Source organism: Streptomyces sp. NPDC048420 (genome assembly GCF_040651535.1).
Taxonomy (GTDB): Bacteria; Actinomycetota; Actinomycetes; order Streptomycetales; family Streptomycetaceae; genus Streptomyces.
Window position 1 is genome coordinate 290,937 of sequence record NZ_JBEZKG010000004.1, and the last position, 176,155, is coordinate 467,091.

Sequence of the window (176,155 nt, forward strand, 5' to 3'; positions counted from 1 at the left end):
ATCAGGTTGGTCATCGCGATGACTTCACCGGGTGCGGACGTCGGTGTGGTCAGCAGGGTGATGGCCCTTCGGACGTCGACCAGCCCCTCCCACTCGTGCGGTTTGATCTCGCTGCGACCCGTGAGGTGGCGGGCCCGCAGGCTCTCCTTACTGCATCTGCGATACAGCCCGTTGACCGCGTCGAGGTCGGCCCGGCCGGCGGGTCGGCTGATGACGCGGGTGCCGTCGGCCAGGACGCTCGCATGCGGTGCGTCAAGGGCAGGCAGAGGTGGGGGCAAGGGGGGCACGAGGTGAAAGGCCATGAGGACTACCTCTTCCAGGGCGGCCGGACAGTGGCGCGTGATGTGGGGGTCTCGGCGTGGTTGTTGATCGGCTCTTGATGGCCGGGGATCGCGATGCGAACTGGCGCCCGGTCTCGTGGAGCGGCGGGCGGCCCGGGATTGTTCACGCGGCGCGGGGGACAGCGGGAGTGACCTGGACGTCGGCGCGGGCGAGAACATCGGCGAGGTGCTGCTGTGCTTCGTGTGCGCTGTCGCCGCTGACGACGGCGAAACCGGCGCGGACGTTGTTCGGTGTCGTGCTGGAGGGGGTGAGGGTGGCCGCATCGCCCACGTTGCACAGCCACTGGAAGTGCTCCAGGTGCCGGTCGCTGCCGGGGCGCAGGTCGCGGCGGGTGACGATGCCCTCGGCGGGCGGGTAGATCATGCCGATGGCGGCGCTGCGCTGCCGGGTGGGGCGCAGGTTGGGGATTTCGCCGCAGGCGAGGGCGGCGGCGGCAAGGGGGAGGGAGATCCCGGTCGCCAGGCGTACGAGTTCGCCGATGAGGTCGCCGCCGTGGCGGGCGTTGACCTCGATGACTTTCGGCCCCTCTGGGGTGAGGCGGAGTTCGGTGTGGCTGACGCCGTGGGTGATGCCGAGCGCCTCCAGGGCGGCCGAAGCGACGGGCGCAACCTCGTGCAGGAGCGGGTCGCCGGCACTGACGCTGTGCCCGGTCTCCAGGAAGTAGGGGGCGAAGCCGACCGCTTTGCGGGTGACAGCCACGGCGCTGGTGACGCCGCGGCGGGTGACGGTCTCCACGGAGACCTCGGGCCCGTCAAGGTACTCCTCCACGAGCACGCCCTGTCCGTCCGGGCCCTGGTGAGCGGCACCTGCCGAGGCGATGGCCCAGGCCGCGGGCAGGTCGGTGATCGTGTCCACGCGAACGACGCCGATGCTGCCAGCATGGGCTGCGGGCTTGAGGACGATCGGGTAGCCGACGCGTTCGGCTGCCGAAGCGGCAGCGTCCAGGGAATGCACCCAGGTGGAGGTGGCGGAGGGCACACTGGCGGCGGCGAAGCGCTGGCGGGAGGTGACCTTGTCTCGGGCGGCGGCGACGGCCGCGAGGGCGTTGCCGGGCCGGCCGCCGAGGCTGTGGGCGAGCCGGGCGGCTGCCGTCAGGTGGTACTCGTCCCAGGTCAGCACCCCGGCGATGGGCCATCGCACGGCGAGGGACGCGGCGGCGGTGTTCACCGCGATGGGGTCGCTGAGATTGGCTACTTCGTGGTCGACGACATAGGGCTTCTGCCAGGTCAGCGGCGCGTCGTTGATCAGCAGCAGCGGGTAGTGGGCCGCGGTCTGTTCCAGCAGGTAGCCGCGCATGGGGCGCGAGCCGGAGCCGATCACGACGAGCATGGGGGAACCCGTGGAATTGCGCCTGATGCACGATCCGTTGGACTGCGAGCTGGGGACCTGCGACATCAGGTCACCGTCCTTTCTATCAATTCGAGGGCTGTTGACCTGCCCCTTTGCGGGCAGGCATGCATTTGATGCAAGATTCGCGCACCCAGCGGATGGGAGGGTGCGTGTCGACGACCGGGTTAAGCGAGGGCTCCGCACGCCTCGTGCTGCTCGACGGCGTCTCCCTGCTGCACCCTGAAGACGCGGTCTTCGAGGCGATGTTGGAGGGGTGGGAACGCCAGCAGCGCGGTGGGCGCCGGCTTCAGCCGAAGACCATCCGGGACCGGAAGAACCTGGTCCGCCGCTTCGGCGCGTACGTCAACGCCTACCCGTGGCAGTGGTCGGCGGCGCACTGCGACGAGTGGATGTCCCACTTGATCGCGGAGTTGAAGCGCGCGGAGTCGACCATCCGCAGCTACCAATGCACCTTGCGGCTGTTCTGCGACTACATCACGTCGCCGCACTACCAGTGGCCCGCCGAATGCGAACTCCGCTTCGGTACCCACCCTGTGCAGATCTGCCATGAGTGGAACACCGTCGCCCACCTCGCCGACTACGAGGGCGACCCCGACCGGCGGCCGATGACCCGCGAGGAGTGCCAGGCATTCTTCGACTACGCCGACGACCAGGTCGAGCGAGCCATCCGGCTCGGCCGCAAGGGCGCGCTCGCCGCGTACCGGGACGCCACGGTCTTCAAGACGATCTATGGCTGGGGCCTGCGTGCTACCGAGACCTCCCGCCTCGACCTCCCCGACTTCTACCGCAACCCCAAGGCACCGGAGTTGGGCCGCTTCGGCGCACTCCACGTCCGCTACGGAAAGCGAACCCGAGGCTCGCCGCCGCGGCGCCGGATGGTGTTGAGCGTGATGCCCTGGGCGGTGGAGTCCGTCGAGGACTACATCACCAACGTCCGCCCCCGTTATCCGCATGCGTCCCGTACGCCGACGTTGTGGCTGACCGAGCGCGGCCGGCGGCTGCAAGTGCGCGAGATCGAGGAGCGGTTCGCGGCATACCGCGACGCCCTGGGCCTGGACAAGGAGCTGGTGCCGCACTGCCTGCGGCACAGCCACGTCACGCACCAGATCGAGGACGGCGCGGATCCGACGTTCGTCCAGCTTCTCTTGAGTCCTCCGCGGTGTGTCCACGACGTGCAGCACGAGCCTGGGGTGGGCGGCGATCTGTGTGGTGGAGGTGGTTATCTACCGCCGTCCATCACGCAGTTTCCCCGGAGGTCTGATGCTGGTGCAGAGGGTGTTGATGCCTGCCTCGTCGCTTGAGTCGTGGACGGTCCTTGGTGACGAGGGCGGCACGGTCGAGCCGATCGAGCGCTACCTCGCCTACCTGACCGATATCGAGCGGTCGCCGAACACGGTCAAGGCTTATGCCCATGATCTGAAGGACTGGTTCGTCTTCCTCGGCCGGCGGGGTCTGGACTGGCGCGAGGTGCGGCTGGAAGACCTGGGCGAGTTCGTTGCCTGGCTCCGGCTGCCGCCTGCGGGCCGTGACGGCAGGGTCGCATTGCTGCCGTCGGCGGAGCATCACTGCGGGGTGACCACGGTCAACCGGAAGCTCTCCGCGGTCAGCGGTCTCTACGTTTTCCACGCCCGTCACGGCGTGGACCTGGGCGATCTGGTCACCGAGCTGCAGCCGGTCCGCGCCCGGCGCACGGGCTGGAAGCCGCTTCTTTATCACCTGGCGGGCGGCGAACCCGAGCGGCGCCGCACGATCAAGCTGAAGACGCCTCGCATGTATCCGACCATCCTGACCGCCGCCCAGGTCCAGGCGATCCTGGACGCGTGCACCCGACTGCGGGACCGGTTCTTGTTCGCGCTGCTGTGGGAGACCGGGATCCGGATCGGCGAGGCCCTTGGTCTCCGTCACGAGGATCTCGCTGCGGCGGAAGGCGAGTTGATCGTCACTCCGCGAGTTAACGACAACCGGGCTCGGGCCAAGTCCGCCTCTCCCCGCACCGTTCCCGTCGGTGCTGAGATCGTCCGGCTCTACGCGGACTATCTCCACGAGGAGTACGGCGACCTGGACAGCGACTACATGTTCGTCAACCTCTGGGGCGGCTCCTACGGACACCCGCTGACCTACGCTGCCGTCTACGACTTGGTGCTGCGGATACGCCGCGACACCGGCATCGACTTCGACCCCCACTGGTTCCGGCACACCCGGGCCACCTTGCTCCTCCGCCGCAAGGTGCCCATCGAGGTAGTCAGCACCTTGCTCGGTCATTCTTCGATCGCCACCACGCTCGATATTTACGGTCACTTGTCCGTCGAGGACGCCCGTCGCGCCCTGGAGGCCGCCGGTTTCCTGACCGGGCGGGAGGTCCGCTGGTGAGCGAGTCGACTCCCGCTGTTCCCCTTCCCGGCTCAGGGCTGCTGGGCCAACTCATGGCCGCGGTCCGGCCGGAGTTCCGCGTCGATGTGTTCATCCCCGCTCCTGGAGAGCTGATCTTCGGGCTGGGAGCCTGCCGGGTTCCCGGATGTCCACGGCAGCCCCGCACCCGTCAGCTCTGCCGCGGCCATTACTACCGCTGGCAGCGGCGCGGAGGCCCGGACATCGAGGCGTTCATCGCCGATCCCGGCCCCGGCCCGGTCGGGCGGACTGAACTGACCGAGTGCTCCGTCACCGACTGCCGCTACGGTGCGGCCCGCCAAGGGCTGTGCGTTCGCCATCACGGCTTCTGGGAACGGGCGGGCGAGCCCGAGAAGAAGAGGTGGGTGGCGGATCTGCCGGCGATCGCCGACAGCGGCCACCGGATCTGCCGCTTGTCGTTCTGCACCCTGTGGACCCAGGGGAAGTCGCCGTTCTGCCACAACCACAAGTCCCGCTGGTATGCAGTCGGCAGCCCCGAGATCGAGGAGTTCGTACGCCGCTGCGAAGCCGCCGGAGATGACCGCTTCGACTTCCGGCCGCTGGACGACAAGCGCCAGCTGAAACTGGAGTTGCAGTACGCACTGCAGTGCCGCCACGACGAACGGCAGGTCAACACCCACAGTTCAGCCGTCTCGCCGGTGATCCGGCTGACCGCCTCCGCTGACGCGGCGTCGCTCCTGGAGTGGCCGATGGAGCAGTGGAGTGAGTACTTCGCCGCGATGCGCGGGGCCAGCCATGACCAGAACGGACAGCTTGCGTTCCTGCGCTACGCGCACGAGCATCTGGAGGATCTCGCTTGCGGCAGCGGCTGGGAGAGCGAGTTCCCCCGCGATGTGTGGGTGCTGCGTCGGCTCGGGATCGAGGGCACCCGGGCCCGGCTGCGGTTCGACCGCATCGCCCAGCCGTGGCTGCGCGAGCCGGCCAAGCGGTTCGTCCGCTGGCGGCTCAGTATCGGCCGCAGCATCAACCAGGCCGTCATCGACATCCTCGCGCTCAACCGCTTCTCCGGCTTCCTGGCCGACCCACGGGTCGCCGCAGGCGGTCTGGTTGCGGTCGACCGGAAGGCACTCGAACGCTACCTGGCCGACCTCGCCGTCGACCCGCGGTCGACCCACTCGCGCGGCCGGGACATCGGCTCGCTGAACGCGTTCTTCCACGCCCTGCGCCGCCACGGCTGGGACGAGACCCTCCCGGCGAGCGCAACCTTCTACGCCGACGACTTCCCCCGTCCCGACAAGCGGTTGCCCCGCGCGCTGGCCGAGCATGTCATGGCCCAGGTCGAGCAGTCCGCCAACCTCGACCGCTGGCACAACCCGGAGGGCCAGATGCTGACCTTGGTCCTCATGCGGTGCGGGCTGCGTGTCGGTGACGCCTGCAATCTGGCCTTCGACTGCATCGTCCGGGACGCCGATGGCGCCGCTTACCTGCGCTATCTCAACCGGAAGATGAAACGCGAGGCCCTGGTCCCCATCGACGAAGAAGTCGAGGGCGAGATCACCGCCCAGCAGAACCGCGTCCTGGAGCGCTGGCCCGGCGGCAGCCGGTGGCTGTTCCCGGCCCCGCGGATGAACCCCGACGGCACCCGACCGCTGACCACACACTCCTACCGCGGACAGCTCGATCTCTGGCTGGAGCGCTGCGACGTCCGCGACGAGCACGGTCGGGCGGTCCACCTGACGCCTCATCAATGGCGCCACACTTTTGGAACCAGGCTGATCAACCGGGACGTCCCGCAGGAAGTCGTACGCGTCCTTCTTGATCACTCCTCCGGGGAGATGACCGCGCACTATGCCCGGCTGCACGACACCACGGTCCGTCGGCACTGGGAGAAGGCCCGCAAGGTCAACATCAAGGGCGAGAGCGTCACCGTCGATCCCGACGGCCCTCTGGCCGAGGCCACCTGGGCCAAGCAGCGGCTCGGCCGCGTGACCCAGGCCCTGCCGAACGGCTACTGCGGTCTGCCGGTGCAAAAGACCTGCCCGCATGCCAATGCCTGCTTGACCTGCCCTATGTTCGTCACCGCCGCCGAGGCCCGCGGCCAAGCGCGGGTGGTCGAGATGAACCAGCAGGTCCTGGGCAACCTGGAGCAGATCATCACCACTTTGGAATCCGACCCCGATCTGCCGGAGGCGACCGCTGATGCGAGCTGACAACAGCCAGCACATCGTCGAGGCCGCCCGGCGCCGCAGCGAGTACACCCGCTCCAAGGCCGTCCAGGCACTCCGCGCTCTCGACGCGGCCGGGGAGCCGGTCACCTTTGAGACTGTCGCGAAACAGGCAGGCGTTTCCCGGTCCTGGCTCTACGCGCAACCCGACCTGCGAGCCGAGATCGAGCAGTTGCGGGCAGTGCAACGCCGAGCGCCGAGATCCTCCGTCCCTGCACGTCAAAGGGCCTCCGACGCCTCACTGCGGCGACGCCTGGAAACCGCCAACGAACGCATCCAGCGTCTCACCGACGAAAACCGGCAACTGCGCGCGCACCTCGCTGGGGCCCTCGGCGAACAACGCGCCGCGAGAAGTCACACAAGCCCGCGGGGTGCCGCATCGATGCACGAAGGCGTCGACATTGCCGACCCTGTCCAGCCTCAGCAACCCATTCGAGAGAGGGAGCAGTAGTCCGATGATGACGAGCACGGATGTGTCAGCCGTTCTGGCTGTGCTGCAACAAGCCGGCGTCGAAGTCTGGGTGGGCGGTGGCTGGGGCATCGACGCTCTCGTCGGTGCCCAGACCCGCCCGCATCGAGACCTGGACCTGGTGCACCGGCGCGAGCAGGAACCTGCTGTCATCGCGGCGCTCGCCGAGGCCGGTTACGTCGAAACCCTCGACTGGCGACCTGTGCGGTTCGTGGTCGCGGACGGGGACGGACACGAGATCGACCTGCATCCGTTGGTCTTCGCGCCCGACGGCTCCGCGGTCCAAGCCTCGTTGAAACCTGGAGAAGACTTCGACTATCCCGCCGCGTGCTTCGTCACCGGCACGATCCAGGGGTCCGCAGTGCCCTGCCTGTCAGCACAGCAACAGATCTACTTCCACCAAGGCTACGAACCAACTGACCGTGACCGCCACGACATGGCCCAGCTACGGCAGACATTCGGCCTCGAAACCCACTTCTGATCCCGGCATCGCCCATCCCGGGACGGTAACGATCTCCACCCGTCGAAAGAGAGCCACGTGTCGGTACGCGATGCGTCCTGCACAGCCACCACGACGCAACCGCCCAGGCCACCGACCCAGCCAGCAAGGAAGCTCAAGATAATCCAGGACCAGGTCGGACACCGCTTCGCGTCGACGACCGCCCTCTACACCGGGGTGAGCGGCGACTTCATGAACACGATGATGCGTAATGTGCTGGACCGGGCCCTTCAGGGCGGACAGTAGGGAGTGGGCATGACGGCGAAGTTGGACTACCGCTGGCACCTGCGGGAGGTGATGGCCACCCGTGGCCTGTTCCAGACCACCGACCTCATCCCGCTTCTGGCCGAGCGCGGGATCGAGTTGTCCGCCAGCCAGACCTATCGCCTGGTGACCGAGCGGCCCGAGCGTCTGAGCATGAGGACGCTCATGGCCCTGCTCGACATCCTCGGGTGCACGATGGACGACCTCATCGAGCCGGTCACGGCAGTCGGGGCCGGGCGCAAGAAGGCTGCCTCCGATGGAGGGTCCCGTCTTGGTGAAGGGCCGTCCGGTGTCGGGGAGTTCCGGCCCAAGCGGGCCCGAGTCGTTCCCGAGTAGGCGCCGGGCATGACCGAGCTGTTGCCGCGATTCGCCAGGGAGCCCGAGCAGGTCATCGTCGAAGCTGTTCAGGCCGTCGAACCGCAGCTCAACACCGTGCTCGTGGAGCAGGTGCTGAACGCCACGATCAAGCGCCGTCCCGATCGCCGTGACCTGGCCCAGGTCCTTGAGACAGACCCCGAACTCCTGACCTCCGCAAGGGCAGCAGGGCCGGCAGCGCTCGGTCGGCTGATCCATGCACTGCGTGAGTACGGCGCCGTCCGACTGCAGCTGCCCCGTTGTTCGCGGTGCGGGGCACAACGGCGACTGAAGGGACAGCCCGGCCAGCCACGCATCTGCGCCTCCTGCCAGGCCCGGCTCATCGCCATGGCGAATCCGTGCGTGATCTGCGGCAGCCGGAACTACTGCGGCCGCGACCGCGACGGGCTGCCCCGCTGTACCAGCCACCCGCCCCACGACGGACGCGACGTCCTGGCCGAGCTGGTCCAACTCATCGCCGAGACCCCGATTGCGCTGTCGAACGAGGCCATCGCCGAGGCAGTCCGCTCCGCGGAGCGCAGCAAGAACGGACAGCTCCGCCTGATCTGGGCCCTGGAGGACGTGCCCCAACTGCTCACCGGCGACGGCGCGCACGGCCCGCCCCGAGGGCTGCGACTCATCCACGAACTGCTCTCCCGCGGCGCGAAGGGCATCGTCAACCCGCCCTGCCCGTACTGCCGGCGCGACATCGCGCTGACCATGGAGCGCGACGGCCTGCGGTGCTGCCGCAACTGCTGGCAGGAGATCCGCCCGCAGACCTGCTCGCGGTGCGGGCAGAGCGCCCAGGTCGCCACCCGCACCCACGATGGAGAAGCGCTGTGCGGCAACTGCTACCGCAGTAAGCCGTTCAACCAACGCATCTGTGGCCGATGCGGGGAGCTGAAGCGCACGGTCCGGCGAACCAGCGACGGTCCGCTGTGCCAGCGCTGTAACCGGCTCCCGACCGCAGTCTGCTCGGTCTGCGGCCACACGGGGCCCTGTCACGCTGCCCGCACCGACTCCCCCGTCTGCGGGCCCTGTCACATCGAGGCACACCCACCCAAGGTGTGCAGCCAGTGCGGCCTGCTGCGCCGGGCCGAGTACCGTTCGACGTCCGGCGAGCCCTTGTGTAAACGGTGCGGCGAGCCCAAAGGGCCGTGCTCTCAGTGCAACAGGACTCGACCCACCTACGGACGCACCGCCGAGGGCAAGCCGCTGTGCGAGACCTGCTGGAAGCGGCACGAGTGTGCTCGTCGAGCGTGCACCGAGTGTGGGACGACAGAGAGGCTGTTCCACTTCGGGTTGTGTGCCGGATGCGCGGCCCGGCACCAGCTCGCCCACGCCTTGTCCGGACCCGACGGCACCGTGCGAACTGAACTGGAGCCCGTCTATGCGGCCTTGGTTCGCGTCACAACGCCGCACGCGCTGCTCGGGTGGCTGCGCCGTAGCTCGGGCAGTCGCGACGTCCTCCACCAACTCGTCCAGCGCGGCGGGCCGGTCACCCACGAGGTCCTTGACGACTGCCGGCCGGTCAAGGTCGCCAGGCATCTGCGCGCCGTGCTGGTGGCCGGAGGCGCGCTGCCCGAGAGGGACGAGCACCTCGCCGTTCTGGAGCTCTGGCTCGCCCGCGCGTACGCGCGCATCCCCTCGGCCGAGGACCGTCAGGTCCTGCGGAGCTACATCACATGGCAGCACCTGCGCCGGCTGCGGCGAGGCGGCCGGCCAATCACCCAGGGGCAGGCCCAGGGGGTCCGACACGAAGTCGCTACCGCCCTGCGGCTGCTGCAGTGGCTCGACCGGCAGGGCTGCACCCTCACGTCCTGCTCTCAAGATCACCTCGATGCGTGGATGGCTGGTGGGCCCGTCAACCGCAGCCGGGTCCGTGCCTTCCTGACCTGGGCCGCCCGTCGCGGCAATGCAACACCGCTCGAATTCCCGGCCGAAACTCGGGACTTCGGCGCCGAAGTCGTCGCTCAGGACCATCGCTGGCAGCTGGTACGCCGCCTCGTCCACGACGAGGCACTGGACCATGTGCTCCGCGCCGCTGGTCTGCTCGTCCTGCTCTTCGCTCAGCCACCGAGCCGGATCATCCAGCTCACCGCCGACCACGTCATCGACACCGGAAAATCGGTCAGCATCCAGCTGGGAAAGGTGCCCGCCGAGCTGCCACCGCCGTTGGATGACCTGGTCCGCCACCTGGTGCGGCGCCGCCGCGGTCACAGCGCCACGGTCCCCGCCGAAGACCCGCCGTGGCTGTTCCCCGGCGGCTATGCCGGACGGCCCATGTCCGCCGCGCACCTGAGCCACCGGCTCAAGCAGATCGGCATTCGCCCGCGCGCCGGTCGGCATACAGCGCTCATGGACATCGCAGCCGAGCTGCCCGCCGTCGTGGTCAGCCGACTGCTGGGCTTCCACCAGAACACTGCCGACCTGTGGCAGCACCAAAGTCAAGGATTCAGCCCTGAGTACGCCGCCGACCTCGTGCGCCGATGATCGGCCCGCAGGCCGCGCACAACGGCAGCCCGAAAGCACGGAGGCATTCCGCAACTTCGAATAGCCGGGCTTACCGACATGGGACACGGTGAACTCCGAGGGGAGACGGGTGGTTTGGACCGGGATCAGGCCACGCGCGGTGCGTCGGCCGCTGCGGGTGTCGGGTGGGAGGCGGCGGTGGGGCTGGGCGTGTAGGAGGCGCGGTGGTGCCACAGCCCCCGGAAGGCGAGGGCCATGGCGGCGGCCTGCAGGACGGCGCAGGCAACGAGCAGGTCGGGCAGGGCACCAGCGGGAAGGACGGCAACCAGGGCACCGGCCACGGGCATCGGCACCACGACCAGCACGATGGTCACGCTGAGCGTGCTGCCGAAGACGGCGGCCGGGATGAGGTGGGCGCGCAGGGTACGCAGGACGACGGTCAGCGCGCCTTCGCCAGCCATCAGGACGCCGATGGTCACCGCGTACACGCCGAGGTTCGGGGCGAGGGCGGTGGCCAGGCAGGCGGCGCATGCGGTGGTGGCGCCGACGGCGCCGATCGGCCACAGCCCGAAGCGGTCGATGGCCCGGCGGCAGGCGGCGACGGCGGCGACGGCGACCAGGCCGGCCGCGCTCCAGACCGCGCCGACCGCGATGGAGGAGTGGCCGTAGTTGGTCATGACCGTGATCGGGGCGCTGGCCTGGGTGACGGCGAGGGCGAGGTTGCTGGCCACGAGTCCGGTGACGAGCCAGGCCAGGGCGGGGATGCCGCGTACGGTGTGCCATCCGGTGCGCAGGCTGCCGGCGATGGCGCGTGCCCCCGTGGCGGTGGTACCGGCCGGGGCGGTGGGGACGGCGGTCGTGCTGGCGGCGGCAGTGGCCGACAGGGCGGCCACGACGGTGAGCATCAGCGTCAGGCCGACGGCCAGCAGCAGTCCGCCCAGGAGCGGGCCGGCCAGGAGGGCGCTCTGGTCGATGCCGATCTGCACGGACTGCACGCGGTGGGCGCCAGAGCCGGCGCGGCGGCTCGCGTGCGCGCCGAGCGTCTCGACGGCGACGAAGGAGGCCTGGGAGAGCAGTCCCCCGGCGGCGCCGACGGTCATCACGACGACGGTGGCCGCGGTGCCGGACGCGGGCAGCAGGGCCAGGGCGGCGGCGGCGACCGCGCACAGCAGCGTGCGGGAGAGGGCGGCGGTGCGGAAGACGCGGTCGGCGCGGAAGCGGTCGACCAGGGGCCCGCCGAGGGTGAAGGCCACCAGCCGCGGCAGCCACTCCAGCAGGAACGCGATGCCGGTCAGGGCGGTCGAGCCGGTCGTCACCAGGATGAGCAGGGGAATGGCGTAGGTGGCGATCTGGGTGGCCAGGGCGTCGCTGGCGCGCATCAGGCAGCTCCGCGCCAGCGACGCGGGAACGGCGAAGGAGGGCATGGCGATTCCTGCGCGGGAGAGAAGAGGGCGGAAGACGGCAGCCGCCGAAGGACGGTGCCCCCGGCGGCACGGGTCGCCGGGGGCACCGCGGTCAGGAGGGGTGCTGTCCGCTGGAGTAGCTCTCAGCGGCAGACTCGGCGTCTACACGGTCGGCGACGCGGTGAACTTGATCGGGGCCCGGTACCCCTTGCCGTCGCCGCTCCAGTCCAGCTGGATGTAGCCGTCGGCGAGGTAACGGGCCGAAGTGGCCCTGGTCTTGAGGGTCCCGGTCTTGTACGAGCCGTTGCCGCTCCTGCTGCTGTGCTCGAGCGCGTACTCGAGCCCGCCGTAATTGGCGGACTTCACGACCGGGTCCGCGCCGCGGACGCTCTTCTTGGTCTGCAGGTGGAAGCGGGCGTTGTCGAAGGTCCAGGTGCCGTGCTGGCTGGACGCGTAGGGGCCGTCCCAGCGCACGGTGGCGGTGGTGTAGATGTAGCCGCCGCTCCTCTTGGCGCAGAGCTTCACGCTGAAGTCCCAGTTGTCGCTGTCGGGACCGTTGTACGACGCGTCGTCGGCGTTGTGACTGCTGGTCGTGCAGGAGTGGTTGGCAGCGGAGGCCGTTCCGGCGGTGGCGAGGGTGGTGCCGGTGACAGCCGCGGTGGCGGCGAGCAGGGTGACGGCGGTGCGCTTGAGTGCAGCGGGCATGGTGGGTTTCCTCCGGGAAGCAAGGGGGGGCGGCGGGCCGTTCGTGGCCGAGCCGTTGACAGGTGGGGGGATGTTCCGCGGCCGGCAGTCCGCTGGAGTCACACCAAGCAGGGGCTTCGTGGTCGTCCTGCTCGGCATCCAGGTCCTCTGCCGGGGCGCCACTCCTGCTCGCCAGGGGTGCTTCGCCTGCGGCTTCCCAGCCCGTGTCCTGCCGGCTACGCGGCGGACATCGCCGGCGGCCAAGGACACGGGACCGGGGGCTCACATCAGGGGCGGATCAGTCCAGGCACATCCGGACGTCGCGGTAGACGTACTTGCCCGAGACCCAGCCCTTCTTCTTGGTGTTCTTGTCGGTGATGTACAGCCACGTCCGGCCCTTGGTGGTCTTGTGGACCGTGAACTTGTGGCTCTTGTACAAGATCCCGACTGCCGTCGACTTGGTGGTGGCCTTGGAGCGGATGGTCACGGCGTTGGTGCCGTGCACCTTGTACGGCAGCGGCTTGCCGGGACAGGAGTACGAGGTCGACGCCGGGGCGACGGTCGGCGCCGCGGTGGCCGACGGGGCGGACAGCAGCGGCAGGGCGACCGCGGCGGCGGTGGCCGCGAGCACGGCCATACGATGTACAGACATGAATAAACCTCCATAAAACGGGTGCTGTTGGATAGGGGTGTCCTCGGCGAGGGGTCGGCGGGCAGGCGCTGGTGCGGTGTCGGTTCACCGGCGTCGCCGAGGCCTGAAAGGGGGCCTGGCCGTGGTCAGGTCACGGCGCTTCGGCCTGGTCGCTCCGGGAAAGGGCGGTCTGGAGGCGCGTCGCATCGGCGGCGCGCGGTGGCGCTAGAACCAGCTGGCGGCGACCCAGCCCGTCGTGCCGTACGAGCTGGAGGAGAGGCTCTTCCCGACCGTGAGCATTCCGCCACGCCGACGGTGAGTTCCCCCAGTGACATCCAGAGGCCTTTCGAATCAGGCTTGACTCGAACTCGATCTCAGCCGACCGCCGGCTCGTTGACCTCGACCTCGGCTGCCTGCTCCTGCTTGGCCTCGGGGGCCGGGGCCTGAGCCTGCGACTCCTTGGCCGCCACCCGTGCCTCGCGGGCGGCGCGCATGGACGTGAACTGGTTGTCCAGCGTCTTGTCGTCGACCTTGAACGCGGAGGCCTCGACGGACTTGGTGTTGACCACCAGGCCAGTGCCACGCGTCGCGGGCATCACGTTGCCCTTGAAGCCGTAGACGGTGCCAACCTTGTTGCCGTCCTTGTCCAGGATCGGCTCGGTGTTCGGACCCGCGGCCTTGACGATCTCCTCCATCTGACCGGTGGAGTACGGAGCGCCGTTGTCGTAGCGGACCTTGCCGCCCTCACCCTGAATCCGATCGGACTTCAGATGCAGGTTCGTCTGCTCCGGACCGCGCGGATCTCGAGCGTCGATCTGGACGTCGGCGTACTGGGACTTGCCGTCCTTGGTGACGCCGTTCTTGTAGACCTTCGCGATGAGGTTGACTCCGGTCATCGCGCCCTTGCCCTTGAGGAGTGCCATGATCTCTTCCTTCCGCTTATTCCGACTATCCTCTGACAAGTCGGCCGCGATCAGTCACATCGTCCGGGCAAGGCATTGAGTCCCTACCGAACGCTCTTCACACTAGTACTCTTATAGAGCATTCGACAAGGCAGAGACTAGTGTTACTCCTCGCGTTCCGAGTTAGTCGAGATAGAAGGCGACTGCGAGTCGAATGCCATCCAGGCATCCGCTGTGGTCACAGCCTGATCGACCTGGGCCTGGACCCGCACGACGAGGCCGGCGTCCAGCGACGAAGCCTTGGACCGCCGCAGTCGCTCGGCCTGCTCGCGCTCGGCGCGCAGCTCCGCGATCTGGGAACGCAACACGAGCGTGCCGGAGTCCTCGTCCGTCTGTTGAGGCGTCAACTCCCGGGAGACCCGTGTCATCGCCGCGACATCGTCCACTGGCAGATCGGCAATTGCCTCGGACTGGCCGGACTGGTCCAGGTAGTCCATCGCCGCCAGCAGCAGCCGCCGGCGATCCCTGGTCGTCTCGACGAAGGTCTGGCGCGCGTGCGGCCCGATCTCGACGTCGGTGACGAAGTCGTATCCCAGGTGGTGCAGGTCCAGGGCCTTGACCTCGGCGAAGCCATACGCGGCACCGGCGACGATCTTGAAGTCCGTGCTGACCGCGCCGGTCTGCGTACTCGACTGGTTCTCGGCGCTCGACCCCACGCGCAGCACCAGGCCGGAGGAAGCGAGATCGGCCTGCAGGCCGTCCAGCTTCTGGTCATAGGACTGCTTCATCGTCCGGAGGCGCGCGTCCAGCACCGCGCGGCCGCGCTTGCCCTCGGTCAGGAGTCGGCCGCCGGGCTGATCGTAGATCGTCCGGCCCAGGTTCTCGGCCTCCTCGGGGTCCTTCATCCGCTGCAGGGAGGCATCCGCGCGCAGCGCCATGAGCGAGAGCAGCCGTTGGCCGTAGGTCGCCACGTCCTGCTGCTGCTCGTACCACTGGCCGGCCTCCCCGGGGAAGGGCAGGAAGTGCCGGTACTTGCTCATCAGTCGCCGGTGGTAGTTCTCCTCGAAGCGGTAGAAGTCGTAGAGCGGGCGCGAGTCCTCGTCGGCGACGTCGGCCTTCTTGGCCTGTTCCCACTGGTCCGCCAGGTCACGGTAGACCCCGGCCTTCTCCCGGTGATGCTGCAGGCGTGAGGCGTAGCTGCGTAGTCGGAAGCCGAAGGAGACCAAGTCGGTCTCAGAATTCTGGTCTTCGCCCTGCCGGTCCGCGGCGAGCACCGCCATCTGCTGGTAGTCCATCCCCATGACTTCGAGCATTGGCGTACGCACCCGCAGCTCCGACTCTGGCATGGCCCGCAGCATCTGGTAGATGCTGTTGACGGCGCGCTCCATAATCTGCGTACGCCCCTGCGCGACCAGCTTCTGCCATTCCACCGTGCTCAGAGACTCCTTCGCGCGGCGCTCGTTGGCGTAGTCGACGATGCGTTCCATGGCCTCCGGCATCGGTGACCCGGCACGGTCGAGTTGCTCCTTTACGAGTTCCGTCACCAGTTGGTTCGCCTTGCGCATGCGGGCGCCATTCGATCCTGCGCGCCACAACGTTCGGTCTGCCGGCAGGCAGGCGAGCAGGAACTGGGGAAGGGACTCGGTGCGGATCCGCTCGTGCGCCCACCGCTTGATGAAGGTGGTGACGTTGCGCCGCTCATAGCCGACGGCGCTGGAGAGGTGAGCCACCGCTTGCTTCTCATCGAGCCAGGCGTCAACACCACGGCGGAGCCTGGACTTGTGCCGGTCCAGGAGCTTGCCGCGCTGCGTACCGTTCTTCGTCACCTGGCCCCGGCCGCCGTCGACCATGGCCAGGTGGCAGTGCACGTGCTCGGTGTCGACCTGAATGACCCCGACGTAGCGCAGGTCGTCGAAACCGCTGGTGCCCGAACTCATCCGCTCCAGACCGTGCATAACCGCCATGCGCAGCTTCATCTGGTCGATGTGGCCGCGGTAGTCGCCGCGGGCTTCGCAGTGGAAGTCCTCGTCGACGATCTTGTGCTTCCGCAGGTACTCCTCGTCGAAGGACAGCACCGTCTTGAGCACGGTCTTGCCGTTCTCGAAGTGCTGCTGGAGGTCCTTGCCGGCCGCGCGCAGCTGCTCGTCGGAGAGTGAAACCGAGCCGTAGCCGAAGGCCACGCCGCCGTCGCCCTGGGCCTGGCGCATCTCATGCTTCGCCGCACTCCGCGAGATGCCGGCGCGCTCGACGGCAGACTCCCGCGCCATGTAGCGCATGATGAAGTCGTCGGTGCGCAGACGCTGGATGGGAGCCAGCGACTCGGTCGCCTGCTCGCGGGCCATGTACCGGGTGACGTAGTTGCTCAGCGTCGCGCCGCGTGATCCCTTGCCGCCGGGCAGCGGCACACTGAACTCGTTGACCACGATGATGTCTTGCTTCAGGCCCATCCTCGCTCTCCTTCCGGTCTCGGGACCGATGCACTACGGCCCCGGCTGCTGTCCGCCAGCAACCGGGGCCGCGCTCGTCATGGCTGATCTGTCCTCAAGACCCCAGGCTCTGCTCACCGTCCTCGCCGAAGTCCAGGTCGGCCGCACGCTGGGACACCTGGCGCTTGCGCTCGTCCAGACTCGGAGCGGGCTTGACCTCACGCTGCCGGGGCTCCTGTTCCTGCAACTCCTGCTCCCCGGCCCGGTGCAACGCTGCCGCCACGCGCTCCTGGTAGAGGTTTTCCGTGGTGCCCTCGGTGCTCGCGCGCTCGGTCTGGTACTGCTCCCGTTCGGCGGCGATCTCCGCCTCGATCTGCTGCAGACGCGCGCTCATGCCGTCCGCGACCGGCGCTGCCTCGGGCACGGCCGCTCCGACGACCTGCTTGACCTCAGCGTCCAGGCCCAGCTCGTCCTCGGTGAACAGCGAGTTGATCGCGTCCGAACGTGCCTTCAGTCCGCGCGTATCGACTACAGCCTCAGCCCGCGGGACGCCGTCCTTGGAGTGGTCGGCGAAGTAGCCGGCCAGATCGTAGCCGCTGGACTCGAGATCGATCTCCAGGCCCCCGATGTCGTGGATCTGGGTGAAGACCACGGGCGCATCGCCTTCGGTCTGCGCCCCCGACGGAGCGAGGACGAGCATGTCCGCCGTGGCCGGCAGCTCCCACTCGATCCCGGTGACCTGATCGGGCACGGCGAAGCCGCTCGTGAAGTAGCCCTTGCCGGCGAGCACGACCAGCTGCTGGTCGTCGAACTCGTAGAAGGCGTCTACCTTCTCGCCCTGGCCGGGGGAGTAGGTCACCTGGGAGATGCCGAACGGCAGGGCCTTGGCCGGGGTGACCGAGCGCAGCTCGCCCGTCATGTGCAGATACGGGCGGTAGTTCTCCTCCTTGCCCCGGTACATGAGGTCGAGCGATTCGACCATGACACCGAGCTCGGCGGTCACCCCCTCCAGCCGGTACGTATCCACTCCCCGTTCACGCAGGACACGGTGGGCCCACACGTCGTTCATCGTCAGCCCTGCGGTGCGCATCACGTGCTCCTCTCACGGTTGGCCTTGCTCTGGTTGGTGGTCCTGGTCGTGGACTTCGGTGTGACGTCGGCCCCGCTCGCCTCGCCCCGGGCGTCCCGGATCTTCGCGATCATCCGCGTTGCCCAGCGCCACATCCCGCGCATCACGACGATCTCGCCCGCCGCGAGCAGCGCGACCAGAAAGAGGAGCGGCATCAGCCACATGGCGATGGTTCCGTCCGCACTGAGCGCACCCCGCGATGCGCCCGACTGCTGGTGCAGCCATGCGCCCAGCAGCGGGATGATGACCATGGCAGTGATGAACGCCAGCAGGCAGTCGGCGAGAAGGACGATGGCCCGGAAGAACCCCGCCCACACCACGACGGAGAACCTGCCGGTCTCCTTCTCCGGGGCCAGACGCCGCCATCCGGTGCGCAGCTTCGAGTCCTTCTGCTCCTTCGCGGGCTTCGCCCTGGCCTTCTTCACCGTCGCGGCCGTGCTCGTCGGGGCGGTCGTCTCGGTCTTCTCCAGGGTCTGGGGCGACATGGTCGTGTCCTTACGTCTCGTCGGGGTCTTCTTTGGTGCGTGCTGAAGCGATGGGCGGTTCGTTCACCCCGTCGGCCTGGGGGAAGGCGGTTCCTCGCTGGCGGCAGCGAGGGCGTCGAGGGTCTTGCGGGAGGCCCGATAGGCGTCCAGCGACGTCGCCGTGCCGTCCTGCGAGGTGGCGTAGGTGAAGACCACGAACTCGCTCTTGGCAGCGCTGTTCTGATCCGGTCCGACGCGGACCGGATCGAGCCGAGCCACCCCCGTGTAGGCGTAGTTCAGGCCCTGCACCCGACTCACATCGATGTCCAGATCAGCGAGTGTGTACGTCGTCCCAGCGCCCCTCGTGGCTCCGGTCGCCGTCATCCACTCCGGCACGAACGCGGTGAGCACCCGGGACATGTGGTCGAGGAAGCCGTAGCGCGCGTCGAGCAGTACCTGCTGCTCCTTGACGGTCCGGGTCGACGCCGAGCTGTCGATGAGGCTGAGCAGGAGGGACCGGCCCGACGCCCTGTCACGGTTCACCCGCTCGATGTCCACGCCCGGCAGCTGAACCAGCAGCGCCGTGTGCTGTGTTGCGAGCTTGGCCCGGGCGTCGCCGAGGTTGCCTTCGAGCTTGTGAACAACCGCATCGGCCTGGGTGTCCGGCGCGGCCGGGCCGTCGCTGAGCAGGCCGGCTCCGAGCGTGACCAGCGAGAGCGCGAGCAGCGCCCCGGTTCCGCCGAGCAGGAACTTCCCGGCGTGCTGGCGCAACTTGTCCTTGATCTCCTCGTTCACGGTGTCTTCACCTCCTGCTTCAGTGCCTCGCCGGTGGCCGTCGCACCGGTCTGGAGGTTCACGAACGCCGTGCGGACCAGGTCGTAGTCGGCACGGGCCCAGGCCAGCACCGCCGGCCTCTCACCCGCACCCGTCCTGGTCTCCATCGCCAGCCAGGTCACCGTGATGGTGCTGTCGTCGTTGACCAGGTAGGGCACCTGGGCGGCCCACGCAAAGCCGGAGTTGAAGCTCATCGGGATCCCGACGCCGGGCGCCACGTCCTTGTCACTGGCGAGCAGGTACCACGGCCCCAGGTCCGCCCGGTGCACCGAGGGGGCGAAGTAGGGGATGAGGTTGCGCAGCGTTGACTGAGACGTCGCCGTGTCGAGCGTGCCGCCGTCTGCCGCCACGCTGGGCGTCAGGTAGCGGTAGTCGTTCTGCAGCTTCGCGACCTGACCAGCCGCCGTCAGGGCCGCGGTCAGACCGCGCTCGGCGTCGTCGGCCTTCGGCAGCGCCGCCGTCTTCGCCTCGGTGATCCTGATCTGCTCCTGCAGAGAGGAGATCTCCGGCGCAGCCGTATCGCTCACCGCGCTCTGACCGCCGGACAACCCCGCGGAGAGTACGAAGCACAGCAGTGCGCCCACACCCATGCTCACGCCGGTCACGAGGGTGCGCTTGCGCAGGCCGCCCGCGGGCTCCGTCTGCCCAGGAGTGTCCGCGCCCTCCTGCGAGGACGCGGACGTCGCGACGAAGTGCGTCTTGCGCACTGCGCCCCCACCCGACTCATCGGTCTGTGTCGATGCCATTGGTCCTCAACTTGCCGCTTCACTCGAATATCAGTACAACTCTATCAATGAGACGAGTCCAAAGGGAGTCTTGGTTATCCGGAATAGCGAGTCTCGCCACTCGCCGGGACGCCGGAGAGACTCGAGACCTTGCCCTGGGCGTCGACCGTGACGAAGAGCAGCGCGCGCCGGTGCGCCGTGACACTGGCTTTGCTCGCCTTGTTCTGGGTCACTGCGTCGGAGGTGACCTCGACATCGGCCAGGGCGGCGTAGGTGTAGTCGCCCGCCTTGACGTCGACGACTTCGATGTCCGGATCCGCGCCGAGGGCCGAGTTCAGGCCGACCGTGTCGATGTAGTAGTAACGCCGCCCCTGGGAGTCCTCGTTGAACCGCGACGGAGACATGAACGACTTCAGGAACGTCTCGTTCTCGGTGAGGCCGAACCGGCTCTTCAGGCTCTCGCGCGCCGCCTCGTAGCTCTGTCCCGAGTCCCACGTGAAGGCCATCGAGAGCAGCGACTTGATGCGCTCACCGTCGGTGCTCAGCCGGTTCTGGCTGACACCCAGGGCCGCCATGACGTCCGCGTTCACCCGCTCGGCGTTCTTCTTCTGGATGCCTGCCAGATGTCCCTCGACGTCGTTGATCTGGACTTCCTGCTCAGCCAGGGCCTCGCGCTGGCTACCCCAGGTCACACCGGCAACTGTCGCGACGACTGCGAGGACCGCCGCCGTCACCAGGACCGAGAGATTGCGCCTGAAGAATCCCCGCCGTGTGGGTGCTGCCGTCTGCTCCGTCATCGCTTCCCGCCCTTCTCCCGCGAGCCCGTGCCGCCGAGTTCAGGGACTCCGGACCCGGCCGGCAGCTTGATTGCGGGGTTCTCGTACTGAGCACCGGCGGCGGTCACCACGAGGGCCAAGTGGCCGAAGGCCCCCGCCGTGGCGTTGCGCACGTAGCGCGCGCTCGCCCAGGCGAGCACCTCGCCGCTCTTCGTGTCCCGGCAGACCCAGACGACCTTCGCCTGGTTCGTCATACCTGAGGCGTCGGTCACGCTCAGATCGGGCATCACCGTCTCGACCTTCCACGTGTACGTGCCCGGGGCAGCTGCGTCCGCACCGGCGTAGCGGATGTACCAGGCGTAGCGCGGATCGATCTCGGTGGTCGCGTCGAACGCCGTCAGCGACGAGGTGCTGTACGCCTCCTTGTCACTGACCAGGAAGGAGTCCCGGCTGAACAGCGGGGCCATGTCCCGGCGGTGCTTGACGATCTCCAGCGTGGCCCTGTTCGGAACGCCGTTGTTCAGGCTGGGCTGGACGCCGGCCTGGTGGTACAGCGTGGCGAAGGTCTGCTCCCCGGTCGCGACCTTCTTCGCGTCGTTCGCTGCCGCCTCGGTGAGCTTGGACAGTTGCGCGCCAGTGCCTACCTTCACGGGCGTGGACTGGGCATCATCCATCTGCCCCTTGAGCCGGACAATCTGGGCCTCGTTGTCCGCCGTGCTCGCCTTGAAGCTCTCGCCGGCCACGCCCGTGGCGACGACCAGGGCCAGGATCCCCACGCCCGCCACCGCGGTGACGCTGCGCCGGATCAAACGTGCGTTGTCCTCAGGGGTGCGCACCTGGACCTTCTCGCGCTGGTGCGTCGTCCAGCCCGCGAGGCGCTCTTCGAGCTCAGCTCCGGTGACCTTCTTGCGCGTCTTCGGTGCCGCGGGCTTCTTCTCGGGCACCGGCCCGTTCTCCTGCTCGGGTCCCGTGCTCTCGGACTCGGCATGGGCTGAGGTCACAGAACACACTCCTTACTCCACACTGCTCTCATAGGCGACTTGAGTCTATCTCGAAAGGTATTTTCTGGCCGACTCAGAATCCATTCGATAAGAGCTCCGAAAGCTAAGCCGACATGTAGAGCCTGTACCGGCATGAAGAAGCCGGTGCCCGGATCACCCGGCACCGGCTTCTCACCCCCAGATCAGATACGGCGCATCAGACCGTCTTGATCTTGTCGGAAGGGAGCATCGAATCCGACATGTCCACGAACTTCCAGCCCTCCGCCGCCATCCGCGCCGCGCTGTCGACGCGGACCCGGCCCATGAAGGCGCAGTAGCCGGCCTCGCCGAGGATGACCTTGTCGCCCTGGACGCCGAGCACCACGAGGGTGTGGCCAACGGAGGTGGAGCTCGGGCCGGAACCCACCGAGTACACCGTCGGGGTCGAGGACAACTGCTTGCTGGTCTCCCTCGCGATCGTGTACGCCGTGTCCTTGCCCTCGCCCGCCGGGTAGGTCTGGAACGTCGTGTACTTGTTCACGAAGTAGGTCGAGAACGAGACGCAGTTCTCCGCGTGATTGCTCCCGCATGAGCCAGGACCGCCCTGGTCGCCGTAGCGGTCGTCGAGGAACTTGTCGCCCTCCTTGTTGAAGAGGTCGACGAGGGACTGGGCCTCCTCCTGGGTCATTCCCCCGTCCTTCAGCGAGACGGAAGTGCCGCCCGCAGTACTGCAGTTGCCCAGGATCGTGTTGATGCCGTTGGCGATGTTCTCGATGATCCCGCCGACGATGTCCTCGACACCGCCCACGATCGAGCTGTCGACCGACCAGCCGCTCATCTCGCCGAACCACATCTCGGCTTTGTCGCCTCGTGCGGTGAGCCCGGCCGCGCCGTCAGGGGAGCGCTCCCAGTTCTCGTGGAAGTGCAGCGCCGCCGCACGCGGCGAGCCCTGCGACGTCTTGAGCATGCCCTTGAAGACCGCGACATCGCCCGGATTGTCCCCATCGACCATGAAGGCCAGCTGGGCCTTGATCGTGAACCAGTCGACGCCCTTGTTCTTCGCGTACTGGCGCAGCAGCGTGTTGCGGCCGTACGTCCACTGCCCGAGACCGATGCCGTTGTCCGTGTTCTGTGCGGCGCCGGCCTTCTCGGCGGTCATGGCATACGTCCCCGTGGGGAAGTTCTGCACGCTCGTCGGGTCGATCCCGGACTCCTGCGACCAGTTGCCGAGGATGCCCGCGATGTTCTCCTTCGGCATCCCCCAGCTGCTGAGTACCGAGTAGATCTCCTTGGCGTTCTTCTCCACGTCCGCCGGAACGTTGGCCCCGGAACCGTTGCTGACGCTACCCGCGTTGACGACGCACGCCGTCCCGTTCGCGTGGATGCTGCCTTCGGTCAGCGCCGTCGAGTTGAGGACGCCGGTCACGACCGTGCCCAGCAGGGCCACGGTGGCGGTCGCCGCGACCGCACCCGACATCGCTGCCGCTACAGGGGGCATCGTCGCCGTGACGGTGACGCCCAGGACCGCGCCGGCCCCCTTGGCTAAAAAACTGCCGATCGCCATGAACGGCGCAGCGATCGCATGACCAACCGCCTTGACGATGGCGACGATCAGCGTCCACAGCAGCTTCCCGGCATTGACAGCCATCGCCAAGGCGGCGAAGAACATGGACTTGAGCCAGTTCAGAAAGGCCATGGCCATGACCACGCCCATGGCCGGCGGCGCAGCAGCCGCACCACCGCCGACAGCGACGCCTTTGGCTGCCTTCGAGCCCAGGCCCTCGTCGTCCTTCGACGCACCACGCTCGTAGCCCGTGCCGCCGGCACCCAGCTCACGCTGGCCGGTCGGCTTGGCGTCCGGGCTGCCACCGGCGACTTTGGACACGCCCTCGACCGTGTCCTGGGCTCCCTCGACGCCGATGTTCTTCGCTGCACCAACGGCGGCTCCCGGAAGCCCGCCAGCCTGTGCGCCGGCCACGGCGCCGGAGACGGCAGCTCCCGCGTAACGTCCGGCGTTACGGCGGGTCACGCTGCTGCCGTCTCCCTCGATCACCTTCTGGGCCGCGCCTCCGCCGATGTTCGCGGCGACGCCGGTTATGCCCTGCTTGATCTTCGCTCCGGCACTCGCAGCACCAGCAGTCTTGCCTGCGGTTTCCGAGGTGCCTGCAGCGTCCGGCATCTTCGACGCGGCCTCCGGCATTCTCGGCGCATCGTTCGCCCCATCAGAGGGACCAGAAGAAGCAGCCCTCGGACCCGGGAGCTGCTTGGGCACGCTGGCCTTGCCCTCGGGCGGCTTCTCGGTGCCCTCCTCAGGGCCGAGGCTCTTGGTCCCACGACCCTGCCGAGGCATCCCCTGATTCACCGACCTGCGCGGCTGGTCCTTCGGCATCCCCTTCTTGGGACTCCGATTCGGCTTGTCGGCGGCCATGTCATTTTCCTTTCCGGCTCAACGCCAGGTGCGGGATGCGTCACTCTCTTCGCCGCACTCAATGGAGAGTGATGAGGAAGGCCTTGTCGTCGCGAACGGTGCTGTTGGACTGCACGTCCCGGAGACTCACGTCCAGTCGGAGCAGGTCGAGCGACAGATCCGACTCGTACTGCGACTTGTTCTGGTAGTAGTCCTGATACGCCTGTGAAAGGTTGTTCATGATGTTCATGAGCGGGCGCATCGTCACGTCAGAGGACTGGTAGTCCTTGGTGAGGCTGGTGCCGTCAGAGAGGATCCACTGCATGTCCGAGATCTGCTGGCTCGTCGGATCCGAGTCCTCGTCACGCTTCTTGGTGAAGAAGTGGGCGTAACTCTGTCCGGCCGGCACCAGGGCGTCGAGGTAGCCGTCGTAGACGTTGCCTGCACGCCAGTTGAGGTCGAAGCCACCCGAGACGACATGCTTGGTCTGCAGCGCCAGCGTCGAGACGCCGTTCTTGGCCTCGGCCGCGGAGACGCCCGTGATCTTGTCGGTGGCGATCGAGACGGGAACGGTCGGCTGACGCAGGAACAGGCCGTCGATCTTCGTCGTCTGTAGGTCGGACGTGTACGACTGAATCTGCGTCAGATTCGTGCGCATCTCGACGAGCTTCTGGTCCAGGGCGTCCCTGGCCTCGGCCTCCATCTCCTTGAGCGCGACCTCGTAGTAGGCCTGCGCCGGGTCGAAGGTCAGGGCGTCGAGCGCCGCGATCTTCTGGACCCCGGATGCGCCGGGGTTGAAGAAGACCCGCCACTGGTCGTACTTGGAGAAGGTCTCGTCGCCGGCCAGCTTGCCGCTGCTCTGCGCCTGCTCCGCTCCGGGCGTGGTGAGTTCGGCATTCGCACGGACCGTCAGGTTCAACACCTGACGGTCGAAGGGCCGGTCGGCGTTCAGGAGGACCCCGACGTAGCCGGTCGAACCGAAGGCGTAGAAGGAGCCCTTGATCCCGCTGGTACTGACCGGCTCGCTGTTCAGCGAGGTGTCCGACCCGAGCAGGAACGCCCTGTAGTCCGCAGCGTTGTACGAGATCTGAGCGGTCGGACTGAAATGCATCATCACGAGCGCCCTGTTGCCGCTCTCGTTGGTATAGACCCCGTCGACGGTGCCGTCGAGACTCGTCTTCGACGTCTTGAAGTCGCTGGTGTACAGCGCCGTCTGCGACAGCGAGTCACGCTCCGCCTGGTACGCCGAGGCCCCCGACGCGCTGATCACGATCGCGCCCGTGACCGCGAAGATGCCGAAGAGCACCCCAAAACGCTCGATCGCGTGGTGCGAGTCGAGCTTGAACTTCCTGCTGAAGGCCAGTGCCGTGTCCTTGATCCCCATGTCCTGCTCCCTTTCGTGCCTGCACCGTGCTGCGGGCCCGCATATGGCGAACCGGGCCGGAGGATGCCTTGCACCTCAACCGACCCGGTTCGCTCGACGCCTCTGTCCCCGGTCGTGTGCACGGTCTGTGACGGCCTCTTACTTGGAAGGGCCGCTCAGGAACCCGCTGAACTGATCGACGGTCTGGACGATCACCGTGCCGCCGCCGAGGTCCGTGATGGTCTGCTGGCCGCCGGAACCGACCGTCGAGATCAGCGACCACCCGCCAGTGCCCAGGGCTCCGCCGACGAGAATGAGGAGCGCGATCGTGCCCCAGCCCTGCTGCTGACCCGCGGACTGCGGGTTGGCCATCAGCTTCTTGATCAGGAGCACGCCGCCCCAGACCAGGCCGGCAGCACCGAGCAGCATGAGCAGAAGACCGCCCCAGAGCTGGATCTGGGACTTGGCGTTCATCAGGAAGCTGGTCAGGTCCCAGGCTGCACTCGGCAAGGAGGCCTGTGTGGGGACGGCTGCCTCGTAGATCTTCGTCACGGTTCTTTCCTCTCGCCTTTCGAATCATTCGGTGGCATGACAGTGAGTCACAAGGCAACAAGCGCAGCTCGCCCACTCGGACGGGAAGTGATAGAAGCTGAAGTAATCGATAGCATGCTGTCCACTCCCCGCTGGCTCGCATACGTGCACATCTGCAATGGCTAATCTACCCCATTTAAATGGGCAGTCACAGAGGCGGTAAAGGGGTCTATCGATAGAGAGTCGAAAGGGGCTCGGAAACGAGGCGAATCGGCGTCGCGGCGCGTGACCGCAGGGCCGTGGCGGGCGCCTGTGGAATCCGCAGTGCGAGGTGTGTAATGTGCCGCTCCAGCACTGCTGCGACGCCGGCCTGCTCGATTTCGAGGCGGGCCACCCTCGCGCACCCCGTCGATCGCGATCTTGACCAGGAAGTGCCAAACCGCCATGAACCCACTGCCCGGGGACCTTTTCGCCCGCCGACTTCGTCAAGAACGCGAACGCCTCGGCATCAGCCAGGCAGAGCTAGCGCGCCGTATGGCCGCACTGCTCGGCACGAACGTTGACTCCACCGCCATCACACGCATCGAGCAGCAGACCCGCGCGGTCAGGCTCGACGAGGCGGTCACCGCTGCGGAGGCTCTCGGGGTCCCTCTGATCACACTGGTCAGCGACAACTACGCCCGCGAGAACGAGGCTGAGATCCAGAACCAGCTCGCCGAGCTCGCCCTCGCCGAGCAGGAATGGGAGAGGCTGCGCCAGAAGATCCACCGGATCACTCAGACCATCCAGCAACTCTCCGCCGAGCGGGAGGCCTTCCGCTCTCACGCGCTGGATGTCAACCCTGAAACCGCTGGCGACTACGAGCTCGACCCTGAGACCCGGGCCGCTCTCGACGCCCGGATGCGTGATGTCCGCAACAAGCCGGCCGGAGAGGTCACAGACCCAGGCGCATGACGCTGTTGCGGGCGGCCGGGTTGAACTCCCGGTCGTAGACATTCACCGTCTCGGGCTTCCGCCACCGGCCGGCCCGCATGATCTCCTCGGTGCTCGCGCCGTTCCTCCTCACCTGCATGGCATGACCAGCTCGCAGACTGTGGAAGCCGTGCGCCGACGGATTCATCCTCAAGGCCGCCGAGGAGGGGCCGTGGCCGAAGGGGAAAGACTGGCAGGTCCAGGACCTCGACACCGACTTCTTCGGCACCACGCTGCAGCAGCTCGTGGACGCGTACGACGAGCAGTTCACCGGCACCCCGCAGTTCCGCTACGGCGGCCGGCAGTACGACCCGCCCGGCCAGGGCGCCCCGGAGTCCGGTCAAGGCGTTGACCACGCTGCATCAGGAGCGCGCTCACAGACGGGTGGTCAAGGCATTGACCACCCGCTGACCCATTGAGGATGCCGTCGCCGGGGTGCTGAAGGCGCGGAACGTGGAGGCCGCGGCGCTGGAGGGGCTGCGAGCGGCCCTGTGCGCCGCGTACGCCCCGGGCAGCGGGCGCGAGCTGTCCCGGCGGGCCGCCCCGGCGATGTCGCGGCCGCTGGTGCTGCGCGCCATCGGCGAGACGGGCAATCCGCCCGAAGAGTGATTTTCCGGCTAACCCCCAGAAATGCGACCCACAAAACCGGGGCATGAGCGGCCGACCTCCGCGGTGTCGGGGTGATGCAGGCCAACGGGCGGATGGCCCAGCCCTCCACCACCGCAGCACACATCGCCGAGTACATCGGCACCCTGATGGACACCGGTCAGCCGAACGGGATCCCCTACAGCCCGGACACCCTGCTGGCCTACCTTTCCCGCCTTTCCCGCATCCTCACCTGGTACCCAAAGGGCGAGCGCCCGGACGGCTCGAAGATCCGCGACATCATCGAGGACTACCGCGACCTGGAGTACCCGGCCGGGCTGAGCGACCAGGCCGCCGCGCTCACCCTGGAGCACCTGCTGCCGGTGGTCGACGCCATCGACGAGTCCACCCGCATCGGACGGCGGGACGCGGCCGCGCTCGTCGTCGGCTACCGGCTGCTGCTACGCGGCATCGAGATCGCTGACCTGTCCAACGCCGACCTACGTCCGGTCCTCACCGGTCCGCGGCCGGGGGTATGGGTCCGGGTCGCCAAGACCAAGACCACCGACGCGAAGACGGCCGCCTGGCGCTTCTACCCCGACCGCGACGACCTGCGCTTCGCCGCCCGCGCCGCCGCCTGGAAAGCCGACCTCGCCGAGCTCGGCGCGGACGCCCCCCACCTGCCCTTCCTGCGCGCCCTGACCAAGAAGGGCAACCTCCAACTCGGCCGCGCCCACGCCACCGTCCGAGGCCTGCGCCTGTCCGGAGCAACATCAACACGATCATCCAGCTCCGGGCGGCCGCCGCTGGCAAGGAGATCATCGGCGGGCTGCCGGTGCGCTCGCACTCACTGCGAGTGGGCGCCAACAACGACCTCAAGCGCGGCGGAGTCTCCAGGGCCCGCCGTAACGAAGAGGGCCGCTGGTCCCCGGACTCCCAGCTCACTGACACGACGTACACCCGCGCGGACGCCCTGGCCGGCGCCCAGCAGGGCGACGCATTCGAGGCCGTGCCGCTGTACGGGCAGTGGCCGACGCCTGAGATGCCGTCCCCCGCGCCGCCGCAGGCCTGAGAGATGAACAGGAAATGTGCAGGTCAGGGCGATAATTTGGACCGGACGGCCCTGCCGCGACCGCAGGCGGCAAATTCGGTGCATGGCTGGCATCGAGATCGACGACACCACTGCGGACACGTTGCAGACTCTGGCCAACACGACGGGGCTGCCGCTGGACGCCTACCTTGCGCAGGTGGCGGCGGAGAAGCGACGGGAGCGCGCTCTGGACGAGGGTGCGGAGATCTTCCGGCAGGTCACCAGCGGGCCTGAGACGGTCGCCGCGTTCGACGCCGAATAGGGAACCCCCGTGCCGGCCCACACGGGACCGCGGGCAGTCTGAGCTGTGCCTGGCGAGTACTTCGTCGACTACCGGTGATTCCTGGAGCGCCAGGGGGAGATCATCCCGGATGACGTCCAGGTCAACGACTTCTCCGTCCTCTTCGACATGGCAGCCCGCCACAAGGCCGACCCGCCCCGCCACGACCAGCACCAGCCTGACGCCTACTGACGTGCCGCGATTGATGCTGGAAGAGTACGTTGTCCTCCGCCCCCGCCCACCCGCAACGAGCTGTACGGTTACGGCCCGGCCGCCACTGCGCCGGGGCGCGGTCGCTCGCGACCTGGCCGGCCGTCCATTGCACCATCGCGGGTCGCGCGGACTCACCCGAAGACGCCATGGCCCTCGTCATGGAGGAGCATGGCCGGCTCGACGATCGACGACCGGCACATCGCCCCTGAAGCGGAAGCCGCGATCTTCGCCTGGGCCGACGCGCAACGCCCGCAGCGCCGAGATCCTCCAGCGGTACAGCTAGGCTCGTCGGCATGGGAATCGACTGGGAGAACATGCTCGGCACAAGCGGCAATGGTCTCAACGACGCCTACGACAGCGCGGTTTCCGCGGTCATCTACAGCGAGGATCCGGGGAACGACCGCCGGCCACTCCCAGTCGGTGAAGAGCAGGACGACACAGACGGCCTGCGCTGACCTGAACACACGAAAACGCCCAGGTGAGCGTGAAGTCACAGGGGGCGTCTGGGTCTCGCAGGGCGACCGTTCCACGCGGCCTGTACGGGCCGGTGCAGGACTGCCTCGACGGCGTCTTGGGCGACTGACGCGTTCCTGAAGTGTGGCACGGTCTTCAGGGCAGCTTGGGGCCTGCCGGAGGTGCCCATGCCTGACGGGGGCCAGATCGCCTCGGCGGTGGACATGACTTGCTGGCACCGTCGTCGATGAACGCTTCCCTCGGGTCGCAGAGACCTACCCCGCCACAGCTCCAGGTCCTCGATGCCGCTCTTTTGCGCCGCTATCTGCAGTCACCCCATCCCGACCGCTATATCACTGGGGAGGCCGTTGACCATCTCGATGGCCTGACGGGATCCTTGCCCGAGACAAGCACTAAGCCGACGTGGGCCGCGGTCGGCCGACGGATCGCCCGAGACGCTCGCTGACGGCTGGCGAGGGGGAGCAGCCAGCCGGGATGTTCGGACTGACTGCTCTCAGCTCGGGAGTTGCCCGCTCGGTTCGGTCGTGCTTCATCTGTCCTGCACGATGAAGCAGGCCCGTTCGTAGAGCTCGTCGAACGTGATGACTTCGACGTCCTGGATGGATCGCCTGTACTGCTCGAAGGAAGTCATCTTCTCGGGGTTCACCACGCCGCCGTCGGTGAACTCGTTGAGGCTTCCGATCACGAGCACCTGTCGCGGGCGGACGGTGGAGACCTCGATGCCGGTCGGGGCGCCGTCGTCCCGGAACTGCCTATGCAGTTGACCGCTGACCAGTTGTTGGGCCTTGTAGGCGGTCTTCTGCACTTGCGCCACGGCGCCGACGACTTCCTTGGAGACCTGATAGACGTCCGGCGCCCGGTACGGTGCGCTGGCCAGCAGGGATGTCAGGTCGGTCTTGATCTCGCAGAACAGGAGGCTGCTAATGAAGCCCCTGGAACGCATGACGGCGTCACTGCGCTTTCCCGTCCCCGCGAAGATGTTCGCGCCGGTCGTGATGCGCTCCAGCTTGCCGTCGTCGTAGGGGCCACAGGCAACGAAGGTGAGCCCGTATCCGAAGATCCAGGAATTCTTTTCGAAGAAGCCCTGCCAGACCGCTTCCGGTCCGGCCACCTGAGCGCGCTCCTGCTGGAAGAACTCCGGGTCGCTCAACAACCGGTCGAACCTTTGGAGTTGGGCTTTGCGGTTGCTGATCAGTCGGATGTCCTCTTCCGTGAGGGCGCCGCCAACGGCGGCTCTGACGGCTTCGAGGAGTGTTGTGCGGTCCTGGTCGGCCAGGAGGCGAGCCAACTCTGCTTCGTCGCCGACGACCAGTCGCAGGCTGCTGTCAGGGATGTCCAGCCCGACGCAGCTTTCGAGGAAGCGGATGACCTTCCAGAAGCTCTCGTGGGCATCACTCGCGTCGACGAGTGCCTTGACGATCTGAGGGACCTCGGTGCCGGGTATCGCTTCCGTGGCTGCCGTTTTTGCAACCTTGCTCTTGTCCTTCTTCCACAGCTTGATCCTGGGTGAAAGGACACCGTCCTTGTTTATGAGGGTCACGTTGCACAACGTGGCCACCCGCTGCCGATCGTCCAGAAGGAAATCGGTGATCAGGCGGCTTTCGCGAGTGTCGTAGAAGTAGGGGAGCCCTTGGTCTTGGTCGCGAATCTCAAGATCTGAGAAGTCCTGCGCCGTGACATCGAACTCTGTGGTCTGGAGGCCGATGCGGAAGCCCCGCAGGACGGGGAGATCAGGCTCGGCGGTCTGGCTCCTCCAGTCCGGTGAGACGGCCGGCAGCGGGCCCAGGTCGCCTTCGACGACAAGGGACTGGACGTCTGCGCGTTGGAGACGAGTGAGTACGGCTTCCAGTCGTTGCCAGACTGCGTCGATGACGGTCTCCGTGAATGCCGGCAGGAGGACAGAAGGCACGGTGAGGACTGCCTCGTACGTGGCGTCCGTCCATCCGTCACCGGGCATGGGGTGGTAGATGCCGCCGTCACGGCGCAGCGTCAGGACAGTCGGGCGGAGCAGGTCTCGGGCGACTTTCTCGCCGTCGCGATCGAGGAGGCTGTAGGTCTGTCCGAGGACGAGGTCGAGTTTGCCGGTGTCCTCGTCATCGAGCGGCACTGAGACCAGCGGGCCGGTAGACGGCGCGGGGGCTGGAGCGTAGACCGGCCGTTCCGAAATGAACTTGAAGGGGCGGAGCGTCCAGCCGTCCGGCCCGAGGAGACGGTTCAGCTTCGCGACCCGTTGGGATGCGTGGTCAGCGTCAGGCTGCACCTCGGGATGCACGAACCGCGCCAAGAATGCGAGAAGAACCTCGTCAGGACCGTCGTGGAGTTGGAAGTGGGGGTTTTCGAAGACCCAGTTGTTTTCCCAGTCGTAGTTGGTTACCCGGTGCTTGATGATGTCTTCTCGTGCTGTTGTGTACCGAGAGTCCGTCGATGCAAGCCTGTCGAGGTCGTACAGGGATCCGAGGAAGCCGATCTCGTCGAGCCGCCCCCACCAGGGGCCACCCTCACCAGTCAGGTAGTCGACGATGTCGCGTCGCGTGAGAGTCGTGATTCTCTGCGTGCCTATCGCTGTGTGATGCCGGGGCGGCGGACTGCGTCATGGCCCCAGGATGAAGGCACTCCGCCTCCCGTGGTGGGTGATTGAACATCAAATGTCTGTCGTGCAGTGTTACCGCCTGGCCGCGGCAAGGGATCTGTTTGGCGTGGCCCGGGATTCTGTGGCTCTGCTGGCTACCTCGCGGAAGAACCGCGCCGCGCTCGAGGGGCGCATCGCACGGTGCGGTGGGAAACGGTGCGGGTCCGTGCCGACTGCGTTCGGCACGGACCCGCCGGACTATGGCCCCTCAGGAAGGGCGCGCACACCGCAGTGGGGCCGCCTGGCGCTGCCTGCTCGTGCGGCTGCGCTGCCTCGCCCAAGCCCCGGCCCGCACGGCCGGGTCGACCGTCACAGCCCGTACGGTGCAGGCCTGGCTCGCCGCGGCCCACACGCCGTCGCGAAAGAACCTCGCCGCGATCGAGCAGGCCTACCGCACGGTGCGGCGCGTGAACTTCGCCCGCTACATCCTGGCCCGCCTCAACCCGCGGCACCCGCGTGGAGATCCACCCGCTCAACCAGTCCCAGGTGAGCCGCCCCCACCAACCTCCTCTATTCCGCGTCGTGCACTGCGCGTACTCGCGAGAGGCCGTCAGGGGTCTTGGTGGAGGCTTATGCGTGTCCCGGCTGGTGCATTGACGGGTCTCATCGGTGTCGTGCTCGGGGCTTCGGCGATCAGCGTCGGGGTCGCGTCCGGCCGGTGGCAGCGAAGTGTCTCCTCAGGGACGCCACCGGAACTCGAAGATGTCCATGGCGAGACGCCGACGTGTCAATCGGGTAGGAGGGCCGGGTGACCGGCCCTCCTACCCGATTGATGCTCCGTCAGACGAGCAGCTCAGGCTTACCTTCCAAGAGGCATCCTCCGTGGTTACCTACAGCGAGGACCCCGGGGACGACCGTCGGCCACTCCCAGTCGGCGAAGAGCGCGACGATACAGATGGCCTGCGCTGACCTGAGGCACGTTGCCTTGACCACGTCGGCCCGGGTGGCTTTCTCCCGCTCGATCAGTAGCCGCCCGTACTCCGCCGCGCGCCGGGGTGTGTTGGGCTCCGCCATGAGTCGGCGGATCGCTGTGTTGATCCGCGCAGCAGCAGGGCGCAGCCGACCGTGAGGCATGGAGGGGAAGGCGTGGACAAATCGTACGGGCCCGCACCGACGACGGTCGCCGAGTTCCGCCCCGATGACGTAGCTCGGCTGGCTCCTCGGCAGGGTGGTCCCGGCGAGGGCGTGGACGAGCAGCCGAGGCACGGGGACGACCTGGTCGTCATCTTGGGCTGGAGGGTCAGGGAGTTGGCGCCCTCTGTGATCCACCGGCGGACCTGAAGGAGCGTGTTCTGCTGGGCTCGGCCGGGTTCGAGCTGGAGGCGTGACGGTGACCGGCCCGCGGTTCGGTCTGCATGAGCGTCTTGAACGGCCCGTACGGCAACGTGTGAAGGACGTGGAGGGGCGCCTCGGCCGGCTCACCCTCGCGGCCGCCGCCGCGCAGGTCGACCTCACGGGCGATGCCTGGGACACGGTGGGACGAACGGCTTCGTTTCCTCGTGGAGAGGGTCGCGGCCTGGGCCGGACATGATCCTCAGCTGACCCGCACCCTCTGTACGGAAGGGCCCGCACGGCTTGCTGTGCGGGCCCTTCCGTGTGATCCCTTGCTTTGCGGACGCACACGTCCTAGTGGGGCGTATCCCGCCTCCCAGGTGGGAGATGAGTGGGAGACAAGTGGGAGATGATCATGGCGTGGTGCTGCAATCAGGCGCTAGAAAATGCTAGATAGCGCTACCTGTGCGGCCCTGGTTCAGCCCCCGGATTCGGCCGCGTGAGGAGACAGCACACCCGCGCTGACCAGGGCGATGATGACGATGCCGAGGGCGATGCGGTACCAGACGAAGGGCATGAAGCTCTTGGTCGAGATGAACTTCATGAACCAGGCGATGACCGCGTAGCCGACGCCGAAGGCGATCACCGTGGCGAAGATCGTGGGGCCCCAGGAGACGTGGTCGTTCTCCATCGCGTCCTTCAACTCGAAGAGGCCGGAGGCGAGTACGGCCGGGATGGCGAGGAGGAAGGAGTAACGCGCCGCCGATTCGCGCTTGTAGCCCATGAAGAGGCCGCCGCTGATGGTGGCTCCGGAGCGGGAGACGCCCGGGACGAGGGCCATGGCCTGGCAGAGGCCGTAGATCAGGCCGTCCTTGATGCCCAGGTCCTCAAGTCCCTTGCGCTGCTTGGGCGCCCGGTGCTTGCCGCCGGTCTCGTCGCGTGCCGCCAGCCGGTCGGCGATTCCGATGATGACGCCCACGACGATCAACATCGTCGCGGTGATGCGCAGATCGCGGAACGGCCCCTCGATCTGGTCCTTGAACAGCAGGCCCAGCACGCCGATCGGGATCGAGCCGACGATCACCAGCCAGCCCATCTGCGCGTCGTGGTCCGCGCGCAGCTCCTTGTTGACCAGCGAACGGCTCCAGGTGGAGATGATCCGCCCGATGTCCTTGCGGAAGTAGATCAGCACGGCGGCCTCGGTGCCGATCTGGGTGATCGCGGTGAAGGCCGCCCCGGGGTCCTTCCAGCCGGAGAAGGCCGCGGTCAGGCGCAGATGCGCGCTGGACGAGACGGGAAGGAACTCGGTCAGCCCCTGGACGAGTCCGAGGATGAGTGATTCAAACCAAGACATGAAGTTACGGCGTCCAAGTGCTGATCGTGTGAGGGGAGTCGGGCGCGCCACATCACCGGGCGCGGTGATCGGGGTGCGAGGGGCAGCGTAGCGCCCCGCGGCGACAGGCCCGCCACAGGGGCGGTCAGGCGGCTGTCGGTCCGGTCACCGTCCAGCCGGGGGTCTGCGGATGAGCCGTCAGATCCTCGTGGGACACATCGCCCCCGCAGGCGGAGCAGGTGACGACCGGCAGCAGTTCGTTGCCGCAGCTGTGCTCGACGACCATCGGCCGGTCGTCGTCGTTGCGCAGATGCCGGTCGCCCCACGCCATGAGCGTGAGCAGCATCGGCTCCAGTTCGAGGCCCGCCTGTGTGGGCCGGTACTCGAACCGCTGCGGACGCTCGCTGTAGGCGCGCTTCGTGAGGATCCCGGCGTCGACGAGCCGCCGCAGCCTGGTGGCCAGGACGTCGCGCGGGGCCCCGATGTTGCGTACCAGCTGGTCGAAGCGGCCGTTGCCCATGCAGACCTCCCTCACTACGAGCAGGGAGTACTTTTCACCGACGAGGGCGAGGGTGTCTGCGATCGAGCAGGGGCGCGGATCTTTGGTGGCGGCCATGCCGCCCAGCTTAATAGAGGGTTGGATTTCCAAACTCACAGAGTTATGGTGAGTTTGAATTTCCTACTCACTAGTAGTCGCCCGCACCCCGGAGGCCCGCACCATGCGTGACGCAGTGATCGTCGAAGCCGTACGCACTCCTATAGGCAAGGGCAAGCCGAACGGCGCCCTCGCGCACGTCCACCCCGTCGAACTCCTCGCCCACACCCTGCGCACCCTCGTGGAGCGTTCCGGTATCGACCCGGCGCTCATCGACGACGTCATCGGCGGGACCGTCGACCAGGTCGGCGAGCAGGCCATGAACACCACCCGTTACGCGGCGCTGTCGGCGGGCCTCCCGGAGACGGTTCCGGCGACGACGGTGGACCGCCAGTGCGGTTCCTCGCAGCAGGCCGTGCACTTCGCGGCGCAGGGCGTGGTCGCGGGCGCGTACGACATCGTCGTGGCCTGCGGTGTCGAGTCGATGAGCCGGGTGCCGATGTGGTCCAACGTCCCCGAGGGCAAGGACCCCTTCGGCCCCGGGATCGCAGAGCGCTACAAGGACGGCCTCGTCCCGCAGGGCATCAGCGCCGAGCTCATCTCGGCGAAGTGGTCGATCACGCGCGAGCAGATGGACGCGTTCGCCGTCTCCTCGCACCACAAGGCCGCCGATGCCTGGGAGAAGGGCCTGTTCGACGCCGAGGTCGCACCCCTGGACGGCGTCTCGCGCGACGAGTGCGTACGGCCGGGCAGCACCCTCGAGACCCTCGCGGGCCTCAAGCCCGCCTTCTACGACCCGAAACTCGCCGAACGCTTCCCCCAGATCGAGTGGAACGTCACCGCGGCCAACTCCAGCCCGATCAACGACGGCGCCTCCGCCGTCCTGATCATGTCGAGCGAGACAGCGGAACGCCTGGGCCTGCGCCCCCTGGCCCGCCTCCACAGCTTCGCCGTCACCGGCTCCGACCCGATCCTCATGCTCACGGGGGTCATCCCGGCGACGGAGAAGGTCCTGCGCCGGGCGCAGCTCACCCTGGACGACATCGACCTGTTCGAGGTCAACGAGGCCTTCTCCAGCGTGGTCCTGGCCTGGCAGCAGGAGACGGGTGCGGACCTGTCCAAGGTGAACGTGCACGGCGGGGCGATCGCGCTGGGCCACCCCCTGGGCGCGAGCGGCACCCGCCTGACGACCACGCTGGTGCACGCGATGCGGGAGCGAGGGGCCCGCTACGCGCTGCAGACGATGTGCGAGGCGGGCGGCCTGGCCAACGCGATGATCCTGGAAAGGGTCTAGCTGGAGCGCCCCATCAGGGGCGCGGGGAACCGCGGCACGCTCATGGGCGCTCTCAACGTGCCCGCAGATGGTGCCGCTTGCGCCACGCCACCACAGCCCCCGCCAGCCCCGGCAGGGCAATCGCGGCCATGGCGATCAGAAACGCGGGCGACGTGGGCGCTGAAGCCCGCGCCCCGGCGACCACGTACGCGGCGGTGTTCGGTATCGACCCGAGTGCCGTCGCGACGAGGAACGGCACGTACCCCATACGGGAGACCGCGGCGCAGTAGTTCGCCGCCCAGAACGGCACTCCGGGAAACAGCCGTGCCGCCAGCATCGACCGGAACCCGTGCCGGCTCAGTTGGCCGTCCGCCGCCTTCAGCCACCGCCCCCGCAGCAGGGGCCGCAGCGCGTCCTGCCCGAGCACCCGGCCCAGGCCGAAGGCGATCCCGGCCCCGAGGACGGTGCCGCCGAGTGCCGACGCGAGCCCCAGCTGCGAACCGAAGAGGGCGCCGGCCGCGAGGTTCAGCAGCGGCCGTGGGACGAAGGCCACGGTGCACAGCCCGTACGCCACCGCGAACACAGCCGCGGCCGCGACCCCGCCGAGCTGGGGTGGCCAGCCGTCGGAGAGCAGTCTCTGTGGCTCGAAGAGCAGGACGATGGACGCGGCGCCCGCGAGCAGCGCGAGGAGCAGGGAGAACCGGGACCACGGGGACAGCAGAACTCTCGTGCAACGGGAGGCGAGACCCACCGGAGCGGGGACAGGGAGTGCGAGCTCCGTGGCGGTGGCCGGGGGAGTGGCCGTGGCGGTGCCCCCAGAGCGGGTGGTGGCATCGAGCATCCAGTGACGGTAACCGACCCGGATGTGTGATCGCCGTACGGATGGCGTCGGTTGTGCGGACGGGCGGCGACGGGCGGCCATAAAAAACCGTTCGACGTGGGACGACGCGTCGGACATGATCTGCGTCATGTTCCGGTACGCCTTCGCTCTCGCAGCATCCGCAGTCGCGGATGCGCCGAAGGCTGCCGTTCCCGTTTTCCCGGCCGCCGCAGACGGCGCCCGAAGCTGACCCTTCCCGGATCGTCCGGCGGACCCCGCAGGGGGAGGGTCGGCAAGTCCTTGGGGTCCCCGTTCTTCCACGAACACGCAGAGGCTTCGAGGTACAGCCATGTCGAAAACCGCTTACGTGCGCACCAAGCCGCACCTGAACATCGGCACGATGGGTCACGTCGACCACGGCAAGACGACCCTGACCGCCGCCATCACCAAGGTCCTCGCCGAGCGCGGAAGCGGCACGTTCGTGCCGTTCGACCGCATCGACCGCGCCCCGGAGGAGGCCGCGCGCGGGATCACCATCAACATCGCGCACGTCGAGTACGAGACCGACACCCGGCACTACGCCCACGTGGACATGCCGGGCCACGCCGACTACGTCAAGAACATGGTCACCGGGGCCGCGCAGCTCGACGGGGCGATCCTCGTCGTCTCCGCGCTCGACGGGATCATGCCGCAGACCGCGGAGCATGTGCTCCTCGCCCGGCAGGTGGGCGTGGACCATGTCGTGGTCGCGCTCAACAAGGCGGACGCGGCCGACGAGGAACTGGTCGAGCTCGTCGAACTGGAGGTCCGCGAACTGCTCACCGCGCACGGTTACGGCGGCGACGCCGTGCCCGTCGTACGGGTCTCGGGGCTGAAGGCCTTGGAGGGGGACCCGCGCTGGACGGCGTCGATCGAGGCGCTGCTCGACGCGGTGGACACGTACGTGCCCATGCCGGAGCGGTACCTGGACGCGCCCTTCCTGATGCCCGTCGAGAACGTGCTGACCATCACCGGCCGGGGGACCGTGGTGACCGGTGCGATCGAGCGGGGCACGGTGCGGGTGGGTGACCGGGTCGAAGTGCTCGGGGCCGCCGTGGAGACGGTGGTGACCGGGGTCGAGACCTTCGGCAAGCCGATGGAGGAGGCGCAGGCCGGGGACAACGTGGCGTTGCTGCTGCGGGGTGTGCCGCGGGATGCCGTACGGCGAGGGCATGTCGTGGCCGCGCCGGGAAGTGTGGTGCCGAGTCGTCGGTTCACCGCGCAGGTGTATGTGCTGTCGGCGCGGGAGGGCGGGCGTACGACGCCCGTCTCCACCGGGTATCGGCCGCAGTTCTACATCCGTACGGCGGATGTCGTGGGCGATGTCGACCTCGGTGAGGTCGCTGTCGCACGGCCGGGGGAGCGGGTGGTCATGACCGTGGAGTTGGGTCGGGACGTGCCGCTCGAGGCCGGGCTCGGGTTCGCCATCCGTGAGGGTGGGCGGACCGTGGGTGCGGGCACGGTGACGGCCGTCGTCTGAGGGTGGTCGCGGTCTGAGGGGGCTGCGGGGTCGTTGTGGCTGGTCGCGCCCGCGCGGCGGAGCCGCACATCGATACGGCCCCGCGCCCCCGAGTCGGCACACTGGACGTGTGAACAACTCGATACCCGTCGCCAAGGCCACCGACTTCGGCTTCGCCAAGCTCATGCCCGACGTCGATCGGGAGCGGGCCTGGTTGCTGACCGTGGACGGGGCTCCGCAGTCCTATGTCGATCTCGACGAGCCGACGCATCTCGAGTTCGAGTACACCCGGCGGCTCGGGCATGTGCTGGACCTCGTCTCGGAGGCGGGGCGGGCGCTGGACGTCGTACATCTCGGTGGGGGTGGGCTGACGCTGCCGCGGTATCTGGCCGCCACCCGGCCGGGGTCGCGGCAGGACGTCGTCGAGTTCGACCGGGGCCTGCTGGAGCTGGTCGTCGAGCAGCTGCCGCTTCCGGAGGGGGCGGCGATCGCGGTGCACGCGGCCGATGCCCGGGAGTGGCTGGAAAAGGCCCCGGCGGGCTCGGCCGACGTGCTCGTCGCCGATGTCTTCGGGGGATCCAGGGTGCCGGCGCAGCTGACCTCCCTGGAGTACGCCCGGGAAGCCGCACGGGTGCTTCGGGGCGACGGTGTCTATCTCGCGAACCTCGCCGACTCCGCCCCCTTCGCGTTCCTGCGGCCCCAACTCGCCAACTTCGCCGAGGTCTTCGAGGAACTCGTGCTGGTCGCCGAGCCGGGGGTGCTGCGGGGGCGGCGGTTCGGAAACGCGGTGCTCGTGGCCGGGCAGTTGCCTCTCGACACGGCGGCCCTGGCACGGCGTACCGCGGCCGACGCCTTTCCCGCGCGCGTGGAACACGGAGCCGGGCTGCGGGAGTTCATCGGTGGGGCGCGGCCGGTGCGGGACGCGGACGCGGTGGCCTCACCCGAGCCCCCCGACGGGGCGTTCGGCATCGGCTGAGGCGTTCGCGGGGAGCGGGGTGACCTGTTTGGTGTTCCGGCGCAGGTTGCGCACGTCCGGTACGCACAGGACGGTCGCCGTCACCGCCGCGATCAGGCCCGCGCAGCCCCACAGGGCGGCGGTCCGTCCGAACGCCGACTCCGCCGGGCCCGCCAGCGCCGCCGCGAGCGGCATGAGGGCGACCGAGCCGAACCAGTCGTAGGCCGAGACCCGGGAGAGCTTCTCCTCCGGTATCTCCTGGTGCAGGGCGGTCATCCAGGAGACGCCGAACACCTCGACGGTCGCGCCGGCCAGGAACATCGCCGTGCACAGCAGGGGCACCGACACCGGTACGGCGAGCGCGGCCGACGGCAGGGCCATCGGGAACACGCACAGGATGCCCACGAACAGCAGGCGGTTGGGCTTCCAGCGGGTCATGAGGAGGGCGCCCACGACTGTGCCCGCGCCGAAGAAGCCCAGGGCCACGCCCCAGGGGCCCGCGCCGCCCAGGTCGTCCCGGGCGACGAGCGGGCCGTAGACCGCGTCGGCGGCGCCGAGGACCGCGTTGGCTATGGAGAACTGGACGACTATGCCCCACAGCCACGGCCGTCCCGCGACCTCCCGCCAGCCGTCCCGGAGGTCGGCGAGCATGCCGGCGCCCGGTTCACGGGCCGGTATGTGGCTGACGTCGAGGAAAGAGCGCAGCGAACCGGCGACCGCGAAGGCCACCGCGTCCGCCGCGAGCACCCAGCCGGGGCCGACCGCCGCGACCATCGCACCGCCGAGCGCGGCGCCGCCCAGTGCCGCGCCCTGCATCGCCATCCGGAACACCGCGAAGGCCCGGCCGGCCTGTTCGCCGCTCACCGAGGACAGCAGCATGCCCTCGGCCGCCGGGCTGAAGAACGCCTGGCCCGTTCCGCCCAGCGCGGTCAGCAGCATCATCTGCCACAGCCGGGGCTCGCCGGTCAGGACCAGGAGGGCGAACAGGCCCTGGGAGAGGCAGTTCAGGGAGTTGGCAGCGACCATCACGCGGTGCCGGGGCAGACGGTCCGCCACCGCCCCGCCGATCAGCAGGAAGACCACCAGCGGCAGGGTGCGCGCGGCGGCCACCAGGCCCACGTCGCCGCCGTCGCCGCCCGCCTCCAGTACGGCGAACGCGGCGGCGATCATGGCGCCGTTGCTGCCGAGGCTCGTCACGAACGCGGCGGTGGTCAGCAGGCTGTAGTTGCGGCTCGCCCAGGGGGGTCTGCGGGCGCGGTGCGATGAGTCGGCGGAGGGGGTCACCGGCCGACTATCGCCGCCGGGGTGCCGCCTTGCCAAACCAATTGCAGGCCAGATCGTGAGGGGGCGGTGTCCATCGTGGGCAGCTGCCGCAAGGAGACGGCGATCACTGGCACCGTGCCTGGTCAGCGTTCTCTACTCGCGGGTAACATCGCGGCCATGAGCGCAGACCAGATGTCCATCGGCGAGATGCTCGCCGCCACCGTGCCCATGGCCCGGACCCTGAACCTCGAGTTCCTGGAGACCAGTCCGGACAAGGCCGTGGTCGCCCTGCCCGACCAGGGTGAGTTCCACAACCACGTGGGCGGCCCGCACGCCGGTGCCATGTTCACGCTCGGCGAGTCGGCGAGCGGGGCGATCGTCCTGGCCGCGTTCGGCGATCAGCTCTCCCGCGCGGTACCGCTCGCCGTCAGCGCCGAGATCGCGTACCGGAAGCTCGCGATGGGTCCGGTGACCGCCACGGCGACCCTGGGCCGCCCGGCCGCCGAGGTCGTCGCCCAGCTGGACGCGGGGGAGCGCCCGGAGTTCCCGGTCACGATCGAGATCAGCCGTGCGGACGGGACGGTCACGGGTGAGATGACGGTGGTGTGGACGCTGCGGCCGAACGGCTGAGGGCGCGGTGACGGCTGACGGCATGTGTCCGCGGGTTCCGCGGTGCCTGGTCCCCGAGGCCGGGGTCAGGCCGCCAGTCGCCCCCGTTCGACCCCCTCGCCGTTCTCCAGCCCCGCCACGAACTCCTTGAGCCAGCCGATGAACTCGGGGCCCAGGTCGGCGCGGTCGCAGGCGAGGCGGACCACCGTGCGGAGGTAGTCCGCCTTGTCGCCGGTGTCGTAGCGGAGGCCGTCGAAGACGACGCCGTGGACCGTGCCGTCGGCCGCGAGGTCCTGGAGGGCGTCGGTGAGCTGGATCTCGCCGCCGCGGCCGGGTGAAGTGCGGTCGAGGACGTCGAAGACGGCGGGGTCGAGGACGTAGCGGCCGATGACCGCGTAAGTGCTCGGGGCCTTCTCGGGTGACGGCTTCTCGACCAGGCCGGTCACGCGGACCACGCCTTCGTCCTCCGTCGCCTCCACGGCCGCGCAGCCGTAGAGGTGGATCTGCTCGCGCGGTACCTCCATGAGGGCGACCACGCTGCCCGCGTACCGGTCGCGGACGTCGAGCATGGTGCTGAGCAGGGTCTCGCGCGGGTCGATCAGGTCGTCGCCGAGGAGGACGGCGAAGGGCTGGTCGCCGACATGGCGGCGGGCGCAGAGCACCGCGTGGCCGAGGCCGAGCGGCTCGCCCTGGCGGATGTGGTGGATGTTGGCGAGGCGGGCCGGGTCGCGTACCGCGTCCAGGCGTACCGCGTCTCCCTTGGCCGCAAGAGCCTGTTCCAGCTCGAAGGCGTTGTCGAAGTGGTCCTCGATGGCCCGCTTGTGGCGGCCGGTGACCATGAGGACGTCGTCGAGCCCGGCCGCGGCGGCCTCCTCGACGACGTACTGGATGGCCGGCTTGTCGACGACCGGGAGCATCTCCTTCGGGGTCGCCTTGGTCGCCGGCAGGAACCGGGTGCCGAGCCCGGCGGCCGGGACCACCGCCTTGCGGACCGTGTGGGTGGGGGCGGGGGTGTCTGTCGTGTGGGGGACGATCATGCGGATCATGCTGCGGCACCGCGATGAGAGCCCACCGGGAGACGCCTGGGAGCTTGCTGTGGGCCGGGCCGGAAGTTGGAGATTTCGTGTGCCAGGTATCTGGCGGCGTACACAACTTGACGCCGACGCCCCGCTTATTTCGAATGCCGGTGCGGATACCGGCGGTAACTTTTCTGAATCCGTCCCTTTTTGAACATCGGTCACTCGAACTTCTTGTTCACTGTGCAGTAATTGTGCGAAGGTGAGCGCCCCCGGTGGCCGAGTCGGAACTGACGCGGCATAGGTATGCACCAATCAGGCACCTGCTTTCCGAGGGCGCGCATTTTCCGTGCCGCCCTGCGGCCTGGAAGGAATTGGTCCCGTGCAATCCGCTTACCCTCCACGACCCCCCTACCCCCCGCGGCCCGGATCGAGTCCGGGGGAGTCCGACCGCAATCTCCTGGCCCGGCTCGGGGAGAACCGTGTGGACGGCCATGCCGTCGCCCTGCTGATGGCACGGCACTGGCAGGCGACATACGAATACTCCGTCATATGCCTCGCCTCTTGGTCGGGTTCGGCGTCGATGGCGGCCACCGCCGCATTCCACCGGGTTCTCGGACGTGCGGGTGACGGAGCGCTGCGGCCGCAACTTCTCATAGCGGTAAGGGAGTTCGTCAAGGAGTGGGCCGCCGATGACGCGGTGTCCACCGTACTGCCGGAACTCCGCAAGACGATAGGGGGCCGTGGTCTACGCGCGGCGAGGTCCGCCACCCCCGAAAGGCGACTGCTCGCCGAGCGCGCATTCCGGGCCCTTCCGGGAGCCTCACAATGCCTGCTGTGGCATGCCGAGGTCGAGGCCGAGCCGCTTTCCGTACCTGCCGGTCTGTTGGGCGTCGACACCGCCCGCGCGACCGCCGCCCTCGAGCAGGCCCGCGAGCAATTCCGTACCGGCTGTGTGCGCGCCCATCGGGAACTCGCGCCGACCAGCGAATGCCGCTTCTACAACCGACTCCTGGATGTCCCGATTCGCCGGGGCGGAGACCTGCTGCCCGATGTGCGGAAACATCTGACGGAATGCCGCTACTGCCGGCACGCGGCCGAACAGCTCAGCCATTTCGAGGGCGGCCTCGAGGTGCTGCTCGCCGAGACGGTGCTCGGCTGGGGCGCCCACCGCTATCTGGAATCGCGGCCGGCGCGCGCCGCGGGCCGCCCGGCGGCGGACCCGCGTGGGTCGGCGGACCCACGCGGATCGGGGGACCCGCGTAGGACGGGGGCCCGTACCCGGCAGCCCGGCGGACGCCACCGTCCCCTCCCGGCCGGCCTGCTCGCCCAGCCCCGCAAGCACCCGAGGGCCGTCCTCCTGGGCGTGGGACTGACGTCTCTCGCGCTGCTCGCCACGGTGCTCGTCGCCAAGGGCTGGACCGACGACGGCGTGCCCACGACCGGCGCGACGTGGGGCGCGGTCAGCGGCAACACCGTACGGCCGGACCCGTCGGAGGTCTCGCAGGAGGCCGGGTCCCCGTCCGCCGCCTCCATGGGCAACCCGGTCGAGGTGGGCCACGGCAGGCTCCGCAACGCCGACGACGGACTGTGCCTCGACATGCTCGACGCACGGGCCGACGACGGCACGAGGGCCGTGCTGGCGCGGTGCTCCTCCGCCGGATCCCAGCAGTGGGCGTATCAGGACGACGGACTGCTGCGCAGCGCCGTCAACCCCGGCCTCTGCCTCGACTCGGACGCCGAGAAGCGGTCCGTGGTGGTCGCCGACTGCCTCGCGCACGGGGGCGAGGTCCGCTACGACCTCACCGTGCGCGGCGAACTCCTGCTGCGCCGCGGGAAGGGGCTGCTGGTCGCACCCGGCAAGGGGGACACCGTGACCGTCACCGAACGGGACGGTACGAAGGGGCAGCGGTGGTACCTGGAGTTCGCCGTGGAGAGTGCGCCGGCCCAGCAGGGCACGCGGCCGCCGGAGGACCTGGGGACGGGCGGCCCGTCCGGGAGCCCTTCCGGAGGGCCGGACGCGGAGCCGGTCGCACCCGACCTGGTCCCGGCGCCGCCTTCCGGAGCCGACGGCCGGCCCGGCCAGGAGCCGAACCAGAGCCCCGGCCGGCCCTCGAACCAGCAGGGGACCCCGCCGGAGCGGTACGAGACCCGGGTCGCCCAGGTCGACCACGGCCACTCCGAGCCGGCCGCACGCCCCGCGCCGGTCGAGAAGGCGGGAGCAGCGGTGGGCGCGGTCGCGCACACCGTGACGTCGCTGACGGCTCCCGTCACGTCGACCCTTCGGACCGCGCTGCCGTAGCCGGAAGCGCGGTCGCGGCCGGGGTCGCACCGAGGGGGGTGACCCCGGCCGCGCCTCTCTCCTCCGTTGCTTCGGACATCGGTTCTCGTGACCCGGTAGGCTGCCCCGGCGTGCGTCGGTGGTTGGCGCACGCAGCGAACGCGACTCAGGAGGAACCGGCGTTGCACGTCCAGGAATGGCTCGACACCGTGCCCCCGGCCGCCGTCTACGCCCTGGTGGGCCTGGTCATCGGCCTGGAGAGCCTGGGCATTCCGCTGCCCGGCGAGATCATCCTGGTCTCGGCCGCGCTGCTGTCCTCACAGCACGCGGGGATCAACCCCGTGGTGCTCGGCACGTGCGCCAGCGTCGGCGCGATCGTCGGTGACTCCATCGGCTACGCGATCGGACGCAAGGGCGGGCGGCCGTTGCTGGCCTGGCTGGCCGGCAAGTTCCCCAAGCACTTCAGTGAAGGCCATGTCGCCACGGCGGAGCGGTCCTTCGAGAAGTGGGGCATGTGGGCGGTGTTCTTCGGCCGCTTCGTGGCCCTGCTGCGGATCTTCGCCGGACCGCTCGCCGGTGTGCTGCGGATGCCGTACTGGAAGTTCCTGATCGCCAACGTGCTGGGCGGAATCGTCTGGGCCGGCGGGACCACCGCGGTCATCTACTACGTGGGCATCGTCGCGGAGTCCTGGCTGAAGCGGTTCTCGTGGCTGGGACTCGTGCTCGCGGTGCTCATCGGGCTCACCTCGATGCTCGTGCTCAAGCGCCGGGCGGCGAAGGCGACGGCCCAGATGCAGGCGGCCGAACCGGAGACCGTCCCGGCCGCCGACTGAGGCTCACGGCGTCCCGTGCACCTCGTTGTGGGCCTTGGCCAGATCCGCGTAGAGCGTGCCGTTCAGGGTGACCCCCTGCCGCTCCTCCTCCGTCAGCTCCCGCCGCACCTTCGCCGGTACGCCCGCCACCAGTGAACCCGGCGGCACCCGCATCCCCTGCGGGACCAGCGCCTGGGCCGCCACCAGGGAACCCGCCCCGATCACCGCGCCGTTCAGGACCGTGGCGCCCATGCCGATCAGGCAGTCGTCCTCGACCGTCGCGCCGTGCACGACCGCGTTGTGGCCCACGGACACCCGCTCGCCGATCGTCACCGGGAAGCCGGGGTCGGCGTGCAGCGTGCAGTTGTCCTGGATGTTGCTCTGGGCGCCGACTGAGATGCGTTCTACATCGCCCCGGGCCACCGCGCCGTACCAGAGGCTCGCGCCCGCCCGCAGTGTCACGTCTCCGATCACGGACGCGGTGGGCGCCACGAAGGCATCCCCGTCGATCTTCGGTTCCTTGCCGCCGATGCCCGTGATCAACGCCCTGTGCGCCATTTCGCCTCCTGGTTGCGGATATCCCGAACCGTACGCCACCCGGTTGGGGCGTAGATCACAAGCCCTCTGGCTCATGCGGACGGCGTGCGCTCAGTACGGTGAGCTCGTGCCGAAGAGTAAGAACACGTTCTCATCCTGGCGGGGCCGCCTCGTCCAGCGTGCCGTCCACGCGGGCTGGGCCTGGGTGCAGCGCACGGGCTCCGTCACCGCCGAGCGCCCCGGCCGCCTCCGCTTCGGTGCGCTGGGCGCGCACAGCCGGCTGGCCTTTCCGCTGGGCACGGTGTTCGGCGAGCGGTGGATCCATGTCGGTTCCCACTGCATCGTCGGCGAGCAGGTCACCCTGACGGCCGGTTTGATGCCCGACCTGGATCTCGGCCCCGAGCCGATCCTGCGCATCGGCGACGGTGTCGTCCTGGGACGCGGCAGCCATGTCATCGCCGACACCACGGTCACCATCGGCAGCGACTGCTACTTCGGGCCGTACGTCTATGTCACCTCCACCAATCACTCGTACGACGATCCCCACGAGCCCATCGGCAAGCAGTGGCCGCGGATGGAGCCGGTGGAGATCGGTCCGGGGTGCTGGATCGGGACCGGCGCGGTGATCCTCCCCGGCGCGCGGATCGGACGGAACGTCGTCGTGGCCGCCGGCGCCGTGGTCCGGGGTGCGGTGCCGGACCACGCCGTGGTCGCGGGGGCGCCCGCCCGGGTCGTACGGCGATGGACGGCCGAGGACGGCTGGCAGCCACCGCTGCGGACACCGGCGCCGGTTCCGATACCGGAGGGGGCCACGGCGGAACAGCTCAACGCGCTGGCCGGCCTGGACGAGGAGACGGCGGCACGGCTGGCGGAGCTGGACGAGGAGAGGGCTACGCGGCTTGCGGAGTTGGACTGAGGGTGGGGGAGTCGGGCGGGGAGGTCTGGCCGGGGCGGCCAGTGAGCTCGCGGAACCGGTGGCGCTGAGGGCTGAGGGGTGAGACGGCTCGGTCGGGCGGTGGAGAGGCCGGTGGTGGTGGGGGTGGGGGGCTGGGTTGAGGCTTGCGGGTCGGTTCGTGGGGCGGGTGGCCGGGTGGGACAGGGAAGTGGGCCGGGGTGGCTCGGTCGGACGGTGGAGAGACGCGCCGACGCGCGGGCCCTCGGCTGTCGGGCCGGACGGTGTGGCGTCAGCCTGTTGCCAGGAGCAGGGTGCCCAGCAGGGCCAGTCCCGCGCCCGTCGCCTGGAGGGCTCGGAGGCGTTCGCTGAGGAAGCCGCGGGCGGCCAGGGCCGTGACCACCGGGTAGAGCGAGGCGAGGACGGCGGCCACCGTCACCGGGCCGTGCTGCGCCGCCACCGAGTACGTGCCGTTCGCCGCGACGTCCGCGAGGCCCACGAAGGCGAGGGCGGGGAGCGAAGACCAGGGGAAACCGGTGTCCGGGAGGGCGGGTCCGCCCCGCCGCACCGAGACGTACAGGGCCGCGCCGCCCACCGCCACGTTGACCACGCGCTGTACGAACAGTGCGAGGAAGAGACCGGTGACGGTCGTCGACGCCTCCGCGATCAGGGCGAACACCGTGCCGAAGCCGAGGGCCGCGATCAGGGTGAGGACGATCGCCTCGCGTTGTACGGGGGCGCCGCGCAACTGGGGACCACCCGCCAGGACCACTCCCGTGACGGCCACCGCGATGCCCGCGGCCTGCACCAGTCCGGGACGTTCGCCGAGGAAGAGACCCACGCCGACCGGGACCGCCACACTCAGCGTGCCCAGCGGGGAGACGACGCCCATGGGGCCGAGCGCCAGTGCCTTGTAGAAGCAGATCAGGGCGACAGGACCGACCAGACCGGCGGCGAACGCGAACCACAGTCGCGGTCCCGCCTCACTCCAGCCGCCGGTCGCCACCACGATGGCCCCGAGCACCGCCGCCGCGATCGCCTGCGAGACCACGACCACCGTGAGCGCCGGGAGCCGCCGGGTCAGCACTCCGCCGCCGAAGTCGGCCAGACCCCAGAGCAGGCTGGTGGACAGAGCGAAGAACGCGGTCACGGGGTCGCCTCGCAGTACAGTTCGGTGAACGATCGGGTACACCCCACCGTAGTTCATTCAGTTGCACTATGTCGTACGGAATATTGGACGTGACGTGTCGGACCTCGACCTGCTGACCCAGTCCCTGGCGCGCAACGTCAAGCGCTGGCGGACCGACCGCGGCTTCACCCTGGACGCGCTCGCCGCCCGCGCCGGGGTCAGCCGCGGCATGCTGATCCAGATCGAGCAGGCCCGCACCAACCCCAGCCTCGGCACGGTCGTGAAGATCGGCGACGCGCTCGGGATCAGTATCACCACCCTGCTCGACTACGAGCAGGGGCCGAAGGTACGGGTCGTCCCGCCGGAACAGGTGGTGCGGCTGTGGAGCACGGAGGCGGGCAGCTGGAGCCGACTCCTCGCGGGCGCGGAGGCCCCCGGCCCGCTGGAGATGTGGGAGTGGCGGATGATGCCGGGCGAGAGCAGCCGCTCGGATCCGCACCCCGCCGGGACGGTGGAGATCCTCCATGTCACGGAGGGCGAGATGACCCTGACCGTCGACGGGGTCGAGCACCGGGTGCCCGCCGGAGCGAGCGTCACCTTCGAGGCCAACGCCGAGCATGTGTACGCCAATCAGGGCGACGTCCCGGCCCGGTGGATGCTGGCGGTATCCGTTCCGGCCGTGTCCTGAGCGGCTGTTAGCGTGCCGCCATGGACGCACCCATCGGACACTTCGACCACGCCACCCCCGCCCCCGACGCCCTCGACGAACTGACGGGCCCGGTCGCCGACGCCGTACGCCACTGGAGCGGCAGCGTCCCCGCCGAGCAGATCGTGTACGTCGACACGGACCCTCGGTGGGCCGACACCGCGGTCTTCGTGGAGCACTACGGGCAGGAGCTGCTGGAGCGGTCGGCGAACTGTGTTGTGGTGGCCGGCAAGCGGGGTGGCGAGACCATGCTGGCCGCGTGCGTGGTGCTCTCCACCACCCGGGTCGACGTCAACGGTGTCGTCCGCCGGCAACTCGGTGCCCGCAAGGCCTCGTTCGCCTCGATGGACATCGCGACGGGGGAGTCCGGCATGGAGTACGGCGGCATCACCCCGCTCGGACTGCCCGCCGACTGGCCGGTGTTGGTCGACTCGGCCGTCGTCGACCTGCCGTACGTCCTGGTCGGCAGCGGCCGCCGACGCGGGAAGCTGCTGGTGCCGGGGAAGGCGTTCGCGGAACTGCCGGGCGCAGTGGTGCTGGAGGGACTGGGGGTGGCCTGACCGGGCCTGCGCGGCTCCTCGAAGAAGCTGTGCTCGGCAACGGTCGGGCCTGTCTCAGGCATGGGTGTGATGGGCCAGCGTCAGATGTGGATCGGCCTCGCCCGGCACGGGAGCCGGATCGGCGTGGACGAGTGCCGCGGTGAGGCGTGGTACGGCGTGCAGCAGGGCGTGCTCCGCCTCGACGGCGACGGCATGGGACTGACGTACCGTCATCTCCCCGTCCACCACGACCGCGACCTCCGCCCGCAGCCGGTGCCCGATCCATCGCAGCCTCAACTCGCCGACTCCGCGCACCCCTTCGACGTCCAGCAGCGCACGCTCCGCCTGGGTGACGAGGTCCGGGTCGACGGCGTCGAGCACCCGCCGGAACACCTCGCGCGCCGCGTCCCGCAGCACCAGTGCGATCGCGGACGTGATCGCCAACCCCACGAGCGGGTCGGCGAGTTGCCAGCCCAGGGCCGAGCCGGCGGCACCGAGCAGCACGGCCAGTGAGGTGAACCCGTCGGTGCGGGCGTGCAGTCCGTCCGCCACGAGCGCCGCCGAACCGATGTCCCGGCCGACCCGGATGCGGTAGCGGGCGACCCACTCGTTGCCCGCGAAGCCCACCAGCGCGGCCACGGCGACCACGGGGACATGCGCGACGGGACGCGGGTCCAGCAACCGGTCGATCGCCGCCCAGCCCGCGAACGCGGCGCTCGCGGCGATGGTCAGCACGATCGCGATGCCCGCGAGATCCTCGGCACGGCCGTAGCCGTAGGTGAAGCGTCGGGTGGCCGCGCGGCGGCCCAGCACGAAGGCGATGCTCAGCGGTACGGCGGTCAGCGCGTCCGCCGCGTTGTGCACGGTGTCGCCGAGCAGCGCGACGGACCCGGACACGGCCACGACGACCGCCTGCGCGAGGGCCGTCACGCCGAGCACCGCCAGCGAGACCCACAGGGCGCGCATGCCGCGGGCGGAGGACTCCAGAGCGGAGTCGAGCTTGTCGGCGGTCTCGTGGGAGTGGGGGGTGAGGAGGTGGGCGAGACGGTGGCGGAGGCCGTGGCGTCCGTGCACGTGCGCGTGCTCGTGCTCATGGGTGTGGTGATGCCCGTGGTCGTGTTCGTGGTCGCTCACGTTGTGCCCCTTTCCGGTGCGCGCGGGAGTGGACGTACCGCGCCCACGGAGCCATTATGTGCGTATGAGCGCACGCATGCACCTATCAACTGCGCACGATGCGCATCCGCGCACCCCGGGCGAGGAACAGTTCGCCCTCGCCGCCGAGATCCTCGCCCTCCTCGGCGACCGCACCCGCCTCACCCTGCTGCACGCACTGGCCGGGGGAGAGGCCGATGTCACGACCCTCACGGAGGCGTGCGGAGCGGCCCGTCCCGCCGTCAGCCAGCACCTGGCGCGGCTCAGGCTGGCCGGGCTGGTGAACACGCGGAAGGAGGGGCGCCGGGTGATCTACGCACTGCGCGACGGCCACCTGCGCAGGCTCGTCGACGAGGCCCTGAGCGTGGCCGACCACCGGCTCAGCGACCGTCCGGTGCACGACTGACGGATCCGGTGCCAGACTGAGGCGTCAGTACGTGGACGCCGTACCCAGATATTGCTCCGCGAAGGCGGCGGCTGCCGCGGGCGAGGTGAACAGGCGGCGGAGTCGGGCGAAGGTGGTGCCGGCCCGGTACTCGTCACCCGACGAGGTGCCGTGGTAGACCTCGGAGAGCCACTGGGAGAACTCCTGGTAGTCCCACACGCGTCGCAGACAGGCCTCCGAGTAGCCGTCGAGTCCGCTGCCGTCACCCTTGCCGAGGTAGGCCACGAGCGCGTCCCCGAGCAGGAAGGCGTCGTGCAGGGCGAGGTTCATGCCCTTCGCCGCGATGGGCGCGGTGAGGTGGGCGGCGTCCCCGGCGAGGAAGAGACGGCCGAACGTCATCGGTTCCACCACGTAGTTGTGCATGTCGAGGACGCGCTTCTCGATCAGCCGCCCCTCGGTGAGCGGCGGGGTGCCGGTCGCGCCGAGACGTTGCTGGAGTTCGGCCCAGACGCGGTCGTGGGACCAGTTCTCGGGGTCGTCGCCGGGCGGGCACTCCAGGTAGTAGCGGGTGACCTCGGGGCTGCGTGCCATGTGTCCGGCGAAACCGTTCGGATGGATGCCGAACAGGACGCAGTCGGAGGACGGCGGCGCCTCCGCGAGCAGCGCCAGCCAGCCGACGCCGTAGTCGTGCCGGGCTATGTCGGTGGTCTCCGGCAGAACGGTGCGGGTCACGCCGCGCGCCCCGTCGCAGCCGGCCACGAACTCGCACTCGACCAGCTGCCGTTCGCCGGTCTCCGCATCCGTGTACGACACCGACGGCCGGGGCGACTCCAGATCGTGCAGCCGGACGTCCCGGACGCCGAAGCGGATCTCGCCGCCCCGCACGTCGGCGTACTCGCGCACCAGGTCCGTCACCAACAGCGGCTGGGGATAGACGAAGTGGTGCTGTCCCGTGAGGTCGCCGTAGGTGAAGCGGAAGCGGTCACCGGCGAAGCGGAACTCGCACTCGGTGTGCAGCTGGGCCCGCTCCAGCAGGTTGTCGGCGAGACCGCGCTGCTGGAGACCGCGTACGGCCCACTCCTCGATGACGCCCGCGCGAGGACGCCGCTCGATGAACTCGCGGGTCTCCACCTCCAGGACGAGGCAGTCCACGCCCGCCGCCCGCAGGATGTTGCCGATGGTCAGCCCGGCGGGTCCGGCGCCTATGACGACGACCGGACAGCGCTGTGGCGCAACGGAGTTGGAGTCTGGGGTCACCCGGTCATTATGTCGGCGCCCCGGGGAGGCAGGGGAGTGCTGCCGGGTGCCTCCACACGGGGAGGCACCCGGGCCACCCGCCTCAGTGCGCGGGTGCGTCGGTGACGACGACCTCGTCGATGCTCCGCTCGATCACCGCGGCCGGGGACGCGGTGGCCCTGGCCCAGTAGTAGATCACCAGGGAGAAGGCCGCGATGAGCAGGATGTCCCACCACAGGGCGATCCGGCCCGAGCCACCGCCGAAGCCGCCCTGCCAGGAGATCACGCCGAGACCCACCAGGTAGACCGGCAGCCACTGGGCGGCCTTCCAGTCCAGGCGGGGCGCGTCGGGGAGCCCCTTGGAGATGGCGTAGCGCGCGTATCCGCCGAGCAGCACATAGCCGAGGACGATCGCCACCCCGAGCCGCCACAGGGTGTGCCAACCCGCCCAGTAGATGATCAAGTTGGCGACGACGAACGACACCGGGGACAGGATCGAGCCCGCCGGCAGCCGGTAGGGGCGCTCGTGGTCGGGCAGCCGGTCCGCGAAGACGCCGTACGCCAGTGGGGCGCCCGCGTACATCAGGACGCTCGCCGAGGTGATGAAGCTGACCAGCTGCTGCCAGCTCGGGAAGGGCAGGAAACAGACCACGCCGGTCACGAAGGAGATCGCGAGGCCGAACCAGGGCACGCCCCTGCGGTCGGTGCGTTCGAACAGCTTGGGCGCGTAACCGTTCTTGGACAGGCCGTAGGAGACCCGGGAGGTCGCCGTCGTGTAGATGAGCCCGGTCCCGGCCGGCGAGATCACGGCGTCCAGGTACAGCACCACGCTCAGCCAGCCCAGGCCGACGAGGGTCGCGAGACCGGCCCAAGGACCGCTGATCCCGGGGTAGTCGAGCTTCGCCCAGCCGTGCGCGAAGGTACTGTGCGGCAGCGCGGCGATGAACACGATCTGGAGCAGTACGTAGATGACGGCGCCGATGGCGACCGAGCCGATGGTCGCGCGCGGCAGGTCACGCTTCGGGTCGCGGCTCTCACCGGCCAGTTGGATGGCCTGCTCGAAGCCCAGCAGGGCGAAGATGATGCCGCTGGTGCTGATCGCGCTCAGCACGCCCTTGGCGCCGAACGGCGCGAAGCCCTCCGAGTGGAAGTTGCCCGGGTGGAAGTTGCCGGCCGCGATGATGAAGATGGCCGCCAGCGGTACCGCGATCTTCCACCAGGTGGCGGCGCTGTTCGTGTGCGCGAGCGCCCGCACGCCGAGGAAGTTGACGACCACGAAGACGGCCATCAACACCACGGCGACGATGACTCCGCTTGTCGTGAGCGTCTTGTCCGCGTGCTGGAATCCCTGCGCCCACGACCAGTGACCGGCATAACCGATCATCGCCTCGACCTCGATCGGCGCGACGGTCGCCGCCTGGAGCCAGGAGAACCAGCCGAAGGACATTCCGGCGAGGCCGCCGAATGCGTAGTGCGGATATCGGGCGGTGCCGCCCGCCACCGGGAACATACCGCCGAGTTCCGCGTGGACGAGGGCGAGCAGCACGATGGCGACCGCGCCGATCACCCACGAGATCACGGCTGCGGGCCCGGCCACCACGGCCGCCTCCTGGGCGCCGTACAGCCAGCCCGAGCCGATGATGGAACCGACCGAGGCCCACATGAGCCCGATCAACCCCACGTCCCGCCGTAGACCGCCGCCCGGCGTTCCCTTTGTCTCAGGTGCTGAATCGACGCTTACCATAAATCGAAGGGCCTCTCACGAAATGCATACCTTTAATGTGTGAGCGGCTCCAGATTACGAATCAACCGCCTTTGGGTTAAAGGCGGTTGTCGCATATTTGACTTCTTTGCGGGGGATTCCTTGCGAGTGTTTCAGGAATTCGCTGAGCTCGGCTCACGCGAAGAGTGCGGCTGCCGTGCCGAGGGCGACGAGGAGGAGCAGGACGGGGCCGAGGGGCAGACCGTGGTCGCGTGGTGAGCTGCGGTCGATGGGGCGCAGTTCTGGGTGGAGGAGGAGGGCGGTGACCTCCTCGACCATGCGGACGTGAGACGGACGCAGCCGCAGACGTCGTTCGAGCCACGGCTCACCCAGGCCCATCAGATGCCAGGTGCTGCCGTCCGACAGACGTATCTCCACGCTGCCCTCGCGGGTGTACTGGACTGCCCGCAGCCGTTCCCAGGGGACGTGGCGTACCCTCCAGGCCCCGGCCAGCCAGAGGCCGGTGTCGTCCGCGGTGACGCGCCAGTTGAGGAGGACGGCCACCAGGTTGGTCCACATGAGCAGCCCGAGCAGGGGGAGTATCTCCCAGCCGAAGCCGTCGGTCACGAGGGACTGCGTGAAGTAGGAGATGCCGGCTGTCAGGCCGGCGGTGAAGGCCAGTCCTGCCGATCGGGCCACGGGGCCTGGTCCCCAGCGCAGAGGGCGGCCGGTGCGTGTCGGAGTGGCTGCGATGCGGTCCGTCTGGACCTGGTGGTGTGCCGGTGTGGTGTCGGAGGGGGCTGCCGTGGGGGTGTGGGTGTCCAGGAGCGGGACCTTGCCGGTTCGGGGGATTCGGACCCGGCCGGCGGTACGGGTAGCGATCGGATGCCCGTCCCGGTCTGTCGTGACCAGGGTCAGTTCACCGCCCTCGTACGGAGCGCCGAGCATGACCGCTTCGTGCAAGCGCGTGTCGGCGACGAAGAGTTCCGCCTCCTCGTCAGCGTGTTCGAAGCGGATCGCGGATTCGGACCCGTCCGGGAGCGCCGCTGTGAGCAGGCAGGTGAAGAGCGGGGTGCGCCCTGAGCTGTCGTCGGCCGCGTAGACCCAGGTCCGGCCTTCGTGATCGACGCGCTCCAGCACGCGCAGGGCCGGCACCGGTGCGCGACGCAGCGCCGCGGTACGGCGGCGGGCGAGGACGCCCACGGTGAGCAGGGACAGTCCGGGCAGTCCGGCGGCAAGGACCAGCGTCTGCCAGCCGAACGCGTCGTACGGCTCGGCCAGCAAGCGGCTCCACGAGCCGTCCTCCAGCACGGTCACCGTGCTGCCGACGCCGTAGTCCTCCGGGTAGAACGCGGCAACGGTGACGCGTCGTCCACCGTCGGTGCGCAGCTGTACCGACTCCTCGCCCTGACTCACCACTTCCGCTGCGGTGCGCACGGCCCGGGCCGCGTGCTGCTCGTCCGCGCGGATGCCTCTGAGCCCCATGAGGACCGCGACCGCGGCCACCGTGCACAAGACCAGCGCGGCGGCGATCGGGAGCGTCCCTCGGGCGAGTGGGCCGACGGGTCCTGGCAGCGCGTGCCGCGTTCCCGCGGCCCGCTCTGCGAGCCGCCGCTGCCGGGAGCGGGCGGCCACTCGCTCGCGGGCTGCGGCCCAGCCGAAGGCGAGAGCCGCGATCACGGCGACGTTCGCGGCACGGGACATCGAGTCGGCGCCAGGTAGTTCGCCCCATGCCACGAGGGCCGCCAGGGCGGGCGCGGCGATCAGTGTGAGTTCCGGCAGCCGGGCGAGCCAGTACAACAGGCCGGCGGCCAGGCCCACCTGCACCATGCCACCCCAGTCCGGCCCACACGGCACCGCATCACTGCACGGCGGTTCCGGCTCCACCGCGATGGCCCACCCGACGGTGACCAGCAGTGCCGGCACGGACCACATCGGCCGCGCCCAGTTTGCCGGCCGCGTCTGCACCCAGCGGGCGGCGTCGGCGGATGACCAGGCGGGCGTCCCCACCGGAACGGATCCCGACGGTATCGGGACGGGAGTTTCGGACACGCGAGGATTATGCGGTACAGACCCCACACCCGAGACGGCCTGGGGGCGCGCACCAGCAACCACGGCCCGGGCGGCTGCCGTCGGAGTCCGCTCGCGGGGTCGCGGGCAGCGGGAGGGTGCGCAGGGCGACGTTGCGGTACGGGCACCAGGCGCCGCGGGCGTCCCCGCGCCCAGACGCCACTCAGGGCCGACCAACGTGCCGACTAACGTACTGACTTGAGTTCGATCGCCGGGCACTTGTCCATGACCATGTCGAGGCCGGCGGCGCGGGTGCGCTCGTAGGCCGCCTCGTCGACGACGCCGAGCTGGTACCAGACGGCCTTGGCGCCGATGGCGGCGGCCTCGTCGGCGACCGCACCCGCGAGCTCGCTGTTCACGAACACGTCGACCACGTCCACGTCGAAGGGGATCTCCGCGAGGGAGGCGTACCCCTGCTCGCCGTGCACGGTCTCCGCCTTGGGGTGGACGGGCACGACCCGCTTGCCGTACCGTTGGAGCACCTCGGCGACGCCGTAGGCCGCGCGTCGCTGGTTCGACGACAGTCCCACGATCGCCCAGGTGTCGCCGAGCTCGGTGAGGATCTTGCGGACTGTTGCTGAGTCGCCGTACACGTGGGGCCTCCTGGGGGTTCGGGCTGGGGCTCTCATGGCCGACAACAGCGGGCGAGGGCCGGTGATTCCGGCGGCCACCCGGTCGCCGACCCGCTGCCTACGAGTCGTACGGTGTCGCGATGACTCATGTGGAGACGGTCGCCCGTGCCCGTGTCGGCAGCGGGACCTCTGTCGAGCGGTTGGTGTGTCATCCGCGGCTGCCCCTGGTCGCCGGCCTGGACTCGGTGCGTCCGGCGGTGCATGTGTGGGAGTGCGGGGCCGGGCAGCTGCGGGAACTCGGGACGGTGGGTGCCAAGTCGGCCGTCCATGACGACAACGCGCCTTGGCTGCGGGGGCAGCGCACACCCGGGCTGACCTGGCACCCGGAGCAGCCGCTGCTCGTGGTGGCGGGCGAGGACGGTACGGTGCGGTGGACCCGTGAGGGAGTCGCCGACATGGAGGGCCTGCCGCCCGCCGCGAGGTACTCCTGTGCGGCCTTCAGCCCGGACGGCCGGACGTTGTGGGCCTCACCGTCGTCGGACGGCGACGGCGACGCCTGGGAGCGCTCCGACGTCGTGGACCTCGCCTCGGGGGCCGTCGCCACCGGACGGCCGTGGGACACCGGGGTCGCGGAGCATCCGGGCGGCGGTCTGGTGACCACGCTCAGCAGCGACCAGGGTGCGACGCATGTGCTCTTCGCGACGGTCGAGCACGCCTCGGGCACCGCAGTGATGCGGGTGCGGCGCCGGGGGCTGGTCCTTGACTGCGACGGCTACGAGACGCCGGTCTTCAGCGCGGACGGACGCCACCTCGCGATCCGGGGCAACGCATACGACAACTCGGTCGAGGTCTTCGCATTCCCCTCCCTGCAACGCGTGCTGGCGACGACGCTCGGCGACCCCAGCCCCGGCTACCCGTACCCGGACGAGTGGCTGAAGCAGATGCACTCCTGGTCGCGCCACAACCTCGCGTTCGACAGCCGGCGGCCGGGCGTGCTCTGGGTCGGAACTCCGAGGGGGACCCTGGTCGAGGTCGACATGGACGGTGATCACGCGGCCGAACACGAGGTCCTGGCCGGCTCACCGGTCACCGCGCTGACCGTCACGGCAACGGGCGAGCTCCTGGTCGCGGGCGGGGACGGGGAGTTGCTGCTCCTGTCGGTGCCCGCCGAATCCCTCGGTTCGTACGGCGATACGGCGAGGGCGGCGGTCGCGGCGTTCCTGGACGCCACCTCCGAGGTCCCCGACGACGGTGAACTGGAAGAACACCTCGTCGTCACCGACGGGTCCCGCACATGGGAACCGGACGACCTGACGACCGTGACCACCGCGACCGGGACGGATCCGACCTGGCTGCGGCTGCAGGCGGCAATCAATGAGGTACGCGACCAGAACACGTGACGCCCGCCCCGCGCGCACCGCGCGGGACTGCTCGGCGCGAGCGTCCACCCGGGGGTCACGGGCTTCGGGGCGGGCGACCCCTAAGTCCGCCGAGGGACCCTGCGTGGTGGTCGTGGTCGACGAGGAGCCGCGGTTGCGGTCCTTCCTGCCGCTGGTGGCGGACGTACGGGGAGAGACGTCCGCGGTCGCCGTCCTGGATCGCGTCCGGATCCACTCGCCGCATGTCGACGAGTGAGCCGAGGCGGCGGGGATCGGCCGAAAGCCGCCCCCGTGTCCGGAATACGGGTCAGTCGCCTGCGCGGGACCGTCCGTCCGCTTACGCTCGCCCCGTGCTGCGCATCACCGACGCCCGAACCGGCCAGCCCGTCGACGCCGCCCCCGCCCGCAGGGGCCTGACCCGAGTCGAGGCCCATGTACCGCGCTACGACACCTCCTCCCTCCGTGTCCTGCTCGTCGCCGATCTCCTCGTCCGTGCCCTGGAACTCGGCGGCACACCCGTGTGGGCGCTGCTGACGGGGGACCGGGAACAGGCCGAACTGCACGCGGCCGCCGCCGCCCTCGGCATCCGGCCCTTCGAGGACCGGCGGGACGTGGGCCCCGGGTGGGGCGAGTCCCAGGTCGTCCATGTGGTGGAGGAGGAGGGCGCGGCTCCGGACGGCGTACGGATCACTGTCGGGCCCGTCGAGACCGCGAGCCTCCCCGAGGACGCCGACCCCGCCGTGGTCCGCCTCGCCCTGCTCACCCCGCCTCGTGGCGCCTCCGTACGACTCGACGCGGAGGACCTGTCCACGGCCCACGAGACCCTCGTACGCTGGCGCCGGGCCGTGGCCGACTGGGCGCGGCATCCGTCGCGGCCCGTCCCCGAGAAGGTGCGCGGACGCCTGCGTACCGCATGGGAGGACGACTTGGACGTGTCCGAGGTGCTGCGGGTCCTGCGGTGGGTCGAGGAGTCGGAGCTGCCCGAGGGCGCCCGCTTCGAGACGTACGCCTACGCCGACCGGCTGCTCGGTCTCGAGCTCACCCGCGACCTGGGCTCCCCGGCATGACCGCGCGCACCGGAGCGGGCCCGCTGCGCCGCCTGGTCGTGCTCCGGCACGCCAAGTCGGCCTGGCCCGAGGGCGTCGCCGACCACGAACGCCCGCTCGGGCCGCGCGGCCTTCGGGACGCGCCGGAGGCGGGCCGGGTCCTCGCCGCGTCCGACCTGCTCCCCGACCTCGCCCTGTGCTCCACCGCCGTACGTGCCCGGCACACCTGGGAGCTGGCGTCCGCCCAGTGGGGCACCCCGCCGCCGGTGCGTCTGGACCCCGAGCTGTACGGGGCGGACGTACCGGAGCTGCTGGCGGCCGTCCACGAGACGCCTCCCGAGGTCCTGACACTGCTGCTGGTGGGACACAACCCCGGTCTGGAGGAGCTGGTGCTCGCGCTCGCCGGGGACGGCCTCGACGGCGCGCTGGACGAGGTCCGGGTGAAGTTCCCCACTTCGGCGATCGCCGTGCTGGACTGGCACGGCGAGTCCTGGCGGGACCTGGGCCCGGGGCGGGCGCTCCTCACGTCCGTGACGGTGCCGAGGGGGAAGAAGCACTGACGCCCCGGTGGGCCGCCGCCCCGGTTCCGGCCCCGGACTAGGCTGGCCGGATGCAGGACGAGTACCGCACAGTGGCCCACGCGGGCGTGCACGAGACCGAGGTCAACCGCTCCCGCTTCCTGTGCGCCCTCGCCCCGGCCGCCACCGAGCAGGAGGCCCAGGACTTCGTCGCGTCCGTCCGCAAGGAGCACGCCGACGCCACCCACAACTGCTACGCGTACGTCATCGGCGCCGACGCCGCGATCCAGAAGGCGAGCGACGACGGCGAACCCGGCGGCACCGCCGGCGTCCCCATGCTCCAGATGCTGCTCCGCCGCGACATGCGGTACGTCGTCGCCGTCGTCACCCGCTACTACGGCGGCGTCAAGCTCGGCGCGGGCGGCCTCATCAGGGCGTACGGCGGCGCGGTCGGCGAGGCCCTGGACACGCTCGGCACCCTCACCCGCCGCCGCTTCCGCCTCGCCACCGTGACCGTCGACCACCAGCGTGCGGGCAAGGTGGAGAACGACCTGCGCTCGACCGGGCGCGACGTACGGGACGTCCGCTACGGCGAGGCCGTCACGATCGAGATCGGGCTGCCGGACGCGGACGTGGAGGCGTTCCGGGGGTGGCTGGCCGACGTGACCGCGGGGACGGCGGGGTTCGAGCTCGGGGGAGAGGCGTACGGGGACGGCTAGTTGATCTTTTCGGGCATAACGGGCTTTGGTGTGCGGTCATGACGGGTCGATACGGGAGTAACCGCCCGTGATGTCAGACCCGGCCGTTAGGGTCGGGGATCATGAGGCTGCTGCACACTTCCGACTGGCATCTGGGCCGGGCGTTCCATCGGGTCAACATGCTCGGGGCCCAGGCCGAGTTCATCGGGCACCTCGTCACGACCGTGCGGGAGCGCGGGGTGGACGCGGTGGTCGTGTCGGGAGACGTGTACGACCGCGCGGTGCCGCCGCTCGCCGCTGTGGAGCTGTTCGACGACGCGCTGCACCGGCTCGCCGACCTCGGTGTGCCGACCGTGATGATCTCCGGGAACCATGACTCCGCCCGCCGCCTCGGAGTCGGGGCGGGGCTCATCGGGCGCGCCGGAATCCATCTGCGGACCGAGCCGGCCGCGTGCGGGACACCTGTGGTGCTCGGTGACGCTCATGGTGATGTGGCCTTCTACGGTCTGCCCTATCTCGAACCCGCCCTGGTCAAGGACGAGTTCGGGGTGGAGAAGGCGGGTCACGAAGCCGTCCTCGCCGCTGCCATGGACCGGGTCCGCGCCGACCTCGCCACCCGCGCGCGGGGGACGCGGTCCGTCGTACTCGCCCACGCCTTCGTCACCGGCGGCGAGGTGAGCGACAGCGAGCGGGACATCACCGTCGGCGGGGTGGCCGCCGTGCCCGCCGGGGTCTTCGACGGCGTCGACTACGCGGCCCTCGGCCACCTGCACGGCAGCCAGACCATCACCGAGCGCGTGCGCTACTCCGGCTCGCCGCTGCCGTACTCCTTCTCCGAGACCGACCACCGCAAGAGCATGTGGCTGGTCGACCTGGACGCCGAGGGCGCGGTCACCGCCGAGCGTGTCGACTGCCCGGTGCCGCGCGCCCTGGCCCGGATCCGGGGCCCGCTGGAGGAGCTGCTCGCCGATCCCGGGCTGGTGGCGCAGGAGGAGGCGTGGGTCGAGGCGACCGTCACCGACCCCGTCCGCCCGGCCGAACCCATGGCGCGGCTCTGCGAGCGCTTCCCGCACACCCTCAGCCTCGTGTTCGACCCCGAGCGGACACCGGACGACCCCGACGTGTCCTACGCGCGACGGCTGGCCGGACGCAGTGACCAGGAGATCGCCGAGGACTTCGTGGCGCATGTGCGGGGCGCCGGGCCCGACGAGCGTGAACAGGCCGTGCTGCGGGACGCGTTCGACGCGGCGCGGGCGGACGAGGTCGTGCGGGAGGTGGCGCGGTGAGGCTGCACCGACTGGACATCACCGCCTTCGGTCCGTTCGGCGGCTCCCAGACGGTCGACTTCGACGAGCTGTCGGCCGCGGGGCTGTTCCTGCTGCACGGACCGACGGGGGCCGGGAAGACGTCCGTGCTGGACGCGGTCTGCTACGCGCTCTACGGCTCCGTGCCGGGGGCCCGCCAGAGCGGCCAGGGGACGGCCCTGCGCAGCGATCACGCGTCTTCGAGTACACGCACCGAGATCCGCCTCGAACTGACCGTCGCGGGGCGCCGGTTGGAGATCACACGGCAACCGCCCTGGGAGCGCCCCAAGAAACGCGGTTCCGGCACCACCCTCGACAAGGCCCAGAGCTGGCTCCGCGAGTACGACGCAGTCGCCGCGGCCTGGAAGGACCTCAGCCGGTCCCACCAGGAGATCGGTGAGGAGATCACCCAGCTGCTCGGCATGAGCCGCGAGCAGTTCTGCCAGGTCGTGCTGTTGCCCCAGGGTGACTTCGCGCGCTTCCTGCGAGCCGACGCCGAGGCGCGCGGCAAGCTGCTGGGGCGGCTCTTCGACACCCACCGGTTCGCCGAGGTCGAGAAGCGGCTGGCCGAGCGTCGCCGGGCCGCCGAGGCACAGGTGCGCGAGGGGGATGCCGCGCTGCTGGCTGACGCGCACCGGATGCAGCAGGCGGCCGGTGACGCCATGGAGCTGCCCGAACTGTCCCCCGGCGAGCCGGGCCTCGCCGAGGCCGTCCTGAGTGCAGCCGCCGTCGCCCGCAGCACCGCGCGTGAGCAGTTGACGATCGCCCACTGCGGACTCGGTGCCGCCGAGTCCGCTCAGGCCGCCGCCGAGCGCGCCTTGGCCGACGTACGCGAAATCGACCGGCTGCAACGGCGGTTCGCCCAGGCACGCGAGCGTGCCGCGCTGCTGGCGGAGCGGACCGACGGCTACCACCAGGCGCAGGCCCGGATGGAACGGGCCCGTAAGGCGGAGGCGGTGGCACCCGCGCTGGAGCTGCGGGAGGCGGCCGAGACCGAGCACCGGCGGGCGGCCGCGGCGGAGGCACGCGCGCGTGGGCTGCTGCCGGAGACCCTCGCGGAGGCCGGTGCCGCCGGACTCGCGGCCGCCGCACGCCGGGCGGCCGAGGAGCTCGGCAGCCTGGACTCCGCCCGGCGCGCCGAGCAGCGGCTGGCCGAACTCGTCGCGGAACGCGCCGACCTGGACCGTCAGGAGCGGTCCGACGAGGATGTACTGCAGGAGGCTGAGGCGTGGCTGGCCGGGTGGGAGGAGTCCCGCGCGGGGCTTCAGCTCGGAGTCGAGTCCGCCCAGGAAGCGGCCACCCGCGCCGAACAGCTGGCCGTGCAGCGGGAGCCCGCCCGCAAGCGGCTGGCCGCCGCACGGCAGCGCGACCAGTTCGCCCGGGACACTGACGACGCCCAGCAGCAGGTGATCGAGGCGACGGACCGCGCGTTGCGGGCCCGCGAGGAGTGGCTGGCCGTCAAGGAGCAGCGGCTGAACGGCATCGCCGCCGAACTGGCCGCACAGCTCACCGACGGCGATCCCTGCGCGGTCTGCGGAGCCACCGAACACCCCGCTCCCGCACGCAAGGACGCCGGACACGTCGACCGGGAGACCGAGGAGCGCGCGCTCGCGGCCTCCCAGCGCGCCGACGAGCAGCGGGCCGAGGCCGAACAGCGTCTCGGTTTCGCACAGCGGGCGCTGGCCGCCGCCCAAGGCGAGGCCGGCGAAGCGTCCACCGAGGAACTCGCCGTCCAAGCGGAGGAGTTGGAGCGCGAGTACGCCCGGGTCCGCGGTCTCGCCTCGGCCCTGCACACCGCGACGGAACAGCTGCGGCAGGCCGAACGGGAACGCGAGCGGCGCCTCGCCGCCCAGCAGGAGGCCGCCGTACGCACCGCCTCCCGGGGCGCCCGCCGCGACGCCCTGGAGCGGGAACGCACCACGCTGGAAGCGGAGTTGACCGAGGCCCGCGGTGCGGCCGACAGTGTGGCGACCCGTGCCGCCCAGCTGGAGCGACAGACCGCGCTGCTCACCGAGGCCGCCGACACCGCGCGCATGGCCGAGGACACCGCCCAGCGGCTCAAGGACGCCGACGCCCGGACCGCCGACGCCGCCTTCCGGGCCGGCTTCGAGACCCCGCAGGCCGCGGCCGCCGCCCTCCTCGACGAGACGGCCCACCGCGATCTGCAGCACCGGTTGGACGCCTGGCAGGCCGAGGAGGCCGCCGTACGGGCCGTCCTCGCCGAGGCCGACACCGCTGAGGCGGCCCAGCGGCCGCCCGCCGACGTGACCCGGGCGGAGCGGGCCGCCGCCGACGCCGGACGCCGGGTGCGTGAGGCCGCTTCCGCGCGGGACGCGGCCGCCCGGCGCTGCGCCGAGCTCGACCGGCTCTCCACCCGCTCGGCCACCGGCCTACGACGGCTGGCACCGCTGCGGGAGGAGTACGACCGGGTGGCCCGGCTGTCCGCGCTCGCCGCGGGCACCTCCGCGGACAACGAACGCAAGATGCGCCTGGAGTCCTATGTGCTCGCGGCGCGCCTGGAGCAGGTGGCGGCCGCCGCGACCGTGCGGCTCCAGCGGATGTCGTCGGGCCGCTACACCCTCGTCCACTCCGACGACCGCACCGGGCGCGGCCGCAGCGGACTCGGACTGCATGTCGTCGACGCCTGGACCGGACGGGAGCGGGACACCGCCACGCTGTCCGGCGGCGAGACGTTCTTCGCCTCGCTCGCCCTCGCGCTCGGCCTGGCGGATGTCGTGACGGACGAGGCCGGCGGGGTCCGCCTGGACACGCTCTTCATCGACGAGGGCTTCGGCAGCCTCGACGACCAGACCCTGGACGAGGTCCTCGACGTCCTGGACTCACTGCGCGAGCGCGATCGCAGCGTCGGCATCGTGAGTCATGTGGCCGATCTGCGGCGGCGGATCCACGCCCAACTGGAGGTCGTGAAGGGGCGGTCGGGGTCGGTGCTGAGACAGCGGGGCGGAGGCTGAGGTCAGCGGCCCAGGGGCCGCCGGGGCAGCGGGGAGGAGTAGACGACACTCGTGGTCACCGAACCGAGCGCCCCGATCTTGCCCGACACCTCCTCCAGGTGGCGCATCGAGCGGGCGGCGACCTTGATGACGAAACAGTCGTCACCCGTGACGTGGTGCGCCTCCAGGATCTCCGGTGTCACCGCCACCAGGTCGTGGAAGGGCTTGTAGTTGCCGTTGGGGTACCTCAGGCGCACGAACGCCAGGATCGGCAGGCCGAGCCGGTCGGGGTCCACGACCGCCGCGTACCCCTGGATGACGCCCGCCTCCTCCAGCCGCCGCACCCGCTCGGTGACCGCACTCGCGGACATCGAGACGGCACGGGCGAGCTCGGCGAAACTGGCCCGGCCCTCCCGCTGGAGGACATCGAGGATGCGCCAGTCGGTGGCGTCCGGGGAATACGCGGTCATGCCCGAGAAATAGCAGGGGAATCCCCGGCCGGGCAAGGTCCACGCCGTGGAATCCCCCTTCAGGTTCTTGATCATGGATCGTAGATTTCTGGCCATGACGACAACCGACTCGCTCACCGCGAACGCCGTGAACGCCGCGAACCCCGTCCTGCGCGTCGCCCCCGCCGCCCCGGCCGAGGCCGCCGCCTACTTCCGCGCCAGCCTCGTCTTCCACGCGGACGTGTCCGACGTCGCCGCCGCGCTCACCGCCGGTGGGGACCCCGGCTTCGTCGTCCTCGACTCCCGCTCCACCGCCGCCTGGGACCAGGGACACGTCCCGGGCGCGGTCCACCTGCCCACCGCCCTCATCGCCGAGCAGGCCGGACAGCTCCTCGACAGGTCCGTGCCGGTGGTGACGTACTGCTGGGGCCCGGGCTGCAACGGAGCAACCCGCGCCGCGCTCGCCCTCGCCGAACTCGGCTACCAGGTCAAGGAGATGCTCGGCGGCTTCGAGTACTGGGTGCGCGAGGGCTTCGAGTTCGAGACCTGGGAGGGCCGGGAGCGGCGCACCGCCGACCCGTTGACTGCACCGAAGGACTCCGACGACTGCGGCTGCTGAGACCCGGCGATTCCGGTGGGGTTCCTGTGCAGGTGCAACCCTGAGGTTCCGGTGCGTGTAGGTTCTGGCCCATGGTGCGATACGCGGAGCCGGGCGCGGTGGAGTGGGTGGAGTCGGGCGGCGGCCCGCTCATAGCGGTACCGGAGACGGTCCTGCCGTTCTGGGCGGGCGCCGACGGCGACGAGACGGCCTCCGACTACGACCGGGCCTGTGAAGTGGAGGGCTGTGTGGGCCTGTTGCCGGTCGGTGACGCCGCGGCCCTGGTCCTCGGCGACGAACCCGCCTCGACGACGTACCTCCCCGACCACGGCACCTTCGTACGGTGGTGCGCCGCCGACTCCGAGGACGAACTCCTCGCCGAAGTACCCGCCGCCCTCGCCGCGACCACCTGGGAGGACGAGGTGAACTGGGCGGTGCCCGGCCCGGTCGTCCTCTTCGACGCGGCCTGGCCCGGCAACGACTCTGTGAACACCGACCACTTGAAGGTCGCGCTCGCCCCCGGCCGGTACGCGGTGCGCGCCGCCAACGTGCGGCCGGGACCGGAGACCTGGCTGGGGCTGGTCCAGTTGCGCAGGCTCCCGGACTGAGCATCGTTCACGTGCGCTATTGAGGCGGACCGGGTGAACCGGCCCGCCTCGTCACTGTCACGTCGTAGGGATCACAGCCGGGCCAGCTCGTCCACCAGGTCGTCGAGGCCGAGCGAACCCTGGGACAGCGCCGCCATGTGCCAGGTCTTGAGGTCGAACGCCTCGCCGTGCTGCTCGCGGGCCCTCTCCCGGCCCAGCAGCCAGGCCCGCTCGCCGAGCTTGTAGCCGATCGCCTGGCCGGGGATCGTGAGGTAGCGGGTCAGCTCGCTCTCCACGAAGTCCGCCGGACGGCTGCTGTGCGCGCCGAAGAACTCCTGTGCCAGCTCGGGCGTCCAGCGCTCGCCCGGGTGGAAGGGGGAGTCCGCCGGGATCTCCAGCTCCAGGTGCATGCCGATGTCGACGATGACCCGGGCGGCCCGCATCATCTGCGCGTCCAGATACCCGATCCGCTGCTCCGCGTCCGTGAGGAAGCCGAGCTCGTCCATCAGCCGCTCCGCGTACAGCGCCCAGCCCTCGCAGTTGGCGCTGACATGGCCGACCGTGGCCTGGTAGCGGGAGAGGTCCCCCGCGACGTGCGCCCACTGCGCGAGCTGGAGGTGGTGGCCCGGCACGCCCTCGTGGTACCAGGTCGAGACGAGGTCGTAGACCGGGAAACGGGTCTGGCCCATCGTCGGCAGCCAGGTGCGGCCCGGACGCGAGAAGTCCTCCGTGGGGGGCGTGTAGTAGGGGGCCGCCGCACCACCGGGCGGGGCGATGCACGACTCCACCCGCCGCACCCGCTCGGCGAGTTCGAAGTGGGTGCCGTCGAGCGAGTCGATCGCCTGGTCCATCAGGCCCTGCAGCCAGTCGCGGACCTCGTCGACGCCTTCGATGTGCTTGCCGTGCTCGTCGAGGTGGGCCAGCGCCACCCACGGCGTCCCGGCGCCCGGCAGGATCTTCTCGGCCTCCTGCTTCATCTCGCCGAGCAGCCGGTGGTACTCGGACCAGCCGTACGCGTACGCCTCGTCCAGGTCGAGGTCGGTGCCGTTGAAGTAGCGCGCCCAGCGGGCGTACCGCTCCCGGCCCACCGTGTTCGGGGCGCCCGCGATCGTCGGCGCGTACACGTCCCGCATCCAGTCGCGCAGCTCCACGACGGAGGCGGTCGCGGCGCGTGCGGCCTCGTCCAGCTCCGCGCGCAGCGCCTCGGGGCCCGCCGCCGCGAAGTCCTCGAACCAGCCCCGGCCGCTGCCCTCGGTGTCCGCCCACTCGGTGAGCTGTTCGACGAAGGTGGCGGTCGGGCGCGGTGCCGCGTACAGCTTGCGCTCCAGACCGAGCGCGAGGGACTCGCGGTAGCCGGCGTACGCGGCCGGCACCGCCCGCAGCCGCTCCGCGACCGCCGCCCAGTCCTCCTCCGTCTCGGTCGGGGTGACGGTGAAGACCTCACGGATCGAGTGCGCGGTGGTGGCCATGTTCCCGACCGAGCGCAGGCCCTCGTCGGCCTCGTGCACGGCGAGCTCGGCCGTCAGACGTTCCCGCAGCAGCCGGCCGCACCGGCGTTCGATGTCACTGTCCGCGCCGGGCTGCCGCTCGGCCTCGTCGAGCTTCGCGAGCGTGGTCCGCGAGAGCTCCGCGAGCGCCTCCTGGCCCGCGGGCGAGGTATCCGGAAGCCTGCTCGAACTCTCCTTCACACCCAGGTAGGTGCCGGTGATCGGATCGAGGGCGATGAGCTGGTCGACGTAGGCGTCGGCGACCTGACGGGGCAGCGGGATCTGGGTCTCAGACATGCCGTCCATCCTCATACGGCGCCTCGCGCGAGTCACCCCGATTCCGCTGTCGGCGTGGCAGGCGGCAGCAGCGGCCCGCACTCCCACTGCTGGAAGATCAACCGGGTCTCCACCCGGGCCACTTCACGCCGGGACGTGAACTCGTCAAGGACCAGCCGCTGCAGATCCGCCATGTCCGCCACGGCCACATGCACCAGATAGTCGTCGGGACCGGTCAGATGGAACACGGTCCGCGACTCCGGCAACGCCCGGATCCGCTCCACGAACGGCCCTACCAGCTCCCGCCGATGCGGCCTGACCTGCACCGACAGCAGCGCTTCGAGGCCCCGGCCGAGCTTGGCCGGATCCAGCCGCAGCTGATGGCCGAGGATGACGCCCGAGCGCCTCAGCCGTGTCACCCGGTCCAGACACGTCGACGGGGCGACCCCGACCTGCGCGGCGAGGTCACGGTAGGTGGTCCGGGCGTCGTTCTGCAGCAACCGCAGCAGATGCAGGTCCACCGGATCCAGTACGACGGTTTCGGCCATCGGCCGAACGTAGCACGGGATTCCACACGGGAACCCCGCTCGCTGTTCACCCTTGCGGGCATGGACTCAGCGCGCACCTCCACCGCGTCCCGTACGCCGCTCAGAGCACTGGCCACCGAGGCCGTCCACGCCGGCCGCGACGACCTCGCCCGCCAGGGACTGCACGCCCCGCCCATCGACCTGTCGACGACCTACCCGTCCTACGACAGCCGCGACGAGGCCGCCCGCATCGACGCGTTCGCCGCGACGGGCGCCGAGCCGGACGGACCTCCCGTCTACGGCCGCCTCGGCAACCCGACCGTCGCCCGCTTCGAGACCGCCCTGGCCCGTCTGGAGGGCACCGAGTCCGCGGTCGCCTTCGCCAGCGGCATGGCCGCGCTCACGGTGGTCCTGCTCGTACGGTCCTCCCTCGGCCTGCGCCACGTGGTGGCCGTCCGCCCCTTGTACGGCTGCAGCGACCACCTCCTGACCGCCGGACTCCTCGGCACGGAGGTCACCTGGACCGACCCGGCGGGCGTCACCGACGCGCTGCGCCCGGACACCGGCCTCGTCCTGGTGGAATCCCCGGCGAACCCCACCCTCGCCGAGGTCGACCTGCGGGCCCTTGCCCACTCCTGCGGCACCGTGCCGCTCCTCGCGGACAACACCTTCGCCACCCCGGTGCTCCAACGCCCCGCCGAACAGGGCGCCCGACTGATCCTGCACAGTGCCACCAAGTACCTCGGCGGACACGGGGACGTGATGGCGGGCGTGGTGGCCTGCGACGAGGAGTTCGCGGGTCATCTGCGCCAGGTCCGCTTCGCCACCGGCGGTGTCCTGCACCCCCTGGCCGGCTACCTCCTCCTACGAGGCCTGTCGACGCTCCCGGTCCGAGTCCGGGCCGCCTCGGCGACCGCCGCCGAACTGGCCCGCCGCCTCGAAGCCGACCCCCGGGTCACCCGGGTCCACTACCCGCGCATCGGCGGAGCGATGATCGCCTTCGAAGTCGCCGGCGACCCGCACGAGGTGATCGCGGGCGTCCGCCTGATCACCCCGGCCGTGAGCCTGGGCAGCGTGGACACCCTGATCCAGCACCCGGCGTCGATCAGCCACCGCATCGTGAACGAGAAGGACCGAAGGGACGCGGGCGTGAGCGACCGCCTGCTCCGCCTCTCGGTGGGCCTGGAGGACGTACAGGACCTGTGGACAGATCTGGACACAGCCCTGAAAGCGCCCCTTTAGGGGCGCGGGGAACTGCGCGACAGGCCACAGAACACCCGCACCCGCCAACGAGACGGGAACCCCTACGGCGCTTCGGCCTGCGTAACCTGGACGGCATCCTCCTGCGCACCCCGCGGAGCAAGCCGCGCAGTGATCACCAGGGTCCCCTCCTCGATCTGGTAGTCGAGCGGCAGCTCAAGCCCCCGCATCGCCGCCACCATCCCCGTGTTGGACGACTGAGTCACGGCATACACACTCTCGCACCCGGCCTCGACAGCCATCCCCACCAGCCGCTCCAGCAACTCCGCCCCGATACCCCGCCGCTGCCACGCGTCCTCGACGAGCAGCGCCACTTCCGTCTCGTCCCCGTCCCACAGCAGATGCCCGAGCCCCACGATCCGCCCGGACGCGGTCTGTACGGCGAGCGTGCGACCGAAGCGCGGACTGAGCAGATGGTTGAGATAGCGGTCGGCGTCGCCGACCGGCCCGTGGTACCGCATGCTCAACGTCCGCGGCGAGCACCGCTCGTGCATCGCCCGCGCGGCCTCCAGGTCACCCGTGTCGGCCCGGCGCACGGTGATGTCGCTGCCCTCGGGCAGTGTCAGTACGTCCTGGCTGCGCGGCACCCGCGATCCGAGGCGTGCGTCCAGCTCGACCAGGGCCCGCGCCCTGGCGAACTCGGTCGGCGTGAACGGCAGATACGGCCGCTCCACGGTGATCACTCCACCCTCCGGCGCCCGCAACCGCATCACGGTGTCCTCCAGAACTCCTTCCACGGGCACGCCCTCCGGCCCGCGACCGCCGCCCACCGGAACGGCCGGCAGCGACCTGATCGTGCACCGGCCGAGCAACTGCCGCAGCGCCAGCGGCAGTTCCGCCGCGTCCAGCGCCGTGCGGGTGGCGAGGCCCAGGACCCGGGTCGGGGCGTCCACCAGGTCGTGCGCGTCGGCCCGCTCGATCCAGGTGTCGGCACCGCCGGCCCGCCCGACGACCCGGCTGAGCTCTGTACCTTCCAGTGTGCCGGGAGCCCGCAGCAGGAACTCGTCGACCGTGCCCTCGGCCAGCGGGTGGGTCTGGAGGCTCAGGATGTCGACTCGCTGCCCTGCGAGGGCTGTGCAGAGGGCGGCCAGCGATCCGGGTTCGTCCTTCACCGTCGTCCGCATCCGCCACAGCGTGCTCTCCGCGGACGGCCCGGCCTGCTCCCCCTCGGGCAGCGGTCGGGCGCCGGTATCACCCGTCGGGGGAGCGTGACCGTGGCGGCGTGCCCACCATGTCCGGCACCCGGCCGTGGCTGCCAGGAACCAGCGGTTCACGGGGTGCCCGTCTTTCACCTGCGTCACATCAGACATGTCTCGAGTCATGCAGCCACTGTGGAGGAACGGTGTTGCGTGATCACGAACGCTTTGTGACTGATCGGTAAAGCGTGGGTCTGCGCTTTTTGTGCCGTTTTCAACCGAGTCGCGCACCGGGGGATGACGCCGGTGCGCGACCTCCTTCGAGGGTACGGGAGTTACTGGCTCACCCGGCCCGGCTGGAGCACCTGCGTGAACAGCACGGTGCCGTCAGCCTCACGCAGACGCACCGTCAGCTCGCCGCTGTGGCCGTCGATGTCGACCTCGCCGAAGAACTGGTAGCCGCCGGCGGGGGAGACGTTCGCGGCGGTCGGCGCCTTCACGAAGACCCGCTCCGGGCCGAAGGTGTTGTCGAGCGCGCTGGCCGGGAAGGCTCCCGCGTTCAGCGGCCCGGAGACGAACTCCCAGAACGGCTCGAAGTCGGTGAACGCGGCCCGCGACGGCTGGTAGTGCTGGGCCGAGGTGTGGTGCACGTCGGCAGTCAGCCACACCGTGCCGGTGATCCGCCGGTGCTTGATGTACCGCAGCAGCTCGGCGATCTGCAGCTCACGCCCGAGCGGGGCGCCCGGGTCGCCCTGCGCCACCGCCTCGATGTTCGCCTTGCCCTCCGTGGCGTCGGGCACGACCAGGCCGAGCGGCATGTCGGAGGCGATCACCTTCCACACCGCCCGCGAGCGCGACAGCTCCCGCTTCAGCCACTCCAGCTGCTCCCGGCCGAGGATGCCCTGCGGGTCCACGGTCTGGTCGTCGGGGGAGTTGGCATTGCGGTACGTGCGCATGTCCAGGACGAAGACGTCGAGCAGCGGGCCCTGCCGCAGCACCCGGTAGACCCGGCCGTCCCGCGCCCCGGGCCGGAGCGTGGAGATCGGGAAGTACTCGCTGAACGCGCGCCGGGCCCGGCCCGCGAGTACGTCGACGCGCTTCTCGGTGTAGCGGGTGTCGGAGTCCAGGATCGTCTGGCCCGGGTACCAGTTGTTGCGCACCTCGTGGTCGTCCCACTGGATGACGGACGGCACCTGGGCGTTGAAGGCCCTGAGGTTGTGGTCGAGCAGGTTGTAGCGGAAGTTGCCGCGGAACTCGGCCAGGGTCTCGGCGACCTTGGACTTCTCCTCGGTGGTGATGTTCCGCCAGGTGCTGCCGTCGGGCAGGGCGGCGGTCGCCGAGATCGGGCCGTCGGCGTAGATGTTGTCGCCGCTGCAGAGGAAGAAGTCCGGGTCCAGCTTGGCCATCGCCTGGTAGATCGTGTAGCCGCCGAACTCGGGGTTGATGCCCCAGCCCTGCCCGGCGAGGTCGCCGGACCACAGGAAGCGCACGCCGTCCCGGCGCTTGTGGGAGACCGTGCGGAAGGTTCCGGCGACCGGCTCGCCGGTACGGCGCGGGTCGTCCGGGTCGGCCAGCAGCACCCGGTAGTGGATCTGCTCGCCCGACGGCAGACCGCGCAGCCGGGTCGTACCGGTGAAGTCGGTGTCCGCGCCGAGCAGCGGGCCGTGCCAGCGGCGCGGGTTGCGGAACGACTCGGTCGCGGACGTCTCGACGATCATCCGGGCCGGACGGTCGGAACGCACCCACACCAGGCCGGAGTCGGAGGTCACGTCTCCCGTCTGTACACCCCAGCCCGCCCCGGGGCGCCCGGACAGGGCGAAGGCCGGCGCGGCTCCGGCCGCCGCGGGCAGGGTGAGGGCCGCCGACGCGGCCAGGGAGCCGCGCAGCACGCTGCGGCGGCCGGGAAACGGACGGTGGGACATGGCTGCGCCTCCAGGGACGGGATCCGGCCAGTGTGCGATGTCACAACTACTGGGGCGCCGCAGCGCGCACGCGAACCGCAAGTGAACAACTGACCGCGAGAACAAGGGAACCCGTGTGCGAAACAGTGGTCAGTCGCGGACGGTCTCGGCCCTCAGGCGTACGCCGTTCCGGATTCGGCGCACCGTCACACCGGCCGCGGCCATGCGCACGCCGGCGCGTTGACCCGGAGGCGGAAGACTTCAGCGGCTGCCGTCGAGGATGACCCGAGCGACCAGGGCCGGGTCGTCGTTCATCGGGCAGTGACCGCAGCCGGGCAGCCGCACGAGCCGGGCCCGGGGGATGATCCGCTTGGCCCGCACGCCCTGCCGACGCACCAGCAGCATGTCCCTGGTGCCCCAGGCCACGGTGACCGGCAGCCCGGGGACATCGTCGGTGAACCGCACGGTGCCACCGGCCCGGAGGGTGTCGTCGAACCCCGTGGCCCGCGCCAGGGCGAGCGTCTCGGCGACCACGGCCTCGGGTGACCGCAGGCCCGGGCGGGCGTAGATGGTGCTCGTCAGCATGGTGCGTCCGGCCGCACTGCGCGACAACTGCTCGACCATCGGCAGCGGCAGCCGCCGGGAGATGTGCCGCATGGCGAGCAGGACCCCGAACGCGTAGCGCCGCTCGGCCTGCGACCAGAACCCCGCGGGCGACAGCGCGGTGACGGACCGTACGAGCTTCTCGCGGCCGAGCTCCAGGGCCAGCAGCCCGCCGAGGGAGTTGCCGGCCACATGCGGGCGGTCGAGCTCCAGCGCCGCGCAGAACGCCCCGAACACGGCCGTGGTCGTGGCCAGGTCGTACGCGAGCCCCTCGGGCAGTCCCGGCGAGGCGCCGAACCCGGGCAGGTCCACGGCGATCACCTCCCGCTCGGTCGCGAGGATGTCCACGACCGGGTCCCAGGCCTGGCGGTGGTGACCTATGCCGTGCAGCAGGAGCAGCGGCTCGCCGCGGCCCACGCGCGTGTAGGACACGGTCACGGGCTGCGGTCCCTGTGCGGAGGGGACTTCGAAGGAGACGGTGGCGGACATGGAGACAGCTTGTCAGCAATTGCTACTGACGGGTAGATCCGCGGGTGGCCATCTGTGTAATCGCCTGGACACGGACCGGGGTGTGGGTTGGGATTGAACCCGTGGCCACCGAAACCGAGATCGATGTCTTCGAAGAACACCGTCCCGTCCTCCTGGGAGTCGCCTACCGCATGCTCGGACGCGTCGCCGACGCCGAGGACGTGGTGCAGGAAGCCTGGCTGCGCTGGTCGGGGGCGGACCGGAGCGACGTGCGCGAACCGCGCGCCTATCTGGTCCGCGTCACCACGCGCCTGGCGATCGACAGGCTGCGCCAGGTCAAGGCGCGCGGCGAGACGTACGTGGGCCCATGGCTGCCCGAGCCGTATGTGACCGACTTCGGGGAAACCGTGCCCGACACCGCCGAGCAGGCCGTTCTCGCCGACTCGGTGTCGCTGGCCGTCCTGGTGGTCATGGAGTCGCTGTCGCCGCTGGAGCGGGCGGTGTTCGTCCTCAGGGAGGCCTTCGGCTACCCGTTCGCCGACATCGCCGCCATGCTCGACCGCGGCGAACCCGCCGTACGGCAACTCGCGGGACGAGCCCGTAAACACGTCGACGAACGACGGCCGCGCTACGAGGTCGACCCGGTCCGGCGCCGGGATCTGACGGAGCGTTTCCTCGCCGCCGCGGGTGGAGGTGACCTGGAAGGACTGATGTCCCTGCTCGCCCCGGACGTCCGCCTCGTGGGCGACAGCGGTGGCAAGACCAAGGCGCCGCTGCGGGTGCTGGAGTCGGCCGATCACGTGGGCCGCTTCCTGGTCGGTGTCGCCGAGAGGGGCGTCCCGGACCTCACTTGGCGTTTCCTGGAGCTCAACGGCGGACCCGCGGTGGTCGCCCTGGCGGGCGGAAAGCCCGACTCCGTCTTCCAGTTGGACGTTCTGGACGGCCGTATCCAGTCCGTCTACATCATCCGCAACCCCGACAAGCTGCGCTCCCTGATGGACCTCTGACCTTCCCCGCCCGGTTGAGCCCCCGTCCCATGACGGGGGCTCAAACGTCGTGTCACAGGGATCGAGGATTGGTCTTGACCAAGGGTGGGGGCCGCCCTATGGTCGCAGAGAAGTGCAACAACCTTTAATAAACAAGGGCGCTAAAACGCCGCCGGACCACGGCGATCGCGGAGGACAGGGTGGGGACCACGCAGCTCGAATCGGTGCCGGAACCGAAGTACTGGCATCTCAAGACCGTGCTCAGTGAGGCACTGGACTCCGAATTCTCCGTGGGCGAGATCCTGCCCAACGAGCGTGACCTCGCCGCCCGCTTCGGCGTCGCCCGCGCCACGCTCCGCCAGGCCCTGGAGCAGCTGGAGCTGGAAGGCAGGCTGCAGCGCCGCCGCGGTGTCGGTACGACCGTCGCGCCGCCCCGCGTGGGCGTGGCCGTCGGCACCGAGCAGCACGGCTGGCCCGGTGCGGCCGGCGACGACTGGCAGTCCGTCGACTGCGCCGCCGCGGTGCCGCCCGCGGCAGTCGCCGACGCGCTGGAGACCGACCGCGAGCAGTCCGTGCACGTCGTGCGCCGCTCCCGCGTGACCCACGGCCAGCCCGTCGCGGCCGAACTGCTCTACATCCCCGAGCAGTCCGTGCCGGAGCTCTCCGCCATAGACGCGCCGTCGGGGGCGGCACGCGCGCGTGCCGTACTGCGTGAACTGCAGCGCCTGGAGCTGGAGAGCCGGGAGAACGCCGTCGAGCTCGGCTCGGCCCGTGCGGACGACGCCAAGGAACTCGATCGCCTGCCCGGGGCCCCGGTGCTCGTCGTCACCACCCGCTACCTGGCCGGGGGCCGCACCGCCGCGATCTCCGTGGCCACCTACCGCGCGGACACCTGCCGGCTGACCTTCGGGGACGCCGGCGCGGTGGAGATCCACGAAGGGCCGGAACGCCAGGCCTCCTGAGCGACAAGGCGGTGCCCCGGACCTCGGTCCGGGGCACCGCCTTTTGTCACACCGGACCGCTCACCGCCGCGCGGTCACCGTGCCCTCCACCGCGAACAGCTGCTCCTCCACATGGTCGAGGGCCAGCCGCAGCGCGCCCGTGGCCACCGCCGCCTCACCGAGGAGCGACAAGGTCACTTTCGGCGGGCGCAGACAGTAGCGGGCCAACTCACGCCGCAGCGGCTCCAGCACCCCGTCCAGGCCGACCGCCCACCCGCCGACCACGACGAGTTCCGGGTCCAGGGCCAGGACGAGTGCCGCCACGTCGTGGACGAGTCGCTGGAGGAAGCGGTCCACGGCCGCCCGGGCCCGCTGGTCGCCCTCACGGGCCTGCGCGAAGACCTCGGCGACCGCCTGCTCGTCGAGCGGGTGCAGGGGCTCGTCCGTGGTGGACAGCAGCGTCTCCGGAGTGACCTCGCGGCCCAGCAGGTGCAGCGCCCCGATCTCCCCGGCCGCCCCGCCGTACCCCCGGTGCAGCCGCCCGCCGATCAGCGAGCCGGCCCCCGGGCTGAGCCCGGCGAGGACGAACACGACGTCGTCGGACTCGGTGGCGGCGCCCTTCCAGTGCTCGGCGACCGCGGCCGCGTTGGCGTCGTTCTCGACCAGTACCGGGCACTTGAAGGAGCGGCTGAGCCGTTCGCCGAGGCGCAGCCCCGTCCACTCCGGCAGCGCCGCGCACAGCCGTATGGTGCCGTCCGCCTCGACGATGCCCGGCGACGCGACCCCCACCGCCCACAGGGAGTCACGCGCGACCCCGGCCCGGCGCAGCAGTTCGGCCACCGCGGTGCGCAGTCGCTCAAGTCGCTCGTCGGCCGAGGCCGTCTCGTCGACGTCCTTCGCCACGGCACCGAGCACCCGCCCGTCGAGGTCGGACAGAAGTGCCGCGACCCGGTGCGGCCCGATGTCCAGGCCGAGCAGATGTCCGGCCTCGGCCCGGAACCGGAACCGTCGTGCCGGCCGCCCCTGGCGCCTTGCGACACTGTCGTCCGCCGCCTTCTCGACGACCAGGCCGCCCTCGATGAGCCCCTCGACGACGCCCTCCACCGTCGGCCGGGACAGGCCCGTCACCCGGGTGATCTCGGTCAGCGTCGCGCAGTCCGTGGCGCGCAGCGCGTGCAGCACCACCGCGGAATTGATCCTTCGCAGCAGCGAGGGATCCCCGCCGGTCAGCCGCCCCAACGTCCGTCCTCCCAGCTAGTGCGCGTGTTGGGCGGATCGTACTCGGCGATCCGGGCCCCGGCGAGTGCCTGGAGCCGCGAGATCGTCCACACCCCTCACCGATCAGATCCGGTCACCCGGGCGCCACGAACCCCGACTCGTACGCCGCGATCACCGCCTGGGTGCGATCGCGCGCCCCCAGCTTCGCCAGCACCCCGCTGACATGCGACTTGACGGTCTCCGTGCCGACGACCAGCCGCCCGGCGATCTCCGCGTTCGACATCCCGCGGGCCATCAGCCGCAGCACCTCGGCCTCCCGCTCGGTCAGCTGAGCCCGCTCCATCGCAGCGCGGGCCGCCCGGTTGCCGCCCTCGTCGCCGTACTGGGCGGCGAGCTGCCGTACCGAGGCGGGAAACAGCAGCGACTCGCCCTCGGCGACCAGCCGCACCGCGTGCACGATCTCGGCCGGCCGGGCCCGCTTCAGCAGAAACCCGTCAGCACCGGCCCGCAGGGCTTCGTAGACGTACTCGTCGTTCTCGAACGTCGTCACGACGAGGATCTTCGGGGGCTCCTCGACCGTCCGCAGCACCGCGCGCGTGGCCTCGATGCCGTCCAGCAGAGGCATCCGTACGTCCATGGCGACCACGTCGGGCCGCAGCTGCCGTACGAGCGGGATCACCGCCGCCCCGTCTGCCGCCTCACCGACCACCTCGATGTCGGGCTGCGCCTCCAGCACCGCCCGCAGACCGGCGCGTACGAGGGGTTCGTCGTCGACGAGGAGAACGGTGACCGGCATCCGGTCAGCCTAGATCAGCGCAACGGCAACTGGACATGCACCTGCCAGTCACCCCGGTCCGGCCCGGTGTGCGCGTGGCCCCCGAGCAGGGCCGCGCGCTCGCGTATGCCGCGCAGCCCGCTGCCCCGCCCGGGGCCGGGTATGTCGGCCGTCAGCGGATTGCGGACCTCCAGGGCGAGACTTTCGCCCGCGACCTCGATACTGACCCGGACCGGGACGGCTCCCGCGTGCCGCAACACGTTGGTCAGCGACTCCTGGAGGATCCGGTAGCCCTCGCGGGAAACCGGGCCCGGCACGGTGTCCACCGGACCGGTGAAGTCGGCGTCCACCTTCGCGCCGGACGCGCGGGCGGACTCCAGTAGCCGGTCCGCGTCCGTGAGCGTCGGACGGCTGCTCACCGGTCGCTCGGACTCGCGCAGCACGCCGAGGACGCGCTCCAGGTCCTCAAGGGCGGCCCGGCCGGTCTCCTCGATGGCGTCCAGGGCGCGGTCGGTGAAGGCGGGGTCGCCGGCCGCGCGGGCGGCGCCCGCCTGGACGACGGCGACGGTCAGGGCGTGCCCGATGGAGTCGTGCAGCTCACGCGCGATGCGGGTGCGTTCGAGGAGTTGCTCGGTGCGTTCCTCCATGGCGGCAAGGCGCTCGGCGGGGGAGGGGCCGAGGAGGCGGAGGGCGAGCGCGGTGACGATCCGTCCGGAGACGACCACGGTGACCGCCAGCGCGGCCAGCGTGAGGGGCGCGAGCAGGATGTGCCACCACTGGTGGCCGTCGAGGAGGATCAGCACGCCTTCGTCGACGGCCCGGCCGAACGCCGACATCACCAGGTCCACCGTGCTGATGAGCAGTTGCATGGAGAGCATCGCCGTCACATTGCCGAGCAGCAGCCGCGTCTCCAGCCACACGACCAGCCGCCCCCGGTCGCTCCAGGACGCCGACGGCGTGACCACGATGTCCATGGTCTGGCTGTTGTGCCGGTGCCCGGTCAGCAGCAGCCTCGCCTGCAGCCCCTCCACGGTGCGCATCGCGGGCACCAGCCCGGCGGGCGCGAGCGTCACGGCCGCCGCCAGCCAGATCCACCACGCTTCCTCGACGAACATCCACATGGCCGGCCACACGACGGCGATGAAGAGATGCAGCCATCGTGTGTACGTCACCGCCCGGACGAACGGGCTTAGCAAGCGGACCATTTGGCCATCGTGCCAGCCGCCACCGACAACGAGCCTCCCCCGGACGGGGGAGACGATCTCCACGCGCGGGGGAGGTCCCGTCACCGCACCAACGGCCAGGCTGCTGCCATGACCAGCATCGAAGTCCAAGCCCTCACCAAGGAGTTCGGCACCCGACGCGCCGTGGACGACGTCACCTTCCGTGTCCTGCCCGGCCGCGTCACCGGCTTCCTCGGCCCCAACGGCGCCGGAAAGTCCACGACCATGCGGCTCGTCCTCGGCCTCGACCGGCCGACCTCCGGGACAGCCACGATCGCCGGCCGTCCCTACGCCACGCTCGACGAACCCCTGCGCCAGGTCGGCGCCCTGCTCGACGCCCAGGCCGCGCACGGCTCCCGTACCGGCCGCGACCACCTGCGCACGCTGGCGGCGAGCAACCGCATCCCCGACCGCCGGGTCGACGAGGTGCTGGAGGAGACGGGGGTGGCCTCGGTCGCCCGGCGCCGGGTCAGGACGTACTCCCTGGGCATGCGGCAGCGGCTCGGTATCGCGGGCGCCCTGCTCGGCGACCCACGGGTGATCATGCTGGACGAGCCCTCGAACGGCCTCGACCCCGAAGGCATCATCTGGATCCGCGAGTTGCTGCGCCGACTGGCCGCGCAGGGCCGTACGGTCCTGGTCTCCAGCCATCTCATGAACGAGACCGCCTCCTTCGCCGACCACCTCGTCGTCCTGGGCAGGGGCCGTCTCCTCGCCGACACCCCGATGCGGGAGTTCATCCACGCACGCGTGCAGCCCAGCGTCCGCATCCGTACGACGGACCCCGCCGCCCTCAAGAGCGCCCTCGCCCACCACGGTCACGAAGCCGAGGAACACGAGGACGGGCACTGGACGGTGCACCACGCGCGCGTGGAGGACGTCGGCCGCCTCGCCTCCGCCGCGGGTGTACCGATCCTCGAACTGGCCGCCGAGGAAGGCACCTTGGAGCAGGCCTACCTCGATCTGACGGCCGCCGAGACCGAGTTCACCGCACAGCCACAGGAGGCCTGACATGTCATCCGCGCCCGCCGCCCGTTCCTTCGCACCCGTCCTCCACTCCGAGTGGCTGAAGATCCGTACGCTGCGCTCGCTCCTCGGCGCACTGCTCGCGCTGTTCGCCGCGACCACCGCGTTCTCGGCGATCGCGGGAGTCTCCGAGACCTCCGACCCCGAGTTCGACCCGCTGTTCATGGCGTTGTCCGGGGTCGCGCCGGGCCAGATCGCGGCCGTCTCCTTCGGTGCCATGGCGGTGTCCTCGGAGTTCCACGGGGGTGGGCTCCGGCTGACACTGGCCGCGGTGCCGCGGCGCGGGCGGTGGTTCGCGGCGAAGCTGGTCTCGATCGCCGTACCGACGCTGGTGGTGGGGCTGGTCACCGCCTTCGCCGCCCTCCTCGTGGCCCGGGCCGGGCTCGGGGACGCGGCGAGCGGCCTCACCACGGGCGAACAGGCACGCGGTGTCGTGGGCTGCGGGATCTACCTGACGCTGATGGCGCTGTTCGCGGCGGGTGTCACGGCCCTGTTGCGCAGTGGTGTGGGCGCGCTCTCGCTCATCATCCCGTTCATCCTGGTCGTCTCGTTCGTGATCGGCGACGCGGCGGGGGCGGGCATCGCCGACTTCCTGCCCGACAGGGCGGGGCAGGCCGTCCTGTACGAGACCTCCGACCGAACCCTTGGCCCGTGGGCCGGACTCGGAGTCACCGCGCTGTGGACCGCACTGGCACTCGCCGCGGGGGCGTGGAGCGTACGCCGGAGGGACGCCTGACAGCACAAGTCGCCTGACGCCCCGCCAAATGTCAGTGCCGACCGCTTTACTGGATCACATGGACAGCGCGAAGTACCTCGCCGCGATCGACTCGCTGTGCGTCCGCGACCTGGCCGCCGCGGACGGCGGGTCGGGCGCCTACCGGTCGGGCCCCGGATACCGCATCGAGTCGTTGGAGGCGAGCCACGGGACGCGAGCCGGTGACGCGTCGCGGCGGATGGCGGCCGTGCAGGACTTCTACGCCCTCAGGAGCCGCATAGCGCAGGAACTGGATGACCGCTGGGGCAGGCAGCACCAGCCCTGGGGGATGGGCACACTCACGGTGCGCCTTGAACGCGGCGAGCAGATACCCGACCCGTGGAACATGACGAGCATCCTGACGGACGATCTGAACCTGTGGCAGCCCCCGGGATCCGACCGCTGGATCGCCCTCGGGGTGGCCTACAAGGACGAGTCCGACGAGGTCCATGTGCTCGCGGTGGCCTCCGACATCGACCCGGTGTGACCGCTAAACGCTCTCCGCCGCCACCCGCAGCCGGGCGAACTCCTCCGCCATCGTCGCCGCCGTCCAGTGCGCGTTGAGGCCGCTCGGATTGGGCAGCACCCACACGCGCGTGTCCCCGATCGTCCGCTCCTGCGGTCCCACTTGCGCCTTGCGGTCGTCGAAGGCCGCCCGGTAGGCGGTCACCCCGACCACGGCCAGCCACCGCGGCCTGAGCCGTGCCACCTTCTCCGCCAGCAGCCGCCCGCCCTCGCGGTACTCCGCCGCGCTCAGCTCGTCGGCCCGCGCGGACGCCCGGGCCACGACATTGGTGATCCCGAGCCCGTACGACAGCAACTCCTGCTGCTCGGACGGCTTCAGGAGCCTCGGCGTGAAGCCGGACAGGTGCAGCACCGGCCAGAACCGGTTGCCCGGCCGGGCGAAGTGATGACCCGTCGCGGCCGTCATCAGACCGGGGTTGATGCCGCAGAACAGCACATGGAGACCGTCCCCGACGACGTCCGGTACGAGACGGTCGCGGGCGGCCTCCAGCTCCTCCGGGGTGAAGCGGGCCATCGCGTGAGGAGTGTCAGAGGATCGCGCCGGGCGCGTAGCCCGCGGCCGCCGGGTGCTGCTTGACGATCTCCTCGATCCGGCCGACCACGAGGGCGACCTGGTCGGCCGCGGCCCCCGTGAAGGACAGCTTGTCGGCCATCAGCGCGTCCAGTCCGGCCCGGTCGAGCGGAATGCGCTCGTCCGCGGCCAGCTTGTCGAGGAGCTCGTTGCGCTCGGCACCCTGCTCACGCATCGCGAGCGCGGAGGCCACGGCGTTCTCCTTGATCGCCTCGTGCGCCACCTCACGGCCGACACCCGCACGCACGGCGCCCATCAGTACCTTGGTGGTGGCGAGGAAGGGCAGGTAGCGGTCCAGCTCGCGGGCGACGACGGCGGGGAAGGCGCCGAACTCGTCGAGCACGGTCAGGAAGGTCTCCAGGAGACCGTCGAGCGCGAAGAACGCGTCCGGCAGCGCGACCCGGCGCACCACCGAGCAGGACACGTCGCCCTCGTTCCACTGGTCGCCCGCCAGCTCGCCGGTCATCGAGGCGTAGCCGCGCAGGATGACCATCAGGCCGTTGACGCGCTCGCAGGATCGCGTGTTCATCTTGTGCGGCATCGCGGAGGAGCCGACCTGGCCCGGCTTGAAGCCCTCGGTCACCAGCTCGTGCCCGGCCATCAGCCGGATCGTCTTCGCCAGCGAGGAGGGGGCCGCCGCCAGCTGCACCAGCGAGGTGACGACCTCGTAGTCCAGGGAGCGCGGGTAGACCTGGCCGACCGAGGTGAACGCCTGCGAGAAGCCCAGGTGCCCGGCGATCCGCTGCTCCAGCTCGGCCAGCTTCGACGCGTCCCCGCCCAGGAGGTCCAGCATGTCCTGAGCCGTACCCACCGGGCCCTTGATGCCACGCAGCGGGTAGCGGCCGAGGAGCTCCTCCACCCGGCCGTACGCGACGAGCAGCTCGTCCGCCGCGGTCGCGAAGCGCTTGCCGAAGGTGGTGGCCTGCGCGGCCACGTTGTGCGAGCGGCCGGCCATGACGAGCTCGCCGTACTCGCCCGCGAGCTTGCCCAGTCGCGCCAGCACCGCCACCGTGCGGTCGCGCATCAGCTCCAGGGAGAGCCGGATCTGCAGCTGCTCGACGTTCTCCGTGAGGTCCCGGGACGTCATGCCCTTGTGGACCTGCTCGTGGCCGGCGAGGTCGTTGAACTCCTCGATCCGCGCCTTCACATCGTGCCGCGTGACCTTCTCGCGCTCGGCGATGGAGGCCAGGTCGACGGTGTCCAGGACCCGCTCGTAGTCGGCGAGCGCCTGCTCCGGCACCTCGATCCCGAGGTCCTTCTGGGCCCGCAGCACGGCGAGCCAGAGCTGGCGCTCCAGCTTCACCTTCTGCTCGGGCGACCAGAGCGTGGCGAGCTCGGCGGAGGCGTAGCGTCCGGCGAGGACGTTCGGGATGCGGGGCTTGGCGGGAGCGGAAGTCACGTGTACGGATTCTACTGGCGATTCGTGCAGGCCAGTGCCAGGGCCCCTTCGTCGGAACCTACGAGAGCGTGTCCGCGAGCTCCGCCAGGACACCGGCGTGGCAGAGTTCGGGCGCGCACCAGCAGGCCAGCGCCCTGCCCCGCAGTTCGGGCACCAGAGCGAGCAGATCCGGCCGCTCAAGGAGATACGCCCGGTACCTCGCCATCACCTCGGCCCGCGTGCCGTCCCGACGGCGCGTGGCGGTGTCGTAGGCGAAGGGGTTGTACAGGGGGTGTTTCGGCAGGTCCCAGCCGCCCATCGTCCAGCGGCGGCCGACGTAGACCAGGTCCGCGGGCGCGTGTTCCAGCCGGGGGCCGTATTCGTGGAGCCGGCCCCTGACGTTGACCACGCGCGTGTGCACGACGTCCACGCCGTCCTACCGCTCGTACGGCAGGAGGTCGGGGCGCTTCGGCGGGAGGCCGTCGCCGGAGGAGCGGCCCGTGAGGCGTCGGCCGATCCACGGCAGCAGGTACTGGCGGGTGAACCGGACGTCCGCTATCCGGCGGGCCAGCCACTTCGGCGGCACGGTGGCGGGCAGCGGCGTGCGCCACTCGGTGTCCTCGGGGTCGTAGCCGAGGGTCTGCCACACGGCCTCGGCGACCCGGAGATGGCCCTCGGACGTCAGATGCAGCCGGTCCACGTCCCACATCCGCGGGTCGGACAGCGACGCCGCGCCGTACAGGTCGACGACCACGGCGCCGTGCCGGGACGCCAGCTCGTCGACGACCTCGAACAGCTCCTCCATGCGGGGCCGGAAGCGCTCCAGGACGGGACCCTGGCGGCCGGGGCTGCGCATCAGCACGAGTTGCTTGCAGGACGGGGCGAGCCGCTCCACGGCCTCCGTGAGCAGGGCGCGGACCTGTCCCATGTCGCACTTGGGTCGCAGGGTGTCGTTCAGCCCGCCCACCAGCGTGATCACGTCGGGTTGCATCGCCGCCGCCACGTCGACCTGCTCGTCGACGATCTGCTTGATCAGTTTGCCGCGCACCGCGAGGTTGGCGTACCGGAAACCGGGCGTGACGGCGGCCATCCGGCCGGCCAGGAGGTCGGCCCAGCCGCGGTAGGAGCCGTCCGGCAACAGGTCCGACATGCCCTCGGTGAAGGAGTCGCCGACCGCGACCAGGCTGGTGTGTGTGGGATTCGTCTGCATGACGGAAGAAATGGTAACCGGTGCACATACCCGTCGGTCGGTCGGCCTCGACCGCCTCGGCCGCCCCTCACACCTGCCTCCCGAACAGCTCCCTGAGCACGTCCTCCATCGTCACCAGTCCGGCCAGCCGCCCGTCCGCGCCCAGTACCGCGGCCAGATGCGTCCGGCTGCGCCGCATCGCCGTGAGCACGTCGTCCAGGGGTGTGGTCTCCCGGATCGTGGCGATCGGCCGCATGTCCCGCACCGGGAAGGCCAGGTCCCGCGGGGAGGCGTCCAACGCGTCCTTGACGTGCAGATAGCCGACGATCCTGCGTCCCTCGTCCACCACCGGGAAGCGCGAGAACCCGGACTCGTTCGACAGCGCCTCCAGCCGCTCCGGTGTGACGCCCACGCGCGCGTAGACGACCCGTTCGAGCGGCAGCACCACGTCCCGCACGGGCCGCCGCCCCAGCTCCAGCGCGTCGTGCAGACGCTCCCTCGCCCGCTCGTCGATCAGGCCCGCCTCGCCGGAGTCCCGTACGATCCGGGCCAGCTCGGCGTCCGAGAAGGTGGCCGTGACCTCGTTCTTCGTCTCCACGCGCAGCAGCTTCAGCAGGGCGTTCGCGAAGGCGTTGATCGCGAAGATCACCGGGCGCAGTCCACGGGCCAGGGTCACCAGCGGCGGCCCCAGGAGCAGCGCGGTGCGCACCGGCTCCGCGAGCGCGATGTTCTTCGGGACCATCTCGCCGAGCAGCATGTGCAGATAGGTCGCCAGGGTCAGCGCGATCACGAAGGACACCACGTGCCCCGCGCCCTTCGGCACGCCCACCGCGTGGAACACCGGCTCCAGCAGATGCGCGATGGCCGGTTCCGCGACCACACCCAGGACCAGCGTGCACAGGGTGATCCCGAGCTGCGCGGCCGCCATCAGCGCGGAGACGTGCTCAAGGCCCCACAGCACGCTCTTCCCACGCCGGTCGCCCTGCTCGGCGTACGGCTCGATCTGGCTGCGGCGCACGGAGATCAGCGCGAACTCGGCGCCCACGAAGAAGGCGTTGACGACGAGGGTCGCGAGACCGATCAGCAACTGGACGACGGTCATGACCGGGCCCCTTCCCTTGGAGCCCGGGTCCCGTCGTCCGGAGCCTGGGTCCCGTTGTCCGGAGCCTGGGTCCCGTTGTCCGGAGACCTGGTGCTGTCGTCCGGAGCCTGGGTCCCGTTGTCCGGAGACCTGGTGCCGTCGTCCGGAGACCTGGTCCCCTCGCCCGGAGCCCGGGCCCCCTCGCCCCAAGATCTGGACCCCTCGCCCGGAGACCTGGTGCTGTCGTCCGGAGCCTGGGTCCCGTTGTCCGGAGACCTGGTGCCGTCGTCCGGAGACCTGGTCCCCTCGCCCGGAGACCTGGTCCCCTCGCCCGGAGCCCGGGCCCCCTCGCCCGGAGCCCGGGCCCCCTCGCCCCAAGACCTGGACCCCTCGCCCGGAGACCTCGTCCCCTCCTCCCGGAACGCGGTGCCGTCCCCCGGGAACCCGGCCCGCTCCTCCAGCGCCTGGACCGCGCTCATGACTCGACCTCCCGCGCCGAACCGTCCTCCAGGGGCGCGTGCAGCAGCACCTGCGCCGCCCGGCGCCCCTGCGCGTCCACCACGTCGAGCCGCCAGCCGGCGACGTCCACCGAGTCGCCGGCGGCCGGAATCCGGCCGAGCTCCGTCGCTATCAGACCGGCCAGCGTCTCGTACGGGCCCTCGGGCGCCCGCAGCCCCACGCGCTCGAGCTGGTCCGTCCGTGCCGAACCGTCGGCCCGGAACAGCTCCCTGCCCTCGTCGTCGGTGCCCGCGGGGGCCAGATCGGGTGTCTCGTGCGGGTCGTGCTCGTCCCGGACCTCGCCGACGACCTCCTCGACGATGTCCTCCAGGGTCGCCACGCCCGCCGTACCGCCGTACTCGTCGATGACGACCGCCATCGTGCGCCTGCCGGACAGCCGGTCCAGGAGCCGGTCCACGGTCAGCGACTCGGGCACCAGCAGCGGCTCGCGCAGCAGCTCGGCGACCGAGGCCCGGGGGCGTCGCTCGGCCGGCACCGCGAGGACGTCCTTGATGTGTGCGATGCCCACGACCGAGTCGAGGCCGCCGCGGTAGACCGGGAACCGGGACAGCCCGGTCGCGCGCGTGACGTTCGCCACGTCCTCGCAGGTCGCCTGGACGTCCAGGGCGATCACCTGGACCCGCGGGGTCATCACGTTCTCCGCGGTCAGGTCGGCGAGGTTGAGCGTCCGTACGAACAGCTCGGCGGTGTCCGCCTCCAGGGCACCCGCGCGCGCGGAGTGCCGGGCCAGCGCGGCCAGTTCCTGCGGCCCGCGCGCGGAGGCCAGCTCCTCGGCGGGCTCCAGGCCGAACCGTCGTACGACCCGGTTGGCGGTGTTGTTGAGATGCGTGATGAAGGGGCGGAAGGCCGCGCTGAACCAGCTCTGCGCGGTGCCCACCCGCTTGGCCACCGCCAGCGGTGAGGAGATCGCCCAGTTCTTGGGCACCAGCTCGCCGACCACCATCAGGAACACCGTCGACAACCCGGTGCCGATCACCAGCGCCAGCGACCGGGACGTGGACCGCGAGACGCCCAGCGACTCCAGGGGTCCCGCGATCAGCGCCGCGATCGACGGTTCGGCGAGCATGCCGACGACCAGGTTGGTGACGGTGATCCCGAGCTGCGCGCCCGACAGCTGGAACGTCAGATTCCGTACGGCCTTCAGGGCGCCGGAAGCACCCCGTTCGCCGCGCTCCACCGCGCGTTCCAGCTGCCCGCGCTCGACCGTGGTCAGCGAGAACTCCGCGGCCACGAAGGCACCGCAGGCCAGCGAGAGCAGGATCGCGACCAGCAGGAGGAGCACTTCGGTCATCGGGTCACCTCCGTCCCATGATCGGACAGGGTCCCCAGGATCGCCCGTCCTACCCGGCGAAGGGCTTCACCCAGCGCCGCCACTTTTCCTCGGGCGCATACCCCGCCGCGCGCCACGCGTGCTGCGCGGTCTCGTTGCGCACCAGCACCATCGCGTCCCCGCGCCGCCCGCCGAGCTGTACGAAGCGCTCCTCGGCGGCCGTGAGCAGCGCCGAGCCGATGCCCCGCCGCCGGCGCTCCGGGTGCACCGCGAGCCGGTACAGATGACACCGCCAGCCGTCGAAGCCCGCGATCACCGTGCCGACCAGTTCGCCGTCCAGCTCGGCGAGGATCAGCGCTTCGGGGTCGCGGGTGAGGAGCCGGTTCATGCCGTCCTGGTCGTCGCTGATGCTGGTTCCTTCGGCGGCGTCGCGCCAGAACCCCAGCACGGTGTCGATGTCCGCGAGGGTGGCGTGGCGGATGTGGAGATCGCTCATGGGGTGAGCCAAGCAGAGCGCCGGATCGTCTGGCGAGCCGTTTCTCGGCGTCGGCCGTACGAGGCGCGTCCCGGCCGACGTCTGGACACCCGCATCAGCTCGGCGCGGCCGCCCCCGTCGGCAACACCGCCTCCGGCGACTCCGGCAGGGTCTGGCCGCCGTCGACCGTGATCACCTGGCCCGTGACGAACGATGCCCGCTCGCTCGCCAGGAACTCGACCGCGTCGGCGATCTCCTGGGGCCGGGCGAGGCGGCCGAGCGGGATCGTCGCCGTCATCTGCGCGAGGTAGGCGTCGCCCATGCCGTCGAGGCCCTCGGTCGCGACGTTCCCGGGGGCCACCGCGTTCACGGTGATCCCGTAGGGGGCGAGTTCGAGCGCCGCCGTGCGCATGAACCCGAGCTGGGCGGCCTTGCTCGCCGCGTAGTGACTCCAGCCGGGGAACCCGGTGACCGGGCCGGTGATCGACGAGGTGAGCACCACCCGCCCGGCTGCCGACTCCCGCAGCAGGGGAAGGCAGGCCGCGACGGCGAGCATCTGGCTCTCCACGTTCACCGCGAAGACCTCACGGATGTCGGTGTACGTCAGCTCCGCGAGCGGTTTGTTCGGGAAGACGCCCGCGTTCAGGCACAGCACGTCCAGGCCGCCGAGCAGCGACGACACCGCGCCGGCCAGCCGCTGTGCCGAGTCCGGCGCGGCGGAGTCGAGGGAGACCGCCTCGACGGTCTGCCCAGTCCGCGTGCTCTCGGCGCGGAACTTCTCCACGGTGGCGTCCGGGACGGCCCGCCCGGTCAGCACCACGTCGTGTCCGCCGCGTACGAAGGTCGAGGTGATGGCGGCGCCGATACCGCGCGTACCGCCGACGACGGCGACTTTCCTGGTCCGGTGACTCATGGTGTTCCTCGTTCTCTGGGATGTCTGCTCGGCGAAGTGACGTGGAGCTCGGTGCGGTCGGCCCGGAAGAGGTCGCGGGAGAACTCCATGGGCGCCTTGTGCTGGTCGTACGACGTCCGGGTGATCGCCAGCAGCGGCTGGCCGACCGACACGTCGAGGTGGTCCGCGTGGTGGCGCTCGGCGAGGCGGACGCGGATGCGCTCCGAGACCGTGGCGGCCGTGACGCCGTAGACGTGGTGGAACAACTGGGACAGGGAGCCGGTGAGGTCATGGTCCAGGATCCCGGGGAAGCGCCGCGCCGACACGAACAGCCGTTCCCACGAGAGCGGCACCCCGTCCGCGAGCCGCACCCGCTCGATCGCCACCGTCGCGGAGCCGTCCGGCAGGCCGAGCGCGGCACAGACCTCGGGGTCGCCACACCCGATCCCCGTGGACACGACCCGGGTGGCGACCTCGAAACGCTGGTGCTGCAGAAGGGCGGGGACGTTCACGTCGACGCCCGGCTGCCGGGCCACCACCCGGTCGTGCCCGTGTGCGAGACGACTCCAGCTGTAGACGGGCCAGTTGGGGTTGGGGTGCAGGGCGAAGGTGCCGCCCGCCTTGCCCCGGAGCCGGCGCACCTCGCCGTCCGCTTCGAGCCGCGCCAGGGCGCTGCGCACGGCCTCCCGGCTCGCGCCGAAGACCATCGCCAGCCGCCGCTCCGGGGGCAGCCGGCCGCCCATGCTGACCTCCCCGCGCCCGATCATCGCCAGCACACCCTCCGCGACCCGGGTGGCGGCCGGGCCGAGCGGGGCACGCACCGGCTCAGTGCTCATGGCGTACGGCGGTGAGGTAGCCGTCGGCCAGGTAGCGGCCCGCGAGTTCCACCGACCGGACCGCGAACTCCGGCCGCAGCGAGGCGGCGAAGGGCGTGTCGCCCCGCTTGTGGACCCAGGCGACGAGCATCAGCCGGCGCAGCATCACCAGGGCGGGGAGGGCCCGCAGGTCCTCGTCCCGCAGCGGGCGCCGCGTCTTGTAGCCGCGCAGCCAGGCGGCGACCCAGTCGTCGACGCGCGGGTCGTGCTCGACGAAGGACAGGGAGCACGCCAGGTCGTAGAGGAACCAGCCGGTGCCGCAGTCGTCGAAGTCGATCAGCCGCACCCCGTCCGGCGCGACCAGCAGGTTGGCGGCCCTCAAATCGCCGTGGATGAGCCCGAAGACGGCCTCGCTCCTGCCGTACGCGTCGAGTTCGCGGGCCAGCTTGGCCTCCGCCCGGGCGAGGACGGCGGCACCGCCGGATGCGCGCTCCACGTCCGGGTTGTCCCGCCACCGCCCCCACAGCGAGGCCGTGCCGATCAGGTTGTCGAGGTCCCAGTCCGGCCGGGTGAAGGTGTCCGGCCGCCGCCACCCGCGCGCGTGCTCGTGCAGGGCGGCGGTCTCCCGGCCGACGACCTCCATCACCTCCGCGAAGTCGGTGGTGTCCGGCTCGGCGCCGGGCGCGAACTCGAACAGCGCCGCGTGCTGGGGTGTCCCGTCCGCGCCCGGGAAGGTCGCGACCGGCTCACCCGACGGGGTCGGCAGCACGGCGGGCGTGGCGACCGCGCCGTCGGCGCGCAGCCGCTCGATCCACGTCAGCTCGCTGCGGATCTGCGCCTGCGTGCGGAACCCGGGACGGTGCAGACGCAGGACCAGGGGAGCGGGGGAGTCGGCGAAGGCGCACAGATAGGTCGCGTTCTCGGACAGGCTCAGCAGCCGGGCGTCCGTGAGAACCGTGTCCAGGCCGTACGCCCGCAGCGCCGGGGTGACCTGCTGGTCCCAGGTGTCAGCCATGTGCGGCCACCTTCCGTACGGCGGTCCGCAGCCGGGCCAGGATCTCCGCGGTCTCCGGCTCGGTGAGCAGCAGGCCCGGCTTGAACTGGAGGACCGCCGGGTCGAGGGTGGAGAAGATCGCCCAGACGCCCTGCCGGTAGAGCTCGGTCATGACGGGCTTCGCGCCGGTGGCGCCGAACTCCAGCCCGATGACCAGGCCCTTCTGCCGGATCCCGGTCAGGGTGTGCGGAAGCTCGGCGCGCAGGTCGGCGAGCCCCTCGGTGACCTGCGCGATGCGCCGGCGGACGTTCTCCCGGGTCTCGGGCCGCTGGGTGATCTCCAGGACCTTGGCGGCGACCGCACAGCCGAGTTCGGCGCCCCCGAAGGTGGCCATGTGGGCGAAGCCGTCCCGCTCCAGCCATCCGCTCGCCGCCGGGCCCAGCAGGGCGGCGCTCACCGGGTACAGGCCACCGCCGAGCCCCTTGCCGGTCACCAGGATGTCGGGGGTGACGCCTTCCGCGTACACGCCCCACAGCTCCCCGGTCCGGCCGAGGCCGGTCTGCACCTCGTCGGCGATGTAGAGGGTGCCGGTGTCCTCGCAGGCCCGCTTGACGCCTTCGAGGTAGCCGGGCTCGGGGGTGGGGAAGCCGTAGGTCGCGGGGACCGTCTCCATGATCACGGCGGCGACGTCCGCACCGCCGAGCGCGGTGGTCATCGCGTCCAGGTCGTTGAACGGCACCTGCGTGAACTCGGCCGGGTTGTCCGACCGGAACAGCTGCGAGAACCGGGTGTCGCCCGTGGCCACGGCCAGCCCGGTATGTCCGTGGTACGCCTTCACCACCGACACGATCCGGCGGCGGCCGGTGGCGTACCGCGCGCTCTTCAGCGCCACGTCGACCGCCTCGCCGCCGCTGGATCCGAAGACGGCCTTGGCGGCACCGGGGGTCGCCTCGACGAGCCGCCGGGCCAGCGCGGCGCGCCCCGGGGTCGGGAAGTGGTGGTTGCCGATGTCCACCTGCTGGACCGCGTCGGTCAGTGTGCGGACCAGCTCGGGATTGCGGTGGCCCAGGTTGTAGGTGCCGCCGTTGAGGTGCACGTCGATGACCTCGTGCCCGTCGACGTCGGTCAGCCGGTAGCCGCTGCGCTCACCGACGACCAGCGGAACGCCCTCCGCCTGCCAGAACTCCGTCTTGTCCGGGTTCCAGTACCGCCGCGCGTCCGCGAGGACCTCCGCCTTCGACGCGTACCCGTACATGGACAACTGCTCGATCCCCAACGCCCGGCCTCCTCGCGGTCCCGGCGGGAGATCCCCACCGGCGACTCCGTGAACGCCTCCACCGTCGGACGGGTGTTTTGCGTCCCCGTGTGGTCGTTGGTTCGGATCCGTAACGCTTGAGGTCCGGTTGTGGTCCGGTGGGCAGGTCGGCCAGGTGGGCCCTGACCGTCACCGCCCGCGCAACTCCTCCATCACCGGCGCGAACGCCTCCATGGACGCCTCCAGCACCGTCAGATACGTGAAGCCGTACCGCTCGCGCTGTGCAAGCACCTGCGCGACGATCTCCTCGACCGTGCCGATCAGCATGATGGGCAGGTCGAGCGCCTGCTGGAGGGTCAGGTCGGGCACCCGGTGCAGGAACGGCGTGGCCACGGCCTCGCGGTCGTCGGTGACGACCACCATCTGGATGAGCAGGTTCAGTTCGGCCGGCTCCTTGCGGCCCTCGGCGAGCCGCCGGTAGCGCGCGACGCGCTCGTCGAGTTGCTCGGCCGTGGTCGGGATCAGCTTGCCGGTGGTGTTGCCCGGCACCAGGGTGGCCCCGGTGAAGGCCGCGATGTCGGCGTGGTCGGCGGACAGCTTCAGCATGCGGTTGCCGATGCCGCCGATCAGCAGCGGCACCCGGGGCCGCTGGACCGGCTGCGGCACATGGTCCGCCGAGGACAGCAGTCGCTCCAACTCCTCGACGGTGTGCTGGAGATGGTCCACCCGCTCACCCGCCGCACCGAACGGCAGCCCTGCCTGGTCGTGCTCGGACTGCACATAGCCGGTGCCCAGGCCGAGTTCGAGACGGCCGCCGGTGAGGGCGTCCACGGTGGCCACCTCGCGGGCGAGCAGCGTCGGGTTCCAGAAGCCCGCGTTGAGGACGAAGGTGCCGAGCCGCGGCCGTTCGGTGACCTGCGCCGCCGCGACCAGTGCGGGGAAGGGCGCGACCTTGCCGAGATGGTCGGGGACCAGGATCACGTCGTAGCCGAGTTCCTCGGCCTGCCGGCACTTGGTGCGCCAGTCCTCGTCGGTGGCGGCGGCGGTCAGGTTGACGGCGAAGCGGAAGGGGCGGGACTGAACGGGGCCGGGCATGAACTCTCCTCAGCGGTAAGCGACTTGAGTTGTCTGCCCAGCGATTGCATCATTCGTGCGCGATCGCCGCCAGTACGTTCATGCGCGATGCACGCAACGCCGGCAGCAGTGCCGCCACGATGCCCACCACCGCGGAGCCGACGACGACCGCGACGATCGTGCCCCAGGGGATCGCCAGCGCGTTCATGCCCTGCAGGGCGAGGACCTGCTGGGTGCACACGCCCCACACCAGCCCGAGCGCGAGCCCGAGCACCGCTCCGAAGACCGCGATCACCACCGACTCCAACCGGATCATCCGGCGCAACTGCCGCCTGGCGAGCCCGATGGCGCGCAGCAGCCCGATCTCCCGGGTGCGCTCCACGACCGACAGGGCAAGGGTGTTGACCACGCCGAGCACCGCGATGACGATCGCGAGCCCGAGCAGCGCGTACACGAGATAGAGCAGGACGGCGATCTGGTCGTGCACCAGGTCCTTGTAGTCGGCCAGATCACGCACCTGGACCTGCGGATACGGGTCGAGGGTCTGCTCCAGTCCGGCCCGCAGCCGGTCGGCGCCGGTGCCGGAGGAGGCGTTGACGTACAGCGCGGAGTCCTGGCCGCCCGGCGCGAACCGCTCCAGGGTGTCCAGGCCGAAGTAGATGCCGCCCTGCGTACCGAACCCGTCCGCGGAGTCCTGGTCGGTGAGGGCGCCCACCGCCAGCTCGGTCCTGCGGCCGCCCTGGAACTCGACCGGGATCCTGCTGCCCACCTTCACGTCGTGGTCGCGGGCGAAGTCCAGGTCCATGGCCAGGTGCCCGGACGCCAGCGCGGCCGCGGTGTCACCCTGCGCGTAGGTGATGTGGGCGACCTCGTCGAGCTGCGGGTCGTACCCCGCGGCGGTCGTCTCGACCCGCCTGCCGTCCGGCAGCCGTACGGCGACGGGCGCGAACCTCGACCGTACGACGAGCCCGGCGCCCTCGGTGTCGCGCACCGCGTCCGTGACCTCCTGCGGGAACGGCAGGAAGTTGCCGTTCTGTACGACGAAGTCGGCGCCCAGGGTCTTGTCGATCTGGTCGTCGAAGGACTTGGACATGGAGGCGCTCGCCACGGACATCCCGCCGACCAGGGCGAGCCCGACCATGAGGGCTGCCGCGGTGGCGCCGGTGCGGCGGGGGTTGCGCAGGGCGTTGCGCTGGCTCATCCGCCCGACAGAGCCGAAGAGGGCGGGGAAGGCCCCGCCCAGCACCCGGATCACCGGGCGCACCAGCAGCGGGCCCGCGATCACGGTCGCGAGGAGGGTCAACACGACACCGAGGCCCAGCAGGGAAGCCGCGGTGGCCGTCCTCGACGAGACCGCGCATCCGACGAGCGCGGCCGCGCCCGCCGCTCCCACCAGGCCGCCGACGATCGCGCGGACCTTAAGCGGCCGTCCGATCCCGGCGATCTCGGCGTCCGCGAGCGCCGCCATGGGGGAGACGCCCGCCGCCCGCCGGGCCGGGAGATAGGCCGCGACGAAGGTGACGCCCACGCCGACGACGTAGGCCGCGACGGGTGTGCCCCAGCCGATGACCATCTCGCTGGTCCGGATGTTCATGCCGATGGCGTTCATCAGGGCGATGAGCCCGACGGCGAGGCCGATGCCGGTGCCGAGCCCGACCGTGGAGCCGACCAGGCCGAGGAGGGTGGCCTCGGTGAGTACCGAGCGGCGGACCTGGCGCCGGTCGGCGCCGAGCGCGCGCAACAGGCCCAGTTCACGGGTGCGCTGGGCGATCAGCATCGAGAAGGTGTTGACGATCAGGAAGACACCGACCAGGACGGCGATGCCCGCGAAGCCGAGCATGACGTACTTGATGACGTCGAGGAACCCGCCCAGTTGGTCCACGTCCGACTTCGCCTGCTCGTCGGCGGTCCGGTACTCGTAGGTGCCCGTGCCGAGCGCGGCGGCCACGCGCTGTTTGAGCTGGTCGTTGCTGACACCCTCGGCGGCGTCGACCGAGATGCTGGTGGCGGCCTTCGGGGAACCGAGCAGCCTCGTCTGCGCGGTCGGCGGGTCCAGGAACAGCAGGGTGGCACCGGGGTTGGTGGTGGTGAACGTGACGATGCCGACGATCCGCACCTTGAAGGAGCCCGGCGCCGCGATCACGGTGAGCGGATCGCCGATGCGCAGGTTCTTGCGGTCGGCGGTCTCCGAGTCGAGGAGGGCCTCGTCCCCGCCGTGCGGCGCATGACCCGAGGTGAGCTTCACGGGGCTGCGCGAGGTCGGGTTCCAGTCGGTGCCGATCGTGGGGGCGCCGGTGGTCGGGCCCACCGACTCGTTCTCGGAGTCGGCGACGGTGATCCCGTCGTCCTCGGCGTCGAAGCGCGCGGCGGCGACCCCGTCGACCCGGGCCACCCGGTCCGTGAGCGCGGCCGGCAGGGTGGCCGTCGTCCCCGACGGGATGGCCTCGCTCAGGTCCTCCTTGGGGCTGACGGTGAGGTCGGGCGCGGTCGAGGCGAAGAGCCGGTCGAAGGTGCGGCTCAGCGTGTCGGAGAAGATCAGGCTGCCCGAGACGAAGGCCACGGACAGGACCACGGCCAGCGCGGAGAGCAGCAGCCGTCCTTTGTGGGCGAGGAAACTGCGGAGGGTCGCCTTCAGCACGGTTCAGTCCTTGTCGAGGGTCACGTCGCCGGACCGGCCGCCGTCCGGGGCGTCCTCGAACTGGCTCCGGATCACGTCGAACCGCTTCATGCGCTCCAGCACGGCCTCCGCCGTGGGCCGTTCCATCGCGTCCACGATCCGCCCGTCCCCGAGGAAGAGCACCAGGTCGGAGTGGGCGGCGGCGCCCGGATCGTGGGTGACCATGACCACGGTCTGCCCGAGCTGGTCCACGGCCTCGCGCAGAAACCCCAGGACCTCAAGGCCCGCCCGCGAGTCGAGGTTGCCGGTCGGCTCGTCCGCGAAGATCAGCTCGGGCCGGGAGGCCAGCGCCCGGGCACAGGCCACCCGCTGCTGCTGACCGCCGGAGAGCTGCGAGGGCCGGTGCCTCAGCCGGTCCCGGAGCCCCAGCGTGTCGATGACCTGGTCCAGCCACTTCTCGTCGGGCTTCTTGCCCGCGATGTCCATGGGCAGGGTGATGTTCTCGGCCGCGTTCAGCGTAGGGATCAGGTTGAACGACTGGAACATGAACCCGATCCGGTCCCGGCGCAACCGGGTCAGCTCGCGCTCCTTCAGCCCTGTGATCTCGGTGTCGCCGAGCCACACCTGACCGGCCGACACGTTGTCGAGCCCCGCCAGGCAGTGCATCAGCGTGGACTTCCCGGAGCCCGAGGGCCCCATGACCGCGGTGAAGCGGCCGCGAGCGATGTCCACGTCCACCGAGTCCAGGGCGAGCACGGCCGTCTCGCCCGAGCCGTACGCCTTGGTCAGACCGCGGGCGCGGGCCGCGATCCCGTCGGCCGGAGCGGTGCCTGGGGCGTCCTCCGTAGCAGTTGCCATGAGGCCGAGGGTAGTGTGATCCGGCCCACACCCGATATCCCCCTTGCGGTCGAGGCGGCCTCCACCCCAGGTCGGGCCCCTGATACCCGTGTAAGGGGCACCTGATGGCCCCGGAGGCCCCTCTTGCCAGTGCTAGCGTTTCGGCGCTAGCTTCGAGGTATGGCGAAGACTCAGTTGAACGTGCGGGTGGACGAGGGCACCGCCCGCGCCGCCCGTGAACGTGCCCTCGCCCGAGGCGTGAGCGTGAACCGCTACATCGAGGAACTGGTCATGAAGGACAGCGGAGAGGCCGGTCAGACCTTCGTCGAGGCCGCGGCCGACTTCATGAAGGAGTACGAATCCGTCTTCGCGGAGGAGTTCGGCAGGGAGAGCAAGGAAGACGAGGGTCGTTGAGCGATCTGCACATCGATCTCGCCTGGCTGCTCATGCTCGCCGAGCAGAAGACCCCGGGCGACCCCCAGGTCACCGACTGGGGCGCCCTGGTCGCCGCCGTGGCACGGCACGAGGCCGAGATCTTCGACATCCCCGTCTACGACAGCCCACACCTGCGCGCCGCCGCGCTGCTGCAACTCCTCATCCACGTCCCGGCGTTGGAGCGCACCAACGCGCTCTTCGCCTGCGCGGTCGCCTATGCCTACCTCGTCGCCAGCGGCCTCAGGGTCGTCACCTCGCCGGTGCTCGTCCGTGATCTCGCCAAGGTGGCCAAGAAGGGCGACGCCTCGGTGCACGACATCGCGCGCGAGCTGCGCAAGTGGACGCTGTGATCAGCTTTCCCGCAGCGGGGGCCGCCACGCGGTGCCCAGCACACAGAACGACGTGGGCAGCGTCGGCCCCTTCTCCGGCATCAACACCCGCCGATAGGGACCCAGTTCGAACCCGGCGTCCCGCAGCGCCCCGATCGGGTCCCGGCCCAGATGGCAGCCGCCGTTCAGCGGGGGCCACAGCGTGCGGTCCAGGGCGCGCTGAGTGAACCGCATCGCCGCGCCGCCGCCGCTGCCGTGCTCGAAGAACCGTACGACCCCGCCGGGGCGCAGCACCCGCCGCACCTCGCCCAGCGCGCGCGGCACATCGCGCACACTGCACAGCACCAGCGAGATCACCACGGCGTCGAAGGCCTCGCTCTTGACCGGCAGTGCCTCCGCCGCCCCGGGCACCACGTCGACCGGTACCTCGGAGCGCAGAGCGGCCTCCACCGCCAACCGCCGCAGTCGCCGCTCCGGTTCGATCGCCACGACCTCGGAGACCGCGCGCGGATAGTGCGAGAAGTTCAGACCGTTGCCCGCGCCGATCTCGATCACCCGCCCGGAAAGGCCGGCGAGCAGCCGCTCACGCACACCGGCCATGCCCATCCGGGTCTCGGCGGCGACACTGACCCGGGCGTAGTACCGGGCGAACAGCGGATGGTGGACGGGATCCCGGGACACCTTGCCGGCGTCGGCGGACCGTAGCGGCATGACAGCCTCCCTCACAGGACTGGTCCTACCGCGATTGTCCCCCGCGGGACCCCGTCGCACCCCCGCCGGCGCTTACTGCACGAAGTCGCGCACCTGCTCGTAGACGCCGTGGTCGTTGTTCATGTCGGTGTGCGAGACGCACCCGACCTCGACGTTCGTCGCACCGCTCAGGATCGCCGTGGTGTCCGGGGTGAGCGCGTCGTCGCAGTTGGACCAGTAGCTGGCGTAGGAGACGCTGCCCGGCGTCTCGTCGCCGGAGTTGAGGGCGGTGAGGAAGGAGCTGCCGGTGTACATCTCCGCGCACGAGGTGTACAGCCAGGAGCACCAAGAGGCCGTGGTCGTCCCGTGGTTGACGCCGGCGGCCGAGACGAAGTCGTCCACGTACGCCGTCCCGCCGAGGTTCTTCAGGTAGTAGCGGGAGCTCAGCGCGCCCATCGAGTGGACGACCAGGTCGACCTTCGAGGCGCCGGTCGCCTTGAGCACCCGCTGGACCTCGGTGGCCAGCTGCTGGGCGGTGGTCACGTTCGACTGCGACCAGCTGTACGACCAGGCGTCCAGTTCGGACGCGGTGTAGCCGTCCGCCTTGAAGTCGGCGATCCAGTCGTCCCAGCTGCTCGCGTCACTGCTGAGGCCGTGCACGAACACGATCGGGTTGTGGGTCGCCGCGTGAGCGGGGACCGCGGCGAAGGAGAGTGACAGAAGGAGAGAAGAGACCACGGCCGTGGCGGCCGCGGCGATGCGACGCCCGAAGCGCTGCATGATGCCTCCTGAAACGGGTGGGGTTGTCAGGAGTGTCGGGCCGGGTCTACGCGCGCCGCATCGGCGAAATCGCCGGTCTTTACGGGTCAATTAACTCGCCAGTAACGTGAGTGGCGTGGTGACTCCGGTGAACCCTCCGCCTCAGACCCGCACTTCGCCACCGCGGCGCGTGATCTCGGCGCTTCCCGAGGGCGTCAGGGTGCGGCTGCTGCATTCCGTTTACGGCGATCCGCGCGCCGCCGCCGAACTCGTGACCCTGCTGACCGACCGTCAGACGGCCGGCCTGGACCCGCTGCCGACCGAACCCGCCGAGCTCGCCCCCGCACTGCTGCGCACCCTGCGCGCGGAGATCCGGGCACTGCCCGACGACACCCGCCTCCTGCTGCTTCTCGCGGCGGCCGACCAGTACCCGGTCACCACCCACGCCTTCCTGCGCGCGGTGACCGCCGCCCGCCTGGACACGCGTGCGCTGGAGACCGCGGAGTCGGCCGGCGTGGCGCACGCGAGTGCCGGCGGGGTGGTCTTCCGGAACGCCTGGACGAGGATCGCCGCCTATGAGTCCGGCTCCCCGGCCGACCGCCGTGACGTGCACCGCCTGCTGGCCCGCGTGCTGCACGGCGAGGGCGAGACGCCTCGCCGGTCCTGGCACCGGGGCGCGGGCGCCCTCGGCCCCAGCGGACGGCTCGCGGCGGAGCTGCGCGGCTCGGCGGACAAGGCCCGCCGTACCGGCCAACTCTCCCTGGCGCGGACCCTGCTGGAGCGGGCCGCCGCGCTCTGTCCGGACCCGTCGGAACGCTCCCGCCTGGTGACACGTGCCGCCACCGACGCCTGGCAGGCCGGCGACGGCGACCGGGCCCGCCGTCTCGCAGCCGACGGCACGGCCGACGACGCCCTGACGGGCCTGTTCGCGCTGCGCGCGGGCAACGCCACGGAAGCGTTCGACGCGCTCCTGGGGTCGGCGGCACAACGGGCCAGACCTGGAAGAGGGAACGATTCTCCAGAGACGGGTGGGACACCAGGTGACGGCGGGACGCCCCTGGACCCCGCCACCCATCTCCTCGCCCGCGCCACCGAAGCCGCCGTCTACACGGGCGACCTGCGCCGCTGCCGAGAGGCCGCCCGGCTCGCCGGACGGATGGACATCGCCCCGCCCGGCACGCTGGGCGGACTCGCGGCGGCCTTCGAGGGGCGCTACGAGGACGCCCGCGACCTCCTCCAGGCTGCGGCCGGCCGCAGCGGTCCCGGCGGCGACCCCACCCTCCTCGTCCACGCCGGTATCGCCGCCCTGTTGCTCGGCGACCACACCCGCGCCGCCACCGCGACCCTCCGCGCCGCCGCCTCGGGCCGTGCCCGGGGTGCGACGGCCGTCGTGGCGCAGGCGATGGAGTTCCGCGCCTACGCCGACTTCTGGACCGGCCGCCCGCAGGCAGGACAGGCCGCCGCGACCGAGGCCCTGCACCTGGCGTACGCCACCGGCCAGGACAACGGGGCCTGTCATCTCCAGGCCGCCCTCGCCATGTTCGCGGCGATCACCGGGGACGCCGACGTCTGCCGCGAACGCGCCGCCGCCGCACGGTCGTACGCCCTCGCCCGGGGCCTCGGCCTGCCCGCCGCCCTCGCCCAGTGGGCGCTGGCCTTCCTCGATCTCACCGACGGCCGCTTCGCGGGCGCCGCGGCCCGACTGCGTGCCCTCGCCGGCTTCGGCCCCGGGCACGGCCACCGCGCCATCCGGCATCTGGCCACCCCGCACTACGTCGAGGCCGCGGTCCGCACCGACGACACGAGGATCGCCCGCGGTGCCCACGCCGACTACCACCGCTGGGCCACGGCCGTACAAAGCCCCGACGACCTCGCCCTCAGCGCCCGCTGCCGTGCCCTGCTGGCCCCCGGCGAGGAGGCGGTCCAGCACTACCGCACCGCCCTCGACCTCCACGCACGCGGCACCCGCGACTTCGAACGCGCCCGCACAGAGCTGCTGTTCGGCGGCGCCCTGCGCCGACTGCGCCACCGCACGGAGGCCCGCGACCGCCTCCACAGCGCTCTGGAGGCCTTCGACCACTTCGGCGCACCGCACTGCGCGGCCCAGGCCCGCGCCGAACTCCGCGCCCTGGGCGCCCGCGCCGCCCCGACGCACGCCGTGAATCCCACCGCACGCCTCACCGCACAGCAGTTGCTGGTCGCCCGGATGGTCGCCGAGGGCGCCACCAACCGCGAGATCGCCGCCCGCCTGGCCCTCAGCCCGCGCACGATCGACCACCATCTGCGGGGCGTCTTCACCCGGTTGGGCATCCGCTCCCGGATCGAACTGGTGCGGCTCATCGCCGAGAGCGAGGTTCCCTAGAGGCCGCTCAGGGCGCCTCGCGCACCCCGAACGCCGCCGCGTCCCACGTCCCGTCCAGCCGCGGTGCCAGCCACCCCGGCGCCGCGGACCGGAAGTCGGCGGGAGCGAGCCCACCGGACCCGGCGGGCAGAGCGCCGAGCAGCGGAGCCCCGGACACCTCCGGCAGATCCGCGAGGTTGCAACGCGAGGCGAGATCGGGGGAGTCGGGCCAGCTGCCGATCACCACACCCGCCAAGTCCAGCTCCCGGCGCCGGAGTTCACGGGCCGTCAGGTCCGTGGTGTTCAGCGTGCCGAGCCCCGCCGACGCCACGACCAGGACCGGCGCCCGCAGCAGCTCAGCCGCGTCGGCCAGCGTCCCGCCCTCGTCGTCGAAGCGGACGAGCAGCCCGCCCGCCCCCTCCACCAGCACCAGGTCGTGCTCGGTGGCCAGTTTGGCGGCCGCTTCGGCGATCTCGGGAGGGTGCACCGGCTCGAGAGCGGCCCGGCGCGCGGCCGTCGCCGGGGCCAACGGCTCGGGAAAGCGGGCCAGTTCGGCCTTCGTCACGGCACCCGCGAGCCGGGCCACCTCGTCGGCGTCCCCGGACTCGTCCGGCCGTACGCCGGTCTGCGCGGCCTTCAGGACGGCGACCGTCCGCCCCGCCGCGAGCGCCGCCGCGGCGACGGCGGCCGTGGTCACCGTCTTGCCGACCTCCGTGCCCGTGCCCGTGATCACCAGGACCGGCATGTCATCCCTCCTTCGCCGCCGCGCACACCGCGTGCGCGATCCGTGCCACGTCCTCGTCGCCCGTGACGTACGGCGGCATCGTGTAGACGAGGTCGCGGAACGGCCGCAGCCACACGCCCTCGCGTACGGCGGCCTCCGTCGCGGCCTTCATGTCGACCTCGTGGTCCAGCTGGACAACCCCGATGGCGCCGAGGACCCGTACGTCCTTCACGCCCGGGAGCGCACGAGCCGGCGCGAGCCCCTCCCGCAGCGCCACCTCGATCCGTTTGACCTCCGCGAGCCAGTCCTGCCCGAGCAGCAGCCCGATCGAGGCGCAGGCCACCGACGCGGCCAGCGGGTTGCCCATGAAGGTGGGACCGTGCGCGAGCACCGGGACCTCCCCCCGCGAGATCCCGTCGGCCACCCGAGGCGTGCACAAAGTCGCCGCCATCGTCAGGTAACCGCCGGTCAGCGCCTTGCCCACGCACATCACGTCCGGCGTCACCGCCGCGTGCTCCGCCGCGAACAGGGCACCCGTGCGGCCGAACCCGGTCGCGATCTCGTCGAACACCAGCAGCACGTCGTGCGCGTCGCACGCCTCGCGCAGCACCCGCAGATACGCGGGGGAGTGGAACCGCATCCCACCCGCGCCCTGCACCACCGGCTCCACGATCACCGCGGCCAGCTCATCCGCGTGCCGTTCGACGGCCGCGCGCAGCTGGTCGGCGTACGACTCCTCGTACTCGGCCGGGGGCGCGTCCACGAACACCTGGCGGGGCAGCACCCCGGACCACAGCTCGTGCATCCCGCCCTCGGGATCGCACACCGACATCGGCTGCCAGGTGTCGCCGTGGTAGCCGCCGCGCCAGGTCAGCAGCCGCTGCTTGCCCGTACGGCCCAGCGAGCGCCAGTACTGCAGGCACATCTTCACCGCGACCTCGACCGACACCGACCCCGAGTCGGCGAGGAAGACATGCTCCAGGCCCTCGGGAGACATGTCGACAAGGAGCTTCGCGAGCCGGACGGCGGGCTCGTGGGTGAGCCCGCCGAACATCACATGGCTCATCCGCCCGAGCTGCTCGCGCGCGGCCTCGTTCAGCACCGGGTGGTTGTAGCCGTGGATCGCCGACCACCAGGAGGACATCCCGTCGACCACTTCGGACCCGTCGGCGAGCCGCAACCGCACCCCGCTCGCCGACTCCACGACGAGCGGCTCCACCCGGCCGGGCATCGGACCGTACGGATGCCATACGTGCCGCCGGTCGAGTGCGAGGAGCTCCGGGAGGGGCAGGTCAGGCATTGGGCGCGAGGTCCGTTCCGGCACCTCGACGGCGTACGGCGACCAGGTCCGTACGGGGCTCGCTCACGTCCGGCGCCGAGGTGGCCGTACCGCAGACGCCACCGCCCGCGTGCGACCCGCACCCGGCACTCTCATGCGACCCGCAGCCCGCGGATTCGTGCGAACCACAGCCGCCGACCGCCGCCCGGTGCGCCGGCAGCGTCACCTCGCCCGCGCCCTCCACCTCGAAGCCGGCGTCCGCGATCATCTCCAGGTCGGCCTTGCCGGCCTGGCCCTCGGTGGTGAGGTAGTCGCCGAGGAAGATCGAGTTGGCCAGGTTGAGGGCGAGAGGCTGCATGGTGCGCAGATGGACCTCGCGGCCGCCCGCGATACGGACCTCGACGTCCGGGCAGACGAAGCGGACCATCGCCAGGATGCGCAGACAGCGCTGCGGGGTGAGGTTCCACTCCTTGGCCAGCGGGGTGCCCTCGACCGGGATCAGGAAGTTGACCGGGACCGAGTCGGGGTCCAGCTCGCGCAGCGAGTAGACGACGTCGACCAGGTCCTCGTCGCTCTCGCCCATGCCGGCGATCAGACCCGAGCAGGCGGACAGACCGGCCGCGTGCGCTTTGGTGACGGTGTCGACCCGGTCGGCGTAGGTGTGCGTGGTCGTGATGTCGCCGTAGGTCGCCTCGGACGTGTTCAGGTTGTGGTTGTAGGCGTCCGCGCCCGCCTCGCGCAGCCGCTCGGCCTGGCCGTCGGAGAGCAGACCGAGACAGGCGCACACCTCGACGCCCTCGTTCTGGTCCTTGATCGCCTTGATGGTGCCGGCGACCCGGTCCACGTCACGGTCGGTCGGACCGCGCCCGGACGCCACCAGACAGACCCGCTTGGCGCCGCCCGCGAGGCCGGCCGCCGCGGCCTTGGAGGCCTCGTCCGGCTTGAGCCAGGTGTACTTCAGGATGCCGGTGTCGGCGCCGAGCCGCTGGGAGCAGTAGGAGCAGTCCTCGGGGCACAGGCCGGACTTCAGGTTGACGAGATAGTTGAGTTTCACCCGCCGTCCGAACCAGTGCCGGCGCACCTTCCCGGCCGCGGCCACCACGTCGAGCAGCTCGTCGTCGGACGTGGCCAGTACGGCCAGCGCCTCCTCGCGGGTCGGCAGCTCGCGCCGAAGCCCCTTGTCCACCAGCGTGTTCAGCAGGTCCATGAGAGCCGATCCTGTCCTACGGACCCGCCTCCGGCCAAGGTAGGGATCGAACAACTCACCCGCTTTGACGTGTGGGTATTGCCACACCGTGGGTAGCGTTTGCTGCCGCTAGGGTCTGTCCGTTGTCTACAAAAGCCCCGGAGGACCCATGGCGTTCGGCTGGATCGACGAACAGGCGCAGGCGCGCCGCCGGGCCGGACTCGTACGAACCCTGCGGCCCCGCCCGTCCGACTCGTCGCTGCTCGATCTCGCGAGCAACGACTACCTGGGCCTGGCCCGCCATCCCGAGGTCGTGGCGGGCGCCGAGGCGGCCGCGCGGACCTGGGGCGGCGGTGCGACCGGCTCCCGGCTCGTCACCGGGACCACCGAGCTGCACAGCGAACTCGAGCGCGAGCTGGCCGACTTCTGCGGCTTCGAGGCGGCGCTCGTCTTCTCCTCCGGGTACGCGGCGAACCTGGCAGCCGTCACCGCGCTCGCGCCGCACGGCTCGCTGATCGTCTCCGACGCGGGCAACCACGCCTCCCTCATCGACGGCTGCCGGCTGGCCCGTGGCACCACCCAGGTCGTCGCGCACGCCGACCCGGACGCGGTCCGCAAGGCGCTCGGCACTCACGAGGGGCCCGCCGTCGCCGTGTCCGACACGGTCTTCTCGGTCGACGGGGACGCGGCACCGCTGGCCGGCCTCGCCGAGGCATGCCGGGAGCACGGCGCGGGCCTGGTCGTCGACGACGCCCACGGCCTGGGTGTGCTCGGCGCCGGCGGCCGCGGGGCCCCGCACGCGGCGGGACTCGCGGGCGCCGACGACGTGGTCGTCACCGTCACGCTGTCCAAGTCGCTCGGCAGCCAGGGCGGTGCCGTCCTCGGCCCCGCACGGGTGATCGAGCACCTGGTCAACGCGGCACGGACGTTCATCTTCGACACCGGTCTGGCCCCCGCCGCGGCGGGAGCCGCCCTCGCGGCCCTGCGGCTGCTCGGCCGTGAGCCCGAGCGGGCCGCACGCGCGCGTGAGGTGGCGACCGGACTGCACGCACGCCTGACCGCCGCGGGTCTGGAAGCGGTACGTCCGGACGCCGCGGTGGTCTCGGTGCGCGCGCCCTCCCCGGAGGAGGCCGTGCAGTGGGCGGCCGACTGCCGTGCCGCCGGGCTCTTCGTGGGCTGTTTCCGGCCCCCGTCCGTGCCCGACGGGATCTCACGGCTCAGGCTGACCGCCCGCGCGGACCTCTCCGAGGAACAGATCGAACGCGCTGTTCATGTGATCGGTGAAACACGACCATGAGTCGGCGTGACACGGCCGTGCCCCTGGTGGACTGACCGTCAGAACGCGGCTGTGAAGCCCGCCCAGCTCTCGGGGGAGAAGAGCAGCGCGGGTCCGTCCGGATTCTTGGAGTCGCGTACGGCGAGCAGCCCGGCCCATGGCCCGGCCGACGGCCTCGCCGTCTCGACGCAGTTGTTCGCTCCGGTGCTGTAACTGCTGCGCAGCCAGTGCACCTCGGGCAGTTCGGTACTGGAGATTACGTTCCGAGGCAGTGCAGACATGGTGCCTCCTTACGTGCCGTCACCTGTTCCGGCGAGGTAATCCAACGAGTCCTCGGGCGAAAGGGCTTGGATCTGAAGGGCGTTGAAGGCCTCCGTGTAGGCCTGGAGGTCTTCTTTCCGTTCGAGATAGAGGCTACTCGTCAAGTGGTCGAGAACAACCACGTCCAGATCAGAAGTGCGCGGAAATGAGAAGATTACGAAAGGCCCGGTGATGCCCACATGCGCCCCGGCCGTGAACGGCAGTACCTGGAGACACACTTGAGGCAGCCGCGCCGCCTCCAGGAGCCTCTTCAGTTGCCGGGCCATCACCTCGGGGCCGCCGACCTCCCGCCGCAGCACCGCCTCGTCGAGCACGGCGCTCAACTCCAGTGGCGGCTGCGCACGGAGGATGTCCTGCCGGGCCAGCCGGACCTCGACCAGCGCGTCGAGACGCTCGTCGTCGAGACCGTCCACCGCGGCCCGGGTCACCGCTCGGGCGTACTCGGGCGTCTGGAGGAGCCCGGGCACGACCGAGGTCTCCAGCGTGCGCATCGCGCTCGCCTGGGACTCCAGACTGATGAAGTCCCGGTACGTCGGCGGCAGGACACCGCGGTACGCGTGCCACCAGTGGTGCCGCCCTCCGCTCTCGTCGGAGCCCGCCAATACCAGCAGCAGCTCCCGCAGATTCGGGTCCCCCACGCGGTAGGCGTCGAGGAGTAACCGCACATCGGCCGGTTTCACCCCGCTGGTACCGGTCTCGATGCGGCTCACCTTCGACTGGTGCCAGCCCACGAGCCGGGCCGCCTCACCACTGGTGAGCGCCGCACTCGTGCGCAGCGCACGCAGTTCGGCGCCCAGCTTCCGGCGGCGCACCGCGGGACCGTGCTGCATGCGCTACTCCTTACTCCTTACGAGCCACCCAAATACGGTCTCGCGTCGCAGAGTTCACCGCTTTGAGCGACAGATATATGCATATCTTGGTGGATCGGCACTCGTCACCGCCTTGGTAATGGCACTCTGGCGACGAACCATCCAGTCCGGGACCGTACTCGAACCAGCCACACCGTGTCGGGCTTCGGTCCCGTGGGAAAGGGACGACGTCGCCATGGCAGACCACCTGGAAGCATCCGTCACCCTGCCGAGCGAACCCGCTTCGGTCTCCGCGGCCCGCACCTATGTCCTGAGCACACTCGCCGAGTGGGGACTGCCACCCACCACCGACACTGCCGAGACCGTCCGGCTCATCGTCTCCGAACTCACCACCAACGCCGTACAGCACACCTTCGGACAGTCACCCACCTTCACGGTGGACATCGAGCTGGACCGTGACGAACAACTGCGCATCGGCGTCACCGACAGCCACCCCCGCTTCCCCAAGCGCCTCCCGGCCGCGGTCCAGCAGGACAACGGACGGGGGATGGTGATCATCCGCTGGCTTGCCGCGGAGTGCGGCGGCAAGCTGAGAGTCAGGCCCACCCGGGAAGGCGGCAAGACCGTCTCCATCGAACTCCCTTGGACGGTACCGGCGGAGCCGGTCACGGCGGCGGGACAGCAGGAGCCGTAAGACAGGTCACAGCGGCCGCGCGCGGCCGAACGCCCCCCGCAGCAGCGCCCGGAAGGCGTCCGCGGCGGGTGCCGCCTCGCCGGTCCGGTGGACGACCGAGATCGTACGGCGCAACGCGCCACCCTCCAGCAGTCGCGTGCCCACCGGAGTGGCCGCCGTCCGCGCCACCATCTCCGGCACCACCCCGACCCCGAGCCCTGCGCTGGCCAGCGCGCACACCAGGGCGTATCCCGGAGTCGCCACCAGCACCGACGGCGTGGCCCCGGCCCGGGCCAGTACTGCCTCCACCTCTCTACGGGCCGGATGGTCCGGTGCCATGCTGATCAGCGGCTCACCGGCGAGCTCCGCGAGCGGCAGCCGCGTCGAGCCGGCGGCGAGGGCGTGACCGGGGGCCGTCACCAGGACCAACTCCTCGGTCAGCAAGGACTCTTCGCTCAAAGTGGCCGGGAGCGGAGACGGCTCCGCCGGTTCATAGGTGTGTGTCAGCGCCAGGTCGATCTCCCCGGCTGCCACCGCGGCGACCCCGGCGGGGGGTTCGTGGAAGGCGACCTCCAACTCCACGTCCGGATGGGCCCGGTGAAACGCGCTCAGCACCGGCGGCAGCAGCTGGATGCCGGCCGTCTGGAAGGTGCCCAGCCTGAGCGTGCCGCCCGACAGGCCCGTCAACCGGGCGAGTTCATGCCGGGCCCGGTCCAGTTCGTCCAGCACCCGGCGGGCCCGCGCCACCAGCAGCTCGCCCGCGCCGGTGAGCCGCGCGCCGCGGTGATGCCGTACGAGAAGAGCCGTGCCCGCTTCCCGCTCCAGCTTGGCCAGCTGCTGTGAGAGGGCGGGCGGGGTGTAGCCGAGGCGCTCGGCGGCCCGGGTGATCGAACCCGCCTCCGCGACGGCGACCAGGGCGGCGAGCCGGGTCGGGTCGTACATGCCGAGCCTGCCTAAAGGAGTGCTTAAGGGAAACACAGGTTATTCGACATACCTGCTGAAGGCTGTCCCGCGGCAGGCTGGACCGCATGAACGGACAGATCGTCGCCTTCACCGGGGTCGCCGCCGGCATGGTCGCCATGCCGGGCGCCGACTTCACGGTCGTCGTACGCAACGCCCTCATCTCCCGCCGGGCCGGAGTCGCCTGCGCCCTCGGCGTCACGGGCGGCCTGCTGCTGCACACGGCTCTCGCGGTGGCCGGGGTCGCCGCGGTGCTCACCGCCGTGCCCGCGCTCTTCCGCGTGCTTCAACTGCTCGGCGGGGGTTATGTGTTGTACCTCGGGGTGCGCACCTTGCCGACGCTGTGGAAGACACCGACGGAGACGGCCCACGCGCCCGAGTTCGCTCATGAGTCCGGCGGGCGCCCGCTGCGTCAGGGCTTTGTCACCAACGCGCTCAATCCCAAAGCGCCGATCACCTTCCTCAGCCTGCTGCCGCAGTTCGTGCCGGCCGGTGGCTCCGCGCTGCTCCGGACGCTGTTGCTCGCGCTGATCGTGGTCGTGCTCGCGCTGGTGTGGTTCCCGGCGGTGGCCGTGCTCGTGGACCGGCTGGGGCGGTGGCTGCGGCGGCCGTGGGCCGCGCGGGCTGTCGCCGGTGTCACCGGAGGCGCGTTGACGGTTCTCGGAGTGCTGCTCCTGGCCGAGCCGTTGCTCGCGGCCTGACAGGCTCGCGAGGCGGGTGCGTGCGCACTGTGCCGCCCTCCTCGGCGCGGCCCGCCCGCCGGACCAGATGGGGGAGCAGTCCCCACAGGCCCAGACACACCAGGAGGGTCGCCGAGCCCGCGGCCACTCCGCCGGCCCGGCCCGTCGTCACGTCCACGACGAGCAGCACGGACCCGGTGAACGCCGGCACCAGCACCCCCATGCCGACCGTGGCGAGCCGGGAGGACACCTGCACGATGCGGGCCTTGGCGCCCCGCTGGAAGAGCGAGCGGTGCAGGGCCGCCGGTGCGGTGAACAGGGCCGCCGCGACGACCGCGAGGAGCAGCGTGATGACGTAGGTGGCGCGCTGGAAGGTGTCGAGCGAGGGGAAGCGCTGGGTGAAGGCCAGGGTCAGCAGGAAGGCGAAGAGGATCTGGACCCCGGTCTGGGTGACCCGCAGCTCCTGGAGCAGCTCACCGAAGTTGCGGTCGGCGCGCTCCAGCGGGGTCTCGTTGCGGGCGGTGCACGGGCGGTGGTCGGCCATGGCGTCACGGGTGACCACCTGAGCCCGTGTCACGCGTCCCGGGGGACCCGAGGGGACGGCGGGAGGTCAGGTCGCCGCCGTCCCCTCGGGGGCGTCACTTGACCCGGCCGTACCAGACGCTCTTCGTCCAGATCTTCTGCAGTCTCACCACGTCCCCGGTCTTGGGGGCGTGCCAGATCTTTCCCTTCCCGGCGTAGATACCGACGTGGTAGACGTTCGAACCCGAGTGGAAGAACACCAGGTCGCCGGCCTTGCGGCTGCCCGCGCCGATGTGACGGGTCTTGTTGTACTGCTGGGCCGCCGTGCGCGGGAGCTTCTTGCCCGCCTTCTTGAACGAGTACAGCGTGAGCCCTGAGCAGTCGAACCGGCTCGGCCCCGTGGCGCCGTACTTGTACGGGGAGCCCTTCTTGGAGGCCGCGACCTTGAGTGCCTTCGTCGCCGGCGTCGCGGCGGCGGCGTCGGCTGCGACACCCGGGACCACGACGGAGCCGCCCACAGCGGCGATGGCGAAGGCCGAGGCCGTACCGGCCCGGACCATCAGCGACGGGACACGATTGAGCGCAGTCATGCGCAACCCTTCGTCAGCCGCCTGTGAAGGATGACCTGTCGGATTCGGGCTGGCGAAGTTGCCCGGCCGCTGACGCGGCTTCACCCCAAGGGCTGCTCGGACCGGTCATGGCGTGACCGTCCCGGCGACCCGTCGTGCCTGGGTCCTCCACTCCTGCCGATCCACTCCTGTCGACCGGTCATCCGGGCGGCGGCAGGACTCGGCGTCCGCCCGGATCGCCCCGTCGTTGTGGCGGGGTCTTGTCGTCAGACAGGGATCTTGACGCAAAGAAGTCCGAAAAACCCAACGGAACCGGGGATTTGTGGGGTTACTCACCACTCACTCGTTCGGGTGGACACCTGAGTGCGCGAAGGGGCGTCCGGGGCCAAAGGAGCCCCGGACCAGCACAGGAACCACTCATTCCACTCACGAACTACGCAGGTTGCGCGACCTTGACGGTCGTGAAAAAGGAGCCGCCTCTCCTCCATTAGGGGGTACGTCGTTTGGTCCGTTTCGACTCCGGTTCGGACACCACGTCAACTGTCGGGGCTCCGGGGGACGGTGACCCTCGCGGTGCGGCGCTCACCGTCCAGGACCCTCAGGGCCCGCGCCAGGGTGTCGCCGTGCAGTTCGTGCTCGCCCCGACGGTGCATCAGCACGAGCGCGTCCCGCAGCTCGGCCGCCCTGCTCACCAGCGCCTGCGCCGCGCGCAGCCCGCCGTAGGTGTCGCCGTGCCGGGCGGGGTTGATCCGGCCCAGCAGGTCGACCACGTCCAGATAACGGTCGATCAGCTCGCCCTCGGCGCGGGTGAGCGCGGGCAGCGGTGGAAGGTCCGGGATCATCTACGGCTCACCTCGCGCCCGGCGTGGTGCGGGACGCCCTGCGGCTCGGGACGATCGCGTCCACGAGGCCGTAGTCCAGCGCGCCCTGCGCGTCCAGGATCTTGTCCCGCTCGATGTCCTCGCTCACCTGCTCGGGACTGCGCCCGGTGTGCCGGACCAGCAAAGCTTCGAGGCGGGCCCGGACCCGGATCAGTTCGTCGGCCTGGATGGCCAGATCGCTGGCCTGTCCCTGCACCGGCTCGCTCAGCGCGGGCTGGTGGATCACCACCCGGGCCCCCGGAAGCACCGAGCGCTTGCCCGGGGTGCCCGCCGCCAGCAGCACCGCCGCGGAGGAGCCGGCCTGCCCGAGGCACGTCGTCTCCACGTCGCAGCTGACGTACTGCATCGTGTCGTAGATCGCCGACATCGCGCTGAACGAGCCGCCGGGGGAGTTGATGTACAGCGAGATGTCCCGGTCCGGGTCCTGGTACTCGAGGTACATGAACTGCGCCATCAGGTCGTTCGCCGAGATGTCGTCGATCTGCGTCCCGAGGAAGACGATCCGCTCCTCCAGCAGCTTCGAGTACGGATCCATCGTCTTCTGCCCGAAGCTCGTGCGCTCATGGAACTCGGGCAGGACGTAACGGGCGGTCGGTCGGGTCATGGCGTACCCCTCCTCGCTGCGGACAGCTGTCTGTAAAAAATGTACAGGACGTACGTGACGTTATGATGGGGGTATGGCCTACGAGATTCCGGTGACGCAAGCCAGGGCTGAACTCGCCGACCTGATCAACCGGGTGGTGTACGGCGGTGAGCGCGTCGTCGTCACACGGCACGGCAAGCCGCTGGTCGCCCTGGTCTCCGCGGCCGACCTCGAACGCCTCGAGGAGCTCCAGGAGCCCGTCGAGGACCAGGTGGTCAGCGCGGTCTCGACCGTGCGCGAGGTCGCGTCCGCTCCCCGCGAACAGCAGCGGTTCGGCATCGCGGCGCATCACCGGGGGACCGGGCCCTCGTAGCAACGGGTGCGCCCCCCTGCCGTGGGACAGGGGGGCGGGAGACGCGGGAAGGCTGACCGGTCAGCCGACGGGGGCGAGTTCCCGCTCGGCGGCGGAGGATTCGGTGCTCACCGCCCGCGGCTTCAGCGCGTTTCCGAGCAGTACGGCGCCCAGGCCCAGCGTGGCCCACCAGGCGAGCGTCAGGGCGGGGCCGGTCGCCGCCGCGCCGTCGAAGAACGACACCGAGCGCAGCAGGGTGGCGCTCGCGCCCGGCGGCAGCCACTGGCCGATCGTGCCGACCGGCTCGGGCAGCATCCGCGGAGCCGAGGTGGCGCCGGAGAACGGGTTGCCGAGGAACATCACCACGAACGCGACGACGCCGATCCCCGCGGGCCCGGCCAGGGCGGCGAGTCCCGCCACGGCCGCGCTCACCGCCAGCGTCGACAGGGCGAACACCCCGGCCTCCGCCCACCAGTTCCCGCCGAGCACGTCGAGCCAGCTGTGCGTCAGTGCGGCCGCGACGACACCCACCAGCACGGCGGCCCCGGTCAGCGCGCCCACCGCACGGAAGCCGCGCAGCCCGAGCAGGGTCACGACCGCGCCCGCGATGATGCCGGCCAGGGTCAGCGGCAGCACGGAGGAGCTCAGGGCCGCGCCGCGCGGGTCGCTCGCGGCGGCGGGGACGACGTCCACCGTCTTCATGGCGGTGCCGCTCACCGCGGACTGCTGGGTCATGGCCTGCTGAAGGAGCTGGGCGACGACCGGGCTCGCGGCCGAGGCGGTCAGCAGTTCGGGCCCCTGGGCGGTGACGACGACCGCGCCGTATACGGTCCGGTCCTCGATCGCGGCCCTGGCGGCGGCCTCGTCGGCGTAGCGGTGGATCTCGAAGGCGCCCTCGTGCTCCTGGAGCCGCTTCTCCACCTGGGCGGTCGCGGCCGCGGGTCCCGCCACGCCGAGCGGCAGATCGCGGGGTGCGGTGCGGGCGGCGGGCCAGGCGAAGGCCCAGAGTGCCAGAGCGGCGAGCAGCGGTACGAGGACGACGACCGCGAGCGTGCGGCGGGTGGCCATGAGGGCTCCAAAAAGAAGGATCGTTCGTTTTAGGTTCGGGAACACCGTCCCGCCGATCCCGGACCTTGTCAAGAAGGAATGTTCGTTTTAGTTTGTGGACCATGGCACGCGTATCCCAGGCCCACCTCGACGCCCGCCGCCGGCAGATCCTCGACGGCGCCGCGGTCTGCTTCGCCCGCAGCGGCTTCCATGCCACGTCCATGCAGGACGTGCTGAAGGAGGTCGACCTGTCCGCCGGGGCGGTGTACCGCTACTTCAGCGGGAAGGAGGAGCTGATCGGCGCGATCGTCGCAGAAGTGCTCGGCCAGGTCCGCGAAGGGTTCGAGGAAGCGGGCCGCAGCAGCCCGCCCCCGCCCCCGGACCTCCTGGTGGCGTCGGTGCTCGGCCGTGTCCTCGCCACCAAGGAGTCCCTGACCGTGGACGGGCGGCCCGCGTACCCGCGCCTGGTCGTCCAGGTGTGGACGGAGACACTCCGCAACGACGAACTCGCTGCCGTACTGCGGGAGGGCTACAGCTCCGTGCGCGAGGCCTGGGCCCGGATCGTCAAGGCGTACCAGGACGCCGGGACGATGCGGTCGGACGTGCCCCCGGAGTCCGTGGCCCGGACGATGATGGCGGCCGCGATGGGCTTCATCGCACAGCAGGCCCTGTTCGGGCCGACGCCCACCGAAATCCTGGGGGACGGTCTACGGGCGTTGATGAGCGTGCGCGACGAAGCTGACACGAAGTGAAGGATCACAGCTCGGTTAACTTCCCTGAAACCGGATCCAACTAGCCTGCGGATCCACGCCACCAGGGACTTTGCCCCGGGGCTGCGGCAACCGGACCCCGCACGGTCCGGAGCGAGGACTGTGAGGTGGGACGTGCAACTGACCCCGCACGAGCAAGAGAGGCTGCTGATCCATGTGGCGGCCGACGTGGCCGAGAAGCGCCGGGCCCGCGGGCTGAAGCTCAACCACCCCGAGGCGGTCGCCCTCATCACGTCGCACATCCTCGAAGGCGCGCGTGACGGCCGTACCGTCGCCGAGCTCATGGCCTCCGGACGCAAGCTGCTGACCCGCGACGACGTCATGGAGGGCATCCCCGAGATGATCCACGACGTGCAGGTCGAGGCGACCTTCCCGGACGGCACCAAGCTCGTCACCGTCCACGACCCGATCGTCTGACAGGGGCCACCGTGATTCCCGGAGAGATCCTGTTCGCCGAGGACTCGATCGTCTACAACGAGGGCCGCGAGGTCACCCGGCTCACCGTCCTCAACGCCGCCGACCGGCCCGTCCAGGTCGGCTCCCACTATCACTTCGCCGAGACCAACCCCGGCCTGGAGTTCGACCGCGCCGCGGCGCGCGGCAAGCGGCTGAACGTCGCCGCCGGCACCGCCGTGCGCTTCGAGCCCGGCATTCCGGTCGACGTGGAACTCGTCCCGCTCACCGGCGCCCGCGTGGTGCCCGGACTGCGCGGGGAGACCGGAGGTGCCCTCGATGCCTGAGATCTCTCGCGCCGCGTACGCCGACCTGTTCGGCCCCACCACCGGCGACCGCGTCCGGCTCGCCGACACCGACCTGATCGTCGAGATCGAGGAGGACCGTTCCGGCGGCCCCGGACTCGCCGGTGACGAGGCCGTGTTCGGCGGCGGCAAGGTGATCCGCGAGTCCATGGGCCAGTCGCGTGCTACGCGCGCAGACGGCACCCCGGACACCGTCGTCACCGGTGCCGTCATCATCGACCACTGGGGGATCGTCAAGGCCGACGTCGGTATCCGCGACGGCCGGATCACCGCCATCGGCAAGGCGGGCAACCCCGACACCATGGACGGGGTCCACCCCGACCTGGTGATCGGCCCCGAGACCGAGATCATCGCGGGCAACGGGCGGATCCTGACCGCCGGCGCGGTCGACGCGCACGTCCACTTCATCTGCCCGCAGATCGCCGACGAGGCGCTGTCGGCGGGTGTGACCACCCTGGTCGGCGGCGGCACCGGCCCCGCCGAGGGCTCCAAGGCGACCACCGTCACGCCCGGCCCCTGGCACCTCGCCCGGATGATGGAGGCGATGGAGCAGTACCCGCTCAACATCGGCTTCCTCGGCAAGGGCAACACCGTCTCGCACGAGGCGATGCTCTCCCAGATCCGCGGCGGCGCCCTCGGCCTGAAGCTGCACGAGGACTGGGGCTCGACCCCGGCCGTCATCGACGCCTCGCTGACCGTCGCCGACCGCACCGGCATCCAGGTCGCCATCCACACCGACACCCTCAACGAGGCCGGATTCGTCGGCGACACCCTCGCCGCGATCGCCGGCCGAGGCATCCACGCCTACCACACCGAGGGTGCGGGCGGCGGGCACGCGCCGGACATCATGACCGTGGTCTCCCAGCCGCACGTGCTGCCCAGCTCGACCAACCCGACCCGGCCGTTCACCGTCAACACCGCCGAGGAACACCTCGACATGCTGATGGTGTGCCACCACCTCAACGCGGCGGTACCGGAAGACCTCGCCTTCGCCGAGTCCCGCATCCGCCCGACCACGATCGGCGCCGAGGACATCCTCCACGACCTGGGCGCGATCTCGATCATCTCCTCCGACGCCCAGGCAATGGGCCGGGTCGGCGAGGTGATCATGCGCACCTGGCAGACCGCGCACGTCATGAAGCGGCGCCGAGGAGCCCTGCCGGGTGACGGCCGTGCGGACAACCATCGTGTACGGCGCTATGTCGCCAAGTACACGATCAACCCCGCCGTCGCCCAGGGCCTGGCCCACGAGATCGGCTCCGTCGAGACCGGCAAGCTCGCCGACCTCGTGCTCTGGGAGCCGGCTTTCTTCGGCGTCAAGCCGCATCTCGTCATGAAAGGCGGCCAGATCGCCTACGCCCAGATGGGCGACGCCAACGCGTCCATCCCGACCCCGCAGCCGATCCTCCCGCGGCCGATGTACGGGGCCATCGGACGGGCCCCCGCCTCGAACTCCTTCAACTTCGTGGCCCCCCTCGCCATCGAGGACGGGCTGCCGGAGCGGCTCCAGCTCGGCAAGCGCTTCGTGGCCATCGAGTCGACGCGCGGGGTCACCAAGGCCGACATGCGCGAGAACGACGCCCGGCCCGACGTACGGGTCGACCCCGACAGCTTCGCCGTGCACATCGACGGTGAGCTGGTGGAGGCCACCCCGGCGGCCGAACTGCCCATGGCCCAGCGTTACTTCCTCTTCTGATGTCCAGGGCTGCGCTACTCGTCCTGGCCGACGGCCGCTTTCCCGCCGGGGGGCACGCGCACTCCGGCGGGGCGGAGGCGGCGGTGAAAGCGGGGCGGATCGCGGACGCGGCGGGCCTGGAGTCCTTCTGCCGGGGACGGCTGCACACGGCGGGCCTGGTGTCGGCGGCGCTGGCCGCGGCGGCCGTACTGGGGGTCGCCCCCTCGGAGTTGGACGCGGCGGCGGACGCCCGTACCCCGTCACCTGCCCTGCGCGCCGCCGCCCGAAAGCTGGGCCGACAGCTCATGCGGGCGGCCCGGGCGACCTGGCCGTCGGACGAACTCGACGCGGTGGCACGGGAGTTCCCCAAGGGCGCACATCAGCCGGTGGTACTGGGGCTCGCGGCTCGGGCGGCAGGCCTGGAGCCCATGGACGCGGCGTACTGCGCGGCGTACGAGTGCGTGAGCGGAGCTTCCAGCGCGACGGTCCGGCTGCTGAGCCTGGACCCCTTCGATGCGACGGCGGTACTGGCAAGGCTGGCCCCGGAGCTGGACCGCGTGGCGGACAGGGCGGTGGAGGCGGCGAGCCGGGCCGCGGCCGGAGAGGGCACGGACGCCCTGCCCTCGGCGTCAGCACCGCTGCTGGAAATCGGAGCGGAGCTGCACGCGGCCTGGCCTGTACGCCTGTTCGCCTCATAAAGGGGGCCAGGTGACTTACTCAGGGGCGCGGGGAACTGCGCGACCAGCCCCCACAGACCCGCACCCGGCCACGAACCTTTGAACCCCTACAGGAGCCGCACATGCACCTCGACCACTCTCACGACGGCCCCGCCGCAGTAAGCGCCGACGCTCACCGCAAAGACGGCACCCGCAGAGCGCTCCGCATCGGCCTCGGCGGCCCCGTAGGCTCCGGCAAGACCGCCACCGTCGCCGCCCTCTGCCGAGCCCTCCGCGACGAACTCTCCCTCGCCGTCGTCACCAACGACATCTACACCCGAGAAGACGCCGAATTCCTCCTCAGGGAAGCCGTGTTGCCCCCCGAGCGCATCACCGCGGTAGAGACGGGAGCCTGCCCCCACACCGCGATCCGCGACGACATCTCCGCCAACCTCGAAGCCGTCGAGGACCTGGAGGACGAGGTCGGCCCCCTGGACCTGATCCTCGTGGAGAGCGGCGGCGACAACCTCACCGCCACCTTCTCCAAGGGCCTCGTGGACGCCCAGATCTTCGTGATCGACGTGGCCGGAGGCGACGACATCCCCCGCAAGGGCGGCCCCGGTGTCACCACCGCCGACCTCCTCATCGTCAACAAGACCGACCTGGCCCCCTACGTCGGCTCCGACCTCGCCCGCATGGCCGCCGACGCCAAGGCCCAACGCGCCGAACTGCCGGTCGTGTTCCAGTCGCTGCGCGGCGAGACCGGTGTCCTGGACGTCGCCGCCTGGGTGCGGGCGCAGCTCGCCGCGTGGACGGCGTGACCGCGGCCGTGGCCGGGGTGCGGGCCACCGCGCGGTTGGTCGCGCGGGACGACGGACGGGGCGGTACGGCCCTGCCTGTGCTGGAGAGCGACGGCCCGCTGGCGCTGCGCCGGACCCGGGGGAGCGGGGCCGAGGCTCGCGTCATGCTGGTCGGCGCGATGAGCGGACCGCTCGGCGGCGATCACTTCACCGTGGAGGCCGGTGTCGAGCAGGGCGCCCGGCTGCGCGTCGGATCGGCCGCCGCCACCATCGCTCTGCCTGGTCAGACCAAGGGCGAGGCCCGCTACGACGTCCGGCTCACCGTCGCCGAGGGAGCCGAACTGCACTGGCTGCCCGAGCAGTTGATCTCCGCCGGCGGCAGCGACCTGTACGTCACCACCCGTATCGAGGTCGGGGCGACGAGCCGGTTCGTGCTGCGCGAGGAGCAGGTGCTCGGGCGGGTGGGGGAGGAGCCCGGACGGTTGAGCAGCCGGCTCGTCCTGCGCGTCGCGGGGCGTACCGTGCTGGACCAGGAGCTGGCCTGCGGGCCGGGAGCACCGGGCGGCTGGGACGGCCCGGCGGTACTCGCGGGACATCGAGCGGTCGGCCAACTTCTCGTCGTACGGCCCGAGTTCGCCGACGAGCCGGTGACGGCACAGGTGCTCGGCGAGGGCGCCGCCCTGATGCCGCTCGCCGGACCCGCCGCCCTCGTGAGCGCCGTGGCCCCGGATGCACTGCGCCTGCGCCGGGTGTTGGACCGGGCGTTGACGGTCCTGAATGCCTAGTTCGCCCAGCGAACGAACGTTTCCGTTTATCGGATTGGCAAAGAAGACCTTCACCCCCCTGTTCACAGCGTCTCCATAGCCAGGAGGATCCCCGTACGAATCGAAACGACGTACGGGGAGGGATCCCTCTTGAGGGAGACGAGACCGAAGTGGCGGACGACTGCGCTCGGTTCGGCCGGGATGCTCATCACGGCCACACTCATATCCGGTGCCGTCGCGGCACCCGCGTCCGGCGCCAACACGCTCGCCGAGGCCACCCGGCACGGCCAGGACCGTGAGGCCGTCGGCGTCCAGATCGCCGCCGCCCGTGCCGCGAAGGCCGGCATCGACTGGGCGGACTGTCCCGCCGACTGGGGGATCGCGAAACCGGTCCAGTGCGGCTGGGTCAGCGTGCCGCTGGACTACGCCAAGCCGAACGGCAAGCAGATCAAGCTCGCCGTCGACCACATCGGCAACACCGGAACCGAGGCGGAGCGTCAGGGCGCCCTCGTCTACAACCCGGGCGGGCCCGGCGGCTCGGGTATGCGCTTCCCGCTCCGCGTCACCAGCAAGAACCCGATCTGGGCCAACGCGGCCAAGGCGTACGACTTCGTGGGCTTCGACCCGCGCGGTGTCGGCCACTCCGCGCCCATCTCCTGCATGGACCCGCAGGAGTTCGTGAAGGCGCCCAAGGCCGACCCGGTGCCGGACTCCGAGGCCGACAAGCTGGCCCAGCGCAAGCTGGCCCGTGAGTACGCCGAGGGCTGCGCCGAGCGCACCGGCAAGGCGATGCTCCAGCAGATGACCACGCCCAACACCGTGCGCGACCTGGACGTCATCCGTGCTGCGCTCGGCGAGAAGAAGCTCAACTACCTGGGTGTCTCCTACGGCACCTACATCGGCGCCGTCTACGGCACGATGTTCCCCGGCCACGTCCGGCGCATGGTCGTCGACAGCGTCGTCAACCCGTCCAAGGAGAAGATCTGGTACGAGGCCAACCTCGACCAGGACATCGCCTTCGAGGGACGCTGGAAGGACTGGGAGGACTGGGTCGCCGCCAACGACGCCGCCTTCCACCTCGGAACCACCCGGGCCGCGGTCCAGGCGAAGTGGCTCGAACTGCGCGCCACCGCCAAGAAGAACCCCATCGGCGGGGTCGTCGGCCCGGCCGAGCTGATCGGCTTCTTCCAGAGCGCCCCGTACTACGACTCCTCGTGGGTGCCGGTCGCGACGGTCTTCAGCAAGTACTTCGCCGGTGACACCCAGGCGCTCGTCGACGCGGCCGCCCCGGACCTCTCGGACACCGCGGGCAACATCTCCTCGGAGAACGGCAACGCCGTCTACACGGCCGTCGAGTGCACCGACGCCAAGTGGCCCACCAGCTGGAAGAAGTGGGACAAGGACAACACGGCGCTCAACGAGAAGTACCCGTTCATGACCTGGGCCAACGCCTGGCTGAACCTGCCCTGCGCCACCTGGCCGGTCAAGCAGCAGACCCCGGTGAACGTCAAGACCGGCAAGGGCCTGCCCGGCGTGCTGATCGTGCAGTCCGAGCGTGACGCGGCCACCCCGTACGAGGGCGGCGTCGAACTGCACAAGCGCTTCAAGGGCTCCCGCCTGATCACCGAGAAGGACGCGGGCTCCCACGGAGTGACCGGCCTGGTCAACCCGTGCATCAACACGCGGGTGGACACCTACCTGCTCACCGGCAAGCTGGACAAGGCCGACGTGACCTGCACCCCGCACGCCACGCCGAAGCCGTAACCGCTACGCCGTACAACCAGAAGGAGGGGGCGGCCCGAGCCACGGGCCGCCCCCTGCTCATGCGCCGAGCGAGTCGAGATACGCGTCCTCCGCCGCGTAGTCGAACAGGTCGCCGTAGGTCTGGAACATCCTCGGGTACGCCTGGCGCCAGTCCTGACCGGCCAGTTGCCGCTCGATCCAGGTGATGGTCTCCGGGAGCCGGTCCGCGTACCGTGCCACCACCGGGCGGTACCCCAACTCCCGTTCGGCGGCGGACATGTCGAAGACGACCGGCGCCGGCACCGACCACGGCGTGTCCCCCACGGTCGGCGAGGGCGGTGGGCCGTCGATGAGCACGCTCTGCGTCTGGACGCCCATGACAGAGTCGATCGCGGCGGCGATCTCCGCCACCGTCGGGGCGTCCGGATCCACGGCGTTCAGGGCCCTGCTGCCGGGCTTCGCGGCGGCCAGCCGGACGAGTTCGGCGATGTTGTGGACGTTCGCCGGGTGGAAGCGGCTCATGCCACCGTACGGCAGCAGGCGCCGGGCCCGGCCGTCCAGGTTGCGCTTGACGAAGTACAGCTCGCGCGGGGTCCGGCAGTGCGGTCCGTGGATCGCGCCCGCCCGCAGCAGCGTGGTGGGCAACCGGTCGCCCGCGGCCAGCAGTTCACGCTCCAGACCCGCCTTGCGGGTGCTGTACGAGGTCGCGCCCGGTGCAACCGTCCGCTGGCCCTCGTCCGCCGGCACCGGATACTCGGGGAAGCCGCCCGGCTCGCCCTGAGTGTCGAAGTTGCGGCCCTTCTCGTCCTCGTACACCGCCACGCTGGAGATCACCACGGCCGAGCCCACGCGGTCGGCCAGCGACACCAACTGCCGTGCGTGCTCCGGCCCGTAGGCCACCACGTCCACCAGGACGTCACAGCCCTCGCCCACCGCGGCGGCGAGGGCGTCGTCGTCCGCCCGGTCGGCCCGCGCGGTACGCACCTCGGCGGGCCAGCTCTCGTCCCGTCCACCGCCCCGGGAGACGGCCGTCACCTCCCAGCCGTCCCGGGCCAGCGAGCCCACCGCCGCCCGCCCGATCTGTCCGCTCGCTCCGATCACCACTGCACGTCGTGTCATGCGGTGACCGTACGGCGGTCAACTCCCTTTCCTCCAGGGGGTTCTGCCGACGGCAGACGTCAGCTCAGCGGCATCCGCGGGAACTTGCGTTCCTTCTCCTGGCGCGCGGCGGTCTCCTCCGCCTTGACCACGGCCGCGTACTGGTCGACGTACTCCTGGTCGGACAGCTTCAGGATGGCGTACATGATCTCGTCGGTGATGGCCCGCAGGATCGCCTTCTCGTTCTCCATCCCGGCGTACCGGGAGAAGTCGAGGGGCTTGCCGAAGCGGATCACCACCGGGTGGATGTTCGGGATCACCTTGCCGGGCGGCTGGGCTTCGAAGGTGCCGATCATCGCGCAGGGGATCACCGGCGCCTGGGCCTTGAGCGCCATCACCGCGACGCCGACCTTGCCCTTGTAGAGGCGGCCGTCGTGGGAGCGGGTGCCCTCCGGGTAGATGCCGAGCAGCTCGTCCTTGCGCAGCACGCCGAGCCCCTCGCGGATGGCGGCCTGGCCGGCCTCCTTGCCGGAGCGGTCGACCGGGATCTGCCCGGCGCTGCGGAAGAAGAAGGCGGTCAGGCGGCCCCTGATACCGGGGCCGGTGAAGTACTCGGCCTTCGCCAGGAAGGTGATGCGCCGCTTGAGGACCGCAGGCATCAGGAAGTGGTCGGAGAAGGAGAGATGGTTGCCGGCCACGATGGCCGCGCCCGACTCCGGGATGTGCTCCAGGCCTTCTATTCGGGGCCGGAAAACCAGTCTCAGCAACGGCCCCAACAGCACGTATTTGAGCAAGTAGTAGAACAAGAGGGGGCGCTCCTCGGTCGGGCGGACGGCTCAACTCCGCGTTCTGGCTGGTCAACCGGTGTGAGATGGGGCTGTCAGTGTAGGCGCAGGGGGCGGGGGCCGGAACAGGGCCGTTTCCGCTCCTGAACCGGTTTCCCATCGCCTTCACAACCGTACGATGACCAGTGCCGTGTCGTCGGTGGCGCCGCCGGGCGGGAGCAGTTCCGCGAGGACGGCGTCGGCCAGCTGCTCGGGATCGTCCTGGCGGTGCCGGGTCAGGGAGTCGGCGAGGCGGGCGAGGCCCTTGTCGACGTCTTCCCGGCGCCGTTCCACCAGACCGTCCGTGTAGAGGGCGAGGGTGGCGCCCTCTGCGAAGGCGGTGGTGGCCTGCGGCCTCGGAATCGGGTCGGGACGGGCGTCGAGCGGCGGGTCGGTCGCCCGGTCGAGGCATTCCACGCGGCCGTCGGCGTGCACCAGCATCGGCGGCGGATGTCCCGCGCTGCTGTAGGTGATCGTGCCGTGGTCGAAGTCGATGAAGGCGGTGACGGCGGTGGCCGACTCGGCGCCGTCGATCACATGTGCGTACCGGCCGAGCACGTCCAGGGCCTGGGCCGGGCCCTCGGCCACCCGGGAGACCGCGCTCAGGGCACTGCGCAGCTGGCCCATGACACAGGCGGCCCCGAGACCGTGGCCCACCACGTCGCCCACCGAGACTCCCACACCACGGCCGCCCACCAGGTCGACCAGGTCGTACCAGTCCCCGCAGACGTTGAGCGCGCCCACCGCGGGCCGGTAGCGGACGGCGGCCCGGTCGTGCAGGGACTGGCGGCTGGTGGGCAGCATGGCGTCCTGGAGGGCCAGCGCGACCTCGCGCTCGCGGGCGTGGGCCTGTCGCAGCTGTTCGTTGAGTTCCTGGAGCTCGCGGGCCCTTGTGTACAGCTCGGCCTCCAGCACCCGGGCCCGGCTGCCGCGCGGGCCGCCGCGGGCCCGCATCAGTTCGGTGATCTCCTCGACCCGGTGCACCAGCAGCACTACCTTGCCGTCCGGACCGAACACCGGGGCGTTGACGGGACTCCAGTAGCGCACCTGCCACTTTCCGGGGCGGCCGGGGTCCTCGACGTCGTAGCGCTGGAGGGCCATGGCGTCGCGCTCGCCGGTGTCCAGGACCCTGCGCAGTGAGGCGGCCAGGTTGCGCATGCCGGTCGCCGCCGGGTCGTTCGGGTTGTCCGGGAAGACGTCGAAGAGGTAGTGGCCCACGAGTTCCTCTCGCCGCCGCCCGGCCCCCCGAATGAACTCCTTGTTGACGTCCGTGAACACCAGCTCGGGAGTGAGGAGGGCGACCATGCCGGGCAGTGCCTGGAACACCGCCGCGTAGTCGATGGGTCTGTCGGTCATGATCGCCACCCTCCCGCCCGCCGGGATCACACCAGTTTCCCATGGTATGGGGCATTCAGGTGATCGGTTCCTGAAGGGACTGCTCGGCCCAGATGATCTTTCCGTCGGGCGCGAACCGGGTGCCCCAGCGCTGGGCGAACTGCGAGACCAGCAGCAGCCCCCGGCCGCCCTCGTCGGTGGTGCGCGGGTGGCGCAGATGCGGGGCGGTGGCACCGCTGTCGAACACCTCGCAGACCAGGGACCGCTCCCGGATCAGCCGGAGCCGGATCGGGCCGACGGCGTGCCGGATGGCGTTGGTGACCAGTTCGCTGACGATCAGTTCCGTCGTGAACGCGAACTCCTCCAGACCCCAATCCGTCAGCTGCCGGGACGCCGTCTTGCGGGCCTCGGCGACCAGGGCCGGGTCCACCGGTACGTCCCAGTCCGCGACCTGCTCAGGCCCCAGCAGCCGGGTACGGGCCATGAGCAGGGCCACGTCGTCGTGCGGCCGGTCCGGGGCCAGGGCGTCGACCACGGTCCGGCAGCGCAGGTCGAGGGTGGGCGCGGGCCGCTCCAGGGCCTGGCGCAGCCGGTCCCGGCCCACGTCCACGGCCCACTTCTCCCCACGGGCGAGCAGCCCGTCCGTGTGCAGGGCGAGCGTGCTGCCCTCCGCCAGGACCAGCTCGACCGACTCGAACGGCGGACCGCCCACGCCGAGGGAGGGCCCCTGCGGGAGGTCCACGAAGGCGACCGTCCCGTCGGGCAGGATCACCGCCGGCGCGGGATGCCCGGCGGTGGCCATCGTGCACTGCCCGTCGACCGGGTCGTAGACGACGTACACGCACCCGGAGCCTTGGGCGCTGTCGGTGTCCTCCGTCCCCGGTCCCACACCCTCCTCGCGCGCCGCCCGGGCCACCAGGTCGTCGAGATGCCCGAGCACCTCCTCCGGGGGCAGTTCCAGGGCCGCCAGCGTCCGTACGGCGGTCCGCAGCCGGCCCATCGCCGCGGCGGCGCCGATGCCGTGCCCGGGCACCTCGCCCACCACCAGGGCGACCCGCGCGCCGGAGAGCGGGATGAGGTCGTACCAGTCCCCGCCGAGGCCGGTGAGCTCGTCGGCGGGCCGGTAGCAGGCGGTCACCTCCACGGCGTCCTGCTCGGGCAGCCGGTGCGGGAGCAGACTGCGTTGCAGGACCAGCGCGGCCTCCCGCTCGCGGGTGTAGCGCCGGGCGTTGTCCACACAGACGGCCGCTCGCGAGACGAGGTCCTCGGCGAGGTTCAGGTCGTCCGCGTCGAAGGGCTCCTGGCGGCGCCGACGGAAGAAGGTCGTGACGCCCAGGGTGACGCCCCGCGCCCGGATCGGCACGACCATGACGCTGTGCAGACCCAGCTCCAGGAAGGTGGCCCGCCGCCCGTCGGGCATGTCGGTCGCCCACTCCGCGGCCAGCGGATCCAGGCGCGCCTCCCGCCAGGGCTCGCCCGAGGCCAGACAGCGCAGCGGGGGCGAGCCGGGCCGGTAGGCGGCCACGTCACCGACCGCTACGACGGCCTCCGGGACCCCCTCGTTCACCGACTGCTGCCCGGCCCTCACCAGCGGCACCCGCCCGGTGGGTTCCGCTCCCCGCAGCACCGATTCCAGCAGGTCCACGGTGATGTAGTCCGCCAGCGCCGGTACGGCCACGTCGGCCAGCTCCTGCGCGGTCCGCCGGCTGTCCAGGCTGCGGCCGATGAACTCCCCGGCCCGGTCGAGCAGGGCGAGGCGCTGCCGGGCCCGGTGCCGCTCGGTGATGTCGACGACCGTGTAGTACACGCCCATCGGGTGGCCCTGGTCGTCGTCGAGCCGGGTGAACGACATCGTGTGCGCGGTCTCGCGGTGCGGGGCGGCGCGGACCCGGCCGACGTGTTCGTACCCCACGATCGGCTCACCGGTCTCCAGGACGTGCCGCATCTGCGCCTCGATCGACTCGGCGTCCAGGCCCGGCTGGATCTCCCCGAACCGCAGTCCCAGCCGCTGCGGGGCCGGGGCGCTGCCGAACTGCTCCAGCGCGGGGTTGGACCACACGCAGCGCAGATCCGTGTCCACGATCGCGATGCCGATGGGGGAGCGGGTGACCAACTGCTCCAGTACCGGGCGGCTCATGTCCCAGCCGGGGGCCTCCGCCATCTCGGAGAGCAGCACGAGCCAGCGTTCCGAGCCGTCGGTGTCGTCGGCCACCGTGATGCGGACCATGACCCGGACCGGTCGGCCGTGTCTGTCCAGGGCGGTCAGCAGCCCCGCCCAGCTGCCGTCGGTGCGGCAGCGCACGGTGATCTCCGGCAGGCGGAGGGCGTCCTCGGGGGTGATCAGGGCGGTGACGCTCTGTCCCACGGCTTCGGAGGCGGGGTAGTGCAGCAGGCGCTCGGCGTCTCGGGTCCAGCCGGTCACCGTGCCGTGGGCGTCGAGCAGCAGGGGGGCGGCATCGGCCACGTCGAACCGGTGCCGGGTGGTGTCCTGCTCCTCCTGAGCGCCCACGGGCGGCCTCTCTGTCGCTGAGAGTGGTCTATCACCTCTTCGCATCATCTTCACCCGGTAGGTCGGGAGTGCGCAGTTCCCCGCGCCCCTGGGTAGGTCAGCGCCTGAGTACCTTTTCAAGTACTGCCAGTGCTGATTCCAGTTCCTCCGCCGTGATCGTCAGCGGGGGTGCCAGCCTGATCGTCGAGCCGTGGGTGTCCTTGACCAGGATTCCCTCGTGCATCAGGAGCTTGCTGATCTCCCTGCCCGTGCCGATCTTCGGGTCGACGTCCACGCCTGCCCACAGGCCGCGCGCGCGGAAGCCGACGACACCCCTTCCGACCAGCGCCGTCAGACCGTCCCGCAGCAGTACGCCGAGCTCCGCCGCCCGGCGCTGGAACTCGCCCGTCTCCAGCAGATCCACCACCGCCGTGCCGACCGCCGCAGCCAGGGGGTTGCCGCCGAAGGTCGAGCCGTGTTCGCCCGGGCGCAGTACGGCGAGGACGTCGCGACGGGCGACCACCGCGGAGACCGGGACGATGCCGCCGCCCAGGGCCTTGCCGAGGAGGATGACGTCCGGGACGACCCCTTCGTGCTCGACGGCCAGCGTGCGGCCCGTCCGTCCGAGGCCCGACTGGATCTCGTCCGCGATGAAGAGGCAGTTCTTGCGGCGGGTGAGCTCGCGTACGCCGGTCAGGTAGCCCTCGTCCGGGATGACCACTCCCGCCTCGCCCTGGATGGGCTCCAGGAGTACCGCGGCCGTGGTCTCGTCGACCGCCTCCTCCAGCGCCGCCAGGTCGTTGTACGGGACCACGCGGAAGCCCGGGGTGAAGGGGCCGAAGCCGGCCCGCGCGGTCTCGTCCGTGGAGAACGACACGATCGTCGTCGTACGGCCGTGGAAGTTCTCCGCGGCGACCACGATCGTGGCCCGGTCGGCCGGGACGCCCTTCACCTCGTACGCCCACTTGCGGGCCACCTTGATGCCGCTCTCCACCGCTTCCGCGCCGGTGTTCATCGGCAGCACCATGTCCAGGCCGGTCAGCTCGGCCAGGCGCTCCGCGAACTCGGCGAGCCGGTCGTTGTGGAAGGCGCGGGAGGTGAGGGTCAGGCAGTCCAGCTGGCGGTGGGCCGCCTCGATCAGTGCCGGGTGGCGGTGGCCGAAGTTGAGGGCGGAGTACCCGGCCAGCATGTCGAGGTAGCGGCGGCCCTCCACGTCCTGAACCCAGGTGCCCTCGGCACGGGCCACCACCACGGGCAGCGGGTGGTAGTTGTGCGCGAGGACCGGCTCCTCGGCGCTGATGAGATCGGCGGAGGAACGCGTGCTTGCGGGTGCGGTCATGAGCGGATCTCCTGGGTGCAGCACTTGATGCCGCCGCCGGCCTTGTGGAACTCGGAGAGGTCGACGGGGACGGGGACGTAGCCGTGGTCGTCGAGGCGTACGGCGAGGGCCTCGGCCTGCGGGGCGATGAAGACGTGGCGGCCGTCGGAGACGGAGTTCAGGCCGAAGGCCATCGCGTCGTCACGCGTCGCGAGCACCGCGTCCGGGTACAGCCGTGCGAGTACCTCGCGACTGCCCGGCGAAAAGGCCTCCGGGTAGTACACGATGTTGTTGCCGACCTCGGAGTCGTCGAGGACGAACAGCGCGGTGTCCAGGTGGTAGAAGTGCGGGTCCACCAGCGTCAGGCTGATCACCGGGTGACCGAAGAACTCCTGCACCTCGCGGTGTGCCTCCCGCGTCGTCCTGAACCCGGTTCCGGCCAGCACGTACCGGCCCGTCCAGACCAGATCGCCCTCGCCCTCGCAGACGGCGGCGGGTCGGTGGACGTCGTAGCCCGCCGTCTTGAACCACAGGTCGTAGTGCATGGACTCGGGGCGCCGCTCGGGCGCGTGGAAGAGGGAGCCGAAGACGCGGCCGCCGACGACGACCGCCGAGTTCGCGGCGAAGACCATGTCCGGGAGACCGGCCACCGGCTCCACGGCGTCGATGTCGTGACCGTGGGACCGATAGGCGCCGATCAGCGTCTGCCACTGCTCCTGCGCCAGGTCCACGTCCACGTGGGTGTCGGGATGCATCCAGGGATTGATCGCGTACTGCACGGCGAAATGTCTGGGTTCGCAGACGAGGAAACGCCGTCGGCGCGGCACACGGGAGTCGGACACAGAGGGGTTCCTCCGCTTCCTGCGGTGTCTACTGAGGGTTGACACCAAGGTAGGAAGTGACCGGCAGGCCCGACAAGCAACAAGAATTGCGTGTCCGCGCAGGAATGCTGCAAATTCTGCCGGAAAAACGCACGCCTGCTGCGTTTATCCGCTATGCCTCCGGTGCGGGCTGGCTGGCCCCCGCCTCCGGGCTTTCCGGGATGAGGTGGGACAGCACCATCACGCTGATCGTCTTCCGGATGAACGGCTCCACGCGGATGCGTTCCAGCACCTCCTCGAAGTGCTCCACATCCCGCGCCCGCACGTGCAGCAGCGCGTCCGCGCCGCCGGTCACCGTCATCGCCGCGGTGATCTCCGGATGGTTGCGGACCACCTCGGCGAGCCGCCGCGGCGGGGCCGCGCCCTCGCAGTACACCTCGACATACGCCTCGGTGCGCCAGCCCAGCGCCGACGGCTGCACCGTGGCCGTGAACCCGGTGATCACCCCGGTCTCCCGCAGCCGGTCCACCCGCCGCTTCACCGCCGTGGAGGACAGTCCGATCGCCGCGCCGATCTCCGCGAAGGACGTCCTCGCGTTCGCCATCAACGCGGTGACGATCTTCCGGTCGAGCTCGTCGAACACCGCGGGCCTGCTGTTCATGTCGGCACTGTATCCAGCGGGGAGGTCGACACCTCGGCACATGGTTAGTCGTACGAATTACTCCTACACTCCGGGTTCATGCTGCGCGCCCTGGCTGTCGACGACGAACGCCCCTCGCTGGAGGAACTGCTCTACCTCCTGAACGCCGACCCCCGGATCGGCAGCGTGGAGGGGGCCGGTGACGCCACCGAGGCGCTGCGCCGCATCAACCGCGCCCTGGAGTCGGGGCCGCAGGGGCCCGAGGCGATCGACGTCGTCTTCCTCGACATCAACATGCCGGGCCTCGACGGCCTCGACCTCGCCCGGCTGCTGACCGGCTTCGCCAAGCCGCCCCTCGTCGTGTTCGTCACCGCCCACGAGGACTTCGCGGTGCAGGCCTTCGACCTCAAGGCCGTCGACTACGTGCTCAAACCGGTGCGCAAGGAACGCCTCGCGGAGGCCGTGCGCCGGGCCGCCGAACGCCTCGACAGCGCGCCCCGCATACCCGTCCACGAACCCGATCCCGACCACATCCCCGTGGAACTCGGTGGAGTGACCCGGTTCGTCGCCGTTGACGACATCACCCATGTCGAGGCCCAGGGCGACTACGCCCGCCTCCACACCGACAAGGGCAGCCACCTCGTCCGGATCCCGCTGTCCGCCCTGGAGGAACGCTGGCGTTCCCGCGGCTTCGTCCGCATCCACCGCCGCCATCTCGTCGCCCTGCGCCACGTCGGCGAACTCCGCCTGGACGCGGGCACGGTGAGCGTCCTGGTCGGCGGCGAGGAACTCCAGGTCAGCCGCAGACACGCGCGCGAGCTGCGGGACCTGCTGATGAGGAGGCCGTAGTCATGCCCCAGGACCCCGTCGAGCGCCGTGTCGTCGTCACCGGCCCGCCCCGCCGCACCCGCCCGGCCTCCGGCTACTACCGGCCGCGCACCGAGATCGACGAACAGACCACCCTCGGCCACACCTACGTCCGCTCCCTGATGCGCACCCAACTCCGCGCCGCCCTCGCCGTGTTCGCCTTCCTCGGCCTGCTCATCGGCCCGCTTCCGCTGCTCTTCTCGGCCATGCCGGACGCCCACCGTCTCGAATGGGGCGTCCTCGGTTTCGGCCTCTACGTCCCGATGGTCCTGCTGGCCCGCTGGTACGTACGCCGAGCCGAACGCAACGAACGGGACTTCGTGCGGCTGGTCGAAGACCGATGAACGTCGAGGTCCGATGAACTCCAGCTACTCGGTCCCGGCGGTCGCCCTGGTGGTCGTGGCCACCGTGCTCGTCGGCGCGTTCGGCCTGCGCATCTCCCGCACCACCTCCGACTTCTACGTCGCCTCCCGCACCGTCGGCCCCCGCCTCAACGCGGCCGCCATCAGCGGCGAGTACCTCTCCGCCGCCTCCTTCCTCGGCATCGCGGGGCTGGTCCTCGTCCAGGGCCCGGACATGCTCTGGTACCCGGTCGGCTACACGGCCGGCTATCTCGTCCTGCTCCTCTTCGTCGCCGCCCCCCTGCGCCGCTCCGGTGCCTACACCCTCCCCGACTTCGCCGAGGCCCGCCTCGCCTCCCAGGCCGTGCGCCGGCTCGCGGGCGCCTTCGTCGTAGGGGTCGGGTGGCTCTACCTCCTACCCCAACTCCAGGGCGCCGGACTGACGTTGACCGTGCTGACCGGAGCACCCCAGTGGCTCGGCGGAGTCATCGTCGCCGCCGTCGTGGTCGCCACCGTCGCCGCGGGCGGCATGCGCAGCATCACCTTCGTGCAGGCTTTCCAGTACTGGCTCAAGCTCACCGCGCTGCTCGTCCCCGCCCTCTTCCTCATCCTCGCCTGGCAGGGCGACGGCGCCCCCAGCCACGCCTTCGAGGAACCGGCGACCTTCCGCGAACAGCGCGTCGTCCGCGTCGACTCCACCCTCGCCCTCAAGCTGGAAGGCCCCCTGACCGTCACCGTCACCGGCACGGTCGACGGCCGCCCGCACGAGGACGACAGGCTCGAACTCCCCGCCGGCACCCACCACATCGCCAAGGACACCCGCCTCACCTTCGCCAAGGGCACCACCGTCCCCGCCGCCGACCGCGGCACCAGCGACGGCATGTCCACCTCCCTCGCCGCGGGCCGCGAGGAACGGCCCCTGTACGCCACGTACGGACTGATCCTCGCCACCTTCCTCGGCACCATGGGCCTGCCGCACGTCGTGGTCCGCTTCTACACCAGCCCGCACGGTGTCGCCGCCCGCCGCACCACGGTCGCCGTCCTCGGCCTGATCGGCTGCTTCTACCTCCTGCCCCCGGTGTACGGCGCCCTCGGTCGGCTCTACACCCCCGAACTCACCCTCACCGGAGACGCCGACGCCGCAGTCCTGCTGCTCCCCGAGCGCATGATCGGCGGCCTCGGTGGCGATCTGCTCGGCGCACTGGTCGCGGGCGGGGCTTTCGCCGCGTTCCTGTCCACCGCCTCCGGACTCACCATGGCCGTGGCGGGCGTGCTCACCCAGGACGTCCTGCCCTCACGCGGTGTACGGCACTTCCGGCTCGGCACCGTCCTCGCGATGTGCGCCCCGCTGGCCGCGAGCGTCCTGGTCGGCGGACTGCCCGTCGCCGACGCCGTCGGCCTCGCGTTCGCGGTCTCGGCCTCCTCCTTCTGCCCGCTGCTGGTGCTCGGCATCTGGTGGCGGCGGCTCACCCCGCCCGGCGCCGCAGCGGGCATGCTGGTTGGCGGCGGCTCCGCGTTCGTCGCCGTGGCCGCGACCATGGCGGGCTTCCCGGCCACCGGCGCCCTGCACTCGCTGCTCGCCTGGCCCGCGCTCTGGTCGGTGCCCCTCGGCTTCCTCACCATGGTCCTGGTGTCCCTGGCCACCGCGAGCCGGGTGCCGGCGGGCACCGCAGCCATCCTGGCCCGCTTCCATCTGCCGGAGGAACTGCGAGCGGAGGAACTACGGGCGGAGGTGAAGGCGTGAGCGGATTCCTCGCGGGCCTGTGCGTGGCGATCCTCCCGCTGCTCGCCACGGGCTTCTGGCTCGGCAGACGCACGGCCCGACCGCAGGCCCTGGGCGGCCTCGGCACCCCCGTCGAACACGCCACCTTCGAGACCCTGCACACCGCCTCCCTGGCCGCGCCCCCGCTCAGAGCGGGCCTCACCGAGGAGACCGCCCGCAAGTCGGCCCGCCGGCTGCGCACACTCCTCGGCACGGACGCGCTCTGCCTCACCGACCAGAAGCAGGTCCTGGTCTGGGACGGCGTGGGCGGCCACCACCGCACCGAGATCATGGAACGCCTCGCCGGACCACTGGAGACCGGCCGCGGCGAGGCCTTCCCGCTCACCTGCGACGCCCCCGACTGCCCGGTCCGCTGGGCGGTCGTCGCCCCGCTCACCGTCGACGACCGCGTCCACGGCACCCTCGTCGCCTGCGCGCCCCGCGAGTCCGCCGTCCTGGTCCGTGCCGCCGGAGAGGTCGCCCGCTGGGTGAGCGTCCAGCTGGAGTTGGCCGATCTGGACCAGTCCCGCACCCGGCTGATCGAGGCCGAGATCAAGGCACTTCGGGCCCAGATCTCCCCGCACTTCATCTTCAACTCGCTCGCCGTGATCGCCAGTTTCGTCCGCACCGACCCCGAGCGCGCCCGCGAACTGCTCCTCGAATTCGCCGACTTCACCCGCTACAGCTTCCGCCGGCATGGCGACTTCACCACCCTCGCCGACGAACTCCACGCCATCGACCACTACTTGGCGCTCGTGCGGGCACGCTTCGGCGACCGCCTCTCGGTCACCCTCCAGATCGCGCCCGAGGTGCTGCCGGTCGCCCTGCCGTTCCTGTGCCTGCAGCCGCTGGTCGAGAACGCCATCAAGCACGGCCTGGAGGGCAAGGCCGACAAGTGCCACCTCCAGATCACCGCACAGGACGCGGGCGCCGAGGCCCTCGTCGTCATCGAGGACGACGGTGCCGGAATGGACCCGGTCCTGCTGCGCCGTATCCTCGCCGGCGAGGTCAGCCCCTCGGGCGGCATCGGGCTGTCCAACGTCGACGACCGGCTCCGTCAGGTGTACGGCGACTCCTACGGCCTCGTCATCGAGACGGCACCGGGCGCGGGCATGAAGATCACCACTCGGCTGCCCAAGTACCAGCCGGGCGTGCACTCGGCGGGCCGCCTCAGCGACGGCTGAGACGGCCCCGGTGGTCAGGTGCTGCGGGTGGCCACCATGCCGAGAGTGATCAGGCCCAGCACGACCCAGCCGAACCACAGCCAGCCGTTGCTGCCGAGCGCCACCGTGTAGGCCGTCACCGCGACGAGACCGCCGACGGTGAGCACCCCCATCGTTCGGGTCGAGCTATCCGTGGAACCGCTACCGGGCATCGCAACACCCTCCTCAGGATTCGTCCCCCTCCATGGTGCCCCCGTTCTGCTTGCGGACGGTGCAGACGACGAAATGCGTCCCGTTCTTCCAGGGGCCCTTACTCGTCCAGGAACCGGCCGTGTAGACGGACGGATCGAAGCCGTAGTCGCCCGGCGGCACGTCCCGCGCGCACGCCGTGTCCGACTCGGTGCGCGCCTCGGCGAACGGCACGTCCGCGTCCAGACGGGTGAATCCGAGCACCTGCTCGTCGTAGGGGCCCGCGCAGGACACCAGCCGGGCGTCCCGGTTGGACGGCACGTCGAGACAGTCCCGTCGCTGCATGGTCGCCGTGTCCGCGAAGCCCGAGCCGGACCTCCGATGCGTCCCCATCGGCCCGTACACCGGCCCGTTCGCACCCAGCACCAGGCAGGCGGTGCGCCGCCCCGCCGCCTCGAACCCGTCGTCGGTCGGCACGACGGCCTGGCCGCGGACGTCGGCGAGCCGGTCCCGGATCTCCTTGGTCCGCTCCTCGCACTTCGCCGGTCCGAGGCGCCGGGCCTCGTCCGCGGAGGAGGCCGGCGCGAACGCCATCACCTGACCGTCCGGCGCGTTGTCGCAGCCGGGGTCCGGGGTGAGCCGGGGCGTCCCCTGGAAACGCTGGGCCCCCGGCCAGTCGGCCGTCACACAGTCGCCGTCCCGCAGCGCCGCGGTGAGCCCCACGGAAGCGCCGTACGGACGCCCGGAGCCCCCGCCCCCGTTCTCGTCGTCCGATCCCCGGTCGGCCATGGCGTACCAGACACCCCCCAGGGCGAGGAGCAGCCCGAGACCGCACGCCAGCACCGCCCGCAGGGCGTGCGAGCGCTCCCGCCGCCGTCGGCCGCCCTGCTGGGGCGGGGGCATCGGCACGAAGGGGCTCGGCTGATGCCCGTTCACCGGAGGCCGTGGGACGGGCGACGGCTGCACGCCCGCCCAGGGCGGCTGGGAACCGATGTCCGTCTGCGTCCGGACGTACGGCTCGGCCTGCGGTGTCACGATCCGCGACAACGCGGCCTCCGCCTCCGCCGCCGACAGCCGCTGCCCGGGGTCCTTCGCGAGCAGCGCCTGCAGTACGGGACCCAGCGCACCGGCGCGCACGGCCGGCCGCGGCTCCTCCATGACCACCGCGGTCACCTCGGCGAGATGCGACTCCCGCTCGAAGGGCCCCACGCCCTCCACGGCCTGGTACAGCGTGCAGCCCAGCGAGAACAGGTCGGCGGCCGGGGTGGGCGCCCCGCCGGTGGCCCGCTCCGGCGCCAGAAAGCCCGCGGTGCCCACCAGCACCGACGCCAGTGTGTACCGCGGCTCCCCGGCGTCCGGCTGCACGGAGATGCCGTAGTCCGTGAGCAGGACGCGACCGTACGGCGCCCCGCCGCGGTCCGGCGCCAGCAGGATGTTCGCCGGCTTCACGTCCCGGTGCATCACGCCCCGCTGGTGCCCGGCGGTCAGCGCGTCCAGTACCGCGAGCCCGACCCGGGCGCACTCCGCCGGGGCGAGCGGCCCGCGGGACTCGACCAGGTCGCGCAGGTCCACGGCGTCCGCCACGTACTCCATGACGATCCACGGCAGCCCGTCGTGCTCCAGGACGTCGTGCACGGTCACCACGTGCGGGTGGCCGCGCAGCCCGGCCGCGTGCCGGGCCTCCGCACGGGCCCGCGCCACCCGGGCCTCCCGCTCGTGGCCCTCCTCCACGGGGTCACGGAACACGATCTCCTTGAGCGCCACCTCACAGGCGAGTCTCTGGTCGTGGGCGAGCCACACATGGCCCATGCCGCCGCTGCCGAGCGGGTTCAGCAGCAGATAGCGACCGGCGATGACCCGGCCCACTCCCGACGTCGGTGATCCTGAAGGCATCCGGTGACTCTCCGGTTCTGCGGGTTCAGCGGGTTCTTCGGGGGTGTTACGCGGTGACGGTGCCGCTCGGCCCGCCGGTGACGGGCTCACTGGTGGCGGGCTCACTTGTCGCGGGTTCGCTGCTCGCCGGTGCGCTGGTGGCGGGGGCGCTGGTCGTCGTGGACGGAGGCGGAGGCGGGGGTGGCGGCGGGGGCGGCGGCGGTGCGCTGCTGGTGACCGGGGCACTGGTCGGCGGCGCGCTGGTGCTGGGCGGCGGCGGGGGTGGCGAAGCGCTCGACCTGTCGGGCGACGGCGAGCTCGGAGCCGTACTCGTCGAAGGCACGGAGGACGACTTGCCGGGCTCGCTGCTCGACGAGGACGGCGGCTTGGCGGAGGACTCCCCGGCGGAGGACTCCCCGGGCTTGCCGCCGGGCGACCCCGACGCCGACCCTGACCCCGAAGAACCGGACGACGGCCCCGACGACGGCGCGGTGCTCGTCGGCGGTGACTTCGAGCCGGAAGACGGCGGCGGGGGAGTGGTCGTAGGCCCCGGCGCCCCGCCGGAACCGCTCGTGCCGCCCCCGGCCACGGTCAGCATGACGTACTGCCCGAACGGCAGCTCCGTCCCCGCGGGCGGATCGGTCGCCGTCACCTTCGCGCCGTCCGGCGGTACCCCCTGCCCGGTGTACCCGGCCGCCAGCCCGGCGTCGATCAACTCCCGGCCGGCCCGGGCGAAGGTCATCCCGGCGAGGACCGGCACCGCCCGCCGCTTCTTCGCGTTGAAGGTGGTGTCCTTCTCACCGGTCGTGCCGGTCGGACGGTGGATGCCACGAGCGGGCTCCCGGACGTCCACGAGAGCGATCCGTTCCAGTTTCCGCGGAGCCGGCTTCACGGCCACCACGGACTCACGCTCGTATCCCGCCCACTTCTTGTTGCCGTCCTCGAACTGGACGGAAATCCGGCCGGTGTCACCCGCGAAGGGCCGCAGTGGATTCCCACACGAGCACTTCACAGCCGGAAGCCCTTGTTCATCGACGAGAATGGCGATTCCCGCCTGGAGCAGGGAGTTGTACGGGACGGCCTTTTCCTTCTTGTAGTCGTGGTTCTTGACGAGAGTGTCGTGACGCAGCAGAACCGGTGTGAGTCGGTCCAGGTATTCCGGTATCTCGTCCGTGCCGATGTTCAGCACACCGGCCCACGCCTGTGCCTTTTTGTGGTTCGTGGGATCGGTGAGAAAACGTTCGAGTTTGGCGACGTCACAGATGGTCGGCTGCTTGCTGCCGCCGTACAGACCAGGCGTGTCCCCCTGCTGGAGACTTCCCTGTACAGGCTGCGACCGCACGCTGGTGGCGTCCTCGCCGAGTCCGCTCTGCTCGTCGAAGAACGGCGCGAGCGAGGGCACACCGGCGGCGACCGCCTTGACCACGGTCAGTGGAGTGCCCCTGTCGCAGCCGCTCAACAGCAGCGAGAAAACCGCCAGTACGGCGATCCTGTGCATAAATGCGCGAAGTGTCATGACCGCTCCCCCTGGCGGTTCCCCCAACGCGCTTCATGCTACTGAATGCTGCGGAAAGACGAAGCCTTTCAACGCCCGCGTGCGTTCAATGAGGCCAAATATGCGTTGTACTCCTCGAGTTCCTGATCGCCGTTCCGGTCGGCGGCCCGGTCCTTGCGCTTGGCCTGCCGCTGCTCGGAGCCATACCACTGGAACAGCAGTGCGATGAGCACAAGGACGGAGGGAATCTCGCTGAACGCCCAGGCGATACCGCCGGCGTAGTTCTGGTCGGAGAGCGCATCGATACCGAGCGAGGCGGGCGGGTTCTTGAACGTCTCCACCATCGGCTCCGACGCCATCATCAGAGCGATCCCGAAGAACGCGTGGAACGGCATCCCCGCGAACAACTCCAGCATCCGCATCAGATACCCCGGCCGCTGCGGCCCCGGATCCACGCCGATGATCGGCCAGAAGAAGACGACACCGACGGCGAGGAAGTGCACCATCATCGCGATGTGCCCGGTCTTCGACCCCATCAGGAAGTCGAAAATCGGCGTGAAATAGAGGGCGTACAGGCTCGCGATGAACAGCGGAATCGTGAACGCCGGATGCGTGATGATCCGCATGTACCGGCTGTGCAGCAGTGCCAGCAACAGCTCACGCGGCCCCTTGCGCCCCTTCCCGGCGACCGGCAGCGCCCGCAACGCCAGCGTCACCGGCGCCCCGAGCAGCACGAGAATCGGCGACAGCATGCTGATCACCATGTGCTGCACCATGTGCACGCTGAACATGACCATCCCGTAGTCGTTCAGCCTGGTGCACATCATCAGCCCGACGGACAGCACACCGGCAACGTAGGAGACGGTCCGCCCCACGGACCATGAATCTCCCCGTCTCCGCAGCCGCACGACGCCCCAGCCGTAGAGGGCGAGCCCCAGCAGACAGGCGACCAGAAAGAACGGGTCAGCAGACCACTGAAGTCCCCGCCCCAGCGTGAACGGCGGCAGATCCATGGTCATGCCGTGCCCGCTGTGTTCCATGCCGGCGGCTCCTGATTCGTGGGGGTTGTGCAAGTCTGTCCGCCACACAGACTAGAACCGCCCCCAGCTGATCTTTCAGCCGGGGGCAACTGTTGCGCCCCTTCAGGGGCGCGGGGCTGTATCGATTTGCGGCTCCGCCGCGCGGGCGCGAGCAACCACAACGGACCCGCACACGCCGTACGACCTAAAGCACGCACTCCGCTTCCGCGTACCGCTCCGACGGCACCGTCTTCAACGTCTCCACGGCCTCCGCCAGCGGCACCATCACGATGTCCGTCCCCCGAAGCGCGGTCATGTGACCGAACTCCCCACGGTGCACCGCCTCCACCGCATGCCACCCGAACCGCGTCGCCAGCACCCGGTCGTACGCGGTCGGCGTACCACCCCGCTGCACATGCCCCAGGATCACCGGCCGCGCTTCCTTCCCCAGCCGCTGCTCGAGTTCGATCGACAGCTGACGGGCGATCCCGGCGAACCGCTCGTGCCCGTAGATGTCCTTGCCGCCCTCGTCGAAGGCCATGGAGCCCGGCGCCGGCTTGGCACCCTCCGCCGCCACGACGATCGCGAACCGCTTGCCCGCCTCGAACCGTTCCCCGACCCGCCGGGCCAACTCGTCGATGTCGAAGGGCCGTTCGGGCACGACGATGGCGTGTGCACCGGCCGCCATCCCGGAGTGCAGCGCTATCCACCCGGTGTGCCGCCCCATGACCTCGACGACGAGCACCCGCTGGTGGGACTCGGCGGTGGTCTTGAGCCGGTCGAGCGCCTCCGTGGCGACACCGACAGCGGTGTCGAAGCCGAAGGTGACATCCGTGACCGCGATGTCGTTGTCGATGGTCTTCGGCACACCCACGATCGGCAGACCGGCGTCCGACATCAGCCGGGCCGCCTTCAGCGTGCCCTCACCGCCGATGGGGATGATCGCGTCGAGCCCGAGCTCCTCGACATGCCCCTTGGCCCGCTCCACGCCGTCCCGCAGATGGGAGGGCTGGACCCGGGAGGAGCCGAGGATCGTGCCGCCGCGGGCCAGGATGCCGCCCACGGCGTCGAGGTCGAGCTTGAGGTAGTCGCACTCCAGGAGGCCTCGCCAGCCGTCCCGGAAACCGATGACCTCGTCGCCGTGGTCGACGACGGCACGGTGCACGACGGACCGGATGACGGCGTTCAGGCCGGGACAGTCGCCGCCGGACGTGAGGACACCAATGCGCATAAGCCCGCTACAACCTTCTCGACAGGGGCTGGATCCGGACCACGTCGTCCGGCACGAACCCCGCCACCCTAGCGGCAGGAGGGGGCGGGGCCGAAGCATGCGTCCGCCTGCTGGACGACCCCGCTCACCTGTGCGGACGTACCGTCAGACGGGCTGGTTGCAAGAAGCTGAAAATCAGATGTCCACGCAGGTCAGGCAGGCTGCTGCGCGGCCGCGATACGTTCGTTGCGCAGGGCCTCGTACCAGCGGTCGTCGGTCGGCGGCAGCGCGTTCACGTCGAGGGCCAACTTCAGCAGCAGGTCCGCGATGAGCGGGTTGCGCGCGAGCACGGGTCCGTGCATGTACGTACCGAAGACCGTGTCGTTGTACGCCCCCTCCGTACCGTCCCCCGTGCCGTTGCCGTTGCCCAGCTTGACGTTGGCGAAGGGGCGGGCGGTGGGGCCGAGGTGGGTGACGCCCTGGTGGTTCTCGAAGCCGGTCAGCGGGGGCAGGCCGAGACGCGGGTCGATGTCGGCGAACACGTCGCCGACGCAGCGCTCGCCCTCACCGCGGACCGAGACCACGTCGAGCAGGCCGAGGCCGGGCTCGCGCTGGCCGAGGTCGTTGATGAACTCGTGGCCGAGGATCTGGTAGCCGGCGCAGACCGAGAAGACGATCGCGCCGTTGCCGACGGCCCGGTGCAGGCCGCCGTCCCGGCGCAGCCGCTCGGCCGCGAGCCGCTGGGGCCGGTCCTCGCCGCCGCCGATCAGGTAGATGTCGCCGGAGGTCGGGATCGGCTGGTCGCTGCGTACGTCCAGGCGGGCCACGTCGAGGCCGCGCTGACGCGCCCGGCGCTCCACGACCAGGACGTTGCCCTGGTCGCCGTAGGTGCTGAGCAGGTCGGGGTAGATCCAGACGATCCGCAGTTGGTTGTCGCTCACAAAAGTCCCCTGTGTCTCAGTTGCCGACGCGGCGGCGCAGGTCCTGGAAGGCGGTGTAGTTCGCGATGACCTCGATACGGCCGTGCGGGCTCATCGAGACGGCCTGGTCGAGGTTGTCGCAGACCTGGAAGTTCTGGTTCGCGACCTCCAGACGCACCGCGAGGTCCAGCTTGCGGTCGCCGATCACGCAGATCGGGTGGCCGGTCAGCCGCGTGTAGTCGACGTCCCACAGCCAGGAGGTGTCGGTGCCGTCGGCGCCGCGGGCGTTGACGGAGAGGATCACCGGGGTGGGCGGCGGGTCGATCAGGCTGAACGTTTCGAGCCAGCCGGCCGGGTTCTTCGCGAGCAGCAGGCGCAGGTCGCGCTGCTGGAACTGGACGACGTCGTAGCGCCCGGCCACGGCCTGCACCTGGTACATGCGTTCCAGGGCGACCTGCGGCGGCACACCGAAGACGGCGGCGACGGCGGCGGAGGAGGCGGCGTTGGCCTTGTTGGCGCGGCCCGGCAGCTGGAGGTGGATCGGCCAGGCGGAGCCGTGCGGGTCGAGGACGTGATCGCCGGACAGCGCCCAGCTGGGCGTCGGCCGCCGGAACCCGCACTCACCGCAGAACCAGTCGTCGCCGGGCCGCCGCATCACACCACCGCAGGACGGGCAGGACCAGGCGTCGTCCTTCCACATCTGCCCGGCGGCGACCCAGATGACGTTGGGCGAGGAGGAGGCGGCCCACACGACGAGCGGGTCGTCGGCGTTGGCGACCACGACGGCCTTGCTTCCGGCCAGCCCCTCGCGCCAGTTCTCCGCGAGCATGCGGGTCTCGGCGGCGCGGTCGAGCTGGTCGCGGGAGAGGTTCAGCAGGGCGATGCATTTGGGGTCGGTGTCCCGGGCGACGCCCGCGAGGTACTTCTCGTCGACCTCGATCACGCCGTACCGGGCGTCCGAGCCACCGGCGAGCGCCGAGGTGATGCCGGCGGGCATGTTGGCACCGAGCGCGTTGGACACGACGGGCCCGGCGGCCCCGAGAGCCTCGGCGATCAACCGGGTCGTGGTGGTCTTGCCGTTGGTCGCCGAGACGAGGACGACGTCCAGGTGCTGGGCGAGCCGGGCGAGGAGGTCGGGGTCGAGTTTGAGGGCCACCTTGCCGCCGATGACCGAACCGCTGCCGCGACCCGCGGCTCGGGATGCCGCCGCGACGGCCTTGCCCGCCGTCACGGCGAGCTTGGCCCGCGGCGAGAGCGGGTCCGAGTTGGCTGTCATCAGTTCTCGATCCTCCTTGCATACGCGCCGCGACTCTGCCTCCGGCCACGTGGTGTGGACCTCAGCCTATCGAGATCCGTAGGCACTCCCGAATCGCCGTACCCTTGCGGCCATGCGAAACGGCTCCATTCCGGGCACCCATGGCCGCGTCCGGCCCCTCACCCTGCTCGGCGACCCCGCGCTGCACGAACCCTGCGGGGACGTATCGGACTTCGGCCCGGAACTGGCGACCCTCGTGGAGGACCTGTTCGCGACGATGTACGCGGCGGAGGGGGTGGGCCTGGCGGCCAACCAACTGGGCGTGCCGTTGCGCGTATTCGTGTACGACTGCCCGGACGACGAGGAAGTTCGTCATCTGGGGCATGTGGTGAACCCGCGCCTGGTCGAAACGGACGGTGTGGTGCTCAGGGGCCCGGAGGGCTGCCTGTCCCTGCCGGGCCTGGAGGCCGGAACGGAACGCTACGACCACGCCGTGGTGGAGGGCTTCACGATGACGGGAGAGCCCGTGACGATCCACGGCACGGGCTTCTTCGCAAGGTGCCTGCAACACGAGATGGACCACTTGGAGGGCAAGGTCTACGCGGACCACTTGAGGGGTTGGCGCAAGCGGAAGCTCATGCGGCAAGTGACCAGATCTTCATGGCACAGGGGCAGCTGATCACCCTTGGGGCGCGGGGCTGTGTCGATTTGCGGCTCCGCCGCGTGGGCGCGACAAGCCCCCACCGGGGCCGCACCCGACATACGACCGTCAGAACCCCGGACCTCCGACCTTGTCGCCGGCCGCCGCAAGCCGCCCCCACAACAGGTCCGCCATACTCCGCACCAACTCGGCCCGCGCACACGGCCGTTCCCCCAACCACCAGTCACCCGCGGCGTACATCATCCCGACGATCCCGTGCCCCCACACCCGGGCCAACAGCTGACTCCCGGGCCCGAGGTCCAGCCGATCCTCGATGACCTGCGCCAGTTCCTCACCCATCCTGCGCAGCAACGGCACGGAATGCTTACCGACATCGAACCCCTGGTCCCCGACCTGGCTCCCCTCGGCGGGGTGCATCAGAAACCGGTACACCTGAGGCCGCGCCTCGATCGCCGCGAGATACGTGTCCAACGTCGCCTCGACCCGCTCACGCCGATCCGCCGGAGCATCCAGCGCCGCCCGCAGCGAGTCCAGCAGGGCGTCGGTGTGCCGCTTGGCGAGCGCAGCGTAAAGTCCCCCCTTGTCGCCGAAGTGCCGGTACAGAATCGGCTTCGTGATACCCGCCTCCGCGGCGATGGCGTTCATAGAGGCCTGCGGCCCGTCACGCAGCACCACCCTGTCCGCGGCCTCCAGCAGCTCACGCCGGCGGCGGTCGGCGGACCGCTGCTGTTCGGTCCGCTGTGTGGTGTCCATGAGCTCTCCCCACCCGTGCTGAATCGGTAACGCCTGCGCAAACTAACACCCGACAGGCGGTTGACATCGAACAGGCTGCTGACTGGTCATGGGGAGTTGACTTTTCCTACCCGTGAGTAACAGACTGAGTTACCGCTAGTAACATGTATGTGTGCCGCCGCTGGAGGGGACATGGCCGAGTTCACCATGGAGCTCAACGACGAACAGAAGGAGGTCCGGGACTGGCTGCACGGCTTCGCGGCCGACGTCATCCGCCCCGCGGCCGCCGAATGGGACGAGCGTGAGGAGACTCCCTGGCCGGTCATCCAGGAGGCCGCGAAGGTAGGCATCTACTCCCTCGACTTCTACGCCCAGCAGTACTTCGACCCCACCGGGCTCGGTATCCCGATGGCGATGGAGGAGCTGTTCTGGGGCGACGCGGGCATCGCCCTGTCGATCGTGGGCACCGGCCTCGCCGCTGTCGGTGTTCTCGCCAACGGTACCGAGGAGCAGATCGGCACCTGGATCCCGCAGATGTACGGCGACGCGAACGACGTCAAGGTCGCTGCGTTCTGCTCGTCCGAGCCGGACGCCGGGTCCGATGTGGCCTCCATGCGCACGCGTGCCGTATACGACGAGGCCAAGGACGAGTGGGTGCTCAACGGCACCAAGACCTGGGCGACGAACGGCGGCATCGCCAACGTCCATGTCGTCGTCGCGGTCGTCGACCCGGAGATCGGCTCCAAGGGCCACGCGTCCTTCATCGTGCCGCCGAACACGCCGGGCCTGTCCCAGGGCCAGAAGTTCAAGAAGCACGGCATCCGGGCCTCGCACACCGCCGAGGTCGTACTGGAGAACGTCCGTGTTCCCGGCCACTGTCTGCTCGGCGGCAAGGAGAAGCTGGACCAGCGCCTGGCCCGGGCCCGGGAGCGGGCGAAGGCGGGCAACGGCGAGCGCGTGAAGAACGCGGCGATGGCGACGTTCGAAGCTTCGCGGCCTGCGGTGGGTGCGATGGCCGTGGGCACCGCCCGTGCCGCCTACGAAGTTGCCCTCGACTACGCCAAGACGCGTGAGCAGTTCGGGCGTCCGATCATCGACAACCAGGGTGTGGCGTTCCAGCTGGCGGACATGCGGACGTCGATCGACGCGGCCCGGCTGCTGGTGTGGCGTGCCTCCTGGATGGCGATCAACGGGAAGCAGTTCACGGCCGCCGAGGGGTCGATGTCGAAGCTGTTCGCGAGCGAGACGGCGAAGCAGGTGACCGCGCAGGCGGTGCAGATCCTGGGCGGCAACGGCTATACGCGGGAGTACCCGGTGGAGCGGATGCATCGGGACGCGGCGATTTACACGATCTTCGAGGGGACGAGTGAGATTCAGCGGCTGGTGATCGCTCGGACGCTTTCGGGGATGTCCATTCGGTAGATCTCGCGGCTGACGGCGCGTGGGGGCTGGTCGCGCAGTTCCCCGCGCCCCTAGGTGGATCCACTCACCGATGCTTCAGCGGTGTGAGTTGCTCGATGTCGTAGCGCCTCCGCAGGGCCTCGATCGCGGCATGGCCGGACGGACCCCCGCCAGCCAGGATCTCCAGCAGTTCCTCGAAGTACCGTTCATGATCCGGCGGCGGGCTCGCCTGGAAGAACATCTTCGCCGGGGTGTCCGTCGGGTTGGCGAAGGCGTGGGGGCAGCCAGGGGGTACGACGATCACCGTTCCCGGTGTCGCGCGGACCACACGGTGCCCGAAGCCGACTCCCAGCGCTGCCAGTTGTCGGGCGTGCGGACCCGCGGCTCGAAGGCCAGGACGTCCGGTTCGCCTTCGAGGACGTAGAACAGCTCCTCGCTGCGGGTGTGCACATGGGCGCCCACGTCGAAGCCGGGCGGGACGACCACCTCGAAGGTGGACGCCATGCGCGAGTGCGAGCCGGTCACCTTGAACGTCACGTGCTGGGGCCGGGGTCTGCACGATCCGGCCGTCGCCCGGCGGCACCAGGAGCCCTTCGGGAGCCGTCACCAGGTCACCGGCAGGGCCTCGGGCCCGCGGATCAACGCGCCCTTCCTGAAGGGAACCCGCTCCGGCGGAACCGCCAGCCGCAGTCCCGGCAGCCGGTCGAGGAGCGCGTCGACCAGCAGCTCGGACTCCAGCCGGGCCAGCATCCCGCCGGGGCAGTAGTGCGGGCCGAACCCGAAGGACACATGCGGGTTCGGGCTGCGGGAGAAGTCGATCGTCTCCGGGTACGCGAAGACGTCCGGATCGCGGTTGGCCGACAGGTACGACACGTAGATCGCGTCGCCCGCCCGGATCCGTACGCCTCTGATGCCCACGTCCTCCAGGGCGATCCGGGACAGCCCGACCGCGTTGCGATGCGGGATGTAGCGCAGCAGCTCGTCGATGGCCTGTGGACGGATCTCCGGCTCGGCGCGCAGTCGTTCGGCCAGGGCGGGGCGGGTCAGCAGCAGGTAGAACATCTGGCCGCTGTTGTTGGTCACCGCCTCGCCGCCGACCTGGAGCAGCACGGCCAGGCCCACGGCCTCCTCCAGGGTCACCTCACCGCGGCCCACGGCGGCGCCGAGCAGGGAGATCACGTCCTCGCCGGAGGCGCCCTCCCTGAGGCCGATGAGGTCGGCGAAGTAGGCGCCCATCTCGTCCCTGGCCTTCTCGCTGACCTTCGCGCCGTGCGAGGAGGACAGGATCAGCTGGGTCCAGGTGTGCATGCCGTGCCGGTCGGCGGCCGGTACGCCCATCAGCTCGCAGATCACGGCGATGGGGAAGGGGGTCAGCACCGCCGCGGTGAGGTCGGCGGGCGGGCCGTCCTGCACCAGCTCGTCGACCAGTTCGTCCAGCATCCGCCGTGACTTCTCCCGCACCCGCTCCACGCCCTTCGCGGTGAACGCGGCGGCCACCGAGCGGCGCAGCCGGGTGTGGTCGGGCGGGTCGAGGAAGCCGACCGCGCCGCGCTGCGGGATGAAGTGCGGGGCGAGCCGGGTGACCGGCTGGTCCATGACGGCCTCACGGCTGAAGCGCGGGTCGTTGGTCACCATCCGTACGTCCTCGTACCGGGTGACCAGCCACGCCCAGCCCTCGCCGTTGGGCAGCTGGATCCGGGTGAGCGGGCCCTCCCGCATCAGCTCGGTCAGGACGGGGTCGAAGTCGACGCCGTTCAGGTCGAGAGCGGGCCAGTGCCGGATCGGGGGCAGGATCTCGGTGATCGTCTCTTCGGTCATGTCACACCGTCTCTTCGTGGCGCTGCCAGCGGCCCAGGGACATCTCCGCGGTGATGCCGGGCCCGAACCCGGCGAGCAGCCCGCGCGCGCGGTGCCGGGGCCCGCCCTCCTCGAACAGCCGCCGCAGCGCGTCCAGTACGACGGCGCTGGCGATGATCCCGAGCTCGGTGAGCGTGGCCCGGCTGAACCGGAAGGCGTGTGGGTCGACCTGGAGGAACGTGCTGAGGTCGTGGAGTATGCGGGGCCCGCCGGCGTGGATGACGTAGAAGTCGAGGTCGGCGGCGTCCCAGCCGTGCAGTCCCGCGAGGTCCTGGAGCGCCGGGGCGAGCGGCTCCATGGTGGCCGGCACCCGCTTGTCCAGCTGGAAGTGGAAACCGGTGGCCCGGACGTCGTACATGATCCAGTCCTCGGTCTTGGGGATCAGGTACGAGCCGTTGCGCTCCAGCGAGATGCCCTCACCACCCCTGCCTCTGACCACCGCGGCGGCGATCCCGTCGCCGAACAGGTCGTGCGCCCGGTCGATCGCGGCGCCGCCGGCCGCGCAGCCCAGCTGGGCTATCGGGAACTGCCGGGTGGTGTTCTCGAAGCTCATCTCGTTGATCAGCCAGGCCGTGAGCGACGGCATCATGAACCCCGTGCACGACACGTAGACGATGACATCGATGTCGGCGGCCAGGGGCTCGGCGTCGTCCAGCGCCCGCTGCACCACCGCCGGCACCCGCGCCTTCGCCTCGGCGACGTGGACCCTGTTGAGCTCCTCGAACCCCGGGTGCTTCAGCGTCTCCTCGATGGGCTGCACGATGTGCTGGGTACGCACTCCCGTGTTCTCGATCAGCCGCAGCGCGAGGGGCAGTTGAAGGTGATCACCATGGCGGGAACGTGCCAGCTCCAGCGTCTCCTCCATCGTGATCACATACTCCGGAACGGACACCGAGGGTCTGCACAGAGTGGCCATGAACCGTCCCTGCTTTCGCATCGGAAGTGGTCCAGTCCACGATCACCTGAGGGGGCGGCGACTTCGCGCGGGATTACTCCAGATGTGCGATCACTGGGGCGCCCCACAGGGGCGCGGGGATCTGCGCGACAAGCCACGACGAACCGGCACAGGCAACGAACGAGCAACCCCTACGGCGCAGTCCCACTGCTGTGTGCGATACAGGCCACATCGATACGATCCGCGAGCTTCGCAAGCTCGATCGTCAGCGCAGCCACCGTGTCCTCGTCGAGCCCGTCCTCCCCGGCCTCGACAAGATGCAGCCACCGCCCACCCACGGTCCGCAAAAGCTTGCTCACATCGGCCGCAGCCACCTGCAAGGTCCCGCGGTCATCGACGATCAGAGGCAGAGTCACTTCGCGGTTCACACCCGGGATCGTAGCCGCGCAAGCGTCACGCTCCGTGCCAAACCGTGGTGATGTTGCAGAACTCCCTGATTCCGTGCCCGGACAGCTCACGCCCGTACCCGGACCGCTTGACCCCGCCGAACGGGAACGCCGGATGCGAGGCGGTCATCCCGTTGACGAACACCCCGCCGGCCTCCAGATCCCGTACGAACCGGTCGACCTCGGCCTCGTCGCGCGTCCACACGTTGGAACTCAGCCCGAACGGCGAGTCGTTGGCGATGAGCACGGCCTCGTCGAGGTCGGCCGCCCGGTACAGCGTGGCCACCGGGCCGAAGGTCTCCTCGCGGTGGATGCGCATCTCGCGGTTGACGTCGGCGATGACGGTCGGCGGGTAGTACCAGCCGGCCCCGTCGGGCCGTTCCCCGCCGCACAGCACACTCGCCCCGCTGCGCCTGGCGTCGTCGACCAGCTCCTCCAGGTCGGCCCGCCCCTGCTCGCTCGACAGCGGTCCGACCTCGGTGTCCTCCTCCAGCGGGTCGCCGACCTTGAGGGCCTTCATGCCCTCGACGAACCGCTCGGCGAAGCGGTCGTACACATCGGTGTGCACGATGAACCGCTTGGCGGCGATGCAGGACTGCCCGTTGTTCTGCACGCGCGCGGTCACCGCGATCTGCGCGGCCCGGTCGATGTCCGCGGAGGGCATCACGACGTACGGGTCGCTGCCCCCGAGCTCCAGGACCGTCTTCTTCACCATGTCCCCGGCGGTGGAGGCGACCGCCCGCCCCGCGGGTTCACTCCCGGTGAGCGTGGCCGCCTTGACGCGTTCGTCGCGCAGGATGTCGTCGATCGCGCCGGACCCGACGAGGAGGGTCTGGAAGACGCCCTCGGTGTAGCCGGCCTGGTGGAAGAGGTCCTCCAGGAAGAGGGCGGTCTGCGGCACGTTCGACGCGTGCTTGAGCAGACCCACGTTCCCCGCCATCAACGCCGGCGCGGCGAAGCGGACCACCTGCCACAGCGGGAAGTTCCACGGCATCACCGCGAGCACAGGACCGACCGGCCGGTAGTGCACGCGCGCGCGTGACGCGCCGGAGTCCTTGACGTCGGACTCGGAGGGCTCCTCGTCGGCCAGCAAAGACTCCGCGTGCTCGGCGTACCAGCGCATCGCCTTGGTGCACTTGACGGCCTCGGCGCGGGCCTGCTTGACCGGCTTGCCCATCTCGGTGGTCATGACCCGGGCGATGTCCTGCTGAACGTCCTCCAGGAGCTCGGCGGCCCGGTTCAGGAGGCGGGCGCGTTCGGCGAACGACGTCGTCCGCCAGGTGCGGAACGTCGCCTCGGCGAGCTGGAGCCTGCGCTCGATCTCCTCCCCGCCCATCGCCTCGTACGTCTTGAGCGTCTCGCCGTTCGCCGGGTTGACCGTCGCGATGGGCATGACCGACCTCCTGAAGAGCTGACTGTGCTTCGACCTTCCCGCGCGGCGGGGGCGACCGCAACGCGTGGACGTCAGGCCGAGTGCTCAGCCAGCCGGTCGAGAAACGCGGCCTGCGCCTTCACGATCACGGCCCGGGCCCGGTCGAGCCCGAACCACGCCACCCGGTCCAGCTCAGGGAACTCCTGCGTCCGCCCCGACTTCGGCGGCCACTCCATGCTGAACACCCCCGGGACCACGGCCGCCGGATCGAGGTCCGCCTCGATCGCCCATGCCGTGACGACCTTGCCGTTCGTCTGCCGCACCTCGCCCAGGGGTACGGCCTCTCTGTCGGGCGGCGCCAGCCCGAGCTCCTCCTGGAACTCCCGGCGCGCCGCGTCCCAGGCCGGCTCCGAGGCCGGTTCGTACTCGCCCTTCGGGACCGTCCAGGCTCCGGCGTCACGCCGCGCGAAGAACGGACCGCCCATATGGCCCAGCAACACCTCCAGGCCGTCGCCGGTGTGCCGGAACAACAGCAGTCCCGCGCTGGTCCTCACGGCTTCACCTCGGGATGCGCGGCCAGCAGCGTCTCCACCGTGTCGGCCTCCTCCGGCCGCTTGTCCTCCCGGTAGCGGACCACGCGCGCGAACCTGAGGGTGACCCCGGCCGGATAGCGGGTCGACCGCTGGAGACCGTCGTAGGCGATCTCGACGACGAGTTCGGGCCGTACGGTCACCACGTACCCGCCGCTGTCGACAGCCAGCTCCTGGAGCCGCTCGGTCTGCCAGGTGAGCATCGCGTCGGTCATGCCCTTGAAGGTCTTGCCCAGCATGGCGAAGCCGCCGTCGGCGGTGCGGGCGCCGAGGTGGAGGTTGGAGAGTTTTCCGGTACGGCGGCCATGGCCCCACTCGGCGGCCAGGACGACCAGGTCCAGCGTGTGCACGGGCTTGACCTTCAGCCAGGACGCGCCGCGCCGGCCCGCGCTGTAGGGGGCGTCGAGGGACTTCACCACGACGCCCTCGTGGCCGCGCGCCAGGGTCTCGGCGAGAAACTGCTCCGCCGTGCCCAGGTCCTCGGGGCCGGACACCAGTGTGCGGCGTACCCGCCTCGGCTCGGGGACCAGCCGGGCGAGTTCCGCGTGCCGTTCGGCGAAGGGCAGGTCGAGCAGGTCGTGGCCGTCGACGGACAGGGCGTCGAAGAAGACGGGGGAGACGGGGACCGCCTCGGCGGCCGTCGTGACGTCCGCGCGGGAGCCGACCCGGCCGGCGGTCTCCTGGAAGGAACGGGGCCGCCCGTCCGCGTCGAAGGCGATCACCTCGCCGTCCAGGATGAACCGCGTGCCTCTCAACTCCAGCGCGGCGGCCGTCAGTTCGGGCAGCCGGTCGGTGATGTCGTCGAGGGTGCGGGTGTACAGCCGTACGACGTCCCCGTCCCGGTGGATCTGGACGCGGATGCCGTCCAGTTTCTCCTCGACCGCGCACACGCCGAGCTTCTCGACCGCCTCGGCCACCGAGGAAGCGCTGTGGGCGAGCATCGGCAGGACCGGGCGGCCGACGGTGAGGCGGAAGCGGTCCAGGGCGGGCGGGTCGTCGGTGAGCAGGGCCTCGGCCACCGTCTGGAGCGAGCCCGCGAGCATCACGGCACGGCGTACGTCGGCGGGCGGTGTCTCCGTCGCCTGGGCGAGCCCCTCGGTGGCGACCGCGTCCAGGGCGCCCTGCCGCACCTCTCCGCTGATCAGCCCGAACAGGAACCGCTGCTCGACCTCGGTGGCCGCGCCCATCAACTCGCCGACCAGCCGGGTCCGTTCGGCCTGCGAGCCCGTGCCCGCGACCTTGCCCAGCGCTGCGAGGCGGCTGTTCACCTCACGCACGGTCAGTGTCGGCTCCGCAGCAGGTTCGACCGGGCGGCTCAGCACCTTCCAGCCGACGCCCAGCCGGCCCTGCGGGAGGCGTCCCGCGAGGTACGGGATGACGATCGGGACGTCCTCCGCCTCGGCCTCGCGGAACAGCTCGGCGAGCAGCGCGATCTTCTTCGAGCGCGCCGAGGTCGCGGCGACCGCCTGGGACACCTGGGCCAGCCGGGCAAGCAACATGCTTCCAGGGTGTACCGGAGGCGGCGGGTCTACACCCCGACAGCCGCGTCCAGGTCGGTCATCAGGAGATCCCCGTTGATCGTGGCCCCGGCCCGGTAACCGCCCGCCGCCGCGTTGATCACCTGCTCGGCGAACCCCATGGCATTGCCCACGGCCCACACGCCCGGCACCGTCGTCTGCCCGGTCGCGTCGACCACCGGATACGCGCCGAACGGGGTCTCGGTCAGGTCGGCCCCGAGCTGTTCCAGCAGGCCGCTCTGCGGAATCGCCCGGGGCGCGGTGAAGACGACCTCACGTGCGTGAGTGGTGCCGTCCGTCAGGCGTACGGCGGTCAGCCGGTCGTCGGCCACCACCAGCTCGGCGACCTCGCCCGGAACCACCTTGACCCCGGCCGCCGCCAGCCTGCGCAGATCGTCGTCCGAGAGCTCGGACTCGGCGACCTCGTGCAGGAAGAACGTCACGTCCTTCGACCACTGGGACACCATCAGCGCCTGGTGCACGCTGAGCGGAGTCGTGGCGAGGACGCCGAAGGCCTGGTCGCGGACCTCCCAGCCGTGGCAGTACGGGCAGTGCAGGACGTCCTTGCCGAAGCGTTCGGCGACGCCGGGCACGTCGGGGAGTTCGTCCCTCAGGCCGGTCGCGACGACGAGGCGACGGGCCCGGAGCACGCGTCCGCTCTCCAGGGTCACGGCGAAGCCCTCGGCGACCTCGACCACCCGGTCCCGGACCAGCTCGACGCCGTACCTCTTGATCTCCTCGCGGCCGAGTGCCAGGAACTCGGCGGGTGGCACGCCGTCCCGGGTGAGGAAGCCCTGCATATGGGCGGCGGGCGCGTTGCGCGGTTCGCCGGCGTCGACGACCAGGGTGTGGCGGCGGGCACGGCCCAGGACCAGGGCGGCGGACAGGCCGGCGGCTCCGCCGCCGATGACGATCACTTCGTATGTCTCGGTCATACCGACACGGTCGTCCCGGGGTGCGGGATTGACAAACTTCTTTGCTGATTCTGCAATACGTGTCATGACTACCGATGACGTTCTCGCCGAGGTCGGGCCGAGGCTGCGGCGGCTGCGGAAGGACCGGGAGGTGACGCTCGCGTCGCTGTCCGAGCGGACCGGCATCTCCGTGAGCACCCTGTCCCGTCTGGAGTCCGGCCTGCGCAAACCCAGCCTGGAGCTGCTGCTGCCGATCGCGCAGGCCCACGGAGTGCCACTGGACGAACTGGTGGGAGCGCCCGCGGTGCGCGATCCCCGGGTGCGGTCCGAGCCGATCAACAGACACGGACGCACGTACTGGCCCCTGACCCGCCAGCCCGGCGGCCTGCAGGCCTTCAAGGTGCTGGTGCCGCAGCAGGAGAACGAGCCGGAGCCGCGTACCCACGAGGGCTACGAGTGGCTGTACGTGATGTCCGGGCGGCTGCGGATGGTCCTGGGCGATCACGACGTCGTGCTGTCCGCGGGGGAGGCGGCGGAGTTCGACACCAGGGTGCCGCACTGGTTCGGCTCGACGGGGGAGGGGCCCGTGGAGTTCCTGAGCCTGTTCGGACCGCAGGGGGAGCGGATGCATGTGCGGGCGCGTCCCCGGAAGGCGTGACCCACCCGACTGTTCCCCGGCGGGCTGTTCCCTGATCGGCAAGCAACCGCTTAGTATGCGGAGGACCCCGGTCAGACCCCGGCATGACGACGCAGTCCCGTGGAGGCCCCCCATGCAGGCATGGCAAGTGCACGAGAACGGCGAGCCGAGCGAGGTGATGCGCCTCGCGGACGTGGCGCAGCCCGTGCCCGGCGAGGGCCAGGTCCTGCTGAAGGTGCGCGCCGCGAACATCAACTTCCCGGACGTGCTGATGTGCCGCGGTCACTACCAGGTCCGGCCGCTGCTGCCCTTCACGCCCGGCGTGGAGATCTGCGGCGAGACCGAGGACGGACGGCGCGTGATCGCCAACCCCGCGCTGCCGTACGGCGGTTTCGCCGAGTACGCCGTCGCGGACGCCGCTGCCCTGCTGCCCGCGCCCGACTCGCTGGACGACGCCGAGGCCGCCGCACTGCACATCGGCTACCAGACGGGCTGGTTCGGTCTGCACCGGCGGGCCCACCTGGAAGCCGGTGAGACGCTGCTGGTCCACGCTGCCGCGGGAGGGGTCGGCAGCGCGGCCGTGCAGCTCGGGAAGGCGGCCGGGGCCACCGTCATCGGGATCGTCGGCGGGGCCGAAAAGGCCGCTGTGGCCCGGGAGTTGGGCTGTGACGTGGTGGTCGACCGGCGGAGCGAGGACGTCGTCGCCGCCGTGAAGGAGGCCACCGGGGGCCGGGGCGCGGATGTCGTCTACGACCCCGTGGGCGGCGAGGCCTACACGCAGTCGACCAAGGTCGTCGCCTTCGAGGGACGGATCGTGGTCGTCGGTTTCGCCAGCGGGACCATCCCCAGCCCCGGCCTCAACCACGCCCTGGTGAAGAACTACGCGATCCTGGGCCTGCACTGGGGCCTGTACAACACCAAGAACCCCAAGCTGGTCCAGCACTGCCACGAGCAGCTCACCGAGCTGGCCGCCCGGGGCGCGATCAAGCCGCTGGTGAGCGAGCGGGTGGCACTGGCCGGGGCCGCGGACGCCGTCCAGCGCCTCGGGGACGGGGTGACCACGGGCCGGATCGCCGTCGTACCCACAGGAGCACAGGCATGACCGACGCAGCCGAACTCAAGCGCCGTACCGGGGAGTTGCTGGCCGCGCACCCGCCGGCGAGCACGGACCGGCTCGACTTCCTCAAGGCCCGCTTCGACGCGGGGCTCGCCTGGGTGCACTACCCCGAGGGCCTCGGCGGACTCGGCGCCCCCCGCGCCCTCCAGGCCGTCGTGGACGCCGAGTTGGAGGCCGCGGGCGCCCCGGACAACGATCCGCGGCGCAACGGCATCGGGCTCGGCATGGCCGCGCCGACCATCCTCAAGTACGGCACCGAGGAGCAGAAGCAGCGCTATCTGCGGCCCCTGTGGGTGGGGGAGGAGGTCTGGTGCCAGCTGTTCAGCGAGCCCGGCGCCGGATCCGACCTCGCGGCGCTCGGCACCCGGGCCGTGCGGGAGGGCGACGACTGGGTGGTCAACGGGCAGAAGGTGTGGACGTCCGGCGCCCACAACTCCCGCTGGGCCATCCTCATCGCCCGCACCGACCCGGACGTGCCCAAGCACGCCGGCATCACCTACTTCATCTGCGACATGACGGACCCCGGTGTCGACGTCCGCCCGCTGCGCCAGATCACCGGCGAGGCGGAGTTCAACGAGGTCTTCCTCACCGACGTCCGCATCCCCGACTCCCGCCGACTCGGTGAGATCGGCGCGGGCTGGAAGGTCGCGCAGACCACCCTGAACAACGAGCGGGTCGCGATCGGCGGCATGCGGCTGCCCCGCGAGGGCGGCATGATCGGCCCGGTGTCCAAGACCTGGCGCGAACGCCCCGAACTGCGCACCCAGGACCTGCACCAGCGGCTGCTCAGGCTCTGGGTCGACTCCGAGGTCGCCCGCCTCACCGCCGAGCGCCTGCGTCAGCAGCTCGTCGCAGGACAGCCAGGGCCCGAGGGCGCCGGCATGAAGCTCGCCTTCGCCCGCCTCAACCAGGAGATCAGCGGCCTGGAGATCGAACTGCGCGGCGAGGAAGGCCTGTTGTACGACGACTGGACCATGCGCCGGCCCGAACTGGTGGACTTCACCGGTCGTGACGCCGGCTACCGCTACCTGCGCTCCAAGGGCAACAGCATCGAGGGCGGGACCACCGAGGTCCTGCTGAACATCGTCGCCGAGCGCGTCCTGGGCCTGCCGTCCGAGCCGCGCACCGACAAGGACGTCGCATGGAAGGACCTGGCCCGATGAGCACACAGCCCGATCTTCTCTACTCCGAGGAGGAAGAGGCGCTCCGGGCCGCCGTACGGGACCTGCTCGCCGACCACTGCGACGCGCCGGGCGTGATCGCCCGCACCGAGTCGGACGCCCCGCACGACCTCGCGGCCTGGAAGGCTCTCGCGGACGGTATGGGGCTCGCCGGGCTCCTGGTGCCGGAGGCGAAGGGCGGCCAGGGTGCCACGCACCGCGAAGTCGCCGTCGTTCTGGAGGAGTTGGGCCGCGCGGTTGCTCCCGTGCCCTATCTGACGAGCGCTGTGGTCGCCACCGAGGCGCTGCTGGCCTGCGAGGCCGACGAGTTGCTCGCCGAGCTCGCGTCCGGGCGCCGGATCGGCGCGCTCGCCGTCGCGCTGAACGTCGCTCCGGGCGGCGCCTACAAGGTCGTACGCCATGAAGGCGGTGCCCTGCACGGGGAGTTGACCGCGATCGCGGACGCCGTCGCGGCCGATGTGCTGCTGATCCCGGCGGACGACGGCGGGCTCTACGCGGTGGAGGCCTCCGCCGTGACCGTCACTCCGCAGATCTCCTTCGACCTCACCCGGCCGCTCGCGACCGTTACCCTCGACGCGGCGCCGGGACGGCTCCTCGGCGATGCCGAGGCCGCCGTGCACCGGGCCCTGCGGGCCGGGGCAGGGCTGCTCGCCTCCGAGCAACTCGGGCTCGCCGACTGGACATTGACCGAGACCGTGCGCTACCTCAAGGAGCGCAAGCAGTTCAACCGGCCGGTCGGCGGCTTCCAGGCGCTCAAGCACCGGCTCGCGCAGCTGTGGCTGGAGGTCGTCAACCTCCGTGCCGCCGCCCGCAACGCCGCCGACGCCCTCACGACCGGTGAGGACGCGGACGTGGCGGTCGCCGTCGCCCAGGCCTACGCGGCGTCCGTCGCCGTGCACGCCGCCGAGGAGGCCCTCCAGTTGCACGCCGGCATCGGCATGACCTGGGAGCACCCGATCCATCTGTATCTGAAGCGGGCCAAGTCCGACTCGATCGCGTACGGCACGGCGGGCACCCACCGCGCCCGACTGGCCGAACTGGTCGACCTCCAGGCCCCCTGAAGTTCACCCGGATCCGCCCGGATTCATTCGGTGAAGCCCGTCCCACCTGGGACGGGCTTTTCCGTGCGGCTGCGCGGAAGGAGTGAACGGGCGACGGCAGTCCGGCCAACTCCTGGCACGTACAGGTTCATTGATGCCCCAAGGGCCCCATACTCCCTGTGGTTCGGACCGGCCCCACAGGGAGGCAGAACATGTCGCTCATCACCCGTCGCAGAGCACTCACCACCCTCGGCGTCGCCACCGCTGCGGTGCTCGCCCCGCCCGCCGGCAGTGCGTGGGCCGACGGCCGCAAGCACCGCCCCCGCCCGCTCTGGCGCGCGCACGCCCACAACGACTACGAGCATCCGCGCCCCCTCTTCGATGCCCTCGACCACCGCTTCGGCAGCGTCGAGGCCGACATCTTCCTCGTCGGCGACCAGCTCCTGATCGGCCACACCGTGGACGACCTGGACCCGACGCGCACCCTGGAGTCCCTCTACCTCGACCCGCTGGCCCGGATCGTCAAGGCCAACCGCGGTTCCGTGTACCGGGGTTACCGCGGACCGCTCCAGCTGCTGATCGACATCAAGACCGAGGGCTCCTCGACCTACCTCGAACTCGACCGCCATCTGCGGCGCTACCGGCACCTGTTCACGACGTACGTCCACGGCAAGGTCGTCCCCGGTCCGGTCACCGCCGTGATCTCCGGCGACCGCGCGGCCCGTGTCCCCATGGCGGCCCAGACCGTCCGGCGCGCCTTCTACGACGGCCGGCTCGCCGACCTCGGTACCGCGGCGCCCGCGTCCTTCATCCCGCTGATCAGCGACAACTGGACGCTCAACTTCACCTGGCTCGGCGCGGGCGCCTTCCCGGACGCCGAGCGGCAGAAGCTGCGGAGCATCATCCAGCAGGCCCACGCGCGCGGGCAGAAGGTGCGGTTCTGGGCCACGCCCGACGTGGCCGGACCCGCGCGGGACGCACTGTGGACCGAGCTCCTCGCCGCCGACGTCGACTACTTCAACACCGACGACCTGGCGGGCCTGGAGACCTTCCTGGACGGCCACCGGGTGGCGTAGACACCACTCGTTCGGAGGACGGCTCAGCCGCCCGAACGAAGCCTCCGCTACGCCACACTTGCGGCCGAACGCCGTGAAACGGACGTGACGGCGTGGCGGAGGAGGCTGTCCATGGCGATTTCCATTTCTGTGCTGGTGCTGCTGCTGATCCTGGCGGTGATCTTCCTGCGCAGCGGCGGACTCAAGGTCTCCCACGCGCTGGTGTGCGCGCTGCTCGGCTTCTATCTGGCCGGCACGAACATCGCGCCCACCATCCACAGCGGCATGACGGCGACGGCGGACATCGTCAGCAGCCTGCGCCCCTGACGTCAGGTTCCGGCGAAGACCCCGATGCCGTTCGGGACGGGGCGTTCGACGCCGCCCGCAGGGTGGTTGACGGCGGCGACGGAGCTTGTGCCCGGCATGCGGGCGGCCATGGTCGTCGAACCGCCGCCGTCCAGGCTGAAGGCGTCGACCGAGCCCAAAGTCCGCATGGTGTCGGCGACTTCGGAGATCGTCAGACCGGTGCGATAGGCGACCGCCCCGTCCAGCGCGAGGAGATACAGGCGTCGTCCGCCGTCCGCGATGCCCACGGCCGTCCGCACGGCCGACACGGTGTCATCGAGGCCGGGCAGCAGGAGACCGTCGTCGAGGACGGGGTAGCCGCCGAGCGCGAAGCGGTACGGGATCGAGGCCGAGGCCGCGACCAGCCGGTGCTGCACCGTCACCGCCGAACCGACCGAGAGCTTCCGCAGCTGCTGGGCGCCCGCCTCCCGGCCCACGAGCACGGTGGTGCCGGCGGGGACCGGTCCGCCGCCCGGGGTGTCGGCTGTGGCGACGACCCGCCCGCCGCGGACGGTCACCTCATGGGTGTCGGTGCTGCACGGGGCCGCCCGGTCGGTGTCCGTCCCGCAGGTCGCCCGCCCCCGGGACATGCTGCCCCAGTCCGAGGTGTACGCCCCGACCGAACCGACGGGCAGGGCGTACTGGTTCAGGCCGCCCAGCGGCAGCCGTCCCTCGGGTGTCAGGACCGATCCGTCGAGCGTCAGGTCGCCCAGCCGGGCCCGCCGGTCGGTGCCCACCCCGAACACGTCCGTCGTGCTTGTGCCGGGCGGCAGCACGGGCCCGAAACGCTGGCCGTCCGGCACCGCGGCCTTGAGGACCCGGCCCTGCGCGATCGCCGGGCCCACGCTCGCGCCGGTCGCCTGGACACCGGGGTGCTGGGTCTCCGTGATGTTGAAGAAGTCGCCGTTCACCCCCGCGACGGCGCCCTGCGCGGTGGCCAGCCCGGAGACCGTGGCCCGCGCGGCCACCGCCCCGGGGTACAGCAGCTCCACCCGCACCCGCGGATCGCGCAGATCCACGCTGAGCACATGGGCGTGCGTCTTCCCCGCGGTCGCGTAGATGTCGAACTGCCGGTACTGCAGGCCCGTCGCGAGCTGTGTCCACTCCGCCGCCGCGCCGGCCGGGGCCGCCCCCACCAGGGCCGCGCCGACCAGCGTGCCGAGTGCCACGAGTAACGACAGTACCGATCTGCCTGCGCCGAAACGCCTTTGACGGTGCGTCACAGCTCTCCCTGATGTCTCGTCAACTGTCCCAGGACTCAGGGGAAGTGCACCAGACGGCGATGGCCGAGGGGAGGTCTAGGCGCCGACCACAAGCGAACGGATGAGGAAACGCACCCCCTCGGGTGCCTCCAGCGAGAACCCGCTGCCCCGGCCCTCGACGACGTCCACGATCAGCCGGGTGTGACTCCAGACCTCGTACTGGCTCCTCGACATCCAGAACGTCACCGGTTCCTCGACCCCCGCCACGTCCAGCTCGGCGAGCAGCACGTCCGAGCCGCCGGTGCGGAACTCGCCGGCCGGGTAGCACATCGGCGCGCTCCCGTCACAGCAGCCGCCGGACTGATGGAACATCAACGGCCCGTGCATCTCGCGCAACCGCCGCAACAGCCCGGCGGCCGCGGCCGTGACCTCGACACGTGGCACCTCGTCGTACACGACGTCTGCGGAATCCTCGTCCATGGTCATCGAGTGCAGCACGGGCAAGGTTGCGAGGGGGTTGCAGGGCTCCTAACCGGCGTACGGAGTGAAGTGGGCCGGAGTGTGGTCGATCGGGAGGTCCGGGCGCCAGGCCGTGAGGCCCTGGGCGCTGCAGACGAAGAGGTTGTCCGGGAGGCGGTCCAGGGGGAACCAGCGCCAGTCACCTACGCGTTCGTCGGGCTGGTCGGAGGGTTCGCCGCGCCAGGCCACGACCTGGGTGGCCACGGTCACCCGGACCACACCGTCGACGTCGTCGAGGAGCGTGCCCAGCAGGCGGACGTCCGTCACGTCGGCCTCGATGCCGGTCTCCTCGCGGAGTTCGCGCACCACCGTCTCCTCCAGCGACTCACCCGGCTCCACCGTGCCGCCGGGCAGCTCCCAGGTCCCGCGCCGGTGCCGGCCGAGGAGGAGTCCGTGGGGGCCGTACAGGATCGCGCCGACACCGATCGCCGCGTGCGGTACGGGGCCCCGATTCGTGCGGGGGCGGGAGGAGACGCGGACGGGGCGCGTCGCGCGGAGGATCCGGTACGAGGCGTGGTTGCCCTCCTCCGGGGCGTCGAGGACCTCCACGCCCTCGACCCGCAGCCCGTGCTCGCCCAGCAGGTCGGTCCAGAGCTCCGGGGTCAGGACCCACATCCGGACGGGCACCTCCCCGCCCCCGGCGAGCCGCAGGATCTCGGGCCGGGACTCGACGACCGACGACGGGCCGTCACCGCGTGAGTTGGTGTGCAGCACGGTGAAACACAGGGTCCCGCCGGGGCGGAGAGCCGTGGCGAGGGCGGGCAGCAGGAGACGCGGGTCGATGTACGGCACCGCGTTGACCGAGTAGATGACGTCGTACGGCTCCGCCGCGCCGAGGTGCTCGACCGCGTCGGCCCTGATCAGGCGTAGGCCGGGCAGGGAGCCGTAGCGCGCCAGGGCCCGTTCGTGCTGTGTGGGGGAGGAGTCGACCGCGTCCACCGGGGCGCCGTACGCCCGGACCAGATGCGCGGCGTGCCGGGCCGGGCCGCACCCGAGGTCCAGGATCCGGCGCCCGGTGAGCTCGCCGAGGATCTCCGCGCCCGGGCCGGTGTCCCGCAGGCCCCAGTCGAACCGCTCCAGCTCCGGCAGCACCGTTCCGCGCCGCAGATGGTGGTCGCCGTAGGCGTGCCAGGCCTCGGCGTTGACCGAGTCGGGGTCGAGGGGTCGTGTGGTCAACATGGCTCCCGGATGTGGTGGTCGGCGTTCGGAACCCTATGCGAGCGCCGGGACCGTCGAGGTGCCGAGGGGAACGCCCATTTCCGTCGCCCGTCTTGACGTGTACTTGACGGAGTGGCTTCTATGGGAGCGCTCCCATGCTCCTTCCGACTGCCTCACCCACCCCTGGAGCCGCAGTGAGAAGCACAAGAAAGAGCCCCTTGGGCACGTTCCTGGCCAGACTGGCCGCCCTCGTCGGACTCGTCGTGCTCGGCGCCCTCTGCCCCGGCACGGCCCAGGCCGCCGTCGAGCCCGGCACCCAGGCCACCGGTCTGCACATCAGCAACGGCCGCCTGGTCGAGGGCAACGGCAACGACTTCGTCATGCGCGGGGTCAACCACGCCCACACCTGGTACCCGAACGAGCTGCAGTCCCTGGCCGACATCAAGGCGCAGGGCGCCAACACGGTCCGGGTCGTCCTCGCCGACGGCCACCGCTGGACCGCCAACAGCGCCGCGGACGTGGCCAACGTGATCGCCCAGTGCAAGGCCAACCGGCTGATCTGTGTCCTGGAGGTGCACGACACCACCGGCTACGGCGAGGAAACCGCCGCCGGCACCCTCGACCAGGCCGCCGACTACTGGATCGGGCTGAAGAACGTCCTGGCCGGCCAGGAGAACTACATCGTCATCAACATCGGCAACGAGCCCTGGGGCAACACCAGTCCGGAGGGCTGGACCGCCCCCACCATCGCCGCGATCCAGAAGCTCCGGGGCGCCGGCTTCGAGCACACGATCATGGTGGACGCGCCGAACTGGGGCCAGGACTGGCAGCAGGTCATGCGCACCAACGCCCAGTCCGTGTACGCCGCCGACACCACCGGCAACCTGATCTTCTCGATCCACATGTACAGCGTCTTCGACACCGCGGCGGAGATCACCGACTATCTGAACGCCTTCGTCACCGCCAAACTGCCCATCCTGATCGGCGAGTTCGGCGGCCCCGCCGACCAGTGGGGCGACCCCGACGAGGACACCATGATGGCCACCGCCGAGCAGCTCGACCTCGGCTATCTGGCCTGGTCCTGGAGCGGCAACACCGACCCGGTTCTCGACCTGGTGCTCAACTTCGACCCGGCGCAGATGAGTGCGTGGGGCAAGCGCGTCTTCAACGGTGCCAACGGCATCGCGCAGACCGCCAAGGAGGCCACGGTCTTCGGCGGCGGTTCGAGCGACACCCAGGCCCCGACCGCGCCCGGCACCCCGACTGCCTCGGCGGTGACGGCCACCTCCGCCAACCTGTCCTGGACGGCGTCCACTGACAACGTTGGCGTCGCCGGATACGACGTCGTGCGGGTGGGTGGCGGCACCGAGACCAAGGTCGCGGCCTCGACGGTGAACTCGGTGACCGTGTCCGGACTGACCGCGGGCACGGCGTACTCCTTTGCCGTGTACGCCCGTGACGCCGCCGGTAACCGGTCCGCCCGCTCGGCGACGGTGAGCGTGACCACCACCGCCACGCCCGCGGGGAGCTGCTCGGTCGGCTACCGCGTGGTCGGCGAGTGGCAGGGCGGCTTCCAGGGCGAGATCGCCATCCGGAACACGGGCACGTCCGCCGTCACGGGCTGGAAGCTCGGCTTCTCCTTCGCCGACGGGCAGACCGTCTCCAACATGTGGGGCGGGACCGCGGCCCAGAGCGGTGGAGCGGTGACCGTCTCTCCTGCCTCCTACACCAGCACCATCCCGGCCGGCGGCTCGGTCACCGTCGGCTTCATCGGCAGCAAGGGCGCCACGAACACCGCGCCCACCGCCTTCACCCTCAACGGGGCGGCCTGCGTGAACGGTTGATGTACCCGAGGTATCAGGTCAACTGTCCCGGACTCTTGACTCGGAACGCGCGCCTCGCGATCCTCGACGCAGATATTGCGCCGGTCATGACAATCCCAAGGGCAGCCAAAGTGCCCTCGGTCGACGGCGCCCTCCCGCCGACCGAGGGACGTGGGCCATGACCGGACATCCCGGCCGCAGGCACCGGAACACCACCGCACGACGGAAGAACGTCACCGTCGTCTCCGTGCTCTTCCTGGTGCTGGCCACCATCCTCGGCCCCACGCCGAGCTCGGCGGCCACCGACTGGTGGACACCGACGGCCAGGCCCACCCCCGACGCCCAGGTCAACGTGACCGGAGCGCCCTTCACCGGCACCAACTCGGCAGGTGAGGTCAAGGGGTTCGTCGACGCGCACAACCACCTGTTCTCCAACGAGGCCTTCGGCGGTCGGCTGATCTGCGGCAAGGTGTTCTCCGAGTCCGGAGTCGCCGACGCGCTCAAGGACTGCCCCGAGCACTACCCCGACGGCTCCCTCGCGATCTTCGACTACATCACCCACGGCGGCGACGGCAAGCACGACCCGGTCGGCTGGCCGACCTTCAAGGACTGGCCGGCGTACGACTCGATGACCCATCAGGCCAACTACTACGCCTGGGTGGAGCGGGCCTGGCGCGGTGGCCAGCGGGTGCTCGTCAACGACCTCGTCACCAACGGCATGATCTGTTCCGTCTACCCCTTCAAGGACCGCAGTTGTGACGAGATGACCTCCATCCGGCTGCAGGCCAAGCTCACTTACGACCTCCAGGCCTATGTCGACAAGATGTACGGCGGGACGGGCAAGGGCTGGTTCCGGATCGTCACCGACAGCGCCCAGGCCCGACAGGTGATCCAGCAGGGCAAGTTGGCGGTCGTCCTCGGTGTCGAGACCTCCGAGCCGTTCGGCTGCAAGCAGATCCTCGACATCGGGCAGTGCAGCAAGGCGGACATCGACAAGGGGCTCGACGAGCTGTACGGCCTTGGTGTGCGCTCCATGTTCCTGTGCCACAAGTTCGACAACGCCCTGTGCGGGGTCCGCTTCGACGAGGGCGGCCTCGGCACCGCCATCAACGTCGGGCAGTTCCTGTCCACCGGCACCTTCTGGCAGACCGAGAAGTGCACCACCGCGATGCACGACAACCCCATCGGCACGGCGGCCTCCGAGGCGGAGGACGACCTGCCGGCCGGCACCGAGGTCCCCGAGTACGACAAGGACGCGCAGTGCAACGTGCGCGGGCTCACCGACCTCGGCGAGTACGCCGTGCGCGGCATGATGAAACGCAAGATGATGCTGGAGATCGACCACATGAGCGTCAAGGCCACCGGCCAGGCGCTCGACATCTTCGAGGCCGCGAACTACCCCGGCGTGCTCTCCTCGCACAGCTGGATGGACCTCAACTGGACCGAGCGCGTCTACTCGCTGGGCGGTTTCGTCGCCCAGTACATGCACGGCTCCGAAGGGTTCGCCGCGGAGGCGAAGCGCACCGACGCGCTGCGCGACAAGTACGGCGTCGGCTACGGCTACGGCACCGACTTCAACGGCATCGGCGACCACCCCGCGCCGCGCGGAGCAAACGCCGCGAACAAGGTGACGTACCCCTTCAAGAGCGTCGACGGCGGTTCGGTCATCGACAGGCAGACGTCCGGGCAGCGCACCTTCGACTTCAACACCGACGGGGCCGCGCATGTCGGCATGATCCCGGACTGGATCGAGGACATCCGGCTCGTGGGCGGGCAGGGTGTGGTCGACGACCTGTTCCGCGGGGCCGAGTCCTACCTCGACACCTGGGGTGCCTCCGAGAAGCACCAGGCGTCGGTGAACCTGGCAGGCGGGCGTACGGCCACGGCCGGTTCGTCCGAGTCCAACCCGGTCACCAGCTACCAGCCGGGGCGGGCCGTGGACGGCGACGACTCCTCCCGCTGGGCCAGTGACTGGAGCGACGACCAGTGGTGGCAGGTCGACCTGGGCTCCACCAACCTGGTCTCCAAGGTCACGCTCGACTGGGAGCGGGCCTACGGGAAGTCGTACCGGATCGAGCTCTCCACGGACGGCACGAACTGGACGACCGCCTGGTCGACGACCTCCGGCGACGGCGGGCTCGACACGGCCAAGTTCACGGGGACACCGGCCCGTTATGTCCGGGTCCACGGTCTCGACCGCGGTACCGACTGGGGATACTCGCTCTACGAGGTGGGCGTCCACAGCGGCTGACCGATCAGACAGCGGGGGACACGTATGGCACGCATGCCGTCGGCGGAGCGGCGCAGACAGCTGACGGAGGCGGCCATCAGGGCGATGGCCCGGGACGGCGTCGCGAAGACGACGACCCGGTCCATCGCCGCCGAGGCCGGCGTGTCCCTCAGCGTCTTCCACTACTGCTTCGACTCCAAGCAGGCCCTCGTCGAGGCCGTGATCACCACGCTCACCGACCACTCGGTGAGCGTGGTCCAGGAGGCGCTGCTCCCGAAGGACACCCTGGAGGAGACCGTCGCCGCCGGTTTCCGGGCGTACTGGGGCCACGTGCGCGCCCACCCCGAAGCGCACATGCTCACCTACGAGCTCACCCAGTACGCCCTGCGCCAGCCCGGGTTCGAGCATCTGGCCAGACGCCAGTACGAGCTGTACGGCGAGGCGTACGCCGAACTCATCGAGCAGCTGCGCAAGGACATGGACCTGGAGCTGAGGGTGCCCGTCCCGGTCCTGGCCCGGTATCTCGCGGCCATGACCGACGGGCTGACCCTGAACTACCTCGTCCTCGGCGACGCGGCGGCCTGGGAGGACGTCCTCGACACGGTCACGGCGCACATCGCGGGTCTGGTGCGCTGAGACCGGTCAGGATTCGAGAAGCGCCCGCCGGGGGCCGTGGCTAGCGTGACGGACATGGACATCACGATTCGGGCGAGCTTCCTTGCGCACGACGACCCGGAGGCCTCCCTGGCCTTCTACCGGGACGTGCTGGGCTTCGAGGTCCGGGGCGATGTCGGCCGCGACAGCAGGCGGTGGATCACCGTCGGCCCGGCGGGGCAGGCCGACACGTCGGTCGTGCTGCAGCCGGTGGCCGACGACCTCGGCCTCCTCCTCGTCACCCCCGACCTCGACTCGGCCTTCGAGTGGCTCCAGTCCCGCGCCGAGGTGATCCAGGAGCCGATCGAGCAGCCGTACGGCGTCAGGGACTGCGCCTTCCTCGATCCCGCGGGCAACCTGATCCGGGTCCAGGAGCTGCGCAGGGACGTGCGCGTCGACATAGTGTTCGAAGCTGTCGAAACGGGAGGACACATCACCATGAGCAAGGCCACTTCGGGCGACCGGCAAGCCGCTGACAGCCACGACCTGATCCGCGTGCACGGGGCGCGCGAGAACAACCTCAAGGACGTCAGCATCGAGATCCCCAAGCGCCGGCTCACGGTCTTCACGGGAGTCTCCGGCTCCGGCAAGAGCTCGCTGGTGTTCGACACCATCGCCGCCGAGTCCCAGCGGCTGATCAACGAGACCTACAGCGCTTTCGTGCAGGGCTTCATGCCGACCCTCGCACGGCCCGAGGTCGACGTCCTCGACGGTCTGACCACCGCGATCACCGTCGACCAGCAGCGCCTCGGCGGCGACCCGCGCTCCACCGTCGGCACCGTCACCGACACCAACGCGATGCTCCGCATCCTCTTCAGCAGACTTGGCACCCCGCACATCGGCTCGCCGAAGGCGTTCTCCTTCAACACGGCCTCGATCAGCGGGGCGGGCGCGGTGACCATGGAGCGCGGCGGGCAGACCGTGAAGGAGCGCCGCAGCTTCAGCATCGTCGGCGGCATGTGCCCGCGCTGCGAGGGCCGGGGCACGGTCAACGACATCGACCTCACCCAGCTCTACGACGACTCCAAGTCGCTCAACGAGGGCGCGCTGACCATCCCCGGCTACAAGGCCGGCGGCTGGGGCTACCGGCTCTACAGCGAGTCCGGCTTCTACGACCCGGACAAGCCCATCCGGAAGTACACCAAGCGCGAGCTCCAGGACTTCCTGTACCGCGAGCCGACCCGGATGAAGATCGCGGGCATCAACATGACCTACGAGGGTCTCGTCCCGCGGATCCAGAAGTCGATGCTCGCCAAGGACCGCGAGTCGATGCAGCCGCACATCCGGGAGTTCGTGGACCGGGCGATCACCTTCATGGTCTGCCCCGACTGCGAGGGCACCCGGCTCAACGAGGGCGCCCGGTCCTCGAAGATCAAGGGGATCAGCATCGCCGACGCCTGCGCGATGCAGATCAGCGACCTCGCGGAGTGGGTGCGGGCGCTGGACGAGCCGTCGGTCGGGCCGCTGCTGACCGCGCTGGGGGAGACCCTCGACTCCTTCGTGGAGATCGGCCTCGGCTATCTGTCGCTCGACCGGCCCTCGGGCACGCTGTCCGGCGGTGAGGCGCAGCGGACGAAGATGATCCGGCACCTCGGCTCCTCGCTCACCGATGTCACCTACGTCTTCGACGAACCGACGATCGGGCTGCACCCGCATGACATCCAGCGCATGAACAACCTGCTGCTGCGCCTGCGGGACAAGGGCAACACCGTGCTCGTCGTGGAGCACAAGCCGGAGACCATCGCCATCGCCGACCACGTCGTGGACCTGGGCCCGGGTGCCGGTACGGCGGGTGGCTCGGTCTGCTTCGAGGGCACGGTGGAGGGGCTGCGGACCAGTGACACCGTCACCGGGCGCCACTTCGACGACCGGGCCGGGCTCAAGGACACCGTCCGCAAGGCGACCGGGGCGCTGGAGATCCGCGGTGCGAGCACGCACAACCTCCAGGACGTCGACGTAGACATCCCGCTCGGGGTGCTGACCGTGATCACCGGGGTCGCGGGCTCCGGCAAGAGCTCGCTGGTGCACGGGTCGATCCCGGTCACGGAGGGAGTCGTGTCCGTCGACCAGGGCGCCATCCGCGGATCGAGGCGCAGCAACCCGGCGACGTACACCGGACTCCTCGAACCGATCCGCAAGGCGTTCGCGAAGGTCAACGGTGTGAAGCCCGCGCTGTTCAGCGCGAACTCCGAGGGGGCGTGTCCCACCTGCAACGGCGCCGGGGTCGTCTACATGGACCTCGCGATGATGGCCGGGGTCGCGACCACCTGCGAGGAGTGCGAGGGGAAGCGGTTCCAGGCCTCGGTCCTTGAGTACCACCTCGGCGGGCGGGACATCAGCGAGGTGCTCGCGATGCCGGTCACGGAGGCCGAGGAGTTCTTCGGCGCGGGTGAGGCGGCCACGCCTGCCGCGCACCGGATCCTGCAGCGCCTCTCGGACGTCGGGCTCGGCTACCTCACCCTTGGCCAGCCGCTCACCACGCTGTCCGGCGGTGAGCGGCAGCGGCTGAAGCTGGCGACCCACATGGGCGACAAGGGCGGTGTCTACGTCCTCGACGAGCCGACGACCGGCCTCCACCTCGCCGACGTCGAGCAACTCCTGGGCCTGCTCGACCGGTTGGTGGACTCCGGCAAGTCCGTCATCGTCGTCGAACACCACCAGGCGGTCATGGCCCACGCCGACTGGATCATCGACCTCGGCCCGGGCGCGGGCCACGACGGCGGACGGATCGTGTTCGAGGGGACCCCGGCGGAGCTGGTCGCGACGGGGGCGACGGTCACGGCGGAGCATCTGGCGGGGTACGTGGGGGCGTGACACGGGCGCCGGTGGGGGCGTGACGCGGAGGCCGTGTGGGGCCTGCCGCGGCGGCGTGGCGTGGCGGGCGCTCGGCGGGTCGGGCGGCGGCCGCGGTCGTACGGCGGCATGTCCTACGGCGTCACGGGCGCCGGCGCCTCCAGCCGGCGGTCCCGTCTCCCGCGTCCCGGCCCCGACCGGGAACTCGGTGCCGCCCTCGCGCAGCCCGTGCAGGCCGAGTCCGGCGCCCATCGGCCGGACCTGGCGGTTGGCGGCGTACCGGCCGCGGTGCACGCCGTGCCGGCCGCGGAAGCGGTGTGGCATGGGCAGTTCGACGGGACGGCCGAGCAGGTCCTCGCACGCGTAGCCGAAGAGTTTCTCGGCGTCCGAGGCGGCCTCCAGCAGCCCGCGGAACCATCTGGATCCGGCCGGAACCGACCTCTTGACCCATGGCTGCCCTCCCCGATGCCCAGTTGCACATCGTGATGCATGTATCGGATGAAGCAACGTGCGCGGTGTCTGCCACACCGATCTCCACTACCGGGAGGGCGGTATCAACGACGACTTCCCCTTCCTGCTGGGGCACGAGGCGGCGGGTCGCGTCGAAGCCGTCGGCGAGGGGGTCACCGGTCTCGAACCGGGTGACTTGGTCATCCTCAACTGGCGTGCGGTGTGCGGCACCTGCCGGGCGTGCAGCGAGGGCAAGCCCTGGTACTGCTTCGCCACCCACAACGCGACCCAGCGGATGATCCTGCTCGACGGCACCCCGCTCGCCCCCGCCCTCGGCATCGGCGCCTTCGCGGAGAAGGCCCTCGTCGCCGCGGAACAGTGCACCAAGGTGGACCCGGCTGCCCCGGCGACCGCCGCGGGACTGCTCGGCTGCGGGGGCGAGGCTCGTCGGCGCGACAAGGGTCATCGCGGTCGACGTCGCCCCGCGCAAGCTGGAGCGGGCCATGGAGATGGGGGCCACGCACACCGTCGACTCGCGCGAGGGTGACCTGGTCGAGGCGACCCGTGAACTGACCGGCGGCTTCGGCGCCGATGTCGTCATCGAGGCGGTCGGCCGCCCCGAGACGTACCGGCAGGCCTTCCACCCTCGCCGGCACGGTCGTGCTGGTCGGGGTGCCCACCCCGGAGATGAAGCTGGAGCTGCCGCTGCTCGACGTGTTCGGGCGCGGTGGCGCACTGAAGTCCAGCTGGTACGGCGACTGTCTGCCCTCGCGCGCGGCGAGGTCCTGCGGTCCGCCGTGGTGCTGTGACGACCAGGGTCACTCTGTTGAGTACTGTGCACCATGTTGCGCAACAGGCAACGCCCGGTAGAGAGTGTGTCCGCCCCCTGGACTCCTTGACAAGGGTTTGTGGGCGCCCCCAAACTGACGTTGCGTTAACCGCAATCCGTTCCGCTATACGCACCGAGGTGTCATGATGATTCCCGCGTGCCGTCTCGTGGATCTTCCCCGAGGCGAGGCCTACCGGCTCGACATCGATCCGCCGGTCTCGGTGTTCCACACCGACGACGGCGAGGTCTTCGCCATCGACGACACCTGCACCCATCAGGACGCCTCGCTCGCCGACGGCTGGCTGGAGGGCTGCGAGGTCGAATGCCCGCTGCACGCCTCGAAGTTCGACCTGCGGACGGGCGCCGTCGACGCCCCGCCGGCCAAGCGCCCGGTCCGCACGCACGAGGTCCACGTCGAGGACGGCATGATCTACGTCCAGCTGTCCACGGACGCCCCGAACCTGCCGCCGTGTGTCGCGGCCAGGCTCGCCGGGGAACCTGCGTGAGGACGGTGGCTGGTCGGCGCCTCGCCGGCCGGTCTGTCCGCCGTGCGCTCACTGCGAAGGCAGGGCTACGACGGACGGCTCGTCGTCATCGGCGACGAACTCCACCGCCCGTACGACAGGCCCCCGTTGTCGAAGGAGTTCCTGGCCGGTTCCCTGGGCGAGGCGGACCTCGCCCTGGAGCCGTACGGCTCGCTGCGGGCCGAGTGGCTGCTCGGCGTTCGCGCCGTAGGTCTCGACGGCCCGCAGCGCGCCGTACGGCTCGCCGACGGCAGCGAGGTCCGGGCGGACGGCGTCGTCATCGCGACCGGCGCCGCCGCCCGGACGCTGCCCGGCACCGACGGACTGGCCGGGGTGCACACCCTGCGCACCCTGGACGACGCGTGCGCCCTGCGCGACGAACTCGCCCTGGGCGGACGGCTGGTGGTGATCGGCGGCGGCTTCATCGGCGCCGAGGTCGCCTCCACCGCCTATGCCCTCGGCCTCGACGTCACCGTGGTGGAGGCGGCCCCGACCCCGTTGGCGGGACCGCTCGGCGAGACCATGGGGCAGATCGTCTCCGCCCTCCACGCGGACCACGGCGTACGGCTGTTGTGCGGGGTGGGCGTCAAGGGGCTGAGCGGCGAGAGCCGGGTCGAGGCGGTGCTGCTGGAGGACGGCCGCAGCCTCCCCGCCGACATCGTGGTCGTGGGGGTCGGCGCGCGCCCGTGCGTCGAGTGGCTGGCGGGTTCGGGGATCGAGCTCGGCGACGGCGTCACGTGCGGTGCCGACGGCCGCACCAGCCTGGCCGGGGTGGTCGCGGTCGGCGACTGCGCCCCCTGGTACGACCCGCGTGTGGGCCTGCACCGCCGCGTCGAGCACTGGACCGGCGCCCGGGAGCGGCCCGACGCGGCCGTGACGGCGCTGCTGGCGGGCGGCGCGGTGGAACCGATCGCGCCGAGGCCGCCGTACTTCTGGTCCGACCAGTACGGCGTGAAGATCCAGTTCGCCGGACACGCGGCCGGTGCCGACAGCGTGACCATCGAGGAGGGCGCCCGGGACGACCGCAACGTCCTGGCCGTCTACCGGCGTTCGGGACATCCGGTCGCCGTGCTCGGGATGAACCAGCCGCGGCTGTTCATGCGCTGGCGCAAGCAGCTCGCCGCCGAGGCCTGACAGCACCGCCGCTGTCGCTCCACCCAGAACGCCGTCCGCTCTTCCCGGCGTGCCTCACCGCCACGACGTTCCCCGAGGAGTGCCCTGTGACCTCGACCAGCCTGCCGGACAGTCTGATCGCCACCCTCCCCGGCGCCGCCTACACGGATCCGGGGATCTTCGCCCAGGAGCAGGAGCAGGAGCACATCTTCGAGGCGATGTGGTTCTGCGCGGTCCGCTCGTCGGAGTTGGCGAAGCCGGGGGCGTTCAGGACCGTGGAGGTGGGGCGGGAGAGCATTCTGATCACGCGGGCGCGGGACCAGTCGGTGCGTGCCTACTTCAATGTCTGCCGCCATCGTGGGGCGAGGTTGTGCACGGAGGAGTCGGGCGAGGTCAAGCGTGCTTTCCAATGCCCTTACCACGCCTGGACGTACGACCTCACGGGCAAGCTGGTCGCGGCGCCGAACCTGACGAAGATGCCGGACGTGGGCCGTACCGAGTACGGCCTGGCGAGCGTGGCGGTGCGGGAGTGGCTCGGTTATGTGTGGGTGTGTCTCGCCGAGAACCCGCCCTCCTTCGAGGAGTCGGTGATCGCGGACGTGGTGGCACGTCTGGGGGACGTGGAGTCCCTCGACCGGTACGACATCGGGGGGCTGGAGGTCGGCCGGCGGATCGTCTATGACGTGAAGGCCAACTGGAAGCTCATCGTCGAGAACTTCCTGGAGTGCTATCACTGCGCGACGATCCATCCCGAACTGACGGAGGTGCTCCCGGAGTTCGCCGATGGTTACGCGGCGCAGTACTACGTGGGACACGGCGCCGAGTTCGGTGAGGACGTCAGGGGCTTCACGGTGGACGGCTCGGAGGGGCTGGACCGCATCCCCGGGGTCTCGGACGAGCAGGATCGCCGGTATTACGCGATCACGGTGCGGCCGCAGGTGTTCGTGAACCTGGTGCCGGATCATGTGATCTTCCACCGGATGTACCCGGTGGCGGTGGGTCGCACGGTCGTGGAGTGCGACTGGCTGTATCTGCCGGACGTGGTGGCGAGCGGGAAGGATGTGAGCCGGTCGGTGGAGTTGTTCGACCGGGTCAACCGGCAGGACTTCGACGCGTGTGAGCGCACCCAGCCCGGGATGGGTTCACGGCTGTACGCCAAGGGCGGGGTGCTGGTGCCGAGCGAGCACCACATCGGGGAGTTCCACGACTGGGTCCAGGCCCGGCTGGGGGCTCAGCCCAGGTAACCCAGGCGGTGGCTGATCTCCTGTGCGCCCTTGACCAGCATCGGAGCGAGCTCGTGCATACGGTCCTCGGTGAGCCGGTACGCGGGTCCGGAGGCGCTGAGGGCCGCGATGACCTCGCCGTCGCGGTCGCGTACCGGTGCCGCCATGGCGTGCAGGCCCTCCTCCAGCTCCTCCAGGGTCCAGGAGTAGCCGCGCTCCCGGGCCTCGGCGAGGCTCTTCTCCAGCTTCGTCTTCGCGGTCATGGTGCGCGGGGTCATCTTCTTCAGACCGGTCTCGGTCAGCAGCGCGGTGCGGTCCTTGACGGGCATGTGGGCCAGCAGGATCTTGCCGCTGGAGGTGGCGTGCAGCGGGGTCAGCTGGCCGACCCAGTTGTGCGCGGTGACGGCGCCCGGGCCGCGCACCTGGTAGAGGTTGATCGCGTAGTGCTCCTGCATCGCGGCGAGGTTCACGGTCTCGCCGATCTCCTCCGCCAGGCGCTCGCAGACCGGGCGGCTCTGCTGGGTGATGTCGATACGCCCGGTGACGGCGCCGGCCAGGCGCACGATGCCGAAACCGAGCCGGTACTTGCCGCGCTCACCCGCCTGCTCCACCAGCCCGCGCGCCTCCAGGGCGCCGAGCAGCCGGAACGCCGTCGACTTGTGAACGTCGATCTCGGCGGCCACCTCGCTGACCCCGGCCTCGCCGCGCTGGGCCAGGATCTCCATCACGTGAATGGCCCGGTCGACGGATTGCACCCCACCGCTCGACGATCCTGACGTTTCGTTATCCGAGATGTAGTTGCTCACAACGCAACTATACGGCCGGTACGGAACGACTTGTTTACGACCGCGACGCTGGCGCTGTTTCTTTCCCCGGTAGGCGCTCACAGGAATGACCGTGCCGGAAGACCGGTCGCTGTTGCGCACGGGCACCAACTCGGTGCCTTCGGCCGCGGCCGCGCCGCTCAGCCGCTCCAGGCGGGTCTTCGAGGATCCGCTGATCTCCCTTGGATGAGGCGCCAGTTGGCTGTCGGACCGTCGCGCGGCCGGAGGGCGGATGACCGGCCGACCCGGCCTCACCGTTTCGCCGTCTGATCGAAGGAGATCAGCGACGGCCCTGCATATGTGTTCGAAGCCCGGGTAGGCGGGTGATCGTCGGTCAGTGGGCCGGCGGAGATGAGCGCGACGCAGTGGGAGGGGCACATCATGGCGACGACGGTGCGGACCGCCGGACAGACGGTGCGGATGCCGGAGATCACCGACCCGTGCCAGGTGGCGCCCAAGGACGCGCGGGAGCTGTCGAAGCTGTTCTTCGAGCAGCTCGCGGTGCTGGAGGAGGGCACGCACGACCACCAGTACGCGCGCAACACGCTGATCGAGATGAACATCTCCCTGGTCCGCTACGCGGCGGGCCGGTTCCGCAGCCGCGGCCAGGAGGAGATGGAGGACATCGTCCAGGTCGGCACGATCGGTCTGATCAAGGCGATCGACCGGTTCGAGCTGTCCCGTGAGGTGGAGTTCACGTCGTTCGCCGTCCCCTACATCGTCGGTGAGATCAAGCGGTTCTTCCGCGACACCTCCTGGGCCGTGCACGTGCCCCGGCGCCTGCAGGAGGCCCGGGTGCAACTGGCGCGGGCCGACGAGGAGTTGAGCAGCCGGCTCGGCCGGACGCCGACCACCGCGGAACTGGCCGAGCTGATGAGCCTGCCCGAGGAGGAGGTCGTCGAGGCCCGACTGGCCTCCAACGGCTACAAGTCGGCCTCCCTGGACGCGGCGATCAACGGCAGCGAGGACGGCGAGAGCGCGCTCGCGGACTTCATCGGCGACCAGGACCCGGCGCTCGGTCTGGTCGAGGACTTCCACGCCCTCGCACCGATGATCGCCGGGCTGGACGAACGCAGCCGCAGGATCATCCACTGGCGCTTCGTCGAGGAGCTCACCCAGGCCCAGATCGCCGAACGTCTCGGTGTCTCCCAGATGCACGTCTCCCGCCTGATCGCCCGTCTGCTGACCCGCTTGCGCGAAGGCATGCTCAGCACCGGCTGAACGGGCCGGGCACGGCAGTACGCCGGTCCGCACGCCGATCGCACCCCTCGTGGATCATCCGATCGACGGGGGGTGAGTCATGTCCGGGGCGCGAACATCGGGCCCCGATGTCCCCCGTTCGAGAGACATGGCACACAACCGTCACAGGTCGCGCCATATCGGGGTAACCGGATTCCGTAAGTGCGTGTTTTTAATCCGATGTGTCATGAGGCCGTCAACAGCGCACAATTGCTGCATGAAGATCATCGACTGTGGTCCCGATGCTGGTGCTGGGTTGACGTCCTTCGGCAGCAGCGGAGTGAGCCGCATCAGGATCCATGGTGGAAACGGTCTGACGGCCGTGAACGTGATGCACCTTGCGGTCAGTGGTCGGCTCGGACGCCATGTCGCCCCGGTCCCGCAGGTGCTGATAGTGGTGCAGGGCCGAGGCTGGGTCAGCGGCTCGGATAGGTCGCCTCATGCGATTGAGGCTGGCCAGGCGGCTTGCTGGGCGGAAGGAGAGGAACACGAGACCTGGACGGACACGGGCATGATGGCAGTGGTCGTGGAAGCCCAGGCTCCGGCTGGCGATAGCCTGCTCAGTCAGGCAGCCCAGCAGCGAGGTTGAGACGGCAAGGGGCGGTCAGCCGTCGACAGCGGTCGGTTTCCTCGGCCAGCTGGGGGTTGCGCCCTTCCGGGCGAGGCGCCTGGTCATGAGGGTGATGGCTGCCCAGGTGATCAGTGTTCGTAGTCCCTTGCGTGGCGGCGGGCGTGCATCATCCAGGCGAGCGACCTCTCGACGACCCAGCGGCGGGGCAGCACGACGAAGCCGGAGGCGTCCTTGGGACGGCTGACGGGCTTGATGGTGAGGTTGAGGTGCTGGTTTGCCCAGTCGACGAGCCTCCCGGCGTAAGCCGAGTCGGCCCACACGATCGTGATCTCGGGGTGCATCAGGCGCAGGCGGAACAGGACTTCTTTTGCCGCGGCGGCGTCGTGCAGGTCGGCGGGGGTGACCATGACCATCAGGGGCAGGCCGCGGGTGTCGACGACCAGGTGGCGCTTGCGTCCGTTGATTTTCTTGCCCGCGTCGTAGCCGCGGGTGGCCCTGGAGACGGTCTCGGCGGCTTTCACGCTCTGGGAGTCGATGACGGTGGCCACCGCCCGGGGTCCTTTGCCCATGTCGCGGCGGATCCGCCCGGCGAGGTGGTCGCGGATCTGGCCGATGATCCCGGCCGCAGCCCAGCGGGCCATGAACCCCCAGACCGTGCGCCAGGGCGGGAAATCCGCAGGCAGGGCCCGCCATTTGCATCCGGTATCCACGACGTAACGGATGGCGTCGACGATCTCGCGGCGGGGGTGCTTCTCCGGACGGCCGCCTTTGCTGGTCTCGCAGGCCGGGGTGGGCAGCAGAGGTTCGATCAGCGCCCATTCGGCGTTCGTGGTGTCCGAGGGATAGCGGCGTCGGCGCATGACGAGGGCCTTCGAGCGTGGCGGGACTGCCCTGCGGGGCGGTCCCGCCCTAGGTCAGGAGCTGGCGATGAGGTCGAGGGTGGATTCGATGGAGTTGAGCTGGGCGACGATGTGCTTGACCCATTTGTCGTTCGGGTGTGCGGCTGCGTGTGGGGCGACGGTGCCGGTGATGAACCGGCGGAACTCGGTCAGCTTCTCCCTGATCACCGCCCGTTCGTACGCCTCCAGCACCGGCCTCTCGGCTCCGAGCTGGTAGCCGGCTGCCCTGTTCCAGGTCAGCGGGGGCCAGCCCCGCTCGGCGGCCTGGTCCTTCAATGCGGCCAGTCCCGAGCGGACCTGGCTCGGGCTCAGGTCGCTTGCGCGTACCAGCTGACGGAATTCGAGGCCGGCGGGTCTGGCCTCGAACAGAACGAACCGGAGGGTGTCCGCGTGGCGTCTGGCTGCATCGCCCCGTCGCCGTGAGGCGCGGGGCATGCCTACTCGCCCTTCAGCAGACGGGCCAGCTCGTCGTCCATGTCGACCTTGCCCGTGTCGACGGCCTGTTCGATCCAGTCCAGGGTGGCCCGCACCTTGGCGACGTTCTGGTGCACGATCGAGCGTTCGTCGTCGTTCAGGGTGCGGTCGCGCAGGCCGGGAACGGTCCGGCCGGCCGCGGCGACGAAGGCGTGGCAGGCGGTGACGAGGTCCAGGAACTCCACCGACCGGTCGATCGCGCGGATCGCCGGGGCGACGGGGCTGGTGCGGTCGAAGCCCTCGCGGGCCTGCCGGCCGCGTTCGGCCTGGGCCTGGTTGACCTGGAAGCGTGCGGTGTCATCGCTCATCGCCTTGAAGGCGACGTCCGGCCTGCGCAGCAGGCCGGTGACCGCGGTCGTGGCCACCGACTCGTCGCGGGTGAACTCCTCCACCACCCGGGCCTTCTCCGCGGCCGGGACCTTGGCCGCGACCGTCGGCCGTTTCAGGAAGTCCGTGGTCACCGTCGCGGCGACCTCTTCGTCCCGGGCCAGGGAGTGGATCGCGGTAATCTTCTCCTGCGGCGAAGCCGGGCGTTCGACCTGGCGGCCCACCCTGCGGTTGGCCTCGTCCACCGTCCACCGCGACTTGCCCGCGGGAGGTTTGGCGATGGTCGCGAATCGCTCCGCTTCGTCCTCGATCTGCCCCAGGATCCGGTGGACCCGGAACGACACCCCCGCCTGGCGGTGTTCGGCCGGCCACCGCGACGCCGTCCACCTGGCACTTTCCACCGTCTTGTAGGCCAGGCCGATGTCCTCGGCCAGACGGAACAGCGTCTCGCGGACCGTGAACAGCTCCTGACCCGGCGCCGCATGCTGGCCACCGCGCTCACGCATCGGCTCGATCTCCAGTGCGCGGTCCCCGATCGTGAACGAGCCCCGCGTCTGCTGTTCAACGACCTGCCGCAGCTCGGCCACGATCTCGTCATAGCGGAACTGGCTGACGGAACCGACCTTCTCGGTCTCCTCGGACATGGCTCTCACCACCCCAAGTGCGGACCCGGGCACGGCACTTCGCCGTGACGGGACAGGGCCCGCGTCCGCAACCGAGAGTCAGACCGAAAATCCTAAGATCGCAACGAACGACCGTAAATGACCACTTCGTGACCGGAGTTGGACTCACGATGCGTTCGCTCAGCAGTCACTGTGACCGATCCACGAACGCTTCCTTCCGACGCCGCCAAGCCCTCACCACACACCGCCGGGAGCAGTACACGGCGTCCGAACGGCGATCGACGCCAGCCACCCAGCGGGCCCCGCACTCCGGGCACACCACCTCGCCGGCCTCGCCCCGGACAGCCGCCAGGCGCTTGCGCAGCCGCCGTTCCTTCCGCCATTGCCTGGACCGACACACCGACGAACAGAACTCGGCCCCAGGCCGGGCGTCCGGCCTCAGCCGTTCACCACAAGCCCGGCAGTTCCTTTCCCCAGCCCGGCCGGCGCCCGCGAACACCACGCCAGCGTAGGGCTCCAGGCTACTCAGAACCGGGGCTTAGAAACACGCACTAAGAGGTCGTTTTCATCTCAATTACGGTGATAGCTCCGCTATTGCACCCGCCGATGAACTGGTGCGGGAGGGGGCGTCGGGGTGGTCTTGCTTCCT

At 70.4% G+C, this 176,155-nt stretch carries 169 protein-coding genes, 4 pseudogenes and 1 riboswitch (1 of these 174 running past the window's edge); of the genes and pseudogenes, 77 read left to right on the forward strand and 96 right to left on the reverse strand.

Annotated elements, in window-relative coordinates:
* Together AB0D34_RS08790 and AB0D34_RS08795 are read right to left on the reverse strand one after the other, a co-directional pair.
* Nucleotides 1-278 carry the 5' portion of an N-acetyltransferase gene (locus AB0D34_RS08790; RefSeq protein ID WP_362658601.1) on the reverse strand. 283 nt of this gene lie to the left of the window's left edge, so 278 of the gene's 561 nt are visible here — the first part of the coding sequence; its start codon is at nt 276-278; its stop codon lies off the left edge, out of view.
* A gap of 166 nt (nt 279-444) precedes the next feature.
* Nucleotides 445-1,737: an ATP-grasp domain-containing protein gene (locus AB0D34_RS08795; RefSeq protein WP_362658604.1), complete on the reverse strand. Its 1,293-nt coding sequence runs from the start codon at nt 1,735-1,737 to the stop codon at nt 445-447.
* Nucleotides 1,738-1,841: 104 nt separating this feature from the next.
* On the opposite strand from AB0D34_RS08795, the gene AB0D34_RS08800 reads away from it, so the two are divergent.
* The 7 genes from AB0D34_RS08800 (at nt 1,842) to AB0D34_RS08830 (ending at nt 10,345) form a co-directional block, all read left to right on the forward strand.
* Nucleotides 1,842-2,993 (forward strand): tyrosine-type recombinase/integrase, encoded by a 1,152-nt coding sequence (locus AB0D34_RS08800; RefSeq protein ID WP_362658607.1) that lies wholly within the window; start codon nt 1,842-1,844, stop codon nt 2,991-2,993.
* The gene (locus AB0D34_RS08805; protein WP_362658610.1) at nt 2,902-4,062 is read left to right on the forward strand and encodes a tyrosine-type recombinase/integrase; all 1,161 of its coding nucleotides are present in this window, start codon (nt 2,902-2,904) and stop codon (nt 4,060-4,062) included. The genes AB0D34_RS08800 and AB0D34_RS08805 overlap by 92 nt, the downstream gene beginning before the upstream one ends.
* Nucleotides 4,059-6,251, forward strand: a complete 2,193-nt coding sequence (locus AB0D34_RS08810) for a site-specific integrase (protein ID WP_362658613.1) — start codon at nt 4,059-4,061, stop codon at nt 6,249-6,251. Before AB0D34_RS08805 ends, AB0D34_RS08810 begins: the two co-directional genes overlap by 4 nt.
* Complete coding sequence (locus tag AB0D34_RS08815; RefSeq protein ID WP_362658616.1) at nt 6,241-6,717, forward strand: DUF6262 family protein; 477 nt, start codon at nt 6,241-6,243, stop codon at nt 6,715-6,717. The genes AB0D34_RS08810 and AB0D34_RS08815 overlap by 11 nt, the downstream gene beginning before the upstream one ends.
* A gap of 7 nt (nt 6,718-6,724) precedes the next feature.
* The gene (locus AB0D34_RS08820; RefSeq protein ID WP_362659047.1) at nt 6,725-7,216 is read left to right on the forward strand and encodes an amino acid transporter; all 492 of its coding nucleotides are present in this window, start codon (nt 6,725-6,727) and stop codon (nt 7,214-7,216) included.
* A gap of 273 nt (nt 7,217-7,489) precedes the next feature.
* Entirely contained in the window at nt 7,490-7,834 is a 345-nt protein-coding gene (locus AB0D34_RS08825) for a helix-turn-helix transcriptional regulator (RefSeq protein ID WP_362658618.1), read from the forward strand.
* Between the two features lie 9 nt (nt 7,835-7,843).
* On the forward strand, nt 7,844-10,345 hold the full coding sequence (locus AB0D34_RS08830; RefSeq protein ID WP_362658621.1) for a hypothetical protein: 2,502 nt from the start codon (nt 7,844-7,846) through the stop codon (nt 10,343-10,345).
* 125 nt (nt 10,346-10,470) lie between these two features.
* On the opposite strand, the gene AB0D34_RS08835 is transcribed toward AB0D34_RS08830, so the two are convergent.
* The 14 genes from AB0D34_RS08835 to AB0D34_RS08900 form a co-directional block, all read right to left on the reverse strand.
* The gene (locus AB0D34_RS08835) at nt 10,471-11,748 is read right to left on the reverse strand and encodes an MFS transporter (protein ID WP_362658624.1); all 1,278 of its coding nucleotides are present in this window, start codon (nt 11,746-11,748) and stop codon (nt 10,471-10,473) included.
* A 141-nt stretch (nt 11,749-11,889) separates the two neighbouring features.
* The gene (locus AB0D34_RS08840; RefSeq protein ID WP_362658626.1) at nt 11,890-12,432 is read right to left on the reverse strand and encodes a hypothetical protein; all 543 of its coding nucleotides are present in this window, start codon (nt 12,430-12,432) and stop codon (nt 11,890-11,892) included.
* A gap of 277 nt (nt 12,433-12,709) precedes the next feature.
* On the reverse strand, nt 12,710-13,063 hold the full coding sequence (locus tag AB0D34_RS08845; RefSeq protein WP_362658629.1) for an SH3 domain-containing protein: 354 nt from the start codon (nt 13,061-13,063) through the stop codon (nt 12,710-12,712).
* A 353-nt stretch (nt 13,064-13,416) separates the two neighbouring features.
* Nucleotides 13,417-13,965 carry a hypothetical protein gene (locus AB0D34_RS08850; RefSeq protein WP_362658632.1) on the reverse strand — a complete coding sequence of 183 codons (549 nt, stop codon included), beginning with the start codon at nt 13,963-13,965 and terminating at the stop codon, nt 13,417-13,419.
* Nucleotides 13,966-14,108: 143 nt separating this feature from the next.
* Nucleotides 14,109-16,391: a relaxase MobL gene (gene mobL / locus AB0D34_RS08855; RefSeq protein WP_362658635.1), complete on the reverse strand. Its 2,283-nt coding sequence runs from the start codon at nt 16,389-16,391 to the stop codon at nt 14,109-14,111.
* Nucleotides 16,392-16,485: 94 nt separating this feature from the next.
* Nucleotides 16,486-17,460 carry a hypothetical protein gene (locus AB0D34_RS08860; RefSeq protein WP_362658637.1) on the reverse strand — a complete coding sequence of 325 codons (975 nt, stop codon included), beginning with the start codon at nt 17,458-17,460 and terminating at the stop codon, nt 16,486-16,488.
* A complete protein-coding gene (locus AB0D34_RS08865) occupies nt 17,460-17,984 on the reverse strand; it encodes a hypothetical protein (RefSeq protein ID WP_362658640.1) in 525 nt (174 codons plus the stop codon). The genes AB0D34_RS08860 and AB0D34_RS08865 overlap by 1 nt, the downstream gene beginning before the upstream one ends.
* 63 nt (nt 17,985-18,047) lie before the next feature.
* Entirely contained in the window at nt 18,048-18,758 is a 711-nt protein-coding gene (locus tag AB0D34_RS08870) for a hypothetical protein (RefSeq protein ID WP_362658643.1), read from the reverse strand.
* Nucleotides 18,755-19,543, reverse strand: a complete 789-nt coding sequence (locus AB0D34_RS08875; RefSeq protein WP_362658646.1) for a hypothetical protein — start codon at nt 19,541-19,543, stop codon at nt 18,755-18,757. Before AB0D34_RS08875 ends, AB0D34_RS08870 begins: the two co-directional genes overlap by 4 nt.
* Nucleotides 19,544-19,617: 74 nt before the next feature.
* Nucleotides 19,618-20,319 carry a hypothetical protein gene (locus AB0D34_RS08880; protein ID WP_362658649.1) on the reverse strand — a complete coding sequence of 234 codons (702 nt, stop codon included), beginning with the start codon at nt 20,317-20,319 and terminating at the stop codon, nt 19,618-19,620.
* Entirely contained in the window at nt 20,316-21,299 is a 984-nt protein-coding gene (locus AB0D34_RS08885; protein WP_362658651.1) for a hypothetical protein, read from the reverse strand. The genes AB0D34_RS08880 and AB0D34_RS08885 overlap by 4 nt, the downstream gene beginning before the upstream one ends.
* A 196-nt stretch (nt 21,300-21,495) precedes the next feature.
* Complete coding sequence (locus AB0D34_RS08890; protein WP_362658654.1) at nt 21,496-23,457, reverse strand: phage tail tip lysozyme; 1,962 nt, start codon at nt 23,455-23,457, stop codon at nt 21,496-21,498.
* 307 nt (nt 23,458-23,764) lie between these two features.
* Nucleotides 23,765-25,069 (reverse strand): hypothetical protein, encoded by a 1,305-nt coding sequence (locus AB0D34_RS08895; RefSeq protein ID WP_362658657.1) that lies wholly within the window; start codon nt 25,067-25,069, stop codon nt 23,765-23,767.
* A 138-nt stretch (nt 25,070-25,207) separates the two neighbouring features.
* Entirely contained in the window at nt 25,208-25,600 is a 393-nt protein-coding gene (locus AB0D34_RS08900) for a hypothetical protein (RefSeq protein ID WP_362658660.1), read from the reverse strand.
* Nucleotides 25,601-26,023: 423 nt separating this feature from the next.
* On the opposite strand from AB0D34_RS08900, the gene AB0D34_RS08905 reads away from it, so the two are divergent.
* Nucleotides 26,024-26,533: a helix-turn-helix transcriptional regulator gene (locus tag AB0D34_RS08905; RefSeq protein ID WP_362658663.1), complete on the forward strand. Its 510-nt coding sequence runs from the start codon at nt 26,024-26,026 to the stop codon at nt 26,531-26,533.
* On the opposite strand, the gene AB0D34_RS08910 is transcribed toward AB0D34_RS08905, so the two are convergent.
* A complete protein-coding gene (locus AB0D34_RS08910; protein ID WP_362658666.1) occupies nt 26,514-26,651 on the reverse strand; it encodes a hypothetical protein in 138 nt (45 codons plus the stop codon). The genes AB0D34_RS08905 and AB0D34_RS08910 overlap by 20 nt on opposite strands.
* Nucleotides 26,652-26,986: 335 nt before the next feature.
* On the opposite strand from AB0D34_RS08910, the gene AB0D34_RS08915 reads away from it, so the two are divergent.
* The 4 genes from AB0D34_RS08915 (at nt 26,987) to AB0D34_RS08930 (ending at nt 29,174) form a co-directional block, all read left to right on the forward strand.
* Nucleotides 26,987-27,160, forward strand: coding sequence for a hypothetical protein (locus AB0D34_RS08915; protein WP_362658669.1), 174 nt, complete (start codon nt 26,987-26,989; stop codon nt 27,158-27,160).
* Between the two features lie 74 nt (nt 27,161-27,234).
* Complete coding sequence (locus AB0D34_RS08920) at nt 27,235-28,215, forward strand: hypothetical protein (RefSeq protein WP_362658672.1); 981 nt, start codon at nt 27,235-27,237, stop codon at nt 28,213-28,215.
* Between the two features lie 75 nt (nt 28,216-28,290).
* On the forward strand, nt 28,291-28,488 hold the full coding sequence (locus AB0D34_RS08925) for an antitoxin MazE7 (RefSeq protein ID WP_362658675.1): 198 nt from the start codon (nt 28,291-28,293) through the stop codon (nt 28,486-28,488).
* A 524-nt stretch (nt 28,489-29,012) separates the two neighbouring features.
* Nucleotides 29,013-29,174, forward strand: coding sequence for a hypothetical protein (locus tag AB0D34_RS08930; protein ID WP_362658678.1), 162 nt, complete (start codon nt 29,013-29,015; stop codon nt 29,172-29,174).
* A 548-nt stretch (nt 29,175-29,722) separates the two neighbouring features.
* Here AB0D34_RS08930 and AB0D34_RS08935 read toward each other — a convergent pair.
* Complete coding sequence (locus AB0D34_RS08935; RefSeq protein ID WP_362659050.1) at nt 29,723-31,753, reverse strand: Shedu anti-phage system protein SduA domain-containing protein; 2,031 nt, start codon at nt 31,751-31,753, stop codon at nt 29,723-29,725.
* A gap of 344 nt (nt 31,754-32,097) precedes the next feature.
* Between AB0D34_RS08935 and AB0D34_RS08940 the strand changes: the two are divergent.
* Both AB0D34_RS08940 and AB0D34_RS08945 read left to right on the forward strand, forming a co-directional pair.
* Nucleotides 32,098-32,326, forward strand: a pseudogene (locus AB0D34_RS08940) (transcriptional regulator); the annotation flags it as partial.
* 582 nt (nt 32,327-32,908) lie between these two features.
* Nucleotides 32,909-33,103: a hypothetical protein gene (locus AB0D34_RS08945; protein ID WP_362658681.1), complete on the forward strand. Its 195-nt coding sequence runs from the start codon at nt 32,909-32,911 to the stop codon at nt 33,101-33,103.
* Between the two features lie 469 nt (nt 33,104-33,572).
* Here the strand turns inward: AB0D34_RS08945 and AB0D34_RS08950 are convergent, their stop codons facing one another.
* Both AB0D34_RS08950 and AB0D34_RS08955 read right to left on the reverse strand, forming a co-directional pair.
* The gene (locus AB0D34_RS08950) at nt 33,573-34,448 is read right to left on the reverse strand and encodes an undecaprenyl-diphosphate phosphatase (RefSeq protein WP_362658684.1); all 876 of its coding nucleotides are present in this window, start codon (nt 34,446-34,448) and stop codon (nt 33,573-33,575) included.
* A 124-nt stretch (nt 34,449-34,572) separates the two neighbouring features.
* Nucleotides 34,573-35,043: a helix-turn-helix domain-containing protein gene (locus AB0D34_RS08955; RefSeq protein WP_362658687.1), complete on the reverse strand. Its 471-nt coding sequence runs from the start codon at nt 35,041-35,043 to the stop codon at nt 34,573-34,575.
* 103 nt (nt 35,044-35,146) lie between these two features.
* Between AB0D34_RS08955 and AB0D34_RS08960 the strand changes: the two genes are divergently transcribed.
* The gene (locus AB0D34_RS08960) at nt 35,147-36,316 is read left to right on the forward strand and encodes a thiolase family protein (protein WP_362658690.1); all 1,170 of its coding nucleotides are present in this window, start codon (nt 35,147-35,149) and stop codon (nt 36,314-36,316) included.
* Nucleotides 36,317-36,368: 52 nt separating this feature from the next.
* Here AB0D34_RS08960 and AB0D34_RS08965 read toward each other — a convergent pair whose 3' ends face one another.
* Nucleotides 36,369-37,136: a TVP38/TMEM64 family protein gene (locus AB0D34_RS08965; protein WP_362658694.1), complete on the reverse strand. Its 768-nt coding sequence runs from the start codon at nt 37,134-37,136 to the stop codon at nt 36,369-36,371.
* Nucleotides 37,137-37,464: 328 nt separating this feature from the next.
* Between AB0D34_RS08965 and tuf the strand changes: the two genes are divergently transcribed.
* Together tuf and AB0D34_RS08975 are read left to right on the forward strand one after the other, a co-directional pair.
* Nucleotides 37,465-38,634 carry an elongation factor Tu gene (gene tuf / locus AB0D34_RS08970; RefSeq protein ID WP_362658697.1) on the forward strand — a complete coding sequence of 390 codons (1,170 nt, stop codon included), beginning with the start codon at nt 37,465-37,467 and terminating at the stop codon, nt 38,632-38,634.
* A gap of 109 nt (nt 38,635-38,743) precedes the next feature.
* Nucleotides 38,744-39,589 (forward strand): fused MFS/spermidine synthase, encoded by an 846-nt coding sequence (locus AB0D34_RS08975; protein ID WP_362658700.1) that lies wholly within the window; start codon nt 38,744-38,746, stop codon nt 39,587-39,589.
* Here the strand turns inward: AB0D34_RS08975 and AB0D34_RS08980 are convergent.
* Nucleotides 39,551-40,852 (reverse strand): MFS transporter, encoded by a 1,302-nt coding sequence (locus tag AB0D34_RS08980; RefSeq protein WP_362658703.1) that lies wholly within the window; start codon nt 40,850-40,852, stop codon nt 39,551-39,553. The two genes, AB0D34_RS08975 and AB0D34_RS08980, sit on opposite strands and share 39 nt — an antisense overlap.
* A 171-nt stretch (nt 40,853-41,023) precedes the next feature.
* Here AB0D34_RS08980 and AB0D34_RS08985 point away from each other — a divergent pair, with 171 nt between their 5' ends.
* Nucleotides 41,024-41,461, forward strand: a complete 438-nt coding sequence (locus AB0D34_RS08985) for a DUF4442 domain-containing protein (RefSeq protein ID WP_362659052.1) — start codon at nt 41,024-41,026, stop codon at nt 41,459-41,461.
* A 65-nt stretch (nt 41,462-41,526) separates the two neighbouring features.
* Here the strand turns inward: AB0D34_RS08985 and galU are convergent, their stop codons facing one another.
* Nucleotides 41,527-42,477, reverse strand: coding sequence for a UTP--glucose-1-phosphate uridylyltransferase GalU (gene galU / locus AB0D34_RS08990; RefSeq protein ID WP_362658705.1), 951 nt, complete (start codon nt 42,475-42,477; stop codon nt 41,527-41,529).
* A 463-nt stretch (nt 42,478-42,940) separates the two neighbouring features.
* Here galU and AB0D34_RS08995 point away from each other — a divergent pair, with 463 nt between their 5' ends.
* Together AB0D34_RS08995 and AB0D34_RS09000 are read left to right on the forward strand one after the other, a co-directional pair.
* Nucleotides 42,941-44,758 (forward strand): RICIN domain-containing protein, encoded by a 1,818-nt coding sequence (locus AB0D34_RS08995; RefSeq protein WP_362658707.1) that lies wholly within the window; start codon nt 42,941-42,943, stop codon nt 44,756-44,758.
* Nucleotides 44,759-44,919: 161 nt separating this feature from the next.
* Nucleotides 44,920-45,570, forward strand: coding sequence for a DedA family protein (locus AB0D34_RS09000; protein WP_362658710.1), 651 nt, complete (start codon nt 44,920-44,922; stop codon nt 45,568-45,570).
* Nucleotides 45,571-45,573: 3 nt separating this feature from the next.
* Here the strand turns inward: AB0D34_RS09000 and AB0D34_RS09005 are convergent, their stop codons facing one another.
* The gene (locus tag AB0D34_RS09005; RefSeq protein WP_362658713.1) at nt 45,574-46,107 is read right to left on the reverse strand and encodes a gamma carbonic anhydrase family protein; all 534 of its coding nucleotides are present in this window, start codon (nt 46,105-46,107) and stop codon (nt 45,574-45,576) included.
* A gap of 106 nt (nt 46,108-46,213) precedes the next feature.
* Between AB0D34_RS09005 and AB0D34_RS09010 the strand changes: the two genes are divergently transcribed.
* Entirely contained in the window at nt 46,214-47,002 is a 789-nt protein-coding gene (locus AB0D34_RS09010; RefSeq protein ID WP_362658716.1) for an acyltransferase, read from the forward strand.
* A gap of 268 nt (nt 47,003-47,270) precedes the next feature.
* Here the strand turns inward: AB0D34_RS09010 and AB0D34_RS09015 are convergent, their stop codons facing one another.
* Nucleotides 47,271-48,128 carry an EamA family transporter gene (locus AB0D34_RS09015; protein WP_362658719.1) on the reverse strand — a complete coding sequence of 286 codons (858 nt, stop codon included), beginning with the start codon at nt 48,126-48,128 and terminating at the stop codon, nt 47,271-47,273.
* A 94-nt stretch (nt 48,129-48,222) separates the two neighbouring features.
* Here AB0D34_RS09015 and AB0D34_RS09020 point away from each other — a divergent pair, with 94 nt between their 5' ends.
* Complete coding sequence (locus tag AB0D34_RS09020; RefSeq protein ID WP_362658722.1) at nt 48,223-48,795, forward strand: XRE family transcriptional regulator; 573 nt, start codon at nt 48,223-48,225, stop codon at nt 48,793-48,795.
* Nucleotides 48,796-48,815: 20 nt separating this feature from the next.
* Nucleotides 48,816-49,373: a YbaK/EbsC family protein gene (locus tag AB0D34_RS09025; protein ID WP_362658725.1), complete on the forward strand. Its 558-nt coding sequence runs from the start codon at nt 48,816-48,818 to the stop codon at nt 49,371-49,373.
* 54 nt (nt 49,374-49,427) lie between these two features.
* On the opposite strand, the gene AB0D34_RS09030 is transcribed toward AB0D34_RS09025, so the two are convergent.
* Complete coding sequence (locus AB0D34_RS09030) at nt 49,428-50,486, reverse strand: cation diffusion facilitator family transporter (RefSeq protein ID WP_362658728.1); 1,059 nt, start codon at nt 50,484-50,486, stop codon at nt 49,428-49,430.
* A 64-nt stretch (nt 50,487-50,550) separates the two neighbouring features.
* On the opposite strand from AB0D34_RS09030, the gene AB0D34_RS09035 reads away from it, so the two are divergent.
* On the forward strand, nt 50,551-50,910 hold the full coding sequence (locus tag AB0D34_RS09035; protein ID WP_362658731.1) for a metalloregulator ArsR/SmtB family transcription factor: 360 nt from the start codon (nt 50,551-50,553) through the stop codon (nt 50,908-50,910).
* Nucleotides 50,911-50,934: 24 nt separating this feature from the next.
* Here AB0D34_RS09035 and AB0D34_RS09040 read toward each other — a convergent pair whose 3' ends face one another.
* The 4 genes from AB0D34_RS09040 to AB0D34_RS09055 all read right to left on the reverse strand — a co-directional run bounded on the left by AB0D34_RS09040 (nt 50,935) and on the right by AB0D34_RS09055 (nt 56,490).
* Nucleotides 50,935-52,146 (reverse strand): 4-hydroxybenzoate 3-monooxygenase, encoded by a 1,212-nt coding sequence (locus tag AB0D34_RS09040; protein WP_362658734.1) that lies wholly within the window; start codon nt 52,144-52,146, stop codon nt 50,935-50,937.
* Nucleotides 52,147-52,228: 82 nt separating this feature from the next.
* Nucleotides 52,229-53,869: an APC family permease gene (locus AB0D34_RS09045; RefSeq protein WP_362658737.1), complete on the reverse strand. Its 1,641-nt coding sequence runs from the start codon at nt 53,867-53,869 to the stop codon at nt 52,229-52,231.
* Between the two features lie 153 nt (nt 53,870-54,022).
* Entirely contained in the window at nt 54,023-55,879 is a 1,857-nt protein-coding gene (locus tag AB0D34_RS09050; protein ID WP_362658740.1) for a hypothetical protein, read from the reverse strand.
* A gap of 203 nt (nt 55,880-56,082) precedes the next feature.
* Nucleotides 56,083-56,490 carry a CoA-binding protein gene (locus AB0D34_RS09055; protein ID WP_362658743.1) on the reverse strand — a complete coding sequence of 136 codons (408 nt, stop codon included), beginning with the start codon at nt 56,488-56,490 and terminating at the stop codon, nt 56,083-56,085.
* A gap of 119 nt (nt 56,491-56,609) precedes the next feature.
* Here AB0D34_RS09055 and AB0D34_RS09060 point away from each other — a divergent pair, with 119 nt between their 5' ends.
* The 7 genes from AB0D34_RS09060 to AB0D34_RS09090 all read left to right on the forward strand — a co-directional run bounded on the left by AB0D34_RS09060 (nt 56,610) and on the right by AB0D34_RS09090 (nt 64,386).
* Nucleotides 56,610-57,869 (forward strand): hypothetical protein, encoded by a 1,260-nt coding sequence (locus AB0D34_RS09060; protein WP_362658745.1) that lies wholly within the window; start codon nt 56,610-56,612, stop codon nt 57,867-57,869.
* A 103-nt stretch (nt 57,870-57,972) separates the two neighbouring features.
* On the forward strand, nt 57,973-58,104 hold the full coding sequence (locus AB0D34_RS09065; protein ID WP_362658748.1) for a hypothetical protein: 132 nt from the start codon (nt 57,973-57,975) through the stop codon (nt 58,102-58,104).
* A 94-nt stretch (nt 58,105-58,198) separates the two neighbouring features.
* Nucleotides 58,199-58,915, forward strand: coding sequence for a hypothetical protein (locus AB0D34_RS09070; RefSeq protein ID WP_362658751.1), 717 nt, complete (start codon nt 58,199-58,201; stop codon nt 58,913-58,915).
* Nucleotides 58,912-59,454 (forward strand): histidine phosphatase family protein, encoded by a 543-nt coding sequence (locus tag AB0D34_RS09075; protein WP_362658752.1) that lies wholly within the window; start codon nt 58,912-58,914, stop codon nt 59,452-59,454. The genes AB0D34_RS09070 and AB0D34_RS09075 overlap by 4 nt, the downstream gene beginning before the upstream one ends.
* A 50-nt stretch (nt 59,455-59,504) precedes the next feature.
* Entirely contained in the window at nt 59,505-60,131 is a 627-nt protein-coding gene (locus tag AB0D34_RS09080; RefSeq protein WP_362658754.1) for a YigZ family protein, read from the forward strand.
* A 101-nt stretch (nt 60,132-60,232) separates the two neighbouring features.
* Nucleotides 60,233-61,396, forward strand: coding sequence for an exonuclease SbcCD subunit D (locus tag AB0D34_RS09085; RefSeq protein ID WP_362658757.1), 1,164 nt, complete (start codon nt 60,233-60,235; stop codon nt 61,394-61,396).
* Nucleotides 61,393-64,386, forward strand: a complete 2,994-nt coding sequence (locus AB0D34_RS09090) for an SMC family ATPase (protein ID WP_362658759.1) — start codon at nt 61,393-61,395, stop codon at nt 64,384-64,386. Before AB0D34_RS09085 ends, AB0D34_RS09090 begins: the two co-directional genes overlap by 4 nt.
* A 2-nt stretch (nt 64,387-64,388) precedes the next feature.
* Here the strand turns inward: AB0D34_RS09090 and AB0D34_RS09095 are convergent, their stop codons facing one another.
* Entirely contained in the window at nt 64,389-64,835 is a 447-nt protein-coding gene (locus tag AB0D34_RS09095) for an Lrp/AsnC family transcriptional regulator (protein ID WP_164426024.1), read from the reverse strand.
* Between the two features lie 94 nt (nt 64,836-64,929).
* On the opposite strand from AB0D34_RS09095, the gene AB0D34_RS09100 reads away from it, so the two are divergent.
* Both AB0D34_RS09100 and AB0D34_RS09105 read left to right on the forward strand, forming a co-directional pair.
* On the forward strand, nt 64,930-65,433 hold the full coding sequence (locus AB0D34_RS09100; RefSeq protein WP_362658762.1) for a rhodanese-like domain-containing protein: 504 nt from the start codon (nt 64,930-64,932) through the stop codon (nt 65,431-65,433).
* Nucleotides 65,434-65,504: 71 nt separating this feature from the next.
* A complete protein-coding gene (locus AB0D34_RS09105; protein ID WP_362658765.1) occupies nt 65,505-66,020 on the forward strand; it encodes an immunity 21 family protein in 516 nt (171 codons plus the stop codon).
* Between the two features lie 71 nt (nt 66,021-66,091).
* Here the strand turns inward: AB0D34_RS09105 and AB0D34_RS09110 are convergent, their stop codons facing one another.
* Together AB0D34_RS09110 and AB0D34_RS09115 are read right to left on the reverse strand one after the other, a co-directional pair.
* A complete protein-coding gene (locus AB0D34_RS09110) occupies nt 66,092-67,783 on the reverse strand; it encodes a DUF885 domain-containing protein (RefSeq protein WP_362658768.1) in 1,692 nt (563 codons plus the stop codon).
* Nucleotides 67,784-67,815: 32 nt separating this feature from the next.
* The gene (locus AB0D34_RS09115) at nt 67,816-68,310 is read right to left on the reverse strand and encodes an Lrp/AsnC family transcriptional regulator (RefSeq protein WP_362658771.1); all 495 of its coding nucleotides are present in this window, start codon (nt 68,308-68,310) and stop codon (nt 67,816-67,818) included.
* Nucleotides 68,311-68,370: 60 nt separating this feature from the next.
* Here AB0D34_RS09115 and AB0D34_RS09120 point away from each other — a divergent pair, with 60 nt between their 5' ends.
* A complete protein-coding gene (locus tag AB0D34_RS09120) occupies nt 68,371-69,531 on the forward strand; it encodes a PLP-dependent transferase (RefSeq protein ID WP_362658774.1) in 1,161 nt (386 codons plus the stop codon).
* Nucleotides 69,532-69,593: 62 nt separating this feature from the next.
* On the opposite strand, the gene AB0D34_RS09125 is transcribed toward AB0D34_RS09120, so the two are convergent.
* The 3 genes from AB0D34_RS09125 to AB0D34_RS09135 form a co-directional block, all read right to left on the reverse strand.
* Entirely contained in the window at nt 69,594-70,859 is a 1,266-nt protein-coding gene (locus tag AB0D34_RS09125) for a GNAT family N-acetyltransferase (protein ID WP_362658777.1), read from the reverse strand.
* Between the two features lie 161 nt (nt 70,860-71,020).
* Nucleotides 71,021-72,607: an alkaline phosphatase D family protein gene (locus AB0D34_RS09130; RefSeq protein WP_362658780.1), complete on the reverse strand. Its 1,587-nt coding sequence runs from the start codon at nt 72,605-72,607 to the stop codon at nt 71,021-71,023.
* A gap of 240 nt (nt 72,608-72,847) precedes the next feature.
* Nucleotides 72,848-73,678, reverse strand: a complete 831-nt coding sequence (locus tag AB0D34_RS09135) for an alpha/beta fold hydrolase (protein WP_362658783.1) — start codon at nt 73,676-73,678, stop codon at nt 72,848-72,850.
* Nucleotides 73,679-73,779: 101 nt separating this feature from the next.
* Here AB0D34_RS09135 and AB0D34_RS09140 point away from each other — a divergent pair, with 101 nt between their 5' ends.
* Both AB0D34_RS09140 and AB0D34_RS09145 read left to right on the forward strand, forming a co-directional pair.
* On the forward strand, nt 73,780-74,664 hold the full coding sequence (locus tag AB0D34_RS09140) for an RNA polymerase sigma-70 factor (RefSeq protein WP_362658786.1): 885 nt from the start codon (nt 73,780-73,782) through the stop codon (nt 74,662-74,664).
* Nucleotides 74,665-74,843: 179 nt separating this feature from the next.
* Nucleotides 74,844-75,605: a GntR family transcriptional regulator gene (locus AB0D34_RS09145; RefSeq protein ID WP_362658788.1), complete on the forward strand. Its 762-nt coding sequence runs from the start codon at nt 74,844-74,846 to the stop codon at nt 75,603-75,605.
* Between the two features lie 60 nt (nt 75,606-75,665).
* Here AB0D34_RS09145 and AB0D34_RS09150 read toward each other — a convergent pair whose 3' ends face one another.
* From AB0D34_RS09150 to AB0D34_RS09160, 3 genes are all read right to left on the reverse strand, one after another.
* Nucleotides 75,666-76,823 (reverse strand): ROK family transcriptional regulator, encoded by a 1,158-nt coding sequence (locus tag AB0D34_RS09150; protein WP_362658791.1) that lies wholly within the window; start codon nt 76,821-76,823, stop codon nt 75,666-75,668.
* Nucleotides 76,824-76,935: 112 nt separating this feature from the next.
* Nucleotides 76,936-77,598, reverse strand: a complete 663-nt coding sequence (locus AB0D34_RS09155; RefSeq protein WP_362658794.1) for a response regulator transcription factor — start codon at nt 77,596-77,598, stop codon at nt 76,936-76,938.
* Nucleotides 77,599-77,612: 14 nt separating this feature from the next.
* Nucleotides 77,613-78,782, reverse strand: coding sequence for a histidine kinase (locus tag AB0D34_RS09160; RefSeq protein ID WP_362658796.1), 1,170 nt, complete (start codon nt 78,780-78,782; stop codon nt 77,613-77,615).
* A gap of 108 nt (nt 78,783-78,890) precedes the next feature.
* Here AB0D34_RS09160 and AB0D34_RS09165 point away from each other — a divergent pair, with 108 nt between their 5' ends.
* The 3 genes from AB0D34_RS09165 to AB0D34_RS09175 are packed head-to-tail and all read left to right on the forward strand — an operon-like array spanning nt 78,891 to nt 81,067.
* Complete coding sequence (locus AB0D34_RS09165) at nt 78,891-79,811, forward strand: ABC transporter ATP-binding protein (RefSeq protein WP_362658799.1); 921 nt, start codon at nt 78,891-78,893, stop codon at nt 79,809-79,811.
* A gap of 1 nt (nt 79,812) precedes the next feature.
* Complete coding sequence (locus AB0D34_RS09170; RefSeq protein ID WP_362658801.1) at nt 79,813-80,562, forward strand: ABC transporter permease; 750 nt, start codon at nt 79,813-79,815, stop codon at nt 80,560-80,562.
* Between the two features lie 58 nt (nt 80,563-80,620).
* Nucleotides 80,621-81,067, forward strand: coding sequence for a hypothetical protein (locus AB0D34_RS09175; RefSeq protein ID WP_362658804.1), 447 nt, complete (start codon nt 80,621-80,623; stop codon nt 81,065-81,067).
* A 3-nt stretch (nt 81,068-81,070) separates the two neighbouring features.
* On the opposite strand, the gene mug is transcribed toward AB0D34_RS09175, so the two are convergent.
* From mug to AB0D34_RS09245, 14 genes are all read right to left on the reverse strand, one after another.
* Nucleotides 81,071-81,619, reverse strand: coding sequence for a G/U mismatch-specific DNA glycosylase (mug, locus tag AB0D34_RS09180; RefSeq protein ID WP_362658806.1), 549 nt, complete (start codon nt 81,617-81,619; stop codon nt 81,071-81,073).
* Between the two features lie 13 nt (nt 81,620-81,632).
* On the reverse strand, nt 81,633-83,075 hold the full coding sequence (purB, locus tag AB0D34_RS09185; protein WP_362658809.1) for an adenylosuccinate lyase: 1,443 nt from the start codon (nt 83,073-83,075) through the stop codon (nt 81,633-81,635).
* A gap of 58 nt (nt 83,076-83,133) precedes the next feature.
* Nucleotides 83,134-83,475, reverse strand: a complete 342-nt coding sequence (locus tag AB0D34_RS09190) for a DUF4326 domain-containing protein (protein ID WP_362659055.1) — start codon at nt 83,473-83,475, stop codon at nt 83,134-83,136.
* A 15-nt stretch (nt 83,476-83,490) separates the two neighbouring features.
* The gene (locus tag AB0D34_RS09195; protein WP_362658810.1) at nt 83,491-84,264 is read right to left on the reverse strand and encodes an SGNH/GDSL hydrolase family protein; all 774 of its coding nucleotides are present in this window, start codon (nt 84,262-84,264) and stop codon (nt 83,491-83,493) included.
* 67 nt (nt 84,265-84,331) lie between these two features.
* Complete coding sequence (locus AB0D34_RS09200) at nt 84,332-85,345, reverse strand: hemolysin family protein (RefSeq protein ID WP_362658813.1); 1,014 nt, start codon at nt 85,343-85,345, stop codon at nt 84,332-84,334.
* Between the two features lie 454 nt (nt 85,346-85,799).
* Nucleotides 85,800-87,134 (reverse strand): hemolysin family protein, encoded by a 1,335-nt coding sequence (locus tag AB0D34_RS09205; RefSeq protein WP_362658816.1) that lies wholly within the window; start codon nt 87,132-87,134, stop codon nt 85,800-85,802.
* Between the two features lie 49 nt (nt 87,135-87,183).
* Nucleotides 87,184-87,609, reverse strand: a complete 426-nt coding sequence (locus AB0D34_RS09210) for a GNAT family N-acetyltransferase (protein ID WP_362658819.1) — start codon at nt 87,607-87,609, stop codon at nt 87,184-87,186.
* Between the two features lie 94 nt (nt 87,610-87,703).
* A complete protein-coding gene (locus tag AB0D34_RS09215; RefSeq protein ID WP_362658822.1) occupies nt 87,704-88,501 on the reverse strand; it encodes an SDR family NAD(P)-dependent oxidoreductase in 798 nt (265 codons plus the stop codon).
* Nucleotides 88,498-89,316 carry a GntR family transcriptional regulator gene (locus tag AB0D34_RS09220; RefSeq protein WP_362658823.1) on the reverse strand — a complete coding sequence of 273 codons (819 nt, stop codon included), beginning with the start codon at nt 89,314-89,316 and terminating at the stop codon, nt 88,498-88,500. Before AB0D34_RS09220 ends, AB0D34_RS09215 begins: the two co-directional genes overlap by 4 nt.
* Nucleotides 89,306-90,310: a phosphotransferase gene (locus tag AB0D34_RS09225; RefSeq protein WP_362658826.1), complete on the reverse strand. Its 1,005-nt coding sequence runs from the start codon at nt 90,308-90,310 to the stop codon at nt 89,306-89,308. The genes AB0D34_RS09220 and AB0D34_RS09225 overlap by 11 nt, the downstream gene beginning before the upstream one ends.
* Nucleotides 90,303-91,565, reverse strand: coding sequence for an aminotransferase class III-fold pyridoxal phosphate-dependent enzyme (locus tag AB0D34_RS09230; RefSeq protein WP_362658829.1), 1,263 nt, complete (start codon nt 91,563-91,565; stop codon nt 90,303-90,305). The genes AB0D34_RS09225 and AB0D34_RS09230 overlap by 8 nt, the downstream gene beginning before the upstream one ends.
* Before the next feature lie 168 nt (nt 91,566-91,733).
* Nucleotides 91,734-92,639, reverse strand: a complete 906-nt coding sequence (locus AB0D34_RS09235) for an LLM class F420-dependent oxidoreductase (protein ID WP_362658831.1) — start codon at nt 92,637-92,639, stop codon at nt 91,734-91,736.
* A gap of 49 nt (nt 92,640-92,688) precedes the next feature.
* Nucleotides 92,689-95,256, reverse strand: coding sequence for an FtsX-like permease family protein (locus AB0D34_RS09240; protein ID WP_362658834.1), 2,568 nt, complete (start codon nt 95,254-95,256; stop codon nt 92,689-92,691).
* 3 nt (nt 95,257-95,259) lie between these two features.
* Nucleotides 95,260-96,093 (reverse strand): ABC transporter ATP-binding protein, encoded by an 834-nt coding sequence (locus tag AB0D34_RS09245; protein ID WP_362658837.1) that lies wholly within the window; start codon nt 96,091-96,093, stop codon nt 95,260-95,262.
* Nucleotides 96,094-96,252: 159 nt separating this feature from the next.
* Between AB0D34_RS09245 and AB0D34_RS09250 the strand changes: the two genes are divergently transcribed.
* On the forward strand, nt 96,253-96,486 hold the full coding sequence (locus tag AB0D34_RS09250) for an antitoxin (RefSeq protein WP_362658840.1): 234 nt from the start codon (nt 96,253-96,255) through the stop codon (nt 96,484-96,486).
* Nucleotides 96,483-96,857, forward strand: a complete 375-nt coding sequence (locus tag AB0D34_RS09255) for a fic family toxin-antitoxin system, toxin component (protein WP_362658842.1) — start codon at nt 96,483-96,485, stop codon at nt 96,855-96,857. Before AB0D34_RS09250 ends, AB0D34_RS09255 begins: the two co-directional genes overlap by 4 nt.
* Here the strand turns inward: AB0D34_RS09255 and AB0D34_RS09260 are convergent, their stop codons facing one another.
* The gene (locus tag AB0D34_RS09260) at nt 96,858-97,547 is read right to left on the reverse strand and encodes a class I SAM-dependent methyltransferase (protein WP_362658845.1); all 690 of its coding nucleotides are present in this window, start codon (nt 97,545-97,547) and stop codon (nt 96,858-96,860) included. It abuts the gene before it with no gap.
* A gap of 72 nt (nt 97,548-97,619) precedes the next feature.
* Nucleotides 97,620-98,306 (reverse strand): triacylglycerol lipase, encoded by a 687-nt coding sequence (locus AB0D34_RS09265; protein ID WP_362658846.1) that lies wholly within the window; start codon nt 98,304-98,306, stop codon nt 97,620-97,622.
* Nucleotides 98,307-98,475: 169 nt separating this feature from the next.
* Between AB0D34_RS09265 and AB0D34_RS09270 the strand changes: the two genes are divergently transcribed.
* Nucleotides 98,476-100,647: a LuxR C-terminal-related transcriptional regulator gene (locus AB0D34_RS09270; RefSeq protein ID WP_362659057.1), complete on the forward strand. Its 2,172-nt coding sequence runs from the start codon at nt 98,476-98,478 to the stop codon at nt 100,645-100,647.
* A 7-nt stretch (nt 100,648-100,654) separates the two neighbouring features.
* On the opposite strand, the gene bioD is transcribed toward AB0D34_RS09270, so the two are convergent.
* The 3 genes from bioD to bioB are packed head-to-tail and all read right to left on the reverse strand — an operon-like array spanning nt 100,655 to nt 103,836.
* On the reverse strand, nt 100,655-101,371 hold the full coding sequence (bioD, locus tag AB0D34_RS09275) for a dethiobiotin synthase (RefSeq protein WP_362658847.1): 717 nt from the start codon (nt 101,369-101,371) through the stop codon (nt 100,655-100,657).
* A 1-nt stretch (nt 101,372) separates the two neighbouring features.
* Nucleotides 101,373-102,650, reverse strand: coding sequence for an adenosylmethionine--8-amino-7-oxononanoate transaminase (locus AB0D34_RS09280; protein WP_362658848.1), 1,278 nt, complete (start codon nt 102,648-102,650; stop codon nt 101,373-101,375).
* Complete coding sequence (bioB, locus tag AB0D34_RS09285) at nt 102,643-103,836, reverse strand: biotin synthase BioB (protein ID WP_362658851.1); 1,194 nt, start codon at nt 103,834-103,836, stop codon at nt 102,643-102,645. The genes AB0D34_RS09280 and bioB overlap by 8 nt, the downstream gene beginning before the upstream one ends.
* A gap of 148 nt (nt 103,837-103,984) precedes the next feature.
* On the opposite strand from bioB, the gene AB0D34_RS09290 reads away from it, so the two are divergent.
* Nucleotides 103,985-105,112 (forward strand): 8-amino-7-oxononanoate synthase, encoded by a 1,128-nt coding sequence (locus AB0D34_RS09290; RefSeq protein ID WP_362658854.1) that lies wholly within the window; start codon nt 103,985-103,987, stop codon nt 105,110-105,112.
* A 38-nt stretch (nt 105,113-105,150) separates the two neighbouring features.
* Here AB0D34_RS09290 and AB0D34_RS09295 read toward each other — a convergent pair whose 3' ends face one another.
* The gene (locus tag AB0D34_RS09295) at nt 105,151-105,372 is read right to left on the reverse strand and encodes a DUF397 domain-containing protein (protein ID WP_362658857.1); all 222 of its coding nucleotides are present in this window, start codon (nt 105,370-105,372) and stop codon (nt 105,151-105,153) included.
* A 9-nt stretch (nt 105,373-105,381) separates the two neighbouring features.
* Complete coding sequence (locus tag AB0D34_RS09300; RefSeq protein WP_362658860.1) at nt 105,382-106,242, reverse strand: helix-turn-helix transcriptional regulator; 861 nt, start codon at nt 106,240-106,242, stop codon at nt 105,382-105,384.
* 214 nt (nt 106,243-106,456) lie between these two features.
* Between AB0D34_RS09300 and AB0D34_RS09305 the strand changes: the two genes are divergently transcribed.
* Nucleotides 106,457-106,915 carry an ATP-binding protein gene (locus tag AB0D34_RS09305; RefSeq protein ID WP_362658863.1) on the forward strand — a complete coding sequence of 153 codons (459 nt, stop codon included), beginning with the start codon at nt 106,457-106,459 and terminating at the stop codon, nt 106,913-106,915.
* 6 nt (nt 106,916-106,921) lie between these two features.
* Here the strand turns inward: AB0D34_RS09305 and AB0D34_RS09310 are convergent, their stop codons facing one another.
* Nucleotides 106,922-107,836, reverse strand: a complete 915-nt coding sequence (locus AB0D34_RS09310) for a LysR family transcriptional regulator (protein ID WP_362658865.1) — start codon at nt 107,834-107,836, stop codon at nt 106,922-106,924.
* A gap of 86 nt (nt 107,837-107,922) precedes the next feature.
* Here AB0D34_RS09310 and AB0D34_RS09315 point away from each other — a divergent pair, with 86 nt between their 5' ends.
* Nucleotides 107,923-108,555: a LysE family translocator gene (locus AB0D34_RS09315; protein WP_362658868.1), complete on the forward strand. Its 633-nt coding sequence runs from the start codon at nt 107,923-107,925 to the stop codon at nt 108,553-108,555.
* Here the strand turns inward: AB0D34_RS09315 and AB0D34_RS09320 are convergent.
* The 4 genes from AB0D34_RS09320 to AB0D34_RS09335 all read right to left on the reverse strand — a co-directional run bounded on the left by AB0D34_RS09320 (nt 108,491) and on the right by AB0D34_RS09335 (nt 111,110).
* Nucleotides 108,491-109,078, reverse strand: a complete 588-nt coding sequence (locus tag AB0D34_RS09320; protein WP_362659060.1) for a DUF6328 family protein — start codon at nt 109,076-109,078, stop codon at nt 108,491-108,493. The two genes, AB0D34_RS09315 and AB0D34_RS09320, sit on opposite strands and share 65 nt — an antisense overlap.
* Before the next feature lie 94 nt (nt 109,079-109,172).
* Nucleotides 109,173-109,646 (reverse strand): C40 family peptidase, encoded by a 474-nt coding sequence (locus tag AB0D34_RS09325; RefSeq protein ID WP_362658871.1) that lies wholly within the window; start codon nt 109,644-109,646, stop codon nt 109,173-109,175.
* Between the two features lie 3 nt (nt 109,647-109,649).
* A riboswitch (cyclic di-AMP (ydaO/yuaA leader) is annotated at nt 109,650-109,861 on the reverse strand.
* 300 nt (nt 109,862-110,161) lie between these two features.
* Nucleotides 110,162-110,467: a hypothetical protein gene (locus AB0D34_RS09330; RefSeq protein WP_362658874.1), complete on the reverse strand. Its 306-nt coding sequence runs from the start codon at nt 110,465-110,467 to the stop codon at nt 110,162-110,164.
* A 7-nt stretch (nt 110,468-110,474) separates the two neighbouring features.
* Nucleotides 110,475-111,110: an ATP-dependent Clp protease proteolytic subunit gene (locus AB0D34_RS09335; protein ID WP_362658877.1), complete on the reverse strand. Its 636-nt coding sequence runs from the start codon at nt 111,108-111,110 to the stop codon at nt 110,475-110,477.
* 73 nt (nt 111,111-111,183) lie between these two features.
* On the opposite strand from AB0D34_RS09335, the gene AB0D34_RS09340 reads away from it, so the two are divergent.
* Nucleotides 111,184-111,462 (forward strand): type II toxin-antitoxin system Phd/YefM family antitoxin, encoded by a 279-nt coding sequence (locus AB0D34_RS09340; RefSeq protein WP_362658880.1) that lies wholly within the window; start codon nt 111,184-111,186, stop codon nt 111,460-111,462.
* A gap of 60 nt (nt 111,463-111,522) precedes the next feature.
* Here AB0D34_RS09340 and AB0D34_RS09345 read toward each other — a convergent pair whose 3' ends face one another.
* The gene (locus tag AB0D34_RS09345) at nt 111,523-112,509 is read right to left on the reverse strand and encodes an ABC transporter permease (RefSeq protein WP_362658883.1); all 987 of its coding nucleotides are present in this window, start codon (nt 112,507-112,509) and stop codon (nt 111,523-111,525) included.
* A gap of 101 nt (nt 112,510-112,610) precedes the next feature.
* Between AB0D34_RS09345 and AB0D34_RS09350 the strand changes: the two genes are divergently transcribed.
* From AB0D34_RS09350 to AB0D34_RS09385, 8 genes are all read left to right on the forward strand, one after another.
* Nucleotides 112,611-113,240 carry a TetR/AcrR family transcriptional regulator gene (locus AB0D34_RS09350; protein WP_362658885.1) on the forward strand — a complete coding sequence of 210 codons (630 nt, stop codon included), beginning with the start codon at nt 112,611-112,613 and terminating at the stop codon, nt 113,238-113,240.
* A 132-nt stretch (nt 113,241-113,372) separates the two neighbouring features.
* Complete coding sequence (locus AB0D34_RS09355; protein WP_010355509.1) at nt 113,373-113,675, forward strand: urease subunit gamma; 303 nt, start codon at nt 113,373-113,375, stop codon at nt 113,673-113,675.
* A gap of 11 nt (nt 113,676-113,686) precedes the next feature.
* Nucleotides 113,687-113,998 carry an urease subunit beta gene (locus AB0D34_RS09360; RefSeq protein ID WP_362658887.1) on the forward strand — a complete coding sequence of 104 codons (312 nt, stop codon included), beginning with the start codon at nt 113,687-113,689 and terminating at the stop codon, nt 113,996-113,998.
* Nucleotides 113,991-115,712, forward strand: coding sequence for an urease subunit alpha (locus tag AB0D34_RS09365; protein ID WP_362658890.1), 1,722 nt, complete (start codon nt 113,991-113,993; stop codon nt 115,710-115,712). The genes AB0D34_RS09360 and AB0D34_RS09365 overlap by 8 nt, the downstream gene beginning before the upstream one ends.
* A complete protein-coding gene (locus tag AB0D34_RS09370; RefSeq protein ID WP_362658893.1) occupies nt 115,712-116,389 on the forward strand; it encodes an urease accessory UreF family protein in 678 nt (225 codons plus the stop codon). The genes AB0D34_RS09365 and AB0D34_RS09370 overlap by 1 nt, the downstream gene beginning before the upstream one ends.
* Before the next feature lie 101 nt (nt 116,390-116,490).
* A complete protein-coding gene (gene ureG, locus AB0D34_RS09375) occupies nt 116,491-117,168 on the forward strand; it encodes an urease accessory protein UreG (protein WP_362658895.1) in 678 nt (225 codons plus the stop codon).
* Nucleotides 117,156-117,932, forward strand: a complete 777-nt coding sequence (locus tag AB0D34_RS09380) for an urease accessory protein UreD (protein ID WP_362658898.1) — start codon at nt 117,156-117,158, stop codon at nt 117,930-117,932. Before ureG ends, AB0D34_RS09380 begins: the two co-directional genes overlap by 13 nt.
* 129 nt (nt 117,933-118,061) lie before the next feature.
* On the forward strand, nt 118,062-119,675 hold the full coding sequence (locus AB0D34_RS09385) for an alpha/beta hydrolase (protein WP_362658901.1): 1,614 nt from the start codon (nt 118,062-118,064) through the stop codon (nt 119,673-119,675).
* A 57-nt stretch (nt 119,676-119,732) separates the two neighbouring features.
* Here the strand turns inward: AB0D34_RS09385 and AB0D34_RS09390 are convergent, their stop codons facing one another.
* The 7 genes from AB0D34_RS09390 to AB0D34_RS09420 all read right to left on the reverse strand — a co-directional run bounded on the left by AB0D34_RS09390 (nt 119,733) and on the right by AB0D34_RS09420 (nt 128,199).
* Entirely contained in the window at nt 119,733-120,773 is a 1,041-nt protein-coding gene (locus tag AB0D34_RS09390; protein ID WP_362658904.1) for an NAD-dependent epimerase/dehydratase family protein, read from the reverse strand.
* A gap of 59 nt (nt 120,774-120,832) precedes the next feature.
* Nucleotides 120,833-121,558, reverse strand: a complete 726-nt coding sequence (locus tag AB0D34_RS09395; protein ID WP_362658907.1) for a lysophospholipid acyltransferase family protein — start codon at nt 121,556-121,558, stop codon at nt 120,833-120,835.
* Between the two features lie 144 nt (nt 121,559-121,702).
* Entirely contained in the window at nt 121,703-122,932 is a 1,230-nt protein-coding gene (locus AB0D34_RS09400; RefSeq protein WP_362658910.1) for a SpoIIE family protein phosphatase, read from the reverse strand.
* A 55-nt stretch (nt 122,933-122,987) separates the two neighbouring features.
* Nucleotides 122,988-125,420: a SpoIIE family protein phosphatase gene (locus tag AB0D34_RS09405; RefSeq protein WP_362658913.1), complete on the reverse strand. Its 2,433-nt coding sequence runs from the start codon at nt 125,418-125,420 to the stop codon at nt 122,988-122,990.
* 97 nt (nt 125,421-125,517) lie between these two features.
* Complete coding sequence (gene rocD / locus AB0D34_RS09410) at nt 125,518-126,738, reverse strand: ornithine--oxo-acid transaminase (RefSeq protein ID WP_362658916.1); 1,221 nt, start codon at nt 126,736-126,738, stop codon at nt 125,518-125,520.
* Complete coding sequence (gene ddaH / locus AB0D34_RS09415; protein WP_362658919.1) at nt 126,735-127,559, reverse strand: dimethylargininase; 825 nt, start codon at nt 127,557-127,559, stop codon at nt 126,735-126,737. Before ddaH ends, rocD begins: the two co-directional genes overlap by 4 nt.
* 151 nt (nt 127,560-127,710) lie before the next feature.
* Nucleotides 127,711-128,199 carry an Lrp/AsnC family transcriptional regulator gene (locus tag AB0D34_RS09420; RefSeq protein WP_362658922.1) on the reverse strand — a complete coding sequence of 163 codons (489 nt, stop codon included), beginning with the start codon at nt 128,197-128,199 and terminating at the stop codon, nt 127,711-127,713.
* A 78-nt stretch (nt 128,200-128,277) separates the two neighbouring features.
* On the opposite strand from AB0D34_RS09420, the gene AB0D34_RS09425 reads away from it, so the two are divergent.
* Genes AB0D34_RS09425 through AB0D34_RS09440 form a run of 4 tightly spaced genes read left to right on the forward strand, consistent with a single transcriptional unit; the run spans nt 128,278 to nt 132,332 of the window.
* Nucleotides 128,278-129,027, forward strand: coding sequence for a LytTR family DNA-binding domain-containing protein (locus AB0D34_RS09425; RefSeq protein WP_362658925.1), 750 nt, complete (start codon nt 128,278-128,280; stop codon nt 129,025-129,027).
* Between the two features lie 2 nt (nt 129,028-129,029).
* Nucleotides 129,030-129,389 (forward strand): hypothetical protein, encoded by a 360-nt coding sequence (locus AB0D34_RS09430; RefSeq protein WP_362658928.1) that lies wholly within the window; start codon nt 129,030-129,032, stop codon nt 129,387-129,389.
* A gap of 13 nt (nt 129,390-129,402) precedes the next feature.
* Nucleotides 129,403-131,130 (forward strand): cation acetate symporter, encoded by a 1,728-nt coding sequence (locus AB0D34_RS09435; RefSeq protein WP_362658931.1) that lies wholly within the window; start codon nt 129,403-129,405, stop codon nt 131,128-131,130.
* Nucleotides 131,127-132,332: a histidine kinase gene (locus AB0D34_RS09440; protein ID WP_362658933.1), complete on the forward strand. Its 1,206-nt coding sequence runs from the start codon at nt 131,127-131,129 to the stop codon at nt 132,330-132,332. Before AB0D34_RS09435 ends, AB0D34_RS09440 begins: the two co-directional genes overlap by 4 nt.
* 14 nt (nt 132,333-132,346) lie before the next feature.
* Here the strand turns inward: AB0D34_RS09440 and AB0D34_RS09445 are convergent, their stop codons facing one another.
* From AB0D34_RS09445 to AB0D34_RS09475, 7 genes are all read right to left on the reverse strand, one after another.
* Nucleotides 132,347-132,523 (reverse strand): hypothetical protein, encoded by a 177-nt coding sequence (locus AB0D34_RS09445; protein WP_362658936.1) that lies wholly within the window; start codon nt 132,521-132,523, stop codon nt 132,347-132,349.
* 13 nt (nt 132,524-132,536) lie between these two features.
* On the reverse strand, nt 132,537-134,393 hold the full coding sequence (locus AB0D34_RS09450; protein WP_362658939.1) for a protein kinase: 1,857 nt from the start codon (nt 134,391-134,393) through the stop codon (nt 132,537-132,539).
* A gap of 46 nt (nt 134,394-134,439) precedes the next feature.
* A complete protein-coding gene (locus AB0D34_RS09455) occupies nt 134,440-135,888 on the reverse strand; it encodes a PASTA domain-containing protein (protein WP_362658941.1) in 1,449 nt (482 codons plus the stop codon).
* Nucleotides 135,889-135,956: 68 nt separating this feature from the next.
* On the reverse strand, nt 135,957-136,907 hold the full coding sequence (locus AB0D34_RS09460; RefSeq protein WP_362658944.1) for a cytochrome c oxidase assembly protein: 951 nt from the start codon (nt 136,905-136,907) through the stop codon (nt 135,957-135,959).
* Between the two features lie 184 nt (nt 136,908-137,091).
* Nucleotides 137,092-138,117, reverse strand: coding sequence for a 6-phosphofructokinase (locus AB0D34_RS09465; RefSeq protein ID WP_362658946.1), 1,026 nt, complete (start codon nt 138,115-138,117; stop codon nt 137,092-137,094).
* 191 nt (nt 138,118-138,308) lie between these two features.
* The gene (locus tag AB0D34_RS09470) at nt 138,309-139,037 is read right to left on the reverse strand and encodes a glutamine amidotransferase (protein ID WP_362658949.1); all 729 of its coding nucleotides are present in this window, start codon (nt 139,035-139,037) and stop codon (nt 138,309-138,311) included.
* A gap of 16 nt (nt 139,038-139,053) precedes the next feature.
* Nucleotides 139,054-140,292, reverse strand: coding sequence for a MurT ligase domain-containing protein (locus AB0D34_RS09475; protein ID WP_362658952.1), 1,239 nt, complete (start codon nt 140,290-140,292; stop codon nt 139,054-139,056).
* 112 nt (nt 140,293-140,404) lie between these two features.
* Between AB0D34_RS09475 and def the strand changes: the two genes are divergently transcribed.
* Nucleotides 140,405-140,950 carry a peptide deformylase gene (gene def / locus AB0D34_RS09480; protein WP_362658954.1) on the forward strand — a complete coding sequence of 182 codons (546 nt, stop codon included), beginning with the start codon at nt 140,405-140,407 and terminating at the stop codon, nt 140,948-140,950.
* A 90-nt stretch (nt 140,951-141,040) separates the two neighbouring features.
* On the opposite strand, the gene AB0D34_RS09485 is transcribed toward def, so the two are convergent.
* Nucleotides 141,041-141,685 (reverse strand): TetR family transcriptional regulator, encoded by a 645-nt coding sequence (locus AB0D34_RS09485; RefSeq protein ID WP_362658957.1) that lies wholly within the window; start codon nt 141,683-141,685, stop codon nt 141,041-141,043.
* 171 nt (nt 141,686-141,856) lie between these two features.
* On the opposite strand from AB0D34_RS09485, the gene AB0D34_RS09490 reads away from it, so the two are divergent.
* Complete coding sequence (locus AB0D34_RS09490; RefSeq protein ID WP_362658959.1) at nt 141,857-143,086, forward strand: acyl-CoA dehydrogenase family protein; 1,230 nt, start codon at nt 141,857-141,859, stop codon at nt 143,084-143,086.
* A 64-nt stretch (nt 143,087-143,150) separates the two neighbouring features.
* Here AB0D34_RS09490 and AB0D34_RS09495 read toward each other — a convergent pair.
* The 8 genes and pseudogenes from AB0D34_RS09495 to AB0D34_RS09530 form a co-directional block, all read right to left on the reverse strand.
* Nucleotides 143,151-143,672 (reverse strand): annotated as a pseudogene (locus tag AB0D34_RS09495) (cupin domain-containing protein).
* Nucleotides 143,669-144,883 carry a cytochrome P450 gene (locus AB0D34_RS09500; protein WP_362658962.1) on the reverse strand — a complete coding sequence of 405 codons (1,215 nt, stop codon included), beginning with the start codon at nt 144,881-144,883 and terminating at the stop codon, nt 143,669-143,671. Before AB0D34_RS09500 ends, AB0D34_RS09495 begins: the two are co-directional and overlap by 4 nt.
* Nucleotide 144,884: 1 nt before the next feature.
* Nucleotides 144,885-145,838 (reverse strand): 3-oxoacyl-[acyl-carrier-protein] synthase III C-terminal domain-containing protein, encoded by a 954-nt coding sequence (locus tag AB0D34_RS09505; RefSeq protein WP_362658964.1) that lies wholly within the window; start codon nt 145,836-145,838, stop codon nt 144,885-144,887.
* A gap of 170 nt (nt 145,839-146,008) precedes the next feature.
* A complete protein-coding gene (locus AB0D34_RS09510; protein ID WP_126389501.1) occupies nt 146,009-146,245 on the reverse strand; it encodes a DUF6213 family protein in 237 nt (78 codons plus the stop codon).
* Nucleotides 146,246-146,270: 25 nt separating this feature from the next.
* The gene (locus AB0D34_RS09515; protein WP_362658968.1) at nt 146,271-147,656 is read right to left on the reverse strand and encodes an NADP-dependent succinic semialdehyde dehydrogenase; all 1,386 of its coding nucleotides are present in this window, start codon (nt 147,654-147,656) and stop codon (nt 146,271-146,273) included.
* 71 nt (nt 147,657-147,727) lie between these two features.
* The gene (locus AB0D34_RS09520) at nt 147,728-148,189 is read right to left on the reverse strand and encodes an NUDIX domain-containing protein (RefSeq protein ID WP_362658971.1); all 462 of its coding nucleotides are present in this window, start codon (nt 148,187-148,189) and stop codon (nt 147,728-147,730) included.
* Nucleotides 148,186-149,724 carry an ATP-dependent DNA ligase gene (locus AB0D34_RS09525; RefSeq protein ID WP_362658974.1) on the reverse strand — a complete coding sequence of 513 codons (1,539 nt, stop codon included), beginning with the start codon at nt 149,722-149,724 and terminating at the stop codon, nt 148,186-148,188. Before AB0D34_RS09525 ends, AB0D34_RS09520 begins: the two co-directional genes overlap by 4 nt.
* Nucleotides 149,725-149,753: 29 nt before the next feature.
* Nucleotides 149,754-150,677, reverse strand: coding sequence for an NAD(P)/FAD-dependent oxidoreductase (locus AB0D34_RS09530; RefSeq protein ID WP_362658977.1), 924 nt, complete (start codon nt 150,675-150,677; stop codon nt 149,754-149,756).
* A gap of 64 nt (nt 150,678-150,741) precedes the next feature.
* Between AB0D34_RS09530 and AB0D34_RS09535 the strand changes: the two genes are divergently transcribed.
* The 6 genes from AB0D34_RS09535 (at nt 150,742) to AB0D34_RS09560 (ending at nt 156,013) form a co-directional block, all read left to right on the forward strand.
* Complete coding sequence (locus AB0D34_RS09535) at nt 150,742-151,314, forward strand: XRE family transcriptional regulator (RefSeq protein WP_362658980.1); 573 nt, start codon at nt 150,742-150,744, stop codon at nt 151,312-151,314.
* Nucleotides 151,315-151,426: 112 nt separating this feature from the next.
* Nucleotides 151,427-152,395, forward strand: a complete 969-nt coding sequence (locus AB0D34_RS09540; protein ID WP_362658983.1) for an NADPH:quinone oxidoreductase family protein — start codon at nt 151,427-151,429, stop codon at nt 152,393-152,395.
* Entirely contained in the window at nt 152,392-153,573 is a 1,182-nt protein-coding gene (locus AB0D34_RS09545; RefSeq protein WP_362658986.1) for an acyl-CoA dehydrogenase family protein, read from the forward strand. Before AB0D34_RS09540 ends, AB0D34_RS09545 begins: the two co-directional genes overlap by 4 nt.
* Entirely contained in the window at nt 153,570-154,652 is a 1,083-nt protein-coding gene (locus tag AB0D34_RS09550) for an acyl-CoA dehydrogenase family protein (RefSeq protein WP_362658988.1), read from the forward strand. Before AB0D34_RS09545 ends, AB0D34_RS09550 begins: the two co-directional genes overlap by 4 nt.
* A gap of 191 nt (nt 154,653-154,843) precedes the next feature.
* On the forward strand, nt 154,844-155,707 hold the full coding sequence (locus AB0D34_RS09555; RefSeq protein ID WP_362658991.1) for a phosphatidylinositol-specific phospholipase C/glycerophosphodiester phosphodiesterase family protein: 864 nt from the start codon (nt 154,844-154,846) through the stop codon (nt 155,705-155,707).
* 111 nt (nt 155,708-155,818) lie between these two features.
* Nucleotides 155,819-156,013, forward strand: a complete 195-nt coding sequence (locus AB0D34_RS09560; protein ID WP_123759253.1) for a hypothetical protein — start codon at nt 155,819-155,821, stop codon at nt 156,011-156,013.
* 2 nt (nt 156,014-156,015) lie between these two features.
* On the opposite strand, the gene AB0D34_RS09565 is transcribed toward AB0D34_RS09560, so the two are convergent.
* The 3 genes from AB0D34_RS09565 to AB0D34_RS09575 all read right to left on the reverse strand — a co-directional run bounded on the left by AB0D34_RS09565 (nt 156,016) and on the right by AB0D34_RS09575 (nt 158,931).
* Entirely contained in the window at nt 156,016-157,254 is a 1,239-nt protein-coding gene (locus AB0D34_RS09565; RefSeq protein WP_362658994.1) for a phosphodiester glycosidase family protein, read from the reverse strand.
* Between the two features lie 75 nt (nt 157,255-157,329).
* Nucleotides 157,330-157,713, reverse strand: a complete 384-nt coding sequence (locus AB0D34_RS09570) for a DUF779 domain-containing protein (RefSeq protein WP_362659063.1) — start codon at nt 157,711-157,713, stop codon at nt 157,330-157,332.
* 48 nt (nt 157,714-157,761) lie between these two features.
* Nucleotides 157,762-158,931: a bifunctional class I SAM-dependent methyltransferase/NUDIX hydrolase gene (locus AB0D34_RS09575; protein WP_362658998.1), complete on the reverse strand. Its 1,170-nt coding sequence runs from the start codon at nt 158,929-158,931 to the stop codon at nt 157,762-157,764.
* Nucleotides 158,932-159,065: 134 nt separating this feature from the next.
* Here AB0D34_RS09575 and AB0D34_RS09580 point away from each other — a divergent pair, with 134 nt between their 5' ends.
* The 8 genes and pseudogenes from AB0D34_RS09580 to AB0D34_RS09615 all read left to right on the forward strand — a co-directional run bounded on the left by AB0D34_RS09580 (nt 159,066) and on the right by AB0D34_RS09615 (nt 170,570).
* Nucleotides 159,066-160,754, forward strand: coding sequence for a cellulase family glycosylhydrolase (locus AB0D34_RS09580; RefSeq protein WP_362659001.1), 1,689 nt, complete (start codon nt 159,066-159,068; stop codon nt 160,752-160,754).
* A gap of 157 nt (nt 160,755-160,911) precedes the next feature.
* On the forward strand, nt 160,912-162,984 hold the full coding sequence (locus AB0D34_RS09585) for a discoidin domain-containing protein (protein ID WP_362659003.1): 2,073 nt from the start codon (nt 160,912-160,914) through the stop codon (nt 162,982-162,984).
* A gap of 24 nt (nt 162,985-163,008) precedes the next feature.
* Nucleotides 163,009-163,599: a TetR/AcrR family transcriptional regulator gene (locus AB0D34_RS09590; RefSeq protein WP_362659006.1), complete on the forward strand. Its 591-nt coding sequence runs from the start codon at nt 163,009-163,011 to the stop codon at nt 163,597-163,599.
* A gap of 54 nt (nt 163,600-163,653) precedes the next feature.
* On the forward strand, nt 163,654-166,431 hold the full coding sequence (locus AB0D34_RS09595) for an ATP-binding cassette domain-containing protein (RefSeq protein ID WP_362659008.1): 2,778 nt from the start codon (nt 163,654-163,656) through the stop codon (nt 166,429-166,431).
* Nucleotides 166,432-166,924: 493 nt separating this feature from the next.
* Nucleotides 166,925-167,634: pseudogene (locus tag AB0D34_RS09600) on the forward strand (zinc-binding dehydrogenase); the annotation flags it as partial.
* 198 nt (nt 167,635-167,832) lie between these two features.
* The gene (locus AB0D34_RS09605) at nt 167,833-168,195 is read left to right on the forward strand and encodes a bifunctional 3-phenylpropionate/cinnamic acid dioxygenase ferredoxin subunit (protein WP_362659010.1); all 363 of its coding nucleotides are present in this window, start codon (nt 167,833-167,835) and stop codon (nt 168,193-168,195) included.
* A gap of 9 nt (nt 168,196-168,204) precedes the next feature.
* Nucleotides 168,205-169,347 carry an FAD-dependent oxidoreductase gene (locus tag AB0D34_RS09610; RefSeq protein WP_362659066.1) on the forward strand — a complete coding sequence of 381 codons (1,143 nt, stop codon included), beginning with the start codon at nt 168,205-168,207 and terminating at the stop codon, nt 169,345-169,347.
* An 86-nt stretch (nt 169,348-169,433) separates the two neighbouring features.
* Nucleotides 169,434-170,570, forward strand: a complete 1,137-nt coding sequence (locus AB0D34_RS09615) for an aromatic ring-hydroxylating dioxygenase subunit alpha (RefSeq protein ID WP_362659013.1) — start codon at nt 169,434-169,436, stop codon at nt 170,568-170,570.
* Here the strand turns inward: AB0D34_RS09615 and AB0D34_RS09620 are convergent.
* The gene (locus AB0D34_RS09620) at nt 170,558-171,304 is read right to left on the reverse strand and encodes an IclR family transcriptional regulator (RefSeq protein WP_362659069.1); all 747 of its coding nucleotides are present in this window, start codon (nt 171,302-171,304) and stop codon (nt 170,558-170,560) included. The two genes, AB0D34_RS09615 and AB0D34_RS09620, sit on opposite strands and share 13 nt — an antisense overlap.
* Before the next feature lie 136 nt (nt 171,305-171,440).
* Here AB0D34_RS09620 and AB0D34_RS09625 point away from each other — a divergent pair, with 136 nt between their 5' ends.
* From AB0D34_RS09625 to AB0D34_RS09635, 3 genes are all read left to right on the forward strand, one after another.
* Nucleotides 171,441-171,563: a hypothetical protein gene (locus tag AB0D34_RS09625; RefSeq protein ID WP_362659015.1), complete on the forward strand. Its 123-nt coding sequence runs from the start codon at nt 171,441-171,443 to the stop codon at nt 171,561-171,563.
* Between the two features lie 191 nt (nt 171,564-171,754).
* Nucleotides 171,755-172,594 (forward strand): RNA polymerase sigma factor SigF, encoded by an 840-nt coding sequence (locus tag AB0D34_RS09630; RefSeq protein WP_362659072.1) that lies wholly within the window; start codon nt 171,755-171,757, stop codon nt 172,592-172,594.
* A 235-nt stretch (nt 172,595-172,829) separates the two neighbouring features.
* On the forward strand, nt 172,830-173,201 hold the full coding sequence (locus AB0D34_RS09635) for a hypothetical protein (RefSeq protein WP_362659018.1): 372 nt from the start codon (nt 172,830-172,832) through the stop codon (nt 173,199-173,201).
* Between the two features lie 15 nt (nt 173,202-173,216).
* Here the strand turns inward: AB0D34_RS09635 and AB0D34_RS09640 are convergent.
* The 3 genes and pseudogenes from AB0D34_RS09640 to AB0D34_RS09650 form a co-directional block, all read right to left on the reverse strand.
* A pseudogene (locus AB0D34_RS09640) lies at nt 173,217-174,043 on the reverse strand (IS5 family transposase).
* Between the two features lie 54 nt (nt 174,044-174,097).
* Nucleotides 174,098-174,517 (reverse strand): RacP protein, encoded by a 420-nt coding sequence (locus AB0D34_RS09645; RefSeq protein WP_362659021.1) that lies wholly within the window; start codon nt 174,515-174,517, stop codon nt 174,098-174,100.
* Nucleotides 174,518-174,519: 2 nt separating this feature from the next.
* Nucleotides 174,520-175,527, reverse strand: coding sequence for a DUF6192 family protein (locus AB0D34_RS09650; RefSeq protein WP_362659023.1), 1,008 nt, complete (start codon nt 175,525-175,527; stop codon nt 174,520-174,522).
* Nucleotides 175,528-176,155 lie beyond the last annotated feature (628 nt).

Excerpts from the sequence above, each read along its gene's own strand:
- AB0D34_RS09155 (WP_362658794.1), bottom strand. The coding sequence starts at position 77,598 with ATGCCGGTCACCGTTCTCCTCGTCGACGACGAACCCCTCGTACGCGCC.
- AB0D34_RS09555 (WP_362658991.1), top strand. The coding sequence starts at position 154,844 with ATGTCGCTCATCACCCGTCGCAGAGCACTCACCACCCTCGGCGTCGCC.
- AB0D34_RS09370 (WP_362658893.1), top strand. The coding sequence starts at position 115,712 with ATGTCCAGGGCTGCGCTACTCGTCCTGGCCGACGGCCGCTTTCCCGCC.
- AB0D34_RS08860 (WP_362658637.1), bottom strand. The coding sequence starts at position 17,460 with ATGCGCACCGCAGGGCTGACGATGAACGACGTGTGGGCCCACCGTGTC.
- AB0D34_RS09595 (WP_362659008.1), top strand. The coding sequence starts at position 163,654 with ATGGACATCACGATTCGGGCGAGCTTCCTTGCGCACGACGACCCGGAG.
- AB0D34_RS09390 (WP_362658904.1), bottom strand. The coding sequence starts at position 120,773 with ATGACACGACGTGCAGTGGTGATCGGAGCGAGCGGACAGATCGGGCGG.
- AB0D34_RS09235 (WP_362658831.1), bottom strand. The coding sequence starts at position 92,639 with ATGCCCGGCCCCGTTCAGTCCCGCCCCTTCCGCTTCGCCGTCAACCTG.
- AB0D34_RS09435 (WP_362658931.1), top strand. The coding sequence starts at position 129,403 with ATGAACTCCAGCTACTCGGTCCCGGCGGTCGCCCTGGTGGTCGTGGCC.
- AB0D34_RS09455 (WP_362658941.1), bottom strand. The coding sequence starts at position 135,888 with ATGACACTTCGCGCATTTATGCACAGGATCGCCGTACTGGCGGTTTTC.
- AB0D34_RS09265 (WP_362658846.1), bottom strand. The coding sequence starts at position 98,306 with ATGCAGCGCTTCGGGCGTCGCATCGCCGCGGCCGCCACGGCCGTGGTC.
- AB0D34_RS09500 (WP_362658962.1), bottom strand. The coding sequence starts at position 144,883 with ATGACCGAAGAGACGATCACCGAGATCCTGCCCCCGATCCGGCACTGG.
- AB0D34_RS08890 (WP_362658654.1), bottom strand. The coding sequence starts at position 23,457 with ATGCCGGACGCTGCAGGCACCTCGGAAACCGCAGGCAAGACTGCTGGT.
- AB0D34_RS09630 (WP_362659072.1), top strand. The coding sequence starts at position 171,755 with ATGGCGACGACGGTGCGGACCGCCGGACAGACGGTGCGGATGCCGGAG.
- mobL (WP_362658635.1), bottom strand. The coding sequence starts at position 16,391 with ATGGGCCTGAAGCAAGACATCATCGTGGTCAACGAGTTCAGTGTGCCG.
- AB0D34_RS09650 (WP_362659023.1), bottom strand. The coding sequence starts at position 175,527 with ATGTCCGAGGAGACCGAGAAGGTCGGTTCCGTCAGCCAGTTCCGCTAT.
- AB0D34_RS09290 (WP_362658854.1), top strand. The coding sequence starts at position 103,985 with ATGGCGTTCGGCTGGATCGACGAACAGGCGCAGGCGCGCCGCCGGGCC.
- AB0D34_RS09505 (WP_362658964.1), bottom strand. The coding sequence starts at position 145,838 with ATGGCCACTCTGTGCAGACCCTCGGTGTCCGTTCCGGAGTATGTGATC.
- AB0D34_RS09005 (WP_362658713.1), bottom strand. The coding sequence starts at position 46,107 with ATGGCGCACAGGGCGTTGATCACGGGCATCGGCGGCAAGGAACCGAAG.
- AB0D34_RS09310 (WP_362658865.1), bottom strand. The coding sequence starts at position 107,836 with ATGTACGACCCGACCCGGCTCGCCGCCCTGGTCGCCGTCGCGGAGGCG.
- AB0D34_RS08955 (WP_362658687.1), bottom strand. The coding sequence starts at position 35,043 with ATGGCCGCCACCAAAGATCCGCGCCCCTGCTCGATCGCAGACACCCTC.
- AB0D34_RS09490 (WP_362658959.1), top strand. The coding sequence starts at position 141,857 with ATGGCCGAGTTCACCATGGAGCTCAACGACGAACAGAAGGAGGTCCGG.
- AB0D34_RS09035 (WP_362658731.1), top strand. The coding sequence starts at position 50,551 with ATGAGCGCACGCATGCACCTATCAACTGCGCACGATGCGCATCCGCGC.
- rocD (WP_362658916.1), bottom strand. The coding sequence starts at position 126,738 with ATGACCGCACCCGCAAGCACGCGTTCCTCCGCCGATCTCATCAGCGCC.
- AB0D34_RS09475 (WP_362658952.1), bottom strand. The coding sequence starts at position 140,292 with ATGACAGCCAACTCGGACCCGCTCTCGCCGCGGGCCAAGCTCGCCGTG.
- AB0D34_RS09175 (WP_362658804.1), top strand. The coding sequence starts at position 80,621 with ATGGACAGCGCGAAGTACCTCGCCGCGATCGACTCGCTGTGCGTCCGC.
- AB0D34_RS09160 (WP_362658796.1), bottom strand. The coding sequence starts at position 78,782 with ATGGTCCGCTTGCTAAGCCCGTTCGTCCGGGCGGTGACGTACACACGA.
- AB0D34_RS08895 (WP_362658657.1), bottom strand. The coding sequence starts at position 25,069 with ATGGGGATCAAGGACACGGCACTGGCCTTCAGCAGGAAGTTCAAGCTC.
- AB0D34_RS09330 (WP_362658874.1), bottom strand. The coding sequence starts at position 110,467 with ATGATCCCGGACCTTCCACCGCTGCCCGCGCTCACCCGCGCCGAGGGC.
- AB0D34_RS08965 (WP_362658694.1), bottom strand. The coding sequence starts at position 37,136 with ATGCTCGATGCCACCACCCGCTCTGGGGGCACCGCCACGGCCACTCCC.
- AB0D34_RS09250 (WP_362658840.1), top strand. The coding sequence starts at position 96,253 with ATGGCGAAGACTCAGTTGAACGTGCGGGTGGACGAGGGCACCGCCCGC.
- mug (WP_362658806.1), bottom strand. The coding sequence starts at position 81,619 with ATGGCCCGCTTCACCCCGGAGGAGCTGGAGGCCGCCCGCGACCGTCTC.
- AB0D34_RS08840 (WP_362658626.1), bottom strand. The coding sequence starts at position 12,432 with ATGCCCGCTGCACTCAAGCGCACCGCCGTCACCCTGCTCGCCGCCACC.
- AB0D34_RS08875 (WP_362658646.1), bottom strand. The coding sequence starts at position 19,543 with ATGGCATCGACACAGACCGATGAGTCGGGTGGGGGCGCAGTGCGCAAG.
- AB0D34_RS09425 (WP_362658925.1), top strand. The coding sequence starts at position 128,278 with ATGCTGCGCGCCCTGGCTGTCGACGACGAACGCCCCTCGCTGGAGGAA.
- AB0D34_RS09325 (WP_362658871.1), bottom strand. The coding sequence starts at position 109,646 with ATGACTGCGCTCAATCGTGTCCCGTCGCTGATGGTCCGGGCCGGTACG.
- AB0D34_RS09515 (WP_362658968.1), bottom strand. The coding sequence starts at position 147,656 with ATGCCCATCGCGACGGTCAACCCGGCGAACGGCGAGACGCTCAAGACG.
- AB0D34_RS09340 (WP_362658880.1), top strand. The coding sequence starts at position 111,184 with ATGGCCTACGAGATTCCGGTGACGCAAGCCAGGGCTGAACTCGCCGAC.
- AB0D34_RS09245 (WP_362658837.1), bottom strand. The coding sequence starts at position 96,093 with ATGGCAACTGCTACGGAGGACGCCCCAGGCACCGCTCCGGCCGACGGG.
- AB0D34_RS09080 (WP_362658754.1), top strand. The coding sequence starts at position 59,505 with ATGCAGGACGAGTACCGCACAGTGGCCCACGCGGGCGTGCACGAGACC.
- AB0D34_RS08820 (WP_362659047.1), top strand. The coding sequence starts at position 6,725 with ATGACGAGCACGGATGTGTCAGCCGTTCTGGCTGTGCTGCAACAAGCC.
- tuf (WP_362658697.1), top strand. The coding sequence starts at position 37,465 with ATGTCGAAAACCGCTTACGTGCGCACCAAGCCGCACCTGAACATCGGC.
- AB0D34_RS08905 (WP_362658663.1), top strand. The coding sequence starts at position 26,024 with ATGAACCCACTGCCCGGGGACCTTTTCGCCCGCCGACTTCGTCAAGAA.
- AB0D34_RS08960 (WP_362658690.1), top strand. The coding sequence starts at position 35,147 with ATGCGTGACGCAGTGATCGTCGAAGCCGTACGCACTCCTATAGGCAAG.
- AB0D34_RS09585 (WP_362659003.1), top strand. The coding sequence starts at position 160,912 with ATGACCGGACATCCCGGCCGCAGGCACCGGAACACCACCGCACGACGG.
- AB0D34_RS09130 (WP_362658780.1), bottom strand. The coding sequence starts at position 72,607 with ATGTCCCACCGTCCGTTTCCCGGCCGCCGCAGCGTGCTGCGCGGCTCC.
- AB0D34_RS09110 (WP_362658768.1), bottom strand. The coding sequence starts at position 67,783 with ATGTCTGAGACCCAGATCCCGCTGCCCCGTCAGGTCGCCGACGCCTAC.
- AB0D34_RS08985 (WP_362659052.1), top strand. The coding sequence starts at position 41,024 with ATGTCCATCGGCGAGATGCTCGCCGCCACCGTGCCCATGGCCCGGACC.
- AB0D34_RS09645 (WP_362659021.1), bottom strand. The coding sequence starts at position 174,517 with ATGCCCCGCGCCTCACGGCGACGGGGCGATGCAGCCAGACGCCACGCG.
- ureG (WP_362658895.1), top strand. The coding sequence starts at position 116,491 with ATGCACCTCGACCACTCTCACGACGGCCCCGCCGCAGTAAGCGCCGAC.
- AB0D34_RS09045 (WP_362658737.1), bottom strand. The coding sequence starts at position 53,869 with ATGGTAAGCGTCGATTCAGCACCTGAGACAAAGGGAACGCCGGGCGGC.
- AB0D34_RS09060 (WP_362658745.1), top strand. The coding sequence starts at position 56,610 with ATGACTCATGTGGAGACGGTCGCCCGTGCCCGTGTCGGCAGCGGGACC.
- AB0D34_RS09205 (WP_362658816.1), bottom strand. The coding sequence starts at position 87,134 with ATGACCGAAGTGCTCCTCCTGCTGGTCGCGATCCTGCTCTCGCTGGCC.
- AB0D34_RS08930 (WP_362658678.1), top strand. The coding sequence starts at position 29,013 with ATGGGAATCGACTGGGAGAACATGCTCGGCACAAGCGGCAATGGTCTC.
- AB0D34_RS09485 (WP_362658957.1), bottom strand. The coding sequence starts at position 141,685 with ATGGACACCACACAGCGGACCGAACAGCAGCGGTCCGCCGACCGCCGC.
- AB0D34_RS09430 (WP_362658928.1), top strand. The coding sequence starts at position 129,030 with ATGCCCCAGGACCCCGTCGAGCGCCGTGTCGTCGTCACCGGCCCGCCC.
- AB0D34_RS09135 (WP_362658783.1), bottom strand. The coding sequence starts at position 73,678 with ATGTCCGCCACCGTCTCCTTCGAAGTCCCCTCCGCACAGGGACCGCAG.
- AB0D34_RS09605 (WP_362659010.1), top strand. The coding sequence starts at position 167,833 with ATGATGATTCCCGCGTGCCGTCTCGTGGATCTTCCCCGAGGCGAGGCC.
- AB0D34_RS08910 (WP_362658666.1), bottom strand. The coding sequence starts at position 26,651 with ATGCAGGTGAGGAGGAACGGCGCGAGCACCGAGGAGATCATGCGGGCC.
- AB0D34_RS09200 (WP_362658813.1), bottom strand. The coding sequence starts at position 85,345 with ATGACCGTCGTCCAGTTGCTGATCGGTCTCGCGACCCTCGTCGTCAAC.
- AB0D34_RS09170 (WP_362658801.1), top strand. The coding sequence starts at position 79,813 with ATGTCATCCGCGCCCGCCGCCCGTTCCTTCGCACCCGTCCTCCACTCC.
- galU (WP_362658705.1), bottom strand. The coding sequence starts at position 42,477 with ATGATCGTCCCCCACACGACAGACACCCCCGCCCCCACCCACACGGTC.
- AB0D34_RS09420 (WP_362658922.1), bottom strand. The coding sequence starts at position 128,199 with ATGAACAGCAGGCCCGCGGTGTTCGACGAGCTCGACCGGAAGATCGTC.
- AB0D34_RS09120 (WP_362658774.1), top strand. The coding sequence starts at position 68,371 with ATGGACTCAGCGCGCACCTCCACCGCGTCCCGTACGCCGCTCAGAGCA.
- AB0D34_RS09535 (WP_362658980.1), top strand. The coding sequence starts at position 150,742 with ATGACTACCGATGACGTTCTCGCCGAGGTCGGGCCGAGGCTGCGGCGG.
- AB0D34_RS09460 (WP_362658944.1), bottom strand. The coding sequence starts at position 136,907 with ATGGAACACAGCGGGCACGGCATGACCATGGATCTGCCGCCGTTCACG.
- AB0D34_RS09225 (WP_362658826.1), bottom strand. The coding sequence starts at position 90,310 with ATGGCTGACACCTGGGACCAGCAGGTCACCCCGGCGCTGCGGGCGTAC.
- AB0D34_RS09085 (WP_362658757.1), top strand. The coding sequence starts at position 60,233 with ATGAGGCTGCTGCACACTTCCGACTGGCATCTGGGCCGGGCGTTCCAT.
- AB0D34_RS08920 (WP_362658672.1), top strand. The coding sequence starts at position 27,235 with ATGCAGGCCAACGGGCGGATGGCCCAGCCCTCCACCACCGCAGCACAC.
- bioB (WP_362658851.1), bottom strand. The coding sequence starts at position 103,836 with ATGGACCTGCTGAACACGCTGGTGGACAAGGGGCTTCGGCGCGAGCTG.
- AB0D34_RS08880 (WP_362658649.1), bottom strand. The coding sequence starts at position 20,319 with ATGACGGAGCAGACGGCAGCACCCACACGGCGGGGATTCTTCAGGCGC.
- AB0D34_RS09305 (WP_362658863.1), top strand. The coding sequence starts at position 106,457 with ATGGCAGACCACCTGGAAGCATCCGTCACCCTGCCGAGCGAACCCGCT.
- AB0D34_RS09625 (WP_362659015.1), top strand. The coding sequence starts at position 171,441 with ATGACCGTGCCGGAAGACCGGTCGCTGTTGCGCACGGGCACCAACTCG.
- AB0D34_RS09570 (WP_362659063.1), bottom strand. The coding sequence starts at position 157,713 with ATGGACGAGGATTCCGCAGACGTCGTGTACGACGAGGTGCCACGTGTC.
- AB0D34_RS09320 (WP_362659060.1), bottom strand. The coding sequence starts at position 109,078 with ATGGCCGACCACCGCCCGTGCACCGCCCGCAACGAGACCCCGCTGGAG.
- AB0D34_RS09215 (WP_362658822.1), bottom strand. The coding sequence starts at position 88,501 with ATGAGTCACCGGACCAGGAAAGTCGCCGTCGTCGGCGGTACGCGCGGT.
- AB0D34_RS09280 (WP_362658848.1), bottom strand. The coding sequence starts at position 102,650 with ATGCCTGACCTGCCCCTCCCGGAGCTCCTCGCACTCGACCGGCGGCAC.
- AB0D34_RS09560 (WP_123759253.1), top strand. The coding sequence starts at position 155,819 with ATGGCGATTTCCATTTCTGTGCTGGTGCTGCTGCTGATCCTGGCGGTG.
- AB0D34_RS08825 (WP_362658618.1), top strand. The coding sequence starts at position 7,490 with ATGACGGCGAAGTTGGACTACCGCTGGCACCTGCGGGAGGTGATGGCC.
- AB0D34_RS09220 (WP_362658823.1), bottom strand. The coding sequence starts at position 89,316 with ATGAGCACTGAGCCGGTGCGTGCCCCGCTCGGCCCGGCCGCCACCCGG.
- AB0D34_RS09575 (WP_362658998.1), bottom strand. The coding sequence starts at position 158,931 with ATGTTGACCACACGACCCCTCGACCCCGACTCGGTCAACGCCGAGGCC.
- AB0D34_RS08925 (WP_362658675.1), top strand. The coding sequence starts at position 28,291 with ATGGCTGGCATCGAGATCGACGACACCACTGCGGACACGTTGCAGACT.
- AB0D34_RS09075 (WP_362658752.1), top strand. The coding sequence starts at position 58,912 with ATGACCGCGCGCACCGGAGCGGGCCCGCTGCGCCGCCTGGTCGTGCTC.
- AB0D34_RS09165 (WP_362658799.1), top strand. The coding sequence starts at position 78,891 with ATGACCAGCATCGAAGTCCAAGCCCTCACCAAGGAGTTCGGCACCCGA.
- AB0D34_RS09350 (WP_362658885.1), top strand. The coding sequence starts at position 112,611 with ATGGCACGCGTATCCCAGGCCCACCTCGACGCCCGCCGCCGGCAGATC.
- bioD (WP_362658847.1), bottom strand. The coding sequence starts at position 101,371 with ATGCCGGTCCTGGTGATCACGGGCACGGGCACGGAGGTCGGCAAGACG.
- AB0D34_RS08835 (WP_362658624.1), bottom strand. The coding sequence starts at position 11,748 with ATGCCCTCCTTCGCCGTTCCCGCGTCGCTGGCGCGGAGCTGCCTGATG.
- AB0D34_RS09550 (WP_362658988.1), top strand. The coding sequence starts at position 153,570 with ATGAGCACACAGCCCGATCTTCTCTACTCCGAGGAGGAAGAGGCGCTC.
- AB0D34_RS09125 (WP_362658777.1), bottom strand. The coding sequence starts at position 70,859 with ATGTCTGATGTGACGCAGGTGAAAGACGGGCACCCCGTGAACCGCTGG.
- AB0D34_RS09115 (WP_362658771.1), bottom strand. The coding sequence starts at position 68,310 with ATGGCCGAAACCGTCGTACTGGATCCGGTGGACCTGCATCTGCTGCGG.
- AB0D34_RS09530 (WP_362658977.1), bottom strand. The coding sequence starts at position 150,677 with ATGACCGAGACATACGAAGTGATCGTCATCGGCGGCGGAGCCGCCGGC.
- AB0D34_RS09590 (WP_362659006.1), top strand. The coding sequence starts at position 163,009 with ATGGCACGCATGCCGTCGGCGGAGCGGCGCAGACAGCTGACGGAGGCG.
- AB0D34_RS09315 (WP_362658868.1), top strand. The coding sequence starts at position 107,923 with ATGAACGGACAGATCGTCGCCTTCACCGGGGTCGCCGCCGGCATGGTC.
- def (WP_362658954.1), top strand. The coding sequence starts at position 140,405 with ATGCGAAACGGCTCCATTCCGGGCACCCATGGCCGCGTCCGGCCCCTC.
- AB0D34_RS08815 (WP_362658616.1), top strand. The coding sequence starts at position 6,241 with ATGCGAGCTGACAACAGCCAGCACATCGTCGAGGCCGCCCGGCGCCGC.
- AB0D34_RS09335 (WP_362658877.1), bottom strand. The coding sequence starts at position 111,110 with ATGACCCGACCGACCGCCCGTTACGTCCTGCCCGAGTTCCATGAGCGC.
- AB0D34_RS09025 (WP_362658725.1), top strand. The coding sequence starts at position 48,816 with ATGGACGCACCCATCGGACACTTCGACCACGCCACCCCCGCCCCCGAC.
- AB0D34_RS09095 (WP_164426024.1), bottom strand. The coding sequence starts at position 64,835 with ATGACCGCGTATTCCCCGGACGCCACCGACTGGCGCATCCTCGATGTC.
- AB0D34_RS09445 (WP_362658936.1), bottom strand. The coding sequence starts at position 132,523 with ATGCCCGGTAGCGGTTCCACGGATAGCTCGACCCGAACGATGGGGGTG.
- AB0D34_RS09195 (WP_362658810.1), bottom strand. The coding sequence starts at position 84,264 with ATGCAGACGAATCCCACACACACCAGCCTGGTCGCGGTCGGCGACTCC.
- AB0D34_RS09260 (WP_362658845.1), bottom strand. The coding sequence starts at position 97,547 with ATGCCGCTACGGTCCGCCGACGCCGGCAAGGTGTCCCGGGATCCCGTC.
- AB0D34_RS09540 (WP_362658983.1), top strand. The coding sequence starts at position 151,427 with ATGCAGGCATGGCAAGTGCACGAGAACGGCGAGCCGAGCGAGGTGATG.
- AB0D34_RS09210 (WP_362658819.1), bottom strand. The coding sequence starts at position 87,609 with ATGAGCGATCTCCACATCCGCCACGCCACCCTCGCGGACATCGACACC.
- AB0D34_RS09295 (WP_362658857.1), bottom strand. The coding sequence starts at position 105,372 with ATGTCTGCACTGCCTCGGAACGTAATCTCCAGTACCGAACTGCCCGAG.
- AB0D34_RS09450 (WP_362658939.1), bottom strand. The coding sequence starts at position 134,393 with ATGCCTTCAGGATCACCGACGTCGGGAGTGGGCCGGGTCATCGCCGGT.
- AB0D34_RS09345 (WP_362658883.1), bottom strand. The coding sequence starts at position 112,509 with ATGGCCACCCGCCGCACGCTCGCGGTCGTCGTCCTCGTACCGCTGCTC.
- AB0D34_RS09465 (WP_362658946.1), bottom strand. The coding sequence starts at position 138,117 with ATGCGCATTGGTGTCCTCACGTCCGGCGGCGACTGTCCCGGCCTGAAC.
- AB0D34_RS09105 (WP_362658765.1), top strand. The coding sequence starts at position 65,505 with ATGGTGCGATACGCGGAGCCGGGCGCGGTGGAGTGGGTGGAGTCGGGC.
- AB0D34_RS08845 (WP_362658629.1), bottom strand. The coding sequence starts at position 13,063 with ATGTCTGTACATCGTATGGCCGTGCTCGCGGCCACCGCCGCCGCGGTC.
- AB0D34_RS09545 (WP_362658986.1), top strand. The coding sequence starts at position 152,392 with ATGACCGACGCAGCCGAACTCAAGCGCCGTACCGGGGAGTTGCTGGCC.
- AB0D34_RS09635 (WP_362659018.1), top strand. The coding sequence starts at position 172,830 with ATGAAGATCATCGACTGTGGTCCCGATGCTGGTGCTGGGTTGACGTCC.
- AB0D34_RS09525 (WP_362658974.1), bottom strand. The coding sequence starts at position 149,724 with ATGTTGCTTGCCCGGCTGGCCCAGGTGTCCCAGGCGGTCGCCGCGACC.
- AB0D34_RS08865 (WP_362658640.1), bottom strand. The coding sequence starts at position 17,984 with ATGTCGCCCCAGACCCTGGAGAAGACCGAGACGACCGCCCCGACGAGC.
- AB0D34_RS08950 (WP_362658684.1), bottom strand. The coding sequence starts at position 34,448 with ATGTCTTGGTTTGAATCACTCATCCTCGGACTCGTCCAGGGGCTGACC.
- AB0D34_RS09400 (WP_362658910.1), bottom strand. The coding sequence starts at position 122,932 with ATGACCGACAGACCCATCGACTACGCGGCGGTGTTCCAGGCACTGCCC.
- AB0D34_RS09580 (WP_362659001.1), top strand. The coding sequence starts at position 159,066 with ATGCTCCTTCCGACTGCCTCACCCACCCCTGGAGCCGCAGTGAGAAGC.
- AB0D34_RS09365 (WP_362658890.1), top strand. The coding sequence starts at position 113,991 with ATGCCTGAGATCTCTCGCGCCGCGTACGCCGACCTGTTCGGCCCCACC.
- AB0D34_RS08830 (WP_362658621.1), top strand. The coding sequence starts at position 7,844 with ATGACCGAGCTGTTGCCGCGATTCGCCAGGGAGCCCGAGCAGGTCATC.
- AB0D34_RS08850 (WP_362658632.1), bottom strand. The coding sequence starts at position 13,965 with ATGGCACTCCTCAAGGGCAAGGGCGCGATGACCGGAGTCAACCTCATC.
- AB0D34_RS08795 (WP_362658604.1), bottom strand. The coding sequence starts at position 1,737 with ATGTCGCAGGTCCCCAGCTCGCAGTCCAACGGATCGTGCATCAGGCGC.
- AB0D34_RS09100 (WP_362658762.1), top strand. The coding sequence starts at position 64,930 with ATGACGACAACCGACTCGCTCACCGCGAACGCCGTGAACGCCGCGAAC.
- AB0D34_RS09300 (WP_362658860.1), bottom strand. The coding sequence starts at position 106,242 with ATGCAGCACGGTCCCGCGGTGCGCCGCCGGAAGCTGGGCGCCGAACTG.